The following is a 226,870-nucleotide window of genomic DNA, read 5'->3' on the forward strand; positions in this document are numbered from 1 at the left end:
AGGCAACGGAACCCTTGGACGAGAATTATGGTACCCCAGATCACGAAAACCGCGTGGTGGCGGAATCGACCCTTACTCAGTTGCTCGGTGAAATTCGTCCAGCGCAGGCTCAGGTGATCCGCCTTGTCAAGATCGAGGGTTACAGCGTCGATGACGCATCTAGAGCGACCGGCCAGTCTGTCGCTCTGGTAAAGGTGAACATCCACAGGGGGCTCAAACGGCTGGCGGCCGCTGTTCGACAGGGCTGCGATGAGGACTGACATCCTTATTGATCGCCTGAGTCAGGATCTCCGGCCCGTTCGTCCTCGTAGTGTCCTGCGTGAGGCTGCCATTCTCGCCTTGCTCGGCGTTATCGAAGTGATCGCGTTCCTGTCCATGGGGTTCATGCGGCCGGACATGTCGGCGGCGATGGGTTCTCCCTCCTTCTGGTGGAAACTCTTGAGCATGGGACTGATCGCGGTCCTGGGAGCGGGCATAGCACTGAGCTCCATCGATCCCGCCTGCTCTCCACGTCGCGGTCTGCGATGGATCCCCGCCTGTCTCGCTGCTATCTTTGCAAGCGGGTGGCTGATCGATGCGGCTCAGGGCGGAGTGTTAGACTTGATCACGCGCCTGCACTGGCGCGAGGGCCTCCAATGTATTTGGGAAATGATCGCGCTGTCTGTTCCGGCAGTGATCGCTTTGGCCGTCCTCATTCGGCACGGAGCACCTTCGGACCGAACCGGTACGGCGCTGGCGGGCGCACTTGCGTCTGCCGCTTGGGGAGCCTTCGTTTTCGTGTTTGCCTGCCCATCGGATGACCCTTTCTACATTGCGGTATGGTATACGGCGGGCTGTGGGATCGCTACATTCCTTGGACAGATCGTTCTTTCGAGGGCCGCACAATGGTAGTAACGACATCGTTCGAAACAGGACGAGAGGAGGCCGCGATCCTTTGTTGGCAGCACCACCCACGCTCTCCGGTCGCGAGTAATTAGCATGTCCCAAGAAATTTTGAGCCGCGCAGACAGGGGCCATGACGCTCCGGCAAGGCGGCGCCTTCATCCTCTACCCGTAAGGGTCATGCACTGGGTCAATGCAGCCGTGATGATGGTCATGATTACATCCGGTTGGGGAATTTACGACGATGACGTGATCATCCACGGATTGATCTTTGGCAGCTTTTTTCGCCTCGGTGACTGGGCGGCCTGGAGCCTCAACTGGCATTTCGCCGGAATGTGGTTCTTCGCGATCAATGGACTCATCTATCTGATCTACGGGCTGACCACCGGGCGATTTGTGGAACGACTTTTACCGATCACCCCGAGGGACCTCGTGCATACCGTCGTCGAGACATTGCATTTCAAATTCGCGCACGAGGATCTGACGGTCTACAACGCGGTGCAGAAGCTTCTCTACATTGTGGTCATCCTCGCTGGCATCAACCAAGTAGTGACCGGAATCGCTATCTGGAAGCCGGTGCAGTTTTCCGGGCTGGTGTCGCTGTTTGGGGGCTTCCAATCAGCCCGCGTCTTCCACTTCACAGGCATGGTCGTCATCGTGGGCTTTCTCGTCGTGCATGTCCTTCTGGCGCTTATCGTGCCGAAAACGATTTGGGCGATGTTGGCGGGAGGTCCGAGGCTGAAGCCGGCCCCCCAAATCAGGACGGCACGCAAATCATGAAGTCTTTGTTCCGGCCCGGCGATGCGCCAGATGCCTCTGTCCTCGACCTGCATCGCCCACTGATCCGCTCCCTCGAGCGGCGGGGGCTGTTGCGTGGAGGGCTCACCCTTGGTTCGCTCGTCATGCTCACAGGGTGCGACGTGAAACGCCCGGAGTCTGTCCAGGATGCGCTGCTCGCGATATCGCGTCTGAACGACAAGGTTCAGGCGCTCATCTTCGATCCGAACAAGCTCGCGCCAACCTACCCAGCTTCTATGATTTTACGGCCCCCGAAGTTCAACGCCTATTATGACGTCGTTGACGTAAAGCCCGTGAACGGGACGACCTGGCGCCTGGAACTTGCCGGTCTGATCCAGGACAAACGACCCTGGACGCTACAGGATCTTCAGGGGCTTCCGCAGTCGTCCATGGTCATCAAACATATCTGCGTCGAGGGGTGGAGCTATATCGGCGGCTGGACCGGTGTCCCCTTGCGAGACTTTCTCGAGCGGGTTGGCGCGGATCTGAAGGCTCCATACGTCGCGTTCAAGACGGCAGACAATTATCCGAGCAGCATCGATATGGCGACGGCTCTCCATCCACAGACCATGCTCGCCCTCCAGTACGGTGGACAAGTTCTCGCCGATCCATTTGGTTTTCCGGTGCGTCTACGCATGTCGACCAAGCTCGGATACAAAAATCCTAAGTGGGTCACGGCGATTGAGGTGACCAACACCTACACCGGCGGGTTCTGGGAGAAAAAAGGCTTTCCCTGGTTCGCAGGAATCTGATCTTGAGCATGAGAACATATGCAGTCGCCTTCTGCAGCCTCGTGATGAGTCTGAGCGCCACCGTGGCTTATGCGCAGAGCCCAATGCCGGGCGGTATGCCGCCGCCTCCGGGCATGAGCCTTGCGGATTCGAACGCCATGCGGTTTCCGCAGCCGGTGCGGGTTGGCGACCTACTTCATCGTCTGGTGCTTCAACCGGTTGAAAGCCAGATCATACTCGGTCGCGTCCACGCAGTGACCCGCGACGCCAAAGGGACTGTGCAGGTGATCATGAATTTCGGAGGCTTCTACGGATTCGGTGGCCGGTTGATCGCCGTGCCCATCGACGCAATGGTGTTGCTGGGAGACGATCTGGAAGTCGTCGCTTACACACCGATGCAGCTTAGAACGTTTCCAACATATGTCCCTTCGTCGGACAATGCGGAAGTAGCCGGCGATAGCGTGCTCAAAGTCGGGCTGGCAAAGCCATCCCACTGAACAAGAGGGCAATGCACTCGGCCTGCCGACGGCACTGCTCGTAGACGCTGTGTATCCTGCGAGGAACGTCATGAACGACGCGTCGCATTCGGCGTTACCCTTGCCAAAATGGTGGAAGTCACCATTGTGCACGAAAGGTCCAGTTGAACGTTAGTTGGGAAATGGCGAAACCAAGGCCGGTTGATGACACTAGAGCAACGACTGCCCGAGGTGCCGCGACCCGTGCGCGTATCATTCAAGCCGCATCGCTTTTGGTAACTGAGCACGGTGTTGCTGGAACCCGGATTGATGCCATCATGATGGACAGCAACACTAGCAAATCGCAGATCTACCACTACTTCTCCGACCGGGAGACACTGATGTGCGCGGTCGTTGAGGCGCAGGCCGATAAGGTTCTCGACTTCCAGAAGTCCTGCCTTGGTCAGGTGAATTCCCTTTCGGATCTTTACGCCTGGCGGGACAAGGTGGTCGAAATCAATCGCTCGAAGCGGAGCGTCGGTGGCTGTCCGGTGGGCTCTCTGGCAAGTGAGCTCGCGGACCGCTCAGAAATCGCGCGTGATGCGCTTGTCCGGACTTTTGTCCAGTGGGAGACGCATCTGGTCGGCGCGCTCGAACGAATGCGTCTTGCGCGCAACCTCTCCGCCGCGGCGGACATTCATCAGCTGGCCACCGGCATCCTCACGGCGCTTCAGGGAGGTCTTCTCATGGCGCAAACCATGCGGACGACGCACCCCCTTCAGGTTGCTCTCGATATGGCACTGGATCAGGTAAGCCGGCACACCAGCTTGGAGGCGCGGTCGGAGGACCCACGAAGGCCGAAGCGGACCGCGGACTAGGATGGACATGCCGCCCGGCTTGCCAGGGCGCCAAATCTCTCCGCCAACTCTGCGAGACGGAGAGGGACTGGCATGACGGTATTTCTGAAAATCAGGGTTTCGGAGACGCAGGTAGTTTCAGCTTTGTTGAGCCTGCCACCGAAGGCAAGGGCCTGCTACGTCATGGCGCACGGCGCCGGGGCCGGGATGACACACCCGTTCATGGCGGCGATGGCCGATGGCCTAGCCGAACGGGGGTTTGCGACGCTTCGATATCAGTTTCCCTTCATGGAAAACGGCTCCAGGCGGCCCGACGCTCCTGCGCTGGCTCATGCGACCGTGCGCGCAGCCGTCGCCGAGGCCACTCAGCAACTGCCGTCGCTTCCGTTGATTGCCGGGGGCAAATCGTTCGGCGCTCGGATGACATCCCAATCCCAGGCCGAGGAGGCCTTGCCCAAGGTGATGGGCTTGGCTTTCGTGGGCTTTCCGCTGCACCCTGCCGGGAAGCCGTCCGTTGAACGGGCCTTGCACCTTCAGAGCATTTCCATTCCCATGTTGTTCCTCCAAGGAACGCGCGATGCGCTGGCAGATCTGCATCTGGCGAAGGCTGTTGCCGCCGACCTGGGGAGGTTGGCAAGGCTTAACATCATCGACGGTGCGGACCACTCGTTCCACGTGCTTGCCCGTTCGGGGCACACCGATCCTCAGGCAATGGCCGAGCTTCTGGATGGCTTCTCCCGATGGGCTGACATGGCCGTCGGTGGATCGTGAGCTGACGCCCTAGACTTCTGCGCCCTCCGCGCCAGCTGGGTCAGGTGCGACCTCCACCGAGCAAAAAACGCTTAATACCTTTGAGCGGAGTGGCGACAATTTCCTTAGTCAGCTGGGTCCTGCGCTTCATGATTCAGCTTCTTGCGCGGTCAGGATGTCAGTGGGTAAAAATCACGAAGGTATTGATGAATGCCCTTTAACACCACACTGAACTTCCCCCACTAAACTGTCATCCTCGTCCATCCAACCAGAAGATCCACGATCTAAAGCCATAGCAAACGAAAGTGCCAGGGCACGAGCGTGCCTGCGAAACTTAAGCTTGTACTGAGCGCTGCCAGAATTATCAGTGTTTGCATCACGGTTTATCTGGATGGATCAACGCGTTGATTTGGATCGGCAGGCTTACCGTTATTTTATTTTTGCTTGACCGATGCAGCGGAATATTGGGGCAGGATTTGACCATCTAACCCTCTTGTCTCCGAAACCTTTCGAGTGACTTCCGGCTGCATTTGGCGTCCGCTTGCGGTATGGCCATCATTGCGTCACAGTTGTCTTTGCAATCCCAGATTGCTCTCGCAAAGTGCACAGCGGCATAGGCGTTTTTCAATGAAACCTCCAGACTAAAAGTATCGTCCTCAGAACATTGTGGTTGTACTTTCGGTATGACCCAGACTCAGGTGCTCAATCTAAATTGAATGGTGGCGGGTAGTCGATGAATCACATCACAACATCGGTTGTCGCGGAAACGCTTCCTAACGAGCAGGAGGTTGCTCGCCGCTTCACCGAGAACGGTTTTGTTCAAATCGACGATGTCGCGAGCCTTGGCGAGGTTCAGTTAATTCGTCAAAGGCTGGAGGAGATGTGGGCGGCCAAGACCGGGTTCGAGCGCGGCTACCAGTTCGACTTGGTTGGAGACGACGACGAGAACAAAGCTTTGTCGTTCCCTCAGATTATCCATCCGAGCAGTTTTGCGCCCGAACTCCTCAAGACCGCGTTCTTTGCTCGCAGCCAGCAGCTTGCCAAGGACATCCTGGGGCCCAACGCACGGTTCTTCGCTGATCATGCTCTGCTGAAGCCGGCGGAGATCGGTCCCGAGACCCCTTGGCATCAGGATGAGGCATTTCGCGATCCTGCTTACGATTATAAAGACTTGAGCATCTGGCTTGCGCTGCAGCCCACCGATGATCTTAACGGCTGCATGAAATTCATGCGCGGCTCCCACACATGGGGTCTGCTGCCGCATCGACCGCTGAATGGGAATGAAAAGATCCACGCGGTCGAATGCATTGGCGATTTCGACGCTTCAGGCGCAGTTCCCTGCCACTTGCAGACGGGCGGCTGCACGATCCATGGAGGTCGAACCCTTCATAGCGCCGGACCCAACCGATCGTCCAAACCGCGCGCCGCCTGGGTGCTGATCTTCGAGGTGCCTCCGCATCTCCGCGCTTCGCCCAAGGCGGGCGCCGGCGTCTCAAACATGACCGCACGGGCGGAGCGCGAAATGCGCTGGCAGCGGCGCGGCGGAGCCGTGACCACCCTGTGGCGAAACTTTCGCCGGGTTAATCTCCGTGATCCTCGTGATGTGGCGATGTTCCTGAAGCGCGCCTGGAACGGTGCCTTGCGCGTGCTCGGCAAGCGGACGGAGGCATCTTAGCCGCGCCTGCCTTCAAACGGTCAGATACCGCGCCGTCAGATGGGCTTCGAAGGCCTTGGCATCCAGCGGCTTGCCTGTCGCGGCCCGCATCAGGTCGTTGAACCCCATCAGGTTACCGCAGGCATGGACCTTTTGGCGTACCCAGCCGAGGAGGGGCGAGAGATCGCCGCGCGTGATTGCCTCGTCGACCTCCGGCACATCCCGTCGCAATGCCTCCATCAGCTGTGCGGCCGCCATGGCGCCGAGGGTGTAGCTTGGGAAGTAACCAAAGGCTCCATCGTACCAATGGATATCCTGCAGGCAGCCACGCCGGTCGTCAGGCGGCGTGACGCCGAGAAGTGCCCGCAGTCCGTCGTTCCAAGCGTCCGGCAGATCCGCCACCGGCAGATCGCCGGCGATCATCGCCCGCTCCAGGCGGAAGCGGAGGATGACATGCGCAGGATAAGTGACTTCGTTCGCCTCGACCCTGATGAAGCCCCGGTCCACATGCCGCAGCAACCGACCAAGATTCGCAGCCGAATAAATCGCCGCTTCGCCTCCAAACGCGCCATGCAGCTGAGGACCGAGCCAGGAGAGGTAGGCGGCGCTCCGGCATACTTGCTGTTCGATGAGCAGGGACTGGCTTTCATGCGCCGCCATGCCTGCGGCCTCACCCACCGGCTGCCGCGCATGCCGGGGCGGCAGCCCCGCCTCATAGAGCGCGTGGCCGGTCTCGTGCATCACGCCCATCAGGCTCTGGAAACACTCATCTTCGCTGTAGCGGCTGGTGATGCGTATGTCGGTCGGTGTGCCGCCGCTGAAGGGATGCGCGGAACGATCCAGCCGCGCATGGTGATAGTCGAGCCCGGCCGCCGCCGACAGCCGCTGGCAAAGTGCCTCCTGGGCCGCGACCGGGAACAGCCCCCGCAGAGGCCGGCCAGGCCCGCGCGCCGCCTGAATGGCCTCTGCCTCCGGCAAGGCGGTGGCGAGGAAGGTCGCGTAGTCAGCGAAGATCGGCTCGACATCGGTCGCGCGAACGCCGCGCTGGAACCCGTCCATCAGCGCATCGTAGGGGGTCATCCCGAACGCCTCGCCCAGTGCGACCGCGGCCTCGCGCGTCAAGCGCACCACCTCCTCGAGCGCAGGCCGCACGGCCGCGAAATCCGAGGCGGGACGGGCGCGGCGCCAGATCGCTTCGCAACTGGAACTGGCGCGGCTCCGAGCCTCGACGAGGGCAGCCGGCAAAGCCACCGACTGCAGATAGCGGTGGCGCATCAGCCGCAAATTTGCGGCGGCCCATGGGTCGGACGGGGGCGTCTGCTCTGCCTCCGCGAGGTCGTCGGACAGCGCCGTCGCTGTCGTCAATTCATGGATGAGGCCCGACAGCACCGCCAGTTGATCGCCCCGCGCGGCGGCGCCTCCGGACGGCATCATGACCGAGGCGTCCCACCCAAGTACCGCGCTCGCCTCGCCGACTGTCGCGATGCGGGCGAAGCGGGCGATCAGGCGGTCATAGGCGTTCATGAGGGCTTCACCAGCCGGCGAGACGGCAGGCGGCCAGCACACCGAACAGCAGGAAGAGATAGAGCAGCGAGTAGCGGAAAGCTTTTCGGGCAGGACCGTTGTTCGTGAGGCTTGCACCGGCTGGTCCGCGCCCGTCGGCGAGGACCAGCACGGCATAGTACAGGAATATGCCGGTGAGTATCTGGCTCAGCACGAGGTAGGGCCAGCCGACGAAGCCGACCGCCCAGGGGCCGGCCGCTACCGGCATCAGCACCATCGTGTAGGCGGCGATGTTCGCCCGCGTGATCCGTGGTCCTGAAACCACCGGCAGCATGGGCACGCCGGCACGCTCGTAGTCGCCGCTCGCGTAAAGCGAGAGCGACCAGAAATGCGGCGGCGTCCAGAAGAAGATGATTGCGAACATGAGGACGGGGACGAGGTCGATGCTCCCGGTCACCGCTGCCCATCCGATGATGGGCGGGAATGCGCCGGCCGCGCCGCCGATGACGATGTTCTGCGGCGTGCGACGTTTCAGCCACATCGTGTAGATAAACACGTAGAAGGCGATCGAGACCGCGAGCATCGCGGCGGCGACGATATTGGTCGCCAGCGCCATCAGCAGGACGGACGCGCAGGCGAGTACAATGCCAAAGGCAAGCGCGGACGCAGGCGCCATACGGCCGGATGGAATGGGCCGGCTTGCCGTGCGCCGCATGATCGCGTCGATGTCGCGGTCGTACCACATGTTGATTGCGCCGGCCGCTCCCGCCCCCATGGCGATGCAAACGACGGCGACAACCGCGAGGATAGGGTTCAGGTGGCCCGGCGCCACCAGGGTGCCGATGGCTCCGGTGAAGACGACAAGGGTCATCACGCGGGGTTTGAGCAGCGCGATCCAGTCTTCGAGTTTGGCGCCTACGGGTAGGGCCGCGTCAGCCAGGATCGCGTTGGTAGGCTTATCCATCATCAGACTTTCGTCTTTCCAGTCCGGTCGCCCGGGGATCATCCCCGAGAAGCGGTTCGGATTTCGCAACCGCTCGGCAGGCAGCCACTTAGACAGTTTCAACGCCGGATGCCACGCCGGCTCCGTCGCTAAGATTGCAGAACTTCCGTTAAAGTATGGCGCGCCAGCCGCCCGGCAACAGCTCTACGCCACTCATGACGGCAAGACCATTAACTCCGCGAGTAGCTGTGCAGCTTGCGAGACCGAGATGCCTGCCGAGCGGCTCAGCTTACAGCGGATTTACCGGTCGCCGCTCAGCTCCAATGGCAGATGGACGAGCGTGAAGATGCCGAAGGGCGGGGTCGGCACAATCTCGGCCCGTGCGCGCTCGGCCGGTGTAAACAGCGCCTCCGCGGCAAAATCCGGATGCCAGCCGAGCGCATGGGAGGCTGGCGCCATCGCCTGCTCTACCCAGCGGCGCGGCCCCGAGGCAGCAATAAAGTGGTTCACGAACAGCAAGTGACCGGAGGGACGCACAAGCCGGCGCATCTCGGCCATCAGCCGCTTTGGGTGAGGCACAACGGATGCCACGAACATGGCGACCGCGATGTCGAAGCTCTGATCGGGGAAGCCGGTCGCTTCGGCATCCATCTCATGCAGCCCGGCGACGTGATGAAGCCCCAGTTTGTCGGTCCGGTTGCGGGCCCGGGCCAGCATTTCCGCCGAGAGGTCGATGCCGGTGACGCGCTTCCCGCTGTCGTAAAGCGGCAGGGCAAGCCCGGTGCCGACGCCGACCTCCAGCACGTCGCGACCAGCCAAAGCGTTGATGCGGCTGACGGTCCGACGCCTTGCCGGGCGGGATATCGCCCCGAAGGCGCCGTCATAGATGCCTGCCCAGCGCCGGTATGCAGCCTGCACGGCGGCCTTATCCATCGCCGAGTGCGGCTGGGGGTCGTGCGTTTCAGAAACTTGCATGATCTCTCTCAACGGCCCCGTTGAGAGCCTGTTCGACGTTCCCCAAGCCCGCGCCTGCTATCCCCGGGGGACGCCCAGGCCGAGTAGCCATAGCCACCAGCACTTACCAGCGTTACAGATCTGTGAACAGCCGCCACTGGAAATTCCGGCGGTCATCGGGCTTTTCGGCATGTAGGGATGGCTGGCGGCCCGTGCGATACCGGAATTGTTCGAGCGCCGCTGTGTCCGCCTCGATTGCGCCGACGATCTGTGGTGTCGCGAAAATCGAATGAGCCGAACCTGGTTGGGCTTCCCAGGCGGCGCTCAGCGTTGCGAGCGCCTCCAGCCCCTCCGCATGAGGGCCCGACAGAGACTCATGCACCGGTGGATAGACGCGCGGCCTCTGGATTTCCGCCAACCCAAGCCCTGTGAAGCCGAAGAACTGCGGGTGCAGCGGGTCTTCCGCCAGCGCGGATGCAAAGGCCGCTGCCAGCTGCGGACGGCTATGCTGCCCGACGCCTGCGGGGTCGATCAAAATAGCGCCAGCCAGATGGCGGAGGCGGATCTGCCGGGCGATCGCCGGGGCGAGCGCACGATTGAGTGCGAGCTGCGCCGTTTTCTTGGCGCGTCGTTCCGCCGTTGCGGAGCCGGCATCGATGTCGATCGCCACGAGCGCGGGCGTGGGCGTGATCGTCATGCGCGCGCCGCCCGGCAAGTCGACGACGTTGTCTGCGAGGGCCGACCAGATCGCCATGGCTTCGGGTCCGTCATCACCCAGCCCCACGGTCACGCGTGCGCGCAACGCCGTCGGCAGGCCGCCCGCGACGGCTGGGCGGTCGACATAGATCGCGGCTTCGGGGTGCAGCCGGCCGAGGCGCTCGACCACGCCAGGTCCGCGCGCCAGCAGCCGGACCGGCCCCTGCACGTCATCCGGCAGAGCCGCGAGCCGCGGACCTTTCCCGCCCTGGGATCCGCGCGTCACGCGGAGCGCGAGATGAGTGCCTTCTGAGAGGCCGCGGGCGCCGGCCGTATCCGGCAGGAAGCCGTCACCGGAGTTGCCCGGCAGGGCGACGAAAGCGCCGGCCATGGCGGGCACGCGGGCCGCGATCCGGCCAACGATCCGGTCCTCGACCCCGAGCGGGCCACCGGGCCGCTCGATGGCGCTGTCGACCGCGCCGTACCTGTCGATCGCGAGGCCCCGGATTTCACCTGGCCTCGACGTCACCAGAATGACGGGCACGCTATTTGGCAGGAATGGCCTCGCCCGGGAACGACCCCCAGAAGGCCGAACGTCCCAGCCAGCCGCCGACGTGGCCCACGCGCACGTGGCACCAGTTGGCACCGGCATCGCATCGCTGGATGAGACCAATCACGCCCGGCATCAGTCGAGCGGCGGGATTGGCTTGATCGGAGGCGCTGCGGAACAGCGTGACCGGGGACTTCCCCTTGATGACGAAGTGACGGGTGTCGACCAGCGTCGCCTCATGCATCCAGCCTTCGGTGCCGTCGGCATCGACCACAAGTCGCCAGACATCGAACTCCCGCAGCACCTCAACCGGCAGGCCGGCGCGATGATAGACCCAGGCTATCGGATACTGGTCACCCGGTCCGACGCGGAGATTGACCGCGTCTGCCCGGAGCGAGACGAACCGGGGGATCGGCAGGCAGGTCGACGAGCCGACATGAGCGCTGTCGACAGGCTTGCCGCTGGCCGACGAGCAGGCGCTGGAAACGGGCTCGGCCCTTGCCTCCAAGGTGCTGGAAGAGGCAATCGCGAACCAGGTCAGGGCAAGGCAGGCCGTAGCCAGGCTGACGCGGATTGGGACACTCCCGATTCTCATAGGGTCTGGGTGCCAAGCTCCTGGCCGCCGGTCAAGCCGCCACTCGCTACAGGCTGACGATCTGGCCGCCGGCCGCATTGCCCAGAAATCGCGCGACCCCCGCGACCTCGACACCCTCCATCAGCTGATGAGCGTCGATGGCCTCGGCCCGCAGCCCGGCCTCGCACACCATCAAACTCACGCCAAGTTCGATGCAGGCCTCCCGTAGTTCAGCGAGGCCGCCGACGCCGCGCCCGCGGACGACCGCGTCACGCCCGGCCTCCTCGAGGCTCGACCAGTCCTGCATGAGGGCGTGGCAGCCGCCATTCGTCGCGAAAAGCTGGACGCGACGGCCCAGTGCCGCGGCACCGGCCGCGATCACGAAAGCATAATGCGCGCGGTCGTGGCTGCCGGAGAGCAGAAGGACGCTGAGGGGCTCACCAGCCAAGCTGGAGGTCATAGCGCCGAGCAAACCGGACAGTGCGGGTCGCGCGGCACCCGAATGGTGCGAAAGCGTGTCGCCAACGCATCCCAGAGCAGGAGACGCCCTGAGAGACTTTCGCCCAGCCCCAGGATCTCCTTGATCGTTTCCGTCGCCTGAAGCGTTCCCATCACGCCAGTGACGGCGCCGAGGACGCCTGCCTCCGCGCAGGAGGGCGACAGTCCGGCCGGTGGCGCTTCGGGGTAGAGGCAGCGATAGCACGGCCCGTCGTGGCCGGCATGCGGCTTGAAGACGCTCAGCTGGCCCTCGAACCGCAGCACGGCGGCCGACACCAACACCCGCCGCGCCCGGACGCAGGCGTCGGCAACCAGATACCGCGTGGCAAAGTTGTCGGACCCATCGCAGACGATGTCATAGTCCGGGATGAGCGCTTCGGCCTCCGGCGCCGTCAGGCGCAGCCTGTGCTCGACGATCTCGACCCCGGGGTTGATCGCGCGCGCTGCCGCGGCGGCCGAGGTGGTCTTGGCAACTCCCAGGCTCCCCATGCCATGCGCGATCTGCCGCTGGAGGTTGGATAGTTCGACGTGGTCGTCGTCGACGATGCCAATCGTGCCGACCCCGCTCGCCGCCAGGTAAAGCAACAACGGGCTCCCGAGGCCGCCTGCTCCGACGACCAGAACGCGAGCGCGGCCCAGAGCCGCCTGACCGGTTCCACCGATCTCCGGCAGCAGGATGTGGCGGGAGTAGCGTTGGATCTCCGCCTCGCTGAACTCCAGATCGAGGCTCACGTCTGATGAGGATGCCGCCATGCCGCATCCAAAGCACCAAGAGGCAGCTTTCTGCAAGGACGAGAACCGAGGGGACGAGAACCGAGGGGACCAGAACAAGAACGAATTCTTAACAAAGTGTAGAACAAACCAGGATCATGCGTCTTTTGTGCAACGCGTCTCATATTCTTGTCGAACCGCCTCATCTTTTGGGTTAGCGTCGGGGTGTAGCCGCTTGTTAAGACATGAACCACATGCGCTTCCGGTGCCGATGGATCAGCCTGCTCGTGCTCTGTCTGCTCACCGGATGTGGTGGCGGCTACGCCTCCTACGGGCCGGCGACCGCAATGACCTGCGTCCCCTACGCCCGGTCGATCACCAGGCTGCCGCTTGATGGCGACGCCTGGGCCTGGTGGGACGAGGCTCGCGGCCGCTATGTCGAGAGTGACGTTCCTACCCCCGGCGCCGTGCTTGTCTTCCGGCGAACCGGCAGGCTTCCAAGCGGCCATCTCGCGGTGGTTTCGGCCGTGCTGTCGGATCGCCGGGTGCTGGTGACGCAGGCCAACTGGCTGCCCTATCGGATCACGAGCAACCAACCGGTGCTCGACGTGTCACCTCAGAACGACTGGACGGTGGTGCGTGTCTGGTGGCCGCCTGTCCATGGCTGGGGCGCGACCGTCTACCCCACCAATGGCTTCATCCTCACGATCCCCGTCTCCGCGCCCCCACCCATGGCGCAATCGATGAACACCGGAAGCTAGACCTCAGCAGTGATGCGGCAACAGCCTGAACTGGGCCAGCGTTCCGGCCATGGTGAAATTGCCGAAGTTCATCATCAGGCCGTCGGCGACGCCGTTGTTCCAGTAGCGCATGGAGAGCAGAGTATCCGGCAGCATCTCGGTCGTATCTGTCGCGAAATAGCCCATGTGCACCATGAGGCTCGGCAGCTTGCTCAAAGGCGCAAAATTCGTCGGCACCACCTGGCCGTGGGAGGTGATGACCGCAAAGGTGTTCTCAACCGCAGCGGTGGCCGTGCCATCGAAAACGGGAACCGAGACGAACATCTGCCCCTTCTGCGCCGCCGCCAGCACCGCCTCGGTTTGCGCCATCGGAAATATCGTGCCGGCTGGCAGCACCACGCGCCGCGGTTCGGGCGCCGTGTAGACGGCGAAGCCGGGCTTGCCAGGCGGGAGTTCGGCCCAGCCGGCTCTCACCTCTCGGTCGTCATTCGTGCTCTGCGTGATCCGGAAGCGAAAGTTCTGCCCGTCCTTCGATTCCCAGGTCGAGTAGTCAGACACGGTATGAGTATCGCCACCCTCCCGGTCGAGGACGGTCATGTCGAGACGCTGCTGCGTTGCCCAGCCGGTGCAGCCGTCGATGACCTCATATTCCATGGCGCCCGAAGCGTTGGTGACGCCGCTGTTTTCAGTCGACGCCAGGGTCAGCCGATAGAAAGCCCGATGAGCCGCGAGCGTCTCCATTGCCTGCGGCGCCGCCGCCCGCGATGCACCAGGGGCACCGAGCAGAAGCAGGCAGCAGACGGTTCCGGTCAGGCGGCGAATGGCTGAACGCATAGGCGGCTGCATCCTTTGTTTTTGCGCTGGGCAACCCCTGGCGGTTTCCCCGGCGCTTATCCGATTGCATGGCCGTGTCATAAAAGCACAAACCGAAGGTGCGATGCATGCCCGCTGCCGCGACGACCGCCCCCACACTGCTTTCGATCGGTTATGAGAAGGCGGGATTCGCGGATTTCATCGCAACGCTCCAGGCGGCACGCGTAGCGACGGTGATCGATGTCCGAGACCTCCCGCTCTCACGCCGCGCCGGCTTCTCGAAACGGCAGTTGCAGGCAGGGCTGGCCGAGAGCGGCATCGGTTACCTGCACCTGCGTTCGCTGGGCACACCTGCCGCCGGCCGCGAGGCGAACCGCCGGCGGCAATGGCCCTTGTTCTGGGAAATCGTCGAGCAGAGCCTCGCCAGGCCGGAGGCTCAGGATGCCTTGAACGAGGCCGCGAGGATCGCCGCCGCCTCGCTGAGCTGCTTGCTCTGCTACGAGGCCGATCCCTGCATCTGCCATCGTCGGCGGGTCGGCGAGATACTGCAAGCTCGCCATGGCTTCACGGCCGGCCACCTGCGGGTGGCTCATCGCTTCGAACCTTGAGCGCTTAAAGCCCCGCATCCTCGGCGGATCGCTTGGCGATGGCGGAGAAATCGAGGCCGCCGTCGCCCCGCGCCACACTTGCCAGGAAGCGGTCGCGCAGGATCGACGCGAACGGCAGCGGCACCGTCAGCGCCTCTGCCGCCTCGAGGATCAGGCGGGTGTCCTTGGCCCCGAGCCCGAGCGGCGTTCCCGGCGGATCATAGGACTGGTCGAGGATCATGCGCCCGTAGTTCTTGTGCACCGGGGCGCTGAAGAAGGACTCCGTCAGCACCTCGTAGAGCGTCGCCTTGTCGACGCCGCCTTTCTGGTTGAGGGCAAAGATCTCCGCCATCTGCTCGATCGTCGAGAAGATCATGAAGTTGCAGGAGAGTTTCACCAGATTGGCTTTGAACGGCCTTTCGCCGACGATGAACAGCCGCTGGCCGAGCGCCTCCAGCACCGGCTTGACGCGCTCGATAAGGGCGGCCTCTCCCGCCGCCATGACGAAAAGCTTGCCGGCCTCGGCTGCCGGCGGCCGTCCGAGAACCGGCGCCGCGATGAAGCCCTGCCCAAGACCGTGATGAGCCTCCTCAAGCCGCTGCGACAGATCAACCGAGATGGTGCTTCCGGAGATGTGGATCGCGCCCTTCGGCAGCCCGGCCAGCACGCCGTCGGCCCCGAACACCAGGTTCTCCACCGCGTCGTCGGTTGCGAGCATGGTGATGACCGCTTCCCGCGCCGCGGCCTCTGCGGCGGTGCCGGCGATCGTCGCGCCGTCGCCGCGCAACGCCTCCGCCCGCTCCCGCGTCCGGTTGAAGACCGTGACCTTATGACCCGCGCGGAGCAGGCTTCGCGCCATCGCTCCACCCATCGGTCCAATTCCGACGACACCGACATCCATCTGCACGACCCTCCGCTCGATGGTTCCAATGTTGGGATGCGCGTGGGCGTTGGCCAGCTTTGTTTGACGATGGGCGAGGGAGATGTTGCCGTCGCGGGACGCTCCCCGTAACGTGGTTTCGTGGAAAATCTCCTCACCGGTTACCGGCGCTTCCGTCAAACCGTCTGGCCTGGACGCCGGGAGCAGTTCGAGGCTTTGGCGCAACGCGGCCAGCGGCCGGAGACGCTCGTCATCGCCTGTTCCGACAGCCGCGTCGATCCGGCGATGGTTTTCGATGTCGGCCCCGGCGAAATGTTCATCGTTCGCAACGTTGCCAACCTCGTGCCGCCGTTCGAGGAGGACATGGCCTTCCACGGCACCAGCGCCGCGATCGAGTTCGCCGTCCGCGTGTTGGAGGTGCGGGAGATCATCGTCATGGGCCACGCCATGTGCGGCGGCATCCATGCCCTGCTGCATCCCGCTTCGGCCGAGCGGCTCGACTTCATGTCCTCCTGGGTCGAGATCGCCGCGGAGGCGCGCGACCGCGTTCTCGCGTGCGAGCCCGTTGAGGAGAGGCGCCAGCAGATGTGCGAGTACGAGGCCATCAAGCTGTCCCTGCGCAACCTGATGACGTTCCGTTGGGTTGCCTCCCGTGTCGCCGACGGCCGCCTCGTTTTGCACGGCGCCTCGTTCGACATCCGGACGGGCGCACTGTCGCGCCTCAACGCGGACGGTGCTTTCGAAGCGGTTTGATGAGCGCGGCTGAAACTGTCGATCCCGCGGCAGCCTTGGCAGCGGAACTGGAAGGCCAGCGGTTCGGCACCATCCTGGCCGATCCGCCCTGGCAATTCGTCAACCGGACGGGGAAGGTGGCGCCGGAGCACCGGCGGCTCGGACGCTATGGCACGCTCGATCTCGCCGCCATCGCGCGCCTTCCGGTGGCGGCGCATGCGACGCCCACCGCACATCTCTATCTCTGGGTGCCGAATGCCCTCCTGCCGGACGGGCTGGCGGTCATGAAGGAATGGGGTTTCGCCTACAAGGCCAACATCGTCTGGCACAAGATCCGGAAAGATGGCGGCCCCGACGGACGCGGCGTCGGGTTTTACTTCCGCAACGTCACGGAACTGCTGCTGTTCGGTGTCCGGGGGCCGAGCGCCCGCACGCTCGCCGCAGGGCGGACGCAGGTCAATTTCCTTGCCACCCGGAAGCGCGAGCACAGCCGCAAGCCGGATGAGCAATACCGGCTGATGGAGACATGCAGCCCAGGCCCCTTCCTCGAACTGTTCGCGCGCGGTCCGCGGCCCGGCTGGACGGTCTGGGGCAATCAGGCTGGCGCATACCGGCCGGACTGGCGAACCTACGCCCACAACTCGCAGAGCGAGGAGGCACGCGAGCCGACCTTGGACAAAAACTAGTCTTTGGATTGGAAAGCGCCGCAAACAGAGCTTGCGGCGACGTCACCGACCCTGTTCCAATAGGCCTTCGACTGCAAGGTCTAACTGCCCGGTGTGAGGGCGAAAGGCTTCTCGATGCTCCGTTCCCTGTCCCGTGGGACAACTACCGTTGCGCTGGCGCTGATATGGCTTGCTGGGGGTTGGCTCGCCTGCGACGTGTTGTTCGCGGATCCGGCCCAGCTTGTCTTCGAAGATCTCGCCATCCTCTGCGCTGTCCTGGCGCCGGTCGTCTATCTCATCGGCTGGGCGATGAGGTGGCTCAGCCTGCGGGCCGGCACGGCCTGATGCGTCGGCTCCCACGGGGCGCGGCTGCTCCAGCGCGAGGGATCGCACCCGCATGAACGATGCCAAGAGCGCGCTCGGCCAGAAGCTGTTGGCCATCAAGAAGCGGGAAGGTCTGACCTGGGCCGGGATCGCCCAGACACTTGGCCATGCGCCGGTCTGGACCTGCGCCGCCTGCCTTGGCCAGATGTCCATGACCGCGGAGACGGCCGAGAAAGCCGCGGCAATTTTCGGGCTTGATGAAGCCGAGACGGCCATCCTGCAGGACATTCCCTATCGCGGGTCGCTGCCGACGGCCGTGCCGACCGACCCTGTGATCTACCGCTTCTACGAGCTGGTCCAGGTCTACGGCACCACATGGAAGGAAATGATCCACGAGGAGTTCGGCGACGGGATCATGAGCGCCATCGATTTCGACATGACGCTGGAGCGCGAGCCGGATCAGAAGGGCGACCGGGTGAAGATGACGCTGAGCGGCAAGTTTCTCCCCTACAAACGTTATTGAGGCACCGGCAGACTAACGTGACGGCAATTTGCCGGTAAGCGGCGCTAAATCAATTGACGCACATGTGTTGGTTACTTGACCGGAATTGATGTTATGTTTCGAGTTTCAAAGAGGGGTCGTCCTTGATGAACAGGGGGACAGGCGGATCGCCCGGAGCGGTGCGCACGCCGCCCGTGGGGCCGCACAGCTTGCTCGGCATCAAGAAGGGACCGCGCGATCATCGTCGTGAAGCGGATGACGAGGCTCTTCTGCGGGCGTTGATCGATCAGGTTCCGGATCTGCTCTTCGTCAAGGATCCGGAAAGCCGCTTCGTTCTTGCCAACGATGCAACCGCGCGTGATGTCGGCGAGGCGTCGCCTGAGGCGCTCATCGGCAAGACCGATCTCGACTTCTACGAGGAGTCGGTGGCGAGGAAGTATCTGAGGCAGGAGCATGAGATCATGTTCGGTGCCCTCTCCTTTGTCGATGTCGAGGAACGCAGCTGGGACAGGTCGGCTGGTGAAAAATGGCACTCTGCGACGAAGCTCCCGTTGCGCAACGCCGCGGGGGAGGTGATCGGCCTCGTCGGATGTTGCCGTGACATCACCCACCGCAAGCGGGAGGAGCGGTTGCACGAAGGTGAGGCCGCAATACTCGAGCGCATCGCAGGAAGCGCGGACCTTGCCGATGTGCTGGACACGCTTCTGCGATTGGTCGAGGCCGAGTGCCCTGGTATCAAAGCCACCATACTTCTACTCGACGAGCCGGGCGGACGCCTGCATTCCTGCTCCGCCCCCAGCCTTCCGCAAGCCTGGATAGATGCGGTGGAAGGCGCCGCCGTGGGCGAAGGCGTTGGTTCCTGCGGCACCGCGGTCGCTCGCCGCCAGGCAGTGATCGTCAGCGATGTCGAGACGGATCCGCTATGGCTGGATTATCGCGATTTCATCCGTCCCTTCGGGCTGAAGGCCTGCTGGTCCTGGCCGATCATTAACACCGAGGGGACGATCCTCGGCACAACCGCGATGTATTGCGCTACGTCGCGCGACCCCAGCGCGTTGGAGCGTCGGCTCGCCGCCTTTGCCACCCATATCTCGGGCATTGCGATCCAGCGCAAGCAGGCTGAGGACCGCATCCGCTTCCTCGCCCAGAACGATGCACTGACGGGCCTGCCCAACCGCGCCCGGCTCGAGCCCATCATCAACCACGCTCTGCGCAACGCCGCTCAGGTCGGCACCGAAGTTGCCGTGGTGTTCATCGACATCGACAGCTTCAAGCACGTCAACGACGGCCTGGGGCATCGTGCGGGCGACGGCGTGCTGCAGGTGATAGCGAGCCGCTTGCTTTCGATCCTCGATGCGCGTGAAGCCGCAGCCCGCTTCAGCGGCGACGAGTTCGTCGTTCTGCTGCGGGACGCCGGGCTCGAATCCGGTGTCACGTCAAAGCGGATCGCGGGGTTGCAGGCAGCGGTCGGCGCGCCCATCGTGATTGACGGTCGCACGTTCCATCTGACGACCAGCATGGGCGTGGCGCACTATCCGCGGGATGGTTCCACCGCTGAAGGACTGATCGCCAACGCCGACGCCGCTCTGTTCCGGGCAAAGGAATTTGGCCGCGACAACGTCCAGCTCTTTACCAGCGAAATGAAGCTGGGCTCGGAGGGGAGGCTGTTCCGGCAGGAGGAGATGCGGCGGGGGCTCCGGGAGCATGAGTTCCTGCTGCACTTCCAGCCGCAGGTATCGCTGAAGACCGGGCAGGTCGAAGGGGTCGAGGCGTTGGTGCGCTGGCACCATCCGACGCTCGGGCTTCTCGCCCCCGGAGATTTCGTTCCTCTGGCTGAGCAGACGGGTCTCATCGTGAAACTGGGCGACTGGGTCTTGCGCAACGCCTGCCGGCAGGCGCGCGCGTGGCAGCGGGCCGGCCTGCGGCCGATGACAGTCGGCGTCAACGTGTCGGCCAGGCAGTTCCGGGAGCGCGACTGGATCGGCCAGGTAGCGGCGGCGCTTGCGGAGAGCGAGCTTGAACCCCGCTGGCTGGAACTGGAACTGACCGAGAGCGTGATCATGCAGGATCCACGTACGGCGGTCGCGACGATGCAGGCGCTGCGCGATCTCGGCGTTCAACTTGCGATCGACGATTTCGGCACCGGGTATTCCAACCTCAGCAGCCTGAACACCTTCCCGATCAGCCGCCTCAAGATTGACCAGTCCTTCGTGCAGGGCCTGCCCACCGCCCGCGGCGACAGCGCAATTACGGGAGCGGTGGTGTCGCTCGGGCACCAGCTCGGCTTGTCGGTGATCGCGGAGGGCGTGGAGACCACAACACAGATGGACGTTCTACGCAGCATGGGGTGCGACGCCGTTCAGGGTTATCTTGTCGGACGACCGATGCCCGCATCCTCGCTCGAAGCGATCCTTCTATGATCCGCTAAAGCGTCATCCTGCCATCGCCTGATCGAACAGCACGGCGTAATCATCCCGCGTCATCGGCTGCGGGTTGGTGGCGGAGGAATGATCGAGCACCGCGCCCTCGATCATGCGGGGCAGGCAGTCGGCCGGTACGCCCATTGCGGTCAGGCTTGCCGGCAGGCCGAGACGCCGGTTGAAATCCTCGACGAAGGCCGCCAGGTCGGCATCCCTTCCGAGACCTATGGCGGCGCGCAGGCGGACGTATTTGGCCCCGGCCGCGTCCGCGTTCATGCGGAGCACAGCGGGCATGATGACGGCGTTGAGCGTGCCGTGGTGCAGACGCGGCGTTTCCAGGCCGCCCAACGGATGCGACATCGCGTGGACCGCGCCGAGCCCCTTCTGGAAACACATCCCGCCTTGCAATGCCGCCATCATCATCTCGGACCGCGCCTCGAGGTTGCCGCCATCGGCGAACGCCTGCGGCAGCCACCGCACGGCACGGGCCAGACCGTCCAGCGCGATGGCGTCGGCCGGCGGATTGAAGCGCGGGCTCAGGAAGGTTTCGATGCAATGGCTGATCGCGTCCATGCCTGTGGCCGCGGTCAGCAGCGGCGGCAGACCCAGCGTCAGCTCGGGGTCGCAGATGGCGAGGTTGGGGATGAGGTGCGGCGAGATGAAGCCGAGCTTGCGGCCGTCGCCCAGGGTGATGAGGGCGGCGCGGCCCACTTCGCTGCCGGTGCCGGCTGTGGTCGGGATCGCGATGACCGGCGGCATGGCGGCTGTGATCCGCGGCAGGCCGCCCAGGATCGCCGCATACTGCGCCAGCGGCTCGGGATGGCTGACGATGAGCGCCACGGCCTTGGCCAGATCGATCGAGGAGCCGCCGCCGACGGCCACGATGCTGTCGCAGCCGCCGTCGCGGTAAACGGCGGCCGCTTGCCGCATGGCGGCCTCGGTCGGATTGCCTGGAGTTTCGTCGAAAATGGGGCTCCGGCTGGGAAGCATCGCACTGACGCGCCCAGCGAGGCCGGCCGCGACGACGCCCCGGTCGGTCAGGATCAGCGGCGCGCCCGCGCCAAGCATCCCCAACTCGGCCGGGAGGCAGGAGAGCGCGCCCGCACCGAACTGGATCCGCGTGAGGTAGGTGATCAAGTCCATGTCTCGTTTTCCTTCCTGTGACGCTCTCCGGCGTCGTCCTGCCTCAATGGCCCGCGTGTCAGTGGCCTACGGCCGGCGCTTCGCTGACCGGTGCCGTTCGCAGCGCGATATCCCGGAGGCGCACGGCAACAAGCACGGCCACCACTAGAACAAGGGCACTGACGAGAAAGGCAAGGCTGAAACCGGAGACAAGACCGCCCACCGCCGCGTGTCGCGCATTCGCCGGCATGCCCATGAATGCCGCCGCACCTTGGCTAAGCGAACCCAGATTGACCATGCGGTGAATTCCGGCAGCGCGCAGCGCGTGATGGAAGCGGAGCGTCAGCAGCGATCCCGCCATCGTGCTTCCGAAGGCACCGCCCATGGAGCGCAGCAGCAGCACGGCGCCGGTCGCCGAGCCGATGTCGCGTCCCTCGACCGCATTCTGCACGACGACGATGGAGGTCGGCATGCAGAGGCCGATGCCCGTCCCGAGCACGACGCTCTCGATCATGATCAGCCATGCGGGCGTCGCCACTTCGGTCGTCGCGAGAAGCAGAAACCCCACGGCGGAGGCGACGAGTCCCGAGAGGATGATGGGCTTCGCGCGCCCGAACCGCCGGGTCAGGTAGCCGGCGGAATAGGCGCCGACAGTGCTCGAGACAAGGAATGGCATGACCAGCAGTCCGGATGCCTCGGCGCCGAAGCCGTGCAGCAGCTGGAAGTCGAGCGGCAGCAGGAAGGTTGCGATGAAGAGCCCGAAGGACGCGAAGAAGGCGACGGCCACTCCGCGCAGAAAGATGTCGTTGGTGAACAGCCGGGGCGGCAGCAGAGGGTCGGCGACGCGCCGTTCCTGCATCGCCAGCGCCAGGAGGAGGCAAAGGCCAAGCAGTCCGAGCACGAGGACCGGGGCGGAGAGCCATGGATAGGTGGTGCCGCCCCAGCTGAGCATGAGCAGCAGGGCGCTGATGCCGAAGGTCAGCAAGACGGCGCCGACGCCGTCGATCCGGCTGCGGCGCGGCACGACCACGATGAGACGGAGCGCCCGGTCACAGAGGAAAATGGCGAGCAGTCCGAGCGGCACGTTGAACCAGAACACCCAGCGCCAGCTGAGATCGTCGGTGACGTAGCCGCCGATGACGGGTCCGGCGATGGAGGCGACGGCCCAGGTGCCGGCAAGGTAGCCCTGGTAGCGTCCGCGCTCTCTTGGAGAGACCACATCCGCGATCGAGGCCTGGGCCATGGCGAACAGGCCGCCGCCGCCGATGCCTTGCAGGCCGCGGAAGAGGATGAGCTGCGGGAGCGAATGGGCGAGGGCGCAGAGGATGGAGGCCGCGATAAAGATCGCGATGGCCGGCGTCATCAGGGCGCGGCGGCCATAGGTATCGGAGAGTTTGCCGAAGATCGGGGTCGCTGCCGTAGAGGTGAGCAGGTAGGCCGTCACGATCCAGGCGAGATGCTCGTAACTGTGAAGGTCGCGTGCGATGGCCGGGACAGCGGGGATGACGACGGTCTGATCCAGCGCCGCGAGCAGCATGCACAGGATGATCCCGGTGATGACGCGCAGGATCTGCGGATGGCTGTATTGGGTTGGAGGGTTCCGCGTAGCCTCGTGATGCGCATCCATGGCGTGATGCTACGCGTTCGGGGCAAGCCGGTCAGCCCTTCGCGGCGATGGTCGAGCTTGATGGAGATCTGAGGCTTCTCTGCAGGTCGAGACCTGTGGCAAGCTGCAGCGTGGTGTTTTGCCCGGAACATCTGGCCGCCGCGATTCTCGGACGCTCGAGGTGGAGATCCTCAAGGAAGCCATCGACGCCAGTCGCTCAAAGAAGCGACCTCGCTGTCGAGCTCGCAGCCGCGGGACAGTTCCAGATGGAAGCCATGACCGACACTCTCGGCGTCGCCGTTCCAACGTTGCTGAGCAGGGATAGCCGAGGTAATTGCGCTGTTGGATTCGAGCATGTCGATCGGCTTCGTGGCGCCAGCTTTACAATTGCCCTCGCTACGCAAAATCATCTGATGAAGTGATTAAACCAATCGAAAATATCCGGTTTTTTGTACATCAAATCGAAGCGTATATCCGGTCCAGCCAATAAGGGCCGTGTCATGCATTTTCACCTAAGTCAGCCTTTCTCCCACCATGATCATCCGCGAGAGATCGTTCGGCAATTCACGCCAAACTGGTTTACCGTGACCATGGGCACAGGCGTTCTTGCCCTCGCGCTTAACCAGGTTCCCGTCAACTTGCCGATCCTGCATCGTCTCGGAACGGCTCTCTGGGAGGCGAACATCGGATTGTTCATATGTTGTTCGATACTGTACGCCGCACGCTGGGTATTTTTCACCCGCGATGCCATCCCGATTTTCCGCCATCCGGTTATGCCAATGTTCCTTGGTGCCATTCCGATGGGCCTGGCTACTATCATCAACGGCTTCCTGGCCTTCGGCACTACGCGTATTGGACACCTTGCGGTCAATTTTGCCGTGATGCTTTGGTGGGTCGACGCGTTGCTTGCTGTGGGCGTAGGGCTACTGGTGCCCTTCTTGATGTTTACAAAGCAAGATCACACAATTGAATCCATGACAGCTGTCTGGCTCTTGCCGATCGTGGCGGCGGAAGTCGCGGGCGCGAGCGCAGGGGGCCTGGCGGTCCATCTGGCAAGTCCCATCGCAGCTGCTCACATGTTGTTCTATGGATATATTTTGTGGGCGTTGTCCGTGCCGCTAGCGCTAAGCGTCTTGGTCGTACTCTTTCTACGCCTGGTTCTACACAAATTACCCAAGCGAGATATGGCCGTGTCCAGTTGGCTGGCCCTTGGACCGCTCGGGACGGGGGCTTTAGGTCTGTTGGTCCTGGGGCATAGCGCGCCTGGCATACTAGCCGCCGTTGGCATGTCGGAGATCGGTGCCGTTGCCGATGGCATCGGCGTCATTGGAGGTCTTGTGTTGTGGGGTTACGGCGCCTGGTGGCTGGTTATGGCCGTCGCGATTACAATGAGCTATCTTAAAGAAGGTCTGCCGTTTAACATGGGCTGGTGGGGCTTCACTTTTCCGCTCGGTGTCTACACGCTGGCGACGCTAAATCTCGGCGTTCAGACCGGAATAACCGTCTTTGATATCATTGGTGAAGCGCTGCTGGTGATCCTTTCCGGCCTTTGGATTACAGTTGTACTTCGTACATTATCCAACGGGTATCACGGTCACCTGTTTGTCGCTCCCTGCATAGCCGCCAGAGAAACGCGAACGCGTGAGATCGGGCTGGATCCTTGGCTCGTAGATAAATGACGTTTGAACAATTGCGAGTATTTGTGGCTGTAGCTGAGCGCGAACATATTACGCGTGCCAGCGAGTTTCTGAACTTGACGCAGTCGGCGGTATCCTCTGCTATCGCTGCCCTTGAGAGCGACTTTGGATTGAAGTTCTTTAATCGGATTGGACGCGGGATTAGCTTGACCGAGGCAGGAAAAGTTTTCCTTGTCGAAGCCCACGCTATCCTAGCCCGTGCGGAGTCCACACGTAGCGCAATGGCGGAGTTTTCGGGTCTGACGCGCGGCCGGCTTGTCATCCAGGCCAGCCAGACAATTGCAAGCTATTTTTTGCCGGGGTATCTGGTATCGTTTCATATCAAGTACCCCGGCATCCAACTTGCAGTTTCCATCGGCAACACAGCGCAGGTCGTGAACGCGGTCATAAATGGGGACGCCGAACTGGGCTTTGTCGAAGGACCGGTGAACGAGCCTCGCCTTAGCGTTGAACCTGTCGGGACTGATCAAATGATCATCGTTGTGGCGCCCGATCATCCGTGGGGAATGAAATCGTCTTTAACCGCAAAAGATCTCGCCGAGGGCAATTGGGTATTGCGAGAAGATGGGTCAGGCACCCGCGCGGTGTTTACAGAAGCTATGGTCCGTTTCGGAGTTGATCCTGCGACGTTGCAGGTTCGAATCTCCCTGCCCTCAAATGAAGCAGTTTGCAGGGCAGTGGAACAGGGGGCAGGGGCGACAGCGCTTTCTGCTTTGGTCTGCTCGGAGAGCATCGCCGCAGGTCGACTTGTTCGGGTAAATGCCGACCTGCTACCGCGTGATTTATCGGCAGTGCAGCATATGGACCATTATCAGTCGCGCAGTGTTACAACCTTATTGAACATGATAAGAGCAGGAACAAGTCGGGAAAGAACGAAGTAGTATGGCTCGGGCGGCTGATCGAGCCATCGCTCGACGGCTTGGCGTCTCGACCACACGAGCGCATCGACAGCAGCCGAGGAATCGCAAGTGGCGAGACGGATGCTCAGCAAGCCTTGAGGACGAAGTTCTTTACGTGTTGGAGCTGCCCGCATAAGAATCTGTATGCAAGGCTTCTCTAGACCTTTTGCTCCATCTGCTGCCTGATCTGGTTCGCAAGCGGATGTAGCGTGTCGGCGGAGATTGCTCCGACAAGGCTGTAGCCGATTCCCTTTATAGCCCAAGCATAGCCATTGACGGCGCCGGCGCTGTGCTCAGTCATGCGCACGGTCTTATCAATGGTCATCGGGCGTACGAGCATCGCGAGACGCAGACCTTGTTCGTTGTCATACATGAGCAGCCCGGCCGGCCCGTGCGGCGTGGCCACCAGTCGGCCGCCCATGAAGCGATAGCCTGACCCACTGAGGTCGGGCACGGAAATGCTCCGCTTCAGCCGGCTGGAGATCCAGCCGACGAGCAGCGCCTTGTCGGCGGCCTTGTATTCCACCGGATGTGTCGGATCATTACTGTAAACATCATAAGTGTAAGCGGCTTCCTGGGCGAGGCTGCCGATACCGCTCTGGATTAGAGGATCTGAGACTGGCCCGTGCATTGACCAACCGCCGGCGGCTCCCAGCGCCAGAAGAACCACAGCTGCCGCCGCCATACGCCAAGGTACGCTGCGCCGCGGACGGCGTTCATCCAAAAAATGCCGCAGGCTGAGTTCGGGCGGAACTGGCTCCTCGGCTACGCCGGCGAGGGCCGTTTGCATCGCGCTGCGCTGACGGGCATAGGCCTGTACCCGGGCCGCGCTCTCGTCATGGGACTGAAGATAGGCCTCAACCTCCGCGCGCCTCGCGGCGTTAAGGGCCCCGTCAACATAGGCGTGCAGGTCGTCTTCCAGGATAGGCCGGGTGGAATTCACTTCACGCTCCGTAGGTGAGATCGCGATGTCATCGCGAGATGATCGTCCTGCATCATCCGTCTCAGCCTTTCCCGCGCTCGGGCCAGGCGAGACATCACGGTCCCGACCGGCACGTCCAGAACGCGTGCGGCATCAGCGTAACTCAGCTCCTCGACCGATACGAGCAGCAGGACGCTACGTTGATCCTCAGGCAGGCGATTTACGGCCGCCATGATATCCGTCTGCCGGATGCCATCCTCTTGGGCGGCAGGCTCCGCCATCGCCGAGTCATCGGCATCGTCGAGCTGAATATGGTGGCCCCGTCGGCTTTTCTGCCGCAACCTATTGATGGCAAGGTTGTGGAGGATTGTGAACATCCAGGCCCGGGTATCCCCGTCATCCCGGCGCTGATTCCAGCGGCTGATCGTCCGCTCCAGACAGTCCTGTACAAGGTCATCCGCCGCGGCCGCATCGCGCACAAGCGCGCGGGCGTAGCGGCGGAGCGCGGGAATAAGCGGCTCGATAAGGCGCGCCATGTCACTCATACGAGGTTCAAGCAACGCGGCTTTGCCCGTGTCATCATGGTCTCCTGTCGGCCGCAGGAAAGCGACCTCGCACCATAGACGCTCCTTGGAGCGGCTTATTCCCGCGAGTACATAATTTTATTAAGCCGATCCGGTCGGGGCAAGAAGCCGCTGGCTTGGAGCACCACCTCTGCAAGACGATGCGCGTAACCTGCGGCCTTGCGGCCGACACTGGCCTAACCACCCGACTTTTTTTAGGAGCGCAGACCGATCAGTTCTCGGAACCGGCCTCATCCCACTGTCCAAAGTTCGCAAACGAGAGCTGCTTCGGGTCCTGATTTGGCTCCGCCTCAACATTGGACGGCATCCGCTGGAATGTGCTGTGGGCGAAAATCTCATCCGAGTTGGCGTTGGCCGCCTGCGATGCAGCGGCCGGCTGCGAGGCTTCCGTCTGAGCCGCTCTCGCCGAGACGGCGGCACCACCCAGCATGGTCAAAGTGAGTCCTGCAGCAAGAACTTTCATGATCTTCATAACAGTAACCCTTTTTATCACACGGTTGATTACGCTCATGAACTGCAGGACGGCCTATTAGGCCTTCTCTGTCGCTGCAGTGCGGAGGTAGCGGCCGAGACGCTTTTTCTTTGCCGTCTCTGTCGTGATCTCCTGTTTACAAAGACAGCGCAGCGAGCGATTTATTCCATCGGCAGGCAGAGCGTTGTGAGTTTGATTGATGAGGTCCTTCACCGCTGGGACGCGCTCGCATTACGTGAACGGCACGTGGATTTCTTCTTCGCAAGGCTTCACAGTCGGCTCTATCGTCACTGGCGTCGCGCATGATCCCGTGGGGAACTCAACGCTATGACTGACGCCGAACTTCGAGATATCGGCGTTGATCGGTGTCAAATCGACTGCCGTGTTGTTCATGTCGTCTGATACCCGTGTCGCAACGCTAGACGACATGATCCTGTCACAGGAAGAACACGCGTTGATCATGGCTACCTCGCGTGGGCTCAGTGATAATCAGTGCGCTTCGGACTGCTTGGCTCCGGTTGACCGATAGCAGGAAAGAGGCGACGCCTGCTGATTGAGCACCCAGCGACGAGATCATCTCGCGCCCACCCTTCCGGATGCCTACGCGAATGCAAATCACCCCGGACGGCTCTTAGGGGATGCGTTTCTACCAACAAATGGTCAAGCTTGGCTAACGCCTTCCGCCAACCTCTTGGAAGAAGGTAAGTTGCTTCGCAACCCGATGCCAACACAGGTTCTGTGCTGCACATGATCTGGCGTCGGGTGCCGACAAGCTTCGCCGATAACCCGGGTGAGACGCGCAAAGGTAACAAAAAGTGCTCTTGAGCCGCACTAAGAAGTCGCTGACAGGGAATAATCAGTGCTGGCGAGTGTCCATCAACAAGAGCTGCGCTATCGCGGCTGGCAGGAGGCTCCATGGTTTCAGTTCTCCCAAATCTCAGGACGATTTTTGTCCTTGGGCTCACTGCCGGCGCTCTCAATGGGACGGTAGGCGTGCATGACGCCGGTGCAGGCTCTGCGTCGGCAGTTTCGGCAGAGGCTCCATTTCTGGCAGAAAACCAGAGTGCGATGGATAAGATGATGGCGGCCATGACAATTAAACCCTCAGGTGATCCTGACAAAGACTTCTCAGCCATGATGATACCTCATCATCAGGGGGCGATAGACATGGCCGAAGCCGAGCTCCTCTATGGTCACAACGAGCAACTGCGCCGCATCGCGCAGGAGATCATTGTTGATCAGCAGCAGGAAATCGTAGCAATGCGGCTGGCACTCGATCAGTCTCTTCCCGCTTCAGAGCCCGCGCCCGACCAAATATCTGGCACGGCCGAATTGAAAATGCAGAAGGCTTCCCGATGATCTTCAAGACGCCTCTTGCGCTTCTACTAGGAAGCGCTCTTTCGATTTGCGCCCATGCCTGGGCGGGGCAAGCACCGGCCGCGGCGTCCGTAGCCGACATTCCTATCAGCCACCAAGATCGGGTCTACGCGGCCGAACAGTTCTCCATTACGGTCTCGGTCATAGATCCCGAAAGCAATAAGCTGCTCGGCGTCATTCGGCTCGGAGATCCGAGCCCGATGAACTTCAGCCCCCTCTACAAGGGCCAGGTGCTGGTCCATGGTATGGGCTTTTCGCCCGACCACCGGACCATCGTCGTCGTGTCGATCGGCTCGAACTCGGTTACCTTCATCGATACAGCAACGAATTCCATTAAGCACACGACCTACGTTGGCCGTGCGCCGCATGAAGCGTTCTTCACGCCGGACGGGAAGGAGGTCTGGGTCACGGTGCGCGGCGAGAACTACATCCAGGTTCTGGACGGCACAACATACGAGGAGAAGACGCGTATCATTACGCCCAATGGACCGGGCATGCAGATCTTCTCGCCCGACGGTCACTACGGCTATGTCTGCTCCTCATTTAATCCCGAGGTTGATGTCGTAACCGTTGTTGACCACAAGATTGTAGCGCGAGTTAAACAGCCAAGCCCATTTTGCCCAAACATCGCGGCGACACCCGACGGCACGCAGGTGTGGTTCACGCTTAAAGATACTGGCAAGACCGAGGTCTTCGATGCAAAGCCTCCTTTCTCCATCCTTAAAGTGCTGGACACAGGGCCGATCTCAAACCATGTCAACATCGTTCGCAACGTTCGCGGCCAGTTTGCCTACGTGACCGTGGGTGGCCTCAACGAGGTCCAGGTCTTCCGCACCAGCGACTTCAGCAAGGTAGCGACCATAGAGGTCGGCAAGCTGCCGCATGGCGTATGGCCCTCCGGCGATGGAACACGCGTCTATGTCGGACTGGAGAACGACGACCGTATGATCGCGATCGACACTTTAAGCAACAAGGTCATCGCAAGCATCCCGATCGGCCAAGCGCCGCAGGCAGTCACCTATGTGCCAGATGCGGTTCCGGAGGGAGCTGGCACGCAAGGATTGACAGCACTCGGCGTCGCGGGGCAGGCGGTCCACTTTACGATGGTGCCGGTCGGTCATGGGGCGGTCGCCAAAGCGCCGACCAGCGTCACTCTGTTCGACCAAGGTCTGCTACAGGTGCTCGAGGCATCGGCTACGGGCCTCGTGCCTAAGCACCCATACTTGCTTGCGCTGTCGGATCATGATCTTCCCTGGTTTGCGTGGACACCCAGAGGCATGATTTAGCTGGAGGTGTTTGATGGATCAGCAGGCGACGAGAGCCAAGCCACGTTCCTATACAGAGGATTATAAGCGCCAGGTCGTTGACCTGGTGGTGAGCAGCGGGCGTACGTCGACGGCAGTGGCGGCCGAGGTCGGCCTGCACCCGACATTGCTGTGCCGATGGGTGCGGCAGTATGGCGGCGGCACTGCCGCGGTTGAGGCGGTACGATTGGCAACTGCCCCCTCTCTCAAGCGCATGCCTGTTCCGACGGCTGACCAGGCTGCGGAGATCGCACGGCTGCGGCGCGAGTGCGACCGGCTGCGCATGGAGCGCGACATTTTAAAAAAGTCTATTTCGATCTTCGCGGGACCGCTGAGATGAGGTTCCGCGTGGTCGAGGACTACCGAGACCTCTGGCCGGTCCAGGCGCTCTGCGGCGTGCTGGGCATCTCAACTGCCGGCTACTATGCTTGGCGGAGCCGGCCGGACAGCAAGCGCGCCATCGACGACCATGCCTTGCTGTCCGAGATCCGCCAAGTGCACGCCAATAGTGGAGGCCGTTACGGTAGTCCTCGTGTGCATGCCACTCTGCGGGCCCACGGAAGAAAGGCTGGCCGTGGCCGGGTTGAGCGGCTGATGCGCCGCCATGGCCTGCGCGGTCTCGTCGTCCCCCGACGGCGGGTGCAAACGACCGACAGCCGCCACGCCTTCCCGATTGCCCCAAATTTGCTAGACCGGAAGTTCACGGCTGCGGCGCCGAACCAAGTCTGGCTGGCAGACCTGACCTACATCGCAACCGAAGAAGGCTGGCTTTATATGGCGGCCGTCATGGACCTGCACACTCGCAAGATCGTCGGCTGGAGCATGCGTGATCATCTCCGCGCTGAGCTGGCAACATCGGCGCTCATGATGGCCATCCAACGTCAGCGGCCCGGCCCGGGCCTAGTCCAGCATTCCGACCGCGGCGTCCAATATGCGTGCGACGACTACCAAACGGCCCTAAAGGCGGCAGGCATCATCCCGTCCATGAGCCGACGGGCCAACCCGTTGGACAACGCACCAATGGAAAGCTTCTTCCACACGCTGAAGACCGAGCTGGTGCATCATAGGACCTACGCCACCAGGGGCGATGCCAAACGAGACCTGTTCGCGTATGTCGAGGGTTTCTACAATCGCCAGCGCCTTCATTCGGCCCTGGACTACCGCACGCCAGACCAGGCAGAACGGCAAGCAGCAGACGTAGCGTAAACCGTCCACGAGAACCGTGGAAGATCAATCATGCCGATGGCAGCGGAGCACTCGAGGGGCTGGCGAGCTTCATGACGAACCCAGCCGGTGCTGCGATCGTCAACGCTATTGGTCCAATCCGGGAGGTCGTGCAAGGTGGCGTTGCCGCGCCACGTCGTTATCTAGTGATAACACCCGGCACAGCGGCGGACCCTGGTAAGCCGGTCCAGCTACAGGGGCACTAAGCACGGCCTCCAAATCTGGGATTGAAGGTTCGTGCCCGGTGTTGCCCCGGTTCTCTATCCCGACGACCGCGACACTGAGGTGGTCAAGAAAACTGGCCAACTCAGTGGGACGCCAGTCTTAAGCGGTTCCTGCTTCACAAGCAGTCTGGCCTAGATTTGCCGAGCTCGCTGCTTAAGTTTGACAGGACGCTTCAATGGCAGACAGCTGACCCAAGCGCCATGAAGGCTATTGGCAGTCTGGCGGTTCTGGCGGCGCTACTCGTATCCTACCTGTGTTTTGTCAGAACGAGGGCAACGTGCCGCGTGATGACCAGGCAATGGCGACATTGAAGCAGTTCATCGCGATCGGCAGCCGCCTTCGCGAAAACATCCTCAATGCCCGTCTCGGCCTGTTGAGAGATTATGATCCGGTCGACCGGGAGACGCTCGTGCCGCGCCAAGTGCATTGATCAACGCGCGGCAGGAGCCGCGAGAGGCGGTCGAAGCCACCTGATCTTCCCCTTCTCAGTCCGCTCGAAAAGGCCGTTGCTAGGCGGCGCGCTCGTACTCCTTGGCTTGCTCAGGCCGCGCCGCCGCCGAAAGAATTTTGAGTAGTGTCTCCCTCGTGTCGATGGCCTTCATCTCGCGGGCGAGCGCAGCGGCGCAGTTGCGGTAGCTGGGGTTGTCGAGAACCTGCCTTACCGCCTGACGGAGAGCCACAGGCGTTGGCTCCTGGGTCTGAAGGTCAATGCCGACACCAGACCATGAGACGCGGGCGCTGACATCTGCCTTGTCTTCTGTAAGTCCGGCCGTCACCAGAGGTATCCCGTGGCTGAGTGCCTGGTTGACACTGCCATAACCGCCGTTCGTGACGAAGGCATCGACCTTAGGCAGAAGCCACTCGAACGGCAGATAGTCGGCAAGCCGGACGTTGTCAGGGATTGCGCCGGGTATGGCGCTCGTCGAGCGCCCGCCACCTGTGACCACAACCAGCACATCGTCTTCACGAGCGAGCGCGGCCAGAGTCGGAGCAATAAGGTGGCCGAAATCGTAGTTCGCGACCGAGCCTTGGGTAACTAGAACGACTTTGCGGCTTCCGTCCAACTCGTCAGCCCAAGACGGGATTGGTGCCTGCTCTGGCACGATGGGGAGTGGACCAATGAAGTGCAAGTTCTCGGGAAGGTCATCGCGGGTAAACTCAAAGCTTGGGGCGGTCAGCTGCAGGTAGGCGTCCGGCAGGGCTGTCAGGCTGTCGAACACGCCCCTTGACAGAGGGCGAACTCCGATTTCAGCGAGGCGGGCGTCGACGGCTCGCCGCATGGGCGCGGTCACCGCGCGGTAGAACGCCTCAGACGCAGTGTCATGCTGGATACGGTCCGCCTCAGTTTCGACTGGCGCAAATCCCCCTAGTACAGGGGCTCCGTCCTGACGATGCCAAAGCAGATATGTCGTACCACACATGACAACTGCCGGTCGCGCTGCCCTCGGCCCGAGCAACATTGGGAGCAGGCCCATCAGCATGTTCTCGCCGATAATGAGATCCGCAGGGAACCACTTCAGCACCTGCTTGAGCCCGTCGTGTTGTGCCAGCATAGTATCGATAAAAAATCGTTGGACAGTGAAGCGTAGCTTCTCAAGCCCGGGAGGCATGAGCGCAAATTCGGGATAGATCGCCGCAAGATCGCTCAGATCCTGATCGGCGCCCTCTGGGAAGGATTGGAAATCCACGCCAATTTTTTCAAACTTGGTGCGCATCGTGCTTCCGCATATCCCAACGACATCATGTCCCTCATCAATTAAGATCCGGCCGATGGCGAGGAGGGGGTTGAGGTGACCCATAAGCTGATTAGCAACAAGAATGATCTTCATTTGAAACTCCGATGTCATGGTGACGAACCGGAGATTGGGCGGGGGGCGCTACGGGGTTATGACGATTAAAGCGGAACGTGATACCGTCGTAACTTCCAAAGGTAAGACGGTCTCGCTAAAGATCATACACGAGGAACAACATCAGAACCTAATCGTCGATACGGGTTTGTCTACGGTAGAACAAAAATACATGAATCTCTGATCTTCCCATACGTACCCACGCTGCATTCACGCATTATCGCGGATGATCTGTAGATCTGTAATGCTCTAGTGAAGTGACACCACCAAATGTGGCCGGGATTGATGGTGTGGACGGCTTCTCCCGACTTGCATCAAGATGTCGGGATTTGGTCGTCATCAAAGCAGGCTGAAGGAGACCGTCCATGAAGGGCTTCGTATGAGTAGATGTAGATCTTGCCAAAACTACTTCCAGATCCACGCGCTGAGCAGCGAAGAGAAACCTGCCAACTCGCAAAATTGACGTGCTCGAAGATGCGGGAGTTCTTTGGCCAGATCGGCCCCATGGTCCAATCGCGTAGCGGGCTTACTCGGCTGCCCACTATGCTGAGCAATGATGTAGAACTCAAGGCGAAACATGCCGATGCGCGAGCGTTGCCGCATGGGTGGAGGCCGTCGGCTGCGGCGCGATGTCAACGTGATCAGTCATCACAGGTCGTGTCCCGATCATCGGTTCACACGTGGCGGCAACGGAGCGGCTGGCAGAGTCGCCCACTACGTCACGTGCGTGACAGCCCCCACGGCCGAGAAGAAAGTAAGCTGGCTATGCGCCGACGAGGCGGCAGCCCTCAGTCGCTGCGTTAGGTCTTCGATCGCAACGTCTCTTTCTCGGGCGCCTTCCTCGCGCAGGATGATAGGCAACAGGCTTCGCATGGTCATGCACGCCCAATCGATGATTTGGGATGTGTTCGCACTGCCCATCAGCGGGTCACAGAACAGGGTGGGTTCGGGCAAGCCAGCGTGGAAGAAGGCTTCAGTGAGCCGGAAACCCTGGTCTGGACGAGTGCCGCCGGACAGGAAGGCATCGATGATGCGCCCGACCGTCTCATCCCAGAGCGGCACGGGAGGAAATGACCGCGAGGTATTGGATCGGCAAGCCGCCGGTTCCAGGAAGGCGATCGTTCCGCCGCGACCGACATGTCCTGCCGCCTCGCGCAGGAAGTTCGCAGGGTCGGGCTGGAACGTAAGCACGAATCGGCCGACGACCGCGTCGAACATCGCACTCCGATCCAGATCGAGAAAGGACGTTGGGTGGAACTCGATCCGGCTCGACCCCAACCGGCGCCCGTGCTTGCGCCGGGCCTGTTCGAGAATGCTCCCGTTGCGGTCGATCCCGAGGACGTAGCCGGACGGGCCGACAATCTCGCTCGCGAGCGCCGCCACCTCCCCGGTTCCCGTCCCGATATCGAGGACCCGCATCCCAGGACACAGGCCGGCGATGCGGAGCAGGCGGTCGGTCGCGGGCTGGAGCAGTCGGGACTGGAACTCAAGCCGCTCAGTCTCGGCCTGCGACCTGCCGAGCGCGTAGCTTGTCTCTTCCATAATCGTGGTTTTCCTTCGCTTTTGAGCATCCATATTGTCAGGCTGACTGCATGGTTGCCGCTGGTGAACGGTTGCGATGGCGGCAGACGCTGTGGTCCATCATGTCGTTCATCGCTGCCTCAAGAGGCCTGCTGAATATCAACTGAAGTTTTCCAGCATTAACTCACTCCGTGATGAGACATCTTCTGAGGACGCTTGTGCGGCCGATTTATTCCCTGCCGGTGCCCTACACGAGGATACTGAGCCGCAACGCGATGCGGCGCGCCGTATCTTCCCGGCGGTGGATGAGATCGCGAACCGCGTTCCGAGCCTCGGCCGGGATAGCAGGCGGGCTGTCTCAGACCGGCCGCTGTCAAGGGCGGCTCTGGTGCGTAGGCCACATGGAGCTGGATCGCCTTGGCGGCGGCCTATCCTCGCAGCTTTGCCGCAAGGCTCAACACTCCATCGATCAAGCCGTCACGCCGCGGCGAATACCCCGGGAACCATCAATAACCACACTCGTTGACCGGAACTGCGCCAATAGGGAAGCAGATGAAACGACGCCTTGTGCGTGGTTGCAGGGCGCTCCCGCAGCAGCCTCGCAAGGTCGTCGGCGCGGCGGAACCATCGGCAAGCCTCGGCAAAGCGCCCGAAATACATCAGGCTGAAGTCTCGCCGAATTGCTCTGCGACACGTCGTTGCGTAATAAGCAGGATCTCCGCTGGCACATCCCCCCGGTTGCTGAGGGCGCGTGGAACGCCGCCTGAGATGTTCATGACCTGCCCGGCGCCAACGGCCCGCGTGGCTGCCTCGCCCACCGCACCGACGCAAAGGTCCACTACGCCGCCAAGGCCGTAGAGCACCTCGTAGCCAACGTGGGTGTTCATCGGCACGGTGCAGCCCGGCAGCAATAACCCTCGCATGAGGCAGAGATCATCGTCAGCGCCCCCAAACTCGGCGAGAACCTGGATGCGGCTGCCGAGCACGTCGATCTCCCTCGATGCGGCTGGGACTGCCGCGTCCTCGTTCGCAACGGGTCGCAGCGTTTCGGGCGGCAATAATTCGATGCCGTGACGGGGCGCTGCCTGTATAAGCCGGGCGATGTCGGTTTCGTCCATCGCCGGGCCACCATCCGGCATCGGGCGGCCGGCAGTCCGGACGAAGGCGTCGAAGCCGCCGGGCGTACACAGCACGAGGAAGCGGGCTTCCTCCGCGCCCGGATTGCCTAGGCGGTGCGGCCGGCCGCGCGACAGCACAATCGCCTGGCCAGGCCCAACGTCCATCGCCCGCTCCTCCATCTCGACCCTCAGCAAGCCGCTCAGCACGAATACCGTTTCGTCCTCGTTCCGGTGCAGGTGCCGTGGCGTCCAACAATCCGCGGGATTGGCGATCCGAAGGAGCGAGAATGCGCCTGCCGTCGCCTCGGTAGGAACGAGAATCTCTGCCGCCGTGCCGGCAAACAGGATAGCACCCGCACGATCGCGCCGGCTTTCTTCCGTCATGCTGCTCATCATCTGCTCCTCACTAACCTATGCGCGGTTGACGAAGGTGTAACTCGCCTATCGCCTGGCACTTGGCGAGGCCTCGTGGTCTCATAGGCGCATGAATGGAACTAATGTGTCCGAGCGCGACCTGCGGCTGTTCCTGGTGCTCGACGCGGTGCTGGCGGAGCGCAGCGTCACGCGCGCGGCGTCCCGGCTCGGGGTGACGCAATCGGCCGTCAGCCACTCGCTGCGCGAGCTACGGTCACGGCTGGGTGATCCGCTGCTGGTGCGCACATCCGCCGGCCTGGAGCCGACGCCATTGGCGCAGAGTCTACGGCCTGACCTACGGATGGGGCTGGATGCATTGGAGCGGCTGTTGCGGCACCAGCCACGGTTTGACCCGGCAACCTCCACCCGCAGCTTCTCGCTGGCGACACCAGACCACCCGCAGTTCACCATGATCCCGGAGTTCATCGGGCAGCTTAGGCGGATGGCGCCAGGCGTGAACGTCCGCATCCGCGCGATCGGCCCTGGCCTGCCAGACGAATTGGCAAGTGGCCGCCTGGACTTGGTGCTGGCCGGCGCCGAAGTGGAACAGGTTCTGGCCTTGGACCGGGAGGCTATGCGTACGCGCGTGATCGATGAACCTTTCTGTTGCTTGCTACGACGCGGCCACCCGGCGCTGGCGGGGCCACTCGACCTGCAAACCTACGTTGCGCTGCCGCACGTGCTGGTCAGCACCACCGGCGGCGAGACTGGTATCGTGGACGACGCGCTCGCTGCGCTGGGCCTGTGTCGCCGCGTCGCCGTGACCGTGCCAAGCTTCCCGGCTGCCGCCTATATCGTGGCATCCTCCGACCTGATCGCGACGCTACCGAAGGCAGTCACGGACCGGGCCGACCTCCTGGACGTCGAAATCCGAACACCGCCGCTCGACCTGCCCCGGAGCGTGGCTTACTTGTGGTGGCATCCTCGCTTCCAGCATGACCCCGGCCACACTTGGTGGCGACACGCTCTGGCTAAGGCCCTGTCCCCGTTTCGAGGTGACGAATCCTGACGCGCCCATGGCGCAATGGGGAACCGCCGAACGTCGAGACGACCGAAACGTGTACTCTTGCGTCAGGGATGCTAGCGGCCGATCTACACCTTTCCGCGCGAGCCCAAGTCGTCGCGGTGTGCGTCATTTTCCGGCTATCCGATCTGCATATTTTTCAGTCAAGTTGTAGGATCCTCTCGGAGAGTATCGCCTACATCCGTTATGATCCGGCCGACCGTATCCAGATCCGTGTCGTACGTAACGCTGATCAAAAACGTATCGACGACCCAGTCACGCGAGAAGTTGGTAATCATGGAGAGAGAGCCGAACGGCACCGTGTGCAAGCCCCCCTTATCATGACGTAACTTGACTGAGCGCAAAGAGACTGACTCTACCTTACCTTTCATGCTGCCGCTCTCGATTGTTTCTCCAATCCGGAAGGCGTAATCGAACAGGAAGAGCAATCCCGATATGATGTCTTTCACAAGCGTCTGAGCGCCGAAACCGATGGCGATACCGGCAACCCCTGCGCCCCCGATCAGTGGGCCGACAGCAACTCCAAGGGTGGACAGCGCTGTGAGGCCGGCGACGCCGGCAACTGTCACGAGAAGCGCATGCCGCAGAACGGGAAGGAGGGTATGCAGTCGTTGGCGCTGGCGAGCCTCATCATCGCTGGCGGCTTGGTCACCTGGAGCCTCCTTATCAAAGTAGTCGTCAATGGACACACGGGCCATTTGCCAGATGAAGTCGGCGACGAGGGCGATGATCGCAACGTCTAGAACGGCTCTCGCGGTTCGCATCGTGGCGCTGTCGCGAGCGGCAAGCGCTGTAGGTCGATGCCGAGAATGTTGGCGACAGCGAGTGCGCTCCAACTGATCAAGACAATTCTCAGTTCGCTATGAAAAGCAACGACAGCCAACGGGCGAGCGGCGTGTGGCGACCCTCGACCGCGTTGTTTCTGCAACAGGTTCGAAACGGCGAGGCTTAACCCGAAGACCGCAAGAACGACCAGCAGGAGCTCCCCTTGGCAAAATAGAAGGCGCCTACGAGCGTCGCTGACCAAATGCTCCAAAAACGGGCGGCTCGGTCAGTCATCGGCAAGAGCCTGAAGCGCTCGGCATCAGGTGCAAGTATAACCTGACAGCCCACGACCGTTAGCCGGATGGAGAGAACGACGATGAGATAGGTGAGAACAAAACATGGCTTCGGCCAAGGCCCCGAGAGCCGCGAAAGCCACGAGTGGCCCAGCAAAGCCCAGAAACCTGCGATGGCTCACTTCGAAGCCCAGCGTACGCCAGATGATACTAAATTGTCCTTGCAACTCTGTTAATCTAGCACCCGGTCCAATACATTTTGCTTTAGACGATCAGCGTCTCGTAGCTGCCTCAGGGCAGCATGACAACCTTGCTGGTATCACTGGAACCTAGAAGAACATTCCCACTGCTGGGATGATCCTAGTCGGGCAGATGTTACATCGAGTGGTATCGACTACATTGGCAGCGTCGGAAACAACATCGGCGCCATTTGGGTAGCGAAGTCCTTGAACAATCTGCAAGCCTTAGAGGTTGGCTTGCTCATGACGTGAACCAGTGAGAGATCAAACGTTCTGAGATGCCAGTCGGGCATTACTTCGATTAACTGACCACCGCGAAGGAGATCAGGCTGAACCAAGGGTGGAAGTTCACCGATCCCCCCTCCCGCCAAAAGCGCCGGTGTTAGACCCGCGAAATCGTTCATCGCCAGATAAGGGTGGATAGTAAGCGTTACCTTGTCCCCACGGTTCCTGTGAACGAAGGTCCAGCTCGTGGTTGGCCGCCAATGCGAGAATGATATCAACCTATGATCCAGCAGTTCCTGCGGGCTTTTTGGCGCCTCATACCGATCAAGATAGGACCGGCTGGCGACCAGTTGGTGGCGATAGGTGAGAAGCCGGGTCACAACGAGCGTAGAATCATTCGGCGCCCCTACCCTGAATGCCAAATCCACCCCATCGGCCATGTGGTCTATTATTCGATCCGTAACGAGTATCTGAGTCCTAACATTGGGATATAAATCCTGAAACGCCATCGCTAGGGGTGCGAGAAAGGTATCTGATATGCTGGGTGGCGCCGAAAGTCGTAAAGTGCCCGACACGTCTGACAGGCGACTGGAAACCATACTCGCTACGGTATTGCCGATTTCACTGCAGCCTCTCGCGTATTCTAGAACCTCCTTTCCCACCTCGGTCAACCGTACGCTACGTGTCGATCGTTCGAGGAGGCGGACGCCAAGCTGATCCTCCAGGTCAGCTATCCGACGGCTCACCGTGGAGATCGGCATCTTCAACCGCCGCGCAGCCTCAGAAAAACTGGTCGTCTCGGACACTGTGGCAAACACCACTAGAGAATTGAGATCCATCATTGACTCCTCGAGAGGCCCTGATGTTCGACGTGCCACACTGAGATACAACTCTCAACCAAGGTGCAATTCGACGAAGAAAAGCTTGCGGATGGGTTGTGCGGGTGCCCAAGAACTAGAACACTGATCCGCAGCCCTGTAAGGCTAGATGACCACCATCCACGTTTATTGTTGCGCCTGTGATGTAGCTGGCACCCGGGCCCGCGGGAAATGCTATAACAGCCGCGATTTCATATGGTTGTCCATACCTACCAAAACACGTCATCGCTACCAGTCCTGCCGCATGATCAGCAGTCTCAGGATTCAGTTCAGTGTTGATCGCGCCAGGCTGAACAAGGCTCACGGTGATGCCGCGCCGCCCGAGGTTTTGCGCCCAACCGCGCGTGTACCGCCGAGCGCGGCTTTAGTCGCGGAATAGCAGCGAATACCAGTCCACCGCGAATGAGCGCCAAACACCCAGCCGATCGAGATGATGCATCCGCCGTCGGAGACCGGTCTTGTCGCAGCCCTCACGGCCACCGCAACGCTCGCGACGTTGATAGCAATGCGGGTTCGAAACTCCCTGGTCTGAAAGTCTTTCGCTTACCGGGCCGCGCCATCCTCGGTCTCGGACAAGACTCTTTTTAGACGCACCTGAAGGTCCCCTTTTATTATACTTCACGACTTCGGGCGCCGCCGCGGCTATTGCCCGCGCAAGTCTCATGCCTTCGTCAAATGCGCTTCCTGCGACCAGACATCGCGCGACCAAACCAAACCGTTCCGCCTCGCGGGCGGAGATCGCCTCCTGGGTCATCGTGAGCAGCGATGCTTGCTGCACTCCTACCTTGCGTTCCAAGAGGAACGGAAGCGCCATGCCGGGGTAATACCCGAGGCCTGCATCTAGAACTTGGAGCTTTGCCGTTTCATCCACGATTGCAACGTCAGCAGCACAAACAAAGAACAGACCGACGCCCAGGCAGTTTCCTGTGATTATCGAGATGACGGGAACAGGCAGGTCAAACATAGGAAGTCATAGGTTCGATTAGTCTAGGATGGCGGCGCGCAAGTTGACTCCGCTTAACGCGCCCGACCCAAATTCGACAAGCAGGTCTCGCGGACAGCCAATTGAAAAGTCCTCGCCCTTCGCTCTAATGACCACGGCTCGAAGCTTAGGATCCGCCTGTATGTCGTGAACCTGTCGTCTAAATGCTTCACCCATCTCGATGCCCATAGCGTTAGAGCAACTTCCATCCTCAAGTGTGAGTATGGCAATGGCGTCGCCGTCAAAGTACTTGATCTCAACATTCGGCGTTAGCCTCTCCGCTTGTTGCGAATGCAATCTACCTTCTGCCCAAGCTACTACTGTGTTAGTTCAGCATCATCCGGATGACCATCCTCAGACGTGAGATAAGCGCTTAAAGGGTCACCCGCTGTATAATCGCTTGCCTCATGCCAGTCGTTGTTGAAGCAGCGATGTAGAGCTTCTACAGCCGCCCGGTCGCCAACGAAGCAGCCCAACTTGCGCCTCAGATCGGACGCACTACGATCGATGTCGGTCGAGCCAACCAGCGCTCGCTCATCGTCAGCCGAAATGAGTTTGGCGTTGAGTCTGAGACTCTTCCCCTGGTGCTTCCTCCACAAGGCCCACCGCCTCGGCCCCAAGGATTCGCGGGAATGTGACGCCGACTGACTGCCCCCGACGCGCCAGTAGCCCGGAGCCGATAAGTCCGAGCGCTTCGATCCGGATCAGAACCTCACCTGGTTCTGGCGTAGGTATCATCCGGGTCTCAACCTTAAGAGCCTCGGGTCCGCCCGGCTCATAGACCACCGCTGCCGTCATCAACGCCATCAAAACGGCCCCCCTAGTCTGTTTCTTTCTCCCGTTGCGCTTGAAGGCCGAGCGGGCCACTGTCTTGCTGGCGATGACAAAGCCACATCGCTGCACCGGATGAATGCCTTGGGTTCTCGCTATCAGCTTTAGACGAAGTGATGTCTGTCCATAAGAGGGCAGATTAGAAAGTCGTTTTCCAAAAACGGTAAAAACTGTGACCGATCTGAATGCATTAATAATCTTCGCCAAAGTGGTTGAAGCCAATAGTTTTTCTGAGGCCGCGCGGCGGCTCAACATGCCGATTTCCACTGTTAGCCGACGGGTCGCAGACCTGGAGGAGCAGCTTGGTGTTCGGCTACTGGAGCGGTCAACCAGGTACTTACGGCTGACCGAAATTGGACAAGAGGTTTTTGAGCAAGGACAACGGAGTGTCGAGCTGCGCGACGCCATCGAGAGCGTCATCTCGAACCGAGTTTCAACTGTTTCCGGTACGCTTAGGCTTTCTTCGCCTCCAAGCGTTTCCGATACAATATTGTCGCCCATCATCTCTACTTTCCAGGCTTCCTATCCGAACGTCCGTGTTCATGCCCTCGTGACGAATCGCTATGTCGATCACATCGCTGACGGCGTTGACCTCGCAGTTAGAATTGGCGCTCTCAAAGACTCTGCCTTGGTCGCCCGGAGGCTGTTTAGCTTTCGAGAGCGACTTGTAGCGAGCCCGAATTACCTCACGACACGACAACCTCCCAAGTCTCCGAGAGATCTGCTTGATCATAGGCTGATTACATTTTGGTACGGGCGATCTGAAGCGAGCTGGAGCTTGCATAGCCGGGAGAGTGGCGAGACCAAAGTCGTAACTTTCACCCCCCATTTTTCGATGAACGATTTTGTCGGTCTTGCGCGCGCACTTGTCGAGGGTGCCGGCATCGGAGAGCTTCCACCGGTCGTACAACCGGGCTTGATACGGGATGGTGGCCTAGTTGAAGTCCTGCCTCACTGGCGGCTCCCAAGCTCCGACGTATCGCTCGTACACTTGGGCAATCGGAACACGCCGCTTTTAGTACGGTTGTTCATAGAAGTTGCGGTCCAATTGGCACCGGCGATCTTTCACGAGTTTGAGCCTTCCTGATGGATCGCTAGATCTCGGCACCTAATGGGGTTGTTTAGGCCAAGCACTGCCGCTTTTTCTCAAGAGCCCGGAGAGGTCGATTTTCGCTTTCACAAACGGACTGCTTGGAGCGTTGACCTCAACGTCGGGTGCCTTACTATCTGTGCGCGGTGGCAAGCGTTAAGTCGCGCACTATATGAAAGTGGTTCGCGCGGGAGAATTTAATACGACGCTTGGTGATGGGGCTCGTCAGTGGTCGGCCTCTGTGCTGCCCGACCTTGAAAGCCGGCGTGCTGTCGGAGGCCACCGCTCTAGTTTCTGGAAGTAGATGTCAACGCCCATGTTCTTCAGCATCCGACTATGCAGAGGCAACAGCCGATGATGTATCAGGGCGCGGTGGGGGCATTCTTAAAAAAAACTCGGTCCACGTGCCGATGGCCGGTATCAAGCCCGGCCGACGGCGGGCCGCGTTCGATGGCCGCTCAACATGGTGAGAGGCAACGCGTTCGTGGGCCGGTCGAGTTTCTGACCGGTTGCGCTGAGGGTTCTGACGATGAAAGCGAACCTGAGTACACATCCACGGCCGTCGTCTAGGAAATCAACTTTCCAGCTCAAGGCCAAGACGGATCACGCGGTCGTTGTCCCGCTTCCCGATATCTGGAAAGTCATTTCCGAAGATGCCCCTAATTGGGAGGAGGCCGTGCAGCTAGAAGTCGTCAGAATCTAAATAAGTTTGGTTACGGCGCGTTGGCCGACTACTTTTGATACACGGAATGGTGATATGCATTTGAAGCAACTGCAGTGGGCAACGCGCCCTGGGTGGCAGATCTTCTTTCAAGATTGTGAACAATCAACTGTTTAGGCCACCCCGCGAGCTCTCGTCAGCCTTGGGGCATCCGGTTGCTAGTTCTTGCTTGTTGGACAAGCAGATTGTACGTGCGCCGGAAGCTTTGTGCTTCTCATATAGCGGATTGATGAGGCAGCTGGCGAAGGCAGGAGCAGCCATTTGCTTGCAGCCTTTGCGCTAACAAAGACTGTCTTCTCGGAGCAATCGACAAGCTTCTTGATTGTAGGCCGTCCGCGATCGAAGTGCTTGTCAAATATCCAAAACTTAATCATGAGGTAAAGCTGTGGTTCAGAGCCGTTTAGTTGCGACTACCCGGGAACTGCTTGAGGCGACTCTTGATACTAGCACATGCGAGATTCGCGTTGCTGGCGAACTAAGCGACTTGCCGGTCCTGCAGCTTAGACCAGGCATCTCTCTTCGGGGGGACGATCCATCTTCGATACTTCGGTTCGCGGCGGGTGCTGATGGTGTTCAGCTCTCGGCAGACAACGTCATCGCGGAGCTTGAGATCGTGGTTGACCCCGACCGACGGGCGGTTTTCAACGAAACAAGCTATCCTACTTTGGGCAGGATTGGGCTCTCCGCCTTGCGCATCACGGGAAACGTTCGGCTCCTAGCGACGGGGCTGGTGCAGGGAGGGCACGTTGATGCGCATGACATCGAAATTGTCATGGCGGATGCCCGTGCGTTTGACGAGCGACCGAGCGGATTCGGCGTTGAGGTCGTCCCCGGCGTCTTCACGATCTGGAACCTGCAAAGCGATCAGCAAAGTCGAATTACGGCAGACCTGACCGCGATCAGCGCAGGCCGCTCAGGAGCGCCGGTTCAAGGCAGTGGGGTGTTCGTCGCTGGAACGCCGGGCGGCGGCCGGATCGTTGTGCGGCGGCTTGAGACGGGGGAGATCCACAGCGACGGTGGCATCGCGCCGGGCACCCCGGACCGCATCTCCGGCGGCGTGTTCACCGTCCACGGCGCGTGGGTCGACTGCGTCCGCAACGTCGGCCCCGTTACAACCTATGGCGCCAACGACATGGTGCTCGATAACTGGGGCACTGTCGAGCGCTGGCAGGCTGATGGCAAGATCACGTCCTACGGCCCAAGCGGTATCGGTTTTGTCAACTTTGGTGACGTGGGGTTCCTGCGGGTCGATGGAATGATCGAAACCTTCGGCCTTGGCGCGCGGGCGTTTAACGTTTACGCGGGCACCGTCCGAGATGCGGAGTTCGAACGCGTTGTCACCTGGGCCGACGGTGCAGTCGGCATTCAGATCAGCCAGCCTGTGGGCCGGATCGCTGTAAGGCATGGATTGGAGACGCATGGCGGCGTCGGCAACTCGCTGGTTAAAGGTGTCGTCATGCAGCTTCCCGCCACGCCGTTAAGCATAAAGCCCGGCGGCTCAGCGCGCGAAATCAAGATCGAGGGTGGGCTCATATCGCACGGTCGCGGAATTGAGCCGCTTGAACTCCACGGACTTGTGGAGAAGTTCACCGTGTCAGGATCGCTCGGCTCTGCTGGTGCCGGCTTTCAGCCGTTGTGAGCGGGCAACAGATAGGTGATCAAAGTCGTCAGACGACAAATTCAACCTTTGACTATTCTTTCTGACAGCAACGCCAGAGGCGCGAGAGGAACACTGAACATGATCAGCACAATGAAAGCCGCCGTGATTCGCAAACCGGGCGGACCGGACGTTCTTAAGATTGAGGAGCTCCCCGTCCCGAGCCCTGCGATCGGCCATGTGCTGATCCGCGTCGAGGCATTCGGCCTCAACCGGTCTGAGATGTTCACTCGTCAAGGTCTTTCGCCAGACGTGAAGTTCCCTCGCGTACTCGGGATTGAAGCCGTCGGGACCGTGGAGGCGGCACCGGGCGCCGAGTTCAGCAGGGGCGACGTCGTCGCCACTGTCATGGGAGGCATGGGGCGAGATTTTGACGGTGGCTACGCGGAGTATGTAGTGGTTCCAGCCAAGCAAGTGCAGGCGTTCCGGACAAATCTTTCTTGGGATAAGCTTGGCGCGCTGCCGGAGATGCTCCAGACCGCAGGTCTTTCGCCAGACGTGAAGTTCCCTCGCGTACTCGGGATTGAAGCCGTCGGGACCGTGGAGGCGGCACCGGGCGCCGAGTTCAGCAGGGGCGACGTCGTCGCCACTGTCATGGGAGGCATGGGGCGAGATTTTGACGGTGGCTACGCGGAGTATGTAGTGGTTCCAGCCAAGCAAGTGCAGGCGTTCCGGACAAATCTTTCTTGGGATAAGCTTGGCGCGCTGCCGGAGATGCTCCAGACCGCATGGGGGTCGCTGTTTCGTGCGCTACAGCTCGTACCGCGAGACCGGCTGTTGATCCGTGGCGGCACCACCTCAGTTGGAATGGCCGCGGCAGCAATCGCAAAGCGTCACGGTGCGACGGTCGCTTCGACCTCGCGGAACCCCAACAGCGAGAGGTTGCTTCGCGATTGTGGGGCGGACCAGTTTTTTCTCGATGACGGTGCAATCGCCGAGACCGTCAAGCGCCAGTGGGACGGCGGTGCAGATAAGGTTCTTGAGCTCGTGGGCACGACGACCCTGCTCGACTCCCTCCGTTGCACGCGTGAACCTGCCCTCGTTTGCATGACCGGGATTGTCGGCAATAAATGGTCGCTCGAGGGCTTCAGCCCGATGGCCGCGATTCCAACCGCTGTTGGTCTCACGACCTATGACGGGGGGGTCGAGGACTTCATGCGGATGCCGATGCAAGATCTGGTCGATGAGGTTGCAGCGGGCAAGTTGCCGGTTCAGGTCGGCCGGGTCTTCCACCTTGGCGAGATTGTGGAGGCGCACCGGACGATGGAAGAGAACCGGGCTGGCGGAAAGATTGTAGTAGTCACCCGCTGAACCTGGGCGCACGGCATGATGCCATCCAATCCTGCACCCAGGAGCGCCGAATGTTCGACAACCGGCGGAGCAGTCAGCCGTATTTGGCTAAGGAGGATGAAATGGCGATGAAGATGGTTGTCGGAACCTTCGGAAACCGGGAGCAACATTGGGTTGGAGACGGATTTCCTATACGCTCCTTGTTCTCATACGAGAACTTTGGTGCAGAGATCAGCCCCTTCCTCCTTCTGGACTACGCTGGACCTCACGAGTTCTCGCCTGCTCGAAGGCAGCGTGGCGTAGGAACCTACCCGCATCGCGGCTTTGAGACGGTGACCATTGTCTACGATGGTGAGGTTGAGCATCGGGATTCAACAGATGCCGGCGGCATCATCGGGCCTAGGGACGTGCATCCGCTTGATAGCACATAGCCAGCGTCGCGCTCCGAAGCTTGCGATTAAGTCGGTAGGTTGAAGACCTAAACGACGAAGGTGATCCAGCGGCGAGCAGTCTCTTCAAACGACTTGCCTTCCGTACGCAGCGGTCCATCAAAGGGTCGAGTCGGTGTATTCCCCGACAAGTCCTCTAGATTTGGAGAAACATAAATTCGATGCGATCCGCTCGCCCAAGGGGCATCTGGAGTGAAACAGCAACGCCTCTCGTCCCGATCAATTTTGACGCAGCCACCTATCGGTTGGTCACGATCAGAGGTGACCGCAATCCCACGCCTGAGCTGTGCCCAGTCCAACGGCCTCGGGAAGATTAGTTCAACAGGTCTGCGGCTTGCAACTGCAGGAGATCGAACACTCCATTCCTCGAGTTCGACGGGCGCGCGAACCGCCTCCGACGCAATGAACCTCTTGAGAAATATGTCGCGTAACGGGCGCCGGTACACGTCGGTCATGCCGGCACCAATTTTCAAAGCGTATTGCTGACCCGCTATGAGTGGCGGCCCCAGCACCAGATTTGGCCCGACGCCGCGTTTCAGCCGGCCCGGATCCAACAAGATTGTAAGGCAGGTCACGCTATGATCCCATAGCTCCACCGGAGCCCGATAGAGCACGTCGGGCACCGGACGGTCGTCCGGACCAAGGATCTCGACGTTGTCTTCTACCCGACCGCGCCGCATCGCAGTTGAGAACCGGACGTAGAAGCGCAGCAGATTTGCCGGCAGGGCCCGGCTGGATGGATATACTTCAATGACTTCAGACGCCTCGTGCGGCATTTCTGGTGCTGGAAATGAGAAGTCTCGGGTCACGGTTTCGACAGCACTCAGTTGTCTCAGAATGCGCAAGTCCAGGATGGCTCGAAAAGAAACACCTGGCTCGAATGGGAAGTGAGGAGTGAAGCGGACTTCGTCACCGAGAACCAGATAGTCTCCAGAGATACTGGGGAGTTCATCATGATCGGGCTCTCCCGATTGAGCGACTTTTACACGAAGCAGCGACTGAAGCCGCCCACTAGAGGAAGCGGAGAGGCCCGGCCCCAACCCGCTTGCGCTGACATACCAAACCCCGCGACTAACATCGTGTTCAACTGAGAGCGACAGTGGAACCGACAGTACCTCGTCACAAACCGGCGTCAAGACGAGGGGCGCCATCGCGACACTCACCGTGCTGCGGGCCCGCATCTCAACGCCGTTACGAGATAGTGTCAATCTGGCCGCGGTGCGCTCGATAGTGGAAAGGGTCCGGACCGTTTGGCCAATTCATCTCCGCCATTCCGAGCCGCCTATCAAAAAAGTAAGGAACCATGAGCGTCCCGAGGTCGAGGCGGTAGCCAGTCGTTGGGTGTCGCCATACGACGACCGCCCACCTAGGATTTAGGATAGCCATGTGCTCGGACTTGATAGGGAGGTGGTGCTGTGTGCGACCCAGCCCACCATAGTCAAAATTGATTGGCCCTCCCGTCGGCTCGGCTGGCGCCGTATCCAGCTCAGCTACCCCGATCTGCGCTCCATCGCGAGTGTCGATCGTGACCAATAGGTTTTCTTTCTGATCGAGCGGGTTGGTGAAGGTGAACATGTCGAGCGGGTTGCTACCGTAACCCAGTTGTCCAATTGTCTCCCCCCTCACGTGCGCGCCGTCCTTCAGAGCCGCTAGGGGAAAGCGCACGAGCGGCGTGCATCCGTATACGGCAAACACATGAGGTTCAACTCGAACTTCTCGAATGATCTGCCGGATTATGGGTGCGCGTGTCTCCCACTCGCCGTGCACAGGGTGCCAAATCTCGACAGTGGATGTGGCCAAGCTTCCGGTGAAGGGAAAGGGGATGCGGTACAAGGTCGATGCAAACCGCTGATTGGAAACGCCTGTGACAAAGACTTCGCCGTTATAGTATTTCACGTCCGTGACGGCGTAGACACTTTGCGGTTCAAACTCTAGCCGTGCTGTGTCGGCGGGCTCGTTCGGGATCGAGGCTTTGGAATGTGAGAGCGCATCAAGCTGTAGCACTTCCAGACGTCCGTGGTTTACCTTCACGATCGTAGGTATAACAACAGGGCCCCGTCCGCGCTCAACGGAAAGGAAAATCTGCTTTGTCGGCTCGTGGACAACCATATCATTTACGACGATGTTGTCGTACGTGGTGCCCATAAGACTGGCAAGCTTGACATCCAACCCTTGCACAAGATCGACACCTTCGAAATTCTGGAAGTTGCCGAGCTCCACGCCAGTTTGACGGTCAAAATCCTTGGCTCGAAGAACAAAGGCATGAATTGCGGCGCCTTTGATGTCCCCCACGAGCAGGATGTTGTCGGGGCCAAAGGCGATCTTGCCTGCGGACCGGAGTGGGCCTGCTGAGCGTGGTAAACCTTCGTTCACTGTGGCGGCTTGTCCAACATCTGTTGCGAGCATACTGCCTGCCAAAGCCAGCCCAAGGCCGGACTTTGCGCCGAGCCCTAAGGCGCCTCTTCGGGAGTGCAGACCAGGTACTGACGAATCTACCATCTTCTCTCTCCTCATCAGGGTTCCGGTGCGATAGTCTGATACACACGGTAGATCGGACCAATTAGTCGCTGAATCGGAAAACACCGTCCCACAAACCAAGCAAGTTGTGACCAAGCGACACAAGAATTAGTCCTGCCGATACAAGATGCAGCAAACGGCCGTGTCAGCGATCAGTTCGAGTGCTTCTCAACTTACGGGGGCAATACCGGGAAGAGCCTCGGGACCATCTGCGTCGCAAATTGAACCGCGCCGGGTTTCGCGGAGGCCATTTGGGTTAAGTTATGCGGCCAAGGGCATCTGGTCCAGGGCCGCATAGTAGCGCGCTTCGGCCTCGGCGGGCGGGACATTGCCGATGGGCTCGAGGAGGCGGCGATGATTGAACCAGTCCACCCATTCGAGGGTGGCGAATTCCACGGCCTCTGCATGACGCCATGGCCCCCTGCGATGAAATTCCTCGGCCTTGAACAGGCCGTTGATGGTTTCGGCGAGGGCATTCTCGCAGCTGTCGCCGACGCTGCCGACGGATGGTTCGATCCCGGCGTCTGCCAGGCGTTCCGTGTAGCGAAAAGACGCGTATTGAACGCCGCGATCGCTATGATGAATCAACTCGCTCTGTCGCGCAGGGCGGCGATCATGCAGCGCCTGCTCCAAGGCATGCAGCACAAATCCGGTCTGAGCAGATCGGGAAACGCGCCAGCCGACAATGCGGCGGGCAAAGACGTCGATGACAAAGGCAACTCAGTCAAATCCCTGCCAGGTGGCGACATAGATGAAATCGGAAACCCACAGGGCATTGGGCCGAGTAGCGCGAAACTGCCGATTGACCCTGTCCCGGGGGCAAGGGGCGGCCGGATTGCTGACCGTCGTCTTCACGGGCTTGCCGCGGATCACCCCCGCAAGCCCATCTGCTTCATCAAGCGCGCCGTCGTGCAGCGCGCGACCTCGATGCCCTCCCGATGCAATTGCCGCCAGACCTTGCGCACGCCATAGACCGCGAAATTCTCCTCCCAGACCCGGCGGATCTGTGCCCTCAGCACGACATCACGTCGTGCGGGCGGTGGCAGACGATCAGGATCGCGCTGCCGGGCTGCATAGTCATGACAGGTTGACGGGGCGATCGGCAGAACGCGGCAGATCGGCTCGACCCCGTGGGCATCCCGGCAATCGTCGATGAAGGCAATCATTTTTTGAACGGGCGGTCGAACTCCGCCGCCGCAAAATAGGCCGACGCCATGCGCAATATCTCATTGGCCTGGCGCAGTTCGCGGTTCTCACGCTCCAGGGCTTTCATCCGCTCGGCTACCTCCGAGGGCCCCCCCCGAGCTTCGGTCAGCCTCAATATCCGCCTTCTTCACCCACTCCATCAGCGTCTGTGTCGAACAGCCGATCTTCCCGGCAATCGACGTCGCCGCAGCCCAGCGAGACGGGTGTTCCCCCTCATGGTCCAATACCATCCGCACCGCCCGGGCACGAACCTCAGCACTTAATTTGTTCGTCGTCTTGCTCGTCATGGCTCCATCCTACTCGGAAGTTGGGGCCTCCGGAAAACCCGGCGCGGTTCAGTTTGCAGCGGCTGGCGCCGCCATGACCTTGCAAATGGTGTGGAAGGGCGCACACAACCGACCTCGGTCGTCCCGATCCTGCTCTTCGCGCTGACCTTCCTGCTCAGTGGCGTGCTGCGCTGGCCTCTCTGGTTGACGTTGGCTTTAACGGCGCCGTTTGGCATCGTCTGGCCTGGCGACGGCGCATAAGCGGACCAAAACCCGCGCCGCCGCGGGAGCCGCGCCATGACGCCGACCCTCGCCCTGCAGCTCTGTTCCGTCTTCAGTGTCACCTCGCTTCTGGCCTTCGGAGGCGGGAACGCGGCGGATCCGCAATTCCGGAAGATGACGGTTCAGGTGTATCATTGCTCGACACCGCAGCAGCAGCCCGCTCAGATGACGCCGCCCCTGCGCCAGGCAAACGGAGTACGATCCGGACCTATCTCAATCACCAGATCCGCCGGCTCATCGGCTATGATCCACCGCGTAAGCCGCTCGTAATGGGCGATGAAACGCGCGACCGCTGGCGCATCCATCACGGGCATCGACTGACTGTCCATGCGAGCGAGGCCCATCTCCTGTTCGAGCCGCCACCCATGAACGCACGCGAAATCCGGTGCGCGCAGCAGAACACGGAGATCGAGTAAATTGAATAGCGCTCGATAATCGTCTTGTAGCACTGAGTTCACGTGCCGTCGCCATGTGCCGTCTGCGTCCTCATCACGCTCGAGCGCATTGATCGGTTGCAGCAAATCCTCGTCCGGAATGGGACGTGCACCAACGCACCACCCTTCCAGGATCACGACGGAAACAGGCGCCTGGTAGGTTTGCCACGTTGCCGGCGCCGCCCGATCATCCAGAGCCTTGTCGAAGCGCGGCGCTGCGACCATGGCCTGCTGACCAACGAGCGATGCGATCGTCGATCGCGCAAGCGCGAGGTCGTGCGTGCCCGGCACACCGCGGGTTTCGAGCAGCGGATGGACGGTGCGACCGAGCGTGGCCCTTTCAGCGCGTGTCAGATAGAAGTCGTCGAGCGAAAGCACGGCGCTCGGGCTGCCCGCAGCGTCGAGGCGCCGCGCGAGCCGCGCCGACATTGTAGACTTCCCGCTACCCTGTGCCCCGCATAGACCGACGACAACCGGCCGGCCAAGCCGCTCGCCGCACGCGAGCAATTCATCCACGACAAGCGCGTCGGCCGCATCGAAGGCAGACTCCTGGCCGGGTTCCGGCTCAAACAGTCCAGCGTCTGGCATCATCCCCACGAATGCGTCTCCTTCGATTTCGTCACTCTCTGCTCGATCCCAAGAGACCGTGCACGCCTGAGGTCACGGCAGGCGATCTACCTGGTTACAGAGCTCGCAACAACGGCGCAGGCTGGAGGTGCAGAGGCAGCACCCCGTTGAGCAGCGCCGTCCCGTCGCGCCCGCAACGCTATATCGTCGCTAGCCACAATCAGGAAGCCGGGCGTTTACCGGGTATGGAAGAGTGTTGACACCCAGTCCCGATGTGAGCAGGGTAGGCTGAATAAAGGAACTGAAGTTCCAAGTAATGAACAATGCCGGCGGAAGGCCAGTCTACACGGAAATTGCATCCGGCTGACGCGTAAACGACTCAGCCCATGCTGACTCACGTGTGCTCGCAACACGATCCTTTGCACGGAAGACCGGGCAAGGGCCGCGCTCCCATCGACGATAATCTTGCATTGCACAAGAAGTCCGCTGACTGCCGACAGACGTTCAGGGCCATCTAGAGGTATTGACACCTAGTAACGGACCGAGCAGCGTAGACTACATTAAGGAACTAGAGTTCCAAGTAATGAACAATGTCGAGGAAACCTTAACTCTGAAAGTTCCCGCTCTCGGGAAGGGAGTCGCACTTTTGGAAGTGATCGCGCGCGAACCTGGTCTTGGATTTACCGCCATCCAGGAGCGTCTCGGCATGCCGAAGAGCTCAACCCATCATCTCATCTCCACAATGTGCGAACTTGGCCTGATTAAACGGAGATCGGTGGGCGGGTACGGTTTGGGACTCAAGTTGTTCGAGCTCGCCGGCATCGCGAACGAGAGCAATGATCTGCAGCGAGAAGCGATGCCGCTCCTTCGTGAACTTGCGCAGCGGGTTCAGCTCACCTGTCATCTCGGCGTATTCGAGCAAGGGGAGGCGGTCTATCTCGCACGCCTCGAGGGGGCGCGAGACATCGTCGTGCGTTCTCACGTTGGCCAGAGATTTCCTGTGAATTGCAGCGCTCTCGGCAAAAGTCTGATCGCATGGCTGGCGCCTGAGCAGCTCGACAGTCTGATCGCGAACCTCACCTTCGAAAAGCGGATGCCGAAGACAGTCACGAACGCGGCGGACCTCCGTCTTCAGCTCGCTGACGTCCGGCGTCGAGGCTGGGCGCTCGATGACGAGGAGCAGGCGCCGAACTGCCGCTGCATCGCAGCACCGATCCGCGATCGCGACGGCATCGTAGTCGCCGCAATCAGCACCGTCGGAACGCTGGAGCAGGTTGACGATAAACGGTTCGAGACGCTTGCAGCGCAAGTGATATCCGTAGCGAGCGCAATTTCGGAAGCCGTCTACAGCACGGTCGCACAGGCCGCGGCGCCGCCGAGACCGCGAGCGGCCGAGAAGGGGAAACGTCGTTGAACATTGGATTTATCGGTTTGGGCGTCATGGGGCGCCCGATGGCGGAACACCTGATCAAGGCGGGTCATCGGGTCGCCCTCTCCAGCCGCTCGGGCGTGCCGTCGGGCATGATCGACGGGGAGGTGGTCCGCTGCGCGAGCGCGGCGGAAGCCGCCGCGGACGCCGAGATCATCATCACGATGGTGCCCGATACGCGCGATGTCGAAGCCGTGCTGTTCGGCGAAGCGGGCGTCGCCGAAACCGCGAAGCCGGGCTCGATCGTCGTCGATATGAGTTCCATCTCCCCCCTGGCGAGCAAGCAAATCGCGGCGCGCCTTGGGGAGCGCGGCATCGGCTGCCTTGACGCTCCGGTGTCGGGCGGCGAGGTCGGCGCGAAGGCGGCATCGCTGACCATCATGGTCGGGGGCCCAGCCGACCTGTTCGAACGCGTCAAGCCACTCTTCGAATTGATGGGGAAAAACATCAACCGGGTCGGCGATCACGGCGCCGGCCAGACCACAAAAGTGGCCAACCAGATCATCGTCGCGCTCACGATCGAGGCGGTGTCGGAGGCCTTGGTATTCGCGTCGCGCGCGGGTGCCGATCCGGCTCGCGTGCGAGAGGCGCTGCTCGGCGGCTTCGCCAGCTCCCGCGTACTCGAGGTTCACGGCGAACGTATGATCAAGCGCAACTTCGCGCCGGGCTTCCGCGTCGAACTGCACCAGAAAGACCTCAATCTCGCACTCGAGAACGCTCGGTCGCTCGGGGTGTCGCTTCCCGCGACGGCTCTGGCCCGGTCACTGTTCAGCGCGTGCGAGGCGCATGGCGGTGGTCGCGAAGACCACTCGTCGATGGTTCGGGCCCTAGAACTGCTTGCCAACCACGAGCTCGGACAACCCATTGCAGACAGCACGACCGCCTGATGCGCCGAGGGCAACCCACTCGCCGGAACGCTGCTGCCGCTGACCAGACAAGGCATCATTGATGAGACAGAAGATCTACGTCACGCGGGCAATACCTCGTGCGACCATAGAAGCACTTGAGGCGGAGCATGACGTGACCGTCAACGGCGATGATCGGGCGCTCTCGCCCGAGGAGCTCGGCCGCAACGTGGCCGGCTGCGCCGCGATCGTATCGTTGCTGACCGACCGCATCGATGGTGCCCTTCTCGACGCGGCGGGACCGAATTGCCGGATAGTCGCGAATTACGCGGTCGGGACGAATAATTTTGATGTGCCAAGTGCCACGGAGCGTGGCGTCGCGCTCACCAACACGCCCGGCGTGCTCGACGATGCAACGGCGACGCACACGATCGCCCTGATGCTTGCGATGGCGCGCCGCATTCCTGAGGCCGAGCGTTTCCTGCGCGAGGGACGGTGGGATGGGTGGAAGCCGATGTTCTTCATCGGAGCCGACGTCGATCGCAAGACACTCGGCATTGCCGGAGCCGGCCGCATCGGACGCAACGTCGCCCGCAAGGCTCGTGGGTTCGACATGGAGATCATCTACAGCGACGTGGCGCCCAATCAGGCGATCGAGGACGAGACTGGCGCGCGGTTCGTCAGCAAGGACGAGCTTCTGGCGCGATCAGACTTCCTGACGCTGCATGTCCCACTTGTGCCGGAGACGCACCACTACATCGGCGCAGACGAACTAGGGCGGATGAAGCCGACCGCCATCCTCATCAACGCCAGCCGTGGACCGGTTGTCGACGAGAAGGCTCTTGTCGAGGCCTTGCGCGAGCGTCGCATCTGGGGGGCAGCGCTCGACGTTTTTGAGAAAGAGCCCGTGCTCGCTCCCGGGTTGATCGATCTGCCGAATGTGGTGATCGTGCCGCACATCGCATCCGCGACGGAGGAGACGAGGCTACAGATGGGCGAGATCGTGTCGCGCAACGTTCTGGCGGTGCTGTCGGGCAAGCAGCCTGACTGCTGCATCAATGTGGAGGCACTGACGCGTCGCAGCGCAACGCGTGCAGCCTTGTGACCGTAGTCCAAAGCTCGCAAAAATCGGGCGAGGAAGTGATTCGTTGAAGACACCACTTACTAATTCATGTATGGTTCGTTTGAAGAGCAGGGTGGGCGTGTAAAGACCCAACCGCTTGAGGAAACAGACAATGATTGCGAATAGCGCATCTGCAATCCATCCTCGCAACAAAGCCGTTGTCGGCATCTCCGACGATCGGTATTTCGGCCGTCTTTTGTTGGGCCGGTAATGTAAGCGCAACCATCGGGAAAGCCGCCTTGGCGCCCGTGACGAGCCGACCAAGTCAAGCAGCATAGCCAAGAAAAATAAAGGGATCGAAACATGCTTAGCCGGCGCAAACTCAATATCGCAGTAATTGCTGCGGCCGCGATGTGCGGCCTGTCACCGGTGGCCCGTGCAGCCACTGAGCCGACAATCGGCGTGGTCGTGCCGACACTGGATTCAGACTTCTGGAACAGGTATGTGACCTTCGTGAAGACGGGCGCTGAACAGCTCGGCGTAAACCTCATCGTTCTGAACGCCGACAACAAGCCGGATCAGATGATCCGGTCCATCCAGGATCTCATTGCTCGCAAAGTCGACGGCATCATCTCGGTGGGTTATTGGGACACGGCTCCTCCCGCCATCCGGTTCGCCAAGCGCGCAAACATTCCTGTCGTCATCACGGACACGTATCCCCCTTTCGCTCCGCAGAGTGAAGGCCACAGCAACTACATCGCGTTCATCGGACCGGGCGACTTCGAGGCCGGTTATCTCTACGGCAAGGCGCTGCTCGGCGCGATGAAGCCTGGAGCCAGCGGCAAGAAGGTGATCGGTGTCATCAACGGAACGCCCGGTACGTCGGTTGCAATCGACCGTCGCAAAGGTCTCGCCAAGGCGATCGCGGAAGATGGCAATGTCCAGATCGCCGGCGAAGTAAACGGCAATTTCGTGAGCGACCAGGCGCAGACGGCTTTCGAATCCCTCTATCAAGGCCATCCCGAGATCACCGGGGTCTGGTCAGCCAACGATCCGATGGCAATCGGGGTTATTGCGGCCTTGAAGAACATGGGCAAGGTACCTGGGAAGGATGTCCTTATCGCATCGCAGGATCTCAATCCCCCTAACGTCCAGGCGGTGCAGGACGGCGAACAACTCTATGACATTGGCGGCCACTGGGTACAGGGCGGAATCGGGCTCGTCATCATGTATGACTACCTCCACGGTTTTAAGGTCCCCGCCGACAAGAACAACATCAAGCTCGTAATGCTGCCGCTGACGAAAGCCGACGTTCCTCTCTACTTCAAGTACTTTCCGGGCGGGCAGCCGCACTATGATTTCAAGGCTCACTCGAAAGTCTACAACAAGGACGCGCCGCCGTCTCCGGCCTTCAACCTGCAATACGCGGAAACCCAGTGATCCATCGCATAGGCCGCCTCATGTCGGCGGTGGCGTCTGACGCCACCCGCCGGCCCGGTCAACTCGTACACGGTTGAGCCAATGACGCTCGTTGCGACTGGTCTGAACAAGCAGTTCGGCCCGACCCGTGCGGCTAGCGATGTGTCGATCACGCTGCGCACGGGTACGGTTCATGCCATCGTCGGTGAGAACGGCGCGGGCAAGTCCACGACCCTGCGCATGCTGGGCGGGGTCTTGCGTCCGGATAGCGGCGAGATGACGTTGGACGGCGCGCCCTACGCGCCGACCTCCGCCTTAGACGCCACACATAAAGGTGTGGCGCTCGTCCATCAGGAAATCACCATCAACAGATCCTTGAGCATTGCCGAGAACATCTTCATCGGCGATCTCCGCCTCCATGCTTGGCCGCTCGGGGTGTTGAAGCGACGGCAGATGGCTGCATTGGCGCAGGCGGCACTCGACCGGATCGGTGTGAAGATCTCTGTCGCCGCCAATATCGAGCGTTTGAACCTCGGTGAGTTGAAATGTATCGAGATCGCGCGCGCGATCTCCTCGAATCCAAAGACTCTGCTTCTCGATGAGTCGACGGCTTATCTCGACCACCGAGAAGTGGACGCGGTCCTCCAGGTCATGCATGAGCTGAAGTCGCAGGGGATCACGATCGGCTTCGTCTCGCATCATCTCAGCGAGGTCTTGGCCGCGGCGGACGATCTGACGATCCTCAAAGACGGCCAGTTCGTTGCGTCTTCCAGTGTGGCGAATATTGAAGCGAACGAGATTCACCGTCTGATGGTCGGACGCGATGTCCTGCAAGGGACCTATCCGCCACGCTTGCCACTGCCCGCCTCCGCCGCTGCTCCCGCCCTCCATGCCGATAAGGTCGCGGTCGGTCGGGAACTGAACGAAATCAGTCTCGACGTCCGACGAGGCGAAATACTAGGGATAGCCGGGCTCAAAGGGGCTGGAGCGGAGGCGCTCTTCGCCGGGATCGTGGGCGACGAGCCGTTGCGTCACGGCCATCTGCAACTCGAAGGCAAGGACTATCACCCGACCAGTCCCCGTGCCGCGTGGCAGCACGGCATTGCCCACCTTCCGGGTGATCGCGGCAACGAAGGGCTGATCGTGTCGTTCAGCGTGCTCGACAACCTGGTCATGGCACGGCCGCCGACGGTCGGTCCTTTTTTCTCCATGGCCCGCGCGCGCGCGATGTCGAATGACCTCATCAAGCTGGTCGGTATCCGCACGTCGGGTGCCGCGGCGCCCTGCCGTTCCCTGTCAGGCGGGAACATGCAGAAGGTCGTGCTGGGGAAGTGCCTCGCGGTCGGCCCCGACCTTCTCCTTCTGAACAACCCGACGCGGGGCGTGGACGTGGGCGCTCGCGAGGAAATCTACAGGATCATGCGCGAGAAAGCGTCCCAGGGCCTCGCCATTCTTCTGTCGTCGGAGGATATGCCTGAACTTATCGGTATGTCGGACCGCCTCGTGGTTCTTCGGCAGGGCGTGATGGTCCGCGAGTTCGACAAGCTCGACGGCGTCGAAGAGCATGACATCGTGCAATACATGACGTGAGGCAGGACGATGAACAAAGCAATCACTACGAAGCCTCGCGGCAGTGCGGCTCCCGTCCGTGAAGACGATGCGAAGATCCAGTGGGTTGACCTGTTGCGTCGTGGCTTCCCTCTCATTTTCCTCGTGACCCTGATCGTCATCTTCACGATCATGTCGCCGCGTTTCCTGTCGCTCGACAACCTTTCATCGGTCCTGGACGAGGGCACCGTCCTGCTTGTCACTGCTCTCGGCATGACCTTCATCATCATGGCAGGGTCGATCGATATTTCGGTGGGCGCGATCGTCGCCGTATCGGCGCTGGTGGCAGCGGTCACGGTCAATACACTCGGCGTTCTGGCGATCATCCCCGCGGTCGCGGTGGGCGCGCTCTGCGGCTCCGTCAATGGTCTGCTGCTGGCCGTCGGTAAGGTGCCGTCCTTCATCGCGACGTTGGGAACCATGGTGGTCTACCGTGGCCTCGTCCTCTACTTCACCCGCGGCGCGCCGGTTTCAATCGACAACGACTTGTTCCTCAACACATACTCCGGCATCACCTTCGGCATTCCGAACTCGGTCATGATCGGTCTGGCTCTTGCGGCCGTGGCCTGGGCTGTCATCAACTTCACCGTCTTCGGGCGCGAGGTTCGGGCGATCGGCGGCGGCGAGCGCGTCTCGATCCTCACCGGCATTTCCGTCACACGCGTCAAGATCCTGATGTACGTGCTGCTCGGAGGATTGTGCGGCGTGGCGGGCCTGCTGCAGGGCGCGCGCACCATGGCGGCCACGTCCCAGCTGGGTCTGGGCCTCGAACTCGATGCCATCGCCGCTGTGGTGGTTGGCGGCACACCGTTGACCGGCGGCCTCGGCAGCATCGTTGGCACCCTGCTTGGGGTTCTGATCATCACGCTCCTCTCGAGCGGCATGAACATGGCGGGTGTCGATCCCTACCTTCAGAACATCATCAAGGGTGTCGTGCTGATCGTCGCGGTCTTTATCAACATCGATCGCAAGAAGATCGGGATCATCAAGTAGCGGCGCGCCCGACGCATGCTTCTCTACCAACGAAAGAGGTCACGACGATGGAATATCGCCAACTTGGCCGCTCCGGCCTCAAGGTCTCCGCCCTTACCCTCGGCACGATGACGTTTGGCGGGCAGGGCAAGTTCGCCTATGTCGGCAATTCCGACCAATCCGAGGCCACACGCCTGGTCGACATCGCGATCGACGCCGGGGTCAACCTGCTCGATACCTCGGACCAGTATTCGGTCGGCAAATGCGAGGAGATGGTCGGCGAGGCGATCAAAGGCAAGCGCGGACAGGTGCTGCTGGCGACCAAGGCCCGGTTTCCGATGGGCTCCGGTCCGAACGACACCGGATTGTCGCGCCATCATCTGGTGAATGCCTGCGAGGGGAGCCTGAAGCGGCTCGGGGTCGATCACATCGATCTCTATCAGCTGCACGAGTGGGATGGCTTCACCCCGGTCGAGGAGACCATGGCGGCGCTCGAAGCCCTCGTGGCCTCCGGAAAGGTCCGCTACATCGGCGCATCGAACTTCACCGGTTGGCAGCTCATGAAAGCGCTGGCGGCCGCCGACCGGGCCGGCAGCGCACGCTTCATCAGTCAGCAGATCCATTATACCGTCGAAGCGCGCGAAGCCGAATACGAGCTGGTTCCGATTTCGCTCGATCAGGGCCTGGGTATTCTGGTCTGGAGCCCGCTCGGCGGCGGCCTGCTGTCGGGCCAGTATCGCCGTGGGCAGGCCGGTCCGGAAGACGGGCGTGACTTCGCCGGCTGGAAAGAACCCCCGATCCGCGACGAGGCCCGGCTCTATGACATCATCGAGCGATTGATCGAAATCGGCGAGGAGCACAGCGTTTCCGCGGCTGAGGTAGCCTTGGCATGGCTGCTGCACCGGCCGGCGGTGGCGTCAGTGGTGATCGGCGCGAACACCGAGGCGCAGCTTCGCACCAATCTCAAGGCGGTGGATTTGCGGCTGACCGACAGCGACATGGAGCGTCTGAACGCCGTCAGCAAGTTGCCGCTGCTCTACCCATACTGGCACCAGGCCTTGACCGCAAACGACCGGCTCGGCGCCGTGGATCTTGCGCTGCTTGAGCAATATCTGCCGAAAAGCAATGCATTCTAGGACAGAGATGATGAAGCTCGATCGCACGGCCGCTCATGATGTTTTAGAAAACGTGGTTGTGCAGGCGAATACACTCGGGCGCCCGGTTTGCGTCGCTGTGACCGATGAGCGCGGTGCCCTCGTGGCGTTTACCCGCATGGATGGGGCGCCGTTTCGGAGCATCAAATTGTCGGAAGCAAAGGCCTACAGCGCCGCCAGGCTCGGCGTCTCGACTGCTGCTTTCCACGAGCGCCTGGCGCGGGATGCCATGCCGGCAAGCTACTTTGCTGATCCGATGCTGACGGGTCTGCCCGGGGGCGCCGTCATTCGCAGCGAGACTGGGGCAACGATTGGGGGCGTCGGTATTAGCGGTCTCGCTCCCGCTGAGGACCAGCAGCTTGCCGACAACGCCGCTGCTGCTCACATGACAAGGCAAGACTGATGAGACCTAGTCTCAATGCAGCCCGGTGGCACTCCGAAATCACGATCCGCCGGTGAAGTCCAGGCGGGTATGAAGCGCGCCGAGGTGACGTGACACCTGAGCCCACCGAAGTCCGGTCGTCGGTGCGTGCAGTCAAGTTTATGCCCGGGGGGGAAAACCATGATCAAGAAAATTCTGCTCTCTGCAACTGCCTTAATCCTAAGTGTCAATTTTACATTTGCGAAGGACCTCAAGTTGATCGGCATATCGGGCGCCTCCATGGGCAACCCGTTCTTCGTGGCGCTGGCGAGGGGTGCCACGTTCGAGGCCAAGAAGATCAATCCTGCCGTGGGAGTGACCACTGTCGCCTATGACTACGATCTGGGCCGGCAGTTTACTGAAATCGATAACTTTATTGCAGCCGGCGCAGACATGATTTTGTTGAGCGCCGGTGATCCGAAAGCGATCAAGACGGCGATTGTGAAAGCCGAGGCGGCGGGCATCACCGTCGTTGCCGTCGACGCTCGTGCCGAGGGTGCCGACGTGACGGTGACCACTGACAACGTCCAGGCGGGTTCCGTTTCTTGCCAATACCTCGTCGACAAGATGGGTGGAAAAGGCAACGTCATCATTCTCAGCGGGCCGCCGGTCTCTGTGGTCGTCGACCGCGTGCAGGGCTGCATGAAGGTTATGGCGAAGTATCCAAACATCAAGATCCTGTCGTCAAACGAGAATGGCAACGGCTCGCGTGATGGTGGGTTCTCCGTGGCCCAGTCGTTGCTGACGCGCTTTCCGCATGTCGATGGCATGTTTGCCATCAACGACCCTGAGGCGATCGGCGCCGTCCTGGCCGCCAAGCAGATGGGCCGTGCGACCTTCCCGGTAACCGGGATCGACGGCTCGCCGGATATGGAAAACGCTCTGGAAGATCCCGCGATGGCCGAGATTGTCGGAACGGCCACCCAAAACCCATTCCTAATGGCGCGGATCGCGGTACATCTGGGCGACGAAATGCTGAACGGGCATAAGCCGGACAAGCCGCTGACCCTGATGCCGTCTGTCCTGGTCACGCGCGACACCGTTAAGAGCTATAAGGGTTGGAACGTAGCGGAACACTAGCTCGGCGGCGTCTTCAACTATGCATAAAGGCGGGGCCGCGACGTGGCCCCGCCGACATTGAAAAGAAGGAGTGACCATGGAATATCGGCAACTCGGACGCTCGGGCCTAAAGGTGTCCGCCCTGACGCTTGGGACCATGACGTTTGGCGGTAAAGGGCGGTTCGCCTTCGTCGGCAGAACCAACGCCGCGGATGCCAGCCGTATGGTCGACATGGCACTGGATGCCGGGGTCAACCTGCTTGACACCTCAGACATCTACTCGACCGGAGCCTCAGAGGAAATCCTGGGCCAAGCGATCAAGGGCAAGCGCGACAACGTGCTGATCGCGACCAAGGCGCGCTTTCCAATGGGCGCTGGGCCGAACGATGCCGGCCTCTCACGACACCACCTCATCCGTGCCTGTGACGCCAGTCTCAGCCGCCTCGGCGTGGATCACATCGACCTCTACCAGGTGCATGAATGGGACGGGCTGACGCCTGTTGAGGAAACGATGGCTGCGCTGGACTCGTTGGTGACGTCTGGCAAGGTGCGCTACATCGGCGTCTCGAACTTCTGTGGCTGGCAACTGATGAAAGCCTTGGGGGCAGCAGACCGCGCCGGGAGCGCCCGCTTCGTCAGCCAGCAGATCCATTACACGCTTGAGGCGCGCGAGGCAGAATACGAGCTGGTGCCAATCTCGCTCGACCAGGGACTGGGCATTCTGGTCTGGAGCCCTCTTGCCGGTGGCTTGCTGTCAGGAAAGTATCGGCGTGGTCAGACCCCGGAGGAGGGCGGTCGCGATTTCGCCGGCTGGAAGGAGCCGCCCATCCGCGATGAGGCCCGGCTCTACGATATTATCGAGTTGCTAGTGAAGATCGGGGAGGAACACGGGACCTCAGCCGCAGAAGTTGCCCTGGCCTGGCTGTTGCGCAGACCGGCAGTGGCATCGATCGTGATCGGCGCCACAAATGAGGCGCAGCTTCAAACCAATCTGAAGTCAGTCGAGCTGAGCCTGACCGACGACGATATGGAGCGGTTGAATTCTGCCAGCAAGCTGCCGCTGCTTTATCCCTACTGGCATCAGGCTCTGACTGCCAGCGACCGGCTCGGCGCGGTGGATCTGTCGCTTCTGGCGCAGTATCTGCCTCTCTGAGGCTCACGCGCCGGTCCGTCCGCCTCTGGCGCAGTGCGGGTGGAGGGTGAAACTCTGCCACTGATCATGAGCCGCTCGACGGCGCGCGGTTCATGATCGGGTATTTACTGCAACAGGAGATGCAACGATGGTCCGTATCCTCTGCTACGGCGACAGCAACACCTGGGGTTGCGGCCCGACGCTGCAGCCGCCAGCCCCCCGCCATCCGCCCGAGAGCCGGTGGCCCCGCGTGTTGGGCGCGGAACTGGGGCCGCAGTGTGAAATCATCGAAGAGGGGCTGAACGCGCGGACGACGGATACGCCCGATCCGATGCAGCCGGCGATCACAGGTGCCGGCGTGGATGGAGCGGCGTACCTGCCTGCCTGTCTCGCCAGCCATCTGCCGCTCGATTTTGTGGTCATCATGCTTGGAACCAATGACCTGAAGGCGCACTTCGATCGTTCGCCGCTGCGTATCGCGATGGGCGCAGGACGACTCGTTGATATCGCGCAACAGATCAACGGTGGCATCGGCACGCCATATTCAAGCCCCAAGGTGCTGCTGATCTGCCCAGCGCCGCTAAGCGCCATGGAGTTCTTCGCGGACGAGTTCGCTGGCGGCCACGAGAAGTCGCGGGCGCTACCGTCCGCTTATGAGGCCGTGGCCAGGGCGGCTGGTGCATTATTCCTAGATGCAGGCACGGTCATAACTACGGATGGCCCGGACGGGCTCCATCTGTCAGCCGCCGCGCAAATCGCCTTGGGGAAGGCGGTCGCGACGGTTCTGCGCGGCCATGCTTCCTTGCCATGAACAGGCCCTAGGGGATCGCCCCCGTGACCGCCAGATCTCCAGCGTCAATTCCGCCGCCATTGGCAAGTGGATGCCGACATCGAAAGGGCGGTCACTTCCCACGTTGAGCGCCCATCAGCGACCAGTCGGCAGACGACCCAAGTCGGGCCACTCACGGGCCGATCCATCGCCCCGAAATCGGACATCCAAAGCATGCTTCGCTTCGTCTCGTTCCAGGTCTGTTCTCCCTGTAACGCCAGCGGCGCCCACGTGAAAAAGCTACGACTTTAGAGAGGGGTCCTCAACATCTCCCGTCTCGAGCGACTGCCTTCGGCATCCTGCGTGCCGAACCCGATCCCCCGTTCAATGATTGGATGACTCTCCAACTCGAAACGGGACCGTGCCGCATCCGCCAGGACTCGGGCGAAGGCATGCGCGGCGTCGCTGAGCGCTCGGCCAGCACGCACCATCACAAATTCAACACGTGGTAGTGGCGGCAGACCGTGGCCATCCGGAAGGGGCGCCACTCCGAGGAGCGCCATGCCACGCGGACCAGCACAAACGCCGAGATGAGCTCCAAGCGCCATCTCCATGCCGGCGACGCCAATGCTCTCGAAGCGAATGATGCTGCTCCGGCCTGCAGCCCGCAGGCAATCGAGTATGGTGCTTCGTGTCGGGTTCGGCGGCAATGGCACCACAAGAGGGATCGGGTCGGCGACTGGCAGCCGGAGGCCGAGGCCCCCGAACCAAGCTAACTGATCGTGGAACAGAGGCTCTGCGTCCGGAAAGCGGTCGTAGCGACGCATGATGGCGAAGTCGACGGTCCGGTTGTCTATTGCTGCCGTGAGCGTCTCGTAGGTGCCGGACACGATCCGCAGTCGAACATGAGGGTGATCGAGCACAAAGAGCCTCAATACCGTCGGGAGCGCCGTGCGGCAGAAATCTTCCGACATGGCGGTAGCCACCTCAACCCCGTCGTCCAGCCGGTCAAGCCTTTGCCTCAGGTCACTGGTCAGCCCGAGCATCGCACGCGCGTAGATGATGACAGCTTCCCCGTCTGCGGTAAGTTCGGCACCGCGCCGCGTGCGCCGGAATAGCGGGCGGCCGACAAACTGCTCGATCCGCTTGACCTGTTGACTAACCGAAGGCTGCGTCACGCCAAGCACTTGGGCGGCGTTGGCAAAACCTCGAGTTTCCGTGATGGCCAGCAACAGGCGAAGCAGACCAGGATCGACCAACCGCTCGATTCCATTCACGCTCCCGTTTGTCTCAAGAGGACCAACCCGCATCGCCTGACGCTCCGCCTACAGATTTGGCCGGTCCGGTGGCCTTCTAACGGTGTCGCCTCTATTGAGGCCTGGAAGCAACTTCCCACTCATAGTCTGCCGCTCCTTGCTAGCTGCCCCTCTTTGGGCGCCGGATGAAATGACCGTGTAGAGCGGGTTCGCCTATGTCCCAAATGCGCCTCATCTACCGCTGAACAAGTGCATAAGTAGCGGAGCGATGATCGTTCCCCTACGTCGAAGCCATCGCACGGATCAGCCAGCTATAGAAGCGCTTGAACGCCAACGACGACGAGCACAATGGACACATGGCGCTCAATCCTCTGCGATCGAACCCCACTCGCGGCCGTCACGTTTCACCAGGTCTTCAGGACCTTTGGGTTCGGTGCTGCCCGCCTTATAGAGCTCCGGCGCAGACCCCGTCGCGGCCCAACCCTGCAGCACCGGGTCGACCGTGGCCCAGGCCTCAATGTTGTCGGCGCGCTGAAACAACGTCGCATCACCGGATAGGCAGTCATAAATAATGTTCGTAACGAACATTCGGTTCCTGCTTGAACGCGTCTTCGTAGAGGAACGCCGTCGAGAAGCCGGACAAGTCAAGCTTCGCGCCTGTCGGCTCTTCCAATGCGCCGCATTGTTCGAAACCAGCGGTCTCCGCCGCTGTCACCTCTATGTAATCGATATACTCATGGCGCCAGATCGGCTCGACCTCTTCCGAAAAGCCTCGTCCGTTTGCTCTCGCGGCGTCAAGATGTCGCAGTGTCATCATTTGTTGAAGATCACCTAGCATAACTCAGAACTTATGGATTGCTGCACCCACGAGGCCGGTGGGAGAGGACACGGGCTTCTGAAGTCCGGGCGACGTGCCGAAGAAGGTGCCGCGCAGAGTAGTAACATAAGCACCGGCTTATATCTGATTGCAGTTGCGCTGAACATCGTGTTGCGACAGGCTTTCACCCAAGCCCACAACAATCTGGATTGGACAACGCGTTGTATATTTGCGTGAAGCGAACTCTTCGCGACGACCGCGAACGGTCAAAGACAAGGCGGATATAGCGTTGGATCTAGCATCGGTCGTCGCACTTGGCGGTATCATTATAGCCGCCATGTCCGTTGAGTTGAACGACGCGGTCACATCGGCGCTGCTACCGGAGATCAGCGGTGGTCTTGGCTTCGGGCATGACCCCGGCACGTGGTTCTCAAGTCTCTACGCCTCTGCTGAGGTCGTCGGCATGGCGGTTTCGCCTTGGTTTCTAGTGACAATCACGCTACGCCGTTGGTCCCTCTGCATCGTCGCGCTGAGCTGCATGTCCACGATCCTGATCCCCACCACGTCGAACCTTTCGCTGCTTTACGGACTACGGGTTCTGCAGGGGTTGAGCGAAGGTTTGACAATTCCCCTCCTAATGACAACAGCACTCAGGGTTCTGAGCCCTTCCATCCGCCTTTATGGCCTCGCCGCCTATTCGTTGTCGGCGAGCTTCTTCCCCGCGCTGGCGACGGCTTTGGCGGCGCTCTGGGTCGGATCCGGTGACAGTGCACTTGGATGGCAATTTGCGTTCTATCAGACGATCCCGATCTCGGCGTTGGCGGCAGTCATGATCTGGTGGGGCATGCCCCAGGACGCTCCACAGTACAGCAGGATCAGAACCTTTAACTGGAGCGGCGCACTTCTCGTGGTGCTCGCTTTCGGGTCCCTCAGCACGATGATGCTGCAGGGCGACCGGTTGGACTGGTTCAACTCTAACACGATCGTTGTGCTGGGGTGCCTTAGCGCGGTCGGGCTGCCGCTACTTCTGGTCAATGAGTGGTTTGCAGAAGCGCCTTTTCTGAAACTACAGCTGCTGGCACGGCGAAACATCGCGTTTGGGCTGATTGGGTTGTTCACTTTTGTCATGGTCGGGGGAGTCGGATCAACAATACCGCTCCAGTATCTCGGCGAAGTCCGAGCTTTTTTGCCAGAGCAGTCGTACTCCGTGACGGCACTGCTGGCTGCCACTCAGCTTGTTTTTCTCCCGTTGATGGCTCTTCTTCTTAATGAAGAATGGATTGACGCTCGATGGATCAACCTGACCGGGCTCGGGTTTGTGCTTGCGGGTGCAGTTGGTGACAGCCTGCTGAGCGACGTATGGGACGACAGCCAATTCTATCTATGGCAAGTCCTGATCTCGCTCGGCGAGGCAATGGTTGTAATGTCTCTGCTCATGCTTGCGACGAACGCCGTCAAGCCGCCGGAGGCGGCGTTCGCCTCCTCGCTCATCAATACGCCACGGGCGCTCGGTGACGTAGCGGCGACTTGGCTGGTCGAACTTGTCGCGCGCTGGCGCGGCGCGCTGCACTCTAGCCGTCTCACCGACCAGGCGGGACAGCAACGCTTCACCGTTCTCGATGGCGCAACCGCGCTGCCGAATGTCCCGGTTCCGTTCAACCCGGCTGGGATGCCGCGCGCCCCGGGGAGCCTTGCGGGGTTCGCGCAAACTGTCGGCCGACAGGCCGATATACTGACGCTCAGCGACACGTTCCTCGTGATGGCGGCGATCATCGCGGCGCTGATGGTGGTGGTGATCATACTACCCGTGCGCTCCCTGCCCCCGCGCATCGCGCTCGCTCGCCATTAGGAGCCTGTCTTGGCCGAAGTTGATGAGAAGCCGAAGCGGCGTTCGCGATGGCCATTCCTGTTCGCCGCCTTGGTGTTGTTCGGTTTCGTGGGAATTGTGCTTGCAATTGTGCTGACGCCGTCGCCGAACGTGTGGACCGACGATGCCTATGTCGAGGTTCACACGACGGCGGTTGCACCGCAGATTGCGGGCCGTTTGGTCGCGGTCCCGGTCGACGACAACCAGACGGTGACGGCAGGCCAGTTGCTGGTCCAACTCGACGACCGTGACCAGCGCACGGCATTGGCGCAGGCAGAGGCAACGCTTGCCCGCGACCGTGCGCAGTTTGCCGACGCAATTGCGACTGTAGCACGTCAGCCTTCAATCATTTCGCAGCAGAGCGCGCATTCACTGTCGATAGAGGCCGAACTTGGCCTCGCTGTCGCTAACCGCGATCGCTATCGCAATTTGGCACGAGCCGGGGCCGGGACCGTGCAAAGCCGACAGACGGCAGAGGCGACCGTGGCCCAGGAGCAGGCTGAGCTCGCGGGCGCACGCGCCTCCACAGCAGCGGCGCAGCACCAGCTCGACGTGCTGAGGGCGCAAGTGGACGCAGATCAAGCGACCATTGCCGCGGACGTGGCCGCGGTCCAGCAAGCGCAGCTCAATCTGTCGTATACCAGAGTTCTGGCCCCGCTCCGCGGTGCGGTCACCGAGAGAAGCGTCCAGGTCGGCGACTACGTGACGCCCGGCGGCACCGCGATGTTGCTGGTTCCGCTCGATCGTATCTACATTATCGCGAATTACCGCGAGGTCGCGCTGCGGCACGTGCTGCCCGGCCAGCACGTCAGCATCCACGTCGACGCCTACAACATCAGGCTTGATGGCGTGGTGCAGGGCGTCGCCCCCGCGACCGGCGCCATCTATTCGCCGGTTCCGTCAGAGAACGCTACCGGCAACTTCACCAAGATCGTCCAGCGCCTGCCTGTGAAGATCCTGGTTTCGCCCGGGCAAAAGCTCGCCGGACTTTTACTCGCTGGGTTCTCGGTCGAGACGACGATCGATACCGGGCTTGCGGATGTGGTCGAGGCGCAGGAGCATAGCAGCGCCCGCGTGACGGGGGCCAATTGAGGTGAGGCGGCGACTTGCCCTCCTCGCGCTTGCAGCGCTTGCGGCTTCGGCGACGACCGGCTGCACGGTCGGGCCCGACTTCCATCCGCCCGCGGTCGCAAGCCCCGCAGAGTGGGGCGCAGAGCCGGGCGGCGTCGGCAGCGCCACCACGTCCGGACCGGTGGATCCGGCTTGGTGGAACAGCTTCGGCGACAGGGAGCTCTCCTCGCTGGTATCGCGGCTGGTGAGCCAGAACATCGACCTCCAGACTGCGGTCGAGCGGATCCGGCAGGCGGCCGACGAAACCGATGTCGCTCGATCGCAGGGGCTGCCGCAGGTGAACGGGAACTCGTCCTACACCCACGAGCGGCAAAGCCCGAACGGTTTCATCGCTCTGGTGCAGCCTTCGCCCGCGGCCTCATATGACTACGACATCTGGACCAATGGGCTGTCGGCGTCATGGGAGCTCGACCTCTTTGGGCGGGTGCGGCGTGCCGTGGAGGCGCGTCGAGCGGGCACGGTCGCGGCCGTCGAGGCGCGGCACGCCGTTGCACTCGCCTCGATCTCGACGCTGGCGCAGGACTACCTGCAGCTCCGTGGGACGCAGGCGCGACTGCGGATCGCACAGCGCAACCTCGTGGTCACGCAGAAAAACATGTCGCTGGTTGACGTTCAATTTGCGAACGGTGTCGGGACAACGCTCGCGGTCGCTCAGGCACGGGCGGAGGTGGCGACGGTAGCGGCGACGATCCCGCCACTCGTGACTACGGCAGCCGCGCTCGAAAATGCGATTGCGCTGCTGCTTGCGGAGCCGCCCCGGGCGCTCGAGGCGGAGCTTGATGCGCCGGCGCCAGCGGCGATCGTGCCGCCGACGGTGCCGATCGGTCTTCCGGCCGACCTGATCCGGCGTCGGCCGGACGTGCGCGAGGCGGAAGCGACCTTGCACGAGGCGACGGCGGAGACGGGCGTTGCACTCGCTGACTTCTACCCCGACGTAAGCCTGACTGGTAACTTCGAGCTGCAGGGCAGAAACGTCCTGAACGCGTTTTCGCTTCCTGACCGTGCGTTCGTGGCCGGCCCGGCAATCGACCTGCCGATCTTCGAAGGTGGCCGCCTGCGGGCCACGCTACGGCTGCGGCGCTCGCAGCAGCGAGAAGCGGCGGACGACTTCCGCAACACGGTGCTGCAGGCCTGGGGCGACGTGGACAACGCGCTAACCGCCTATGCGCAGGGCCAGCGACAGCGCGGGCTGACGGCAGAGGAGGTGCGGGACGATCAAGTCGCGCTGGACGCGGCGCGGGAAAGCTACTCACAGGGCGCCAGCGACTTTCTCAATATCGATGCGGCAGAAAACGCGCTGCTCGAGGCCGAGGACGCGCTGGCGGTCGCGGATACGGCGATCGCGACAGACCTCGTCGGGCTGTACAAGGCGCTTGGTGGCGGTTGGCAGGTGGCCGATCCGCCACAGGTCGAAAATCCGGTTTCAACGCTCGCAGCAGGGTCTGATTGTTCCGCGCGCCAACCGAAGCAGGTTTCTAGTGAGTTGGGTATGACCGAGGCGGATGGCTCATGCAAAAGCTGAAAAAGGCAATGCGAGCGGAGTTACAGCAAGACCCTCTCTTCCCAGGCCTGTTCTGGCGACTATTCCTTCTGATGATAGAGCACAGGGCAGACGCACGGGCCGATCGCCCGCCAAGCAACAGCAATACCGATTCGTCTTCGGCCTCGCCCGATGTGCGCCCCGTCGCGCGGTTGCAACCACAAGGAGCACGAAACTACTCGGTCCGGCCTGAGTGCAACAAGCCACATAGTCCGAACCTCAAGCCTTAAATGAAGCGTCCTTCGCCTCGCTCGAGGCTGCCGAGCGCAGAGCGTCGCATCCGATACGGCAACTACGAGGCACGCAAGCGCGGCGATGACCGAGGCGATCTGGACGATCCCTATCGCCTCATCGTAGCGCTCGGCTGGCCGCGCTTTATCTTGGCGCTTCTCGGCGTCGAACTGCTGCTCAATCTCATCTTCGCCTTGCTCTATATTGCCCGACCCGGTGCGGTCGCCAACGCGCATCCTGGCTCGCTTGCCGACGCGTTCTTCTTTAGCATTGAGACGCTGGCGACCGTCGGCTACGGCGAGATGTACCCCGCCGATCTCTACGGCCACATCGTGTCCGCCGTGGAAATCGTCACCGGCGTTGCATTTGTTGCTGTTGTCACTGGAATGATCTTTGTCCGCGTGTCACGGCCCAAGCCGTGCTTCCGCTATGCCGAGACGCTCGTGATAACGCGCTATCGGGGGAGGCCGACGCTTATGATCCGCGTCGCAAGTAGCCGGCTCGGTGTCCTATACGATGCGGAGGCGCGGCTAAGCGCACTTGTCCCAGAGGAGACTGATCAAGGACGCAGCTTTCCCAACATTGTCGATCTCCCGCTCGTCCGCGCGGGCATCCCAGTTTTCGCGTTGTCCTGGACGCTGATGCACGTGATCGATGAGGCTAGTCCGCTCGCCGGGCTTGACCAGCCAGCCATGGCCGCGGCCGGCCTTCAATTTTTTCTGACCATGCGTGCGGAAGATACGACGCTTTCGGCCACGGTGCGCGATCTGCACGCCTTCAGCCCGGCGCAGCTGCACATTGGTATGCATTATGCTGACGCAATCTCGATCAGCGATGACGGTCACCCGATAGTCGACCTGGATCGCCTCGGCGTGCTCGAGCCTGATGCGTCGCCCATTGGAGAAGACGCCCTTTCCGAAATTCATACTGCAAACGCGGGTCGGGCGGCTACGGCACGACGCAGCTCGTCGACTTCCAGCACGACCGAACCAAAAGAATAGGCCGGCAGGGGCAGCGGAACTCAGGGGGCGCCTTCGGTTTCGGCCGGCTGGCGAGAAACGATTGCGAACCAACGACCGCCGAGCGCAGGTCCGGGCCGATGCGGACGGCGACCATGTCTTTCGCCACCACCTCGCCGGTTCGTATGCCGGCGTCGAAACGTTCGGCCACGAGGTCTGTCAGCCCATAGTCGATGACGATCTCGACGTTGATGTCGGGATATTGCGGAAGCAGCGTCTCGAGCGCCGGCAGCAGTGCGGAACGTGCTGCGTGATCGTGAGCGGTGATCCGTATCGTGCCGGATGGCTTTTCACGAAGCGCGCTCAGTGCGGCCAGCTCCGCCTCGATCTCTTCGATCCGCTGTGCAAGTCCCTGCAGCAGGCGCTCGCCGGCCTCGGTGGCAGAGACGCTGCGTGTCGTCCGTGTCAGCAGGCGAAGCCCGAGCCGGCCTTCGAGGCCACGAACCGTCTGGCTCAGCGCGGATTGGGACACTCCGAGGCGGGCTGCGGCCCGAGTGAAGCTGCGCGCCCGGGCGACGGCGATGAAGGCAGCGATGTCATCGAGGGTCGTGCGCGGCATTGAGAAGATCAGCTTCTAGGTTCCTGCCGAGCCTAGCGGCTGATCGCACATCGCTGCAGGGTCTAAATCATGCCGCAGCCTCTGCCAGCGGCAGGCCCCCTTTTCGTCCTGCGGGCCTACCGGCCCGCTAGAAACGCTGCGACAGCAGATCAGCGTAAGGGCCGGTGCCGACGAAGCGCTGCCCGAACGTCGCGTCGTTGAGCGCCCCTCCGCGCATCTGCCGGATCAGGCTCAGGACGTGGTTGGCCCGCTGCGGCATGTGTTCGCGGAGCCAGGCTTCGAACATCTCGCGCAATTCCAGCGGCAGGCGCAGCAGCACGTAGCCGGCACGCTCCGCGCCGGCTTCCGCGGCAGCCTCGAGGATCGCCTCCAGCTCGGCGTCGTTGAGGCCCGCGGCTCCATCGCCCGCGCAAGCGCCGGATCGAGCGTCGTCCGACAGATACACGTGGAAGAGCTTGAGCTTCGCAAGCTCTTCCAGGATGTCGAGGTCGCGCACGATGCTCGCAGACTTGGTCACGATGCTCACCGGGTGGCGGCAGCGCAGCAGCACCCCGACCTGGATCTCGGCATTGCTCGGCCGCGCCAAATAGAAGTCGTCCAGATAGCGGCCGTCGGGAGACTTTACCGCCAGGCGGAAGCCGATCGGCGCGCCGGCTCCGCCTTCATCACGGAGGGGACACCACGCCGGAAAGGCGAAAGGCCGCCTCGTGGCAGTCCCCTTATAATAACTTGATTTCCCTACGGAAATCTGGAGCGGGCGAAGGGATTCGAACCCTCGACCCCAACCTTGGCAAGGTTGTGCTCTACCCCTGAGCTACGCCCGCGTTCCGTGGAGCCGGGTTCTATGCGGCTTCCATCGCGATTGCAAGCGCAGTCCCGCCATGCGATCAACCCGCTGTCGAGGGCGGATCGTTCTGGGCTCGGGCTGCCTTGCTTGCTCGCCGCGGCCGGCTTTGCCCTCAAAATCATCGCCCATACGCGTGCCGACGGGTAAAGCTCGCGACGATCGACACCATGATTAGAGACGACGACCATAGAGAGACGGACGACCGAACATGGACCTGATACTCGGCCAGAATACGCCCGCCGCGGCCGCTGCTGCCGCCTTCATCATGGATGGCACCCAGGCGACCTTCATGAAGGACGTGATCGAGACATCGCGCCAGATGCCGGTCATCGTCGACTTCTGGGCGACCTGGTGCGGCCCTTGCAAAACCCTCACCCCGATGCTCGAAAAGGTTGTCACGGCCGCCGGCGGCCGCGTCCGCCTCGTCAAGATCGACACCGACAAGAACCGCGCCCTCGTTCAGCAGCTCAGCCAGCTTGGGCTGCCGCTCCAGTCCATCCCGACCGTCGCTGCCTTCTGGCAGGGCCAGATCGCCGACATCTTCCAGGGCGCGCTGCCGGAGAGCGAGATCCGCCGCTTCGTCGAGGCTCTGCTCAAGGTCGCGGGCGGCACCATGCCAGCCGCCGATCTCCTGGCGGAGGCGCGCGCCGCACAGGAGGAAGGGGACCTGCAGACGGCCGTCGAACTCTATCAGGCGCTCCTCGCCGAGGAGCCTGAGCGCCCCGAAGCCTGGGGAGGTCTCATCCGGTGCTTCCTCGCGGCCGGGCGCGAGGACGAGGCCGAGGCGCTTCTCGCCGAAGTTCCTGCGAAAATTACCGATCATGCCGAGATTGCCGGCGCCCGGAGTGCTCTGACCCTCGCCATCGAGGGCAGGAAGGCCAGTGGTCAGCTGCGCGAACTCGAGGCGAGGCTTACGGCTGATCCCGCCGATCATGAGGCCCGCTACGATCTCGCGACAGCTTTGAACGCGCTCGACCGGCGCGAGGAGGCGGCGCAGGCGCTGCTGGAGATCATGAAGCGGCAGCGCGGCTGGAACGGCGATGCGGCGCGGCTGCAACTGCTCAAATTCTTCGAGTCCTGGGGTCTGGAGGATCCCGCCTCCGTTTCCGCGCGCCGCCGGCTTTCTGCTCTGCTGTTCAGCTGAACATGGGCAAGGGGATGTTGCCGTTTCAGCCGGCGCTGGGCGAAATCGATCCGGTCATTCCCGTATTCCCGCTGCCGGGGGCCATGCTGCTGCCGCACGGCCGGATGCCCCTCAACATCTTCGAACCGCGCTACCTGGCGCTGATCGAGGGTGCGCTCGGGGCTGGCCGCATGTTCGGCATGATCCAGCCCGATAGCCTCAAGCCGTCCAGCGCCCATGGAGCGGCGACGTTCAAAGTCGGCTGCCTCGGTCGCATAACCTCCTTCGCGGAGACGGAGGATGGCCGCATCGTCCTCTCTCTGCTCGGCGTCATACGGTTCAGCGTGATCGAGGAGGTCGAGCAGCAACGGGGCTACCGGCGGATGCGGGTGGATTACGCTCCCTACATCGAGGATCTCGATCCGCCGCCCGCGGATATAGGCCTGCCGCGAAAGGCGCTGCTCGCTGCCCTACGCAGCTACTTCGGTCGTCAGGGCGTCGACGCGGATTGGGAAGCGATCGGCGATATGGACGACCCGACATTGCTGACCGCGCTCTGCATGATGTGTCCCTTCGCACCGTCTGAGAAGCAGGCGCTGCTGGAGGCGGACAAGCCGGCTCAGCGCACGCAGATCCTGCAGGCCCTGCTGGAGTTCGGAATGCACGGCAATGATCCCGAGGGCGGCTCGCAGCGCCTGAGTTGAAGGAGATGACGCCATGAGCGAATCGCAGGACAAAGACCCCGCCGCCGAGCCGCCGCCGCAACCCGTCGATCCGCGTCTGCTCGAAATCCTCGTCTGCCCGCTCACCAAGCAGCCCTTGATCTACGATCGGGTCCGGAACGAGCTCATCAGCCGCGCCGCCGGCATCGCTTACCCCATCAGGGGCGGCATCCCCATCATGCTCCCGGATGAGGCGCGCCCGATCGATCCTTGATGGACAAGGCACATCAATTCAGGTGTCCAGCTTCGGCATGGCGCCAGCGATCAGCTCGATCTGGCGTGCGATGCGGGTCAACCCGTCCGCCACCGGATCGTCTGCCGGGGCATCGAGGCGCGGGCGTGGCGGCAATGGGCAGGCGCCAGGCGGGTGGGCCGGCGTGGCGAGAATTGCCGCAGTGGCGCTCTTGATCCAGACGCGCCAGGCGGCAAGATCCGCCGTCGACACGCGTGGCTGCACATCATCCGCCTTCTGATCCTCGCGCAGGATGCGAACCACGCTGAGCCGGCCGGCAATGCGGCGCAAGGCGGCGTCGATCGTCAAAGCGGCGTTGAGGTGGCTGCCGGCGACGAGGCGCGGTTCGAGCATGCTGCGGCTGAGTGCCGCCTCCAAGGCGTTGCTGGCGATGCCGGCCTGACGGCGAGCGTCGTCCGACACGTCCGAATGGCATTCCCCCAGAAGCTCTCTGAACACCGCATCCGCCGAGGCGGCGTGAGCCGCAACGGCCCGCCGGACCTCCGCCAGCGCCCGCTGGGGCTGTCGCCCCGGCCACAGGAGCAGGCTGCAGAGCAGCGCAATGACGCCACCGAGGATGGTATAGAGTGCCCGCATCGTCGCGATGTCGACCTCTGAGGCTCCGGGTGTCGCGGATTCCACCAGCAGGATGATCATGGGCGTCAGCGCGCTCAGGAACAGGCCGAAGCTCACGCGCCGGAGGGTGAAGGCCACCACGGCGAGCGGAAACATCGCCAGGCTCACGGTGAACGGCGTGTGGAGTGCGAGGCTGAGGGCCGCGGCAATGACCCCGCCCAACACGGTGCCGCCAATCCGCTCCAGCATCCGTTGCCAGGTCAGGCTGAAATGCGGCTGCATCGTCACCAGGAGCGTGATGACGAGCCAGCGCTCGTATTCGTGCTCGTGGTGGAGGGTGTAGGCAAGGCAGGCGGTGGCCGCGAAGCCCGCCATGGCGGCGTGGCGCAGGTGCGACGAGCGACGGTTGAGGTTGGACCGGACCGGCCCGAGCAACCGCTCCCGCCATGACATGGCCGAGCGTCCGTCCGGCATGCTGCCTGGACGCAGGTTCTCGGGTGCCGTCAGCGTCACGGCGACCGCGAGCCGCTCCGTGATCGTCAGGAGCAGCCGACGGAGAGGATCGTGTTCGGCGAGGTCCGTGACATAGCCGCGGATGCCGTCCATGCTTCTTGTCAGGCGCGCGAGGTCCGATGTCCCGTCCGTGTCGATGCTCTGCGCTATGACGAGCAGTTCGTTCCGGAGATGACGAAGGGCACGCGCGGCGAGGGTGGTATCGGCCGCGGCCCCGGCCTCGAGGATGTCGGCGACGCCGCTGAGCGCGCCGAAGGCCTGGTCGGCCACCTCCAGCCGCAGCCAGCCCCGGGCGATGCGCGGGCTGTCGTTGCCCCGGCTCCGCGCCAAGGCGAGCACGTTGACCCGAGCCGATTCGATCGCAACGCGGCCATTCCCACGAAACACGCGGGCGTTGTGCTCCCAGCGGGCAGCGGTCTGCGCCGGACCGGCCCGTAGCGCGAGAATCTCGCGCATGTCCTGCGCCATGGCGGCGAGGGCGCGGTAGCAGTCTCCGATCGAGCGGCGGAAGGGCGCAGTCGTCTGGATGCGCCAGATCACGCTGGTCAGCACGATGGCCCAGACCGAGCCGGCGAAGAACATGCCGCCGGAGATCAGGGCCGAGGTCAGCCCAGGTTGCGGGATATCGACCGCGAGCACGATCCAGACGGAGAGCAGATTGCCGACCTGCATGCCCGCCGGCCCGTAGATGCGGCCGAAGCTCGCGGCGAAGATGGCGAGGCCCACGAGTGGCACGGCGAAAAGCAAGCCCTGAGCGCGAGCAAGTCCAAAGACGACGCCGATCAAGGCGCCCAGAAGCGAGAAGGCAAAAAGCGGCGGCAGTCGTTCCTGTCCTGGCGTTCCAGCGTCGGCAAGGCAGGTGAGCAGGGAACCGAGCGCCGTCAGCAGGAGGAGCGGGAAGTGCAGCCAGGCATGCAGGACGACGAGCGCGGCCACGGAGAGCCCTGCGCGCAGTCCCTCCTGCACGCTGAACTCCTTGACGTTGAGGACGAAGGAGGAGCGCGTGAGGTCGGTCACGGCTCAACAACACCTCAGATACGCATCAGGAGCCGCGCGGATAATGGCGCGGCTCCACGCTTGGGTCAGGCGGCCTTCGCCATCTCGCGCAGCACATAGTGGAGAATGCCGCCGTGCTGGTAGTAGGCGACCTCGTCCAGCGTATCGACGCGGCAGAGCAGCTTGACCTCGTCGGTCTTGCCGTCCGGCCGGTGGATGACGAGCGTCACGTCCATCCGCGGCCGCAGATCCTCCAGGCCAAGGATGTCGAGCGTCTCCTGGCCGGTGATCCCGAGGCTATGGCGGTCCACGCCATCCTTGAAGGTCAGCGGCAACACGCCCATGCCGACGAGATTGGAGCGGTGGATACGCTCGAAACTCTCGGTGATGACCGCCTTGACCCCCAACAGCATGGTGCCCTTCGCCGCCCAGTCGCGTGAGGAGCCGGTGCCGTATTCCTTGCCGCCGAACACCACCAGCGGCGTCTCCTCCGCCTTGTAGAGCATCGCCGCGTCGTAGATCGGCATCACCTTGCCCGACGGGTAATGCGTGGTCACGCCGCCCTCGGTGCCCGGCGCCATCTCGTTCTTGATGCGGATATTGGCGAAGGTGCCCCGCATCATGACTTCATGATTGCCGCGCCGCGCCCCATAGCTGTTGAAGTCTTTCTGCTGGATTTGGTACTGCAGCAGATACTCGCCGGCAGGGGAACTTTTCTTGATGCTTCCGGCCGGGCTGATGTGGTCGGTGGTGATGCTGTCGCCCAGCACCGCCAACACGCGGGCGCCGGTGATGTCCGTGATCGCCTTGGGGGTCATGGTGATGCCCTCGAAGTAGGGCGGGTTGCGGACGTAGGTGGAGCTGTCGTTCCAGGCGTAGGTCTTGCTCTCGCCCTCGACCTCGATCTCCTGCCACTGGCGCGGACCCTTGTAGACATCCGAGTAGCGGCCCTGGAACATCGGGCGCGTCAGCGTCTCGCCGACGATCGCGTTGATCTCGGCGGCGGTCGGCCAGATGTCGCGGAGGTAGACCGTCTGGCCGTCTGTGCCCGTGCCGAGCGGGGCCGTGGTGATGTCCTCGTTCATCGTCCCGAGCAGGGCGTAGGCCACCACCAGCGGCGGGCTCGCGAGGTAGTTGGCGCGGACGTTCGGATGGACGCGCCCCTCGAAGTTGCGGTTGCCGGAGAGCACCGAAACCGCCACCAGCTTGTTGGTCTCGATCGCGTCGACGATTTCGTCGTCCAGCGGGCCGGAGTTGCCGATGCAGGTCGTGCAGCCATAGCCGACGGTCTGGAAGCCGAGCGCGTCGAGATCGGCGGACAGCCCGGACTTCTCCAGGTATTCGGTCACGACCTGAGAGCCGGGGGCGAGGGAGGTCTTCACCCAGGGACGAGCGGTGAGGCCAAGCGCACGGGCCTTGCGGGCGACGAGCCCGGCGGCGACCAGAACGTAGGGGTTGGAGGTATTGGTGCAGCTGGTGATGGCTGCGATCACCACGTCGCCGTGGGTGATGGCGTAGTTGCGATCGCCGACCTTTGCGCTGACGCCGACATCGTTGGCTGGGACGCCGAGGCTCCTGGTGAGTTCGGTCCGGAAGGCGGACGAGGCATCCTTCAGCGCCACGCGGTCCTGCGGGCGCTTCGGCCCGGCAATGGAGGGCTCGACCGCCGAAAGATCCAGCTCCAGCGTATCGGAGAAGACGGGGTCGGGAGTGTCGCTGTCACGCCATAGACCCTGAGCCTTGGCGTAGGCTTCGGCGAGTGCGATGCGATGCTCGGTCCGGCCGGTGAGCTGCATGTACTCGATGGCGAGCTTGTCGAGCGGGAAGAAGCCGCAGGTGGCGCCATATTCGGGTGCCATGTTGGCGATGGTCGCCCGGTCGGCGAGCGGCATGTGGTCGAGGCCGGGGCCGAAGAACTCGACGAACTTGCCGACCACGCCCTTGCGCCGGAGCATCTGGGTGACGGTCAGCACGAGGTCGGTCGCGGTCACGCCCTCGGTCAGCTTGCCGGTCATGCGGAAGCCGATGACGTCGGGGATGAGCATGGCGATGGGCTGGCCGAGCATGGCGGCCTCTGCCTCGATCCCGCCGACGCCCCAGCCGAGCACGCCAAGGCCGTTGACCATCGTCGTATGGCTGTCGGTGCCGAACAGCGTGTCGGGGTAGGCGAAGGTTTCGCCGTCCGCCTCGGCGGTCCAGACGTTCTGGGCGATGTATTCGAGGTTCACCTGGTGGCAGATGCCGGTGCCCGGAGGCACCACGCTGAAGTTGTTGAAGGAGCCTTGGCCCCAGCGCAGGAAGGTGTAGCGTTCGCCGTTGCGCTCGAACTCGATATCGACGTTCTTCTCGAGGCTGTCGGCGGTGCCGCTGACATCGACCTGGACCGAGTGGTCGATGACGAGGTCGACGGGGACCAGCGGGTTGACCTTGTCCGGATCGCCGCCGAGCTGGAGGATGCCGTCGCGCATCGCGGCGAGATCGACCACGGCCGGAACGCCGGTGAAGTCCTGCATCAGAATGCGCGCCGGGCGAAACGGAACCTCGCGGCTCGAAGTCGCCTTGACCAGCCACTCGGCGAGCGCGCGGGCGTCGTCGATCTTGTAGGTGCGGCCGTCCTCGAAGCGGAGGACGTTTTCGAGCAGAACCTTGAGGCTGACGGGCAGGCGGGAGATGTCGCCCAGCGTCGTCTGGGCTTCGGGAAGCGAGAAGTAGCTGTAGCTCTTCCCGTCGACGTCGAGTGTCCGCTTGGTGCCGAGGCTATCCTGCCCGCTGATTTTCATGCTGCACTGTCCCTTGAGGAGGAGCCCTCACGGCCTGGGCCTTCCAGGCCGGGAGAAGCCACGAATTCGCTCAAGGCTTTAACCATAGCCGTTCAGCCGGGTCCACGCCGGGTGGCGCAACGGTCGTTCGTGCCTGCTGCAGGTGCGAGCAAAAGGGCTGCAGGGTGCCACTAGCTTTTTGGCCTCGCCCGCGCCTTTATCGCAGCGTCATCGACGCGGGCGCAGGCGCTCCAACAGGCGGGTCAATCGTGCTTGAGGTCAGGAGCGTGGCTGCCTTCCGCGGGGACCATCTGGTCTTCTCGGAGCTTTCCTTTCGCCTCGAGCCGGGTGGCGCCGTGGTGCTGATCGGGCGGAACGGCTCGGGTAAGACCACCCTGCTGCGGCTTATCGCCGGCCTGATGCCGCGCGCGGCGGGCGACGTACTCTGGGCGGGCGAGGAGGCGCTGGCCGATCTGCCGAGCCATGGTGAGCGGCTCGCCTATCTCGGTCATCAGGACGCGCTCAAGCTCGGGCTGACGGCCGCGGAAAATCTTGCATTGTGGGCGCGGGTGCCGAGAGACGGCCGCGCCAGCGCGATCGAGGCCGCGCTGGCCGCGGTCGGGTTGGAGGATCTCGCTCACCTGCCGGCGCGGATGCTGTCGGCCGGTCAGCGGCGCCGGGTGGCGATCGCCCGGTTGCTGGTGTCGGATGCGGTGCTCTGGCTGCTGGACGAGCCGACGACCGCGCTGGACACGGCCTCCGTCGCGCGGCTGGGCGGGCTGGCGGCGGCGCATCGGGCGGCTGGCGGAATGATCGTCGCGGCGACGCATCTCGATCTGCCGTTGCCGGGTGCCGTGGAGTTCAGCCTCTCGTGATCGGCGGGATGATGCGGATCCTTGGCCGAGAGGTGCGTCTCTCGCTGCGCCATGGCGCGGATACCGTGGCCGTGCTGCTTTTCTTCGTGCTGGCGGCCGGGCTGTTCCCGCTGGCGGTGGGGCCGGAGCCGGCGCTGCTCGGGCGTCTGGCGCCCGGCACGATCTGGGTTTGCGCGCTGCTGGCGGCGTTGTTGCCGCTCGACCGGCTGTTCGGTGCCGACTTCGAAGACGGCTCGCTGGACCAACTGCTGCTGTCCGGGCTACCGCCGTCACTGATGGCGCTGGCCAAGGCGGCGGCGCACTGGGTCACCACCGGTCTGCCGCTGCTGATCGTGGCCGGGCCGGTCGCGATCATGCTGCGGATGCCGCCCGGCGCGCTCGGCCCGCTGTTGCTGGGGCTGTTGCCGGGGACGCTGACCTTGTCGCTGCTGGGGACGACCGGCGCGGCACTCGTGATCGGCGCGCGGCGTGGCGGCGTGCTGTTGCCTCTGCTGGTTCTGCCGCTGGCGACGCCTGTCCTGATCTTCGGCGCGGCGGCGGCGGGCGCCTCGTTGGCTAAAGCCTCGCCGCGGCCTGAGTTGTTGTTGTTGACGGCGTTGTTCGTGCTCGCTTTGCCGCTATGCCCGATTGCCGCGGGAGCGGCAGCGCGGGCGGCGGCGGAGTAGCATTGCTTTATGCTATGGTGCGAGACGGATTTGATGAAGGGGGACCGTCGGCATGAGCGACCTCTACGAACGTGACTTCTTTGCTTGGGCGAACGAGCAGGCGGAACTGCTTCGTTCGGGAAAACTCAGCGATGCGGACATCATCAACATCGCCGAGGAGATCGACAGCATGGGGCGCAGCGAGAAGCGGGAACTTGTGAGCCGCCTCACCATCCTGCTTTTGCATCTGCTCAAATGGCAGTTTCAGCCGACGCATCGCGGTGCGTCGTGGGAGGCGTCGGTCGCAAACGCGCGCGATCATGTCGCCGATCATCTGACCGACAATCCAAGCCTCAGGGTTCGGCTGCCCGAGGCGACCGCCTCGGCCTATCGCTATGCCCTACGCGAGGCTTCCGCCGAAACCGGCATACGAGCTTCAGCCTTCCCCGCGACCTGCCCCTACAGCTTCGACGAGATGATGGACGAGGGCTTCTGGCCAGGAGATTGAGCCAGATTAATGAGCGCTTTCACAAATCAAGGATTCTAGTTCGTGTGACAGGGTGATTTCATCAGACGATCTGCTCGCCGTGGAGGGTGATGTCCATGCCCTCCACCTCCTCATCCTTGGTGATCCGCAGGCCGATGGTGATGTCGATGATCTTGAGCAGCACGAAGGACATCCCGCCGCTCCAGATCAGAGTCGCGCCGATGGCGTAGCACTGGATCAGCACCTGATGCGCGCTACCGCCGGCGCCCCCATACAAGGGGCCGAAGGCGAACACCCCCGTCAGCAAAGCGCCGATGATGCCGCCGACGCCATGCACGCCCCAGCAGTCGAGGCTGTCGTCATAGCCGAAGAAGTTCTTCACCGAGGTCGAGCAAAGGTAGCAGCCGACGCCCGCCGCGATGCCGATGATGAGCGCCGGTCCCGGCAGCACGAAGCCCGAAGCGGGGGTGATCGCCACCAGGCCGGCGACGGCGCCCGACACGATGCCCAGCAGGCTCGGCTTGCCCTTGGTCATCCACTCGGCGAACATCCAGCCGAGGGCGGAGGCGGCGGTCGCGATCTGCGTCGCCGTCATCGCCATGCCGGCGCGGCCGTTGGCGCCGACCGCCGAACCGGCGTTGAACCCGAACCAGCCGACCCATAGAAGGCTTGCGCCGATCATGGCGTAGCCGACGTTGTACGGGTGCATGTTGTCGCGTCCGTAACCGACGCGCTTGCCCAGAACCAGGGCGCAGACGAGGCCGGCCACGCCCGCATTGATGTGGACGACGGTGCCGCCCGCGAAATCAAGCACGCCCATGGCGCCGGCCCAGCCGGTCGTCGACCAGACCCAGTGCGCGATCGGGCTGTAGACGACGATCGACCACAGCACCATGAAGATGCACATGGCGCTGAATTTCATGCGGTCCGCGAAGGCGCCGCAGATCAGTGCCGGCGTGATGATCGCGAAGGTCATCTGGAACATCATGTAGACGCTCTCGGGGATGGTGGTGTCCACCGTTCCGCCGAGCAGGAAATCCTTGTCCCAAGACTTGCCGAAGCCCTGCAGCATAAATTGCGAGAGGTCGCCGACGTAGGCGTTGCCTGTGGTGAAGGCGAGGCTGTAGCCGATGACGAACCACGTCACGGTCACCAGGCAGCAGATCGCGAACGACTGCATGAGGGTCGCCAGCACGTTCTTCTTCCGCACCATTCCGGCATAGAACATCGCGAGGCCGGGAATGGTCATCAGCAGCACCAGCGCGGTGCTGCTCAGCATCCAGGCGGTATTCCCGGTGTCGATCTTGGGCGCATCCGCCGCAAAGGCGGGCGACGCCAACCACAGGATCGGCGAGGTGAGGAGGGCGAGCAGCGGGGCCGGCAGCCCGACCACGCGCGAACGATAGCGGCTCGGCATCCGGCTCACCTTAAAGAGCCTCGGCGTCGAGTTCCCCGGTGCGGATCCGCACCACCCGCTCCACGTCCATCAGAAAGATTTTGCCGTCCCCGATCTTGCCCGTATGGGCGGCCTTCATGATCGCTTCCACCACCTGCTCGGCGAGGTCTGAAGGCACGGCGACCTCGATCTTCACCTTGGGCAGAAAGTTCACGTGATACTCCGCCCCTCGGTAGATCTCGGTCTGCCCCTTCTGGCGGCCAAACCCCTTCACCTCCGAGACGGTCAGCCCCTGGACGCCAAGAGGCGTCAGCGCTTCCCGCACGTCGTCGAGCTTGAAGGGCTTGATGATGGCCATGACCAACTTCATGTCGCCGTCCTCTGTTTAAAGTATTCGTCTTGGCCCCGCCAACTCGGCGAGGGCTCGTCTCCACGTGAGCTATTCAAATCCCATGCCATACCGCTTTGGTGGTAGCGGGCGGCGGCAATCCTCGGGACTTGCAAGACCGCAGTTACACTTGCCCGATTTACAGGCAGGATCACTGCTCCGGCGAAATGGGTTTGGTGACGGAAGCTTTAGGATCGGCGGCCTTCCGCCGCTGTCACTCACCGCCCTATAGGATACCGGCCAGGAGCGGGGATTAGATGACCGAGACGAGCGTGGATGTCTGCATCGTAGGCGCCGGTCCTGTCGGGGGCTCGCTTGCCGCCCGGCTGGCTGAAGGCGGGGCGCGCGTGCTCGTCGTGGACCGCAACCCGCTGTCGCCGATGGAACACCCGGATTTCGATGGCCGCGCCTACGCGATCGCCGCGGGCTCCCGGCCTTTGCTGGAGACGGCGGGCCTGTGGCAGGCGCTGCCCTTCCAACCCTGCCCGATCGAGCAGATCCGCATCTCGGACGGAAAACCCGGCCGCCCGGCGTCGTCGCTGTTCCTCCATTTCGATCATCGCGAACTCGGCGCCGGACCCTTTGGCTGGATGATCGAGGCACGCGGGCTGCGGATCGCCCTCAATCGCCGTCTGAATGGCGGCCGCGGCATCACCCTTGCCGCCCCAGCCGAGGCGAGGATCGAGCGCGGCGAGGATGCGGCGGTGGTGACGCTTGTTTCGGGGGAACGCTATCGGGCTGGTCTGGTCATCGCGGCGGAGGGCCGCGAGAGCCCCTTGCGCCGGGCAGCGGCGATCCCCGCAATTCGCTACCCTTACCGGCAGAGCGGCATCGTCTGCGCCATCGCCCACGGCGAGCCGCACAACAACACGGCGCTGGAGCATTTTCTACCCGGCGGGCCGTTTGCCCAGCTTCCGCTGGGGCCCACGGTCGGCGCGCCACATGTGTCCGCGATCGTCTTCACCGAGGCCGCACCGGTGGCGGCGGCGCTGGCCAAGCTGGACGCGCCCGCCTTCACCCGCGAGGTCGCGAGGCGGCTGGGCGATCATCTCGGCCCCATCCGCCTCCTCGGGCGGCGGTGGCACTATCCGCTGTCGGCATTGCTGGCTACCCGCTACACCGACCGCCGCCTCGCCCTGGTGGGCGATGCGGCGCACGGCATCCATCCCATCGCGGGGCAGGGCTTCAACCTCGGGCTGCGTGACGCCGGCGCACTGGGCGATCTGGTGCTCGCGGCGCTGGCGGCGGGAGAGGATCCGGGCAACGCGGCGCTGCTCGCCCGTTACCAACGGCTGCGGCGGCCGGACAACATCGCGATGCTTGCGGCGACCGATGCGCTCGATCGGTTGTTCAGCACGGACAATCCGCTCATCCGGCGCGCACGGGACCTGGGGATCGCGGCTGTCCATCGCGTGCCGCCGGCCAAACGGTTCTTCATGCGCCGCGCCATGGGCGTGAGCTAGAGGAAGCTTTGACTTCTTTGGCTTACTCCTGCGTCGGCCTGGGGCCGCGGGCGATCGGCGCCACGAACTGCGGATTGGAGTCTGTGTCCCAGGGGAAGAGTATCCAGGTGTCCTGGGAGACTTCCGTCACGAAGGTATCAACCACATCCTTGCCCGCAGGCTTGGCGTAAACCGTCGCGAAATGCGCCTTGGGGAGGATGCCGCGCACCACACGCGCCGTCGTCCCGGTATCGACCAGATCGTCGATGATCAGGAAACCCTCGCCATCCCCCGCGGCTGTCGGTGGCTTGGTGACGACGGACTGGCCGATCTGCTCCTCGTCATAGGTCGTGATCGAGATGCTCTCGATCAGGCGGCATTCGAGTTCACGGGCGATGATGGCCGCCGGGATCAGGCCGCCGCGGGTGATGGCGACGATGCCCCGCCACGGACCGGCATCGATCAGGCGCCAGGCAAGCGCGCGAGCGTCGCGATGCAGCTGGTCCCAGGTGACGGTGTAATAATGCTGCGCCATCAGAAGAGCTTTCCGCCATTGGGCACTTTGAAGTCGGGGCGGATCAGAACAACGGCGCCCTCGCTGTCCGGCAGGCCCAAAGTGAGGACTTCGCTCACGAACGGCCCGATCTGACGAGGCGGGAAATTGACGACCGCGCAGATCTGGCGCCCGATCAGCGTGTCGGTCTGGTAGTGCAGGGTAATCTGCGCGGAAGATTGGCGGACGCCGATGTCGGACCCGAAATCGATCCAGAGCCTGAGCGCCGGTTTGCGCGCTTCCGGAAAGGGCTGTGCATCGATGATGGTGCCGACCCGGATGTCGATCTTCTCGAACTCATCGATGGAAGCGGCCGTGCTGCTCAATGCGGAAATCCTCTTGTGTGACAACGCGCTTGCCCGGGCAGGGCGCGGACTTCAAATTCGGCATGACAGCGGCCGAATCGAGACCGCGATCGAACAATGATGCCAAACGCCGCCATGAAGCGAGGGTGCCACGCCAAGCGATGAAGATGAAGCTTGGCATGATGACGGGTTAAAGCTCGGACATACCCCGGGCTTATGGCTGCGGCCCCTGGCTCAGGGAATGTTTTTTGTGAGAAGTAGCAGGATGACAACCCGTGTTCATGGTCCGCGAGGCCAGCCGACCCCCGAGCGGCCCCGGCTGGCCTCCGCGATCGCCGCCTCGGCCCTGCTGACGGCGCTCGCCGGCGGGACAGCCTGTGCGCCGGTGGCCTCAGCGCAAACGGGGGCGCAAGCGGGGGCGCAACAGGGTCCGCCGAGCTTCCGGCTGCTGGTGCGACAGGTTCTGCCCGCGGTCGTGAACATCGCCGTGACGGAATCGGCTGCGGCGGCGAACGAGGGTTCCGGCGGCGGCGGCGACCTCGGCCAGGCTCCATCGAACAGGCATGAAAAGGTCTTCGGTGCCGGGTCGGGCTTCATCATCGATCCCGGCGGTATCATCGTGACCAACGACCACGTCGTCGGCGGAGCGAGCCGCATCACCGTCTCGCTGGCCGACGGCACTCAGTTCCCGGCGCGTATTCTCGGCATCGACCAGCTCACCGACATCGCCGTCATCAAGGTCGCTGCGGGCCGCCCGCTGCCCTACGTGCACTGGGGCGACTCGCGTCAGGTCGAGGTGGGCGACTGGATCCTGGTCGCGGGCAACCCGTTCGGGCTGGGCGGGACGGTTACCGCGGGCATCATCTCGGCGCGCGGCCGCGACATCATGAGCGGCCCCTTCGACGACTTCCTGCAGCTCGACGCCCCGATAAACCCCGGCAACTCCGGCGGCCCGGCCTTCGACATGAGCGGCGGCGTGATCGGCGTGAACACCGCGATCATCTCGCCGACCGGCGGCTCCGTCGGCATCGGCTTCGCGATCCCAAGCCAGATCGCCCAGAGCGTCGTGTCCACCCTCGCGGCGCATGGTCATCTCGACCGCGGCTGGCTCGGCGTTGCCGTGTCGGATGAAGATGCCCATTCGGGGGTGCAGGTCACGGCGGTCGAGCCGGATGGCCCGGCCGCCCGCGCAGGACTACGCAGCGGGGACCGGATCCTCGCGGTGAACGGCGAACCTGTGAGCTCGGCGCTTGGGTTGATCCGTGCGGTCGCCGAAATTCATCCCGGACGCTCGGCGCGGCTGACGGTGTCTCGGCGAGGGCGGGATCTGTCTGAGCCGGTGGTGGTTGGCCTGCGACCCTCGGCGGAACAGGAATAGCTTCAAGGAGCTTGTAGATGCGCATACTGCTGGTCGAGGACGATCGTGATGTGGCCGGGTTCGTGGTCAAGGGTCTCCGCGAGGCCAATCATGTGGTCGAGCATGCGGCGAACGGCCGCGACGGCCTGTTCATGGCGGCGAGCGAACAGTTCGACGCCATCATTCTCGACCGCATGCTGCCGGGCGGCGTCGACGGATTGCGGCTGCTTGAAACGCTGCGCGCACAGGAAAACACGGTGCCGGTGCTGTTCCTGTCGGCCCTCGGTCAGGTCGACGACCGGGTCAAGGGCCTCAAGGCCGGCGGCGACGACTATCTTACCAAGCCCTTCGCCTTCGCCGAGTTGCTGGCTCGGGTCGAGGCGCTGACGCGGCGAGGAAAATCGGATTCCCCCGTCACACGGCTTGCGGTGGGTGATCTGGAGATGGACCTTCTCTCGCGCAGCGTGAAGCGCGCCGGCCAGAAGATCGACCTTCAGCCGCGCGAGTACCGGCTGCTGGAATATCTGATGCGCCACGCCGGTCAGGTGGTGACCCGCACAATGTTGCTGGAGGGCGTCTGGGACTACCATTTCGACCCGCAGACGAACGTCATCGACGTGCACGTGTCTCGCCTGCGGCAGAAGGTCGACAAGCCGTTCCCGAAGCCTCTTCTGCATACCGTCCGCAACGCCGGCTACATCATGCGGCCGGACGGCGAGGTGTGACCACGACAAAGCCCTTGTCCTACCCCGCGCCGTGAACCGCATCGTCCCGATCCAGGCTGAGGCGGCCCCAGGCACGCCCGGCCGGCGAAGCAAGCGGCTACGGCTGCTTTCCCGTGTCGGGCGATCATCGCTTCTGCGCTCGGCCGGGCTCCGCTTCGCGGCCCTGTATGCGATCATCTTCGGGCTCAGTGCGCTCGCGCTCGCGATTTTCCTTTGGTGGGCCACGGCCGGGCTGCTCAACCGACAGGTGGAGGCCGCCATCAATGCGGACGCGCAGGGTCTCGGCGAGCGCTACGAAGAGGGCGGCATCCCGGCGCTGATCCTTACCATTCAGGACCGTCTGTCCCAGAACGTGGACGAGAACGCTATCTATCTGCTGGCGGATAACCAGCTGCATCCGATAGCGGGCAACCTCGACATCTGGCCGACGCAGGTTTCCGCCTCGGACGTCTGGTTCGAACTCGTGGTCCGACGCGGGTCGCATGAGGCGCTGGCACGCATCCATCGCTACGACCTGCCTGGTGGATTCCACCTCCTGATCGGCCGCGATATCGGCTCCCGCGCCAAGTTGCGCTCGCTGCTGACGGCGGGGTTGCTCTGGGCGTTGCTCGTCATGGTGGTGCTCGGTTCCGCCGGCGCGCTCGCGATCCAGAGCCTGTTCAAGCGCAGCCTGGCAGATGTCTCGGCCACGGCGGACGCCATCTCGCGCGGCGACCTCTCGAACCGCGTGCGCATCTCCGGCCGGGGCGACGAGTTCGATCGGCTGGCCGAGACGATCAACGACATGCTGGACCGCATCGCCCGCCTGATGGACGGCGTTCGCCAGGTCTCCAACGCCATCGCCCACGATCTGCGCACGCCAATTACCCGTGCGCGGGCGCGGCTCGAGGATGCCGCCCTCCATGCGCGCGATGCAGGCGACCTGCATGCCGCGGTGGAACGCGCGACATCGGATCTCGATGGCATCGTCTCCGTCTTCCAGGGGCTGCTGCGCATCGCCGAAATCGAGGCGGGATCGCGGCGCTCGGCCTTCTCCTCGCTCGATCTGTATGCGTTGCTGTCCGATCTGCACGAGCTTTACGGCGCGGCGGCCGAGGAGCAGGGGCAGCAACTCGACCTTCTCGCCAAACCGCCACTGTCGATGTTCGGGGACCGCGACATGCTGCAGCAGGCGGTCGCGAACCTGCTCGAGAACGCGCTGAAGTTTTCGCCGGCGGGGAAGCCGATCCTGCTGGGCGCCGGACGCCTTGGGGACCGGATTGAAATCATGGTCGCGGATTCCGGGCCGGGCATTCCTCTGGAGGACCGCGCCCGCGTGACGGAGCGCTTTTACCGTGGCGAAAGCGCCCGCAGCACGCCCGGATCAGGGCTTGGCCTCTCGCTCGTGCAGGCTGTCGTGCAGCTGCATAGCGGGACGCTTCGGCTGGAGGACAATCACCCCGGCGTGCGCGCCGTTCTCTCTCTGCCGGCGGAGTTCAGCGCGAGCCGGCGGCTCGTGAAGGTCGACCGTCCGGCCGCTACCAAGCCGGCCGCTCCCGACCCGCCAACGCCTGCGCAAGTGTAGGCGCGCCGCTTGGCGAAAATGCGCCGGAAGGGCGATCTGCCCGCGAAGATCTGTGTCGTCTGTGGCCGCCCGTTCGCCTGGCGGCGGAAGTGGGCGAAGGTCTGGGACGAGGTCCGCTACTGCTCGGACGCCTGCCGGAAGAAGGCGTCCGCCTCCCGCTCTGCTGGCGAAACCGCGCTTAGCATGGTGACATCCCTGAAGTCCGACTCGGGACGACCAGGGAGAAAAACGCCATGATGACCGCCGCCGCGATCTCGGCCCGGCTCGACCGCCTCCCCACGACCCGCCGGATCTGGACGATGGTGGTGCTGCTCTCGCTCGGCGGATGCTTCGAGTACTACGATCTCTTCCTGACGGGCTACATCGCGCCGGGCCTCGTCCGCAGCCACATCTTCACCGCGACGACGGCGGGCTTCTTCGGCAACAACGGCATCGCGAGCTTCGTCGCCGCGTTCTTCATCGGCCTGTTCATCGGCACGATCGTCTTTGGCTTTGTCGCGGACCGCTTTGGCCGGCGATCGATCTTCACCGCCTCGCTGATCTGGTACAGCGTCTGCACCCTGGTCATGGCCTTTCAGCACAGCGCGGGCAGCATCAACCTCTGGCGGCTGCTGGCGGGTGCCGGCATCGGCGTCGAGCTGGTCACCATCGACACCTATCTGTCGGAACTCATGCCGAAGCATCTTCGCGGCCGCGCCTTCGTGCTGAACGCCGCCATCCAGTTCAGCATCCTGCCCGTCGCGGCGGCGCTCGCCTGGTGGCTGGTCCCGCGCACGCCCCTCGGCATCGACGGTTGGCGCTGGCTGGTGGGTATCGGCGCCGTCGGCGCGGTGGCCGTCTGGCTCCTGCGCCGGCAGTTGCCGGAATCGCCGCGCTGGCTCGCCCAGCGTGGGCGGCTGGTGGAGGCCGACCGCATTGTCGCCGGACTGGAAGCCGCCGCTGTCGCAATGCCCGCTCCGCGATCGCAAGTGGCGGAGCCCGGCTCAGAAGCGGAGGAAATGGACCCGGAGGCGCGCGGAAGCCTCATGGACATCATCCGGCCAGGTTACCTGCCGCGGACGATCATGCTGATCCTGTTCAACGTCTTCGAGTCCGTCGGCTATTATGGCTTCGCCAACTGGGTGCCGACGCTCCTCATCAAGCACGGCATCACCATCACCCATAGCCTGCAATATACGTTCATCATCGCAATCGCAGCGCCCTTCGCCCCCTTGCTCTTCTTCAACATTGCGGACCGCGTCGAGCGGAAAACCCTCATCATGGTGAGCGCGTTCGGTGTCGGCGTCTTCGGGCTGATATTCGCAGCCGTCCGCAGTCCGGTCGCCATAGTCGGCCTCGGAGTGCTGCTCACAATCGCCAACAACGTGATGTCGTTCGCCTTCCACACCTATCAGGCGGAGCTCTATCCGACGCGCATCCGCGCCGTGGCCGTGGGGTTCGTCTACTCCTGGAGCCGGTTGTCCGTGGTGTTCATGGCGTTCGTGATCGCCTTTACCCTGAGGGATTTCGGCGTGCCGGGCGTGTTCACCTTGATCGCCGGCAGCATGGCGATCGTGATCGTGGCGATCGGCCTTCTCGGGCCGCGCACCCGGAACCTCTCGCTGGAGGAGATCGCGCACTGATCCCGCTCAGCGGGAGAGCGGCTACGAAAAAGGGCGCCCGTTGCGGGGCGCCCTTTGCCGTCTTCAGTAGTCTCCCGAGGGGGAAACTTACTTGATGATGATTTCGACGCGGCGGTTCTGAGGCTCGCGCACGCCCGGGCCCGTGGGGACCAGGAGGTGGGTTTCGCCGTAGCCGGCAATCGAGATCGCGCTGGCGGGAACGCCATCGGCGATCAGCTGAGCCTGAACGCTCTTCGCACGGCGGATCGACAGGCCGAGGTTGTAGGACGGCGTGCCGGACGTATCCGTGTAGCCGTTGACCTCGATCTGCGTGTACTGGACGTGGGTCGAGTTATCCGCAGCCTCGGCAATGATCTCCTTGGCGCGCGGCGTCAGGTTGTAATGATCCCAGTCGAAGAAGACCAGGTAGGTGCGGGCCGGAGCCGGAGCCGGAGCCATGACGGGAGCGGGCGGCGGCGGCGGCGGCGACGGGGTGTTGAAGGCGTAGCGGAGGCCGATCAGGACGGTCTGGTTGGTGCCCTGCCCGAAGGTGAAGCTGGAAGGCCGCCCTTCGTACGAGCCGGCGAACTTCTCCTTGTTCGTCGTGCCGATGTAGTGGTACTCGGCCGTCAACGAGAGGCCGGGAGCCGGCGGGATCGGGATCGAGAAGCCGGCGATGCCCTGGTAGGCGAAGCTGCCGGACTTGCCGCTGATGCGATCTACGCCAGCCTGGGTCACGGCTCCGTCGGGGATGTCGGTCCAGAGGTAGCCAGCGCCAGCACCGACATAGGGGTAGAAGTAGGGAAGACCAACGTCGATGTCATAAAGGACGTTGCCGAACCCACCATACTTCTGGTCGTAGCCATGGAAGGAGTACTTGGGATCGATATAGCCGGGCTTCAGCTCCTTGTTCTGAGCGCGAAGGTAGATGCCCTCGAGCTCGAAACGCAGACCATTGCCGAGACCGTAGCCAATGCTACCCGATCCGGAGACGCTGCCCTTATAGAAGGCACGGCTGCCGCCGAGCCCACCGGGAGCATAGTCAAGCTTCTGGTTTGTCTGGTAGTCGTAGCCGGCCCCAGCGCCGACATACAGACCGGTGATTGGCTGAGCCTTCGCCAGGGTGGGAAGGGCGATAGCCGGGACCGCCAACACAGTCGCCGCGAGTAGCGCGCTGCGGAGCTTCATTCTGTTTCTCCTCTTTGACCGACGCATACCATTCAGCCCGGGCGGTCGCGCGGAGGCGTTGCCTGCTGTTCGGTGAGCTTAAATCTACCATCTTCTTCAAGGTTTCCCAGCCTTTCCGAAGCGTTTCCGTCACACCGTGACAAAAAAGCCACAAGAGCACCGGCTAGCACTTTTGGCTTAGGATGCGAGGATAAATCTCGACTTTTGCGTCTTTCAGACAGGCCGACCTAGGCCTTCGACCAGGGGGACGATTATTTTTGTGAAACACTATCGCGTGAACGGGCGATCTCTAACCGCATCCGTTGAGCGAAATATCGGTCACGGGGTCGTTCATCCCCGATAAAGCCGGCTCAGCCTTGAAGATCCAGCCGCGAAACTCGGGCGGTGAGCCCGGCGCCGCGTGCGAGTCTGTGACCTGCAGAAAAGCGGCCGTATCGGGCGGTAAGTCCGGCGGCCGGGTCCAGCAGGCGAGGACCGTCACCGTCAGGAAGCGCACGGCGAAAGGCGCGCCGACCGTGGCGGATACCCGGGTCGCACTCCCGTAGATCTTGTCGAGCACTGTCAGCTGTGCCTGCTTTTGCGGGAGCCACTGAGACGGCGCCGCCACGGAAGGCGCCGGAGCGACGGAAGGCGCTTCGGGCGCGGGCGGTGCCGCGGGATTGCCGGCGGCAGGCCCGGAGACCCCTGGACCCAAAACGGTATTTTCATTGGTGCCCGGCGGCGGGGGCAGAGACTGATCCTGGATCTGCGTTGACGACGAGCCGTCAGCCTGCGCCTGCGCGGCAGGTGGATGGGCGACGGCCGTTGCCAGAGACAACGCCCCCAGCGCCAGGGCCGCGAAGGCGCGTGTTCCGCCGGTCATTTTAGATCGAGGCCACCGCTCCGGGGATCGCGAAGCGCACTCACCATGCGGTGGAGAAGATCGCGCATCGCCTCAGGATCGACGCCCATGAGAACGGCGTCATCGAAGCAATCCCGCAGCGTCTGCGCCAATTCGCCGTGGTTCTCCCGCAGCACGCGCACCTTCTCGCGGCAATCGACCGGCGATCCATCCGGCCGGGGCCAGTGATCGGCTCCCGGATCGGCCGCTGACGTCAAATCCGCGGTGGCGGTCACGGCGGTGAGCCTGCGCCCGAACTCGGCTTCTGCCCGGATTTCGGCAGCGACGAGACGAGATCGGTCACGCTGAAGATGAACTTGCCGAGCAAATCCTCAAGGCTGACGGAACCCTGGGTGATGGTCACGCGGCCGCCGGGCGGGATCATCTGCTCGCTGCCGCCGGGCACGAGGGACAGATAATCGCCCCCCAGCAAACTCTGGCTGGCGATCGTGGCGCTGCTGTCGGTCGGCAGCTGGATGTTCTTCTGAACCGTGAAGCCGACGTTGGCGAGATAGGTTTTGGGATCAATCGACGTGGTGGCTACCGAGCCGACCTTGACGCCGGCCATGCGGACATCCGAGCCGACGGTCAGCCCGTCGATGCGATCGAACTCCGCGCTCAGGCGATATCCGGGGACACCGGCGGCGCCGGAGGTTGCCAGCGCATAAGCCAGAAAGCCGGCGGCGACGAGCAGAACCAGGAGGCCAGCAAGCACCTCGGCGACGTTACGCCGCGCCATAACCGGCCTACTCGCCCGGTGACCAGGCGTCGTAATCGCCTGTAGCGCGGCGGCGACGGCCCCCGCTGTAATCATGGCCCGCTGGCCGATAGCTGAAGGCGGTTCCGGTTCGGTTGGGCAGATGCGGCTTCTGCCAGGGCAGGCGATTCGCATCCGATAAGGGCGCATCCACGGTGTAGTGCAGCCAGGCGTGCCACTCAGGCGGCACCGACGAGCCTTCTATGGCGCCCGCGTAGATGACCCACCGCCGGGTCCGCCGACCGCGCACCACGGACTTCTCTTCGAAGTAACGGTTGCCGAACGCATCCATCCCCACCGCCCTGCCCCGGAGGCGGGTAAACAGCGAGGTGCCGATATAGCCAATCTTCGCGAGGTTCATGACCTCCATATAGGCGAAGGGCGCTGGATGGTCCATCGCTGGCGCTGGCTGGCACCTTCAACAAGTTGGCGCTAGAAATTGTGTGTCTGAGGGAGCTTTGGCCCCAGATGATGTTTTCTTTCTGACAGCGATGAGGTAGCCTGCGCGTCATGAAAACGAGCAAGGCCTGGCATGGGGTGCGGCTGCGATGGGTCGAGGCGGCGGGCGACCCCGACGCTTGGCCGACGCGCGTGCAGCTGCCGGCAAGTTGGGGCGATACGGCCGCCGCCGCGATCGCCGGAATGGCTCATGGATGCCGAATGATCGCTTTGCCCGGATTGGCCGCCGGCTGGATAACCCCGGCGGCGCTTCGGGCCGAGGAGGCGGGTCTCTTCACGAAGGCCTCCTTCTCGGCGGCTCTTCACGATCTTCTCATCCGCCGGCGAGGGGTGCCGGGACAGACGATCTGGGAGAAGGACAAGCTTCCACGTCAGGACGCGCCACGCTTCGTCTTCAACCTTCCTGCCTTTCTGGAGCCTGGCCTCGGTTTCGACTGCGACGGCTTCCGGGACGCGGTCGACATCGCGACCGTGGCGCTGACAGTGCTGCGGCCGGATGCGCGGCGCCTCGCGCTGGGCTTCGCCGATCTCGACGGGCTGCTCGCCGGCCTTGGTCTCGACTACGACAGCCATGCGGCGCGTACGATCGCCGGCCGCATCGCGGCGCTTTTGCGCGGTCGGGCGGAAAGCACATCGGCGCGGCTGTCGGACATCACTGGCCGGAGCTTTCGCCCCGCAAGCTGGACTTTCGCGCCCGGAACCGCAGGCGCTCATGATCATGCTCTGTCGCCGGGCCTCGCAGCCGCGGCGCGTACGGCCTTCGAGGAAGCCGCGGCGCTTCCGAGCCTTGCTCATGAAAGCGTGGCGGCGCTGTCGGATTGCGATGCGGCCGAGGCGCTCCTCGGGGTCGAGACGACCGGATTGGCTCCGGCTTTTTCCCGAACCGCTCCGGAGGGTGGACTGACACGGGCCACCAGACAGCTTCTGGCCGCTCGCGATCTCTCACCGGATGCGGCCCTGGCCGCTATGTTGCGTGGCGAATTGGCTTTTCCGGTGGCGTCGCCGGAGGCGCATGCGGCCATGGATGTGGTCGTCGGCGCAGTTATTCCGACACCTCCGCTCCGGCAGCTCCCTCAGCTGGTGCAGCCGGACGAAGAGGCGGCCGCTCTGGTGTCTCCCCCCGTCGCGGTTGCCGTCGACCTGCCGACACGCCGCAGCGGGACGATGCAGAAGGCCTCGATCGGCAACCACCGCCTGTATCTGCGGACGGCGGAATATGCCGATGGCAAACTCGGTGAAATTGGCATCACCCTGCAGAAGGAGGCGCCCGCCTTCCGTGGGCTGATGGATGCCTTTGCGACGGCGGTAAGCATCGGCCTGCAGCATGGTGTGCCCCTCGAGCCGTTTGTCGAGGCTTTCGCGGGCACCCGCTTCGGAACGGCTGGCATGGTGGAGGGCGACCCCGCCGTGGGATCGGCCACGTCCATCATCGATTACGTCTTCCGCCACCTCGCGGTCGCGCACCTTGGCCGCACGATCCCCGACCCTGAAGAGATTGCTGTGGCTCATGGCGCGCCGGCCGCCGAGCCGGCGCCCACATTGCCGCTGGACCTGCCGCGCGAGGAGCCCGAGGCACGCCGTCGCAGGCTGCGCCTCGTCTCCTAGGTTCGCTCAACGAATGTCATACTCAGGATGCGGCGGCTGGTTCTGGGACCACAGAGCAGCGCCGCCGTCTATACCCGCCTCGTTGGAGACGAGGGTGATGGTGTTGGGCAGGTCGATGGAGACGTGCTTGGAATTGCCGCCGCCAATGTAGAGGTGGTCATAATGCGTCAGCGCCTGTAGCGCATCGATCACCCGCTGAACCCGCTTGTTCCAGCGCTTCTTACCGATCTTCAGCAGCACCTCGTTCCCGACATAGGTGTCGTAGGTGTATTTCTTGTGGATCGGATGAGTTGATAACTCGAGATGCGGGGCAAGCTGCCCATCGTAGAAGATGCCGGTGCCGCAACCTGTGCCGAGCGTCAGGATGAACTCCAGGCCGCGCCCCTTGATGACCGCGAGGCCCTGCATCTCCGCGTCGTTGACGATCTTTGTGGGGACGCCGCCGAGACGCTGGGAGATGAGGGCGGCGAAATTGACCCCGTGCCAAATATCCTCGCCTAGATGCGGCGCCGTCAGAATGACGTTGCCACGCACCGCTCCAGGAAAGCCGATGGCGATCCGGTCGAACTGCGGGAGCGGCTTCACGAGCGTGGCGATCGTTTCAACCAGCACCCCGGGCGGGGAGGGGTGCGGCGTGTTCACGCGAACCTTGTCGGCAATCATCGTCCCGTTGCGGTCGATGACCGAGGCCTTGACCCCGGTGCCGCCGATATCGACCGTCAGTATATTGCGGACCGGCGAAGTGACGCCGATCTCAGACGATTCCGCGTCGGCATGGTTTAGATCGGCAGCCAAGCTCGTCCCTCCCGCTCCAGCAGCTCGTTTGCTTCCTCGGGACCCGAAGACCCAGCTGCATAGTTCGGAAATGATGCGTCGTGCCGGGCCCAGTTGTCCACAACCGGTTGAACAACCTTCCAGGCGGCTTCGAGCTGATCCGCGCGCTGAAACAGTGTGGCATCACCGATGAAGCAGTCGAAGATCAGCGTCTCGTAGCCGGTGGCAGGGGCCTGCTTGAACCAGTCATCGTAATTGAAGCTCATGGCGACATGCTCGAACGTCAGCATCGGCCCCGGCTTCTTGGCGTTGAAGCGAAGCTTCATGCCTTCTTCAGGCTGAATAGACATGATCAGCCAGTTCTCGCCGAGGGCATCCACACGCGTATCGCGGAACATGGCGAAGGGCGCCTGCTTGAACCGGATGGCGATCTCGGTCTTGCGCTTCGTCATGCGCTTGCCGGTCCGCAGATAGAACGGAACGCCAGCCCACCGCCAATTGTCGATCATCAGCCGCATCGCGACGTAGGTCTCGGTGGCGCTGGTCGGGGAAACGTCGGGCTCGTCGCGATAGTCGGTGACGTGCTGCCCGGCGATCGTGCCGCCCGCGTACTGGCCGCGCACCGCATCTTCAGGCGTGAGCGCGTGCATCGAGGTGAAGACCTCGGCCTTCTTGGCGCGGATCGCATCCGCATCGAAGGCAGACGGCGGCTCCATCGCGGTCATCGCCAGAAGCTGGAAGACGTGGTTCGGAACCATGTCCCGCAAGGCGCCCGTGCCTTCGTAGAACTTGCCACGGCGCTCGACGCCGACCGTCTCGGCGACGGTGATCTGCACATGGTCGATGCGGTCGCGGTTCCAGATCGGCTCGAACAACCCATTGGCGAAGCGCAGCGCCATGATGTTCTGCACCGTCTCCTTGCCCAGAAAATGATCGATCCGGTAGACCTGCTCTTCCCGCAGAACCGACAGCACCTGCTTGTCGAGCGCGATGGCGGAGGTGAGATCGTGGCCGAAAGGCTTCTCGATCACCACCCGCCGCCAGGACTCGCCTTCCTCGACCGTCAGCCCGGCGCGGCCGAGGTGCTCGACCGTGGGACCGAAGAACCGCTCGGCGACGGCGAGGTAGAACAGCACGTTGCCGCCAAGGCCCTTTTGGCTGTTGAGCGCCGACAGATGAGTGGCGAGCTGCTCGAACAGGTCGTCACTGGAGAGATCGCCCGACAGGTAGCTCATGCTGCCGGCGAGATGGTTCCAGGCGGCCTCGTTCAGAACCTCGCCCGGCTCGCTGCCTTCGCCGCCCTTCTTGATCGTCGAGAGCAGGAACTCATGCAGGCCCTGCTGCCAGTGCGATACGTCCTGCTGCACGAGATCGACGCCCACGAGAGCGAAGTTCTTCGGCAGCAGGTCGGAGCAGGAGAGGTTGTAGAGCGCGGGCATGACCAGGCGCTTCGTCAGGTCGCCACCCGCGCCGAAGATCACCATGGCGCAAGGAGGCGCGACTGGCGGCTGTTTGGAGGAGGCGCTGCTCGTGTTCATCCGTTGACCACCGGCGCCGTGCTGTGGCCCTCGATATGGCCGCCGAATTTGTTACGCATGGCGGAGAGCAGCTTGTCGCCGAAGCTGTGATCGATGCGAGACCGGAAGCGCGCGAATAGTGCGGCCGTCAACACCTCGGCCGGCACGGCTTCCTCGATGGCGGCGTTGATGGTCCAGCGGCCCTCGCCAGAGTCGTCGACCTTGCCGGTGAATTCCTCGAGTTCCGGGCTCTCGGCCAGCGCCATCGCGGTAAGATCGAGAAGCCAGGACGAGATGACGCTGCCGCGACGCCAGACCTCGGCGGTGTCGGCGAGGTCGAGGGTGAAGCGCTCGTCCTCCGGGAGGCTCTCCGACTTTTTTCCGCGCAGAATGTCGAACCCTTCCGCATAAGCCTGCATGAGGCCGTACTCGATGCCGTTATGGACCATCTTCACGAAATGTCCGGCGCCCGGAGGCCCGGCATGGATATAGCCGTGCTCGGCGCGGCTATCGCCGCCGAACTTCGGGGTGCGCTCGATGGTGCCGAGGCCGGGCGCGAGGGTCGCAAAGATCGGGTCGAGATGATCGACGACGGCCTTCTCGCCGCCGATCATCATGCAGTAGCCACGCTCGACGCCCCAGACTCCGCCCGACGTGCCGACATCGACATAGTGGATGCCCTTCTCGAGAAGGGCCTTCGCGCGACGGATATCGTCTTTATAGAAGGAGTTGCCGCCGTCGATGATGGTGTCGCCGGACTCGAGGATGCCGGCCAGCGTCTCGATCGTGCTCTCCGTGATGTGACCTGCGGGCAGCATGACCCAGACCGCGCGTGGGGCGGTCAGCGCTTGGGTCAGCCCCTCCAGAGAGTGCGTCGGGACCGCATGTTCCGCGGCCAGCGCGTCGACGCTCGCCGGGTTCACGTCGTAAACCGCCACCTCATGACCGTTGTTCATCAGCCGGCGAGCGATGTTGCCGCCCATCCGACCTAAGCCGATCATACCGAGTTGCATGCATGTCTCCTGAAGGGTCCTGCCTGAGGGAACGATATAGTGCGCCCGGGACGGAGGCCAGCCGCTGGCTTGGTACAGTTTCGTGTATCGCGAACTCCCCGCCTATGTGATTGCGGCCGCTTGTTATTTGTGCGGCGGCCGGACCTCGCCCTGAGGTGCGCCCCCGCGAGGCGCTTCCACACGGGGAGCCTGGACCCGAGGCGCTTCCACACGGGGTGCTTCCAAGCGGGGAGCCTGGACCCGTGGCGCTTCAACACGGGGTGCTTCCAAGCGGGGAGCCTGGACCCGTGGCGCTTCCACACGGGGTGCTTCCACGCGGGGAGCCTGGACCCGTGGCGCTTCCACACGGGGGGCCGCGACTGCGGGCACCGCAACACGGGGTGCCGGGACGCGAGGTGCTTCGGCCCTCGGCGCTGCAGCGGCAGGCGCCGATACCCGTGGCGCCTCGGCAGGACGAGCCGCTGCTGGATGAGGCGTTTCCACCCGTGCTCCAGCCGCTCCCGGTTGTGCAGCACGTGGCTGGCCTGGAGCGACATCAGTGCGCGCCGCCGCGCCAGGCTGAACAATGCGCGCGGCGTTCGGTGCTGCCGGCGTGAACTGGGGATGCGCCGCCTCGCCATGCGCGCCCGGTGCGGCGAGCGGCGGCAAGGTCCGCGCCGTTGCCGCTTCGGGTCGTGCTCCGGTCGCCGGAGTGCCTGGACGCACAGCCTCGGCAGGAAGCCGCGCGCCGGCAACGCCGCCTCTGAAATTCGGCGCGACGGCTGCGTGCGGCACCAGCGACGGCGCCGCGACGCGCCCTGCGGCTGCCGCCGGGACAGCGTGAATGGCCGGTCCCTGGGCGAAGGCGCGCGGCGCCGCACCGGCGGGCGCTGCCGCCAGATGCTCTCGTTGAGCGAGCGCGGGCGTCACGCCCCAGGTGCCTGCCGTCGGACGCGGCAGACCTTCGGCCCCGATGGCGCCGTTGGGCCGGAATGGCTGCGCGGTCGCATTGGCAGGCAAGGCGCGCGCGACCTCCGCAATCGGTCGCGACCCGAGCATGGCGTCCCGCGGAACAAAGGTCGCGCCCTGCCGGTTGAAGGCTTGCCCGGCCGGCTGACCAGCGCCCCCATAGTTGTTGATCGTCACGTTCCGGTAGCTCACCCGGTTGTCCTGGACGGTGACGTTGTTCCGGTAGAACGTGTTGTAGTCGGGAACGTAGGCCCGGTTGTAGGCGCCAAAATAGCGTGGCGACACCTGATACGGCGGATAATAGGGTTCGTGGACGCCGAGCGGCGCCCAGCCGATCGCGCCGGAGGCGAACGCGGCGGCGGTAAAAGCGCCAGCGGCGGCCCCCAGGAAGCTCACCAGCGCCGGGGCATAGACGGGTTGATCTGCCCCGCCGTAGCCATAGCCTTCAGACGCTACGGGTTCGGGCACCCAGCCCCAGCGTCCGCCGAACTGCGACCATCGTCCGTAATGAAACGGTGCGAAACCCCAGGGGGCGTTATCGACCCACGTCCAGCCCCATGGCTGCACGTAGACCCAGCGGCCTTCGCGATACGGCACCCAGGTCGATGCAACCTGCGGGAACCACACCGTGCCGACGCTCGGCTGCGGCTGCCAGGTGCCGTAATTGCTCAAGACAGCGGCGCCGGTCATCTGCGCACAAGCTGCCGGTGCCTGCGCGGCGGAAGGTGGCGGCGGCGGCGTGATCTGCTGCAGCATGGCGGTCAGGAACTGGTCCTGCTGCATCGCCCCGAGCTGGGCCTGAACCGGATTGGTTCCCTGCACGATCAGCGTCTGCTGCGCGCCGACCGCCTGCGGCGCAGCGGCGCCGAGCCCGGTGAACTGGATCGAGCCCACGACTGCGGTGACGTAGGTCGGCGTGCCACTGTCACCGGCGTAGATCTCGTATTCACCATTGCCGGTGATCTGCGCCGTGCCGCGCGGCGTTGCGATGACGACGCTCTGGCCCTGTTGGAGGGCCGCCACGTCGAGAAAGACTTCGCCCTGCGAGAGGACGGCGGCGATCGTGGACTGGTCGATCTCCTGTGCCGTCAGTTCGGTGCCGCCAGACAGGGCAAGACGCGTGGAATCGACCATCACCGAGGCTGCCGCCTGCGGCTGCGTCCAGACGGCGTCGCCGGTGGCGACAGGGTAGTTCGGGGTCGCGGTGACCCACTGGTCCTGGCTCGCACTATGAAACGAAACGGAGCCCGAGAGGTTGGAGAGCCAGCCGACGCGAGCCGGCGGATCGGCCGTTGTGGCCACGCCAGGAGCGGCACCCGGCGGCGCGGGGGGCGGCGGGGTCTGTGCAACCGCCGCCACGCTGAACGCAGCGCCATTGGCAGCAAGCGTCACACCGGCGGCGACCGCCGGAAGAAGCGACCATTTTACTCGCAGGCTCATGATGTTCTTGCCTTATTGGAAGACGTCCGTAGTTCGGCTTCGGGCAACCCTGAGTCCGATTTGCGGCGGAAACTATCGGCTGCTCGTGGCAGATCGATGGCTCCCCGGAATGTGATGGCAGGCCGGCCGCCAGCCGGATCGAGCCGCCATACGAACATCTCGGTAATAGCATGAAAACGCCCTAGTTGAGGGCAAGGGAAGGCTGCGGCTGCTACTGGCCGAGGCGAGGGGAGTTTCATGGTGGATGTCATCGGACGGCTGATGCGTCTCACGGCGGCATGCGGAGCGGCGGCTTTGCTCAGCGGCTGCTATTACCCGTCCGGGTCCCCCGGCTACGGTTATGCGGCGCCGGATGCCGGACCTGCCTATGCACCCGCCTATGCACCAAGCTACGCCCCTGTTCCGGTGATCATCGGCGGCTCCTATGGGGATGGAGGCGGATACGGCGGCGGTTATCATGACCATCCGCCCCCGGGTGGCTGGAACGGCGGGTATCGGCCGCCCCCTGGCGGCGGCTGGAACGGTCATCCCCCCGGTGGCGGAAATGGCGAGCCGGGTGGCTTCCGGCCGCCCCCCCAAGGAGGAGGTGGACCCGGCGGCGGCGGGTATCGTCCACCACCGGGCGGCGGCGGTCCCGGCGGCGGCGGGTATCGTCCACCACCGGGCGGCGGCGGTCCCGGCGGCGGCGGGTATCGTCCACCACCGGGAGGCGGCAGCCCCGGCGGCGAAGGGCACCCGCAATACATCCCGCAGGGCTCCCCCCCGACCAATCAACGCGGCTTCAGCCACTGAGTGATCGACCCCGTGCCGCCGCCGCTTGCGGGCGGGCACGAACTGGGGTGCAGTGACATCTCGTCCGGTCTTTGGGGGATGCAGTGTCCGATTTCGATCAAGTGGTTCGCGGCGGCGTCGTCGTCACCGGCGCCGATGCGGTGCGCGCCGATGTCGGCATATGGGGCGGGACCGTCGCCGCGATCGGGCAGGACCTGGACACGAGCGGGGCGCAGGTGATCGATGCCGGGGGCCTGCTGGTAATGCCGGGCGGCATCGACACGCACTGCCACATCGAGCAGTTGGAGCCCGACGGGACTTCGTATGAGGACACCTTCGAGATCGCCTCAGCCGCCTGCTTCGCGGGCGGCACCACCAGCGTCATAACCTTCGCGGCCCAGTTCAAGGGACAGCGGCTCGGGCCGGTATTGGCGGAGTATCATCGCCGCGCGGCGCTCGGCATGGTCGACTACAGCTTCCACCAGATCATCAACGACCCGTTTGACGCGGTCATCGCCGAGGATGTGCCCGAAGTAGTGGCTTCGGGTGTCCGCAGCCTCAAGGTTTTCCTGACCTATGACGATGTCCGGGTGAACGACCGGCAATATCTGCGCGTGCTGGCGGCGGCGCGACGGGCCGGGGCCCTCGTCACCGTCCATGCCGAAAATTACGATGCCATCGGCTGGCTAACGGAGGCGCTGGTCAAGGCCGGGATGACGGCGCCAAAATATCATCCCTGGGGACGCCCGACCGTCGTCGAACGCGAGGCGACGCATCGCGCCATCGCGCTTGCCGAACTCATCGACCAGCCGATCCAGATATTTCATGTCTCTGGACCGGGACCGGCCGAGGAGATCGCGCGCGCCCAGGCGCGGGGGCTGAAGGTCTGGGGCGAGACCTGCCCGCAATATCTGGTGCTACAGGCCGCCGATATGGACCGGCCGGGGTTCGAGGGCGCCAAGTTCATGTGCAGCCCGGCGCCCCGTGGCAAAGCCGAAACCGAGGGCCTCTGGGAGGCCATCCGGGCGGGGACCATCGACGTCATCTCCTCGGACCACAGCGGTCACAGCTTTTCGAAGGAGGGCATCGGCAAGCGCCGCTTCGGCACCGACGTGCCGTTCACCCAGATACCGAACGGCGTCCCGGGCCTCGCCGCGCGGCTCCCGATCGTCTTCAGCGAAGGAGTCTCGAAGGGCAGGATCGATCTACAGGCCTTCGTCCGCCTGACGGCTACCAATCCTGCCAAGCTGTTCGGCCTCTATCCAAGGAAGGGCACAATCGCGCCCGGCGCCGACGCCGACCTGGTGCTGTGGGATCCTGCAAAAAAGGTGACGATTACCAACAGCCTCATGCAGCACGCGATCGATTACACCCCTTACGAGGGGCTCGACGTGACCGGCTGGCCTGTGGCGACGATCGCGCGGGGTCAAGTCGTGATGCGTGACGATGTGGTTACGGCGGAACCCGGCTCGGCACGCTTTCTGGCCCGCGGACCATACGACATGATCAAGCCGCGCGGAGTGTTCCCCAATGGCTTCGACACGTCCGCGATCATGATCTGAGATCAGGCGATCTCCAGCTGCGGCTGAGCCGCTAACGCAAAAGCCTCCGCCAGGAGAGCGTAGGACCGGCGCCTTGCCTGATGATCGTGAAGGATGTTCACGACCATGATCTCGTCGGCGCCGTAATCGTCGGCGATGGCCTCGAGTTCCGTCCGGACCGCGCTCGGAGTCCCGAGAACGACCCGCCGCGAGCGCGACGGATTGGCAGCGTCAGCTTCGAGAAAACGGAGAGCCTCATCGGGGCTCGGCACAGCGATCAACTGCCCACGATGAAGCAGACGGAAAAGCATGCGGGAGCTGGAGGCAAGACGCTCGGCCTCCGCAGTGGTTTCGGCGCAGATCGACCATACCGCGGCCATCACCGTCGGCTGCCTGATCGTGCGGTGGGGGTGCGTGCGGAACGACTGCCGGTATTGAGCGGCGAGGGGCGGACCCTGCGGGTTGATGAAGTCGGCAATGCAGTAGGGCATGCCGAGTTCAGCCGCCCAGGCGGCGCTGTCGGGGGAGGTGCCGAGTAGCCAGGGCTCGGGCGCTTCCGGGCGTCCGGGCAACGTCTTGCCGAGAAGTGCGAAGGGATGATCGGCCGGCATTGTATCGTCGAGGTGGGCGATCAGCTCCGCCAGTTGCTGAGGGAAGTCGTCGGGTGCGCGGTCGCGGCGGTCCCGCTGCAGAGCATAGGCGGTTCGCCCATCGGTGCCCGGCGCGCGCCCCAGACCAAGGTCGATGCGTCCCGGAAACAGGCCGCTCAACATGCTGAAAGTCTCGGCGACCTTCAGCGGACTGTAATGCGGCAGCATGATCCCGCCGGTCCCCAGTCTGATGGAGGTGGTCGCCATGCCGACCGCACCGATGAGAACCTCCGGGCTGGCCGATGCCAGTCCTGGCGTCGCGTGGTGCTCGGCTATCCAGTAACGGTGGAAGCCGGCGGCCTCGGCGTGCCGGGCAAGATCCACGACCTGCCGCAACGCCTGACCGCCGGAACCCCCGGAAGCGATGGGCGCCTGATCGAGAACGCTGAGCCGGAGAGGGGATTGCCGTTGTGCCATGAGAGTGAAGTGGTCACCGGGTGGGCAAACTCAACCGGCGGCGGCAGCCGTCAACCCTTCCGCCATGGCCGGCCACTGGATATCGTTTCCGGACACCATCGCCTCGAAAGCGGGCCGGCCGAAGTAGAATCCCTGCATGAAGCGTCCGCCGATAGACCGCAGGGCCTCGACCTCTCCGATCCGCTCGACGCCCTCGAGTATGACATCGACGCCGATATCCCGCCCAAGGTTGAGAATGTTGCCCAGGATCGCGCGCCGGGTCAGGTCGTGATCGCAGTCCTCCACCAGGGACCGGTCGACCTTGATGCTGTCCGGCCGGAGGTCGGCCAGGCGCGCCAGCCCAGAGTAGCCGCTGCCGAAGTCATCAAGTGCAATGCGAAAGCCGATGCGCCGGTAGGTCTCGATGATTTTGCGGAGGTGGCCGGCATCCGCGAGGTCTTCGCTCTCCACGACTTCGAAAGTGAGTTGCGTCGGGGGGAAACCGGCGCTCGCGGCAGCGGCAAGTGTCGCCCGGATGCAGGCCACGGGCTCGTATACCGCGTTCGGCAGGAAGTTGATGTTCAGGCGGGTCAGCAGACCGAGACGACTGGCGAGCCCGATCGCCCGGGTGCGGCAGGCCTGATCAAAGGCATAGAGGTTGTCCTTGTTGATCTCCGCCATGACGTGACGCGCGGATTCGCCGGCCAAACCTCGCACAAGCGCTTCATGAGCCACTACGGTTCTCATCTCGAGATCGACGATCGGCTGGAGCGCCATCGTGAAATCAAGGGCCGTCTGGCCGCCTTTGCAGCCTTGGCACGAACTTGGTTGCTGCATCGCTACGCTCATCCCTTCCTCGAAATCCACGCAATCTCAACCGTGGGAACGCGTTAGCCGGTTTCTTAGGGTTAGGGCTACACATTCCGATGAGCGTAAAGTGCTGTCCCTATAACTTTCGGACGGGGGTTGGGCAGGTTGTGGTTGCGACAAGCTCCATTCGAACAGGAGAAGCAAAATTTTCCTCGTCTCGCGATCGTATGGCTGATGAGCAACCGCGAGAGGCGCTTCCGCTTGCAATGGCGCAGTTGATGCGCGATAGCAGCGCCGCTGCCTGTCCAGTGATGGACAGGCGGTAATTCGCACGCGGGGCGCCTTTCCCAGCCGTATATCGGCCCGGGTCCGGTGCCTTAGAGGCTCGGCCCCGCGGAGGATCAACCGGACGAACAGGAAAGGAGCACGCCGATGGCGATGCCCGAATTCACTCTGCGCCAGCTGCTGGAAGCCGGCGTCCATTTCGGCCACCACACCCGCCGCTGGAACCCGGCCATGGCGCCGTATCTCTTCGGCATCCGCAACCAGGTCCATATCATAGACCTGCAGCAGACCGTGCCGATGCTGGATCGTGCGCTCCGCGCCATCCGCGATACGACGGCGAACGGCGGCCGTGTGCTGTTTGTCGGCACCAAGCGCGCTGCCGCCGATCATGTGGCCGACTCCGCTCGCCGCTGCGGCCAGTATTACGTCAACCACCGCTGGCTCGGCGGCATGCTGACCAACTGGAAGACGATCACGGCCAGCATCAAGCGCCTGCGCCAGATCGAGGAACTCGTGGCCGGCGAAACCCAGGGCCTGACCAAGAAAGAGGTGCTGGAGATCACGCGCGACCAGGAGAAGCTCGAGCGGGCTCTCGGCGGCATCAAGGAAATGGGCGGTCTGCCGGACATCCTGTTCATCATTGACACGAACAAGGAGAAGCTCGCCGTTCAGGAGGCCAACAAGCTCGGCATTCCGGTGGTGGCGGTTCTCGACAGCAATTCCGATCCTGCGGGCGTGACCTACCCGATCCCCGGCAACGACGATGCCATCCGCGCAATCATGATGTATTGCGAGCTGGTTTCGGGCGCCGTGCTCGACGGCATCAGCGCCGAGATGGCGGCCTCGGGCCGCGATATCGGCGCTGCCGAGGAGTTGCCGGCTGCCGTAGCGCCGCCGCCGCCGGCCCCGGCCCCGGCAGCAGCCGAGGAGCGCACGGAGGAGGCCGTCGAGGCTTGACGTTTCAAGGCCTGGACCTCCAGGGCCTGAGCTTCCGCCTCTGACCTCGAGGTCCTGGCCTTCGAGGCCGGGGCATCGAGGTCACACGTTCGGGCTGACAGAAGCTCGCCAGACTAAGACTGACGGTGGTTTCACCAGCGGTGAGACCACCCTAACCGCACGGAGATCGATGATGGCCGAGATCACAGCCGCGTTGGTGAAGGACCTGCGCGAGAAGAGCGGCGCCGGCATGATGGACTGCAAGAAGGCGCTGATCGCCACGGACGGCGATCTGGATGCGGCGATCGACTGGCTGCGTAAGAAGGGTCTGTCGGCCGCCGCCAAGAAGTCGGGCCGGGTTGCCGCTGAGGGTCTGATCGGTGTCGCGAGCGCGCCACAGATCGCCGCCATGGTCGAGGTCAACGCCGAGACCGACTTCGTCGCCCGCAACGAGACCTTCCAGGAGTTCGTCGAGACCGTCGCGCGGATCGCGCTGGAGACCGGCGAGGATGTCGAGGCGATCAAGGCGGCGACGTTCCCGGGCACACAGCACAGCGTGGCCGAACAGCTGACCCAGATGGTCGCGACCATCGGGGAGAACATGAATATCCGCCGAGTGCGCGTGTTGCGAGTAAAGAGCGGCGTAGTAGCGACATACGTGCACAAAGTGCTGAAGCCCGGCCTCGGGCAAATTGGCGTGCTGGTCGCGCTGGAAGCGCCGAGCGAGCTCGATGGGCTGGAAATGCTTGGCCGGCAGGTGGGCATGCATGTCGCGGCGACGCGGCCCGAGGCGCTCGAGGTCGATGCCGTCGATCCTGCGGCGCTGGCGCGGGAGAGGGAAGTTCTGAGTGAGCAGGCCCGCGCTTCGGGGAAGAACGAGGCCATCATCGCGAAGATGGTCGAAGGGCGTATCCGCAAATACTACGAGGAAGTGGTCTTGCTGGAGCAGGTCTGGGTGCATGACGGCGAGAGCCGCGTGCGCGCTGTGGTGTCTAAATCCGGAGCCAATCTGATCGGTTTCGACCGCTTCCAGCTGGGCGAGGGCATCGAGAAGCAGGCCTCGGACTTTGCCGCGGAAGTGGCAGCGACTGCAGGTGTGAAGCCGCCCGAACCTGAGAAGTGACGGGCGCCGGATTGCTCTCGAGCGCTGGGGCTAGGCCTATACTTGTGGCCGGGGGTCCCTACCTCTAGGGTGCGACCGCCTTAAAAAACCCCACTTTGGAATGGCCTACTCCCAGGCAGCCTGCGACAGACCCCAAGGACACAATGGACGGTCAGCCACTCTATAAGCGCGTGCTCCTGAAGCTCTCGGGTGAAGCGCTGATGGGACAGTCTCAGTACGGCCTCGATTCAGGGACGGTCAAGCAGATCGCCCAGGACATCGGCTCTGTCGTCGCGATGGGGGTCGAGGTCTGCGTCGTCATCGGCGGCGGCAACATCTTCCGCGGCGTGCGCGGGGCGGCGGCCGGAATGGACCGCGCGCAAGCCGATTACATGGGCATGCTGGCGACCGTCATGAACGCTCTGGCGATGCAGAGCGCCCTCGAACTGGCGGGCCTGCCGACACGCGTGCAATCCGCGATCCCGATGGCGAGCCTCTGCGAGCCGTACATCCGGCGTCGCGCCCAGCGCCACATGGAGAAGGGGCGCATCGTCATCTTCGCGGCGGGGACCGGCAACCCGTTCTTCACGACTGACACCGCCGCCGCGCTGCGCGCTGCCGAGATGGGTTGCGAGGCGCTGCTCAAAGGCACCCAGGTGGATGGCGTCTATTCTGCGGATCCGCATAAGGTTGCGGAGGCGATACGATACGAGACGCTGACCTACCTGGAAGTTCTGTCGCAGGATCTGGCCGTGATGGACGCGGCCGCCATCAGTCTGGCGCGGGAGAGCCAGCTGCCGATCCTGGTCTTCAACCTTCATCGCCAAGGGGCTTTCGCGTCCGCGATGCGTGGTGAAGGCGCCTATACGATCATACGCGACGCTTGATGCAGGAGGGGCCCGTGCCCGCTGACTTGAACGCTCTGAAGCAGGATCTGACCCGCCGGATGGACGGCGCGCTCGAGACGTTGCGCAAGGATCACAGTGGCCTGAGGACCGGCCGCGCCAGCCCCGCATTGCTTGAGCCGGTGCGCGTCGAGGCCTACGGAACCGTCACCCCGCTCACGCAGGTCGGCACCATCGCGGTGCCTGAAGCGCGGATGATTACGGTCCAGGTCTGGGACCGCAGTCTGGTCAATGCGGTCGTTGCCGCGATACGTGACTCCGGGCTTGGCCTCAACCCCGGGGCGGATGGGCAGATCGTGCGCGTGCCAATCCCGCAGCTGACGGCCGAGCGGCGTGCCGAACTCGCCAAGGCCGCCAGCCGCTACGCGGAAAACGCCCGGATCGCCGTTCGCGGCGTGCGCCGGGATGGGATGGAGCAGATCAAGGCCCTTGAGAAAAAGAGCGAGATCAGCAAGGACGAGGCTGAGGACTGGTCGACCGATGTACAGAAGCTTACCGATTCCTTCGTCAAGAGGATCGATGAGGTGTCGGCCGAGAAAGAGCGCGAAATCCGCCAGGTATGAGATTGGGCATCGATGAACAGCGCTGTGGCCTCTGACAGGGCCGCCTTACTTCTGGGTGCCGAAGAGGCGCGCACGAAGACCTCTGGCGGCTCTGGCATCCCGCGCCACGTGGCGCTGATCATGGATGGCAACGGTAGATGGGCGAAGGCACGTGGACTGCCGCGGGTCGCTGGGCATCGTGCCGGAGCGAAGGCCGTTCGCCGCTGCATCGAGGCCGCCATCGACCACGGTGTCGAGTGGCTGACGCTCTTTGCCTTCAGTAGCGAGAACTGGCGGCGGCCGGCCGGCGAGGTGATCGAGCTGACCAGCCTGTTGCGCCAATATCTCCGGAGCGAACTGGCCGAACTGGCGGCGAACGGAGTGTGCTTTCGCGTCATCGGCGATCGCATGCGTTTCTCGCCAGAACTACGCGCCGAGTTCGAGAAGGCCGAGCGGCAAACCGCCGGCAATCGGCGATTGAACCTCACCGTGGCGCTCTCCTATGGCGGACGCGGCGAAATCCTGGCGGCGGCTCAAGCGGCGGCCCGCGCGGCGCAGAATGGATCCCTCGATGTGGAGGCTATGGACGAAGCCGGGTTCGCCCGTTTTCTGTCTACCGCAACCATGCCCGATCCGGACCTCCTGATCCGCACGAGCGGCGAGCAGCGTCTGTCGAACTTTCTGCTTTGGCAATGCGCGTATGCCGAACTCGTGTTCCTGGATGTGCTCTGGCCGGATTTCGGCGCTGAGAACCTTGCGGCTGCTCTGGCGGAGTATGGTCGGCGGGAGCGCCGCTATGGTGCCTGCGTCGGCTGAACCTCCTCCGGGTGGAGCGCCGCCGCCTGAACCTCGCGAGGCTGCGGGGCGTCTGCCCGCTTCGATGAGCGAGCCAGGAGTACAGGCGACCCCCGCTAGATCAGCTCGGTGGGGCGACCTTCGCAAGCGCGTGGGCTCCGCCGTCTTGCTGGCGCCGTTGGCCCTTGCGTGCCTCTGGCTCGGCAAGGGGCCATGGGCGGTTCTCATCGCGATCGGTGCCGCCGGCTGTGCGGCTGAGTGGGCCGGCATGTGCCGAACCCGTTCACTGGCGTGGCCGTTCATTCTCCTGCCCTTCGGCATGGCAGTCGTCCCGCTTGCGGCGTTTCTCGTGGGGGGCGCCTGGGCGCTGATCCTCGCCGGTTGCCTCGCCATCATCGGCTGGTGGCTGTTCGGCCATGATCGCCGTGCCGCATGGCTCGCCGCCGGATTTGCTTATCTGGCGCCCGCGGCGGTCGCACTCGTGCGGCTGAGACACGTCCACCTCGTCGGTCGCTGGGACATGCTGTTCCTCGTGCTCGTGATATGGGCCAGCGATATCGGCGCTTATCTCGTTGGTCGCCTGGTTGGCGGGCCGAAGCTCGCGCCGGCTATATCGCCGGGCAAGACCTGGTCGGGCGCCATCGGGGGCCTGGTCGCCGCGGGCCTCGTAGGGTCGGGTGTCGCTGTCTGGGCAGGAGGCCGCCTGCCGTTGGCGCATTGCGTGACGATCGCCGTCGTCCTCGGGATGGCTTCCCAGATCGGCGATTTGCTGGAAAGCTGGCTCAAGCGTCAGTTCGGGGTCAAGGATTCGGGCCGCTCGATCCCCGGTCATGGCGGTCTGCTCGACCGGCTGGACGGCATGCTAACGGCAGCGCCGACCGCCGCAGTGGTAGCAGTCGCGACGGGGGGAGGAATGTTGCTTTGGCAATGAAAACAATCAGTATCCTGGGGAGCACCGGGAGCGTCGGCACCCAGACGCTTGATCTCATCCTCGCTGAACCTGAACGGTACCGGGTCCGGGCTCTGGTTGGAGGGCGCAATGTGGCGCTGCTCGCGGAGCAGGCGAAGCGCTGCCGGGCCGAGATCGCCGTCATCCATGATCAAGACGGGCTTGCCGCACTACGCTCGGCGCTCGCGGGAACAGGTATCCGCTCCGCTGCCGGCGTCGATGCCGTGCGCGAAGCAGCGGCGATGCCAGCCGACTGGACGATGGCGTCGATCATGGGCATGGCAGGTTTGCATCCGACGCTCGCCGCTATCCGCCGTGGCGGCGCCATCGCCTTCGCGAACAAAGAGGTTCTCGTTTCAGCCGGCGACATCATGATGGACGCCGTGGCAGCGGCGGGAGCGTGCCTTCTGCCGGTCGATTCCGAGCACAACGCGATCTTCCAGTGTCTGGAAACGCATAATCGGAGCGCTGTCGAACGCATCATCCTGACCGCGTCGGGTGGTCCCTTCAGGCAGACGAGCCGTGAACTTATGACCACGATCACGCCCGAGGCGGCGCTGCGCCATCCCGTCTGGTCGATGGGCGCAAAGATCAGCATCGACTCCGCCACAATGATGAACAAGGGGCTGGAGGTCATCGAGGCTGCGCGGCTGTTCGGCCTGCCCAGCGAAGCGGTGGAGGTACTGATCCACCCGCAATCGGTCGTCCACGGCATCGTTTGTTACTCGGACGGGAGTATGCTGGCGCAAATGGGAGCGCCCGACATGCATATACCCGTCGCCCACGCGCTCGGCTGGCCCGATCGGCTGACAACGAGTGCGAAACGCCTGGACCTTACCAGCCTGGCGAAGCTCGAGTTCAGTCCGCCGGACATGGTGCGGTTTCCGGCGCTCCGTGTTGCGCGCGAGGTCTTGGCCTCAGGGGGCGCGGCGCCCGCAATCATGAATGCGGCGAACGAGATCGCCGTGGCGGCTTTTCTGGCCCGCCGGATCGGCTTCCTTGATATTGTTGGCACCGTCGAGGCGGTGCTCGATCGTCTTGGCTCCCCGCCGGCCGAAGATCTCGAGAGCATCATCGCCTTCGACGCGGCTGCCCGGCAGGCGGCGGACGCGATGATCCTTTCCCGCGCCGCCTGACGGCGGCTCCACGATGCCGGGTCGCTGGCGGTGGCCCGGCCAAACCGATAGAAGCCGGATTTATGCACGACCTTATCGACCTGCTTCGCACCCTCGTTTCCTTCGCCGTCGTTCTCGGTGTCCTCGTCTTCGTTCATGAGATGGGCCATTACCTGGCCGCGCGCTGGCGCGGCGTGCATGTGGAAACCTTCTCGATCGGGTTCGGCCAGTCCCTGGCGCGGTGGACCGACCGGCGGGGCACCGTTTGGAAGCTCGCCTGGATTCCCCTCGGCGGGTACGTGAAGCTGCATGGGCAGGAACGTCCGCAGGATGCGACGGCCGAGGAACGGGCGGCCTGGCAGAACGGGCGCACCTTTCACGAGAAGTCGGTCTGGTCCCGCATGATCGTCATCGCAGCCGGACCGGTCGCCAATTTTGTGCTGGCGGCGGTGCTTTTCATCGGGCTGTTCATGACGGTTGGGAAGCCGGTGCCCGAGCCGGTCATCGGCCGCATCATGCCGAATACGGTCGCCGCCAGCGCCAACCTCAAGCCAGGCGACCTGATCGAGAGCATTGCCGGGGTGCCGGTCAAGACCTTCGCTGAGGTGCAGCAGCAGGTCGCACCCAACCCCGGCAAGGATGTACCGCTCACCGTTCTTCGCGGGCACGACGCGATCCTGCTGCGCCTGAAGATCGGCAGCACGTCAGACGGTCATGGGGGGACGCGAGGCGTTCTCGGCATCATGGAAGGCGCACCGACCTTCGAACGCCTTGGACCGGCTGGTGCCGTGGTTCAGGGGATGAACGAAACCTGGACGGTCGGCCGCGAGACCCTGAACGGCCTGTGGCAGATCGTCGCCCACCGGACCGGGCTCAACGAGTTGGGCGGTCCGCTACGCATTGCCTCCCTCTCTGGCCAGGTGGCGGCGCTCGGAATAGCCAGCCTCGTTTCGTTCATTGCCGTGCTCTCGGTCAACCTCGGCCTGATCAACCTCTTTCCGATTCCCGTGCTCGACGGCGGGCACCTCCTATTCTATCTCGCGGAGGCGATCCGCGGACGGCCGATTTCGGCACGAACGCAGGAATACGGTTTCCGCGCCGGCTTCGCGCTGCTGCTGTGTCTGTTTGTGTTTGCGACGTGGAATGACGTGAACCAGCTGGGGTTTGTTCGCTGGGTGACGCAACACGTCGGATGACGTAAGGAAGTGCCGGTAACAAGCCGGTGAGAAAGCCCTTGCCGCGACATCGATCCCTGAGATAGGGCAAAACCGGCGGAAGGGTCCGTTCCTGTCGCGCAGGTTTTGTTGGTCTATCAAAGGGCTACAAAGCGTCATAAACGTCGCCTGCCGCGGCGTAATGCTTCCGGCGGCGCGCCCGATCTTCGGCCGCTGGACTTTCTGCCTGCTTGGCCACCGGCCCGGCTCTGCTGATCGGCCCCGTGCCGGAACTAAGGGAGACGCGTTCTTTGCTTCGCACTCGTGCTGCGCTGCTCGCAACAGCCTGCCTTCTGCCCGCGCTCGTCCCCGGTGCAGCCTCGTCTCAGGCGCTGACGCGCCACCACCATCGTCCCGCGAACGGCGGTTCCACGCCCATACCATCCGGCAACACGGTCCAGGGGATCATTGTTCGCGGCAACCATCGCATCGAAGCCGGGACGATCGAGTCATACATGCTTTTGTCGCCTGGGGATCAGTTCGACCAGAAGCTGATCGACCAGAGCCTCAAGACGCTATATGCGACCGGCCTCTTTAAGAATGTGTCGATCACGCGTGTCGGCAATAATCTACTCGTCCAGGTAAGCGAGAATCCGGTCATCGCGCAGGTTGCGTTCGAGGGCAACCACGAGATCGTGAACAAGGACCTACAGGCCATCGTGTCGGCTCGTCCGAACTCCGTCTACACGCCCGAAGCGGCAGAGGCCGACCGGCAGGCGATCCTCGATGCTTACGCGCGGAAAGGGTATTACTCCACGACGGTCGTTCCGCAGATCATCCAGCTGCCCGAAAACCGTGTGAACCTCGTCTTCAAGATCCATGATGGCAAGGCGACGTTCATCAGCCGCATCACCTTTGTCGGCAACGAACATTATAGCGAAGGCACGTTGCGCGATGTCATCAGCAGCCGTCAGAGCGCCTGGTGGCGCTTCTTGTCGAGCAGCGACTCCTACGATCCAAGCCGTGTAGGGCTCGACCAGGATCTACTGCGCCGCTTCTACCTGCGCAGCGGATACCCGGATTTCCAGCTGCTCAACACAGAGGCCGAGCTGGCGCCCGATCGCTCCTCTTTCTATCTGACCTTCGTCCTGAAAGAAGGCCCGCGCTACCGCGTTGGTAATGTCGCCATCGTCTCGCATCTTCGCCATCTGGATGGCGCGAGTTTGAACGACGACCTGCAGCTTGCGCGGGGAGACTGGTACAACGGCGACGCGATCACCCAGACGGTCCAGGCGATCAGCCGCGACGTCCAGGGGCGCGGCTTCGCGTTCGTCCAAGTGACGCCGATCCAGACGAAACGGATCAACGCCCGCGGACAGCATGTCGTCGACCTGACCTTCGACATCACCGAAGGACCGCGCGTCTTCGTCGAGCGCATCGAGATCACCGGCAACAGCCGCACCGAGGACAAGGTGATCCGGCGCGAATTCCAGCTGGCCGAAGGCGACGCGTTCAACGCGGAGGCGATAAAGCAGTCGAGACAGCGCCTGCAGGAGCTGCAGTACTTTAAGAACGTCGACATGAACACGGAGCCCGGATCGGCGCCTGACAAGATCGTCCTCACGACGAACGTGCAGGAAGAAGCGACCGGCTCCTTTACCATCGGCGGCGGCTATTCGACCGATGACGGCGCGCTCATCGACCTCGGCCTCAACGAGAAGAACCTGATCGGCACGGGTATCGATGCCGGCATCACCGGCGTTCTGGCGCAGCGGGCGAGCCAGGTCGACCTGTCCGTGACCGATCCCTACTTCCTCGACCGCAACCTGCTGCTGGGCGGCGAGCTGTTCGATACCACGAACAACAACCTCGACATCTCGCAGTATGAGGAGAGCCGGACGGGCTTTACCATCCGCACCGGCTACGCCTTCAACAATTTCCTGTCGCAAACGATCAACTACTCGCTGGTGGATCGCGATGTCTTCGACGTGCAGTCGGATGCGAGCCTTTACGTGAAGAACGAGTCCGGCTGGTCGCTGCTCTCGCAGGTCGGGCAGACCATCACCCTCGACCATCGGGACAGCACGCTCGACCCGCACAGTGGCTATATCCTGCGCCTCGGGACGGATGTCGCGGGTTTGGGAGGGAATTCCGACTATGTCCGCTTCAAGGTCGACGCGGGATACTACATTCCGCTCGACTATTTCAGCGGCGACCACAATTGGAGCATCGCGTTGCGCGCCGGCGCCGGCTACCTCTACCGGTACGGCGGCATGAACTACATCATCGACAACTTCTTCCTCGGCGGCGAGAACATGCGCGGCTTCCAGGAGGGCGGCGCCGGCCCGCACGACGTGGCAACAGGCGACAGCCTCGGTGGCAACACCATCGTCACCGGCACCGCGGAGCTGCACTTCCCGCTGCCGATCTCCCCGGATATCGGGCTTTCAGGCCGCGTCTTCACCGATGTCGGAACCCTCTTCGGGGTTCAGGACGAATTCGGCCCAGTGTACAACTACCATGGGCCGCGTGTATCGGTGGGTGTCGGCTTCTCGTGGAACACGCCGTTCGGTCTCATCAACATCGACCTCGCCGACCCGATCGTCAAATACACCGATGACCAAACCCAGATTTTCCGGTTTGGCTTCGGCACAAGCTTCTGAATCAATCCGGCTCCGGTACAAGGTTACATCGCCCTTGCGACACATCTCCCGCTCCATCGCCGCAGCCGCGACGGTGCTCATCCTCTCCCCACTGGCCGCTCACGCACAAAGCAGCCAGCCGGGATGGTTCCTGCCCAGCCAGTCAGGCGGCGGCGCGCAACAACGGGCGCCCTCGGAAGGGCATGCCGTTCGCCACAGCGTTCGTCTGCCCGATCTCGGGCCGCCTATTCCGGCGACGCCCAAGCCTGAGCCCGCGGCTGAGGCTGCGGCGGAGGCCCAGGCCAATGCACCAATCCCCAGCCTGCCGCCGCTGATCCACGAAAATCCGCCGCCGGCGCCGATCATCGGCGTCATTGGCGTGCCCGACGTATTGCAGGCCTCGACCGCCGCCCAAGGCGTCGACAAGGAGATCCAGAAGCGTCGGTCGGCGCTGACGGCGGAGGCACAGAGGGAACAGGAGCTTTGGCGGCGAACCCAGGAGGCGCTGGCCGACCCGCGGGCGCACCTGGCCCCCGATGAGCTTCGGGCACGGGAGATGCAGCTGCAGAGCCGGATCGCCAGCGACCAGCTGGCCTTCCGCAACCAGGAAGCCCGCATTCAGGCAGCCGCCCAGGTGGCGCTTGGCCAGATCGAGCGGACGCTGATCGCGGTCATCCGCCAGGTAGCGACAAGCCGCGGCATGAACCTCGTTCTCCATCGCGCTCAGGTCGCGCTGAACATGAACAACTTCGACATCACTGATGAGGTGACGAAGCAGCTCAACCAGGTGCTGCCGTCGGTCACCGTTCCGCCGGATGCAGCTTTCGCCAATGTCACCGCGGCGTCGCTTCAGGCGCAGCAGCAACAGCAGGGTCAGCAAGGTCAGCAGGGTCAGCAGGGACAGTAAGCCTTGATGAACCCCGTCGCAGGGGACCCGCGCTTTTTCGAGCGTGCGGGCCCCTTCACGCTCAGCCAGGTCGCCGAGGCGATCGGCCAGTCCGCCGCAGGCCTGCCGGGGGAGCGTGTTTTCAACGGCGTGGCCCCTCTGCAGACAGCAGGTCCGCAGCAGATCAGTTTCCTCACCAACCGCCAGTACAGCGCGGCTCTGGCGGAGACGACAGCGGGTGCCGTGCTTCTGGAGCCGAAGCTTGCACACCTCGTTCCCTCCGGAACCCTCGCCTTGGTATCGGATCGGCCGGTTCTTGCATGGGCACAGGTGGCAGCCCTGTTCCACCCGCGGCCGGCGCTGAACCCCGGTATCCATCCGACGGCCGTCGTCGAGCCCTCGGCGCGCGTCGCGGCGGACGTGGAGATCGGACCGCTTTCGGTCGTGGGAGCAAGGGCCGAGATCGGCCCGCGTTGCCGCATCGGCCCGCTTGTGTCCATCGGTGAAGGGGTGGTCATCGGTGCGGACAGCCGGATCGGCTCGCACGTCTCGATCAGCCACAGCCTCATCGGCGAGCGCGTATACATTTTGCCGGGCGCCCGGTTGGGCCAGGATGGCTTTGGTTTCGATCCGACACCGACGCCGACCGGTTTCGTCACGGTGCCGCAACTCGGCCGGGTGGTCATCGAAGACGATGTGGAAATCGGCGCCAACTGCATGATCGACCGTGGTTCGGCGCAGGACACCGTGATCGGCGCTGGCTCGCGGCTCGACAATGCGGTGCAGATCGCCCATAACGTGCGGCTTGGTCGGTGCTGCGTGATCGTCTCCCAGGCGGGCATCTCCGGATCCACGACATTGGGCGATTACGTCATGGTCGCCGGACAGGCAGGGCTGACAGGACACCTCCACATCGGGCAAGGCGCGCGGATAGGAGCGCAGGCCGGCGTGATGACGGATGTCGCGCCCCGCGCATCAGTGGTTGGAAGCCCCGCTGAGCCCGTTCGCGAGTTTTTTCGGCAGGTCGCGTTCCTGCGCCGGATGATGCGGCGGGACCAAGCGGCCAAACATGAGACGGACGCAGGCCAGGGCTGATGGATGCAGAGACGGATCACGGGCACACCTTGACGGATGAGACCCACGAGAAGCTGGCAGTCGACATCGCCGGCATCATGCGGGCGATCCCGCACCGCTACCCCTTCCTTCTGATCGACCGGGTCGTCGACCTCGTCAAGAATGTTTCCGCCATCGGCATTAAAAACGTGTCGATCAACGAGGCATTTTTCCAAGGCCATTTCCCGGGTCACCCGGTGATGCCCGGCGTTCTGATCATCGAGAGCATGGCCCAGACCGCGGCCGTGCTTGTGGTGGAGACGCTCGGCGACCACGCCCGCGGCAAGGTCGTCTACTTCATGTCAGTCGAGAGCGCGAAGTTCCGCCGTCCGGTCATACCCGGCGACCAGGTTCAGGTGCATGTTGTGAAGCTGCGTCATCGCGGGAACGTCTGGAAGTTTCATGCGATCGCGCGAGTGGACGGCGCCTCCGTGGCGGAAGCCACCTATGCGGCAATGATCATGGATCGCGTAGGATCGTGACCGGCATCCACCCGGCGGCAATCGTCGAGGAAGGGGCCTTCATCGGGCAAGGGGTCGAGATCGGTCCCTGGTGCCATGTCGGCGCCGATGCGGTGCTGGAAGACGGCGTTCGTCTCATTTCGCATGTCGTGGTCGATGGGCATACGCGCATCGGCGCCGGCTCGACCCTCTACCCATTCGCGAGCGTCGGCCTGCCGCCGCAGGATCTGAAGTATCGCGGGGAGCCGACCCGCTGCGAGATCGGCACCGGCACCCAAATCCGCGAGCACTGCACGATCCACCGCGGCACGACGACGGGCAGCGGCGTGACGCGCGTCGGGGCGAAATGCCTGCTGATGGCGGTGGTCCATGTGGCGCACGACTGCACGCTCGGCGACGGCGTCATCATCGCGAACAACGTCGTGATGGGCGGCCATGTCACCATCGATGATGGAGCGGTGATCGGGGGCAGCGCGGCGCTGCATCAATTCGTTCGCATCGGACGCGGCGCCATGGTGGGCGGCGTGTCCGGCGTCGAGGCCGATGTGATCCCGTTCGGCCTGGTGATGGGCAACCGCGCCCGGCTGACCGGACTGAACATCATCGGGTTGCGCCGCCGGGGGGTGGAGCCCGCAGGCATCCGCACGCTGCGGGCCGCCTTCCGCCTGATGTTCCGTCATGAGGGTGTGTTCGCTGCCCGGCTGGCCGAGACACGGATGCGCTACGGCAACGACCCCATCGTCGCCGAAATCCTCGCTTTCATCGAGGCGCCGAGCAAGCGCGGTCTGATCCGGCGGAACAGCCGCGCGGTCGAGACCGACGACGCGGCCTGACTTTCCGCCGTGACGGCGACACTCGGCATCATCGCGGGGAGCGGGCTGCTTCCGGCCCATGTGGCGCGTGCGGCCCAGGCGGCGGGACGAGACGTGTTCATCGTCGGCCTCGAAGGCCATGCGGAGCCCGCGCTGCTTGCGCCCTTTCCCCACGCGTTCATGCGAATGGGCGCCGCTGCCCGCATGCTCTCCGTGCTTCGCGAGAAAGGCTGCCGCGACCTCGTGCTCGTCGGGCCGGTCAAGCGGCCGTCGTTCCGCGACCTGCGACCCGATGCCGACGGGATGCGGCTGGTCGCACGGATCGGCCGCGCCGCATTCGGCGGCGACGACGGGCTGCTGAAAGCGGTGATCCGCGTGCTCGGCGAGGAAGGATTTCGGGTCCTTGGCGCGCATGAGGTACTGGGCGGCCTGGTCGGACGCTCCGGGCTGCTGACCAGAATCGCGCCGGATGAACAGGCGCAGGCGGACATCGCACGAGGCATCGCGGTATGCCGGGCTCTGGGTTCCGCGGATGTAGGACAGGGCTGCGTTGTGCAGGCCGGTATCGTGCTGGCGGTCGAGGCGGTGGAGGGCACGGACGCCATGCTGTCGCGCTGCGGTCCGCTGGCCTGGCCCGGACCGGGGGGTGTTCTCGTCAAGCTGGTCAAACCGGGACAGGACCGCCGGGCCGATCTGCCGACCATCGGCGCGCAAACGGTGCGCGGCGCGGTCGCCGCCGGTTTGCGCGGCCTGGCGTTCGAAGGCGGCGGCACGATCATCATGGACCGCGACGCCATGATCGCAGCCGCGGATGGAGCCGGCTTCTTCATCATCGGCCTGGGCCCGGACGCACTGTCGTAAACTTGCGCGTGGGCCTGCACGGCGCGCCACCCGACTTGGCAGGCGGTGCCGATGGCATCATCTTGCGGCTGTGCCCTCGCCCGAGCGCACCATTTCACACAAGCCACCAGACATCGAAATCCGCAAAAGGAGCAACTGCCATGAGCGCGAGCCAGGACTTCAAGTATCTGCATACCATGCTGCGCGTCGGCGATCTGGAGCGCAGCATCCGCTTCTATTCCGAGAACCTCGGGATGTCCGAAATTCGCCGCGCGGATGTTCCCGACGGCGAATATACCCTTGTGTTCCTCGGTTACGGCGACGAGAGCACGAACACGGTCCTCGAACTCACCTACAACTATGGGGTGAACCATTACGAAATGGGGACGGCGTTCGGCCACCTCGCCCTCGGGGTGTCCGACATCTACGCCACCTGCGAGAAGCTGCGTGCCGCGGGCGCCAAGATCTCCCGCGAGCCGGGGCCGGTGAAGTTCGGCACCACGGTGATCGCGTTCATCGAAGATCCGGACGGCTACAAGATCGAGCTCATCGAGCGCCACTGATCATCCATCTGAGAAGCGGCATCTGCGGGTTGTCCCGCAGATGCCGCATGTCCGCCATGCGCGTCACGGCCCGCGATGCGGCGGCTGCGTCAAGGACGCCCGATAGAGCCCGAAGCCTGAACGATATTGGCGGGGGCACGAGTCGGGGCGGGTGCCGCGCTATGGTCCCAGAAGCACCTCGGCATGAAGTCGGCGAGGAGGCGATTCGTGTTCTCCTCAGGTCCAGCTTCGGCGTAACTTCTGACCGGCCGGCAAGAGCTGCGCGAGCGTCGCCACCCTGTCAACAGCAACATCTTGTTGCGGCGGGGAGTGCCACCCACTAGATTTGGTTATCGGTTTGGTCCCTGTGGGCCGACTGCCACGCCAAACGGCTTGAACGAGGACCATCGCATGCGCTTTGAGCGGGAACTGACTACCGATGCCGAAGGTCGCTACGGCGACATCGAGTTCGTCCGCGCCACGAGCGAAATTCGTAATCCTGATGGTTCGGTCATCTTTCGCCTTGCAGATATCGAGGTGCCGAAACCTTGGTCGCAGGTCGCTTGCGACATCCTCGCGCAAAAGTATTTCCGGAAGGCCGGCATCCCGGCAGCGCTGAAGCCGGTCGATGAGCCAGGCGTGCCCGCTTGGCTGCGCCGCCATGTAGCTGACCGGCAAGCGCTGGACGCCATGCCGGAAGCAGAGCGGTCGGTCGGTGAAACCACGGCCAAGCAGGTCTTCGACCGGATGGCCGGCACCTGGACCTACTGGGGCTGGAAGGGCGGCTACTTCGATAGCGAGGCCGACGCCCGCGCGTTCCGCGACGAACTCTGCTTCATGCTCGCCCGCCAGATGGTGGCGCCGAACTCGCCGCAATGGTTCAACACCGGCCTGCACTGGGCCTATGGCATCGACGGCCCGGCACAGGGTCATTTCTACGTCGATCCGGCGACCCGCAAAGTGGTCGAATCCACCAGCGCCTATGAGCACCCGCAACCGCACGCCTGCTTCATCCAGTCCGTCGCCGACGACCTCGTGAACGAGGGCGGCATCATGGATCTTTGGGTGCGCGAGGCGCGGCTGTTCAAATACGGCTCGGGAACCGGCTCCAACTTCTCTAAGCTGCGTGGCGACGGCGAGAAGCTCTCGGGCGGCGGGCGTTCGTCGGGCCTGATGAGCTTCCTCAAGATCGGAGACCGCGCGGCGGGCGCCATCAAGTCGGGCGGCACGACACGTCGCGCCGCGAAGATGGTCTCGGTCGATGTCGATCATCCGGATATCGAGGCCTATGTCGACTGGAAGGTCATCGAGGAGCAGAAGGTCGCGGCGCTGGTCGCGGGTTCCAAGATGACGAAGCGGCAGCTGGATGCGGTGATGGCCGCTTGCCGGGAGGCCGCTCCCGACCTCGGCGAGGCCGCCTACGACGTGGCGCGCAACCCAGCGCTGAAGGCCGCCGTCCGCCGTGCCCGCGATTGCGCGATCCCCGAGAACTACGTCCGCCGCGCCATCGACGCCGCGAAGAACGGTGAGGAGAGCTTCAATTTCCGCACCTACGACACCGACTGGGACAGCGAGGCCTACCTCACCGTCGCCGGCCAGAACTCGAACAACTCCGTTCGGCTGACCAACGAGTTCGTCCAGCGTGTGCTCGACGACGGCGCCTGGGATCTCATCCGCCGCACGGACGGACGTGTGCACAAGACGCTGCCGGCACGGGCGCTCTGGGACAAGATTGGCGCGGCCGCCTGGGCCTCCGCCGATCCCGGCGTGCAGTACGACACCACCATCAACGAGTGGCACACCTGCCCGGCAGGTGGACGCATCAACGCGTCCAACCCCTGCTCGGAATACATGTTCCTCGACGACACGGCCTGCAATCTGGCGTCCCTTAACCTGCTCGCCTTCCGCCGGGACGACGGCCACTTCGAGACCGCGCTGTTCACGCATTGCACGCGCATCTGGACCGTGGTGCTCGAAATCTCGGTGCTGATGGCGCAGTTCCCGTCGCGTGAGATCGCACGCCTGTCCTATGACTACCGTACTCTCGGGCTGGGCTATGCCAATCTCGGCGGCCTGCTGATGGCGGCCGGGCTGCCCTACGACAGCGATGAAGGGCGCTCGATCGCGGCGGCTGTCAGCGCCGTGATGACCGGCGTCGCCTATCGCACGTCGGCGGAGATGGCGGCGCAACTGGGGCCGTTCCCCGGCTTCGCGGCCAATCGCGAACCGATGCTGCGCGTGATCCGCAACCATCGCCGGGCTGCGATGGGTGGGTCCGAGCCGTATGAGGAGCTGACGGTCGCACCAGTGCCGTTCATCCGCGCGCAATGCCCCGATGCGGGACTCGCCGGTGCCGTGGCGGACGTATGGAATGAGGCGCTGGCGATGGGCGAGGCTCATGGCTATCGCAACGCGCAGGTGAGTGTTGTCGCGCCGACCGGCACCATCGGCCTCGTCATGGATTGCGACACCACCGGCATCGAGCCCGACTTCGCGCTCGTGAAGTTCAAGAAGCTGGCGGGCGGCGGCTACTTCAAGATCATCAACCGCATCGTCCCGGAAGCGTTGAAGACGCTCGGCTATAACCCGGCGCAGGTCGACCGCATCATCCGCTACGCGGTCGGGCATGGCACGCTCGTGGGCTCTCCCGGCGTCAGCCATCAGGCGCTGATCGCCAAGGGTTTCGGCTCCGCCGACATCGCGAAGGTCGAGGGCGCGCTTGCCAGTGCCTTCGACATCAAGTTCGTCTTCAACAAGTGGACGCTGGGCGAGGACTTCCTGACGGGTGCGCTGGGCTTCACCTCCGCCGAGATCGAGCGCCCGCGTTTCGACCTGTTGACGGCGCTGGGCTTCACCCGGGCTCAGATCGAAGCCGCGAACACGTATGTTTGCGGCGCGATGACTTTGGAGGGCGCCCCGGCGATCGACCCCGCGCACCTGCCGGTGTTCGACTGCGCCAACCCCTGCGGGCGGATCGGCGTTCGGTTCCTTTCCGCGGAAAGCCACATCCGGATGATGGCGGCGTCACAGCCGTTCATCTCGGGCGCCATCTCCAAGACCATCAACATGCCCAATTCAGCGACGGTTGAGGACTGCAAGCAGGCGTATCTGCTGTCCTGGCGGCTGGGGCTGAAGGCCAATGCGCTTTATCGCGATGGTTCGAAGCTCAGCCAGCCGCTGTCCTCGCAACTCATCGAGGACGAGGAGGAGGACGAGGTCCTGGTGGGCCAGCCGGCAACCGCTCAGGCGGTCATGATGGCCGAGCGCATCGTGGAGCGCGTCATCCATCGCGCCGAGCGCCGCCGCCTGCCGGATCGTCGCAAGGGCTATACGCAGAAGGCGTCGGTCGGTGGCCACAAGGTCTATCTGCGGACGGGCGAGTACGATGACGGCAGCCTCGCCGAGGTTTTCATCGACATGCACAAGGAAGGTTCGGCCTTCCGCTCCCTGATGAACAACTTCGCCATCGCGATTTCGATCGGGCTGCAATACGGCGTGCCGCTGGAGGAGTTTGTGGAGGCCTTCACCTTCACACGCTTCGAGCCTGCCGGGATGGTGCAAGGGAACGAGGCCATCCGCATGGCGACCTCGATCATCGACTACATCTTCCGCGAACTGGCGATTTCGTATTTGGCCCGAAACGACCTGGCGCATGTCGATCCGGCGGACCTCATGCCGGACACCATCGGTAACGGGGCCTCTGAGGCCAATCTCCCGCGTCCAGGAAGCGAGACGGCGGAGCAGGCGCGCTCGGTGCTGGCGGATATCCAGCGTGGGGTGAGCCGCGGGTTCGTGCGCGGCACGATGGGCGCGCCGTCCGGGCTGATGGCTCAGGCGGTGGCTCCCGGCGAGGATCGGATGAGCCGCATCCGGGAGGCGAAGGTGAAGGGCTATGAGGGCGACAGCTGCCCGGAGTGCGGCAACTTCACGATGGTGCGGAACGGCACCTGCCTCAAATGCGTGACGTGCGGCGCGACGAGCGGCTGCTCCTAAGGCCGTCGCGAAGGCGACTGTGGCGGTCATCTGGCTCTGACGGACGGAAAGTTTTTGCTTCTTTTCTCAAAAAGAAGCGCTTCTCTTACCAAAGCGAGGAGCCTGCCGGGTGAAACCTAATACCGCCAAGGCGTCGCTCGACGCGAAGAAGAAGCTGCTCGGTTGCTGGCTTCAGCTTGTCAATCCGGTCGTCGGCGAGATGATGGGGCTCGGTGGCTATGACTTCGTGCTCATCGATCTCGAGCACGGCCTGGGCACAATACCTGACGCGGCCAATGTGATGAGGGCTGTGCGAGGCACTGGGGCGTCCTCTTTCGTGCGCGTGCCCACCAATGACGCGATCACTATCAGGACCTTGATGGATCAGGGCGTTGACGGCATCATGGTGCCGATGGTCGAGACGCCCGAGGCCGCGCGTGCCGTTGTTCAGGCCTGCCGCTACCCGCCAAAGGGCGTCCGAGGGCTGGCGATCGGCATCGTGCGCGGCGCCGATTACGGCATGGACGATGCCTATGTGGAGACTGTCGACGATCATACTGTGGTCATCTGTCAGATCGAGACGGTCGAAGGCGTGAGGCGCGCGAAGGAGATTGCGGAGGTGGATGGCGTCGACATGCTCTTCGTTGGCCGTAATGACCTGGCGGCGGATAGCGGGCACATCCTTGACCTCGATCACCCCGAGGTGGAAGCGATGACCGACGAGGTGATGGCAGTCGCCCATGCCGCCGGCAAAACCGTGGGAACAGTGCCGAGCGCCGGGCGGAACTGGCAAAAACTGCTCAGCGACGGGTTCGACCTCGTCATTCCGTCGAGCGACATCTCCATTCTGCGGAGCTTCGGGCAGGAGGAGGTGGCGGCGTTCAGGACGGCGACAAACCAGGGGAAGCAATCGAAGCCGGTCGCAAGAGGATACTGACAGCAAAGGGAGTAGGGGCTCCAATCCTTTACGAAGCCTCGCCAAAACCCTAACGGCTGTCGTATCACGCACGGTGGGAGGCCATGTTAGGCCATCCCGCCTGCGGAGATCGAAGCATGGACATGACTACAAACACCTCGCCGATAGCGGACGACACCGACCAAGGCTTGGCAGACAGCTACGCCGCCAACCAGACATTCGAGACCCCCGGCATCAAGCCCATGGGCCGGCCAAGTTTCACGACGCGCTCTGTGATGCGCGTCGTCTCGTGGATCGAGCGGCTGAACCTTCGCTCCGCCAGGTTCGGCAACCCGCCGATTTACGACCTCGCCACCTTCCCCTGGGCGCGGGAGATCGAACGGGAGTGGCAGCTCATCCGCACCGAACTCGACCGCGTGCTTATCCGCAAGGAAGACCTCCCGAGCTTCCACGACATCTCCACCGACGTCTCGACCATCAGCACCGACGCCGGCTGGAAGACGTTCTTCCTGACGGGTTACGGCCACACCTCAGCCAACAACACCGCGCTGTGCCCGGAAACGTGGCGCATCGTGCAGAAAATCCCCGGTCTGCAGACGGCGATGTTCTCGATCTTCGAGCCGGGCAAGCATTTGCCGGCGCATCGCGGGCCCTATAACGGTGTGCTGCGTCTGCATCTCGGCCTCAAGGTGCCGAACCATCCGGATCGCATCGCCATCCGCGTCGACCAACAGATCTGCCACTGGCAGGAAGGCCGCGCGCTCATCTTCGACGATGCGTTCGAGCATGAGGCGTGGAACCACTCCGATGAAACCCGGGTGGTGCTGTTCGTAGACTTCAACAAGCCGCTGCGGTTCCCGGCCAACCTGATCAACGCTCTGCTGCTGAGAATCGCGATCTTCACGCCCTTCATCAAGGAGGGCGCGGACAATCACTCCCAATGGGAGAAGAAGTTCTACGCAGAGGCGGAAGCTCTGCGGAACGCTGGCACGAAGCACTGAAGAGGAATGATCATGACGACGAGCGCCAATTCCCGGACCGCCGACCACGAGATCGAATCCCTTTTCCTCGAGCGCTGGTCACCGCGGGCCTATAATGAGGAAGAAATCCCCGAAGCCGATCTCTTTTCGATGTTCGAGGCCGCGCGCTGGGCGCCGTCTTCCTATAATTCTCAGCCCTGGACGTTCCTCTACGCTCGCCGCAGTTCGCCGGACTGGGGGAAGTTCCTGGGCCTGCTGAACGAGTTCAACCAGAGCTGGGCAAAGCGGGCGGGGGCGCTGGTCATCATCGCCTCGAACTCGCTGATGCTGCCGCCCGGCGCCGAGAAGCCAGTACCTTCACACAGCCATTCGCTCGATTGCGGGTCCGCCTGGGCGTATTTCGCGTTGCAGGGCGCGAAGCTCGGATGGCATGCGCATGGGATGGTCGGCTTCGATATCCCGCGCGCCTTCACGGAGCTGAACCTCCCCGCAGGCTATCGTGTGGAAGCGGCGGCGTCGGTCGGCCGGCTGGGCGACAAGTCGATCCTGCCCGAAACTCTTCAGGGGCGGGAAACTCCAAGCCCGCGCAAGCCGATCGGCGAGTTCGCCTTTGCGGGCGGCTTTCCCGGATGACCCAGGCTTCCGCTGACCGGCAGCGCCTGCGGGCCCTTCCGAAGGCGGAGATACATGTTCATCTCGAAGGCTGCTTTTCGCGGGAGCAGATTGCCGGCCTGGCGCAGGCAGCGGGAGAGCCGCTGCCGCGTCCACCCGAGGATCTCTTCACCTTCAAGAACCTCGTCGAATTCCTGGGTTTCCTCGACTGGAGTTGCGGCCTCGTCCACACGGAGGCGCAGGTGGAGGCGATGGCCTATTCCTTCTGCTGCCGGCTGTCGGACAATGGTGCGGGCTACGCCGACGCGATCATCAACCCGACCCACTGGCCCGCGTGGCGTCACCGCCTGCCGGAGATGATCGCGGCACTCGACCGGGGCTTTACCGCCGCCGAGCGGGACGACCTGCCGCCGGTCGGGCTGTGCCTCAGCCTGCTCCGCCAGCAATCGGCCGATGAGGCGGCCGAGCTTCTCGACATGATGATCGCGCTCCGCAGCCCCAGAGTGGTCGCCCTGTCGATCGACGGGAACGAGGCCGCGGCGGGACGCACAGGGCCACGGTTTGCGGATACCTTCCGGCGGGCAGGGGCGGCCGGTTTCCGTCGCACCGTCCACGCGGGAGAGTCGAGCGGGCCCGACGGCGTCCGGGACGCCATTCACCTGCTGGGGGCGGAACGCATCGACCACGGCGTACGTGCAGCCGAGGACAGGGCGCTGATGGACGAGATCCGCGACCTCGGCATTCCGCTCGACATCACACCGACGAGCAATGTCCGGCTCGGGATTTATCCTCGCTACGAGGAGCATCCGATTGAGCGGCTGCGGCAGCATGGCATCCCGGTATCGGTCGGTACCGACGATCCGGAGCTGTTGGAGACGACGCTCGTCGAAGAATATGCCCGCGTCGCAGGGACGTTCGGCTGGAACGATGATGTTCTGCGGACGGTCGCAAAGACATCAATTGAGGCGTCGTTCGCAAGTCCGGAGGTCAAGCGCGACCTGCTGGAGGCGCTGTCAGCGTGGTGACGCCGTATCAGATGGCTTCTCCCGCCGCAAAGCCGCTCGCCCATGCCCACTGGAAATTGTAGCCGCCCAACCATCCCGTGACGTCCACCGCCTCTCCGATGAAATAGAGGCCGGGAACGCTCCGCACCTCGAGGGTCCGCGATGACAGTGCCCGCGTGTCGATGCCGCCCCGTGTGACCTCCGCCTTGGCATAACCCTCGGTGCCTGACGGCGTGAGCCGCCAACGCTTCAGCCGCTCCGCCATCGCGGCCAGTGCGCGGTCTGCCAGGCCGCCGATCGGCGGCGCATCCTCTTCGGGCGCCAAGGCCTGCGCCAGGCGCTGGGGCAGAACCTCGGCCAAGGCGGTCCGCAACGCGATCCGGGGACGCTCGCGCTTGCGCGTCAGCAGCCAGGGCAGCGCATCCTGCCCGGGCAGAAGATCGAGTGTCAGTTCGTCCCCGGCCGTCAGGTAGCTCGAAGCCTGGAGAACCGCCGGACCGGAAAGGCCGCGATGGGTGAACAGCAGCGCCTCGCGGAATGCCGTCCGCCCTACCGTCGCGACGACCTCGCAAGCGGTGCCTGAAAGCGCGCGCATCATGCTGACCGCAGGCTCCGCGAAGGTGAGCGGCACCAGGGCAGGCTCTGGCGGCACGATGGCCAGGCTAAACTGCCGCGCCACGTCATAGGCGAAGCCTGTGGCACCCATCTTCGGGATCGACAGGCCACCAGTGGCGATGACGAGAGCGGGAGCCGAGACCGGGCCGTGATCGGTCTCAACATGGAACCCCCCGTCATGGCGCACACCGGTGATGCGATGCGCCATCCGCAAGTCCACGCCCGCCGACAGGCACTCACCGACGAGCATGGACACCACCTGCCGCGCCGAGCCGTCGCAAAACAGCTGCCCCAAGGATTTCTCGTGCCAGGTAATGCCGTGGCTATCGAGCAGTGCAATGAAGTCGGCGGGCTCGTAGCGGCTGAGGGCTGATTTTGCGAAATGGGAGTTGGCCGAGAGGAAGCGCGAAGCCGGCGTCTCCCGGTTTGTGAAGTTGCAGCGGCCACCGCCGGAGATGAGTATCTTGGCGCCTGGCTCCTCGCCATGGTCGAGCAGCAGCACCCGCCGGCCGCGCCGCCCGGCCGTCATCGCGCACATCAGCCCAGCGGCGCCGGCGCCGATGACAACAACGTCGAATGCCGGGTCAACCAACAGGCCGTTACCCTTCGAGAAGGTGTCCAAAAGCGCGGAACGGCCGCAACCGGTCGAAGATGATCTTCACGATCGCCAGCATCGGCACCGCCAGAATGGCGCCGGCCACTCCCCACATCCAGTACCAGAAGATCAGCGAGAGCATCACCGCGACCGGGTTGATGGTGAAACGGCTCGCCAGCAGCATCGGCGTGAAGATTTCGCCTTCGGCCACGTGGATGCCGAAGTAGAGACAGGCTGGCAGAATGGCGATCCAGGCGAAGCCATCGGTCACGATGCCGACGGCCAGGAACATGAGGATGCCGAAAAACGGGCCGAGGATGGGAACGAAGTTGAGGCAGAAGGCGACGACGCCCCACAGGATGGGGCCGGGGACGCCGCACACCCACATGACGAGTGCCGTCGCACAGCCGACGATCGCGTTGATGATGGTGATCGTCAGCAAGTAGGCGGAGAGATCGCGCTCCATATGCATCGAGATCTCGACGGCCTCGCGCTTGTCGTCGAAGCGCGGCAGAACTTCCACCAGACGGCGCAGGAAGGTTTCGCCGAAGACCAGAAGATAGAAAAGTACAAGCAGCGTCTCGAGCAGGTTCGAGGCGACAGTGCCCGTGCCGCTGAACACGTCGGTGACCATGCTGACGGGATGGGACAGGAAAGAGTCGCCGCCATTGAGATGCACGCCCATGCTGTCGAGTACATGTTCGAGATGGGCGATCGGCTTCTGCAACACGGCGAAGCGCTGCTGCAGCATCGGCCAGGCTTGCGGCAACTGCTCTGCCCAGCGCGAGGCCGGGCTGGAGAGCAACGCCCCTAGCCCCACGAAAACGCCGAGCAGCAGCAAGAGCGAAACTAGTGCGCCGCCGATCTTGGGGATGTGGATCCGCTCCAGCAGCTTCACCAGCGGCTGGAACAGCAGCTTGAGCACGAGCGCCAGCACCACCGGCAGGACGATGTTGCGCGCAACATAAAGGCAGGTGAGCACCGCGATCATCGTCAGGATGCCAAGGAAGACCGTGTTCCAGTTGCGCGGCAGCGGCATCTCATGATCGCCGTCACGACCCGCGGGCTCGGGCTCGCCGACTTTGATCCCAAGCGCCTTGCCGAGTTCGCCTCTGGCTTTTCCCGGACCCTCACCGGGCTCCTTAGCGATGTCCAGCGCCGCTGGTCTCGGCATCACAACTCCGGTCTGTACGATGGCAGCTTCTGCTGCGGATGAGGGACGGGTCAGCTCAGCCAGGGTGGCACGGGCAAACCCTTCTCTTTCAGGAAGATGGGGTTGAACAGCTTAGATTGATAGCGGGCTCCGCTATCGCACAGGATCGTCGCGATGACATGCCCGGGCCCCATCATGCGGGCAACGCGGATCGCCGCCGCCACGTTGATGCCGGCGGAGCCGCCGACCGACAGCCCCTCGTGCTGCAGCAGGCCGAATACCTGCTCCAAAGCCTCCGCATCGGGGATGCGGACCGCATCGTCGATGGCGGCGCCCGCAAGATTGCCCGGCACACGACCCTGGCCGATCCCTTCGGTGATCGAGCTTCCCTCGACGCTCAGGTCGTTCGACTTGACCCAGCCGTAGAGCCCGCTGCCGTTCGGATCGGCGAGCACGATGCGCACCCCGGGTCGACGGGCCTTCAATGCATCGGAAACGCCGGCCAGCGTGCCGCCAGTGCCGCAGGCGCAGGTGAAGGCATCGATCCGGCCGCCGGTCTGCGCCCAGATTTCCGGCCCCGTCGTGGCCGCGTGACCGGCGCGATTGGCCAGGTTGTCGAACTGGTTCGCATAGACAGCGCCGAGCTCCTCGGCCAGCCGCCGCGCCACATGCACATAGTTGCCGGGATCCCGGTAGGGCTTCGCCGGCACCAGGCGAAGATCGGCGCCGATCATGCGCAGGAAGTCGATCTTTTCCTGGCTTTGCGTCTCCGGCATCACCACGATCGAACGGTATCCACGCGCGTTCGCAACCAGCGTGATGCCGATGCCGGTATTGCCGGCCGTGCCCTCGACAATGGCGCCGCCGGGCTTGAGGGCACCGCGTTTCTCAGCGTCCTGAATGATCGCGAGCCCGGCACGGTCCTTAACCGAGCCGCCCGGATTCATGAATTCCGCCTTGCCGAGAATGGTGCACCCTGTCGCCTCCGATGCACGCTTGAGGTGAATGAGAGGCGTGTTTCCGATCGAGCCCGCAAGCCCATCGACGACACCCGCCAAGCCCGCCTCGTCTGCCGCACCACCATCCGTCTGCATGGACTTATCCTTACGCTTGCCTTCCGGCCTCATAAGCGGCCTTCTGAGGCGGTTCAAAGCCGTGGAGAAAAGAGATGATCGAAGACGTGGAGGCCGACAAGGTTTGGGAGGCTCTGGAGGCCGACCCGGCTGCGCAGCTATGCGATGTGCGGACGGACGCCGAATGGAACTTTGTCGGTCTGCCGGACCTCCAGGCGCTTGGGCGGGAGCCGGTGCTCATCCCCTGGCAGGTCTACCCAAGCATGCAGCGGAACGGCGCCTTCGTCGATCATCTGCGGCAGGCGGGGCTCTCACCCGAGACCCCGGTCTACTTCATCTGCCGCAGCGGAGCGCGCAGCCTGGCAGCGGCTCAGGCGGCGGCGGCGGCAGGTTTTGCGAGCGTCTACAACGTCGCTGAGGGCTTCGAGGGACCGCCTGACCAGGACGGCCACAGAGGCACCGTATCGGGCTGGAAGGCAGCCGGGCTGCCGTGGCGGCAGCGTTGAGCGAGAGGCGTTGAGATGACGAAACCCGATCTGGTGGCCTTGTGGGAGGCCCATTGCCGCTACGAGTTCGAGACCCGCGATGTCGATGCCACAATGGCCACGATGGTCGATCAACCTTACGTCAACCACATCCCGACAATGACCGGCGGCGTTGGCCACGACCAGCTCAAGCGCTTCTATAAATACCATTTCGTCGAGGGCAATCCGCCGAACTTCCGCCTGACCTCGATCAGCCGGACCGTCGGCGACGCCCGCATCGTCGACGAGTTCATCATGCACTTTACCCATACGACCGAGATCGACTGGCTGCTGCCGGGCGTGCCGCCCACCGGTCGCGCCGTGGATGTTCCCGCCGTCGCCATCATCCAGTTCGAGGACGATAAGCTGGTGCACGAACACATATACTGGGACCAGGCCTCGGTGCTGGTTCAGGTCGGACTGCTCGATCCTGCGGGCCTGCCGGTCGCGGGCGCCGAAACGGCGCGCAAGGTCGCCGACAAAACGCTGCCGAGCAACACGCTGATGGCGCGCTGGGCAGAGAGCGAGAGGCAGCCGATCTGAAGCGTCTGCGCTAGTCGTTGTACGCGACACGGATGACGACGAGCCAGGGGTAGCGCGTGTCGACCACAGTGCCGTCAGGCGCGGCGAGCATACCTTGACCCGTGACCGGCACATGCGTCAGGGCAACGGCATCTTGGACGTTGCCGCCGACGATGCTGATCTGCCCTGGCTGCCGGTCGACCACGAGGCCGCAATGGCCGGTGAAGCGCCCGGCCGGAAGCTCGGCGTAGGTCAACGTCGACGCGCCGTTCCGCCCGTAACAGATAAGATCGCCGACGGCAGGCGCGTAAGCATCCGGCGGCTCCGCCTGGATACCGTACTGGCCAAGGTGATCCTGCGTCTCGGCAATCGCCGCGTCGATATAGACGCTGTGTGACTCCGAGTAAGGGAAGGCGGGGCCGGCGCCCGCCATCCGCATGACGAAAGAGATAAAGGCTGCGGACCAGGCGTAGTCACCGTCATCCTCAGCGGCGAAGATGTTGCCCGAGGCATCATGCTCGCCGGTCCATCCCGATGTCGGATTGCTTTCGTCCATCCCAAGCCACCAGTAAAGGCCGACCCGCTGCCAGAAACCTGGTTTCCGTTCCGCCTTCGCATCGGGGTCGGCGGGCGCGTCGTCCGCCGGGTTGCCGTCGTACACGACCTGACCCCAGGCTCGCCATTCGCCCATCGCGAGCGCAACCGCGGCGGCCCGACTGAAGACGCCGTAGCAGCTACGAACGAAAGGCGGCTCCTGCGCATCATCGACCTGAGCCGTGCAGGCGGCGACCGAAGGCGCTGACACTGAAGCGGACGGGTGCGTTTTCGTTACGCCGGCACAGGCGGCGAGGGCGGACGTGCAGAGAAACGTTCCTAGCCAGCGCCGAACAAGCCTGAGGCGGCTCAAGTCGCGGAACTCAGGCACGCTCGGGAAAGATCGAGAGCAACCCGGCGGGCGAGGCATCGCAGCGCCCTCGCTCGGTGATAAGGCCGGTGACGAGCCGCGCCGGAGTTACGTCGAACGCAGGGTTCGCGGCACTGCTGCCAGGTGGCGTCACCTGAATGGTCGCCATCGACCCGTCGGCGGTTTGACCGGTCATCAAAGTGACCTCCGTGGCGGACCGCTCCTCGATTGGAATTTCCGCCACGCCGTCGGTGATGGTCCAGTCTATGGTGGTAGACGGGAGCGCCACCCAGAAGGGCACGCCGTTGTCCCGTGCCGCCAGAGCCTTGAGGTAGGTGCCGATCTTGTTTGCCGCGTCCCCAGCGCGCGTCACGCGGTCGGCGCCGACGATGACGAGATCGACATCGCCGTGCTGCATCAGGTGACCGCCGGCGTTGTCGGCAATGACCGTGTGCGGAACCCCATGGCTGCCAAGTTCCCAGGCGGTGAGCGATGCGCCCTGGTTCCGCGGCCGCGTCTCATCCACCCAGACATGGATATCGATGCCTGCGTCATGAGCCATATAGATCGGCGCCAGAGCAGTGCCCCAATCAACCGTCGCGATCCAGCCGGCATTGCAATGCGTCAGAACGTTCACCGGCTTGCCCGGCTTCTGCGCGGCGCGGATGAGGTCGAGGCCAAAGCGTCCGATCGCTTCGTTCTGAGCGACATCCTCGTCCGCGATCTTAGCCGCTTCGTCATAGGCGACTGCCACCCGATCAGGAACGCGTGTGTTGCGCAGCCGGGTCAGCATGCGGTCGAGCGCCCATTGCAGATTGACGGCCGTCGGACGTGTGGCGCCGAGCATCGCTGCGTCCCGCTCCATCGCATCCGTGGAGGGATCGGTCTCAGCGCAAGGCAAAGCCCATAGGCCGCAGCAGCGCCGATCAGCGGCGCGCCCCGCACCTGCATCGTGCGGATTGCAGTCGCCATCTCCTCTGCGGTTGCTATCCGGAGGATGCTTAACGACCAGGGAATTCTGGTCTGGTCGATGATGTGGACGGCCCAGCCGTCCTCATCCAGCCAGATGCTGCGATAGGGGACACCGTCGATTTTCATGGCGCGCTAACTCTATGCTGACTGGGATGTGACGCGGTGATGAAGCACCGCAATGAGCGTGAAAAGCCGCCGCGCGGTCGCGAGGTCGATTTCGACTTTGCTCTCCAGCCTTGCGGCGACAAGGGCCGCTCCCTCATTGTGAAGGCCGCGCCGGCCCATATCGATCGCCTGAATTCGAGCCTCACGCCCGTCCTGAACCGCCGTGGCATAGCTATCCAGCATCATAACGTAGTCTTTGATGAGACGCCTCAATGGCCCGAGCGCCAGCCCGATCAGTGTGATCGGCTGCATAGCCTCGTCGCGAATGTCGAACAGCAGCCGCCCGTCGCGCACGGAGAGCGTCAATACGAAGGGACCAAGCCCCGCTCCGCGTGGGGCGAAGAAGTTGCCGTGCTCCAGATCGAGAACCGCCTGCGCGCGATCGGCCTCGATCATCGGCGGCAGATCACCGGGCGAACTATCGTGCAGAAGGACCCGCGACAGGTGCGGGACGGGCAGATTATCGGCCGTCATCGGTATTGCCACGCAGCTCCATGACAATCCTTGTCAGCCTGGAACGGCCCTTGAACAAGAGTTCCTCCCCGCAGGGCAGCAAGCAGCGAGCCTTGCCGTGGCGCACGGCAACAGTCGAGCCGGATACCGGCCAGGCGCGCATGGCCTGCGCACCGTCCGGTCGCTCTGAAATCGCGCGGCTGATTACTGACATCGTGTCGTCGCCCATGAATGTTAGCGGCAGATCGTTGGCCCGAACCACACTCGCAAACCTGGCAGGTCGTCCCGGGGCAGCATTTGTTCCTGGAACAGACGCTGTTCTAGAAGAAGTCGGAGCCCGAAGGAAGCAGCGCCGGCCGGGCGGCTCTTGCGACTCGGGTTCTACAACATGCTTCCGGGGCAACATGACCGCATGCACACGACAGAGTTATCGGGCAGCAGCCTGAAACGCCCGTTTTTCATAAACAGCGACGCATGCGCCGAGGTGCACCCGCCGGCCGACCGCGCGGGCTCAGGTAATTTCAGGATCTACCTGACGGGCGCATCGAATCTGTAGATCAAGGTGGTGTGCGTTGACGCGTCTCATCAGCGCGCGGCGGTGGAACCTACTACCCGCTCGAAATAAAAATGCACAAACGAGAGTGATCGCAGCGCCTTTTTCTTGACAGTTCGATTTGAGACTTGAGATAGCGGGATGCTGTCCGGCTCCGCGCGTCGCGTCGGTTGCACGGTCGGCGAGGCAGAGGGGTTACGACTATCCGGTGGTGCCGCATCAAGAAGATGCAAACCCTCAGGTGCGTTCCACGGGAGAGGTGCCCGGGAAAGAAATCTCGGGGCGATCATTGTCTGCAGCGGTGAGACGTTTTGTTGGCGGGCCTGGTTGCCGGAGCGATGCACGCCACTGTCGAGAGAAGAAGAGTGCCGACGACCGGCCGAAACGCCCGGTCGGTGAATGACCAACACATCAACGAGACAGAAGGAGTGATGCTGTGAGCAAGGACAACACGGGCGAGACGGGGTCTACCCCGCGCGCCCAGGCGATGGCAGTCAGGGCGTCAACGCGCCGCGCACCGGCTAAACGTGGCGCTACCGCGACGAAAGCCAGCAGCACGCGGAAGACCGCGACAAAGCCCGCTTCCAAGACCACGAAGGCTGCAGCGAAGCCCGTCAAGACACCGGCACGGGCTGCGGCAAAGAAAACGACCACTGCACGCAAGCCGGCAGCCACGAAGTCTACGGCGACCGCCAGCCGGCGCGGCACGGCGACGAAAACTGTGGCGTCCCGCAAGCCTGCGGCGCGCTCCGCAACATCACGCACCGCCACATCGCGCAAGGCCGCTCCCACGACCAAGCGCGCTGCTGCGAAAACGACGACGACGGCTCGCAAAACTGCCGCCACGCGCAAGCCAGCGACGAGTACGGCTCGCAAGACGGCGACCGCACGCAAGCCTGTCGCCGCTGCGCGCAAGCCTGCAGCAGCCGCACGCAAGATGTCGACGCCACGCAAGACCGCGACCGCTGCCCGCAAGACGACGGCCGCGTCCGCCCGCAAGTCGCCGGCGAGCACACGGAAGACGCCCGCGACCACGCGTTCGACTGGCACGACACGGAAGGCAGCTCCCGCTCGTAAACCGGCGACACGGACACCGGCAACCGCCCGTAAGTCTGCGGTTGCAAAGAAGACGGTCACCCGCGGCCGCCGGTCCGCGGCCATGCCCGTGATCGACGACGTGCAGGAGCCAATGGTGGAAACCTCGGCTTCATTCCACGAGGAAAGCAAGCCTAAGACGCGACGCCCGCGCAAGCCGAAGCAGGAGAGCATGCCCGTCATCGACAGCGACGACGGCGAGGCTGACGAGCACGAAGACGGTTCCGACAACGAGTAGTTGCGGCTTCGGCAGCACGTATGCGGCGGCACGGCGCCGTCGCCATGCGTGCTGCCTCTTCGGCTGGTTGGCTAATCATCGGCGACCGGCTCTCCGTCGCCGATATCTATCTAAGAGCGTTTCTTAACTGGCCGTAAGGAGCTTGGCGAAGCGTGTTCCCTGCTCGGCCCAAGTCGGGAAGGCACGGCCCGCTTGCCATGCCGCTTCAGCGAGCGCCTGCCGCAACGGGAGGCTGAAAACGAGACGCCTCAGCCCCTTCGAAAGTTGCACGAAGTCGCCGCTGTCGACGATCACGCTCCCCTCGTTGGGGATGACCTCGGGAGCCGCAGCTCCTTTGGTGACGGCGAGGGGGAGGCCCCGGCGCACGGCCTCCGCAACCGCCATCCCGTAGCCTTCAAAGCGACTGCCGGAGACGAAGATGTCGGCGTTTCGCCAAAGCGCCTCCAGTTGGTCCGGAGCACAAGCGCCAGCGAAGACGACACGATCGGCAAGACCGGTCTCCTCCACCAGCGACTGAAGCGCTGCCGCATGAGCCGGGTCGATCCCGCCGTCGCCACAGATCGTCAGCATCCAGTCGAGGTCGGGAAGTCCCGCCAACGCGCGCAGGACGGTGTCGTGGCCCTTGCGGGGGATAAGGCTGCCAATAGCGAGCAGGCGGCATATGCGGCCGCCGGAGCCTATGCTGCGGGCCGCCTGTGCAATGCCCGGTGTGACCACGTCGACCGCCTTCGGTGGCACGGCCAGCGCCGCCAGCACATCGCTGCGGGTGGTCTCGCTCGGCACCACGATCCGGGCAAGCCGAGGAAGAACCCGCCGCTCGATAGCCGCGAAACAGTCGCGCTCAGCCTCGGACAGTTGTGGTTCGAGAGACATCAGGTGATGCACCATCCCGACGGCGCCGGCCCTCTGCAGGTGCTCCTCCAGCCCGTCGAAGGCGTAGAGGCAGAAGCCGTCTATCACCGGTAGATCATCGGGCCTCCGACCCCGATGGGCGCGCCACAACTCCCGGGCCGAGGCCCGCGCCGCTGCGTCGGGCCCCGGGTGGGCGCCGGCAACGGGCGCCATCGTCACATCCTGCCCGAGGCTACGGAGCTGTTCGGCGAGTTGCGTGTCGAAGACGATAGCGCCGGTCGTCGGCGGAAAATCACCGGGGATAAAGAACGTCACGGTCATGGAGGCAGCACCGGCGTCGCCGTTCGCATCAGGACCGTCAGACTTTCAGATGGTCGGGGATAGTAAAGCCCAGGTGATGCGGGATGCTCCAGACCTCCTTGATCGCGCGGATACGGCGAAAGCCGGCGCGTTCGTAGGCTGGCAGGGCACGCGGATGATCGGCCGTGCACGTGTTGACAGTCATGCCTCGGATCGGACCCGACCAGGCATTGGCGATGGCATGTTGCAGGAATGCAGCGCCGAGACCGCGGCCGATGGCGTGAGGCATCAACCCAAAGTAGTTCAGATTAATGTAGGGCCAAGACGTGGCGTCCAATTCATAGAAGCCGGCCTCTTCGCCATCGAGATAGAGGACGTGAACCGCCACCTGCGGGTTGCGGAGAACCGACGCGAGTTCCGCGTCGGGCATGACACGCCTCAGCCACCAGAGGTGAGGGTGGCCGACCTTCATCTGCAAAACGCGGTATTCGTCGTTCGTGGGAAAGCGAACCCGACGAACCTGGGCATTGGCGGGAAGCACGGGATGAGGGCCCGGCTGGCGCTCCGTCATGCGAAGGAAGGTCACCGTGACGCCGACACGCGTTACCGCCTCGGTGTCCCTCATCCCATTGCCTCGAGCCTTGCCCAACATAGCGCCCAGCACGCTCAGTCGTCCAGGAAGCTGCGGAGCTTTCGGCTGCGGCTAGGGTGCTTCAGCTTGCGCAGCGCCTTCGCCTCGATCTGCCGGATGCGCTCACGGGTCACGTTGAACTGCTGGCCGACTTCCTCGAGCGTGTGGTCGGTATTCATGCCAATGCCGAAGCGCATCCGCAGCACACGCTCCTCACGTGGCGTAAGGCTCGAGAGTACACGGGTCGTCGCCTCGCGCAGATTGGCCTGGATCGCGGCGTCGAGCGGGATGACCGCGTTCTTGTCCTCGATGAAATCCCCGAGATGGCTGTCTTCCTCGTCGCCGATCGGCGTTTCGAGGCTGATCGGCTCCTTGGCGATCTTGAGAACCTTGCGGACCTTCTCGAGCGGCATCCCGAGCTTCTCGGCCAGTTCCTCCGGCGCCGGTTCGCGGCCAATCTCGTGCAGCATCTGCCGAGAGGTACGGACGAGCTTGTTGATCGTCTCGATCATGTGGACCGGAATGCGGATCGTGCGCGCCTGGTCGGCAATGGAGCGCGTAATGGCCTGGCGAATCCACCATGTCGCATAAGTGCTGAACTTGTAGCCGCGCCGGTATTCGAACTTATCGACCGCCTTCATCAGCCCGATATTGCCCTCCTGAATGAGGTCCAGGAACTGCAATCCGCGATTGGTATATTTTTTGGCGATCGAAATCACGAGACGCAGATTAGCCTCGATCATCTCCTTCTTGGCGCGCGCGCTGTCCCGCTCGCCGCGGCTCACCGTCATGTAGACGCGGCGGAACTCCTCGATTGGAAGGCTGGCGTCGTTGGCAATGGCGCCGATCTGGCCCCGCAACTCGCCGATCTGCTCACCGTGCTTGGCGACGAACAGCTTCCAGCCCTTGCCGTTGAGGCCGCCCATGCGTTCGATCCAGTTCGGGTCGAGTTCGCTCCCGCGGTACTCCTTCAGGAACTCGTCGCGCGGCACCTTGCAGGATTCTGCGAGGCGCAGAAGCTGTCCCTCCAAGGCCGTCAGCCGCTGGTTGAGTTGCTTGAACTGCGCCACCAGTTCCTCGATGCGGTTGTTGTGCAGACGGACCTGCCGCACCTTCGCCACGAGTTCTTCGCGCTGCTTGGCATAGCTCTTCTCGGAGCGGAGGTTCATCTCCTCGCCACTCGTCATCGATTCCAGGCGCTTGTGCTGCACCTTGTGCAGCTTTTTGTAGAGCGCCTCGATCTCCTCGAAAGTTGCCAGCACGTCGGGCTTCAGCTTCTCCTCGAGCGCCGACAACGAGAGGCTGCTGCCCTCGCCTTCTTCCTCGTCGCTGTCGTCGACCGCGTCGAACGCCGGAGGAGAGGGATCGGGCTCGTCGCTCTCGCCCTCGGCGGGGGGATTGCCCATGCCCTGCGTCGCCTCGAGGTCGATTACGTCGCGCAGGAGGATCTTGCCGGTCTTCAGCGCCTCGTGCCAGGCGACGATCGCGCGGAAGGTAAGGGGGCTTTCGCACAACCCCCCGATCATCATGTCACGACCGGCCTCGATGCGCTTGGCGATCGCGATCTCGCCTTCGCGCGACAACAACTCGACGCTGCCCATCTCGCGCAGGTACATGCGCACGGGATCGTCCGTGCGTCCGGCAGTTTCAGCATTGATGTTACCGCTCTGCTCGGTCGCCTCCTCGTCCTCGGCCTCGAGGGGCTTGGGAGCGACCGCTTCGCCTTCTTCGCTTTCCTCGCTCTCGACGACCTGGATGCCCATCTCGCTGAGCATCGACATCACGTCCTCGATCTGCTCGGAGCTGTTCTGCTCGGGCGGGAGGACCGCGTTAAGTTCGTCGAAGGTAATGTAGCCGCGTTCCTTGCCCTTCGCGATAAGCCGCTTGACCGCGCCGGATTGCGTATCGAGCGTGGTCTCGCTATCGGTGTCGGGGGCGGGTGCCTCGGCAGTCGTAGTGGGCTTCGTTGCCATCATTCACACCTCTCCGACGTGGGTACGCTCGTCTTTGTCCAGCCTCGTGACCGAGGCGTCAGTCTGGTCGTCGTGCCCGTCATCATGCGGTCGCATCCATCTCTCCGCGGCGGACGCGGTCCCAAGATAAGGTGAGCGCGATCAGTTTGCGCTGGTTGATCTCGGTGGGGTCGGCCACGAAGTCCCGCTCAGCTAGCTTGAGGTCCGCCTCGATATGGGGCCCGCGCATGAAACCGTAAATCTGCCACCAGTGAGAGGCCGCTTCAGCGGGTGCCGCACCCGGCATCGCACAGGCCGGCAGCGGACGCGCGTCAAGGACGGCTGACACCATCGTATCGTATCCGAGCCGGCGGAGATGGGCGTTCAACGCTTCCGAGTCAAGAACGGGATGGGTGTCCAACCATGCTCGCAGCGCATCGCGCAAGTGCGCAAGCTCGTGGGGCAGGTCCAGCATGTCGAAGGGCTCCTCGAGATCTGGGAGGAGATCGGGATGCGTGAGGAGAATAGCGAGCAATACGCGCCCGCGCTCCGCATCCTGCGTCTCTTCACTCACCCTGGGCCGCGGCCCAATCGGCACCGGCGGTGGTTGATTGCCGCGAAATGGTGAGCCACTGGCGCGCCGCTGGACATTGCGTCCAGAGGAACTTGCCGAAGCCGCACGGAATTCCTGGAACCAGCGCCCTGTGAGGGTTGCACGGTAGGTCTCCCCGAGTGCGCGATCAGGGATGGCGCGCGCGATCTCCTGCAGGCGATTCTTGAACGTCGCCCAGCCTTCGTTCGAGATCGGGCCGACCTCATCCTTAATGAGGCCGTAAATGGCAGCTCCGAGATCGTCCCGCGCGAGTTCGTCCGTCATCCCCTGCCGCCCGCGGCGGCCGACGACAGTGTCCGGATCCTCGCCCTCCGGAAGAACGACGATGCCGATGCTGCGTTCCGGCGCTAGCCGCGGAAGCGCCAGGCCGATCGCCCGACGACCGGCTCGGCGGCCAGCGGCATCTCCATCGAAGCAGAAGACCGGACGTTCATCCTGCTGCCACAGCGCATCCATCTGCTCGGGAGTGATGGCGGTGCCAAGCGGTGCCACGGCAGGGACACCTGCCTGGGAGAGCGCGATCACGTCCATGTAACCCTCGACCACCACCAAACCCTGTCGCCGCCCTGTGCCATCGCGCTTCGTTATCTTTGCGAGGTCGCTCTTCGCAAGATCGAGGCCATACAAGGTGCGGCGTTTCGAGAACAAAGCCGTTTCGGGTCCGTTGAGATATTTCGGCTGTCCCTCACCCATTATCCGGCCACCGAAACTGATCACGCGTCCACGCGGATCGCGGATCGGGAACATCACCCGCCCGAAAAACAAATCGATGGCGCGGCCATCTTCCGGCTGCTTCGTCAACCCGGCCTCAGAGAGCTGGCGTGGCTCGACCCCCGCTCGCGCCAGATCTGCCGCCAAAGCGCCGCGCCCCGCGCCCGAATAGCCAAGACCGAAGCGGCTGATCGTTTCGTCCGTGAGGCCGCGGCGCCGGAGATAGTCGAGCGCCGGCCGCCCCTCGGGCGTCGCAAGCCGCGCCTCGAAGTTTTTGGCCGCCAGTGCCAGCACCTCATGCAGGTCCGTTCGCCGACGCTCGGCGGCGACGGCGTCCGGCGATGCACGCGGCACTTCGAGCCCGGCCTCGGCGGCGAGCGTCTCGACCGCCTCCATGAAACCGGCGTTCTGCGTCTGCATGACGAAGCCGATGGCGTCGCCATGCGCGCCGCAGCCGAAGCAGTGGTAATGGTCGGCATAGACGTAGAAGGACGGCGACTTCTCGTTGTGGAAGGGGCAGCAACCTTTCCAGTCGCGGCTGGAGCGCGTCAGCTTCGTCCGTCGCCCGATAAGCGCCGGAAGCGGCGTTCGAGCACGCAATTCATCGAGAAAGGACGGTGGAAGCGCCATACGCTTGGGTTAACCTGCGAGCGCCGCTTTCACAATCGCGCCGATGCGGCCCATGTCGAGCGCCGCACCATATTGCGACTTCAGCGCGGCCATGACGCGGCCCATGTCCTTGGAACCCGTCGCGCCCGTAGCAGCAACAGCTTGCGCCGTAGCTGCACGCATCTCTTCCTCGTTCAGAGCCCGCGGCAGAAATTCCTCGATGACGGCAATTTCCGCCTGTTCCTTGGCCGCAAGCTCGGGACGACCGCCTTTCTCGTAGAGCTCGATCGCCTCCCGGCGTGGCTTGATCATGCCCCGCAGCAGAGCAAGCACGTCCTCATCGGCTATGCGATCGACGCCCTTAGGGCGAGCGGCGATGTCGGCATCCTTTAGCTTGGCCATGATCAGGCGGATGGCGGAGAGGCGCTCGGCCTCGCCCGCCTTCATGGCGGACTTCATCGCGGCGCTGATGTCGTCTCTGATGCTCATGGTCCATCTCCAACTTCGGGAAGTTTTTTACCATTCCCAGTGGCAGCATTGAAATGGGAAAAATCTTCCCGTATGTGGACGGCATGCCCCTACAGGTCAATGACATCGTCCAGCGCCTCGGTGGTCCAGAAGCCGCGGCCCGCCTCACCCATGTCAGTGCCGAAGCGCTGCGCAAGTGGAAGCAGTCGGGCGTCATCCCGTCGAAGCATTGGCGGACCATCATCGCCGCCACCGGCCTTTCCCTGGGCGATATGCCCGGCGGCCCGTTTGCCCTCGCACCGAAGGACAGCCCGATCATGCCGGATGCGCCCGACCCTGCCGCGAACACCGACGTGCCCGAGGGGGCGACCGCCGTGCTTGTTCTGTCGGACGGCAGCCTGTGGTGGGGCCGGGGCTTCGGCGCGCACACCCTGCCGGGCAGCGGCCGGGTCGGTGAGGTTTGCTTCAACACGGGGATGACCGGCTACCAGGAGACGATGACGGACGCCTCGTTCGCCGGGCAGATCGTCACCTTCACCTTTCCCCATATCGGCAATGTCGGCGCCAATCCGCAGGACGACGAGGCGACGACGCCCGCTGCTCTCGGCCTCATCACCGCCCAGGATATCACCGAGCCGAGTAACTGGCGGGCGCGGCACGGCTTCCTGGACTGGCTGCGGGCGATGGACCTCCCCGGGATCGGCGGCATCGATACGCGGGCGCTGACGATGCGCATCCGGGACGGCGGCGCGCCCACTGGAGTTCTGTGCTTCCCAGCCGACGGACGCTTCGACATCGCAGCGCTGCGCGCCCAGGCCCAGGCCTGGCCTGGGTTAGAGGGGATGGATCTCGCGAAAAGCGTCTCCTGCACCCAAACCTACGAGTGGGACGAGACGGTCTGGCAGTGGGGCGAGCCACCCCAGCCTGAAGATGGCGGCCACCAGCATGCGCCGCGCCATCATGTCGTCGCCGTGGATTACGGAGCCAAGCGCAATATCCTGCGCAGCCTCGCCTCCGCCGGGTGCCGGGTGACGGTCGTGCCGGCGACAGCGACCACGGAAGAAATCATGCGCCACAAGCCCGACGGCGTGTTCCTGTCGAACGGCCCTGGCGACCCGGCTGCCACGGCCGTCTATGCCGTGCCCGCCATTCAGGGCGTGATGGCGCAACGGGTGCCGATCTTCGGCATCTGTCTCGGCCACCAGTTGCTCGCCCGCGCTCTGGGTGCCGAAACCTACAAGCTAGACCTCGGCCATCGCGGGATGAACCAGCCGGTGAAGGATCTTGCAACCGGGCGCGTCGAGATCACCAGCCAGAATCATGGCTTCGCGGTCGACGAGAAAACGCTGCCCGAGGGGGTGACCGTCACGCATGTCAGCCTGTTCGACGGGAGCAACGAAGGGATCGCGGCGCCGATGCAGCGCGCCTTCTCGGTGCAATACCATCCCGAGGCGAGCCCGGGCCCGAGCGACAGCCACCATCTGTTTCATCGCTTCACGGCGATGATGGACGCCGAGCCTGCTGCCGGGGAGGGCTGAGACATGCCGAAACGCACCGACATCCGCTCGATCCTCATCATCGGCGCGGGGCCCATCGTCATCGGGCAGGCCTGCGAATTCGATTATTCCGGTGCGCAGGCGTGCAAGGCGCTGCGCGAGGAGGGCTACCGGGTCATCCTCATCAACTCCAATCCTGCGACGATCATGACGGACCCGTCACTGGCCGACGCGACCTATATCGAGCCGATCACGCCCGAGATCGTCGAGCGCATCATCATGCGCGAGAAGCCGGATGCGCTGCTGCCCACAATGGGCGGCCAGACCGCATTGAACACGGCATTGGCGCTGGCCCGCTCAGGCGCGCTGGCGCGATTGGGTGTGGAGCTGATCGGTGCGAAGGCCGAGGTCATCGACCGCGCCGAGGACAGGCTGAAATTCCGCGACGCGATGACGGAGATCGGCATCGAAAGCCCGAAGAGTGCAATTGCCCACAGCTTGGCTGAGGCGCGCGCGGCGCTGGCGGAAGTGGGGTTGCCTGCCGTCATCCGGCCGAGCTTCACGCTGGGCGGCACGGGCGGCGGCATCGCCTACAACAAGGCTGAGTTCGAGCGGATCGTCACGGGCGGACTGGAAGCCAGCCCGACAACCGAGGTGCTGATCGAGGAAAGCGTGCTCGGCTGGAAGGAGTACGAGATGGAGGTCGTGCGCGACAGCGCCGACAACTGCATCATCATCTGCTCGATCGAGAACGTGGACCCGATGGGAGTGCATACCGGCGATAGCGTGACCGTCGCCCCCGCGCTGACGCTGACCGACAAGGAATATCAGCGTATGCGCGACGCGTCCGTCGCCTGCCTGCGGAAGATCGGCGTCGACACCGGCGGATCGAACGTTCAGTTCGGCCTCAACCCCGCCGACGGTCGCATGGTCATCATCGAAATGAACCCGCGCGTTTCGCGGTCCTCGGCGCTCGCATCCAAGGCGACAGGTTTCCCGATTGCCAAGATCGCCGCGAAGCTGGCTGTGGGCTACACGCTCGACGAGCTGAGAAACGACATTACCCGAACAACGCCGGCAAGCTTCGAGCCCACGATCGATTATGTCGTCGTGAAGATCCCGCGCTTCACCTTCGAGAAGTTCCCAGGAACGCCAGCCTTACTCTCCACCAGCATGAAGTCGGTAGGCGAGGCGATGGCGATCGGACGCTCCTTTGCCGAGGCACTGCAGAAAGGGCTGCGAAGCATGGAGACCGGCTTCTCGGGCCTCGACGAGATAGAGGCTCCGGGAGATGGTTCGGAGGAGGCATATCGCACTGCGCTCTCCGCACCCCGGCCGGATCGGCTGGTCATGGCGGCGCAGGCGATCCGCGCCGGGCTCAGCCTCGAGGAGATCCACGACTGCTGTAAATTCGATCCGTGGTTCCTGGGAGAGCTCAAGCGGATCGTCGATGCGGAGCGTGTCATTCGCGCGCAAGGGCTGCCGCAAACGGCGCTCGGCTTGCGGCGTGTGAAGGCACTTGGCTTCTCCGATCAGCAACTGGCCAAGCTCAGCGGCCAAAGCCCGGCGGCCGTTGGTGAGTTGCGTTCCCGGCTCGGCGTCCGCCCGGCGTACAAGCGCATCGACACCTGCGCCGCGGAGTTCGCCTCCGCCACACCTTATATGTACTCAACCTACGAAACGGGCTTCGGGGCCCCCGTATGCGAAAGCAGTCCGACGGACCGGCGGAAGGTCATCATTCTCGGCGGCGGACCGAATCGCATCGGGCAAGGCATCGAGTTCGACTATTGCTGCGTCCACGCATCCTATGCGCTGAAGGAAGCCGGGTTCGAGACCATCATGGTCAACTGCAATCCGGAAACTGTCAGCACGGACTACGACACTTCGGATCGTCTCTATTTCGAACCGCTCACCGCCGAGGACGTCATCGCGCTCATACGTCGTGAGCAGGATAATGGCACCGTCCTCGGGTGCATCGTGCAATATGGTGGGCAAACACCGCTGAAGCTTTCGCAGTCGCTGGCCGCCGCAGGTATTCCGCTTCTTGGCACAAGCGCCGACGCTATCGACATCGCCGAGGACCGCGAGCGCTTCCAGGTGCTGCTGCATAAGCTCGGCCTGCGCCAACCGGAGAACGGCATCGCGCGGTCGACCGAAGAGGCCGAGGCAATCACCGAGCGCATCGGCTTTCCGGTCGTCATCCGGCCAAGCTACGTGCTCGGCGGGCGCGCGATGGAAATCGTGCATGACCGCACGCAGCTCGCCCGCTACATGCGCGAGGCGGTCCGTGTCTCCGGCGAGAACCCCGTGCTCATCGACCGGTATCTGAACGACGCCATCGAGGTCGATGTGGATTGCATCGCCGACGGCGAGCAGGTGTTCGTCGCGGGTGTCATGGAGCATATCGAGGAAGCCGGCATTCACTCGGGCGACAGTGCCTGTTCGCTGCCGCCCTATTCGCTGTCGCCGGCGATCGTCGAGGAGCTCAAGGCCGAGACGGTCGCGATGGCGCGTGCGCTTAACGTGATCGGCCTCATGAACGTGCAATATGCCATCAAGGACGGGACGATCTACGTGCTGGAGGTCAATCCCCGCGCCTCCCGCACCGTGCCGTTCGTCGCCAAGGCGACGGGAGTAGCAATCGCCAAAATCGGCGCCCAGGTGATGGCGGGCGCAAAGCTCGCCTCCTTCGATCTGGCGGATCATGCCGGAGGCCCACACGTCGCCGTGAAGGAGTCTGTCTTTCCCTTCGCGCGCTTTCCTGAGGTCGACACTATCCTGGGTCCGGAGATGAAATCCACCGGCGAGGTCATGGGGCTCGATACAAGCTTCGCCCGCGCCTTCGCCAAGGCGCAGCTTGGCGCCGGAGTGCGCTTGCCGATGACCGGCTCGGTCTTCCTGTCGGTCAAAGACTCTGACAAGGCGGCTCTCGTGCCTTTGGCGCGGCGGCTCACGGAGATGGGCTTCGGCATCATAGCCACTCGCGGCACGGCGGCGCGCATCCGTGAGGCGGGGCTCGAGGTGAGGCAAGTTTCCAAAGTCCTGGAGGGCCGGCCGCATTGCGTGGACGCTATCCAATCCGGGGAGATCCAGATGGTGATCAACACGGCCTCGACGCCTCAATCCGTGAGCGACAGCTTTGACATCCGTCGCAGCGCCCTCACCCAGGGCGTGCCGCATTTCACCACCATTGCCGGTGCCAGGGCTGCCGTTCACGCCGTAGCGGCTATGAAATCTGGACCGCTTGATGTAGCGCCCTTACAGTCCTACTTTCGTTCCCCATTCTGAGTGCCTGCTGTCGACGCAGGGGCGATGGAGGTCGGGAGGCAGGAGCCGGATCATTCCGTGATCCGGCTTCGCTGTATTTATCAACACCAGTCCGAACGGACTGACGACTGCGAGGACACCGCGTGCAGAAATTTCCGATGACCGGGCCCGGCCTTGTTCGACTTGAGGCAGAGTTGCGCCAGCTGCGCAGCGAGGAGCGGCCAGCGGTTATTCGTGCCATCGCCGAGGCCCGAAGTCATGGCGACTTGAGCGAGAACGCCGAGTATCATGCAGCGCGGGAGCGTCAATCATTCATTGAGGGCCGCATCCAGGAGCTGGAGGAGATCGTGGGGGCGGCTGAGGTGATCGACCCAGCCACGTTGTCCGGTGAGCACGTGAAATTCGGCGCCCATGTCAAGCTGGTGGACGAGGAAACGGAGAAGGAGGCGAGCTATCAGATCGTCGGTGTCCACGAGGCCGACATCAAGCAAGGCCTGCTATCCGTGTCATCGCCGCTCGCCAAGTCTCTCATCGGCAAGAAGAAGGGTGACAGCGTTTCGGTGCCTGCCCCTGGTGGAGACCGTTCCTACGAGATCATCGCCGTCCGCTTCGGCTGACTGCCGGAGACATGACCCCCACCTTCGCCGACATCGAGGCGGCGGCAAACCGCATCGCCGGACGGGTATTGCGTACGCCGGCGGTGCGGAGCGATAGCCTCAGCCGCGCGACGGGGGCCGATATCGTCCTCAAGCTCGACAACCTTCAGGCGACTGGGGCCTTCAAAGAACGCGGGGCTGCCAACCGCTTGGCGCTGCTGACACCTGCCGAGGCGCAGCGCGGCGTGGTCGCCATGTCGGCTGGGAATCACGCGCAGGCAGTGGCGCGGCATGCGCATCTGTTGGGGGTTCAGGCTACCATCGTAATGCCGAAGTTCACCCCGACGACGAAGGTAACGCGCACGGCATCCTGGGGCGCACGGGTCGTGCTGCATGGCGAGATGCTGGCCGAGGCCGCGGCCCATGCGCATCACCTGGCGGAGACGGAGGGGCTGGTTTTCATCCATCCCTACGATGATCCGGGGATCATTGCGGGCCAGGGAACACTGGCCCTCGAACTGTTGCAGGATTTCCCGGATCTCGACGTGCTGGTGGTGCCGGTCGGCGGAGGTGGCCTGATCTCCGGCAGCGCCATCGCTGCGCTCGCGATGAAGCCGGACATCGAAATCTTAGGAGTCGAGGTAGAGGCCTATAGCGCCATGGCGCAGCGGCTTGCCGGAAAGCCCGTATCTGTCGGCGGCTCGACCATCGCCGAGGGCATTGCAGTTCGCGATGTCGGCGAGCTGCCCATGGCAATTCTGCGGGAACTGGGCGTTGAGGTGCTGCTGGTGCCGGAAGCCGCGATCGAGCAGGCGATCGCGTTGCTCGCTGAGGGTGCGAAGCTTGTTGCCGAGGGCGCGGGTGCAGCTGCCCTGGCCGCAGTCCTGCACTACCCCGATCGCTTTGTCGGGCGGAACGTCGGAATTCCAATTTGCGGCGGCAACATCGATCCCCGCATTCTCGCCAACACACTTTTGCGCAATCTTTTGCGAGATGGGCGGCTTGTGCGGCTCATCATGGAGATGCCGGATCGCCCCGGCATGCTTGGCGACATCTCAACCCGCATTGGCGACGAGGGTGGAAACATCATCGAGGTTGCGCATCATCGGCTGTTTACGTCTCCGACGGTGCAGGCGGCGCAGCTTGAGATCATGATCGAGGCGCGTGATGCCGCGCATGGCGCTTTCATCGAGTCAAAGCTGCGCGAGCGCTACATCGTCCGGCGCGCATAGTCTCGCCTGCCAGTTGCGACCGCGTCGCATAATCTTCAGCTGCTTCACGCTAACATTGATTGCCATTCATCACTGAAGCGAACGCGAGACGACTTCTTCACCTCCGGGTTCGTTGTTGGGTCAAGACGGCATATCTGCGTTGGGCAGTGGATTAAGTGAACTGCCGATGTTTCGGCTGGCGATCAGCATGAAACGGTTCGACCGTCTTATTCCGTTGGACGGCGATTTTTCTGCGTGAAATACGTATGGGCTTCATCACGGCAGCCGCGCTATCCTTGGCGCGTGGGGGAACTTCTTCCCCATCAATTTGATCCGGCGTTTGTACGCCTCACAAGTTTCGCTCTAGGGATCGCCGATGAAGGACAGACTTCCGCGGGCGACACTGGCCATGCCCGAATGGTCGGCAGGGAAGGAGAACGGGCGCCGGCCTACGATCCGTGACGTGGCGCGGCTTGCCGGTGTGGCTGTGAGCACTGTAAGTTACGTGGTCAATGGAACAGGCCAAGTCTCCGCCGAGACACGTCTTAAAGTCGCGAGCGCTATCGATGCCGTCCAGTACGAGCCGAACCTTCTAGCGCGCAACCTGAAAGCGGGACGGGCAGCCTCCATAGGGTTGATCGCGCCTGACCTCCTGAACCCATACTTTGCTTCCGTAGCGGCAGGCGTTCAAGACGTGGCGCAGTCACGAGACTTGCTTCTTGTTCTTTGCACAACGCAATCAACGCCCCGCTGGGAGGATTATTACAGTCAGGTGCTGCGCGCGCGTCGCGTCGACGGGCTGATCTTCTTGAGTGGTTCAGGCATGTTGACCCCATCCATCGTCGAACTCCTCCAGAAGGACAGCGTCGTTCTCGTCGATGAACGTCTTCCAGATCTGGCAGTGCCGACAGTGACCGCCACTAACCTTGCGGGGGCGCGGTCCGTCGCCGAGCATGTTCTGGCTCACGGCCACCGCCGTATCGGCATCATCAGCGGGCCGCCATCGCTCTGGACCGCGAGCCAAAGAATGGAGGGCTACCAGGAGGCGCTGGCCGCGCGGGGGATCGACCCCGGAGCCGCGCTTGTGGCCACCGGGGACTATCGACAGGATTCGGGATATGAAGGTGCGCGCCTGCTGCTTGACCGGCCGAAATCCGACCGCCCGACGGCGTTGATCTGTGCCAACGACCTCATGGCCGTTGGCGCCATGCTCTATTGCAGGGACACCGGCCTCCGCATCCCGCACGACATCAGCCTCTGCGGTTTCGATAACATTCCTCTGGCGGGGCTTATCGAGCCTGGCCTGACCTCCGTCGACCAATGCGGACGCAGCTTGGGCAAAGCGGCCTGCCGTCTGCTGCTCCGCTTGATTTCGCCGCAAGAGGACGACACCGACTCGATCGATTTGGACTATCCGACGAGGTTGGTGATCCGCGCTTCGGTTGGACCCCCGCCGCAATAACATTGCCAGTTGACCCTGATGCCGATTCTGCGGCTCGTCGCCGGGAAAGGCCAGGTGGCGATGCAAGCAGCGATTCGGGACGACATATCTCTTCAGGCGACAGGTGCCGGGATGCTGGCGGCCTTCGTCGGGTTTGGTTCCTCATTCGCCGTGATCATTCGCGGCGTGACTGCCGCCGGAGCAAACCCTGCTCAGGCAGCGTCAGGTCTGCTGGCGCTCTGCGTCATGACCGGGATCTGCGGCATTTTACTTAGCCTCAGGACGCGCATGCCGATCATTGTGGCGTGGACAACGCCGGGAGCCGCGCTGCTGGCAAGTGGGCCTCCCGTTCATGGCGGTTTCGGCTACGCGATCGGCGCGTTCCTGATTGCCGGCATGCTGATCATCCTGGCGGGGCTTTGGCCGGCGATGAGCCGGGCTGTCGGGGCAATCCCGCGCTCGCTCGCAAGCGCCATGCTGGGCGGGATCGTCTTTGGTCTCTGTCTCGCGCCTGTTCTGGGGCTTCAGGAAAAGCCCGGCTTTATCGTCATCATCCTTGTGGTCTGGGTGGTCGTGGGACGGCTGAAGCGGGCGCTCGCGGTGCCGGCGGCGGTCGTGGTTGCGGTTGGCCTTGCAGCCCTCGATCTGCATGGCGGAGCGGCGCTGTCCCTGAAGCCGCAACTTGTTTGGGTAACCCCCCGTTTTTCGCTTTCGACGATCGTGAGCCTCGCCATACCGCTGTTCGTCGTCACCATGGCCGGGCAGAACATTCCCGGCTTCGCGGTGCTCAGCATGAACGGATACCGTCCCCGACATGCAACTCTATTGGGGGCGACAGGTCTCGCCACCGTGCTGGTGGCACCCTTGGGTGCAATCCCGATCAACTTGGCGGCCATCACAGCTGCGATGTGTGCAAGCCACGAAGCCCATGCCGATCCGCGCCGCCGCTGGTGGGCCAGTGCCGTCGCCGGTGGCGTCTACGTGGTGATTGGCCTGTTCTCAGGACTGATCACGACCTTCATTGCGCGCTCGTCGCCGGTGCTGATCACGGCCGTAGCCGGTATCGCGCTCTTTGGCGCGCTGGGAAGCGCGGTAGCCGGAGCCACGGCTGAGCCGAGGGAGCGCGATGCAGCGATGGTGACCTTTATCTTCGCGGCGTCAGGATTTCGCATTTTGGGCATCGGCGGCGCTTTCTGGGGGCTACTGGCGGGCGGTGCGATCTTGGCCGCGCAGACCCATAGACGCGGAAGAGATAGCTAAGATATATCTTTACTCCGATGTGTTTCGATATATCTTCGAGTTGTCGAAAACTGAGGAGACGACATGTTTGGACGTTGGAGAGATGAGAGCAGCGACACGGGCCGACGCTTTGTGCGCGAGGATGGCAGGTCGGGGGGGGATGATCGTGGCCGGCACCGAGGTGGGCACCATGGCGGGCCAGGGCACCATGGATTTCGTGAGGGAGGTGGTGGTCGCGGCCGGGTCTTCGATCAGGGTGAATTGCGGTTCGTGCTGCTCGCACTGATCGCCGAGGCACCGAGCCATGGCTACGAGATCATCAAAGCGATCGAGGATCGGCTGGGCGGCAGCTATAGCCCGAGCCCTGGCGTGATTTACCCGACGCTGACCCTGATCAACGAACTCGGCTTCGCGACTGTGAGCGAGAGCGGCGGTGGACGGAAGCTCTACACCATCACCGAAGAGGGAGGCGCCCATCTGGCCGAGAACAAGCCCGTGGTAGACGCTGTCTTTGCCCGCATGCAACGGGCCTCGGCCGCTACGGCGGGCGGACGGTCACCGCAGGTCGTGCGCGCTATCGAGAACATGAAAACGGCGCTCAGGCTGCGCCTTTCGCGCGGACCTCTCGGCGATACCGAGGCTCAGGCGATTGCCGATGCCCTGGATGCCGCGGCGCGCGCTATCGAGAGAGCTTGAGACGCGATCAATCGAGAAGGTTTACTGAGATGGATGAAGTTAAGAATGTCACCGAACTACATTCCGTATCGTGGTGGGAAACGGGGAACGCGGCGCGCTACATGGCGCAACTCTGCAAGCACTTTGCGCACAAGCTGCCGGTGACGCTCAACGAGCGTGACGGCCAGATCGTCTTCACCGCGGGTGTCTGCGATGTGGCGGCGGACGAGACGGGCCTTCGGCTGCGGGCTTCGGCCGAGGACGAAGTGGGGCTGCAACAGGTTCAGTCGGTCGTGATCCGGCATCTTCAGCGTTTCGCTTTCCGGGAGATGAATGAGGAAGCGGCGGCTGCGATCGAATGGATGCGTGTTTCTCAGAGTCCGAGCTGATCAGCGAGATCCTCGAAGTCGCGCGCGATCACGTCCCAATCCTGCTCGGGGAGCAGGTCCGTAGCTTGCCCCGGACCGTGTTCCGCTGGGCGGGGGACGAAGACTATCTTCAGCCCGCAGGCGCGGCCCGCTGCGAGGTCGCTATTATGGGCGGCAACGAGGCCAATCTCCTCCGGCCGCATGCCGAGAACATCCGCCGTTCGCAGATACGATTCCGGCGTGGGCTTGTAAGCCTGGACGATCTCGGCTCCCAGGATGACATCCCACGGCAAGCCCGCGCGCTTGGCCATCTCGGTCAATAGAATGATGTTGCCGTTCGAGAACGGAGCGATCATGAAGCCGCTCCGAAGGCGCTGTAGCCCCGGCAAGGCGTCGGGCCATGGATCCAGCCGATGCCAAGCAAGATTGAGTTCGTCCAGAGCTGCGGCTGGCAAATTCGCGGGCTTGATGCCGAAATCCGGCAGTATCGCTTCCAGGTTCTCCCGATGGAGTACATCGAGACGCGTGAACGGACGCCGCCCGCTACGGACTTCTTCCATGGCCGGATTGTAGCGCTGGCGCCATGCATCGGCGAAGTCGCTCGGGTCGATGTCGTGCGCCGCATGCTGGATGAGGAAGGCAGCCGCCTCGCGAGCGACGCCGCTCCGCCAGTCGACGGTGGTCCCGAACGTATCGAAGATCAGGGCCCGGACGCGGTTCAGTGTCATCTGTATTGTTCTCCACGATCGGGTGCCCCTCGTCTTCCGATCGGCGCAGCCTCTTCGGACCGGAGACCGCAGTTCGAGGCAGAAATTGCGCCAGCAGCGTGTCCTAAGCTGCTTTAGCAGTCTCTGGCCAAACCAGATCAACTACGACAGGTACGTGATCTGATGGTTGCTCCGCTCCGCGCTCGTCCCGGTCCGGGGCGGCGGCGACCATACACTCCGCCAAACGCGGCGAAAGAAGTGCGAAGTCGATCCGCAAACCTCGGTCGCGCTCCCAGCAACCTGCCTGGTAGTCCCAGAAGCTGAAGGCCGGGGATGTCGGATGCAGCGCCCGAACCGCGTCCGTGAGGCCGTTATGAATAAGCCGCCTGAATCGCGCACGCGTCTCAGGCCGAAGCAGCGCATCGGTTGGCGGCAACGCACCGGCAGAGAAGTCCAAGGGCGAGGGACAAACGTTGAAGTCGCCGGTGACGACGAGGTCCCGGTCTTCCGCCAGCAACGCCTCGACACGGTCGCAGAGCGCATCCATCCAGGCAAGCTTGTAGGAATAACCAGCCTCTCCCCCGGAGTTACCGTTCGGCAGGTAGATGCCGATGACCGTCAGGCCCTCGGTCTCGACCTCGATGTAGCGGGCCTGCGAATCATCCGGCGTCAATCCGGGCAGGCTCCGGTGATGGATGACGATATTCCGGTGGGAGAGGGCGGCGACGCCGTTATATGCCTTTTGACCGACGACTTCGGACTTGTAGCCGAGGTCCGCGAATACTGCCGCCGGAAAAGCGTGAGCTTCGCATTTGATTTCCTGAAGCACGACGATATCGGGACGTACGCGCTCCAGCCAGCGCCTTACATGCGTCTGACGAACCCTAATCGAGTTAACGTTCCAGGTCGCGATACGCACGCCTCGTCGCCTGCCTCAGTCGATCGAGAAGCTGGTGCCGCAGCCGCAGGAGGAGGTGGCGTTTGGGTTTTTTATGGCGAAGTGCGCCCCCATGAGGGCGTCGGTATAATCCAGCTGCGCCCCGCCTAGCAGATCGAGACTGCCTGGGTCCACCAGAACACGGGCGCCTGCCTCTTCGATCACGAGATCGTCGGGAGCCGCCGGCGCCTCATCCAAATCGAACTTGTATTGGAACCCGCTGCATCCCCCGGCGAGAACAGCCACTCGTAACGCGGCCGGAGCTGGCTGGCTGCCCAATATCTCGGAGATGCGCGCCACGGCACGCTCGGTCAGGCCAAAATTCGACGTATGGGTGCTCATGCCCATACTATAGCGCGTCGAATCATCCGGTTGAAGGGCCGCCGTGCCGCCATGGAGCTTGCCCCCTATGCCGCCAAGGCAGAGACCTCACGCGGCCGCCTGATCCCTGAGCCGGACGGTGGCATGCGCGGCCCCTATCAGCGGGACCGCGACCGCGTGATCCACTCTACAGGCTTTCGCAAGCTGCAATACAAAACTCAGGTCTTCGTCAACCACGAGGGCGACTTCTATAGAACGCGCCTGACCCACAGCATCGAGGTCGCGCAGATCGCGCGATCTATCGCCCGGGCACTGCGATTGGATGAGGATCTGACCGAAGCCGTGGCGCTGGCCCACGACCTCGGTCACCCGCCCTTCGGTCATCCGGGCGAGGCTGGGCTGAACATGGCTTTGAAGGAATTCGGCGGTTTTGATCACAACGCTCAGAGCCTGCGCATCGTCACGCTGCTGGAAGCCCGCTACGCCGGGTTCGATGGGCTTAATCTGACCTGGGAAACGCTGGAGGGACTGGTTAAGCATAACGGCCCTATAACGTCCCCGACAGGCTACATCGCCGAGTTTGATGCTATCTATCCGCTTGAACTCTCCACGTATGCATCGGCAGAGGCCCAGGTTGCCGCGCTAGCGGACGACATCGCCTACCATAGCCATGATCTGGATGACGGGCTACGCGCGCATCTGTTCACCTTTGCCGACATTGAGGCGCTGCCGCTGGTGGGGGAATGCCTGGCGGAAGCCGGCGCAATGAAGCTTGGCTTGCCGGAAGGGCGGCTGAGGCATGAAACCATCCGGAGGGTGTTGGACCGGCTGGTCCGGGATGTCGTGGAGGAGAGCCGGACGATGCTCCAGCGTGTCGATCCGCAATCGGTCGATGATGTGCGTGCGGCGCCGGGCATGGTGATCGGCTTTAGCCGCCCGATGGCCGAGGCCAATCGGGCCATCAAGGCTTTCCTCTTTTCCCACATGTACCGACATTGGCGGGTGAACCGTATGGCGGCGAAAGCGCGGCGCGCGACTGCGGCCCTTGCGGCGCTGCTGCTGGAGGATCCCAGCCTGCTGCCAGATGAGTGGGGCGCGTGTGCCGGAGCCGCTGGCAGCCAGCGAGCCGCCGAGACGGTGCGGGACTACATAGCCGGCATGACCGATCGTTACGCCCGGGAGGAGTATCGCAGGTTGACCGACCTCGGTGTTCAAGGCTGATACGGGTTATGAGCCAGAATCTGTTTGCCTTCATGAGGGGTCATGTCGTGGAAGCGCTTCATGCGCTTGTACCACAACTAACATTCGAGCACTTGGCGCGTGTGGAGGTCACGCCCACACGAGACCCGGCGCATGGAGACATGGCGACCAACGCCGCCATGGTTGCGGCAAAACCCTCGGGCCATTCTCCGCGCGTGCTGGCCCAGTTGTTGGCTGAGCGCTTGGCAGCCAATCCGCTACTCGATAGCGCCGAGCCCGCTGGTCCAGGCTTTGTCAATTTACGGCTGAGCCCAGGCACGCTGCTCGACCAAATCCCTGTGATTCTCCGTGCGGGCGAATCATACGGGGACAGCACGGTTGGCGCCGGCGCCCGTGTAAATGTGGAATATGTCTCCGCCAACCCCACCGGCCCTATGCATATCGGCCACTGCCGGGGTGCTGTTGTGGGCGACGCGCTCGCGGGCGTCATGACCAAGGCCGGTTACGCGGTGACGACCGAATATTACGTCAACGACGCCGGGGGCCAGGTTCAGGCGCTGAGCTGGGCCGCCTACTGGCGCTATATGCAGGCCATCGAAAGCCCGATCACGGTGGAGCAATTTGAGGGCGCAACGCCAACCGGTCTCCAGTATCGGGGTGACTATCTTGTCCCCGTGGGACAGGCACTTGCCGATCAATATGGCACGACGCTCGCCACCGCCGAACTCGGCATCGCCGACCCGGTTTTGTGGTTCGACCGTGTGCGGGAACTGGCCCTGTCCATGATGATGACGGAAATCCGGGCTGACTTGGCGCTCCTCGGCGTCAGCCAGGCCGTTTTCTCTTCGGAACGGGCCCTTCTGGACCGTGGCGCTGTGGCTCGCGCAATCGAAATGCTCGACGCCAAGGGGCTGATCTACGAGGGAGTGTTAGAGCCGCCTAAAGGAAAGACGCCGGAGGATTGGGAGCCGCGGCCGCAAACACTGTTCCGGGCCACGGAATTCGGCGATGACGTGGACCGCCCGCTGCGCAAATCCGACGGCTCCAACACCTATTTCGCCAATGACATTGCCTATCACGCGGACAAGATAGCGCGTGGGGCAGAGGTGCTGATCGATGTCTGGGGTGCCGACCACGGCGGCTACGTGTCGCGCATGAAGGCGGTTGTGAAGGCCTTATCCGACGGCCGCGTCCCGCTCGAGGTCGTGCTATGCCAGATCGTGCACGTTATGCGGGGCGGGCAGCCGGTGCGCATGTCAAAGCGCGCCGGCACGTTCGTGACCCTGCGGGACTTACTCGACGAAGTCGGACGAGATGCCGTCCGCTTCATCATGCTGATGCGGAAATCGGACGCGCAGATGGAGTTCGACCTCGATCAGGCGGTCGCGCAGACACGCGAAAACCCAGTTTTTTATGTACAGTATGCTCATGCACGTTGCCGCAGCGTTTTACGTGCCGCGCTAGCTAACTGGGGTGCCGCTCGGGTGGCACCGGAGGCGCTGGCGGACGCAGATCTCTCCGCATTGGATGACCCACAGGAGTTGGCGCTCATCCGCCGGCTTATCAGCTGGCCACGGCTGGTGGAGGGCGCGGCGCTTGCACGCGAACCGCACCGGATCGCCTTCTTTCTCTATGACTTAGCCGGCGATTTTCATATGCTATGGAACAAGGGCCGAGACGACTCGACGCTGCGTTTCCTCCAGGCGGAGGACGAGGGTGGAACCAACGCCCGGCTTGCTCTGGTGGCGGCGACGGCCACCGTGATCCGCTCGGGGCTTTTTGTTCTAGGGGTGATCCCTGCCGAGGAGATGCGCTGAATGTGGGAAGACGAGGTTCGCATTCCGCCGCCGGGCTACCGGTCCGCCCCACAGCGACGCGCGGCTGAGGCGCGGCGAACGGTTGCAGCGGCGGGTGCTATTGGCGCGGTCTTGGTGCTGTGCGTGATCGGCTACCTTGCAGCGAGAACCGGTGGTTCGGAGGGCGTCCCGGTCATTCAAGCGCCACCCGGCTCCGTGAAGGTCAAGCCGGACGATCCCGGTGGGCTTCAGGTGAACTCGCAGACCAGCGCGCTGCTTGGAAATTCCGGATCAGGCGGGGGAGCCAATCTTGCGCCTGCCCCTGAAGCGCCCGACCCGGCCGCGCTCGCGGCGGCGGCCGATCAGGAGCAGGCGCCTGCAACCCGCGCTGCTCCGGCGCCGTCTCCAGCCCCGTCAGCAGCCGTGATATCGACGCCAACCGCCCAGGCGAATTCGATGGAGGCAGTGCCGGTGCCCTCAGTGCCGGAAATCCCAGCTCCGGCCGCACCGAAGCAGACGGTGCTGAACGTTCCCCCCTCAGCTCCGTCGGCGGGGACGCAGAACCTCGCGCAGGAAAACGATCTGCCTGCTTCATCACCGGATCACGATCATGTCCGTGTTCAACTCGCGGCGCTTGCCAGCCAAAGCGCTGCGGTTCGCGAGTGGGAGCGCCTCGCGCACCGGATGCCAACTCTGTTCGAGGGGCGGCGCCCGATCTTCGCAGAGGCGCACGTCAGCGGCCACACCTTCTGGCGCGTGCGGACCGCGGGCTTTGCTACGGTTCCTGATGCAGCCCGGTTTTGCATCGACGTTCGTGCCCAGGGGGCCGCCTGCACGGTTGCTCTCTTCTGAATGTGGTCCTGAAACCCGCCATTCTTGGTATCGCCGGTCCTATTCTGACACCGGACGAGGCCAGCTTATTCGAGCGGTTGCCGCCCGCTGGTGTGATCCTGTTCGGTCGCAACATCGTCAACCGGCGGCAGCTCGCGAGCCTGATGGAGGCGCTGCGCGCTGTGCTTCTGCCGGATGCCGTGGTTATGGTTGATCAGGAGGGTGGGCGCGTCGCACGCCTTCGTCCGCCGCATTGGGCGGCTCATCCGGCGGCAGGAATGATCGCGGCGCTCTTTGAGCGCTGCGGCCAATCCGGCTTGCGTGCGGCTTGGCTGCATGGGGCCGCTATCGGCGCGGAATGCTTGGCTGCGGGTTTCAGCATGGTCGCCGCGCCGGTATTGGACCTCGCCGTGCTAGGCCAGGACCATGTCGTCGGCGACCGAAGTTTTGGTGGCGACCCGGGTGCGGTGGCGGGGCTGGGGCTCGCGATGGCAGAGGGTCTTGCGGCGGGCGGTGTTATCGCCGTCGCCAAACATGTTCCCGGGCATGGCCGTGCCCGAACGGATAGCCACCTGGGATTGCCACGGGTTGCAGCTGAGGGCGCGGGTTGGTCTGCCGATATCGCGCCCTTCCGCCAGACGGCGAAACTTATCGGCTGTATGATGACGGCTCACATCCTTTACGAAGGCTTGGATGATATTCGTCCCGCCACGCTTTCCCCAACCGTCATCCAGTCCGTGATCCGCGGGGCGATCGGGTTTGGCGGCTTGCTGCTGTCGGATGATCTGGCGATGAACGCCCTGAAGGGCAAGCCTTTAGCTCGCGCGGAGGCCGCCTTGGCGGCTGGCTGCGACGTCGCCCTCTATTGCCCGGGTGATACGGCGGGCAATACGGCAATTCTTGAGGCACTGCCGGACGATAAGAGGCTTGGCGAGCGTCTGCGCGCTTTGCGGCCGGAGCCTGCCTTACCGAATCTGGCGGGTTGGCTGGCAGAACGTGCGGCGTTGCTGGGAGTAGGGACGTGAGCGGCGTCATATTGGAGATCATTATAGGTGCTGCAGCAGCAATTCTCGCTATCACGCTGCATGAGGCAGCCCATGGCTATGCCGCCTGGGCACTGGGTGATGACACGGCGAAACTCGCGGGACGACTGTCGTTGAATCCTGTGCGGCACATCGACCGCGTGGGCACCATAATCCTGCCCGGGATTTTGCTGATCGGTCAGCTCATAACCATTGGGCGGGTCGCCTTCATGTTTGGCTGGGCGAAACCGGTACCGGTTGCGGCCTGGCGCTTTCGAGATCCACGCCGCGGTATGATGATGGTCGCGGCAGCGGGACCAGCCATGAATTTCTTCCTCGCGTGGCTCGGGGCGCTCTGCGGCTGGTTACTGCCCTACGTCTCGCCGCGAGCCATGGCGCCTGCCGCAAGCTTTATCCAAGATTTTATCCTGGCCAATGTCGTGCTCGGCCTGTTCAACCTGCTTCCGATCCCGCCGTTGGATGGCGGTCGCATCATCGTGGGGCTTTTGCCCCTGCCTCTCGCCCAGCAATGGGCCCGGGTGGAGCGTGCGGGGATTGCCGTTGTCCTGCTGTTCATCTTCATCATCCCCACAGCGGCACGCCAACTCGGCTGGCAGTTCGACCCTGTTGGTACGCTGCTAAATCGGGTCGTGCCATGGACAATGCGTCTCGTCTTCAACCTTGCGGGCCAAAGTGTCTGAGAGCGCTTCCGATAGCCACAGTCTAATGGTCCGACTGGATGGTTTCGAAGGGCCGCTTGATCTCCTGCTTGACCTTGCGCGAAGTCAGAAGCTCGACATCGCCAATATCTCCATCCTCTCCCTCGTCGACCAGTATCTGGCGATCATCGAGGGCGCGCGCCGGGTGCGGCTAGAACTCGCCGCGGACTGGTTAGTGATGGCGGCTTGGCTAGCTTGGTTGAAGTCGCGCCTTCTGGTTCCTGCCGGGGTGGAGGAGGCGGAGAATGCCGGACTTCTCGCCGATACACTTGCTGGTCGTCTCGCCGAGTTACAAACGATGCGGCATGCGGCGAGATGGCTGGGCAACTCGCCCCAGCTTGGAGTTGATGTTTTCGCGCGCGGCATGCCAGAGGACCTGACGGAGACGGACCGTTCCGGCTTGAGGCTGGATCTGCCGGGACTGCTACGAGGCCATGTTGCAGCCCTGCGCCGGCAGGCTGCCAATCGCCGTTACATTCCCCGCCCAATGGTATGGTGGAGTGTGCAGGATGCACTGCGACGACTAGGCTTGATGATGGGTCAGGCGCCTGAGTGGACGGAGCTGCAGAATTTCCTGCCCGAGAAGATGTCACCGGAGCCGCTGGCTCGACGCGCCGCCATCGCGAGCACCTTGCTTGCAGGGCTGGAGATGGCGCGAGGAGGCGCCGTCGACCTTCGTCAGGAGGAGTGTTTTGGCCCAATCATGCTGCGGCGGGGACTAGGCCAGCCGGCGTAATGGCAGCGCCTGTCGGCTTAGCCGCGGCCATTGCCGTCGGAACATGGAGTGCCGACGCCAGCCGAGCCGCCGCTTTCTGGGCGATCGAGGCATCGGTAAGCCCGAAATGGCTCACGGCAGCGGGGACAGTCTGCTTTACATAGCCGACCATAGCGGTAAGGGCCGCACTGCGGATCGTGACGTTGCTGAGATGAGCATCTCCGGCCTCCTCCGCTAGCTGCAGCCCAAGGCCGAGCGCATTATCAAGCGCAGTGGAAATGGCGGTGCGGTGGGCTTGGTCGAGATTGAGCTTCAGCATGCTGTTAAGCTTTAGCACGACGATCGGTGCAGAAGCTGCGAATACGGCAGATGCGAGCGTAGCCGCTGCTTCCACGATTGGCGAAAGATCCATGGTCCGCTCCTGATAAATGTAAAGCGTTGTTGATCAATAATCCGCGGAGCCGTGCTCGAGCGGATTTAACAACGAACTAGAAAAAGTGCTTCACCTGTCGCCACCGACACAATATAATGATGAAGCATCGTTTTAGTCATTTCTTAAGTAGACATAAAATGTTAATAGAAGAAGACCTGGGTGCTGCCATGCACATCGCTGTGAATGAGGATCACCTGCTTCAGCGATCTTGGTGCTTTGGTCACAGTAAGAGCGTCATCTATGCGCCTCTTTTGAGGTTTGGAGCAGGAGGGCGTTTGCTAGGTTATCGCCACGCTAACGAGAACAGTTGGGCGATTTTGGATGGCAAAGTTGCTCTGTTAGATGAGGTTGGATTACCCAGCACAGTATTTGATCGCAGTTCAGTAGAGCCTGATGGGCGTCTTCGGCTTGAGGGGCGGCATCGCGACGGTTCCGTCATCCACTTTTTGCGTGAGATCGTCCTCGACGACGGCCCGGTGCCCTACTCGACGCACATTAAGCTTATGCAGCGGCGCTCCGTGGGTCGGCGGCGCCATCTGGTGGTTCTGCGCGCGAACGAGCAGTCGCTTCATTCCAGCTGGTTGCGAGACATCCCGGATGGCGACCGGTCCTGGGATCTCTGCATCTCCTATTACGGCCAGCCCGAAACATTCCCACCGGATGATTTCTCAGAGTTTGTTTGCTTTCAGAACGGACAGCGAAAGTTCAGGGCGCTTAAGAACCTTATGCATAAAGCGAGCGTCCTCTGGAGCTATGACTACATCATGTTTCCGGATGACGACCTGCAGATGAAGTGGAGTGACTTGAACATTCTATTTAACATTTGCGGCGAGTATGAACTGCAGCTGGCACAGCCTTCCCTTGATCCGGACGGCGTGATCAATCTCAAGCTCAGCCAGCAGAAGCCGGACTTCCTCCTTCGCTTTGTGACCATGGTCGAGGTTATGGCACCAATCTTCTCAGTGGAAGCCCTCAGGCGCTGTGTTCATACCTTCGACCTCAACGAAAGCGGCTTTGGTCTCGATTATGTCTGGACGAAGTTGGTTGATGGTCCGCTGACCAAAATTGCGGTCATCGACCGGGTTGCGGTTCTCCATACCAGGCCCCTTGGCGCGCTATACGACCTGAAGGCCGCAATCGATGAAGGGTATGAAGTTGCCGATAAGTTTGGATTTCTTGATCAAAATATGATCCGCGAGCTGGGCGGCATTCTCGCTCACAAGGTCTTCGATCCCGAGAATACTGAGGTAGATAAGGAACTGGCTCTCAAAAGCGCTGATACCAAACTCGATTTGAATGCGCGAGCTGCTGGTTTTTCTCCAGCTTAACGGATGGTAAATCCGCAAATAACAGTCGCTCCTTCGTCGTTAGATCCGGACCATCAGCGCAGCGCTAAGCTTCTCGATCATCTGACTAACAGCCGTCAAATGGGCCTCCATCGCCGGTAAACGGTCCACCTTCTGCGCGATTTTCGCGAACTCCGCGCGCGTCTCCGCTTTGAACTCATTCAAAGTCGCGGCTAAACGCTGCTCGACCGCCGCCAGCTCTGGCTTCGTGGCGCTCCCGTCACGAAGCTGGTTCACCTGTTGTTGCAGGGAAAGGAGCCCAGCCTGGAGAGACGTTCCCAACTCCTGCCTGGACTTCGACTCCTGAGCTTGGATCTTGTCCAGGCCACGCTCGGCGATCGCTTCCAGAGTTTCAATGTCACGCTTGGTCTCCGTGCGAAGCCTTCCGCTCTGCCCAACCAGCCAGGCCAGAGCCGACGCGTAGAGCGCGAAGATCGTGACCGTAACAGTAACGATACCGACCCAGTCATTGGCGCTCATGCTGCCTTCGGCTCCGTGCGTGATCACGTGGGGGTGCTACTGAGAGGAAAGCCGTAGCTGGTGGCTTGGACCGGGAAATTCATCGCCCAGGCCTCGCCGAGGTCGCCCGGCATGTCCCACCCTGCCGGCCAGCCGAGGGTAGAGAAGTTGTCCGTGACCGCATCGCCCCGGCCGATCTGCGTCGAGCCATAGGGGTAGAAGATTTGACACTCGGACGAGGCGCTCGCCGGCGGACTCGTCAGCGTCACAAGCAGATGCGTAGGGTCGATCCGGCTCGCAGCTGTTGCCGTAATGATAGGCCCGGGCGAGGCCACTGAGCCGCCATCCATAACGGCCCAACCGGCGCCATTGGCTGCCTGCAAAGGTAACAGGATGTCGGTGCCTGCGTCGTGGGTCAGCGTGATTAAGACCTCGGTTCCACTTTGATGGTAGGCATGGGTGATGAACGGGCCTGCTAACGGCATGCCTGAAGGTATCGAAGTGAGTGCGTCGCCAAAGCTTGCCGCGAGTGCAGCCCGGGCGGCGACATGAGCCCCCCGCACTCCGAACACGAATTCGTCTGTCTCGTCCCGATGCGCCGGATCGCCACCAGTCCAGGTGCCGTTAGCGGCATCGTAGGTGGCGCTCAACGGGATGCTATCCGCCGTCTGTGCCGCAAAGACGCGGAGGTTCTGGCTGGGTTTGGCCGCGATATCGGCGACGCTCTCGCGCACCATCTGCACGCCTGCATCGGTTTCGTAGGGTATTGCGTTCCACATTAACAGCGGCAGTTGGGCCGCCGTGCGGCCGAGCATTCCGCGCGTCAGTGCAGCCAACTGCTCCACTGTGCCGGAGTATAACGCCTTTTGGGAGTAGGGTGCGGTACTGTCCTGCTCCGTCCATGGCCAGACGATAGCTGCGATGTCCGCAAGATCCGCAGCGGTCGGGATGGCGAAGGACCCGAGTAGGAAAGCCTCGGTTGCCAGCCCGTCAGGGCCGAGCGCCCAGGTGGATGGGCTTGAGCTGTCGCCGGGGTTGGTGAGGAAGGTCCCGTTCCCAACACCGGACGGAAACAGCGGGGCGGTGGAGTTCGAGATTGGGTGACCGTTCACCTGCGTGTATCGCGCGGGGTTCAGGTAAGCGCCAGAGGGTTGGAAGACGATGTTGCCGGCGAGGGCGCCCAAGTACCAGGCAAGTCCGTTCGCCATTACCTGTGCGCCGCCGGAAGCGACAAAGTAGCTCGAGTTCGACTGTCCCATGATAAGCAATGAGACACCCTTGCGTGCGCCCAGCATCCAGCGTCTGCCGCAAGCTACGAGCGTCGTCAAGTCCGCGGCGTCTAGCTGATCTTCCCTGGTTTGCGTGGACACCCAGAGGCATGATTTAGCTGGAGGTGTTTGATGGATCAGCAGGCGACGAGAGCCAAGCCACGTTCCTATACAGAGGATTATAAGCGCCAGGTCGTTGACCTGGTGGTGAGCAGCGGGCGTACGTCGACGGCAGTGGCGGCCGAGGTCGGCCTGCACCCGACATTGCTGTGCCGATGGGTGCGGCAGTATGGCGGCGGCACTGCCGCGGTTGAGGCGGTACGATTGGCAACTGCCCCCTCTCTCAAGCGCATGCCTGTTCCGACGGCTGACCAGGCTGCGGAGATCGCACGGCTGCGGCGCGAGTGCGACCGGCTGCGCATGGAGCGCGACATTTTAAAAAAGTCTATTTCGATCTTCGCGGGACCGCTGAGATGAGGTTCCGCGTGGTCGAGGACTACCGAGACCTCTGGCCGGTCCAGGCGCTCTGCGGCGTGCTGGGCATCTCAACTGCCGGCTACTATGCTTGGCGGAGCCGGCCGGACAGCAAGCGCGCCATCGACGACCATGCCTTGCTGTCCGAGATCCGCCAAGTGCACGCCAATAGTGGAGGCCGTTACGGTAGTCCTCGTGTGCATGCCACTCTGCGGGCCCACGGAAGAAAGGCTGGCCGTGGCCGGGTTGAGCGGCTGATGCGCCGCCATGGCCTGCGCGGTCTCGTCGTCCCCCGACGGCGGGTGCAAACGACCGACAGCCGCCACGCCTTCCCGATTGCCCCAAATTTGCTAGACCGGAAGTTCACGGCTGCGGCGCCGAACCAAGTCTGGCTGGCAGACCTGACCTACATCGCAACCGAAGAAGGCTGGCTTTATATGGCGGCCGTCATGGACCTGCACACTCGCAAGATCGTCGGCTGGAGCATGCGTGATCATCTCCGCGCTGAGCTGGCAACATCGGCGCTCATGATGGCCATCCAACGTCAGCGGCCCGGCCCGGGCCTAGTCCAGCATTCCGACCGCGGCGTCCAATATGCGTGCGACGACTACCAAACGGCCCTAAAGGCGGCAGGCATCATCCCGTCCATGAGCCGACGGGCCAACCCGTTGGACAACGCACCAATGGAAAGCTTCTTCCACACGCTGAAGACCGAGCTGGTGCATCATAGGACCTACGCCACCAGGGGCGATGCCAAACGAGACCTGTTCGCGTATGTCGAGGGTTTCTACAATCGCCAGCGCCTTCATTCGGCCCTGGACTACCGCACGCCAGACCAGGCAGAACGGCAAGCAGCAGACGTAGCGTAAACCGTCCACGAGAACCGTGGAAGATCAAGCGCGCGTTCCCAGGTTGCCATCTCATGGAACCAGAGCTGAGCGGCACCTTGCAGGTCCATCTCGTGCATCAGCACGATCTGGCCAACGGTGGCGGTCGGCAGCGGGTTGGGCACGGCAGCTGCCACCTGCACGCCATCCAGCCAGGCATCTACGCCCATACCAGGAGTGTTGCGCAGGATAATGGCATGGGTATGACGACGCGTGATTTGCAATGACAATACAACTTTAGCGCTGGTGGGGAACAGCGTCAGCGTGTTGCCCGTTGTCGACAGGGAGAGGAGTACGGTCCCGTTCGAGCAGATCAACGAGACCGAGTTGGCGTTGACGTAGTACGTGCCCTGCCTGAGGTTCGGCCGGCTCCAAACCAGCATCCGCGTCCAGGGGGCATCCGGTGCGAACGACAGACTCGGCAGTTGCAGGCCGGTATCAGGGTCGAGCGTCGGCGCGTAGGTGGGAGCAGCGCTGTTCGTGGATTGTGAAACCTTCGCTCCAAGACCGCCCAACAGCGCGTTCAGCCGTGGTGTCGCGATGAGCGAGGCTCCCGGCACGCCGCTCGCATTGTAGTAGTGGTAAGGCGTCATCGCCTGGTTGTTGCTGGACTGGTCCGTCAGACTCGTTACGACTTCATTCCAGGCGCTGGCCCTTCCAGCATCCCACCAGCCGGAGAGGCCGGTAATGGCGGCAGGGGTCGGGCCGGAAAAGGTCGCCGGCGGCGGGACGGTTGTGGTGCCGTCGCTGCCGGCAGAGGTGAGCAGCGCCACACCGGCCGACACCAGCAAGGGCTTATTGAGGGCTGCGAAAAGCATTAGCTGACCGTGACGCTGGCGGAGACGGCTCGCACGCTTCCATCGGCCGTCTCAACCCAGCCGTAGTAAATCCCGGCCGCGGAGGGGGCGCTCAGGTAGGCGGCGTAAAGCGAATCGCCGTTGGACTGACTATTGACGTAAATGCCCGCCGTCCAACTCGTAGGCGAGACAGTTGCCGAGGCCGACCAGCCAAACTGGATACTGGCTGTGCTGCTGCCTGGGGCGAGAAGAGCATTAACCCCAATAGCGGCTTGTCCGGGCGTATAGTGCCCGACGGGCGGTGACTGGAAACTCAGCGTGGTTGTGCCGCCGCCACTCGTGCCGCCGCCGCTAGCGCCCGAGCCTCCGGTGCCCGTGCCGCCGCTCGAACCACTACCGCCGCTACCGCTACCGGAGGCAGCGACCGATGTTGTGGTCACCAGTATGCTGGCGCCCCCACCTAAATTTACTAAGAATTTTTCGTTAATGCCTTGGTAGCGGACTTGCACATCGGCCTGCACGTAGCCGAGTGCCAAACGGTTGTTTGGGTTATTCACACTGTCGCAGAGGACGGCGAAAGGTGGCGACCCGTTGTTGCTGCCCAGCAAGCCTTGGCTCAGCAACCCCGAAAGAAAGCTCATCAACGTGCTGCGAATGTTGCGGAGGAGTGCGGTGTTGATGACCTGCCCTACGTAGATGCCCATGCCGGCGCTCAGTGTTGCGGCGATAAAGTTTGTCAGCCGCGTGTAGTTGTCGCCGCTGATCGCCGGGTTGCTGCTGCTGTTGTGGCCGAGGCGGAGTGCCCAGATCGCAAGGCCGCCTGCGCCTGGATTGGTAATGACGTCTATTCCTGCCTCGAATAGAGCTGCAAGTTCCGCGGAGCTGTAGGCTCGGGTAACGCCTGAGCCCGGCAACCCGACCGTCTGGCTTCCCGCGATGGCGAAGCACGGCTTGTTGAGCCCTGATTGCTCCGGGGATAGGTTGGCGAGCCGGCCGGCCGCGAACGCCTGAGGGCTGACCAGCCGCTGCGTTCCGTTGGTCGCGTCCCACCACCATAGCCAGTCGCCAAAGAGAAGTTTCGCCGCGAAGCTGTCAACACCAGCCGATGCCTTGATGGCGATGGCATTGCTGATGGTATCGCTGGCCGGCCCGGCGAGCATGGCATACATCCCCTCGGATGAGGCGAAGCCCTCGATAGCCGACCATTGGCCCGGATCGACGGCATCGCAGAGATCAAGGATGGAGCAGCCTTGCCCGCTCAGCGCGTACATGCCGGTGTACGGAGCGGTTGTGCTTCCGGTAAGGATGGCTGAAGTAACCCCTGTGGCGCCGTCTGCTCCGCCGCTGAGGGTGTAAGTCGCGGCTGTGGGAGCCGTGGCGCCGCCGCCCAAGCTGGCGGTCACGAAGGTGGAGGCGCGACTGGAAGGCTGACCGGCCCCGGTGTTTAGAGCGGCGGCGAGTGTGCTCCAGAAGCCTGCTCCCACGCCTTCGATATTGTCGAAGTGTTCAGGCGTCAGCCCAGGGATGCCCATTATGGCTGCCCAGCTGCCTGCCTTGCTCCCTGCGGCGAGCGTGATCGAGATCTGATCGCCCAGGCTGCCGGGGTGGAGCGCCGTGAAGGTTATGCAGCCGGAAGGGCCGGGGCCGGTGGCGGGAGCTTGGGTGCCATCAGCGGCACGGACACAGATGAAGGCGGCGGCGCCTTGTTGAACGGCGATTGCCACATGAGTGCCCATGTCAAAGAGGCGGTTCCTTACCGGTCCGAAGGCGGAAGCATACTCAGCCATGGTGCCTAGACTAACCGGGACGTCCACCGGTCCCCAGCTTGCGGAGCCGACAAGACCGATTACATTGCTTGGCACTCCATTCAGCGAGGTGACGCTTGGCGGCACAAGCTGTACATAGAGATCCGGCACGACCAGAGCGGTCGTGTTCAAGGCGCCTTGTTGTGTGATCATGGGGAACTCGTCTTACGAGGGGTGTCACGGCGGTGACGCCGCGAGCGAATCAGGGTTGCTAGCATCTTGGCGAACGTCATCCGTTCCACTGCGGAACGTGCGGGCTCATGACGCTGAGCTACTTTGTAGAAGTTGCTATTACAAAACGATTATGGCGGCGCTTATCGCGGATGCCGAGTTCGCAAGTGCCTGTGCCCAGCAGAAATAGGTGCCAGCCGTTCCTGGAGCCGTTAGATAGGCGCCCCAAAAGGTTGCGCCACTGCTTTCGGTATTGACCAGGACACCGGCTGTCCAACTCGTCGGCGCAACTGTCGGCGAGTTGGAAAAGCCAAACTGGATACCCGCCGCGGCAGTTCCGGGAAACAAAGTGGCATTCACCGCAATACTGCCTTGACCGTTCGTGTAGCTGCCCGACGGGGCCGTTACGAACGCTATGGTAGCAGTGCCGGAGCTCGTGGATGTTCCGCCTGAGGTAATACTCGAACCGCCGGACGATACGGACGAGCCTCCCGACGTGACGCTTGAGCCACCGGAGGATACGGACGACCCGCCGGACGTTACTGTCGAGCCACCGGAGGATACGGACGACCCGCCGGATGTCGTGCTGCTGGATGACGCGGCTGCTGCGGTTTGCGGTCCGGCCCAATAGACCAGGTTGCCGCCGGAATAGCTGACCGCCACGATCCGTGTCCCCGTCTGTGTTGGCAGACTGGTCGTGCCCGAGCCACCGGTGATGCCGGTTCCCATCGTCACGGCACCGGCCGAGAGATTTAAAACGTCGCACGCGAAGCCGGAACCCATGTTTGCGAAGTTCGCCGACAGAGTGAGCGGCTGGCTGCAGACGAGGATCGCGTCGTTATGTGCTGTCGCGTCAAGAACAGTATTCGTTGTGAGCTCGACGACGCGCTGCGTGGCGATGGGCAACTTACCGTCGATATAGTTCCAGAGTGCTGCCATGGTCTGCCGCACCAGCGAGGGACCGCCCTGGTCCACTGCCAGCAGATCGCTGTCGGCGGCGATGGCGGCAGGCTGCAGTTGATCGACTGTTGTTCCTTCCAGGAGTGCGCTGATCGAGCCGACCGAGATCGTGCCGGAGGTCAGAACGAGCCCTTGCCCTAGGCTGATGGTTTCCGGACCGCCGGCACCGAGTGACACGCGACCCAGCAGACTGCCGGTAGGCGTCATGATCGCTGGCTGCTGGCCCGCAAGTAATGTCGCGAGCGTTACCCCGTTGGTGCCGTTTCCCTGATCGATGGGCAGGGTATCGGTGACCGACAAGGGTCCGGCCACGGGAAGATGGGCGATAGTGGGCATGGCAGAAACCTCTTTCGGCTAATCGAGAGCCCGGATTGACCGCTCTGGCATCAGGTCGTTAAGCGATCGCAACCCAGCCTGCCGCGCCCGTCCCGGTCTGCTTGATCCAGAAGACGCTGCCGGCAGCCCCCGTAAGGTTGCGGTAGTCCGAACCTGGTTGGGCTGTCACGACTCCCTGGGGCGTTCCTGTACCAACGCTTGTGGTGCAGCCAGTAGCCTGGCCATCGTTGACCCACCGCACGGCCCCGCTGCCGGAGGGATGCATGCGCATGTCTCCGGACAGGTTCGTTAGGGTCACGCTGCCGTCGGTTCCAGGTTGTACGTAGTCCGTTTGCTGGTAGCGGCTCGCATACCACCCCGCATTTAGTCCGACCCATTCGATTTCGGAGTTAGCCGGCGTTGTGATTGAAACACCGGAACCTGTTGCTTGAATTGGGTTAGTGCCGGCAGAGGACCATTGTGCGGCTACAGCGCAGAAGACCCGGAGACGCCGGTTTTTCGGGACAGGTATCCCAATGAATGCAGTTGCAGTTGCACCTGACCCACCGCCGCCGCTCAACGTGACGGTCGGTGCGGAGGTGTAGCCCGACCCAAGCGAGACCATGCGGAAGCCAATAACGACACCGTTCGTGATGAAAGCGGTCGCCACCGCGCCGGAGCCGCCGCCGCCGCTGAAGTTGGCTTTGGGCGCACTGGTATAGCCGGTACCCCCTGCCGTCAGAGTGACGAAGGTGACATAATCGTCGTAGTTGTTCGCGTTGAGCGAGCGTAGGCTTTGGATGGGCGCAGCATTGCTTTGGATGGATATACCGTCCACGACATCTGGATAAAGGAGACTGTTCAGCCCTACAAAGTTACCGTTCCCGGGGATGTAGGGATTGCTGAAGAACACGCTCCCCGAGCCGTTGAGTAGATTACCCTCTACAGTCACCGTATTCGTAAGTGGCAGCAGACAGAGGCTTATATCGCCACTTGGTGCCGTAATGAAGTTGTTGCGGGCTACTTGTACCTGTTGTGGCCCGTCTATCAGCAGAATGCCACCGCCGCCCAACGGCATGTCGATCGTGTTCTCGGTGATTGAAACGTCCACGGAAGGAACGCCGATTGGCAAGCCGCCGGCGTTCGTCTCGTTATTGTAGATAACGACCGCATAATAACTGGTGTTGGCGATGAAGTTGCCAGAGATCCGTGGCTCCTGAGCACCCCCTGCATTGATGCCAATGCGCGACGTGGTGACCAAATTGCCTGCGATCAAGGTGAAGTTTGCAGCTCCGGCGTCAATTCCAAAGCCTTGGTGGCTTGTCACGATATTGTTCGTGATTGAGCTCGCCCACGAATTGGCGAGAATGCCGCCGTTGTTGAGGTTCGACCCGCCGTTGTTGTAGACGACATTGCCGTGAATGAGAATGTTGTATCCCTGGGAAACGATCCCGTACTCGGTGTTATCGTGACAGATGTTGCTTGCCACCAAACAGACCGTGGCATCCGCCGTCTCGTTGGTGATGCTCGCGGGTGAGGCGTAGGAAGTCGCATAGTCGCCGACAACTATACCTATCTGGTTGTTCGAGCATTGGTTGCCGACAATCGTCGTAAGCCGCGTCTTGACTACGTGATTTGGATCTATGTAATCGACGTAAATCCCGGCGACGGTGTTGTCATGCAAGTGGCACGCGCTGACGGTCACGCCGTCAGCGGCAGCACAGCTTATGCCGTTCGAGTTTCCGAAAGCTTCGCAGCCAATAACGGCGTGCCGGGCGAAGACGGGATCCGAGGTGCTAAACACCAGCCCGTCACCCGATACTGCGTTGGTGAAGGAGCAGCGCTGGAAGGTCGAGCGGACGCAGCTCGCAACAACGGTCACGCAATTGCAGGGGCCGGTCAGGCCTACATTCGCGTCGAAGATGATGCCCTCCACATGGATGAGGGAGGCCGTCAACGTGATCCAACTGGATCCGCTGCTTTGTGTCAGCCGGCGCAAGGTCGTTTGGCCCGGCACACCTATAAGCGTGAGGCAGGTGGCGCTGCTTAGTGGGAGTGGCCCGTTCACGACATAGCTCTTGGGGCCGAGTCGGATCGGTAGTCCAACTGCTATTGCGGCATGAAAAGCCGCACTATCGTCGGTGCTGCCATTCCCGGCAGCACCGAAATCCTCTACCGAAACAGTGTCGCCAAGAAGAGCTGCAAACGTTCGCGAAGTGGTTGCGCCGGTCGCCATCGCATGCAGGGGTGACGCATCAAAACCTGGTAGTGTCGCCAGGCTGGAAAGGAATGTGCTGTAAGACACTGCATTGGCTGTGCCGCCTTGTGAAAGGGCCACCAAGTCTGTCGGTGCCGGGGGCGTCCCGGACGCCAGGCTGCTGATCACGAAGGGGGCTGGCGCCGCAAGAATACCGTTAGCCAGGGTGAGGTTGACGCCGACGGTCACTGGTAACGGCGCGCTCGCCGTGCCGGTACTATTGCCGAGCAAAGCTCCAGGCGGCACGGAAATCGCCGGTTGCAGGCCTGCTAGCAGCTGAGCGCGAGTGACCTTGCGGGTATCTCCGTTCTGAGACGTCGCCAACTCATCGGTATCGGCACTAGCAATCGCCGCCTGCAACTGATCGATCGTGGGCATTCGGTCAGCTTTCGATGAAGATGGGGTTACCGGACTGGTCGACGATCGGAGCCCCGGTATTGGTCACGAGTTCGGTGCCAAGCGGCGGTTCTACCGAGAGAGAGAGGCAAGGCAGCATCACCGTGCGCTGAAAGCCGCGGCCGGCGAGCGTGCCTATGGTGAGCGTCACGCTGTAGGTCGTGCCGCTTTGCCCGGCGCTCAGCCACAGGATCGCCTGGTGTCCATTGCTGGTGGTGGAGGTGAGGGTTAGGTCGCCCGCCGCAGCGGGGCTGATCGTGATGTTGAGGAAGGCGATGCTGTCTCCCTCATCACCCCAGATGGCGGACGAGATATCGTAGACGTAGTCAAGAACGTCGGCTGGGTCTTTGACTGGCCAGGCGACGATGCTGCCGGCGGTTGGCGCAGGGCATGCCCCGCGCGCTCGCGGCGTGAACCCGGTGATGGTGAGCGTGCGCGCCGCGCTCGGCTTCCAGGTGTGGATGGCGGGGGTGGCGGAAGCGGACATGTCAATACTCCAGCACGACGAGGCCGGCTGAGCCCGACCCGCCTGTGGCGCTGCCGGTGCTGTTGTAGACCCCACCTCCGCCGGAACCTGGGGCTTGACCGTTGATCGATCTGTTGGCCGTCCCGCTGGTCGCTGTGGAGGCTCGGCCGCCACCGCCCATCATGCTGGCGCCCCCGTTGCCGCCGATCACGGTCGTGCCGTTCTGCCCGTCGGAACCGCACCCGCCGAAACCTGAAAGCTCGCCTCCGCTGCCCTGGCCGCCGGCACCACCGAAGGTCGACTGACCGGTCATGTACTGTCCGCCTGTCCCCCCGCTGGCACTGCAGAAGCCAGCAAACATGGAGGCTCCGCCGGGAGCGCCAGAAGCGTCTGCGGCACCTCCCAGGCCTCCGGCCCCGACTGTGATGGCGAGCACGTTGCCTGGGGTTGTCGCAAAGGTGCCGCTTGCGAAGCCGCCCGCGCCGCCGCCGGCTGCTGCATAAGTGCCGTCTGAGCCGCCGCCACCACCACCACCACCAATGACGGTTGCTCGGATCAGGCTTACGCCGAGCGGGACGGTGAAGGACGTGGTCTCGGCGTAAGCGACGCGGCGGGAAAAGCCGGGCGTCAGGATCGGCAGCTTGAAGTTCAGAAACGGCGACGCCGGATGCGCAGCGATATTGGCAGCAACGACGGCGCTCTGTCCGTTGTTGACGGTGATGAGATAGAGGCCTGACCAGCCGGTGTCGATCGCCGGTGCTGTTTCGGTGCCGGTGTTCGCAGCGGCTCCGGCTTTGAGCTGTAGCTGTACCCGCTCAATGCGCCGTGTGTTCTGTGCAACGCCCGAGTTATTCGGGCCCGAATAGGGTTGAGCCGGATTGGCGGCGTTGACATAGGGGAGCACCACCGCGGTCGCATCGGTTTCGGCGAATGTAGCCTCGATCAGGTAGATTACGCTTTCACCGGGCGTGGGCGGGGCGGAGAGCGTGAAGGTTGTGGGGCTAAGGTTGATGCCCATCTTCAATATCTGGTCGGCCGTGTCGGCGGCCAACGACCCGAAGGCCAGCGCGTCGACCGGCCCGAATTGCGTCACTGAACCCGCGCTCAGGGTCACGCTCAGTGACGCGGGCGAAGTTGGCTGACAAGCAAGGCCGTCCACAATCGTAGTTGTGCCGAGCACGGCCTGTGCCAGGGCACCTAGCGCCACCATGGCACTGCGGTTCTGCGACAGGAAGTCCGTGTCGAGCGGGATCGAGGCGGGATAGACAATCTGCCGGTCCATGAGAAGGTCCTAAAGGGGGATACGGGCGTTGTGTTCATGCTCACCGCCTAAGGCTCCACGGGAACAGCCGTCTCGATCCACGGCGGCCGCCTGAGGTGCCGATGCGCACTCAATCGGACAGTCTGGTCCAAGCGATCGTCGCCGCCGGCAGGCAGTTCGCAATGGTTGCGAAGATTTGTGCGTCGGTGATCTGGCCTTCGATTAGTGTGGCGTCGCCATATTGCAGGGCACCGTTATTCCAGCCTCCAAGACTGAGATTTTGCGTAGTCGTTGCGGCAAGGCTGCCCCAGCTTCCGCTGTTCGCAATGCCGCCGCCGGCCGGTCGATAGGCGGTGACGAAGCATTGAAACGGCAAGTTGAGGTTCCCCCAGCCACCGGTCGTATTCCAGCCAAGCCCGGTGGTGCCAAGTCCCCCGGTATCGGGTGGGTAAGCCGGCTCGAAAACGACGGGCGTGCGGCCGGTGAAATTGGTGACAACCTCGATCAGCGCCGCCCTTGTCCCGCTTGTCGCCTGGAGATTGCGGCGAATACGGGCGCTGAACGCGGCATCGGTTTCGCCGGTAAGACGCCCCCAGTCGGTGCCTCCATAATCACGGGCTATAAGATCGAGCCAGCCGTTGGTCGCCGTAGCGATACGGCTCTGCTGGCGGACATAGGCAAGCAGGGTGTAGAGCCAGGCCCAGGCACTCGCGAGGCCGTTGAGCAGTCCTGAGAGGACCGGCGCGTCGTCCGCGAACCAGCCATTCGGTAATGCGGCGAGGAGCCGCGCACGCATGTCCTGCTGATCTCCGGTCATCGGTTTTTCCTCAAGAGATTGCCAAAGAGCCGACCTTGATGACCATGGCGGGAGCTGCTTCGAGGTCGGCGGTGCCCCCTTGCAGGGTCAGGCCGGTCACGTTGTTGACGGCGGAGCTCGCGCCATAGGCGAGTTGCGCGAGGCGCGTGTAGGCCAGACTGCCCCCTACGGGGAGGTTGTTGACAAAGCTCGTTACGGCAGAATTAACGGCTGAGATTGCGATACCGCTGTCTGAGCCTGGCGCGATGCTGAGCGCGAGCGAGATATCGGCGAGCATGATCGTTGGCGCGTTCACGGCGAAGATGGAGCCAACAGGCCTCACCAAGTTTACCGCAGTCTGGATGGAGCTCAGCAGCGAAGCAGGCGGGAAACCCGATCCATCATCCACGGTGACCAAAAACTTACCAGGCGTATAGTCGCCATTACCGTCCGTGTTTTCCTGCACCGTGCAGTTCACACCTTGCTTGATACTTGTCGTGGCGTAGTTCACCGCCTGCAGCGTGGCGCGTGTGCGGCTGTTGATGAAACTCTGAAAACGCAGGCGGAAGGCGGCATCGGTCTCAGCATCAAGACCAATCGTCAAAGCGAGCGCATTGGTCACGGTGTCGACACCGGGGAGTGCGCTGGTGACAAGGCTGATGGTGCCGGGGAGAACATTCCCGGCGCTCCCGGGCACCGTGGCGGTGACGGGAACGCTGATTGATGCCACGCCGACACCAAGCAGATAGCCATTCTGGCTGGCGCTCCAGGCCGCGTTGTTGGTGTCGGTAACGACCGAGAACTGCGTGGTGCTGTCACTTGTGGTGATGGTCGTGCCAACTGGGATGAGGGTCGTCATCGTCGGCGTGTAGCGGCTGAAGGTGACGCTTCCCTGTGCCGCGATGGCGGTCAACCGGGCCATGCCAAAGTCGGCGCCGAAACTGTCGACGTCCAAGCCGCTGCTGGTGGCGAGCCGCGTTGTCTGCAACACGAGCAGGATAAGCCACTGAAGCCAGAGACCAAGCGAAGCATTGGCTTCTAGCAGAGCACGAAGTACGGAACCCGTGGTGAAGTCGAGAAGTTGAGCCGCGCTACCTTGCACGGCTGCAGCTGTTTGCTCCACAAGCGTGCTGAAGTTGCGCAGGAGTAGCTGCATGATCAAATTCCCGAATCGGATCGAAGGGATGGCGTGAGGCGTGCATCGAAATCGAAGGAAGCTCGCGTGGAACTTATCCCGTCATAACGACGTTGATCGCCTGGGCGGTCGTCTCGCTCGCGTCGGTGTAGGTGATCTGCAGCGAGACGATGTTGCTCTGTGCCTGTACGTCGATCAACGGTGTAGGCGTTTGGGCTACAGCACCCTCTAGGAAGATCTGACTTCGTATTAAGCCCGCGATGGCGGCCGCATCCACCGGCATGCCAATCATCGAGGGCAAGCCGGCGCCATAGGTCAGTTGCCAAATGTAATCGCTTGGATTTGTCAGAAGACGACGCAGCACGCGCTGTTGGCCTAGTGTGCTGCCGGAAACAGCGGCAAGATCGCCGCTTGCGCCGACCGCGAGGTCACCACCGAAGGTATGGTTGATATCGGACATCGGACTACGCCTGGGGTATGGGCAGGCCGGTAGACCCGGGCCCGTTCTGCACATCCGGATGGACATGCTCGTCGTAGATGGTGCGTAGGTCTCCGAGCGTGCCGTGCGCACGAGCTTGGTCGGAGATATCGCCGCTGACGATGAGGTTGCCGGTCAACTGTATGGTTCCGGTGAGGTTCCAAATGGTTGCTTTCCCCTCGATGCTCCCGTCATTATGAAGCTTGAGGCAGGAACCTGTCTGGTGGACCAGCCAAATCTCGCCCGATGGCGCCTGTGGCGGCTGAGCAGCCGACGAGAACAATCCCGCGAGGACGATGCCATGTTCAGCCTGACCTTCCTGCGCGAGGACCACAACTTGCTGGCCCGGTGAAGGCGGAGAGACCATGCCCCAGCCCGCGCCTACCCAGTTGGCAGCGATTGGCAGCCAACCGCTGAGCACCCCTTCAGGCTGTAGCGTAACCTTCGCGCAATAGGTTGCAGGGTCGACGGACTGCACAATTCCGCAGCGGACCTGACCGGTAGCGCCGCTCATCACGCCCGCCTGGGCGCGGATAGCATTGAGCCAGGCTTCCATCATAAGATGTTCCAATCGACGGGGTGGATCAGGTCACGCCTGCAGAGGCGTGTTGACGGCTCTGACAGTCTGCGTGAAGCCATCCCGGGGCGAAACACGGCGGACGATCTCGTCTACGGCGTAGGTCTGGTCGAAGCCGCTGTTGGTGCCTTCCAGCAGCACCAAGCTGCGCGGCGCGAGATCAAGTTCGCCGGGCATCGTCACTGTAATAACACGTTCGTGCCGGCTGAGATCACTCAGCGTTTGTGTGGCGAGTGTCATGGCCTGCTGAGGCGTCAGGTTTGGGCGGATCAGCGCGTAGTTCGTCACCGTCCTGGAACCTACTGCACCGGTCGTGGCGATGGCACCCCGCATCGAGGAACGCACGGTTTGTGTGATCATTGCCGCTTGACGGCTGTTCCAGCTTTGCACGGTGACCACAATGTCCCGTGCTAAGGCTAAACTGCGCTCCATTTGGAGGCTCGTCAGCGTCGTTGCGGCAGAACCCCCCGGCATCCATTGCCAGACGGTAGGCAGCCCATCCGCGGCCGGCGGCGCAAAGCACAGGGTGGTATCCTGCACATAGACATCGAAGCCTTCGACCTCGGCCAGTTCCGATAGCAAGTCCCACTCCGTCACCCTCCTGCTCGCCTGATGCAGCGAAGAAAAAGCGTGTCCGTCCTGGTAATAGCGGCCGACCGGCGTCGCAGTTCCAGTGACCACAGGCGTCAGTCCATGCCGCAGTGCCAGGGTCTGGGCGATCTCGCTCGAGGTATTGTTGGAGAAGGTCTCTGCGCTCAGCGTATCGATGAAGAGGCCTGTGAAGTCGCGTCCAGTCAGGTGAGCGGTGCCGTTGGTCATGTCGACCGTTATTCCGTCGACAGTACCTGTCATCAGGCTTTGCCACGTGGCGACCGCCGCCGGAAATCCGGGCGGTGCGAGGCCTACGAGGATGTCCGCGGTTGCCTGCGTCATGCTCGAGAGGATTGCGGGAGTGAAGTCGGCGTCGGCTCCCAGGGCGATGACAAGCCGAAACCAACCCGCAGCCTGATGGTCACTCGTGCAAACCTCCGCCTCGGTGACACCGGCTATGCCGTTGCCGTTGAGCACAAGCCGCAGGAACACGCTGCGGGCGGCACCTAAATCATTGGCCGGCAATGCCACCTCCCGCCGCAGGGTTCGGCGTAGGCAACTGCAAAGTGGTGACGCCGGTCAGCAGGGGGTCGGAAAGGTTGTTCAGCTGGGCTATGCGGATCCACTGAGTCGCATCGCCCAAGTTCTCGGCGGCTATATGAAACAGATCGCCCCCAGCCACCGTGATCGTGCTCTTGCTACTGCTCATCATCAGGTTCCGATGTTCTGCAACGCCGAAAGTCCACTGCCGACGTATCCCCGCGCGGCTGTCAGTGCCGCGAGGGAACCGGCGGTTGCGGTCGTGGCCGTCACAGCGGTGGCGGCGCTTGCCGCATCTTGTCCTGCAAAGCCTAGGTCGAGGCTCGGCAGGACTCCGCCGGTCGTGGCGACATCGGTCGACACCGCCGATTGCGCTGCGGTGACTGCGGCGACGCATTGGCCATAAGCGGCGGTGCCATAGGTGGTTGCTCCTGCCTGGCCGAGTGCTGCACGCGCGGCTGTCAATTCCGTTTGTGGGGTACTGAGGAAATTCGCCGCGCTGGCGAGGTTCGACGTAATGCTGGCCGCTGCCGAAATGGCTATGGAGGCGGCCGCATATATGAGGTTGCTCTGAACGACACAGCGCAGGCGATAGGGGATCCACCACGGCTTGCGATAGTCAAACTCGGCTTCCGAGATGATGACGATGAAGTATTGCTCGCCCCAGCTCAGCGGCAAAGTCGTGCCGGCAACGCGCATGGCATCGATTAGTTGCGCCCGCGCATCCGCATCCGATCCTGATATGATCCCGCCAAAGGTTATGTCGGTATCGGCACCGCCAAGAACGTCGATTACGCGGCCTCCGCCCGGCAGGTCATGCACCGCCAAGCGCTGTTTGCCGCCGAAGGTGATGGTGGCGGGAATCTCGAAGGCTTGGAGCGTGACGAGGCCGAGGGTAACGGTCGTTGTCATGGTGTCCGATCAAGCTTTAGAGGGGAGTGCCGGGCCAGGCTGGTGCCATCCGTGTATTGAAGCTCCGTGCGGCCGTGGGGGGACGGCCTGCTTCTCGCGCCATGGCGCCGGAGAGCCATCGTCCCACCTGAGCCCCGTCGAGCATCACGTCGCCCTGCACATTAGCCATTTGCGCATGAGTTGAAGGCGCCGGTGCCTGGGTCGTTGCGGCTGTCGCTGTGGTCGCCGATGGCGGCTGAGGATTTAGACTCGCGCTTGCCGGAGGGGCTGATGACGGCACATGCGAGACAACGTTTCGCACCCCGTCAGGGGCAGTTGGTAGTCTAGGCGGCGGCGTGACACGGTCCGGCACGGTCGCCTTGCCTGCCTCCGTGATCGGTTCCCGTGTGGATGCCACCGCGGGAGCCGGACCGGCGGAGCGGCTGGGGGCCGCAGATGGCATGGCCGGCCCTACCTTGGGTGGGCGCTGATAGACGACAGCCGTCGAGGCTGTTTTCGCCATTGGCGGCGTTGTGGTGCTTCTCGGACGTGTCGTCTCGCGCGCCTGGGCACTTGATACGGGTGTCTTGCGAGCTGAGGAACTCCCGGCCGTTGGCGGCGACTCTGCGCTCGGGCTCGGTGCCGATTTTGTCCTCAAGAGAGGGGTCTCAGGCGCCGCCGCACGAACCGGGACAAGGCGGGCCAGAGGTTGAACAGGCGAGGACGGATTTGAGAGCGCCACTTTGATCGAGGGCTTAGCGGCGAGTTTGAGCTGGGAGTCTGCTGGAGGCTTCGTCCCCGGCGTAAGCGGCGGCACCACAGCAGTGATGCGCGCTAATGGGGAAGAAACGGCAACAGGCGGCAGGTCAGGCGGCGGCGGAACCGGTGGGACTGCAAGCACCGAGCGTGCTTGAGGCGAAACCTCCTGCACTTCTGATAGAGGGCGAGGCTGAGGTGAGACCTGTTGGCCCGACGGCACAGGGCCGACCGGAGCCGGTCGGACGAACGGCGCAGGGCTCGGTTGCGGTGGAACCTGCTGCCCTGCCGTTGCCCGGCGCTCCATTGGCGCGGCCGGCTGCACCGGTGGCGCAGGAGGAAGCGCCGGTTGTTGCACCGAAACCGGCGGCTGGACCGGTGGCGGGCTGGGCACCGCAGACATGGCGGGGGATGGCGTCTGCTCTCTTTTGATCTGGACTGAGACACTCGGCGCTGGCTCCGGCGCCAGTTTCGGCATTGAGAGCCGCGGCGCCTGTGGTGCCTCGATTGCTGGCACACTTGGCGCCTTCTGTGGCATCGGAGCGATGACGGCCGCGGTCGCCGGAGGGCTCTGCCGCACGGGTTCCGGCGGAATGTAGGTCCCGAGGTGTAGTCGCGCGATCCGGCTCATTTGTGCAGCCGTCTGATCCGTCTGCCGGCTGAACAGCGACATGTCCCGGCTGATGCGGCGCATCCCCTCGGCTATCCCATCATCAAGGACAATGGAGATGCCAATGGACTCGAGTTCGTCGCTCACGTCAGATCCTTTCGCAGGCTCTCGGTGATCGCTGCACGCATCGCCTGGCGATCGGCGCTGTCGGGCGCAAGGAAGGGCGCGGGCGCCAAGCCCACGTCGCCGCGCTCGCGCCGGACGAGTGCGGGATCGGCTACCTGCACGGTTGCGCGGTCAACATGAGCCGTCGCATGAGCAATTGCTCCAGGTGCGGCAAGGGTTCTACGGCGCGCCGCCTCGGCTAGGGCTGCGGCCGCGGCGGTCAGCGCCCGGCTCCCGATCTCCGTCAGGTCCAGGCGCGAGAGGTCATGGTAGCGTGGCATGCTATCAACGCTCCCAAGCCAGGCTCTCCCAGTTGTATTGGGCGCCCCCCATCTCTCCGAGCGCCACGGTGAACGCGCGCCGCCAGGACTTGGGCAGACTGAAGGCGATGTCGAACGGCACCCCGTTCTTGACGAGATAGAGACACTCGATCAGGTCAGGGTGCAGACTGAGTTTCCCGCTTCCTCTCGCACCTCCGCATCCGTCGGATCGCGCTCGACGATGCCGCGGACGGCGTCTAATCCAGCATTGCCAAGGCGACTGATGAGGTTCTCGATCTGGTGTTCGTTGGCCGGCGGGGGCACCGGCACGCCGTCGATCGCGGTGACGGCGAACGCCACCACGGCCATGCCCAGATACAGCGGATTCCGCCCAAGCTCGGGACCCACGGCCTTGAACAGTCGCAGCTTGTCGATCGCGTGAGGCGGCCGCACAGTCAGAACCCGGCCCGCGGCGTCGGTCGTCTCGACCGTCCCGAAGGCATCGAGAATGCTGCCAGACGGATGATTCACGAGACGGTGCTCCGGCTGGTTGCATAGAACTCCAGCCGCTGCTTGACGCTCGCGTCTCCTTTGTAGAGGCCGGCGGAGGTCAACTTGAACACCACGCCGTTGAACTGATAGGTCGAGGTTGAGCCGTCGATCTCGTCGACGTATTGATAGAGCGTGCCGGGCGGAGGCGTGTTGCCCGCCAGGTAGCTCTGCTCGACCTGGGCCACGAGGTCGTCGGCCGAGGACGATCCGCGCTCGATATCGAAGGAGCCGTCCCAGCCCTTCGGCAGCTCGGCGCCGACCATGGTGCCGTCCATGCGGTCGACACGCACCGATGCGGTGATCTGGCGGCTTTCGAAGCCGGTGACATGTTCGAGGTCGACGCGGCCGAAAGGCCCAAGCACGACGACCTGGCAATCTTTGCCCGTGTTAAAGGTGGTGAGAGCCATAGTGCTTGCGCTCCGTGAGAGTGGCGTGTCGGTGTGACGTTACGAGGACGGGGCGTTGCTGACGGTCGTGCTGCTGATCTGCACGGTCTGGCCGCCCTCGACGTTGACAATGAACTTCTCGTTGATACCCTGATACTGAACCTGAACATCCGCCTGTACGTAGCCCAGTGCCGTCCGAGACTGCGAATTGTTTGTGGAATCACAGACGACAGAGAACGGCTGGCTGCCGTTCGTGCTGCCCAGAAGTCCTTGGCTCAGCATCCCCTGCAGGAACGCCAGCAACGTCGCCTTGATGTTCTGAAACAGTGTCGAGTTGATGACCTCGCCCACATAGAGACCCATGCCTGCGCTGAGCGTCGCCGCGATGTAGTTCGTCATGCGCGTATAGTTGTCGCCGTTGGTGGCTGCGTTCGACGATGAGTTGTGGCCGCAGCGAACACCCCAATAGCTGCCACCCGGCTGTGGGTTGCAGATCACGTCGATGCCATTTTGGAACAGGAGTTGGAGATCGGCGGTGGCATAGGTGCTGGCCTGGCCGGAGGATGCAGAGCCGCTCTTCTGGCTTCCGACGATGCTGTAAAGCTGCTTGTTGAGGCTTGACTGTTCCGGCGAGAGGTTAACCAGCCGGCCAGCCGCGAAACCTTGCGGCGATACAACCCGCGTCACGGCGTTAGTCTGATCATACCAGTAGAGCCAGTCGCCGAACATGAGCTTGGTAGAGTAGCTGTCGAGCCCGGCGGCCGCCTTGGTGGCAACGGCATTTTCGGTTGTGTCGCCCGAAGGGCCGGTCAGGACCATATAGACGCCCTCTGAAAGACCGAACGCTGCCTGCGACGTATACTGTGTCACGTCGATGGAGTCTGCCAGCAGGGCGACCGAGCAACCCTGTCCACGTAGCGCATACATTCCCGTGCGAGGCACAGAGTCGCTTCCAACCAGAATCGCGGAAGTGACGTTCAATGCCCCGTCGGTGCCGGGAGTGCCGGTAGAGAAGCTGACGGTGCCTGCGACTGGAGCAGCCGTACCGCCGGCATAGTGTGCGGTGACGATCTGAGATGCACCGCGCAGAGCACCGTTGCCGGTGTTGATGGCGATGACCATGGCCTGCCACAGCGCGGCGGCAGTTCCATTGATATTGTCGAAGACTTCAGGCGTGTTGCCAGGCAGGGCCACGGTAATTCGCGTGCTGCCCGCCTGCGATCCGGCCGAGATCGTGATCCTTATCCCGTTGCCGTTGCTGCCGGTGTAGAGCGCGGTAAGCGTGATTGCGGTCTGGATGGTGAGTACGGCGGCAGTGTCGCTACCGTCCGTCACCCGCACGCAGCGGAAGTTCTGCGCGCCTTGCTGAACTGCCGTCGTTACCTGGGTGCCCATGTCATAGAGGCGCGGCGTGACCGGTCCGAAGCTTGACGAATACTGCCCCATTGAGCCGACCACGACCGGCTGGCCCACAGGGCCCCAGCTTGCGCTGCCGACGATCCCCAGGATGTCGGTCGGCACGCCGTTGAGCAGCAAGGTCTGCGGCGGCACGATCTGCACGTAGAGGTCGGGCACCACCAGCGCCGTTGTGTTGATGGCGCCCTGTTGAACGATGGGCATTGAGTTTCCTTGGGGTTAGCCGAGGAGGGGCGAGAGGATGCCGGCCGGAGACGATAAGGTTCCCGTTCCGAACACCATCGCCGGCTGCGCGGCGGTGAGAGTGGTGGCGTAGTCGGCGGCATAGATGAGGTCGCGGCGGTAGAGGGTTGCGTTCTCGCTCTGGTCGATGGTGGCGCCCCCGGCCAATGTGATGCGGGCGGAGGTGCCGTCGGCAAGTGTCAGGAACGGCATAGCGGCGACAGCCGCATCTATCGTCGAGGCAATCTGGTCGCGCATGAGCGGAGCCGGGCACCAGCAGCTGACCCGAAAGCTCTGCCTTTGCCGACGGGTTTCCTGATAGGCGCTTTGCGCCTGCTCCACGCGGGCGAAGAGCTCTGCGCCGCTTGGTATCGTCACAGTTGCGCCGGAGATCTGCACGAGCAGGCCTGCGGCAATGAGTTGAGCGGCCAGTGCGGCTGCCACGAGTGCGATCGTATCTCCGCTCTGGATGAGATAGACATACGTTGCGCCAGCGACGGAGAGGCCTGCCATCTGCCCGGCGGCCGTGCTGCCGCCGAAGGTCACAGCGCCGCCGGCCACCGAGACGGTAAGGGTCGGCTTGCTTGCTGTCGTCACGTTCCAGTTCGCCGGATAACGCGTCGTGGCATGCGGATCGCCGCTTGGAAAAATGCTGACATTGGCGGTGCCGCTCGCCAGGTCGGCATGCAGCGCAGCGGCAACCGGCCAGCCGCGATAGACGCGTATGGTTGCGGCGACACCGTCGCAAGTAATCAACGAGGCGGCTGATGAACCGCTGGGATAAAGTGTGAAGGTAACAGCCGCGACAAGCGCATTCTCTACGTCCGATTGATCTGCCATCAGGTGATTGCCTGCGTCGCCGTCAGCCGCCAGCCAAGCGCTGTCCGTTCTACAGCGCTGAGCACGGCTGTCGTACCGGTCTCATCTGTCATCAGGTCGTCCTGTCGGAGTTCGACCGCCTTATCACCGAGCAGCGCGGGCAGGCGCACGATCCAGCTTGCGGGCCCGGGCTCTCCCGGCAACGCGCCGGCGTTACGGCTTCCGGCGCCCGCCATCAGCACGCTTGCAGGCCATCTCTCAAGGAGTAGCGTTTCCTCGCGTTGCTGGACGCCGCCATAGCCATTGCTGCCGGGTTGTCGCGCGCCATCCGCGCGGGTGAAAGTTGCAACACGGTTCGTGAGGACACACACCGTCGGTAGAAGCGGTGGCTGGGCGGCTACGAAAAAGGTGCCTCCGGGTCCTCGAAGATAGTCGCCGGCGCGAGTGTAGGCCGTGTCGTAGACAGCGAACCAAAGCGGCTGGTCGTAGCGGGCACTTCTATTCCAATCCTTATCCTCGGAGTGGAAAGCGGCATTCAGGCATAGCAGGCGATTCGCCTGAGACAACGGCGCGATGCCGCTCCGAGGTCGAAACGCCTCGTACATGTCGCCCAGGTGAAAGGCAGCCTGGCCCATTCCGCGTGCAACGCGGTCGTTCAAGCGCGCGGCGTCCATCAAACCACCAGTGTTATGCCAGGACCCGCGAAGGCCGGACCTTGCGGCACGCCAAGGAAGCTGCAAAGCCGGCGCCGCCACTCGTCGAGGAGCGCGAAGCGGTCGCGGACCTCATCCGGGTTGCGGCTCCACACAGCCGCCTGATCGGTGTCGAGGTTCTGGGCGGCCTGCGGAACAGCAAATTCCAGGCCCCGCAGCGTGCCGAGGTAGGTGCGGCACACCGCCTCTTCCGCGGAGGAGAGGTTGCTCATGCGATACTCCAGCAGCCCATAGGACTGGAAGAAGCGCCAGCCCTGGAAGCCCCAGGGCCCTGCTCCGTATGCCGGATAGCCACAGAAGCGGCGGATGTCCGTCCGCTCGGCATCGGTGAAGCCCAAGGGATTCGTCATCAGTAGAACGAGCCCGAACCGCGCGTGAAAAACACCTGTCCTGTGCCGCTCTGAAGGATAACCGCGGCGGCGCTGACCGTGGCACCGATACCGAAGACCATTTGGCTCGATGCTGGCACTGGCATGGCGGCTGTCGTCGCCGTCAACGCCGCTGTGGCTCCCAGGCACAGGAAGGCCGTGCTGTTGCTGCCATTGTAGACTAGCAGAGACGGTCCGGTTCCCCCGAGCGTCACTGAGGCGCTCGTGGTGCTCGCGGCGACGCTAACCGTCGCCTCGGGGCTGAAGGCGGCGATGCTGCCGCTGGCCATGGCGCTTACCCCGCATGCTCGACCATAACCGCGCGCTTGAAGGCGGCATTGGTCGCGGTGGGAATTGTGAGCGGCGTTGTCGTCGTGTCGGAGGGGGCGCAAAAGCCGCCGATCCAGTACCAGCTCTGCGCGATGATCTGCTGCAGCCGGTCGATTGGCTCGCGTGTCACCATGGCGACGGAGTCGACGATGGTGACGATGGAGTCCGCGGGTGCCACATCGTCGGCGCCAATCCCGGCAAAGTCGCCCTCGATGAGCGCTCCCTGGCCGCAGATGATGGGGCGGCGAACATAGAGCCCGGCGATGGTCGGATGCGGCTGGACGAAGGCCTCGGTCGTCGGAATGAAGCGCAGGCCCAGGAAATCGTTGACCATGCCGTCATGGAAAACGACATTGCTTGATGTGGCGCCGGTGAAGAGCGTCTTGAAATCCGGATCCGCGAAGAGCTGACGAGCCGAGACAGGGTCGAGGTAGCAATTGTAGACGCCGTCGATCTCCGGAACCGCGTTCTTCCGCAAAGTCGCGACTGCATCGAGCAGGTTGCCCATGGCGAGAGTATCGGTCGCCTGGATGAGGGACGTGTTGCCGCGCCCTGCCGGCCGCAGGATCGAGCTTGCGGTAGCCGCCACAACTGAGTTGTAAATTGTGCCCTGTAGGACCGTCACGTTCGTGCTGAAGGTCAGCGTGCCGGAGATGCCGTTCGGCGTAGTGGAGGTGCTGGTTGCATCCGCCGTAGTGCCTATCAGGGTGTAGACGCCGGAGCCGACCGTCACGGAAAGTGGGTTGCTCGATGACACAGCGGATTGCGCGCCGTTGACAAACGCGTTCTGGAAGCCGCGGACATCGTCCACCTGAAGAGTGGGCCCTGCGGCGCCGAGTGTCGCCGACACCCGTGTGTTGCCACCGAAGTAGGCATTGAACAGTGCGTTGCGGGCCAGCTCATCAAGGCTGCGGGCCGCCTGTTCGCCGTTGGTGTAGGCGTTCTGCAGGAACTGGCTGGCGATCCCCACCCGGCTCGTGACCATGTTGAGGTCGGCGGTCGCTGCATAGAAGTTCAGCGTCAGTGTGTACTGCTCAACGCCCCAGCTCGACGTCGTGAGGCCATTGTCAAAGTTCGTATTGAGCGCTGGGGAGAGCGGCGTGGTCACGCTTGGCTTAAGACCCGCACGCGTTTTCGTAAGCGTCTCGCCGATGCCTACGGCAATATCCTCGCGGTCGGCGACAGCCCGATAGCCGAGGCGGGAGCGCAGCGCCTGCTGGAACTCGCGCTCCAGGAAGCCCTGCTGGATGATCGGCTGCAAGGCCACGGGGAAGTTTTGGATGCCCATTTCGATCCTCTTGATGGGTTAGAGTTCAGGGACGAGTGTCAGACGCGGCGCACGAGGGCGGCGCGAGCAGCTCGGTATTCTTCCAGCGTCATGTCGGTCGCTCTTTTGGCGCGTGGCGGCTGCGAGGGTGGCGGCACAGCCGTGGTCGTGCTCGAAGCACCGCCGAACAGCCAAGGTTTGGCGCGACGGAAGCGTTCCATCGCCGTTGCTGCGCCGGTCACCTCGCCACGTTCACCGACCGCGACCGCCGAGGGATCGAGAAGCTTCAGCCCATCGAGATCGACCATGCCGGCACGGACCGCCTCCGCCTTCAGCTCGGACATCACGAGATTGGCCCGGGCCTGTTCCGACAGGTTGCGGACCTGTTGCTCCAGCTCTGCGGCGCGGGCACGGAGCGAGTCTAACGTATCGATGTCGATAGAAGGCGTATCAGCATTCGTCATTCGGTTGTTCCTTTGCGATCCGAGCAAGCTCCGCCGCCACATCTTCGATGCCGTATTCGTCCGCGATCACGCGGATCGCGGTCTCTCGGCTGATCTGCCCGGCTTTGGCCAGCGTGGAGAGTGTTTGGGCTTCAGCCAGTTGGTCAGCCGCACTCGGTGGATACCAGCGCGGCCAATCGAGCGAGAGGCGTGTCCCGGGCTCGATCTTGGGTGCGGGACGGCCAAGCACGGTGATGGAGTAGCGATCGGTGGCGGCCATGATCATCCGCACCAAAGCCAATAGGCCGTTCTCGCCATAGGAGATGCGCAGATTATCAGCCAGCCAAATGAGGCCTTGATTCATCAATTCCAAGGCACGACCGGATTGGGCGGCGGCAATGCGGTCGGCCGAGGATCGGTTGCCGTGTACGCTTTCTAGCGCCAGTTCTCGCAACACGCGCACGTAGTCGATGACCGCGTTCGCGGCGGTCCCTCCGATCTCCAGCAATCGCGCATCGCCGTCTTTACTGACAACGAGAGCATTTCCGGCACCCTTGATGATCTCTCGATCACTGATTGCCGGTTCCTTGATAAGCAACGTGGGGTCGGAGCTATAGGTGAGGCCGCGACCCGCTTGCGACAGCTGGTAATCGATCTCGATACTGGTCTCGACAGCAGCACGAAACGTGCAGCCCCCATCTACTCCGTCACCGCCAGGTAGGTTGCGGATCCAGACGATCGGGACGAAGCCGAGGCCGTGCCGCATTGTGCGGGCAGTATCGATTTCGGGGCCACCAATGGGCGTGATGCCCACAGGCCAGGGCAGAAACCAGGTTTCATCGTCCGAGTTCCAGCGCCGCATGAACCAGTAATCGACTGAAGGTTCAGCTATCTCATAGCCCTGGGCTGCCAGGAGCGCCCCTCGGACTTTGTACTGCTCGGTGACGCTTGCCAGGGCATCAGGTGCATCGGCACGCCACACCGGGGTGAGGAACAGGCTGTCAACGATGGAGACATAGACTCGCCCTTTGAGAATGCGCAGTAGCAGAGCGACGGAGCCGACGGAACCGCGGAGAGCCGCATCGATCATGACAGCGTTGAGGCCGGCATCGCGGAGAAGGTCCGCGAGGAAGTTGCGGAGATCTGGATCGGCGCACACGATCGTCGGGAAATGTCCTTCGCTGAATAGCAAGGCCACGCTGTCTTCCACAACTGTGCGGGAGAGCGCGTAGCGGATGGAGGGACGGCGCTGGCGGATCGGGATGTATTCGCCTCCAGCTCCGCGTTCCTCATGGAACTGATAGGGCAGCACATCGTAGACAGTGCCGGCGAGCACCCGGCGCAACACGTCGAGCGTGTGGACGCGCGGTGGATAGTCATGGTCGCGCGGGATCAGCGCGCAGATCGCGTCGAACATCGATTGACTTTCGAGGAAAAGCGCGATGAAGCGCGCATCTATGGGACGGCCAAGTCAGCGACTGGGAAGGGATGCGCTGCGTGGAGTCAGAGACGCCTAGACGCCAAACTCGCAGACAGGAACGAGCATCGGAAGCGCGGGTGGCCGCGTTGGATGACTGAGTATTACTTTCAGCGGCTAAGCAGAGGCACGTGCAGGCGTCGTGCGGGCGCTGCGGGCGCCAGCAGCGTCATGAAGGCGCGTGACAGCGCATCGACTTGGTCGTCTTTCCGGCCATGCGGGAAGTCCCGCAACTCTTCCAGGAAAGCTCGGTTCCAAGGGGCGCGAACGAGACTAACATTGCGAGCTTCGATCTGGGCCGCGACTGGCCCTGCGCGAGTGAGCTTCGCGCCCGTCTCGGGCGAGCACCGCACCGGGAACCCGGCCAGCTTGCGTGTCAAGTAGGTGGCCTGCGCCTGTCCAGCCTGCCCAGGGTCTTGCGGCAGAGAAACCAGAACCGTTGAACCGTCGCGCTGTGCGGTCGCCAGGATCGCGGCTTCCACCTCACCGGGTGTGCCACGAAAGCGAACGATGTCGGTCACGGCGAAACGCTGCTCGGCGTCGCGGTCCAGACGTAGCCCGACGGTCCAGTCGGGGTCCTTTCCAGGCGCGGGGAGTGCCGAAGCCAAATCCCATGCCCGCACCGCCATCATGCCGGTTGGCGGCACGTCGCTCACCGATATGCGTTCAGGCATGAACAATCCGCCCGAGGGCGGCCGGGGGTCTTGCTGGAACAAAGCCGAGAAGGCGCGTTCGCCCATGGCGGTCCGCTTACGGGCTAAGGCCTCGGCATCTTCCCAGTCGGGCCAGAGCGCTTCACCCTCGGCCCGGCCCATCGGGTCGGGAGGCACGGCCAGCGCCGGCAGCCGCAACAGGGTCCAGCCGGCTTCCGTTTCGAGGATACGGCCCCCAAGGTCGTCCTCATGCCACCTGGTCATTACCAGCACGACCCGTCCGCGCGGCTTGAGCCGGGGCAGCAGATCGGTTCGGTACCATTCCCAGGCGTGCTCGCGACACATCGGCGAGTCCGCGTCCGCCCAGGATTTTACGGGATCGTCGATGATTGCGAGATCGGCCCTGCGGCCCGCGAGCGGTCCGCGAATGCCCGCTCCGAAGTATTCTCCGCCCTGGTCCGTGCGCCAGCGATTGGCGGCACGTTCGTCCGTGGACAGCCGGTAGTTCAACGTGGCGCTGTGTTCCTGAACCAGGGCGCGCGTCCGTCGGCCGAAATGGCTTGCCAGACTGTCCGTGTGGCAGGCCGTGATGAGGGCCGCCCGCGGGTGGTGGGCCAAATACCAAGCCGGAAAAAGAACCGAGACATACGTCGACTTGGCCGAGCCTGGCGGCATTAGAACCATGAGCCGGTCCGTTTCTCCGCGGCTCACCGCATCGAGCGAAGCCATCAGCCTACGATGATGTGGGGCAGGCGTCTGGTCGCGTTGGCTGAGAACCAACTCGGCCCATTCGGCAAGGCCCAGATTCATGAGTGAACTGGAACCTCTTCAAGTCGGATGATTTATGTCTGATTGCTCTTCGAAAGAAGAACCAAGTTCGAACTGCGTGCCGGAGAGCGTCATACACAATCAGGCATCATATAAAGTTATATAAGGAATTGTGGGGCGCTTGTCCACAAAAATTTTACACTTAAGCAACAAAAATCAAAGAGCCGGTATTTCCTCAGCGATGCCGAAGCAGCCCATGTAGTCCGCGAAGAAGCCGCGCTCACGCTGTGCGTTCAGGCCATGGTCGGCAAAATGGTAGACATTGCGGCCATAGCCGCCGCGCTTCTCGCGCTTTATCTCGGCCGTGATGTCGCGCACGGCGTCATTCATGAGGGGCATCCCGAAGTGCGCGTAGAGACGCGCGATAGTCGCGATCGGGTCCTGCGTGAGATCCCGATACTGAACGTGGCAGATCGCCTCGCCGCCCTCATGAGCGCTTGCTGCGCGCATCATGGCTTCCACACCTTGGTGCCAACGGCTTGTCACCTGGACACCGATTTCCTCGCGGTCCTGATGCTGCGTGAATGGCTGGCGCAAGATCTCCGTGAGCTTCGCGACGGAGGGTAGCACCTTCAGCGGATCGCGATGCACGAAGACGATCCGTGCATCAGGATAGACCGCGCGCACAGCGTCGAGGGCGAAGACATGGTCGGGGCATTTCAGCACCCACTGCACTTGGTCCGCGTCGTCGCCGGACTGGTGCTGGAGATGCTGGAGGTAGCGCTTGTGGAAGCGGTAGGCGAGCGCATGACCGTGGGCGTCCTGCCAAGCAAGATAACTCGGGATGCGGAAGGTCGTATCGAACCGGAGGGACTGGAACACCTGCGCGGTGATTTCAGTGCATTCCTGGGGCATTTGCGCGGTCAGCGGATGTACTTCGCGGAAGCCGGGCGCCATTCTGGCGAAGGTTCGGAGCTCGCGCTCAGTCTGCTCCACGCGCCGGTCGCGTCCGTGCAGCGGCGCATAAGGCGCCATCGTCTGCCAGCAACTTGGGCTCCGCATTGCCGGATCGCAATCCAGCAGCCGATGCAGGAAGGTAGTACCGCTACGCGGCAGGCCCGTGATGATCAAAGGCCGGCGAATGGGGGTGGTGCGCACAGCCGGATGACGCTCTTCCTCCCGTCGCAGCCGCAACAGGTTGCGCAGGCAGCGCAGAACGTCCCAGCGAACGGCAAGGCGGCCGACCAGTGACAGGTTTGCCTCAGCCTCCAGGGAGCTGAGCAGGATCAGCAGACCTTCGATGAACTGGTCGGGGCCGAACTCTTCTCCGAAGGCTGCGGGGCTCTGACCCGCCAGGGCCTCCGATATGAGAGCCTCGGCGTCTAGAGGCCGCCTGCCTAAGCCCGTTAGCTGTGAAACGCGGTCGGCCAGCTTCAAGGCGGAGGTAACCATGGTCACGGTGAAGCAATTTCCTTGAAAAGGCCCGTGCAGCTACCGGGGCGGTCGAACCCGGTCAAGCGAGAGGGTGCCACCGGCGCAGGTCATCGGAGGCATCCCCGCCATGCGCCGCATCTTGTCCCCCTGAGCCGCTTTCTCCTCAGCGGCTATCCGGCGGAGAGCGAAGATGATGATCCGAATGCCTTCGGCGTGCCAGCGTTGGATTGCTTTATGATCGGCGCCCAACACCTCGGCAAGGCGCCGCCAGGAAAAGAGGTGACGCCCGCTGATCGGGTGGACCAGGGCCCGGCACCCAATGATGCGGCGTAGCAGGTAGCGGTCCTGGGGGATCAGGGCGAGGTAGCTCAGGACCTTGTCCATGCGACTGATCCGGCTGGCGGACGGCATCGCGGGGCGCACCTCGGCAGACGACCAGCCGTAGGCTTCTGCCGCCTCCCGGAGAATCGGCAGCGAAGACGTTTTTAGGGCGGGCGAGAAACCGGTCGTCGGCAAGGACAGCAACGTGGAACCGGCTTCCTCGAAGCAGGCGATCAGCCCCTCGTACTCCGGCGGCAGTTCTCGGACGCGGCGACCGCGGCTGTCTACAGCTCTGGTGGGCGCGGTTTGGCCTCGCACGGTTTGCGCAGCGGTCATGCGGGGATTCCTTTGAGGGCAAAAACGCTTCAGGGGTCGAAATGTTAGACGGAGTCGGCGTAGGTCGATCCTTCGAGCACTGTTCCCATGGTCAGCAGCATCCAGCTGAATGGATGGCCAGGAGGCAGAGGGAGGCGATCATCGCCCGAGCCGCGTTCGGGGCGTGCAGGCTCAATTAGCTTAGTCAATTCACGATTGGGGCTTGAGAAGACCGGGGCCGGTCCGCTACCGTCCATTCGGGTGCCGCAATGGACTTGAACAGGCATGACGCCTCCGAGGAAATTAAACACTAACGAAACGTTAGCGTAACTAACAAAAGGTAGCAAGAGGTTTTGGTTCATAATCGGCGACCTGATGACATGGGTTTGGGCGGTCAAGCGGCGGACCCGAACAGCCCTTTGGGAACGGATGGGGCGGCGTCGCGGATCCGCGAGGCTCGCCGTGCTCTGGGACTGACCCAAGATGAGCTTGCCCGGCGTGTCGGCGTGTCCCGGAGCGCGATCGCGCAGTGGGAGACGGACCGAACAGGTCAGGTGCGGGCCAATCTTGCCCGGGTCGCCGCCGTGCTCGGGGTATCGATCGGCTACTTGGTGTCGGGTGAAAGCGAGGCCGGCCTGATCAATGTCGAGACGCCGGACGAGCGGGCCCTTCTCAGTCTGTACCGGCAGATCCGGGAGCCTGGACGGTCTGAGCTCCTTCGGAACGCTCGGCGGATGGCGGTTGTTCAGGGGTTGTCGCCGATCGTGACGGACTGATCCGGCGTCGAAATCCGGGCGCCCCACCCGAGGTCGCCGCAGAACGCCATCACCAAGAGCAACTACTGGCCGACTGGCCGGGCCACGAATGCTCCGTCAGTGTATGACCTGTCCGTCTGCTACGCGGCCTGGAACGCGGCAGCAACCTCGTGTTCAGTGGCCATTGCTTGATTGGTAAGCGGCTCCACAGGGGGGAGGGCGCGCCACCGCAGCATCGGGCAATCGCTTTCTTTCCCGTGGTTAACCTCAAAGTTACCTTGTCGCTTTATCAAGAGGCAGCGGGCGCTTCACGGGCGGCCCATGCAATCAGCGCGACGAGAACCCAGAGGATCTTAAGGCATGAGTGGACCTACAGTCGGCGGCGCTACAGTTTCCCAGCAGTTCACAGGTGGAGCTGCTGCCACCCTTAGCAATTTCTTCAACGCAAGTACCACTTTCACGGTATTCGCCGCTGGGGGCGCTTCCACCGTCAGCGGTCCCGCCATTGTTTCGATGGCGAACACCGCGTTGACGGTTACCGGTGCGACAGCTGTTGCTGACACATCGAGCGGTGGAAACTCCATCACGGTGACGACGACAGGCTTGGTTGTTGCTGCTCCGAACGACACCATCAGTGCTTCGAGCGCATCCACAATCTTCGGTGCAAACTCGGGCGTAACGCACTTTACCGCCGCTGGTTCGGGAAGCTCTATCACGGGCGGTGCGGGTGGTTTTGTAGGCACTGTCTCCGGCGCCAATTCAACCCTGGTCGGTGGCAGCGGCATCAGCATCGTCTCCGTCGTCGGCGCCAACAGCTTGGCCGTTGCGGGCAGTTCCGGCATTACGGGCATCAATGAGGCCGGGACGTCTGGCGCCGAGACGATCGCCACCAGTCCGTTGGGCAACTCCGGCACGATGGTCGCAGTGCTCGGCTCGGGCGCCGACAGCGTACTCGGCGGCAGCGGTGCGTCGACCATCACAGGCGGCAGCGGCAACGACGTGTTCGCGTTCATCAAGGGCCATGCAGGCGGCTCTGAGGTCATCATCGGCTTCACCGGCAACGACAATCTTGCGTTCGCGGGTTACGGCTACACTGGCGCTAATCTGCCAACCGAGGCTGTCGGGTCTCGTGGCGATGTCATTACCCTAAGTGATGGAACCACGATTACTCTCGCGGGCTTCAATCACAAGATCTTCTAGTTTTCTCAATCGCCTCGGCTTGAACAAGGCCCTCGCAAGGACGTTGCGAGGGCTATTCGGCAACTTTCCCGCTTAGGCGTAGCTCGGCAACGGACTAACTGCCACCAGGCGGTCAAAATACTCTAATACCAAGGAGAGCTTTCGAAAAAGTATCGTCACGTCACTTAGTTCCCGCTCCAAGCGGTCGTCCGGGTCAAGATGCTTTAGTGACGGCTCACCAGAAACAAGCCGTGCGCCAGCCGATACACGCAGCGCGGCGGCAGGTCTTCCGGATATTGCGATTGGAACCGGCTGCCCCACATGGCATCGCCGCTGGAGTACGTCCTGGTCGGCGGCGGACGCCAGGTCTTCCAAGGCTGGCCAAAGGTCAGCATTCAGCCAAACGTAGATTTTCCGCGCCAATGCAAGATCGAGGTATCCATCATCAGGCTCAGGCGGCGGGTGATGGCCCGTTTTGATAGCCAGCCGGCGGATCGCGAAGCAACGGATGGTATCGGTCGCGTTCCAGTCTACTGGATCCTGGGTAGGCGGTTGATGGTTTAAGGCTATCAACCCGGCTGTCTTGCCAATGCAGCGATCCACGTGCGCGACAAAGCGATGCAGCACATCACGGCGGCGCGCGGCGGGCACATCCTCAAACGCCTGCATCTCTGCAAGCGCTGCCTGCCAGCGTGTGATAAGTCCATGGTTTCCGATCGGCAGAAGGCGATCAAGTCCTTGCTGCAAACGCGGCCAGTCTGGCCGGCCCGAGTAGAGTGCCAGGCCCTCGGGGAGCGCGCTCGCGGCGAGGCGGGCCGCCACGGCCGCCGGCGCCAGCAAAGCACCGGAGAATGGCGGGCCGGTGAAAAACTTGGAGCCCGTGATCTGCACCATCCAACCGCGCCCAATGTAGTCCCGGATAGTGCCCGGTTGCAGCCGCGTCTGGCAGGCATCGACTACGACATCCATTGCGGAACCATAGAGCGCCGTGAGCGACGAGATGCAGTTCATGCTCGGGGCCCGCAGACCCGTCTTAGAGACATTGATGACGTGCAGAATTGGCCTCCGGCCAGCGGCGATGGCGGCGGTCACCGCGGCCGTGCATTCCGCATCTATGGAGGCGGCTGGACGAACGCCTCCATCCGGCTGCCGTACCGCAACCGTGACCACGGTAGTGTCAGGGCGGAACCCAGGCACGGTGTCTCCTTTTACCACCGACCCTCCAAGGGCGGTGTCGACCCCGAAGTGCCGGCCACGGGCCGCGAGGGGAACACCGCTGCCTGTCTCTTCGGGCGCCAGCAGGATGGTCGTCACCGGCCTGTCCTCGGCTGCGGCGCTGAGCGCCAGCGCGATCAGTTCCGCATCAGTCCCAGACGCGGCGAGCACCACAGCGGTTTGGGGTTGCAGCAGGAAGTGGCGCGCCAGCGCCTGCCTCACCCGCTCGGCTTCGGCGGCGACAGCCTCTCCTGCGCAGCCCTTGAAGCTTTCCTCGATCATCCGCCGCCGAGCGGCTTCGGCGCCTAGATAGCCGCGTTCAGAGGATGATGATGCGGTGGAGGAGGCGAAGGTGATGGCCCAGGGACGTGGCCGGTGACTGCAACCGTAGCCGTTCAGCCCCGTGAACGGATCGGTGGCTAATCTTGCATCGCCACCCTGCTCCATGAGCCATTCGCTCGGGCCTAGTAGAGCCCACGCGTCCACCAGTTGATCATAGGTCGCCTCCGTCAACACCGGGTCCGGCAGCGACGGCTGGTGACGCGCCAGACGCGCCCAGATCAGCCGGGTGATACTGAGGTCGGGCGGCAACCGGCTTGTCATTGGGGCAACCCAAGCCGGTAGGGACACGCCCAACCCGGCATCAGTTTCCATGGCGACTGCCAGAGCAGCGCATCGTGCAGCCGCCAGGGCTGCCAGGGGCGGCTCAGCTACAGCCGCCAGCCACCCCAGCTCGATAGCGTGGCGCAGTTGGAAAAGGCTGTCCCCTGCCGCCAAGAGGATTGGCGCGCCGAGCACAATTTTGCCTGGACCCGCAAGGATGAAGGGCGCAGCCAGTTCCGCGTCGCTTCTGATATCCAGACCATCCAGGAGAAGCCGTAACTCCGGTTGATGTAGTCGATCGGCGATGGCGGCAGGCAGAACGTCAGGCTGCATAGGCATTTCCTTTACCGCGCTTCCGCCGCCGCCGAAGCAGTCGGAGACCCCGGTTGAGGCAGCGGATCAAGCCGGCGCCTATCCGCCTCAACAGGTTACGACGAGGTCTTCAAGGAGATAGATATCTGTCAGGACGGGCTTTCACCAGAAGTTTCATGCTTGTTCGGCCGCTGGAGAACCCCCGGCTCAACGATCGATACGGTCGATGTCATTAAAGTGCCACGCGACTGTCATTCCAGACACGGCTATCCCCTCCTACAGCCAAGGGAGCAGCAGCTCTTGCTGCTTCCTTTCACGACCTTCGGAGAAAATCATGACAAACGCCATCAAAGCAGCGCGGCTTACGCGCGGGCAGTTCCTGAAATCGGCGAGCCTGGCGGCAGCGGCTCTTGCCCTTCCGGGCGTGATGGGTGTGGCCGAAGCTCAGACGGTTACGATCCTGGAAACGGGCTCCAGCCTGCTCTACCCGCTCTTCAATCTGTGGGTTCAGGGCTACGCCAAGGTTGATCCCGCCGTCCGCATCACCACGCAGAGCACAGGCAGCGGCACAGGTATCGCCCAGGCTGTTGCGGGGATCGCGCAGATCGGCGCGTCGGATGCCTACATGGCCGGACCTCAGGTCAAGAAGCACCCGGAAATGATGAATATCCCACTCGCGATTTCGGCCCAGAACGTCATCTATAACCTGCCGGGCCTCAACGACCGCAACCTGAAGTTCAGCGGGCCGGTCCTGGCCGGTATTTACAGCGGCAAAATCACCTCCTGGGACGATCCGGCGATCGCTGCGCTCAATCCGGGCTTGCCTCTGCCCAAGCACCCGATCACGGCCATTCACCGGACAGATGGCAGCGGTGACACCTTCATCTTCACCCAGTATCTGACCAAGTCGACGCCGGCCTGGGCGACCTCGGTCGCCTATGGCACCACAGTCAGCTGGCCGGCTGTCTCGGGCGGCATTGGCGCGATCGGCAATCCCGGCATGGTGCAGACAACTGCCCAGAACCCGTACTCGATCTCTTATGTGGGCGTGAGCTTCGAGGCGCAGGTGATGGCAGCCAAACTCGGCATCGCGATGCTGCAGAACAAGGCCGGCCAGTTCGTCCTGCCCAATCCGCAGACCATCGTCGCCGCCGCTTCCGGTCTGATCGACTCTACCCCGCCGGATGAGCGGATCAGCCTGATCTTTGCCGACGGCGAGATGGCGTATCCGATCATCAACTATGAATATGCCATCGTGAATAAGACGCAGCCCAACGCGGCGCTTGCGCGCTCGATCAGGGGCCTGCTGACGTGGGCGATCGATCCCAACAAAGGCAGCAGCGGGGACTACCTGAGCCGCGTGCATTTCGTTGCTCTCCCCGACAAGATCCGGGCGATGAGCCATGCTCGAATCCAGACGATAACATCTTGATGCGCGCGTGAGCGAACGTCTTGCCGATGTGACACCGGCCGGGTTGACCCAGCCGGTGTCAAGATCAAGGCGGCGGCGGGCTACCGGCCCGTTCCGTGCCGTCCTGGTGGCCCTTGCGGCGGTCATCCCTTTGATCATCGTCGCGGTGCTTCTGTTCCTGGTCGTGTATGCCTGGCCCGCGATCAAGTTCAACGGCCTAAGCTTTTTGCTGACCAAGACCTGGAGCCTCGGCAATCTCTACGCCGACCCGATCCAAACACGCGGGGTTCTGGCGCCGATCGGCGCGACTTACGGCTGCCTCGTGTTCGTCGCGGGGACGCTCGCTAGTTCCTTCCTTGCCTTGCTGGTAGCGATCCCTGTCAGCCTCGGGATTTCCATTTTCCTTGCGGAGGGCGTGATCCCCGCCCTGAAGACGCCCTTTGCGATCGTGGTCGAAATGCTGGCCGTGGTGCCCAGCGTCGTGTACGGCTTGTGGGGCATCATCGTGCTGGTGCCGATCGTCGCGCATTACGTGGCGCCGGGGCTCGCTGCAGTGCTCGGCTTCATTCCCTTCTTTCGAGCCGGTGGAGGGACCGGGTTCGGCTTGCTCGCATCCTCCCTGGTGCTCGCGCTGATGGTCATCCCCGTGATCACGATCACGGTCTATGACGCCATGACGCGCATCCCCAAAGAAGCCAAGGAAGCGGCCTACGCGTTGGGCACGACGAAGTTCGAGATGGTCTTCTTCACCATGCTGCCGATGGTGCGGCCCGCCATCATCGGCGCGGTCATCCTCGGCCTCGGTCGAGCCCTGGGCGAAACGATGGCAGTGCTCATGGTTTCTGGCGGCGCGCTGAACTACATGCCGACGACCTTGATGACGCCCATCAGCACCATGGCCTCATTCATCGTGTCGCAGTTGGACAGTGCCGAACAGGACGAGTCCGGCCTTGCCGTCCAGTCGCTGGCAGAGATCGCCATCGTGCTGTTCGTGATCACCGTCATCGTCAACATGATTGCGCGGCTTCTTGTCCGTTCGGGGAGTGGCGCACGTGGCTAGTGCAAACACGGCTGGCTTCCAGGCGGCCACCATCAGGCGGCGCCCTGTCGCGGGTCGGCGGTTCCGTAGCGTGCTGGGCTGGGTGTTCTGCGGCATTGCCTTTGGACTAGTCGCGGTTCCGTTGGTCGACATAATCCTTGTCGTCTTTGTGCGGGGTTTTACCGCTCTATCGCCGCAGCTGTTCTCACAGACGACGCAGGGCGTTGGCGGCGGCCTCCTAAATGCGATCACCGGCACGATTTTCCTGTCGGTCGGTGCGCTGATCTTCGGTGTGCCCATCGGCGTCGGGACCGGTATCTACCTTTCCGAGTTCGGCAATGGCCGGTTCGGGTCGGTCGTGCGCTTCCTGGCGGACGTGCTGACCGGTGTCCCGTCGATCGTGCTGGGCTACTTCAGTTACGTGACCATGGTGATCTGGCTTGGTTGGCAGTTTTCGGTGCTGGCGGCTTCAATCACGCTCGCCATGATGATTTTGCCATACATGGCGAAGATGACCGAACTGGTGATGCGGCAAATCCCAGTTTCGATGCGAGAGGCGGCGTATGCGTTAGGGGCCAACGACCGCATGGTGGTGGCGCGCGTTCTGCTGCCTGTGGCGATGCCGGGCATCATCACCGCGGTCCTGTTATCTCTCGCGATCTCGGTCGGCGAAACAGCGCCCCTGATCTATACGGCCGGCTGGTCGAACTATGTTTGGAACGGCCAACTTACGCATCAGCCGATCGGCTACCTCACCTACGTGATCTGGAGTTTCATTAACCAGCCCTTTGCCTCCGCGCATGCCTTGGCCTTCGCCGCGGCGTTGCTGGTCATGGTAACGGTTCTTGCAATCAATCTCGGCGCCCGCGCGCTGCTCTATGGCCGATCCCGCTAGCACCGCTGTCTTTGCCCAAGGCGTGAGAGGCTCCGGCCGGTAGCCGCACACACCTGCTGCACTCGCCAGCGGGATCTTCGGTCTCGCCTATTGCGGTTTGACCTGGCTCGATGCCATGCGCGGTGGCTCGATCAGGCAGATCGATACGGAGGACCGCTTCTGGTATGCGTCCGGTCCGGCCATTGGCGGCGATTTCCTACCAGCGCAACAGCCTCTCGGCGGCATCGGCCATCTGTGCCTCGCCGCCGCAGTAACTGAAGCGGACGAAGTCCTCCCCGTGCCGGGCATCGAAATCGACGCCGGGTGTCGCAGCTATGCTGAGCTCCCGCAGCATACGCGCGCAGAACTCTGTGCTCGGCTCGCGTCGGTCGGCGATATCCGCATAGAGATAGAACGCGCCTTCTGCTGCGCTGAGGCGGGCAAATCCCGCACGCGGCAGGGCGTCGACCAGCAGATCTCTTGACCGGCGATACCCGGCGCGTCGGACCTCCAACTCCTCTGTGCAGTCAAAGGCGGCCTCTGCCGCAACCTGTGCGATGTGCGGTGCGCTGATGAACATGTTCTGTTTCAATCGCTCGGCCGGTCGGCACAGGTCCTCGGGCAACACCATCCAGCCGACGCGCCAGCCGGTCATGGAGAAATACTTCGAAAAACTGTTGATGACGATGGCAGAGGGGCTGAAATCGGCAGCGGTCGCGATCGGGCTGTCGTAGTGCAGGCCATGGTAGATCTCGTCGCTGACAAGCCGGACGCCATGGCCATGGCACCAGCGCGCGAGACAAGCCACTTCGTCACGGTGCAGCATCGTGCCGGCGGGATTGCATGGGCTGGCGACGATCAGCCCGTCGGGCAGGGGGTCTAGCGCTTCCAACATTGCGATGGTCGGCTGGAACCGCGTGCTGGCGTCCGTCTCGAGGATCACCGGTCGCATCCCCAGGGCGGTCAGGATATTGACGTAAGGTGGGTAATAGGGCGCTGCCATCGCGATGCGGTCGCCATGATCGAAGGCAGCGAGGAAGGCGAGCGGGAACGCGCCCGAGGCGCCGGTGGTGACGGCTATACGATCGGCCGCCAGGTCGAGGCCATACCAATCGAGATAATGCTGTGCGATGCGCTGACGGAGGCTCGGCAGGCCGAATGCCTCCGTGTAGCCGAGGGGGTGGTCCGCCGCGAGCGCCCTGGCCGCAGCCTTTACTGCGCCCTCGGGCGCCCCGAGTGCCGGCTGGCCAACCTCCATCCGGATCACGCGCGGATCGCCAGCGCCAAGACGAGCTGCATGGGCATTGGCCGCCGCGATCACGTCCATGACACGAAAAGCCGGGACGTCGCCGCCCCGCCCGGTTTTGAGCGCCATGAGGCCCTAGCTCGTCGGCTTGCCGATGTGGCCGATTGCGAGGCCCTCTCCTCGCGGATCGGTGATCCAAACGCAGCTCTTGAAGTTGCCCGGCACCCGATCGACGCAGTTCACGGCGTTGGCTCGGCCAGGGTCGGGCACGGCGGTCCCGAACGCCTGGCCAGACCGGCGCAGCGCGTATTCAGCGGTCAGCGCGGTAGCCAGCGGCGCGCCCTCCTGCCCAGTTCCACCGATTGCTGCCCGGAACGAGTTGGTTGGCTTGTTCCAGATGAGAGCGGCCGAGAGCAGGGGCGCTTGGCCATGCGTCGGCGCAGCGGCGAGGAGGATGCCGGTGCCGGGCGCTATGCGGCCCGTTCCAAAGAGGTTGTTCATGGTGAGCGTGCAGGCGACCGCGCCGCCCGAGCCGTCGAGGGTTACAAAGCTGGTTGAGGCGGCGAGGGGCGGAAGGTGCCCTCCTGACAGATCGCGGTCTTTCAGCAACGCCGCCGGATCAGCGGCGTCCAGGCCAGAGCGATAAGCGGTGGCGACCGCGAGCGCGGCGGCATTGGCACCCGCGATATCTGTGGGGTCGCGCCGCAGCTGAGCAAACGCCGCCGCGGCCGCCAATCCTCCGTCCGCCGGAGGCGGCAGAAATGCGAGAACGTTTCCGCCGTCATGCAGGGCGATCGGTGCCTCCTCATGCGGGACGGCATGGCTAAGGTCAGCCATGGAGATCGGACCGCCTGCCATCGCCGAGGCCGACACCAGAGTTTGTGCAGTGTCGCCCTGGTAGAGGTCGATGACCCCCTTGGTCCGCAGGGCGTCCAGCGTGTTGGCGAGGTCCGGCTGCACCATCGTCTGCCCCACGGCCAGGGGCGCACCGTCCGCGGTTCCGAATACGGAACGCGCGGCGGGGTCGGCAAGCAGCGGGCCGGAAACAACGGAAAGATCGTGCTCGAAGGCCTGAGACACAGGCACGCCGAGTGCGGCCAATCGTTGTGCGGGTCCGACAAGCTGCTGAATTGGCGTAAATCCATAGACCGCCTGCATGAGCAGCAGGCCGCGCGGGGTCATCGGCACGGCGGCGGGGCGGTCTCCACCGCCCGAGGCCGCCTGTGGCACAAAGACGAAAGCCTGCGGGTCGGCCTCACCTCCGGTCTTCACGAACGGCGAGTAGGCGAGGCAGGCACCGCCGCCACCGATCGAGGCGCGGGACGGGAGCGTCACCATCAGCGCGAAACCTACGGCGACCGCGGCGTCCGCTGCTGTGCCGCCAGCGGCCAGGATTGCGCGACCAACTTCAGCCGCTTGAGGCTCATCGGCGATCACGACGCCAGACCATTGAGCCGTGGGCACACCAGGGACAGAAGCCTGCGAAGGGTCTGGACCAGCGCCGGGCAGCCGATGGTTGAACCAGCTCCCGCAGCCGCTGAGTATCAGCGCCAGCGAGACGAGCGCGGCAGTGGAGCGGAACGAGGTGCTCGCCTGGGAGAAACGGTGGGGCGAGGCGGTGAAAGGTGCCATCATCATGTCCGCGCGAAGCGCGCTACTCCAGATCGGTTCACAGGCATTTGGTTCGTGCAGCCGAAAGGTGCCATAAACGCCTTCAATAGGCGCGGCAACCGCATGGTGATGGTGCGTTGTGCCGCGTCGCCGTCGCTCTCTGTCATGGAGGTTCCCGCCATGGTGTCTCGTCTCGCCTTTGCAGCATGCGCTGTGGCCGCCGGGCTTCTTGCTTCCGCGCCTCAGGGCTTCGCGCAGCAAAGCATGCCGGTCGCTCCTGGTTCGGCCCTTTCGCCCGCTCAACGTGCCGAGGTGATCGCGCTGATCCGGCAGGAGCTGGTGGAGGACCCATCGGTTCTGCGTGCCGCCATCGCATCTCTTCAGGCGCAGGATCAGGCCTCTCAGGCGCAGGCTCAGAGCAATGCCATCGCGTCGCAGCAGAAGGCGTTGACCGGCAACGCGGCCGATCCCGAGATCGGCAATCCACGAGCCCGAATCTCGGTCGTCGAGTTTTACGACACGCGCTGCCCGTACTGCCGTGAGATGCGGTCGGAGCTGACGGCGTTGGCTCAGCAGGATGAGAACGTCCGGATCGTATTCAAGGACATCCCGATTCTCGGCCCGAACAGCGTCATCGAGGCGCGTGCCTTGCTCGCCGCGCAGCGCCAGGGTGGATACGCCGCGATGCAGGCTGCCATCATGAGTGACAACGCACTGCCGACCGCCTCGGATTTGCGCGCGACAGCCACTCGCCTGGGGTTGAACGCGGACAAACTGATGCGGGACATGGCTGATCCGGCCATCGCCGCTCGGCTAGCCGCTAATACGGCGCTCGCCCAGTACCTCGGCATTAACGGCACCCCGGCCTTCGTGATCGGCAGTCAACTTGTGCCGGGGGCGATCAGCCTCGATGACCTGCAGAAGTTGGTCGATCAGGCTCAGGCCGGTTGAACTCTATGGCGCCAGCGGAAAGCGCTGCGCTACAAGAAATGGCTGGCCCTCCGCGCGCTGTGTGAAGACACTCAATGAGGATACTTGGCGCGGCAGAGCCAAAGCATCCGCGAAGAAAGCCTCGGCGATCGGGCGGGCTGAAGCCATCTCAGCCTCATCCAGACGGCGGCTGAGCGTGATGTGGAAGCGCCAGAGGCCGAACACGTAAGGATAGCCCCAGCGCTCCAGCATCTCATCTTCGGCCTTCGTCAGTCCGTGCCGCCGGCGACGAGCCAATTCCGCCGGACCGGGTGGTTCGCGGAACCGGTCCAGCGCCGCCACGGCCTGATCCGCAAGCGATTGGAGATCAGGACTCGCCTCCTGTTCTCGCAAGGCGAGGAAGCCATCCATATTCTCGACCGCCAGTGGCGGCAGTGGAAAAGATTTTGTCCGTGCCGCGAGTTCGGCGACGCCCGCTGCAAAATCCTCGTAACGTGTTCCAGGAACGAGGCGCATCGGCGGCTTGAGCGTCGCGTGCAGTCCATAGAGCGCCGGCTCGTCGGTGAGGTTCGGGACGCCGCTGCCGGCGGGCTGGGCAAGGCCTGCGCCAGTCTCAGGATCGCGGCCGAGCCACCGGTTGCCAGTTGCCCAGAGCGGATCATCCAGCTCCGGCGCGTAGTAGACTGCAGCGCGGAATGTGGTCATGCGACGCGCTCGCCTCGCCGCCAGACGCCGAGGACGATGGGCATGCCCTCGTGAAGGCGGACACGCACCAGGTCTGCGCTGCGCCCAACCTCAATGCGCCCGCGATCCATAAGGGACGCCATCTTCGCCGGCCGGTCAGTGATCAGTAGGATCGCCTGGGGGAGCGTGATCTCTCCGATTGCGGTTGCCATGATTGCGGCTTCGAGCAGGCTCGCGGGCACGTAGTCGGAGGCGAACGCGTCGACGGCCCCGGCGCGCAGCAGGTCAGCCGCGGCGACGTTGCCCGAATGAGAGCCTCCGCGAACGATGTTCGGTGCTCCGGCAATGACCTCCATATCGTGAGCCCGTGCGGCGAGAGCCGCCTCCATGGAGACCGGGAACTCCGAAATACGAATCCCGTCGGCGGCGTTTTCAGCCACCTCCTCGGCGGTCCGGTCGTCGTGGCTCGCCAGGGCGACCGGCCGGCCTTGCATCCGGTTCAGCACCACGCGTTTGTTGCGATCCCTCCAGCGCAGGCGCCCCTCACGGTGATGTTCGACCCGGGCATCGATCTCAGGCTCCGTCAGTCCGTCGCGGCGCAGGATCGCGCGAAACTGCGAAATGTCCCCCCACTGGCCAACTCCCGGCGAATGATCCATGAGGCTGACGAGCGCCAAGCGCTTGTGGTCGGCATAGGGGTCGAAGAGCGCCTCCATGTCGGGCGCGGGAAGCTCGCAGCGGAGGTGAATGAGGTGCTCGGACTTCAGCAGTCCGGCATCTGTCAGCGCGTCGAGATCGGCGACGCCCTCGACGAACGTACGCTTGCGGTCCTCTTCAAAGCCCAGGTCTCCGACGCAGAAGGAGTCCAGAACCGTCGTGACGCCAGCCCCCGCGCATTGCGCGTCGTGAGCCACCATGGCGGAACGCGACGGCCAGCGGGCGTTGATGCGCGGCTGAACCTGCCGTTCGAGATTGTCGGTGTGGAGGTCGATGATGCCCGGTATGAGCAGGTCGCCCTCCAGATCCAGCGAGCCGGCGACGTTGCTGCCGCTGCCATCGATCCGGGCAATACTCGAGCCGGTTGTCGCCAGGCTTCCGTTCAGGACTTCATCTGGCAGAACAAGACGAGCGTTGGTAAATACAAGTCCGCTCATGGACGAGGCCGGTCGATCGGGCTGGTCGGGTTCACGGGAGTGCAGTGAAGCATCGGTCGTTCAGCCAAGCTGTCCATGACCTCTTGTTAGACGGTCTGGCCGCTGAGGTTAATCCCGCTTCTTTTCGATGAACGAGACGCAATACCGTCCGGCCGGATAAACTTAGGACCAGGAAGATGACCACAATCGAGGCGTTTGAAGCCAGTCTGCCCCAAGCGGAACCGCCGAAGCCACTGGACTTGGCCTTGCAGGCGCTTTGGTGGGCAGGAAAGGGCAATTGGGACCGAGCGCATGCGTGCGTCCAGCAAGCAGAAGGCACTCCACGCTGCGATCACGTTCATGCCTATCTGCATCGCCAGGAGGGTGACCTCGGAAACGCCTCATATTGGTATCGCCGGGCGGGGCAGCCGGTTCCCGGCGAACCGCTCGAGGCAGAATGGAAGGCGATTTCCCTCCGGCTACTGCGGACGATGCCGGAAGCTGCCGACGATCCGCGGAGCCAACCCGGATGAAGTCAAAATAGAGGGCAGGCACCGGTTCGGCGCCCGCCCTCAGAAAGTCAGAGCACGTCTAAGGAGTGCACGAGGGGTGCGGCGGCAGGATTGTGTGCCAGGCGCTCGAGCACGATTTCGCCGCTCGTCAGAGGCCGTCCGTAGTAGGACGAGTTCATGTCACCGTTCGGCTGAACCAGGGTTCCGGCTAGACTGATCCCGGCATACACGCCCGAGGACGAGGCCCAGACGATGATATCGGCGCCGGCGTTGGTGGTCGTGGCGCCCGCTACGGTCGAGCCCAGCGTCGCGACAGCGATGCCGGCATTGGCGCCGATCTCGAACTTGTTCGCCATCAGGGCGTGCAGCGCTCGCTCGCTCATGATGAACATGATCATCTCGGATTCCTGCGCGCCGATCTGAAGGCCGAAGCTGCCCGAGGCGACGGTATAGAACGCCGGGTTGCTCCAGCTGCCGTTAATCCCGCGAGCCATCAGAACCGCCCGGCCGCCTTCGCCCCCGAAGAAAAAGCCGGCCTTGAAGATCTGCGGTGCGATCAGAATGGCGTGTGCCCGGGAGATCAGCTGCAGGGCGTTACCGAACTCCTTATCGTGACGAAGGTCCTGCAGCGTGCCAAGCGCGTGGTCGACAACGGCCTGGGGGCCGGAATCAGCCCGTGCTGCATCGATCGGCAAGCCTGTCGTCGCCGCTAGACCTAATGCCGCCGCAATCGGGAAAACCTGTCTGCGCGTTATCACGATCCTACTCCTATCCCCTGATTAAACCGTGGTGCTCAGATATGGGTGCCGGTGCGTTCCGCAAGCGACGATCAATCTTGCGATAACCTGTTGTTGCGGCGCGGCATTGCTGCCCCATATCGGTGCGTTTTGGGCTGCCGAGTAACAGTCTTAGGTTCTGGGCGATCTTCCGGACTACAATAACTAGTTTCGTAGAAAAAATGGCTTTCCAGGCTGCGCTTGCCGTCCTGCGGGGTCTTGATCCAGTGCAAGCGTCCAATTTCGGTGCCGCCGTCGCAGGTCGCTTCGGACCGCCTTTGCGGGTGTCGAGAGTAGCTGAAAGAAATCTTAGCCTGGCGTTTCCCGCCCTGGACGGTCAGGCAAGGCGCCACCTCGTGCGCATGATGTGGGAGAGTCTTGGCCGCACGGTGGCCGAACTCCCGCATCTCGCAGAGCTGATGACCTCCACCTCAGGCCCAGGCTGGGAGGTGGCCGGCGTCGAAATTCTGCGGGAGCAGGCCGCGCGCGGCGGTCCCGCGATTTTCTTCTCTGGTCACATTGGCAACTGGGAGATGCTGCCGCCGATCCTGGCCCGGCTCGGCGTCCACATGGGCAGCTTGGCTGCATCGTCGCTGGCCTAAGACGGAAGCCCTCAAGGCGGCGGCTTAGCTTATGGCTCCCGGAGTAGGACTCGAACCTACGACCGAGCGATTAACAGTCGCTTGCTCTACCAACTGAGCTATCCGGGACCAGCAGGCGGCGCACCCTATAGCGGAGGTGTCACGCTCGTGCAACGCCACTGCCCCATGGCGTCCACGTCCGCGAAGCAGGCCTCTGTTCTCTTCGTCGCCCGCCTTCTCCCGGGCGCAGAGCCATGCTAGTGACGGCTCGCGGCGCGAGAGTGGCGGAACGGTAGACGCAGTCGGCTCAAAATCGACCGGCGCAAGCCATGGGGGTTCGAATCCCCCCTCTCGCACCAGGCGGCCTGCCGTGGCTGCATCATGCGCCGTTTCGGCAGATTACAGCTGCCGCATCTTCCCCAGGGCTCATCCGGCCCTAGATCAGGCCGACCATCCTCCGCAAAGGCCCGTCATCGGAATGCAACTCTTTCAGTGCCAGAAGTGCAGCCAGTTGCTGTATTTCGAGAACACCCTCTGTGAAACCTGCGGATCGACCCTGGGTTACGAGCCGATTGGCGCCCGGCTGCAGGCGCTGCAGGCGGACGAGGACATTTGGCGTCCGATCGCCGACCCAAGCTATGACTATCGTTTCTGTGCAAACGCCAAGTACTCCGCGTGCAACTGGCTCATTCCGGCCGAGAACTCTGACTTGTTCTGCCTGGCCTGCCGCCATAACCGCACCATCCCGGCGTTAGCCGAAGGTGAAAACCTTCTGCGCTGGCAGAAACTCGAATACGCAAAGCACCGGCTTTTCTACCAGCTCATCAAGCTCAGGTTGCCGTTGCCCACGAACGCGGAGCTGCCTGGCCACGGGCTGGTGTTCGACTTTCTGGCGGAGGTCCAGCAACCCGGCGCTGCCAAGGTCATGACCGGTCACGACGACGGGCTCATTACCCTCAATCTTCAGGAAGCTGATGACGCGGCACGGGAGAAGCTCCGGGCCGAGATGCATGAGCCCTACCGCACCCTCCTTGGCCACTTTCGTCACGAGATCGGACATTTCTACTGGGACTTGCTGGTCAGAGACGGCGGCAAATTGGACCGGTGCCGCGAGGTCTTCGGCGATGATCGCGACGACTACAATCAGGCCCTGCAGCGACATTACCAATTCGGCGCCCCGGCTGATTGGCAGGAGCACTTCATTTCACAATATGCGACCACCCATCCGTGGGAGGACTTCGCCGAGACCTGGGCACACTACCTCCACATCATCGACACCTTGGAGACAGCCTCCGCCTTTCGTCTCGGCGTTCATCCTGGAAGGATCGATGATCCGGAGCTGCATGCCGACATAACGTTAAACCCATACGGGGAGGGGCCGGTCGAGGGACTGATCCAGGCATGGTTGCCGCTGACGTTCGCTGTAAACAGCCTGAACCGGAGCATGGGGATCGCAGACCTATACCCCTTCATCCTTAGCCCGACCGTTGTTACCAAAATGGGTTTCATCCACGATCTTGTTCAGGGCAGGATGAATTAGAGAAGCAATGCGCAAATAAAAAGCCGGCAGAGTTTCCTCTGCCGGCCCTATGAAACGATCTTGGCCTACTTCGTAGCGTCGCGAACCGTGTCCTTAGCGCCGCCGACGGCGTTCTGGACCTTGCCGCCGACCTTCTCGCCCTTGCCCTCGGCTTCGAGCTTCTTGTCGCCAGTGACCTTACCTGCGGCCTCCTTGACGGCGCCTTTGACCTGATGGCCGATTCCGGCAGTCCGATCTTTGTCCATTCACATTCCCCTATCCATCTGCGCTTGTTTGCGCCTTACCCAGAATGATCTTGGTGTGCTCGGAACCGGCGAAAGAGGAAAACGGATGTCTGTCTGTCACATCGTCGTGAGAGGTAGCCGCCCCAATAAAGCGGGACTACCTCCTGTTGCTTTCAAAGGGCGGAGCGGCGGCTGAATATCGCGTGGTAGATAACGAGCAAGATGATCGCGCCGATGATGGCGACAACCATGCTGTAGATGTTGAAACCCGTAATGCCTGCGGCGCCGAACTGCTGGAAGATGAAGCCGCCAACAACCGCGCCGACGATGCCCAGCACGATGTCCATCAGGAAGCCTTCACCTGCCCGGTTGACGATTTTGCTCGCGATGAAGCCCGCGATCAGGCCAAGCACTATCCAGCCGATGATTGACATAAGCGATCTCCTGTTGATGGCCCTGCCCTGCTTGGCGGGCAATGGTTGCTGCCCTCGAAAATGGGATGACCCCGATTAGTTCAAGTGATTGGATCGCGGCTGCCGCAACAACTAGTCCCTGTGGCCAATATGCCACAGGTTAACGAAGGGCGGCGCGCAGGGCTGGATACAGCGCTCGATACTGTTTCAATCGCTCTTCATAGGCCTGTTGCAGCGCAGGAACAGGCGTGATTGCGGCCAATCGCCTTGGAGGGGTGCATAGCTTTGCCGGGTCTTCTCCCGTTGCCGCTAGGCGGGCGAGACGCGCGGCGCCAAAGGCTCCTCCATGTTCGCCATCGGCAAGCCGGTAGAGCGTTATACCCAGGACTGACGCTAAGATCGCGATCCAGGTATTGCTCCGGGAGCCGCCGCCGATGACATCGGCTTCAGTAATGACCGTGCCTGCCGAGCGCAACGCATCCAGACAGTCGCGAAAGGAGAACGCGACGCCTTCCAGGACGGCCTGCGTCAGGGCGACGCGCCCCGTATCCGCCGAAATGCCAACAAAGGCGCCCCGAATGGCACCGTCGTTATGCGGGGTTCTTTCGCCGGAGAGATAGGGCAGGAAGGTAGCCGCGGATGGTGCCGACGGTGCTTCAGGCAGGCCCTGAAGCAACAAGGACTCCTTCTCCCGCACAACATCGCTCCACCAGGCGAGACAGGCGGCAGCCGACAGGGTCACCCCCATCTGATGCCACAGCCCGGGGAGAGCGTGACAAAACGCGTGCACGGTCGCCTCGGGATTGGGTCGGAAGCGATCCGTCGTTGCCCACAGGACGCCCGATGTGCCGAGCGAAAGGAAGGCGCTGCCGGGCCGAATAGCTCCAAGGCCAACGGCACCCGCGGCGTTGTCACCGGCGCCACCGGCCACCACAGGGGCGGCCACCATGCCCCAGCGGCGTCTGAGAGCGTCCGTCAGCCGGCCGGCAGGCTCGCTGCCTTCAACCAGCCGAGGCATATTCTTGAGCGAGAGCCCCGTGGCCTCGAGCGCCGCCTCCGACCACGCGCGCGCGCCGACGTCGAGCCAAAGCGTGCCGGATGCGTCCGACATCTCTTCGATCATTTCACCTGTCAGGCGGTATCGGAGATAGGCCTTTGGCAACAGAACCGTCGCGATTTGCCGGAATACTTCAGGCTCGTGCTTGCGTACCCAGAGCACCTTCGGCGCGGTGAAGCCTGGCATGGCGGGATTGCCAGCAATTTGCCGAAGTGCAGGGAGGGCATCCTCCAACTCCCGGCATTCGAGTTCGGAACGCGTGTCGTTCCAAAGTATGGCTGGGCGGAGCGGTTCGCCGGCGGTGTTCAGAAAAACGGCCCCATGCATCTGGCCCGAGAGGCCGATGCCCTGCACCTGGCTCATCTCGGAGGGATGGATCTTCGCCAGCGCATCAAGTGCCCGAAGCGTCGCTTCCCACCAATCCTGAGGGGTCTGCTCGCTCCAGCCTGGATTTGGTCTGGAGATTTCGAGCGGTTCCGTGTGACTGGCCCGGACGGTTTCCGTCTCGTCCACCAGCACGGCCTTGATGCCGGAGGTGCCGAGGTCGATCCCGAGATACATGCGCTTCCCCTTGAGCGAATTCCAGAATGAAAGGGAATACCAGACTGCCCCTCGTCAAGGGAGAGGTGGGACCAAGCACCCTGGCCTACTGGCCAGACGGGTGAGCGGGATCACCTCAGGTGCGACGCCAAACGGGAGAGAGGCGCTAAGCCGCCCCACCGAAGGAGTATAACATTAATAACTTCCGAGACCCAAAATACCTCCTCCGGAAGGTTTTTTCGGAATGCGAAACAAAATGCTTAATTTCTTGTTGCTGTGCACCATCGGCCCGGATAAACCTTTCTTAAGGTTAACGTCCGCTTAACGAGCGGCCGGACGGGTTGCACAGGGGCTTGTCTTGGCCTCATGATGAAAGGACAACGATGAGCGGCACAACGACCATCAATGGCTCCAGCGTGATGTCGCAGTTCACGCCGGGGACGTCAGCAAGTGTCGCGTTCAACGCGATTACCGCAAGCGGTGCGATGTTCTCGGTGGACACTACCAGCGGCGCCTTCGGCACTGCCGGCCCCGTTTCTGTGGGCGGAATGAATATCACCGCGACGTTCGCGAACGCGACTATCGTTTACTCCACTGCGATCAATTCGAGCCTGACCGTCACTACCCTTCCCAGTGCGAAGGTTTTTGCCGCTTCGGGCGACACGATCACCGCGGCCGGAGCCGATACTCTGTACGGCGCAGATACTGGCCTGAGCACGTTCATCTCTACAGGCAATAATTCGTCGGTCGTCGGCGGTGCCGGCGATATGGCAGCGACGGCCTCGGGCGCAAACACGACGTTGATCGGTGGAACTGGCACGAGCAACTTCACGGTATCAGGGGCGGGCAGCGTGGCCGTTGCGGGTCCGTCCGGAACCACCAACATCAGCCTGACCGATTCGGCCGGAGCAGAGGTTGCCACTAATCCGCTTAGCAATTCAGGGTCTCTGGTCGCGTCGCTCAGCCAGACCGGGGGCGCCGATACCGTAGTGGGCGGCAGCGGGTCCTCGTCGATCGTCGGCGGCAATGGACACGATGTTTTTGCCTTCGTCGCAGGTCATGGTGGCGGATCCGAAACGATATCCGGCTTCACCAGCAATGATACGTTCGCTTTCAGCAGCGATTATGGCTACTCGCTCAAAAACCCGCCGCCGGAAGCCGTCGTCAACGGCAACGATGTGATTACACTTACTGACGGCACCGAAATCACGACGATTACGATCATCAATCACGGCAAGATCTTCTAGCGACTCCGTTCGTCATGATGCCGCTTGACGTGACGCCGTCGGGCGGCGCGTCTTCAAATGTCCCCGTTTTCGATGCGCGTAATTCTGCCTAGCTGCCGCCCATGCGATCTCGATGCCCGACCTGTTGCGTAATCAGTTGAGCAGGCTAGGCTCATTCCGAAACAGGGATGTGCCTAGCATGTCTGCCCGTGCCGCCAAGCCTCTACCGCCCAGCCTCTATGCCGAAACGGCAATCCCACCCCTGGATCTCGATCGGCTCGCAGGGGACCTTCGTGCGGGCATCGCGATCATCGGCGGCGGCATTACCGGTCTCTCCTCCGCCCTTCACCTGGCGGAACTCGGCTTTGATGTTCTTTTGCTCGAGGCCCATGAACCGGGCTGGGGTGCATCTGCCCGGAATGGCGGCCAGATCAATCCCGGTTTCAAGCCAGACCCAGACCAGGTAGAGCGCGACTTCGGCGAGTTCGGCCGTCGCATGGTCCATTTTTCATATGCGGCCCCGGACGCGCTTTTCCGCCTCGTCGAGCGTTACCAGCTTCAGTGCGAGGCTCGGCAAACGGGGACATTGCGGGCCGCGACCACCTCCAAGACGTTGAACGATCTGACACGTCTATCAGCGCAGTATGCGGCACTCGGTATGGCAGCCGATCTCCTCGACGCCGAGGATGCGTTTGCGGCCACCGGACATCGCCGCTATCGGGGAATACTGCGGGACCCCTGTGGCGGTTCGGTCAATCCCCTCGGCTATGTGCGTGGCTTGGCCAATGCGGCGATTGCCGCCGGCGCCCGTCTCTATGGCCGGAGCCCGGTGGTGCAGCTTTCGCGCACCTCCGATGGAGCTTGGCGGGTGTGTACGCCCAACGGCTCTGTCGTCGCGGACAGGCTCATCATCGGAACCAACGGCTATACAGACAATCTGTGGCCGAACCTTAAGCGGACGATCGTCCCGGTGTGGTCCGGTATCACGTCCACGGAGCCGCTGCCGGATCCGGTCGCTCGACAGATCATGCCGAACGGTGGCGTGCTGTATGAGCTTGGCTCCGTCACAGTCTACTACCGCCTCGATGTCGCCAATCGTCTTCTGATCGGCGGCCGCAGCAGCTTGCGGGATATGCGCGGGCCGGAAGGTTTCCGCTACCTTCAGCGCTACGCCGTGAAACTCTGGCCGGCTTTGAATTCAGTCGCCTGGACCCACGGCTGGAACGGGCAGCTCGGCATGACGGCGGATCACTACCCGCATCTGCATGAGCCGGAGCCTGACGTTCTCATGGCTTTGGGCTACAATGGTCGCGGCGTTGCCATGGCGACCGCAATGGGGGGCGTCATCGCACGGCGCATCAGCGGTGAGCCGCCGGAGGCTCTGGACATGCCGATTACCGACATCAAGCCGATCCCTCTCCACGGTCTTTGGCCGCTTGCGGTCCGGGGGCGTCTGGCATGGGGCCATATGCGCGACAGGATGGGCTTATGAGCCGCCGCCTGCTGCGGGGCGCGCGCGTTCTGACGGAAGAGGGGCTGCGTGACGATGTCGCCCTCGTGCTCGATGATGGTCTTATACTCGACATCCTCCCAGACGCGGCCTCAGCCAACGATAGGCTGGCCGAGGAAAGGCTCCCCAACGGTTCGATCCTCGCGCCGGGTTTCGTAGACGTTCAGGCCAATGGTGGCGGCGGAGTGCTGTTCAACGATACCCCAACCGTGGAGGCTGCCTGCGCCATCGCGGCCGCGCATCGCCGGTTCGGGACAACGTCCCTGTTGCCGACGGTGATCACCGATCGGCCCGAGGTCATGCACAAGGCTGCCGCCGCTGCGGAAGCTGCCAGGCTCCTGCCGAATTCGGGTGTCGCGGGCGTCCATCTCGAGGGACCTTTTATCAGTCTGAAGCGGCCGGGCGTGCACAGTACAGCCTTGATCAGGCGGATGGAGCCGGCCGATGCCGCTTGGCTCGGGGCGCTCGCCGGCCGCATTCCGCTGCTCGTGACCCTCGCGCCGGAAGAGGTTGAGGACACACTCATCGCCGAGATGGCGGCGGCCGGCGTGATCCTGAGTACAGGTCATACCGCCGCCAGCGCGGAGCGGGTGGCGGAGTCGCTTTCCCTCGGCCTCCGCGGCTTCACTCATCTCTACAACGCGATGCCCCCGATCGCGGGCCGGGAGCCGGGTCCGGTCGGAGCCGCTCTTCTCGATGAGACGGCGTGGTGCGGCCTTATCGTGGATGGCGTGCACGTGCATCCGGCGTCCCTCCGGCTGGCGCTTGCGGCGCGGCCGGAGGCGCGGATGCTTCTGGTCACGGATGCGATGCCGGTTCTGGGTACTGCGGCAGAATCGTTCGCGCTCTACGGAGCAAAGATGTTCCGCCGCAACGGGCGGCTGGAACGGGAGGACGGGACCTTAGCCGGCGCTGATCTCGATATGGCGACTGCCGTTCGGAACGCTGTCCGCATGCTCGGTCTCGGCGTCGAGCGGGCGTTGCGCATGGCGTCGACCTACCCGGCCGCCTTCATGCGCTTACCCGATCGCGGGCGGATCGCGCCTGGCCTTCGGGCGGATCTCGTGCTGCTAAGCCGTGATCTCGCGGTGCTTGATACCTGGGTAGGCGGCGTCCGGTTCTCTACGCTGGGCGAACCTGGTCACTGACTCTCTTCAGCTTGCTCAACCGTCTGCGGGTTTGCCGCGCATGCGCTTGATGCCGGCATGACGGGTTTTGCCATCCAGGCGACGTTTCTGGCTTCCGAGCGTTGGCCGGGTCGGGCGTCGTTTGCGCGGCGTGACGGCCGCGGCGGCCAGCAAAGTGACCAGCCGGTCGATGGCATCCTCTCGATTGCGCGCTTGGCTCCGGAAGCTCTGGGCAAAGATCACGATGACGCCGTCCTGCGTCATCCGCTGGCCGGCCAATTCTGTCAGTCTAGCACTCATACCCGGCGGCATCTCAACCCAGCGGCGGGAATCGAATCGCAACTCGACCGCTGTAGAGACCTTGTTGACGTTTTGGCCGCCCGGGCCCGAGGCGTGGACAAAACGAACCTCCAAGTTTCGTTCGTCGATCGCCAGGCCGGCCGCAACCGGGATCATGCCCATACCGTCCTCGCGCAAAACGGCGACCGTTGCCGGTCGCCGTTCTCTATTAGCGGCTCTCCCTTCAAAAGGAGAACCGGACGAATGCCTGAGCTACTAGCCGGCGATAACGCGCAGCTGAGCAGTCCGTGGGCGTTCCACCATCTCCTCGTACAGGGAGCAGTATTCCTTCGCCATCCGGCGCGAGGTGAAGCGCTCTTCAAACCGGGCCCGCACCGCATCACGGCTGATCTCGCCAAGCCGATGCACGGCGCGCACCGCGTCCGCTTCGTCACGAGTGATAAAACCGGTCAAGCCGTCTTCGATCACCTCGGGCACGGAACCGCGCTCGAAGGTGATCACCGGCGTGCCGCATGCCATGGATTCGATCATGACCAGACCGAACGGCTCAGGCCAGTCGATCGGGAAGAGCAGCGCATGTGCGGCCGACAGGAAGTCCGGCTTCTGCATCTCGTTGATCTCGCCGATAAACTCGACGTGAGGAAGCTTCAGAAGCGGCTTTATGACGATATCGAAGTATTCTTCATCCGCGGCATCCACTTTCGCCGCGATCTTCACGCGCAGCCCGGCTTTCCCGGCGATGTGGATCGCCTTGTCCACGCCCTTCTCGGGTGAGACGCGACCAAGAACCGCAAGGTAGTCCTGCCGGACGTTGCGGGGCGTCAGGATGTGTGGCGGCAAGCCGTGGTGCACGGTCCGCACCCAGTTGAGATTGGGTACCGGAGCGCGCTGGCTGTCGGAAATCGAAACCAGGGGGACCTTCGGAAAGGCGCCGTAGACGTCGACGAACTCTGGTAGATCGAGGCGCCCGTGGATGGTCGTCACGAACGGCGTCGCCTGCCGGGAGAAGAGCGAGAAAGGCAGGTAGTCGTTGTGGAAATGGATCACGTCGAACTCGTCCACGCGGTCCCGGATGATCTCCATCATCTTCATGTGAGGCGCCATACGGTCGCGGACGTTGGGATCCAGCCGTAGAGCCTCATCGCACATCGGCTCTAGCCGCGCCGCGGTGCGGCTATCGCCGCTGGCAAAGAGCGTCACGTCGTGGCCCATCGCCACAAGTTCCTCCGTCAGGAAGGACACGACGCGCTCGGTGCCGCCGTAGAGCCGCGGCGGCACTGCTTCATAAAGTGGAGACACTTGTGCAATGCGCATCGAGACACTCCTCTGGAACCGGCGCTCCCTGCTCTAGGAGACCGCAGCGGCGTAATCAGCATTTTGAAAGGGATAGTCGTGGTTGCTCAGGCGCCGACTTAAGGCGTCACCTATGACCCCTAACATCAGCACCGATTGTGGCGAAATCTCGGCACTAAAGCCTTGAAAAATAGGCGCTTGGACGAAACGCGCCCTATTTCCGCTACGATCTGAAACTAAGGTTCCTTCAAGCCGATGTGATGCCTGCGCCGCACTGCAGCGCACCAGATTGGCAATCAAGAATGAGTGACGAGATCATGCGGGCTAGTCAGCGGTTGAAGCCGTGAATTGACTGGTCCTCAGAAATGAGGGTGACGGCGATGCACGGTTTCAATCGTTCTAGTAGTGAGCGTGCAAGTGTGGCAGCCTCCGAGCAGGCGCCATCGGCACAGACGACGGCAGCGCTGCTTACGCTGCGCGGGAAGCCAATCCGCTTCCTGTTGCATTTCGCGGCTCGTCATGTGTGGTCGCATGTAGCGGTTCTGTCTGCAGTACTTGTCGCCGTGCTGTGCTCCGTGCTGACGCAGTACGGATTGCGCGATCTCGTCGATGCCATCTCGCATGGACATGGGGCGGCCGCCGTGCACCAGGTTTGGATCGCATTTGCCGTTCTGGCCGTCCTGATCGGCGCGGACAATCTGATGTGGCGGGTCGGTGGCTGGATTGCCGCCAGCCTTTTCGTCAGAGTGACGGGCGACGTCCGGCGGGACCTCTTCAACCATCTGGCCGGTCACGCTCCGAGCTACTTCGCGGATCGGCTGCCTGGCACGTTGGCAGGGCGCGTAACCGCGACGGCCAACGCCATTTTCACAACCGAGAACACGCTTGCCTGGAACATTCTGCCGCCGGTCGTCGCCGTGTTTTTCTCGATTGCGCTCGTCATTTCCGTGAGCCCGGTGATGGCGGGAACGATGTTCGCCATCAGTGCGGGCCTTGCCATCGTCATCTTTTTCCTGGCGCGCCGGGGAGGGCCGCTCCACCGCACCTATGCCGGCTCCGCCGCGCGGGTCGATGGTGAACTTGTCGATGTCATCGGCAATATCGGCGTCGTTCGCGCTTTCGGAGCGACGTTTCGCGAGTCGAAGCGAATTGCGGACACGATCGGCGAGGAGATGCAGGCGCGCCACAACAGCCTCAAATACCTCGAAAAGCTGCGTCTGCTTCACGCTGTCGTAACGGCGCTCTTCTCGGCTGGGGTGATGGCTTGGGCGGTCGTCCTTTGGGGGCAGGGTCACGCAACGGCCGGCGACATCGTGCTCGTGGGCTCGCTTTGCTTCACCATCCTACATGGCACGCGTGATCTGGCCGTCGCGCTGGTCGATCTGACCCAGCACGTGGCTCGCCTTGAAGAGGCGACGGCGACCCTGTTGCTGCCGCATGCGCTGCCCGACGCGCCTCAGGCGAGGCCGCTGTTGCTGACCGCGGGCGGCGTGACGTTCGAGGAGGTTCGCTTCGCCTATCCGGGGCGCCCCGAGATCCTCAAAGGGGTCAATCTTCAGATCAAGGCGGGGGAGCGTGTCGGCCTCGTCGGCTCCTCGGGTGCCGGCAAGTCCACCATGCTGAGCCTGATGCAGCGTTTCTATGATCCGGGCGAGGGCCGCATCCTCATCGACGGGCAGGACATCAGCCGCGTCACGCAGGAAAGTCTGCGCCAGGGGATGGCGGTCGTGCCGCAGGACATCTCGCTCTTCCACCGGTCGGTGCTGGAAAATATCCGTTACGCCCGGCCGACGGCGACAACGGCGGAAGTGCTGGAAGCGGCCGAACTTGCCCGCTGCCGCGAATTTATCGAGGCGCTGCCGGAAGGCTTCGACACGATCGTCGGCGATCGGGGGACCAAGCTGTCCGGAGGCCAAAGGCAACGCATTGCCATCGCCCGCGCGATCCTGAAAAACGCGCCCCTTCTGCTGCTTGATGAGGCGACCTCCGCTCTCGATACGGAATCCGAGCAGGCTATCCAGGCGGCGCTCGACATCCTGATGGAGGGCCGGACAGTGGTCGCCATTGCCCACCGGCTGTCCACTCTCCGAAATTTCGACCGGATCGTCGTAATGGATCAGGGTGCGGTCATCGACGATGGATCGCCCGAAGAGCTTTCCTCGCGGCCGGGGCCGTTCCGCGATTTGCTGTCGCGGCAGAACGTCATCCCGATGTCTCGGGCAGCATGAGCCCTCGGCGCAGATGCGGCTGACGCCTCCACAAGGAAGCAGCGCCCATGGATGAGACCATGTTCGGTCGTGCTCTTTCCGAGCTTCGCGGGAGCATGCCGCGGATAACTGCCGCTTCAGCCGAATCCGGGCGCCTGATCGTCGTCTCAAACCGGGTAGCGCCGATCGAGGAAGGGCAGCCGACCGCGGGCGGGCTTGCGGCCGGGGTGCTCGACGCACTGCGTGAGAAAGGCGGCCTCTGGATCGGCTGGAGTGGCGATATCGCGGACGGCGGCAGCCGGTTGCAGCCTGAGCGTCAGAAGGGACGTGTTCGACTGCAGACGCTCGATCTCGCGCAGCCGGATTACGACGCATACTATCGCGGATTCGCAAACTCGGCGCTCTGGCCTGTCCTGCATTACCGGTCGGCACTCGCCCGCTTCTCCCGCGCGGATTACGCCGGTTATCAGCGGGTCAACGGGATGTTTGCGACGGCTGTCGCGGCCAAGCTGGAGCCCGACGATGTCGTGTGGGTTCACGACTACCACCTGTTCGGCCTTGCCGCGGCTCTGCGGGAGGCAGGCGCCAGCAATCGTCTGGGCATTTTTCTTCACACGCCTTTCCCGGCGCCTGCCGTCTTCATGACGCTTCCCGTCCACAGCGACCTTGCCCGTTCGCTCTGTCAGTACGACCTCATCGGCTTCCAGACCGAGCCCGATCGCCGTGCCTTCGAGGACTACATCCTGCGTGAGGCGGACGGTCATATCATGCCCGGCCGGGCACTGATGGCTTTCGGACGGGTGGTCCGGACCGGTGTCTACCCGATTGGTGTTCAGGCTGAGGAAATTCGTCGCCAGGCTGAGCCGCTGGCTGACTGCGCGCAGATGAGCCGCCTGCGCGCCTCGATTGGCGCCAGCAGGCTGATCATCAGTGTCGACCGGCTCGACTATTCGAAGGGTCTCGCAGAGCGCTTCCTCGCCTATGAACGCTTCCTCGAAGCCAACGAGGAGCGCCGAGGCTCGGTGACCTTCCTGCAGATTGCGCCGCCTTCGCGCAGCGATGTGGAATCGTACCGTGAGATACGGGTCGGTCTGGAACGGGAGGCCGGACGCATCAACGGCCGCTTTTCCGAGCTTGATTGGACACCTGTCCGTTACCTCAACAAGGGCTTCGCGCGGCAGACGTTAATGCCGATGTTTGCGCGTGCCGACGTCGGCCTCGTGACGCCAATGCGTGACGGAATGAACTTGGTCGCCAAAGAGTATGTGGCGGCGCAGGATCCGCGCGATCCGGGCGTGCTTGTGCTGTCGCAGTTTGCCGGGGCGGCTTGTGAACTCAAGTCTGCGCTGCTCGTCAATCCGCATGACCCGGATGAGGTCGCGGAAGCCTTGGAGCAAGCTCTCTCCATGTCGCTGGACGAGCGACGCGAGCGCCATGCCGAGATGATGACGGCGCTGCGTCGAAACAGTCTTTCCGCCTGGCGCGACCGTTTCCTGGCTGATCTTGGCGCGCGCCGCTAGCGTCGACCGTCGAGGCCGTTCGCCTTCTGTGTATCGATGCGTACAATCGGCTTACTGAACTAGCTGCAAATCCGCCGCATTCGCGGACCAGCATCGCTCTACTACCATTAGCGATGCCCGTTTGGAGAGAACATGTCCGCCGTATCGCCTCAGACTGCTCGCCCGACAATAGCGAGCCGCACGTCAGCCTGGTTAGCCGGCCAGCCGGTGGCGCGTGTCACGGCTGTCCTGTTTGGGGCTGTTTGCCTTGTGGGCTTCGTCGCCCGCTTCTACGGCATCGACAATATGCCGTTCTGGCTCGATGAGGTGACAACCGTCACCCGCTCAAGCCTCCCGTTCTGGGACATGGTGACGAACAGTCTCGCCGCCCATCATCTGCCGTCCTACTTCGCCATCGCGGCGATCTTCGGCCATTACAGCATGAGCGAATTCGCGCTGCGCCTGCCGTCCGCCGTGTTCGGCGCCGCGTCCTGCGGGGTTTTGTTTCTGATCGGCCGGACATTGGGGGGCTGGCGTGCGGGCCTCGTGGCCGGGCTACTGCTCGCCTTGTCTCCGCTGCAGGTTCAGTATGGACAGGAGGCGAGGTCCTATACCTTCGTCATCCTTATGATGGCGATCGGTTTCCTGGGGCTGGTCGAGTTGGCCCGTGACCCGCGCGGTGCGAGCTTGCCCTTCCGAGCCTCCGGGGCGCGTTTTGCCCCTTGGCTAATCTACACGCTGGGCACGATTGGCGCGCTTAACGTTCTGAGCACGGCGTTCTTCTGGCTGATCTCAGCAAATCTGGCGGCGGTCGCGATCCTTATGGACAGGACAGTCAACCGTGGGCGTTTCCTCAAGCGGTGGCTAGCAGCCCAGGCGATCGTCCTCGTCTTCACGCTGCCCTGGTTTGGCGCCATGGATGTGTTCACAGGTGGCCAGATGACCAACGCCACCAACTGGGTGCCAGGCATCACCTTCCATAGTTTCTTTTCGGTGCTCGGTTCGCTCTACCTCATGCGCGTGTCCCGCCTGATCAACTTCCACCTGTTTCCGGCGGCGATTCCGGGGTTCGGCGCGCTCGTCATCGTCCTGGCAATTCTGGGGCTTGCTCGCCTGCGATCCTGGCGGAAGGAGGGAACGTCTTCCGAGCCGGGTCAGGCGCGGTCGCGCACGCTCCTTCTGGCTCTCGCGATCGTCGCCATCGTCCCGCCCGTCACGATCCTGCTCATCTCGATCGTCAAGCCTCTCTGGATGCCCCGCTACCTTCTGTGGAGTTCGGTGCCCTTCCTCGTGTTCGTCGGCCTTGGGATCAATCAGTTGCCGCGTCGCTGGCAGACCGGCGTGGCCGTGGCCATGGTTGTCCTGGCGACATTCAACCTCGTGCCCTACTACCGCGCGGAGACGAAGCCGCGCTGGGATCTTGCCGGCACGAGCCTCGTCAAGCTGATGCAGCCTGGCGATATCGTCCTCGTTCCCGACCAGTTGCCCGTCTACATGATGAACTTCTTCCTCAGCCGTCACGGCCAGGTGATCCCGGCGTCGAACTGGACGATCGACATCTTCCAGGCAGCCAAACATCTGCAGAATGGCGGCCGGGTCTGGGTCATGTTCGGGCGCGTAGGGCAAGCCGACCGCACCCCGCTGCCCAATTTCGCACGGATCATCCAGCCGCTCGGCAAGCCGGTCGAGGTGGTGCATGAAGGCCAGCTCATAACGATGAAGCTCTACGCGCATCCGCCGCACGAAGACGCGGGGCCCACGAAGATCGTGGATGATTGCAGGCCGGTGGCGGCAGTCGTGAAGGGGAAAGCCACTCCGCTGACAGCGGTCGATTGTAGCGATCTGGCGCTTCAGTAGGATCGCGGCATCGACACTCGGCCTACCACACATGCGAAAACGGCTCGTGCACCCAATGCACGAGCCGTTTCCTTAGCGGGCGTCGGAGCCGGCTCTCGTCGTCGGCCTGCTAGAGTTCGACCTGCTCCACGGAGATCACTTCCGGGACGTAGTGGCGCAACATGTTCTCGATGCCATGCTTGAGCGTCGCACGTGAAGACGGGCAGCCACTACAGGCACCCTGCATGTGCAGCTTCACAACTCCATCCCGGTAGCCGTGGAACACGATGTCGCCTCCGTCGCTGGCGACCGCGGGCCGCACCCGGGTGTCGAGCAGCTCCTTGATCTGATCCACAATCTCCTGATCCTCGGGCGAGACATCCTCTTCGGCCGTAATGGCCGCAGTTTCCACTGCTGGGCGGCCGGAGACGAAGTGCTCCATGAGCGTACCGAGCACCTGGGGCTTCAGCTCCTGCCAAGCTTCGTCTTCCGTTTTGGTGACGGTGATGAAGTCGGCGCCCAGGAACACGCGCGAGATGCCGGGAAGCGCAAACAGGGCGCCCGCCAAAGGACTACGACGCGCGGCATCGGCGGTGGCAAAGTCCGCGGTTGAAGTCCCCATCACGTTGCGCCCCGGGAGGAACTTCAACGTGGCGGGGTTAGGGGTGCCTTCGGTCTCGATGAACATGAGATGTCAGCCTGCTTTTGAAGGAACAACTCCAGGTTCATACAGGACCTGCGCCGTCCTGTAATCCTCTATGCCTCCAGGCCTGGGTTGCGTTCGAGGCAGTGGGACCGCGTCCAGAGGCTGCGGACCTTTGCGGCACAACCGGTTTGTCAGTGGGCGCCGCGGATGACCTTGTAGTTCTGCTTGACCACGTCCAGCAGCTCGGGAACCGAGGTTTCTGCCGCAGCCCGCTCGAATGTGACTTCGCCGTGTTGGAACATCATGATCCGGTCACAGACTTCGAGGGTCTGGGCGTAATTGTGGGCGATCATGATCAGCGACAGGTCGCCCCGCTTCTTGAGCCGGTCGATCAGGTCCAGGATCAAACCAGACTCTCGGGCACCCATGGCCGCCAACGGCTCGTCGAGGAGCAGGATCTTTGCCTGGGAGTAGACCGCGCGAGCGATGGCCACCGCCTGACGTTGGCCCCCCGAAAGCATCGCCACTTCCTCGTTCACGTTCGGGATGTTGACGCCGATATCTTCGAGCGCCTCAGCTGCCCGGCGCCGCATCGCGCCGTTGTCGAGAAGCCGGAAAGGGCCAGCCCGCAGAGGCTCCCGGTTGAGGAACATATTGTGGTAAATCGACAACCCTGGAACGAGCGCCAGATCCTGGTAGACGCACTCGATGCCGAGGGCGCGGGCATGATCCACGGACTTGAGAGCGACCTGCTGACCGTTGATGGCAAGCGTTCCGCTGGTCGGCGCCTGATAGCCGGTCAGGATTTTGATCATGGTGGACTTGCCGGCGCCGTTATCGCCCAGGATCCCGAGCATCTCCCCCTTTTTCAGGTGAAGAGACACGCCGTTGAGGGCCGTCACTGCGCCAAAGCGCTTGACGATGTTTTCGCCTCTCAGAACTTCCGGCGCCCCTGCCGCGCCCTTGGCGGTCGGGGCCGCCGCTTGCACCTGGCTCATGTGCGCCTCCTCATTGTGCGTAGCCGCGCGAAGTGGATGTTGAAGACCATGGCGATCAGGATTGCGGCGCCGATGATGATGTTGAAGGTAAAGGCGTTGATGCCGTCGATGGTGAAGCCATCCTGCAAAACGCCCAGAACAAGGCCGCCGAACAGACCGCCGATGATCGTCCCGGACCCACCCATGAGTGAGGTGCCGCCGATGACTGCGGCGGCGACAGCCAGGAACATCATGGGCGAACCGCCAGCCAATGGATCGGTCGAGCCGATGCGCGAAGCCTCCAGAATACCGGCCAAGCCGGCCAGCGCGCCCGTCATCGCGAAGTTGCCGATCTTTATGCGCGCGACGTTGATGCCGGATTCGGCTGAACCGATCAGGTTGCCGCCGACCGATATTGTATGCAGGCCCCAACGCGTGTTGCGCAGCATCCCGTGCATGAGGATCACGATGATGATGGCCCAGATGATCTCCTGAAACCCGCTGTTGCCCATCAGAAAGGTGAAGAGCCCGTTCGTCGGGGTGTCGACCGGGAAGCCGGCGGAGACGGTCAGAGTGAAGCCGTTGATGAGAAACATGGTGCCGAGCGTGGTGACGAAGGAGGGCACCCGAAGCTTGACGGAAACCAAGCCGTTGAAGAGCCCTATGGCGGCGCACCCGATCAGGGCCAGAATGAACGCGACGATCAGCGGCAGCCCGGCATTATGGGCGAAATACATAATGAACGGCGCAAGCGCAAAGACCATTCCGGCGGACAGGTCGATCTCACCGCAGATCAGCAGCATGATTTCGCCGCAGGCAATGATGACCGGCGCCGATACGAACTGCGATAGGGTCTGGAGATTGGCCCGGGTCAGAAAGTTGCTGTTCGAACTCTCGAAATAGATGATGAGGAGAATGGCGACGACGAGGATGCTCGCTTCGCGGATCCGGAGAAATCCTGACAGGCCCCGCGAGCCGATATGCGGGCGGGCTTTGGCCCCTGGTTCGGCCTGCGCTGGCTTCTGAATATGTGCGCTCACGGGTGTTCCAGTCACAGAGAAATGGCCGAAGCCAAGATATGCGGGCGCCCCCAGGACGCCCGCTTGGAGAGTATTTAGCCGATCGCGCCGTGGGAAGGCACGATCTGCGGCGCGCCGGAGTTGCCTTCGTAACGCGTCTTCGTCGCGAGGTAGGGTCCGACAGTCTCCTTCGTCACGAACTTCAGTCCGGTATTGATGTCGGCAGGCCCGACAAGGCCACCCGACGCCTTGAACAGGAACATCTCCATCACCGTGTAGAAGCCTTGCAGGTAAGGCTGCTGGTCGATTGTGAAGTCGCCAAAGCCTTCGCTGATGTTCTCGAGCGTCTTCGGCAGCAGGTCGAAACCACCGCCATGGATGCCTTTGGCGACGAGGCCATACTGCTTCATCGCCTGGGTCACGCCCATCGTGGTGCCGCCGTCCACCGCGTACATGCCCTTGATGTCCTGGTGTCCCAGGTAATAGGCCTGAACCTTGCTTAT

Annotated in this window: 215 protein-coding genes, 3 tRNA genes, 4 pseudogenes and 1 other annotated feature (1 of these 223 cut by a window edge); of the genes and pseudogenes, 112 read left to right on the top strand and 110 right to left on the bottom strand. The window is 63.2% G+C overall.

What is annotated here, in order from left to right:
• The 8 genes from ACOEQ1_RS00005 to ACOEQ1_RS00040 form a co-directional block, all read left to right on the top strand.
• Positions 1-260 (top strand): sigma factor-like helix-turn-helix DNA-binding protein (locus tag ACOEQ1_RS00005; protein WP_419757190.1); only part of this gene is annotated, 260 nt, incomplete at its 5' end.
• Complete coding sequence (locus tag ACOEQ1_RS00010; RefSeq protein WP_419757191.1) at positions 250-891, top strand: NrsF family protein; 642 nt, start codon at positions 250-252, stop codon at positions 889-891. The genes ACOEQ1_RS00005 and ACOEQ1_RS00010, both read left to right, overlap by 11 nt.
• An 87-nt stretch (positions 892-978) precedes the next feature.
• Positions 979-1,662: a cytochrome b/b6 domain-containing protein gene (locus ACOEQ1_RS00015; RefSeq protein ID WP_419757192.1), complete on the top strand. Its 684-nt coding sequence runs from the start codon at positions 979-981 to the stop codon at positions 1,660-1,662.
• Positions 1,659-2,432, top strand: a complete 774-nt coding sequence (locus tag ACOEQ1_RS00020) for a molybdopterin-dependent oxidoreductase (RefSeq protein WP_419757193.1) — start codon at positions 1,659-1,661, stop codon at positions 2,430-2,432. Before ACOEQ1_RS00015 ends, ACOEQ1_RS00020 begins: the two co-directional genes overlap by 4 nt.
• Before the next feature lie 44 nt (positions 2,433-2,476).
• Positions 2,477-2,908, top strand: a complete 432-nt coding sequence (locus tag ACOEQ1_RS00025; protein ID WP_419757194.1) for a hypothetical protein — start codon at positions 2,477-2,479, stop codon at positions 2,906-2,908.
• 161 nt (positions 2,909-3,069) lie between these two features.
• A complete protein-coding gene (locus ACOEQ1_RS00030) occupies positions 3,070-3,744 on the top strand; it encodes a TetR/AcrR family transcriptional regulator (protein ID WP_419758598.1) in 675 nt (224 codons plus the stop codon).
• A gap of 72 nt (positions 3,745-3,816) precedes the next feature.
• On the top strand, positions 3,817-4,494 hold the full coding sequence (locus tag ACOEQ1_RS00035; RefSeq protein WP_419757195.1) for an alpha/beta family hydrolase: 678 nt from the start codon (positions 3,817-3,819) through the stop codon (positions 4,492-4,494).
• Positions 4,495-5,206: 712 nt separating this feature from the next.
• Positions 5,207-6,148: a phytanoyl-CoA dioxygenase family protein gene (locus tag ACOEQ1_RS00040; protein ID WP_419757196.1), complete on the top strand. Its 942-nt coding sequence runs from the start codon at positions 5,207-5,209 to the stop codon at positions 6,146-6,148.
• 12 nt (positions 6,149-6,160) lie between these two features.
• On the opposite strand, the gene ACOEQ1_RS00045 is transcribed toward ACOEQ1_RS00040, so the two are convergent.
• The 7 genes from ACOEQ1_RS00045 to ACOEQ1_RS00075 all read right to left on the bottom strand — a co-directional run bounded on the left by ACOEQ1_RS00045 (position 6,161) and on the right by ACOEQ1_RS00075 (position 12,598).
• Positions 6,161-7,651: a carboxypeptidase M32 gene (locus tag ACOEQ1_RS00045; RefSeq protein WP_419757197.1), complete on the bottom strand. Its 1,491-nt coding sequence runs from the start codon at positions 7,649-7,651 to the stop codon at positions 6,161-6,163.
• Positions 7,652-7,658: 7 nt separating this feature from the next.
• Positions 7,659-8,597 (bottom strand): heme o synthase, encoded by a 939-nt coding sequence (locus tag ACOEQ1_RS00050; RefSeq protein WP_419757198.1) that lies wholly within the window; start codon positions 8,595-8,597, stop codon positions 7,659-7,661.
• A 276-nt stretch (positions 8,598-8,873) separates the two neighbouring features.
• On the bottom strand, positions 8,874-9,548 hold the full coding sequence (locus tag ACOEQ1_RS00055) for a class I SAM-dependent methyltransferase (RefSeq protein ID WP_419757199.1): 675 nt from the start codon (positions 9,546-9,548) through the stop codon (positions 8,874-8,876).
• A gap of 112 nt (positions 9,549-9,660) precedes the next feature.
• On the bottom strand, positions 9,661-10,767 hold the full coding sequence (locus ACOEQ1_RS00060; RefSeq protein ID WP_419757200.1) for a ribonuclease E/G: 1,107 nt from the start codon (positions 10,765-10,767) through the stop codon (positions 9,661-9,663).
• 1 nt (position 10,768) lies between these two features.
• The gene (locus ACOEQ1_RS00065) at positions 10,769-11,368 is read right to left on the bottom strand and encodes an SH3 domain-containing protein (RefSeq protein ID WP_419757201.1); all 600 of its coding nucleotides are present in this window, start codon (positions 11,366-11,368) and stop codon (positions 10,769-10,771) included.
• 46 nt (positions 11,369-11,414) lie between these two features.
• A complete protein-coding gene (locus ACOEQ1_RS00070) occupies positions 11,415-11,795 on the bottom strand; it encodes a DsrE/DsrF/DrsH-like family protein (protein ID WP_419757202.1) in 381 nt (126 codons plus the stop codon).
• An 8-nt stretch (positions 11,796-11,803) separates the two neighbouring features.
• Positions 11,804-12,598 (bottom strand): HesA/MoeB/ThiF family protein, encoded by a 795-nt coding sequence (locus ACOEQ1_RS00075; protein ID WP_419757203.1) that lies wholly within the window; start codon positions 12,596-12,598, stop codon positions 11,804-11,806.
• 203 nt (positions 12,599-12,801) lie between these two features.
• On the opposite strand from ACOEQ1_RS00075, the gene ACOEQ1_RS00080 reads away from it, so the two are divergent.
• Positions 12,802-13,317, top strand: coding sequence for a CHAP domain-containing protein (locus ACOEQ1_RS00080; protein ID WP_419757204.1), 516 nt, complete (start codon positions 12,802-12,804; stop codon positions 13,315-13,317).
• A gap of 3 nt (positions 13,318-13,320) precedes the next feature.
• Here ACOEQ1_RS00080 and ACOEQ1_RS00085 read toward each other — a convergent pair whose 3' ends face one another.
• Positions 13,321-14,130: an EipB family protein gene (locus ACOEQ1_RS00085; RefSeq protein WP_419757205.1), complete on the bottom strand. Its 810-nt coding sequence runs from the start codon at positions 14,128-14,130 to the stop codon at positions 13,321-13,323.
• A 107-nt stretch (positions 14,131-14,237) separates the two neighbouring features.
• Here ACOEQ1_RS00085 and ACOEQ1_RS00090 point away from each other — a divergent pair, with 107 nt between their 5' ends.
• Positions 14,238-14,717 carry a DUF488 family protein gene (locus tag ACOEQ1_RS00090; protein ID WP_419757206.1) on the top strand — a complete coding sequence of 160 codons (480 nt, stop codon included), beginning with the start codon at positions 14,238-14,240 and terminating at the stop codon, positions 14,715-14,717.
• Between the two features lie 4 nt (positions 14,718-14,721).
• On the opposite strand, the gene ACOEQ1_RS00095 is transcribed toward ACOEQ1_RS00090, so the two are convergent.
• Positions 14,722-15,756, bottom strand: coding sequence for an NAD(P)-dependent oxidoreductase (locus tag ACOEQ1_RS00095; protein WP_419757207.1), 1,035 nt, complete (start codon positions 15,754-15,756; stop codon positions 14,722-14,724).
• On the opposite strand from ACOEQ1_RS00095, the gene ACOEQ1_RS00100 reads away from it, so the two are divergent.
• From ACOEQ1_RS00100 to ACOEQ1_RS00120, 5 genes are all read left to right on the top strand, one after another.
• Positions 15,718-16,329 (top strand): carbonic anhydrase, encoded by a 612-nt coding sequence (locus ACOEQ1_RS00100; protein WP_419757208.1) that lies wholly within the window; start codon positions 15,718-15,720, stop codon positions 16,327-16,329. The two genes, ACOEQ1_RS00095 and ACOEQ1_RS00100, sit on opposite strands and share 39 nt — an antisense overlap.
• Positions 16,329-16,994 carry an MT-A70 family methyltransferase gene (locus ACOEQ1_RS00105; RefSeq protein WP_419757209.1) on the top strand — a complete coding sequence of 222 codons (666 nt, stop codon included), beginning with the start codon at positions 16,329-16,331 and terminating at the stop codon, positions 16,992-16,994. Before ACOEQ1_RS00100 ends, ACOEQ1_RS00105 begins: the two co-directional genes overlap by 1 nt.
• A 114-nt stretch (positions 16,995-17,108) precedes the next feature.
• Positions 17,109-17,318: a hypothetical protein gene (locus ACOEQ1_RS00110; protein WP_419757210.1), complete on the top strand. Its 210-nt coding sequence runs from the start codon at positions 17,109-17,111 to the stop codon at positions 17,316-17,318.
• 52 nt (positions 17,319-17,370) lie between these two features.
• A complete protein-coding gene (cynS, locus tag ACOEQ1_RS00115; RefSeq protein ID WP_419757211.1) occupies positions 17,371-17,820 on the top strand; it encodes a cyanase in 450 nt (149 codons plus the stop codon).
• 125 nt (positions 17,821-17,945) lie between these two features.
• A complete protein-coding gene (locus ACOEQ1_RS00120; protein WP_419757212.1) occupies positions 17,946-20,219 on the top strand; it encodes an EAL and GGDEF domain-containing protein in 2,274 nt (757 codons plus the stop codon).
• A gap of 12 nt (positions 20,220-20,231) precedes the next feature.
• On the opposite strand, the gene ACOEQ1_RS00125 is transcribed toward ACOEQ1_RS00120, so the two are convergent.
• Both ACOEQ1_RS00125 and ACOEQ1_RS00130 read right to left on the bottom strand, forming a co-directional pair.
• On the bottom strand, positions 20,232-21,362 hold the full coding sequence (locus ACOEQ1_RS00125; RefSeq protein WP_419757213.1) for an iron-containing alcohol dehydrogenase: 1,131 nt from the start codon (positions 21,360-21,362) through the stop codon (positions 20,232-20,234).
• A 58-nt stretch (positions 21,363-21,420) separates the two neighbouring features.
• Positions 21,421-22,968, bottom strand: coding sequence for an MDR family MFS transporter (locus ACOEQ1_RS00130; RefSeq protein WP_419757214.1), 1,548 nt, complete (start codon positions 22,966-22,968; stop codon positions 21,421-21,423).
• Between the two features lie 479 nt (positions 22,969-23,447).
• Between ACOEQ1_RS00130 and ACOEQ1_RS00135 the strand changes: the two genes are divergently transcribed.
• Together ACOEQ1_RS00135 and ACOEQ1_RS00140 are read left to right on the top strand one after the other, a co-directional pair.
• A complete protein-coding gene (locus ACOEQ1_RS00135; protein WP_419757215.1) occupies positions 23,448-24,626 on the top strand; it encodes a TDT family transporter in 1,179 nt (392 codons plus the stop codon).
• Positions 24,623-25,525: a LysR family transcriptional regulator gene (locus ACOEQ1_RS00140; RefSeq protein WP_419757216.1), complete on the top strand. Its 903-nt coding sequence runs from the start codon at positions 24,623-24,625 to the stop codon at positions 25,523-25,525. The genes ACOEQ1_RS00135 and ACOEQ1_RS00140 overlap by 4 nt, the downstream gene beginning before the upstream one ends.
• 175 nt (positions 25,526-25,700) lie before the next feature.
• On the opposite strand, the gene ACOEQ1_RS00145 is transcribed toward ACOEQ1_RS00140, so the two are convergent.
• From ACOEQ1_RS00145 to ACOEQ1_RS00155, 3 genes are all read right to left on the bottom strand, one after another.
• Positions 25,701-26,486 carry an anti-sigma factor family protein gene (locus tag ACOEQ1_RS00145; protein ID WP_419757217.1) on the bottom strand — a complete coding sequence of 262 codons (786 nt, stop codon included), beginning with the start codon at positions 26,484-26,486 and terminating at the stop codon, positions 25,701-25,703.
• A complete protein-coding gene (locus ACOEQ1_RS00150; RefSeq protein ID WP_419757218.1) occupies positions 26,483-27,010 on the bottom strand; it encodes a sigma-70 family RNA polymerase sigma factor in 528 nt (175 codons plus the stop codon). Before ACOEQ1_RS00150 ends, ACOEQ1_RS00145 begins: the two co-directional genes overlap by 4 nt.
• 250 nt (positions 27,011-27,260) lie before the next feature.
• Positions 27,261-27,560 carry a hypothetical protein gene (locus ACOEQ1_RS00155; RefSeq protein WP_419757219.1) on the bottom strand — a complete coding sequence of 100 codons (300 nt, stop codon included), beginning with the start codon at positions 27,558-27,560 and terminating at the stop codon, positions 27,261-27,263.
• Positions 27,561-27,836: 276 nt separating this feature from the next.
• Between ACOEQ1_RS00155 and ACOEQ1_RS00160 the strand changes: the two are divergent.
• From ACOEQ1_RS00160 to ACOEQ1_RS00180, 5 genes and pseudogenes are all read left to right on the top strand, one after another.
• Positions 27,837-27,923, top strand: a pseudogene (locus ACOEQ1_RS00160) (DUF1127 domain-containing protein); the annotation flags it as partial.
• Between the two features lie 513 nt (positions 27,924-28,436).
• Positions 28,437-28,880, top strand: a complete 444-nt coding sequence (locus ACOEQ1_RS00165; protein WP_419757220.1) for a DUF305 domain-containing protein — start codon at positions 28,437-28,439, stop codon at positions 28,878-28,880.
• Entirely contained in the window at positions 28,877-30,184 is a 1,308-nt protein-coding gene (locus ACOEQ1_RS00170; protein WP_419757221.1) for a YncE family protein, read from the top strand. Before ACOEQ1_RS00165 ends, ACOEQ1_RS00170 begins: the two co-directional genes overlap by 4 nt.
• 13 nt (positions 30,185-30,197) lie before the next feature.
• Positions 30,198-31,408, top strand: a protein-coding gene (locus ACOEQ1_RS00175) for an IS3 family transposase (protein ID WP_419757222.1) whose coding sequence is annotated in 2 segments (ribosomal slippage) — positions 30,198-30,519 and positions 30,519-31,408 — 1,212 coding nt in all. Because the reading frame shifts where the segments join, the coding sequence is not laid out codon by codon here.
• A 520-nt stretch (positions 31,409-31,928) separates the two neighbouring features.
• On the top strand, positions 31,929-32,081 hold the full coding sequence (locus ACOEQ1_RS00180; protein WP_419757223.1) for a hypothetical protein: 153 nt from the start codon (positions 31,929-31,931) through the stop codon (positions 32,079-32,081).
• Between the two features lie 79 nt (positions 32,082-32,160).
• Here ACOEQ1_RS00180 and ACOEQ1_RS00185 read toward each other — a convergent pair whose 3' ends face one another.
• From ACOEQ1_RS00185 to ACOEQ1_RS00195, 3 genes are all read right to left on the bottom strand, one after another.
• Complete coding sequence (locus ACOEQ1_RS00185) at positions 32,161-33,480, bottom strand: nucleotide disphospho-sugar-binding domain-containing protein (protein WP_419757224.1); 1,320 nt, start codon at positions 33,478-33,480, stop codon at positions 32,161-32,163.
• Positions 33,481-34,212: 732 nt separating this feature from the next.
• Positions 34,213-35,040, bottom strand: a complete 828-nt coding sequence (locus ACOEQ1_RS00190) for a class I SAM-dependent methyltransferase (protein WP_419757225.1) — start codon at positions 35,038-35,040, stop codon at positions 34,213-34,215.
• 638 nt (positions 35,041-35,678) lie between these two features.
• Positions 35,679-36,530 carry a cupin domain-containing protein gene (locus ACOEQ1_RS00195; protein WP_419757226.1) on the bottom strand — a complete coding sequence of 284 codons (852 nt, stop codon included), beginning with the start codon at positions 36,528-36,530 and terminating at the stop codon, positions 35,679-35,681.
• Between the two features lie 106 nt (positions 36,531-36,636).
• On the opposite strand from ACOEQ1_RS00195, the gene ACOEQ1_RS00200 reads away from it, so the two are divergent.
• Positions 36,637-37,560, top strand: coding sequence for a LysR family transcriptional regulator (locus tag ACOEQ1_RS00200; RefSeq protein WP_419757227.1), 924 nt, complete (start codon positions 36,637-36,639; stop codon positions 37,558-37,560).
• A gap of 158 nt (positions 37,561-37,718) precedes the next feature.
• On the opposite strand, the gene ACOEQ1_RS00205 is transcribed toward ACOEQ1_RS00200, so the two are convergent.
• The 5 genes and pseudogenes from ACOEQ1_RS00205 to ACOEQ1_RS00225 all read right to left on the bottom strand — a co-directional run bounded on the left by ACOEQ1_RS00205 (position 37,719) and on the right by ACOEQ1_RS00225 (position 42,043).
• Positions 37,719-38,339 (bottom strand): mechanosensitive ion channel family protein, encoded by a 621-nt coding sequence (locus tag ACOEQ1_RS00205; protein ID WP_419757228.1) that lies wholly within the window; start codon positions 38,337-38,339, stop codon positions 37,719-37,721.
• 688 nt (positions 38,340-39,027) lie between these two features.
• On the bottom strand, positions 39,028-39,939 hold the full coding sequence (locus tag ACOEQ1_RS00210) for a LysR family transcriptional regulator (protein WP_419757229.1): 912 nt from the start codon (positions 39,937-39,939) through the stop codon (positions 39,028-39,030).
• 112 nt (positions 39,940-40,051) lie between these two features.
• Positions 40,052-40,312 (bottom strand): annotated as a pseudogene (locus ACOEQ1_RS00215) (SDR family oxidoreductase); the annotation flags it as partial.
• A gap of 27 nt (positions 40,313-40,339) precedes the next feature.
• Positions 40,340-40,939: an enoyl-CoA hydratase/isomerase family protein gene (locus ACOEQ1_RS00220; RefSeq protein ID WP_419757230.1), complete on the bottom strand. Its 600-nt coding sequence runs from the start codon at positions 40,937-40,939 to the stop codon at positions 40,340-40,342.
• Positions 40,940-41,497: 558 nt separating this feature from the next.
• Positions 41,498-42,043, bottom strand: a complete 546-nt coding sequence (locus ACOEQ1_RS00225) for an alcohol dehydrogenase catalytic domain-containing protein (RefSeq protein ID WP_419757231.1) — start codon at positions 42,041-42,043, stop codon at positions 41,498-41,500.
• Between ACOEQ1_RS00225 and ACOEQ1_RS00230 the strand changes: the two genes are divergently transcribed.
• From ACOEQ1_RS00230 to ACOEQ1_RS00245, 4 genes are all read left to right on the top strand, one after another.
• Positions 41,997-42,875, top strand: coding sequence for a LysR substrate-binding domain-containing protein (locus ACOEQ1_RS00230; protein ID WP_419757232.1), 879 nt, complete (start codon positions 41,997-41,999; stop codon positions 42,873-42,875). The genes ACOEQ1_RS00225 and ACOEQ1_RS00230 overlap by 47 nt on opposite strands.
• 1,208 nt (positions 42,876-44,083) lie before the next feature.
• On the top strand, positions 44,084-45,238 hold the full coding sequence (locus ACOEQ1_RS00235; RefSeq protein WP_419757233.1) for a hypothetical protein: 1,155 nt from the start codon (positions 44,084-44,086) through the stop codon (positions 45,236-45,238).
• A 99-nt stretch (positions 45,239-45,337) separates the two neighbouring features.
• Entirely contained in the window at positions 45,338-46,567 is a 1,230-nt protein-coding gene (locus ACOEQ1_RS00240) for an alcohol dehydrogenase catalytic domain-containing protein (RefSeq protein ID WP_419757234.1), read from the top strand.
• Between the two features lie 50 nt (positions 46,568-46,617).
• Positions 46,618-46,977, top strand: a complete 360-nt coding sequence (locus tag ACOEQ1_RS00245; protein WP_419757235.1) for a pirin family protein — start codon at positions 46,618-46,620, stop codon at positions 46,975-46,977.
• Between the two features lie 47 nt (positions 46,978-47,024).
• On the opposite strand, the gene ACOEQ1_RS00250 is transcribed toward ACOEQ1_RS00245, so the two are convergent.
• The 4 genes and pseudogenes from ACOEQ1_RS00250 to ACOEQ1_RS00265 form a co-directional block, all read right to left on the bottom strand.
• Complete coding sequence (locus ACOEQ1_RS00250) at positions 47,025-48,146, bottom strand: hypothetical protein (protein WP_419757236.1); 1,122 nt, start codon at positions 48,144-48,146, stop codon at positions 47,025-47,027.
• Between the two features lie 40 nt (positions 48,147-48,186).
• On the bottom strand, positions 48,187-49,494 hold the full coding sequence (locus ACOEQ1_RS00255; RefSeq protein ID WP_419757237.1) for a hypothetical protein: 1,308 nt from the start codon (positions 49,492-49,494) through the stop codon (positions 48,187-48,189).
• A 279-nt stretch (positions 49,495-49,773) separates the two neighbouring features.
• Positions 49,774-51,005: pseudogene (locus tag ACOEQ1_RS00260) on the bottom strand (IS3 family transposase).
• Positions 50,604-50,720: a sequence feature (AL1L pseudoknot), on the bottom strand. Its footprint overlaps the pseudogene before it by 117 nt.
• Positions 51,006-51,427: 422 nt before the next feature.
• Positions 51,428-52,291 carry a hypothetical protein gene (locus tag ACOEQ1_RS00265; RefSeq protein WP_419757238.1) on the bottom strand — a complete coding sequence of 288 codons (864 nt, stop codon included), beginning with the start codon at positions 52,289-52,291 and terminating at the stop codon, positions 51,428-51,430.
• A 559-nt stretch (positions 52,292-52,850) separates the two neighbouring features.
• Between ACOEQ1_RS00265 and ACOEQ1_RS00270 the strand changes: the two genes are divergently transcribed.
• The 11 genes from ACOEQ1_RS00270 to ACOEQ1_RS00320 all read left to right on the top strand — a co-directional run bounded on the left by ACOEQ1_RS00270 (position 52,851) and on the right by ACOEQ1_RS00320 (position 64,180).
• Positions 52,851-53,681, top strand: a complete 831-nt coding sequence (locus tag ACOEQ1_RS00270) for an IclR family transcriptional regulator (RefSeq protein ID WP_419757239.1) — start codon at positions 52,851-52,853, stop codon at positions 53,679-53,681.
• Positions 53,678-54,583: a 2-hydroxy-3-oxopropionate reductase gene (locus tag ACOEQ1_RS00275; RefSeq protein WP_419757240.1), complete on the top strand. Its 906-nt coding sequence runs from the start codon at positions 53,678-53,680 to the stop codon at positions 54,581-54,583. The genes ACOEQ1_RS00270 and ACOEQ1_RS00275 overlap by 4 nt, the downstream gene beginning before the upstream one ends.
• Positions 54,584-54,644: 61 nt before the next feature.
• Entirely contained in the window at positions 54,645-55,646 is a 1,002-nt protein-coding gene (locus tag ACOEQ1_RS00280) for a 2-hydroxyacid dehydrogenase (RefSeq protein WP_419757241.1), read from the top strand.
• A 321-nt stretch (positions 55,647-55,967) separates the two neighbouring features.
• Positions 55,968-57,044 (top strand): ABC transporter substrate-binding protein, encoded by a 1,077-nt coding sequence (locus ACOEQ1_RS00285; RefSeq protein WP_419757242.1) that lies wholly within the window; start codon positions 55,968-55,970, stop codon positions 57,042-57,044.
• An 81-nt stretch (positions 57,045-57,125) separates the two neighbouring features.
• The gene (locus tag ACOEQ1_RS00290; protein ID WP_419757243.1) at positions 57,126-58,613 is read left to right on the top strand and encodes a sugar ABC transporter ATP-binding protein; all 1,488 of its coding nucleotides are present in this window, start codon (positions 57,126-57,128) and stop codon (positions 58,611-58,613) included.
• A 9-nt stretch (positions 58,614-58,622) separates the two neighbouring features.
• On the top strand, positions 58,623-59,624 hold the full coding sequence (locus ACOEQ1_RS00295) for an ABC transporter permease (protein ID WP_419757244.1): 1,002 nt from the start codon (positions 58,623-58,625) through the stop codon (positions 59,622-59,624).
• Between the two features lie 47 nt (positions 59,625-59,671).
• Entirely contained in the window at positions 59,672-60,739 is a 1,068-nt protein-coding gene (locus tag ACOEQ1_RS00300; protein ID WP_419757245.1) for an aldo/keto reductase, read from the top strand.
• Positions 60,740-60,746: 7 nt separating this feature from the next.
• Entirely contained in the window at positions 60,747-61,160 is a 414-nt protein-coding gene (locus tag ACOEQ1_RS00305; RefSeq protein ID WP_419757246.1) for a GlcG/HbpS family heme-binding protein, read from the top strand.
• A gap of 159 nt (positions 61,161-61,319) precedes the next feature.
• Complete coding sequence (locus ACOEQ1_RS00310; RefSeq protein ID WP_419757247.1) at positions 61,320-62,258, top strand: ABC transporter substrate-binding protein; 939 nt, start codon at positions 61,320-61,322, stop codon at positions 62,256-62,258.
• A gap of 76 nt (positions 62,259-62,334) precedes the next feature.
• A complete protein-coding gene (locus ACOEQ1_RS00315; protein WP_419757248.1) occupies positions 62,335-63,390 on the top strand; it encodes an aldo/keto reductase in 1,056 nt (351 codons plus the stop codon).
• Between the two features lie 127 nt (positions 63,391-63,517).
• Positions 63,518-64,180, top strand: a complete 663-nt coding sequence (locus tag ACOEQ1_RS00320) for an SGNH/GDSL hydrolase family protein (protein ID WP_419757249.1) — start codon at positions 63,518-63,520, stop codon at positions 64,178-64,180.
• 266 nt (positions 64,181-64,446) lie between these two features.
• On the opposite strand, the gene ACOEQ1_RS00325 is transcribed toward ACOEQ1_RS00320, so the two are convergent.
• The 3 genes from ACOEQ1_RS00325 to ACOEQ1_RS00335 all read right to left on the bottom strand — a co-directional run bounded on the left by ACOEQ1_RS00325 (position 64,447) and on the right by ACOEQ1_RS00335 (position 66,211).
• Positions 64,447-65,397 (bottom strand): LysR family transcriptional regulator, encoded by a 951-nt coding sequence (locus ACOEQ1_RS00325; protein ID WP_419757250.1) that lies wholly within the window; start codon positions 65,395-65,397, stop codon positions 64,447-64,449.
• A gap of 360 nt (positions 65,398-65,757) precedes the next feature.
• Positions 65,758-65,982 (bottom strand): hypothetical protein, encoded by a 225-nt coding sequence (locus ACOEQ1_RS00330; protein WP_419757251.1) that lies wholly within the window; start codon positions 65,980-65,982, stop codon positions 65,758-65,760.
• Complete coding sequence (locus ACOEQ1_RS00335) at positions 65,957-66,211, bottom strand: hypothetical protein (protein WP_419757252.1); 255 nt, start codon at positions 66,209-66,211, stop codon at positions 65,957-65,959. Before ACOEQ1_RS00335 ends, ACOEQ1_RS00330 begins: the two co-directional genes overlap by 26 nt.
• Before the next feature lie 289 nt (positions 66,212-66,500).
• Between ACOEQ1_RS00335 and ACOEQ1_RS00340 the strand changes: the two genes are divergently transcribed.
• The 4 genes from ACOEQ1_RS00340 to ACOEQ1_RS00355 all read left to right on the top strand — a co-directional run bounded on the left by ACOEQ1_RS00340 (position 66,501) and on the right by ACOEQ1_RS00355 (position 71,981).
• Positions 66,501-68,060 (top strand): MFS transporter, encoded by a 1,560-nt coding sequence (locus tag ACOEQ1_RS00340; protein WP_419757253.1) that lies wholly within the window; start codon positions 66,501-66,503, stop codon positions 68,058-68,060.
• A 9-nt stretch (positions 68,061-68,069) separates the two neighbouring features.
• Entirely contained in the window at positions 68,070-69,170 is a 1,101-nt protein-coding gene (locus tag ACOEQ1_RS00345; protein ID WP_419757254.1) for an HlyD family secretion protein, read from the top strand.
• Position 69,171: 1 nt separating this feature from the next.
• A complete protein-coding gene (locus ACOEQ1_RS00350; protein ID WP_419757255.1) occupies positions 69,172-70,731 on the top strand; it encodes an efflux transporter outer membrane subunit in 1,560 nt (519 codons plus the stop codon).
• 248 nt (positions 70,732-70,979) lie between these two features.
• Positions 70,980-71,981: an ion channel gene (locus tag ACOEQ1_RS00355; RefSeq protein WP_419757256.1), complete on the top strand. Its 1,002-nt coding sequence runs from the start codon at positions 70,980-70,982 to the stop codon at positions 71,979-71,981.
• Here the strand turns inward: ACOEQ1_RS00355 and ACOEQ1_RS00360 are convergent.
• The 3 genes from ACOEQ1_RS00360 to ACOEQ1_RS00370 all read right to left on the bottom strand — a co-directional run bounded on the left by ACOEQ1_RS00360 (position 71,929) and on the right by ACOEQ1_RS00370 (position 73,382).
• Entirely contained in the window at positions 71,929-72,558 is a 630-nt protein-coding gene (locus ACOEQ1_RS00360; protein ID WP_419757257.1) for a LysR family transcriptional regulator, read from the bottom strand. The genes ACOEQ1_RS00355 and ACOEQ1_RS00360 overlap by 53 nt on opposite strands.
• A gap of 127 nt (positions 72,559-72,685) precedes the next feature.
• Positions 72,686-73,144: a hypothetical protein gene (locus ACOEQ1_RS00365; protein ID WP_419757258.1), complete on the bottom strand. Its 459-nt coding sequence runs from the start codon at positions 73,142-73,144 to the stop codon at positions 72,686-72,688.
• A 163-nt stretch (positions 73,145-73,307) separates the two neighbouring features.
• A tRNA-Gly gene (locus ACOEQ1_RS00370) sits at positions 73,308-73,382 on the bottom strand.
• A 231-nt stretch (positions 73,383-73,613) separates the two neighbouring features.
• On the opposite strand from ACOEQ1_RS00370, the gene ACOEQ1_RS00375 reads away from it, so the two are divergent.
• The 3 genes from ACOEQ1_RS00375 to ACOEQ1_RS00385 are packed head-to-tail and all read left to right on the top strand — an operon-like array spanning position 73,614 to position 75,464.
• Positions 73,614-74,549: a tetratricopeptide repeat protein gene (locus ACOEQ1_RS00375; RefSeq protein WP_419757259.1), complete on the top strand. Its 936-nt coding sequence runs from the start codon at positions 73,614-73,616 to the stop codon at positions 74,547-74,549.
• Positions 74,550-74,563: 14 nt separating this feature from the next.
• A complete protein-coding gene (locus ACOEQ1_RS00380) occupies positions 74,564-75,232 on the top strand; it encodes an LON peptidase substrate-binding domain-containing protein (protein WP_419757260.1) in 669 nt (222 codons plus the stop codon).
• 13 nt (positions 75,233-75,245) lie between these two features.
• Positions 75,246-75,464 carry a Trm112 family protein gene (locus tag ACOEQ1_RS00385; protein ID WP_419757261.1) on the top strand — a complete coding sequence of 73 codons (219 nt, stop codon included), beginning with the start codon at positions 75,246-75,248 and terminating at the stop codon, positions 75,462-75,464.
• Positions 75,465-75,482: 18 nt separating this feature from the next.
• Here the strand turns inward: ACOEQ1_RS00385 and ACOEQ1_RS00390 are convergent, their stop codons facing one another.
• Positions 75,483-77,588: an FUSC family protein gene (locus ACOEQ1_RS00390; RefSeq protein WP_419757262.1), complete on the bottom strand. Its 2,106-nt coding sequence runs from the start codon at positions 77,586-77,588 to the stop codon at positions 75,483-75,485.
• Between the two features lie 65 nt (positions 77,589-77,653).
• Entirely contained in the window at positions 77,654-80,347 is a 2,694-nt protein-coding gene (gene acnA, locus ACOEQ1_RS00395; RefSeq protein WP_419757263.1) for an aconitate hydratase AcnA, read from the bottom strand.
• A gap of 248 nt (positions 80,348-80,595) precedes the next feature.
• Here acnA and ccmA point away from each other — a divergent pair, with 248 nt between their 5' ends.
• From ccmA to ACOEQ1_RS00410, 3 genes are read left to right on the top strand one after another with little or no spacing between them, the layout of a single operon-like run.
• Positions 80,596-81,201, top strand: coding sequence for a heme ABC exporter ATP-binding protein CcmA (ccmA, locus tag ACOEQ1_RS00400; protein WP_419757264.1), 606 nt, complete (start codon positions 80,596-80,598; stop codon positions 81,199-81,201).
• 8 nt (positions 81,202-81,209) lie between these two features.
• Positions 81,210-81,866, top strand: a complete 657-nt coding sequence (gene ccmB, locus ACOEQ1_RS00405; protein WP_419757265.1) for a heme exporter protein CcmB — start codon at positions 81,210-81,212, stop codon at positions 81,864-81,866.
• A gap of 52 nt (positions 81,867-81,918) precedes the next feature.
• Positions 81,919-82,353: a DUF29 domain-containing protein gene (locus tag ACOEQ1_RS00410; RefSeq protein ID WP_419757266.1), complete on the top strand. Its 435-nt coding sequence runs from the start codon at positions 81,919-81,921 to the stop codon at positions 82,351-82,353.
• 61 nt (positions 82,354-82,414) lie between these two features.
• On the opposite strand, the gene ACOEQ1_RS00415 is transcribed toward ACOEQ1_RS00410, so the two are convergent.
• Positions 82,415-83,749, bottom strand: a complete 1,335-nt coding sequence (locus tag ACOEQ1_RS00415; RefSeq protein WP_419757267.1) for an ammonium transporter — start codon at positions 83,747-83,749, stop codon at positions 82,415-82,417.
• Between the two features lie 10 nt (positions 83,750-83,759).
• Positions 83,760-84,098, bottom strand: coding sequence for a P-II family nitrogen regulator (locus ACOEQ1_RS00420; RefSeq protein WP_419757268.1), 339 nt, complete (start codon positions 84,096-84,098; stop codon positions 83,760-83,762).
• 275 nt (positions 84,099-84,373) lie between these two features.
• On the opposite strand from ACOEQ1_RS00420, the gene ACOEQ1_RS00425 reads away from it, so the two are divergent.
• Positions 84,374-85,579, top strand: a complete 1,206-nt coding sequence (locus tag ACOEQ1_RS00425) for a UbiH/UbiF/VisC/COQ6 family ubiquinone biosynthesis hydroxylase (protein ID WP_419757269.1) — start codon at positions 84,374-84,376, stop codon at positions 85,577-85,579.
• A 22-nt stretch (positions 85,580-85,601) separates the two neighbouring features.
• Here the strand turns inward: ACOEQ1_RS00425 and gpt are convergent, their stop codons facing one another.
• Entirely contained in the window at positions 85,602-86,093 is a 492-nt protein-coding gene (gene gpt / locus ACOEQ1_RS00430; protein WP_419757270.1) for a xanthine phosphoribosyltransferase, read from the bottom strand.
• A complete protein-coding gene (locus ACOEQ1_RS00435) occupies positions 86,093-86,437 on the bottom strand; it encodes a tRNA-binding protein (RefSeq protein ID WP_419757271.1) in 345 nt (114 codons plus the stop codon). The genes gpt and ACOEQ1_RS00435 overlap by 1 nt, the downstream gene beginning before the upstream one ends.
• Before the next feature lie 244 nt (positions 86,438-86,681).
• On the opposite strand from ACOEQ1_RS00435, the gene ACOEQ1_RS00440 reads away from it, so the two are divergent.
• Genes ACOEQ1_RS00440 through ACOEQ1_RS00460 form a run of 5 tightly spaced genes read left to right on the top strand, consistent with a single transcriptional unit; the run spans position 86,682 to position 91,684 of the window.
• A complete protein-coding gene (locus ACOEQ1_RS00440; protein WP_419757272.1) occupies positions 86,682-87,794 on the top strand; it encodes a S1C family serine protease in 1,113 nt (370 codons plus the stop codon).
• Between the two features lie 17 nt (positions 87,795-87,811).
• Positions 87,812-88,498 (top strand): response regulator transcription factor, encoded by a 687-nt coding sequence (locus tag ACOEQ1_RS00445; protein WP_419757273.1) that lies wholly within the window; start codon positions 87,812-87,814, stop codon positions 88,496-88,498.
• 31 nt (positions 88,499-88,529) lie between these two features.
• Positions 88,530-90,062 carry an ATP-binding protein gene (locus ACOEQ1_RS00450; RefSeq protein ID WP_419757274.1) on the top strand — a complete coding sequence of 511 codons (1,533 nt, stop codon included), beginning with the start codon at positions 88,530-88,532 and terminating at the stop codon, positions 90,060-90,062.
• Positions 90,063-90,080: 18 nt separating this feature from the next.
• The gene (locus ACOEQ1_RS00455) at positions 90,081-90,299 is read left to right on the top strand and encodes a DUF2256 domain-containing protein (RefSeq protein WP_419758599.1); all 219 of its coding nucleotides are present in this window, start codon (positions 90,081-90,083) and stop codon (positions 90,297-90,299) included.
• Entirely contained in the window at positions 90,296-91,684 is a 1,389-nt protein-coding gene (locus ACOEQ1_RS00460) for an MFS transporter (RefSeq protein ID WP_419757275.1), read from the top strand. The genes ACOEQ1_RS00455 and ACOEQ1_RS00460 overlap by 4 nt, the downstream gene beginning before the upstream one ends.
• 87 nt (positions 91,685-91,771) lie before the next feature.
• On the opposite strand, the gene ACOEQ1_RS00465 is transcribed toward ACOEQ1_RS00460, so the two are convergent.
• The 5 genes from ACOEQ1_RS00465 to ACOEQ1_RS00485 all read right to left on the bottom strand — a co-directional run bounded on the left by ACOEQ1_RS00465 (position 91,772) and on the right by ACOEQ1_RS00485 (position 94,885).
• Positions 91,772-92,851, bottom strand: a complete 1,080-nt coding sequence (locus tag ACOEQ1_RS00465; RefSeq protein ID WP_419757276.1) for an OmpA family protein — start codon at positions 92,849-92,851, stop codon at positions 91,772-91,774.
• Positions 92,852-93,140: 289 nt separating this feature from the next.
• Positions 93,141-93,713, bottom strand: a complete 573-nt coding sequence (locus ACOEQ1_RS00470; RefSeq protein WP_419757277.1) for a DUF2155 domain-containing protein — start codon at positions 93,711-93,713, stop codon at positions 93,141-93,143.
• The gene (locus ACOEQ1_RS00475) at positions 93,710-93,967 is read right to left on the bottom strand and encodes a hypothetical protein (RefSeq protein WP_419757278.1); all 258 of its coding nucleotides are present in this window, start codon (positions 93,965-93,967) and stop codon (positions 93,710-93,712) included. The genes ACOEQ1_RS00470 and ACOEQ1_RS00475 overlap by 4 nt, the downstream gene beginning before the upstream one ends.
• Complete coding sequence (gene mlaD, locus ACOEQ1_RS00480) at positions 93,964-94,470, bottom strand: outer membrane lipid asymmetry maintenance protein MlaD (RefSeq protein ID WP_419757279.1); 507 nt, start codon at positions 94,468-94,470, stop codon at positions 93,964-93,966. The genes ACOEQ1_RS00475 and mlaD overlap by 4 nt, the downstream gene beginning before the upstream one ends.
• A 7-nt stretch (positions 94,471-94,477) precedes the next feature.
• A complete protein-coding gene (locus ACOEQ1_RS00485; RefSeq protein WP_419757280.1) occupies positions 94,478-94,885 on the bottom strand; it encodes an NADH:ubiquinone oxidoreductase subunit NDUFA12 in 408 nt (135 codons plus the stop codon).
• A 113-nt stretch (positions 94,886-94,998) separates the two neighbouring features.
• Between ACOEQ1_RS00485 and ACOEQ1_RS00490 the strand changes: the two genes are divergently transcribed.
• Positions 94,999-96,552, top strand: a complete 1,554-nt coding sequence (locus ACOEQ1_RS00490; RefSeq protein ID WP_419757281.1) for a TSCPD domain-containing protein — start codon at positions 94,999-95,001, stop codon at positions 96,550-96,552.
• Positions 96,553-96,558: 6 nt separating this feature from the next.
• Here ACOEQ1_RS00490 and ACOEQ1_RS00495 read toward each other — a convergent pair whose 3' ends face one another.
• From ACOEQ1_RS00495 to ACOEQ1_RS00510, 4 genes are all read right to left on the bottom strand, one after another.
• Positions 96,559-97,347, bottom strand: a complete 789-nt coding sequence (locus ACOEQ1_RS00495; RefSeq protein WP_419757282.1) for an ROK family protein — start codon at positions 97,345-97,347, stop codon at positions 96,559-96,561.
• Positions 97,332-98,864 carry a glucose-6-phosphate dehydrogenase gene (zwf, locus tag ACOEQ1_RS00500; RefSeq protein ID WP_419757283.1) on the bottom strand — a complete coding sequence of 511 codons (1,533 nt, stop codon included), beginning with the start codon at positions 98,862-98,864 and terminating at the stop codon, positions 97,332-97,334. The genes ACOEQ1_RS00495 and zwf overlap by 16 nt, the downstream gene beginning before the upstream one ends.
• Positions 98,861-99,856 carry a phosphogluconate dehydrogenase (NAD(+)-dependent, decarboxylating) gene (gnd, locus tag ACOEQ1_RS00505; protein ID WP_419757284.1) on the bottom strand — a complete coding sequence of 332 codons (996 nt, stop codon included), beginning with the start codon at positions 99,854-99,856 and terminating at the stop codon, positions 98,861-98,863. Before gnd ends, zwf begins: the two co-directional genes overlap by 4 nt.
• 123 nt (positions 99,857-99,979) lie before the next feature.
• A complete protein-coding gene (locus ACOEQ1_RS00510) occupies positions 99,980-102,244 on the bottom strand; it encodes a DUF6600 domain-containing protein (protein ID WP_419757285.1) in 2,265 nt (754 codons plus the stop codon).
• A gap of 237 nt (positions 102,245-102,481) precedes the next feature.
• Here ACOEQ1_RS00510 and ACOEQ1_RS00515 point away from each other — a divergent pair, with 237 nt between their 5' ends.
• Positions 102,482-103,036 carry a hypothetical protein gene (locus ACOEQ1_RS00515; RefSeq protein WP_419757286.1) on the top strand — a complete coding sequence of 185 codons (555 nt, stop codon included), beginning with the start codon at positions 102,482-102,484 and terminating at the stop codon, positions 103,034-103,036.
• 83 nt (positions 103,037-103,119) lie between these two features.
• Positions 103,120-104,577, top strand: coding sequence for a dihydropyrimidinase (hydA, locus tag ACOEQ1_RS00520; protein ID WP_419757287.1), 1,458 nt, complete (start codon positions 103,120-103,122; stop codon positions 104,575-104,577).
• 2 nt (positions 104,578-104,579) lie between these two features.
• On the opposite strand, the gene ACOEQ1_RS00525 is transcribed toward hydA, so the two are convergent.
• On the bottom strand, positions 104,580-105,623 hold the full coding sequence (locus ACOEQ1_RS00525) for an LLM class flavin-dependent oxidoreductase (protein ID WP_419757288.1): 1,044 nt from the start codon (positions 105,621-105,623) through the stop codon (positions 104,580-104,582).
• 30 nt (positions 105,624-105,653) lie between these two features.
• Positions 105,654-106,451: an EAL domain-containing protein gene (locus ACOEQ1_RS00530; protein ID WP_419757289.1), complete on the bottom strand. Its 798-nt coding sequence runs from the start codon at positions 106,449-106,451 to the stop codon at positions 105,654-105,656.
• A 393-nt stretch (positions 106,452-106,844) separates the two neighbouring features.
• Between ACOEQ1_RS00530 and rpsB the strand changes: the two genes are divergently transcribed.
• The 20 genes from rpsB to add all read left to right on the top strand — a co-directional run bounded on the left by rpsB (position 106,845) and on the right by add (position 128,996).
• Positions 106,845-107,654, top strand: a complete 810-nt coding sequence (gene rpsB, locus ACOEQ1_RS00535; RefSeq protein ID WP_419757290.1) for a 30S ribosomal protein S2 — start codon at positions 106,845-106,847, stop codon at positions 107,652-107,654.
• A 172-nt stretch (positions 107,655-107,826) separates the two neighbouring features.
• Complete coding sequence (tsf, locus tag ACOEQ1_RS00540; RefSeq protein WP_419757291.1) at positions 107,827-108,756, top strand: translation elongation factor Ts; 930 nt, start codon at positions 107,827-107,829, stop codon at positions 108,754-108,756.
• Positions 108,757-108,899: 143 nt separating this feature from the next.
• Positions 108,900-109,622, top strand: coding sequence for a UMP kinase (gene pyrH, locus ACOEQ1_RS00545; RefSeq protein ID WP_419757292.1), 723 nt, complete (start codon positions 108,900-108,902; stop codon positions 109,620-109,622).
• Positions 109,622-110,203, top strand: coding sequence for a ribosome recycling factor (gene frr / locus ACOEQ1_RS00550; RefSeq protein ID WP_419757293.1), 582 nt, complete (start codon positions 109,622-109,624; stop codon positions 110,201-110,203). The genes pyrH and frr overlap by 1 nt, the downstream gene beginning before the upstream one ends.
• A 12-nt stretch (positions 110,204-110,215) precedes the next feature.
• On the top strand, positions 110,216-110,998 hold the full coding sequence (gene uppS, locus ACOEQ1_RS00555; RefSeq protein WP_419757294.1) for a polyprenyl diphosphate synthase: 783 nt from the start codon (positions 110,216-110,218) through the stop codon (positions 110,996-110,998).
• Positions 110,999-111,062: 64 nt separating this feature from the next.
• Positions 111,063-111,908, top strand: a complete 846-nt coding sequence (locus ACOEQ1_RS00560) for a phosphatidate cytidylyltransferase (RefSeq protein WP_419757295.1) — start codon at positions 111,063-111,065, stop codon at positions 111,906-111,908.
• Entirely contained in the window at positions 111,905-113,062 is a 1,158-nt protein-coding gene (locus tag ACOEQ1_RS00565) for a 1-deoxy-D-xylulose-5-phosphate reductoisomerase (RefSeq protein ID WP_419757296.1), read from the top strand. Before ACOEQ1_RS00560 ends, ACOEQ1_RS00565 begins: the two co-directional genes overlap by 4 nt.
• 62 nt (positions 113,063-113,124) lie before the next feature.
• Positions 113,125-114,237 carry an RIP metalloprotease RseP gene (rseP, locus tag ACOEQ1_RS00570; RefSeq protein ID WP_419757297.1) on the top strand — a complete coding sequence of 371 codons (1,113 nt, stop codon included), beginning with the start codon at positions 113,125-113,127 and terminating at the stop codon, positions 114,235-114,237.
• Between the two features lie 269 nt (positions 114,238-114,506).
• Positions 114,507-116,858, top strand: a complete 2,352-nt coding sequence (gene bamA / locus ACOEQ1_RS00575; RefSeq protein WP_419757298.1) for an outer membrane protein assembly factor BamA — start codon at positions 114,507-114,509, stop codon at positions 116,856-116,858.
• A 34-nt stretch (positions 116,859-116,892) separates the two neighbouring features.
• Positions 116,893-117,744, top strand: coding sequence for an OmpH family outer membrane protein (locus ACOEQ1_RS00580; protein ID WP_419757299.1), 852 nt, complete (start codon positions 116,893-116,895; stop codon positions 117,742-117,744).
• A 6-nt stretch (positions 117,745-117,750) separates the two neighbouring features.
• A complete protein-coding gene (gene lpxD, locus ACOEQ1_RS00585; RefSeq protein WP_419757300.1) occupies positions 117,751-118,818 on the top strand; it encodes a UDP-3-O-(3-hydroxymyristoyl)glucosamine N-acyltransferase in 1,068 nt (355 codons plus the stop codon).
• On the top strand, positions 118,818-119,318 hold the full coding sequence (gene fabZ / locus ACOEQ1_RS00590) for a 3-hydroxyacyl-ACP dehydratase FabZ (RefSeq protein WP_419757301.1): 501 nt from the start codon (positions 118,818-118,820) through the stop codon (positions 119,316-119,318). The genes lpxD and fabZ overlap by 1 nt, the downstream gene beginning before the upstream one ends.
• On the top strand, positions 119,315-120,130 hold the full coding sequence (gene lpxA, locus ACOEQ1_RS00595; protein ID WP_419757302.1) for an acyl-ACP--UDP-N-acetylglucosamine O-acyltransferase: 816 nt from the start codon (positions 119,315-119,317) through the stop codon (positions 120,128-120,130). The genes fabZ and lpxA overlap by 4 nt, the downstream gene beginning before the upstream one ends.
• A 9-nt stretch (positions 120,131-120,139) precedes the next feature.
• Positions 120,140-120,970 carry an LpxI family protein gene (locus tag ACOEQ1_RS00600; RefSeq protein ID WP_419757303.1) on the top strand — a complete coding sequence of 277 codons (831 nt, stop codon included), beginning with the start codon at positions 120,140-120,142 and terminating at the stop codon, positions 120,968-120,970.
• Positions 120,971-121,110: 140 nt separating this feature from the next.
• On the top strand, positions 121,111-121,512 hold the full coding sequence (gene gloA, locus ACOEQ1_RS00605) for a lactoylglutathione lyase (protein ID WP_419757304.1): 402 nt from the start codon (positions 121,111-121,113) through the stop codon (positions 121,510-121,512).
• Positions 121,513-121,902: 390 nt separating this feature from the next.
• Positions 121,903-125,484 (top strand): vitamin B12-dependent ribonucleotide reductase, encoded by a 3,582-nt coding sequence (locus ACOEQ1_RS00610; RefSeq protein ID WP_419757305.1) that lies wholly within the window; start codon positions 121,903-121,905, stop codon positions 125,482-125,484.
• 109 nt (positions 125,485-125,593) lie between these two features.
• Positions 125,594-126,400, top strand: coding sequence for an HpcH/HpaI aldolase family protein (locus ACOEQ1_RS00615; RefSeq protein ID WP_419757306.1), 807 nt, complete (start codon positions 125,594-125,596; stop codon positions 126,398-126,400).
• 116 nt (positions 126,401-126,516) lie between these two features.
• Entirely contained in the window at positions 126,517-127,380 is an 864-nt protein-coding gene (locus ACOEQ1_RS00620) for an aspartyl/asparaginyl beta-hydroxylase domain-containing protein (RefSeq protein WP_419757307.1), read from the top strand.
• 12 nt (positions 127,381-127,392) lie between these two features.
• Complete coding sequence (locus ACOEQ1_RS00625; protein ID WP_419757308.1) at positions 127,393-127,992, top strand: nitroreductase family protein; 600 nt, start codon at positions 127,393-127,395, stop codon at positions 127,990-127,992.
• Positions 127,989-128,996 (top strand): adenosine deaminase, encoded by a 1,008-nt coding sequence (gene add / locus ACOEQ1_RS00630; protein WP_419757309.1) that lies wholly within the window; start codon positions 127,989-127,991, stop codon positions 128,994-128,996. The genes ACOEQ1_RS00625 and add overlap by 4 nt, the downstream gene beginning before the upstream one ends.
• Positions 128,997-129,003: 7 nt before the next feature.
• Here the strand turns inward: add and ACOEQ1_RS00635 are convergent, their stop codons facing one another.
• Genes ACOEQ1_RS00635 through ACOEQ1_RS00645 form a run of 3 tightly spaced genes read right to left on the bottom strand, consistent with a single transcriptional unit; the run spans position 129,004 to position 132,432 of the window.
• Positions 129,004-130,182 carry an NAD(P)/FAD-dependent oxidoreductase gene (locus tag ACOEQ1_RS00635; RefSeq protein WP_419757310.1) on the bottom strand — a complete coding sequence of 393 codons (1,179 nt, stop codon included), beginning with the start codon at positions 130,180-130,182 and terminating at the stop codon, positions 129,004-129,006.
• 7 nt (positions 130,183-130,189) lie between these two features.
• Positions 130,190-131,359 carry an AI-2E family transporter gene (locus tag ACOEQ1_RS00640; RefSeq protein ID WP_419757311.1) on the bottom strand — a complete coding sequence of 390 codons (1,170 nt, stop codon included), beginning with the start codon at positions 131,357-131,359 and terminating at the stop codon, positions 130,190-130,192.
• A gap of 50 nt (positions 131,360-131,409) precedes the next feature.
• Positions 131,410-132,432, bottom strand: a complete 1,023-nt coding sequence (locus tag ACOEQ1_RS00645; protein WP_419757312.1) for a cysteine synthase A — start codon at positions 132,430-132,432, stop codon at positions 131,410-131,412.
• A gap of 74 nt (positions 132,433-132,506) precedes the next feature.
• Here ACOEQ1_RS00645 and ACOEQ1_RS00650 point away from each other — a divergent pair, with 74 nt between their 5' ends.
• Together ACOEQ1_RS00650 and ACOEQ1_RS00655 are read left to right on the top strand one after the other, a co-directional pair.
• On the top strand, positions 132,507-132,917 hold the full coding sequence (locus tag ACOEQ1_RS00650; protein ID WP_419757313.1) for a rhodanese-like domain-containing protein: 411 nt from the start codon (positions 132,507-132,509) through the stop codon (positions 132,915-132,917).
• Between the two features lie 15 nt (positions 132,918-132,932).
• Positions 132,933-133,478, top strand: a complete 546-nt coding sequence (locus ACOEQ1_RS00655; RefSeq protein WP_419757314.1) for an ester cyclase — start codon at positions 132,933-132,935, stop codon at positions 133,476-133,478.
• A gap of 10 nt (positions 133,479-133,488) precedes the next feature.
• Here the strand turns inward: ACOEQ1_RS00655 and ACOEQ1_RS00660 are convergent, their stop codons facing one another.
• The 4 genes and pseudogenes from ACOEQ1_RS00660 to ACOEQ1_RS00675 all read right to left on the bottom strand — a co-directional run bounded on the left by ACOEQ1_RS00660 (position 133,489) and on the right by ACOEQ1_RS00675 (position 137,665).
• A complete protein-coding gene (locus tag ACOEQ1_RS00660) occupies positions 133,489-134,262 on the bottom strand; it encodes a DUF2272 domain-containing protein (RefSeq protein WP_419757315.1) in 774 nt (257 codons plus the stop codon).
• 112 nt (positions 134,263-134,374) lie between these two features.
• Positions 134,375-135,459 (bottom strand): annotated as a pseudogene (gene mtnA, locus ACOEQ1_RS00665) (S-methyl-5-thioribose-1-phosphate isomerase).
• A gap of 12 nt (positions 135,460-135,471) precedes the next feature.
• The gene (locus tag ACOEQ1_RS00670; RefSeq protein ID WP_419757316.1) at positions 135,472-135,972 is read right to left on the bottom strand and encodes a UPF0262 family protein; all 501 of its coding nucleotides are present in this window, start codon (positions 135,970-135,972) and stop codon (positions 135,472-135,474) included.
• Between the two features lie 943 nt (positions 135,973-136,915).
• Entirely contained in the window at positions 136,916-137,665 is a 750-nt protein-coding gene (locus tag ACOEQ1_RS00675) for a hypothetical protein (protein WP_419757317.1), read from the bottom strand.
• Here ACOEQ1_RS00675 and ACOEQ1_RS00680 point away from each other — a divergent pair.
• Positions 137,664-137,837, top strand: coding sequence for a hypothetical protein (locus ACOEQ1_RS00680; protein WP_419757318.1), 174 nt, complete (start codon positions 137,664-137,666; stop codon positions 137,835-137,837). The genes ACOEQ1_RS00675 and ACOEQ1_RS00680 overlap by 2 nt on opposite strands.
• A gap of 123 nt (positions 137,838-137,960) precedes the next feature.
• Here the strand turns inward: ACOEQ1_RS00680 and ACOEQ1_RS00685 are convergent, their stop codons facing one another.
• The 5 genes from ACOEQ1_RS00685 to ACOEQ1_RS00705 form a co-directional block, all read right to left on the bottom strand.
• The gene (locus ACOEQ1_RS00685; protein WP_419757319.1) at positions 137,961-139,010 is read right to left on the bottom strand and encodes a glycosyltransferase family 4 protein; all 1,050 of its coding nucleotides are present in this window, start codon (positions 139,008-139,010) and stop codon (positions 137,961-137,963) included.
• A 37-nt stretch (positions 139,011-139,047) separates the two neighbouring features.
• Positions 139,048-139,614 (bottom strand): GNAT family N-acetyltransferase, encoded by a 567-nt coding sequence (locus ACOEQ1_RS00690; RefSeq protein WP_419757320.1) that lies wholly within the window; start codon positions 139,612-139,614, stop codon positions 139,048-139,050.
• A 41-nt stretch (positions 139,615-139,655) separates the two neighbouring features.
• The gene (gene rpoD / locus ACOEQ1_RS00695; protein ID WP_419758600.1) at positions 139,656-141,593 is read right to left on the bottom strand and encodes an RNA polymerase sigma factor RpoD; all 1,938 of its coding nucleotides are present in this window, start codon (positions 141,591-141,593) and stop codon (positions 139,656-139,658) included.
• Between the two features lie 82 nt (positions 141,594-141,675).
• Positions 141,676-143,526 carry a DNA primase gene (gene dnaG / locus ACOEQ1_RS00700; protein WP_419757321.1) on the bottom strand — a complete coding sequence of 617 codons (1,851 nt, stop codon included), beginning with the start codon at positions 143,524-143,526 and terminating at the stop codon, positions 141,676-141,678.
• A gap of 9 nt (positions 143,527-143,535) precedes the next feature.
• Positions 143,536-143,994, bottom strand: a complete 459-nt coding sequence (locus ACOEQ1_RS00705; protein WP_419757322.1) for a GatB/YqeY domain-containing protein — start codon at positions 143,992-143,994, stop codon at positions 143,536-143,538.
• 83 nt (positions 143,995-144,077) lie between these two features.
• Here ACOEQ1_RS00705 and carA point away from each other — a divergent pair, with 83 nt between their 5' ends.
• The 8 genes from carA (at position 144,078) to ACOEQ1_RS00745 (ending at position 154,287) form a co-directional block, all read left to right on the top strand.
• Positions 144,078-145,511: a glutamine-hydrolyzing carbamoyl-phosphate synthase small subunit gene (gene carA, locus ACOEQ1_RS00710; protein WP_419758601.1), complete on the top strand. Its 1,434-nt coding sequence runs from the start codon at positions 144,078-144,080 to the stop codon at positions 145,509-145,511.
• A 3-nt stretch (positions 145,512-145,514) separates the two neighbouring features.
• Complete coding sequence (gene carB / locus ACOEQ1_RS00715; protein WP_419757323.1) at positions 145,515-148,757, top strand: carbamoyl-phosphate synthase large subunit; 3,243 nt, start codon at positions 145,515-145,517, stop codon at positions 148,755-148,757.
• 122 nt (positions 148,758-148,879) lie between these two features.
• Positions 148,880-149,353 carry a transcription elongation factor GreA gene (gene greA, locus ACOEQ1_RS00720; RefSeq protein WP_419757324.1) on the top strand — a complete coding sequence of 158 codons (474 nt, stop codon included), beginning with the start codon at positions 148,880-148,882 and terminating at the stop codon, positions 149,351-149,353.
• Positions 149,354-149,364: 11 nt separating this feature from the next.
• Positions 149,365-150,564 carry a threonine ammonia-lyase gene (locus tag ACOEQ1_RS00725; protein ID WP_419757325.1) on the top strand — a complete coding sequence of 400 codons (1,200 nt, stop codon included), beginning with the start codon at positions 149,365-149,367 and terminating at the stop codon, positions 150,562-150,564.
• 442 nt (positions 150,565-151,006) lie between these two features.
• Complete coding sequence (locus tag ACOEQ1_RS00730; RefSeq protein ID WP_419757326.1) at positions 151,007-152,005, top strand: LacI family DNA-binding transcriptional regulator; 999 nt, start codon at positions 151,007-151,009, stop codon at positions 152,003-152,005.
• Between the two features lie 60 nt (positions 152,006-152,065).
• Entirely contained in the window at positions 152,066-153,244 is a 1,179-nt protein-coding gene (locus ACOEQ1_RS00735) for a benzoate/H(+) symporter BenE family transporter (protein ID WP_419757327.1), read from the top strand.
• A gap of 249 nt (positions 153,245-153,493) precedes the next feature.
• Positions 153,494-153,919, top strand: a complete 426-nt coding sequence (locus ACOEQ1_RS00740) for a PadR family transcriptional regulator (protein WP_419757328.1) — start codon at positions 153,494-153,496, stop codon at positions 153,917-153,919.
• Between the two features lie 29 nt (positions 153,920-153,948).
• Positions 153,949-154,287 (top strand): DUF2218 domain-containing protein, encoded by a 339-nt coding sequence (locus ACOEQ1_RS00745; protein WP_419757329.1) that lies wholly within the window; start codon positions 153,949-153,951, stop codon positions 154,285-154,287.
• Here ACOEQ1_RS00745 and ACOEQ1_RS00750 read toward each other — a convergent pair.
• The 3 genes from ACOEQ1_RS00750 to ACOEQ1_RS00760 all read right to left on the bottom strand — a co-directional run bounded on the left by ACOEQ1_RS00750 (position 154,272) and on the right by ACOEQ1_RS00760 (position 156,252).
• Entirely contained in the window at positions 154,272-154,994 is a 723-nt protein-coding gene (locus tag ACOEQ1_RS00750; RefSeq protein WP_419757330.1) for a haloacid dehalogenase type II, read from the bottom strand. The two genes, ACOEQ1_RS00745 and ACOEQ1_RS00750, sit on opposite strands and share 16 nt — an antisense overlap.
• A 103-nt stretch (positions 154,995-155,097) precedes the next feature.
• Entirely contained in the window at positions 155,098-155,892 is a 795-nt protein-coding gene (gene xth, locus ACOEQ1_RS00755; protein WP_419757331.1) for an exodeoxyribonuclease III, read from the bottom strand.
• Between the two features lie 15 nt (positions 155,893-155,907).
• Complete coding sequence (locus tag ACOEQ1_RS00760) at positions 155,908-156,252, bottom strand: HesB/IscA family protein (RefSeq protein WP_419757332.1); 345 nt, start codon at positions 156,250-156,252, stop codon at positions 155,908-155,910.
• 51 nt (positions 156,253-156,303) lie between these two features.
• Here ACOEQ1_RS00760 and ACOEQ1_RS00765 point away from each other — a divergent pair, with 51 nt between their 5' ends.
• From ACOEQ1_RS00765 to ACOEQ1_RS00790, 6 genes are read left to right on the top strand one after another with little or no spacing between them, the layout of a single operon-like run.
• Positions 156,304-157,452, top strand: coding sequence for a deoxyguanosinetriphosphate triphosphohydrolase (locus ACOEQ1_RS00765; protein ID WP_419758602.1), 1,149 nt, complete (start codon positions 156,304-156,306; stop codon positions 157,450-157,452).
• Positions 157,453-157,460: 8 nt separating this feature from the next.
• The gene (argS, locus tag ACOEQ1_RS00770) at positions 157,461-159,248 is read left to right on the top strand and encodes an arginine--tRNA ligase (RefSeq protein WP_419757333.1); all 1,788 of its coding nucleotides are present in this window, start codon (positions 157,461-157,463) and stop codon (positions 159,246-159,248) included.
• Positions 159,249-160,079, top strand: a complete 831-nt coding sequence (locus tag ACOEQ1_RS00775; RefSeq protein WP_419757334.1) for an SPOR domain-containing protein — start codon at positions 159,249-159,251, stop codon at positions 160,077-160,079.
• A gap of 2 nt (positions 160,080-160,081) precedes the next feature.
• Positions 160,082-161,083, top strand: a complete 1,002-nt coding sequence (gene nagZ, locus ACOEQ1_RS00780) for a beta-N-acetylhexosaminidase (protein ID WP_419757335.1) — start codon at positions 160,082-160,084, stop codon at positions 161,081-161,083.
• Positions 161,080-161,781 carry a site-2 protease family protein gene (locus tag ACOEQ1_RS00785; RefSeq protein WP_419757336.1) on the top strand — a complete coding sequence of 234 codons (702 nt, stop codon included), beginning with the start codon at positions 161,080-161,082 and terminating at the stop codon, positions 161,779-161,781. Before nagZ ends, ACOEQ1_RS00785 begins: the two co-directional genes overlap by 4 nt.
• Positions 161,782-161,806: 25 nt before the next feature.
• Entirely contained in the window at positions 161,807-162,535 is a 729-nt protein-coding gene (locus ACOEQ1_RS00790; protein WP_419757337.1) for a segregation and condensation protein A, read from the top strand.
• Here the strand turns inward: ACOEQ1_RS00790 and ACOEQ1_RS00795 are convergent.
• Positions 162,501-162,926, bottom strand: coding sequence for a hypothetical protein (locus tag ACOEQ1_RS00795; protein WP_419757338.1), 426 nt, complete (start codon positions 162,924-162,926; stop codon positions 162,501-162,503). The genes ACOEQ1_RS00790 and ACOEQ1_RS00795 overlap by 35 nt on opposite strands.
• Positions 162,927-163,042: 116 nt before the next feature.
• On the opposite strand from ACOEQ1_RS00795, the gene ACOEQ1_RS00800 reads away from it, so the two are divergent.
• Positions 163,043-164,275: a hypothetical protein gene (locus tag ACOEQ1_RS00800; RefSeq protein WP_419757339.1), complete on the top strand. Its 1,233-nt coding sequence runs from the start codon at positions 163,043-163,045 to the stop codon at positions 164,273-164,275.
• Between the two features lie 39 nt (positions 164,276-164,314).
• On the opposite strand, the gene ACOEQ1_RS00805 is transcribed toward ACOEQ1_RS00800, so the two are convergent.
• Positions 164,315-164,773, bottom strand: a complete 459-nt coding sequence (locus ACOEQ1_RS00805) for a hypothetical protein (protein WP_419757340.1) — start codon at positions 164,771-164,773, stop codon at positions 164,315-164,317.
• A gap of 23 nt (positions 164,774-164,796) precedes the next feature.
• Positions 164,797-166,047 carry a hypothetical protein gene (locus ACOEQ1_RS00810; protein WP_419757341.1) on the bottom strand — a complete coding sequence of 417 codons (1,251 nt, stop codon included), beginning with the start codon at positions 166,045-166,047 and terminating at the stop codon, positions 164,797-164,799.
• 105 nt (positions 166,048-166,152) lie between these two features.
• Between ACOEQ1_RS00810 and ACOEQ1_RS00815 the strand changes: the two genes are divergently transcribed.
• Positions 166,153-167,363, top strand: a protein-coding gene (locus ACOEQ1_RS00815; protein WP_419757222.1) for an IS3 family transposase whose coding sequence is annotated in 2 segments (ribosomal slippage) — positions 166,153-166,474 and positions 166,474-167,363 — 1,212 coding nt in all. Because the reading frame shifts where the segments join, the coding sequence is not laid out codon by codon here.
• On the opposite strand, the gene ACOEQ1_RS00820 is transcribed toward ACOEQ1_RS00815, so the two are convergent.
• The 27 genes from ACOEQ1_RS00820 to ACOEQ1_RS00950 form a co-directional block, all read right to left on the bottom strand.
• Positions 167,315-168,199: a hypothetical protein gene (locus tag ACOEQ1_RS00820; protein ID WP_419757342.1), complete on the bottom strand. Its 885-nt coding sequence runs from the start codon at positions 168,197-168,199 to the stop codon at positions 167,315-167,317. The two genes, ACOEQ1_RS00815 and ACOEQ1_RS00820, sit on opposite strands and share 49 nt — an antisense overlap.
• Complete coding sequence (locus ACOEQ1_RS00825; RefSeq protein WP_419757343.1) at positions 168,199-170,136, bottom strand: phage tail protein; 1,938 nt, start codon at positions 170,134-170,136, stop codon at positions 168,199-168,201. The genes ACOEQ1_RS00820 and ACOEQ1_RS00825 overlap by 1 nt, the downstream gene beginning before the upstream one ends.
• 138 nt (positions 170,137-170,274) lie before the next feature.
• Entirely contained in the window at positions 170,275-171,414 is a 1,140-nt protein-coding gene (locus tag ACOEQ1_RS00830; RefSeq protein WP_419757344.1) for a hypothetical protein, read from the bottom strand.
• Between the two features lie 94 nt (positions 171,415-171,508).
• On the bottom strand, positions 171,509-174,064 hold the full coding sequence (locus ACOEQ1_RS00835) for a right-handed parallel beta-helix repeat-containing protein (protein WP_419757345.1): 2,556 nt from the start codon (positions 174,062-174,064) through the stop codon (positions 171,509-171,511).
• Between the two features lie 4 nt (positions 174,065-174,068).
• Positions 174,069-174,569, bottom strand: a complete 501-nt coding sequence (locus ACOEQ1_RS00840; RefSeq protein ID WP_419757346.1) for a hypothetical protein — start codon at positions 174,567-174,569, stop codon at positions 174,069-174,071.
• Position 174,570: 1 nt separating this feature from the next.
• Complete coding sequence (locus tag ACOEQ1_RS00845) at positions 174,571-175,830, bottom strand: hypothetical protein (protein WP_419757347.1); 1,260 nt, start codon at positions 175,828-175,830, stop codon at positions 174,571-174,573.
• Positions 175,831-175,939: 109 nt separating this feature from the next.
• Positions 175,940-176,626, bottom strand: coding sequence for a hypothetical protein (locus ACOEQ1_RS00850; protein WP_419757348.1), 687 nt, complete (start codon positions 176,624-176,626; stop codon positions 175,940-175,942).
• 10 nt (positions 176,627-176,636) lie between these two features.
• Positions 176,637-177,761, bottom strand: a complete 1,125-nt coding sequence (locus tag ACOEQ1_RS00855; RefSeq protein WP_419758603.1) for a baseplate J/gp47 family protein — start codon at positions 177,759-177,761, stop codon at positions 176,637-176,639.
• A 73-nt stretch (positions 177,762-177,834) separates the two neighbouring features.
• Positions 177,835-178,200, bottom strand: coding sequence for a hypothetical protein (locus tag ACOEQ1_RS00860; RefSeq protein ID WP_419757349.1), 366 nt, complete (start codon positions 178,198-178,200; stop codon positions 177,835-177,837).
• 4 nt (positions 178,201-178,204) lie between these two features.
• Entirely contained in the window at positions 178,205-178,777 is a 573-nt protein-coding gene (locus ACOEQ1_RS00865) for a phage baseplate assembly protein V (RefSeq protein ID WP_419757350.1), read from the bottom strand.
• A 30-nt stretch (positions 178,778-178,807) separates the two neighbouring features.
• Positions 178,808-179,911: a hypothetical protein gene (locus tag ACOEQ1_RS00870; RefSeq protein WP_419757351.1), complete on the bottom strand. Its 1,104-nt coding sequence runs from the start codon at positions 179,909-179,911 to the stop codon at positions 178,808-178,810.
• Complete coding sequence (locus tag ACOEQ1_RS00875) at positions 179,898-180,095, bottom strand: hypothetical protein (RefSeq protein WP_419757352.1); 198 nt, start codon at positions 180,093-180,095, stop codon at positions 179,898-179,900. Before ACOEQ1_RS00875 ends, ACOEQ1_RS00870 begins: the two co-directional genes overlap by 14 nt.
• A gap of 2 nt (positions 180,096-180,097) precedes the next feature.
• A complete protein-coding gene (locus ACOEQ1_RS00880) occupies positions 180,098-180,838 on the bottom strand; it encodes a hypothetical protein (protein ID WP_419757353.1) in 741 nt (246 codons plus the stop codon).
• A gap of 1,488 nt (positions 180,839-182,326) precedes the next feature.
• Complete coding sequence (locus tag ACOEQ1_RS00885; protein ID WP_419757354.1) at positions 182,327-182,629, bottom strand: hypothetical protein; 303 nt, start codon at positions 182,627-182,629, stop codon at positions 182,327-182,329.
• Between the two features lie 150 nt (positions 182,630-182,779).
• Positions 182,780-183,139 (bottom strand): hypothetical protein, encoded by a 360-nt coding sequence (locus tag ACOEQ1_RS00890; RefSeq protein ID WP_419757355.1) that lies wholly within the window; start codon positions 183,137-183,139, stop codon positions 182,780-182,782.
• Positions 183,136-183,567 carry a hypothetical protein gene (locus ACOEQ1_RS00895; RefSeq protein WP_419757356.1) on the bottom strand — a complete coding sequence of 144 codons (432 nt, stop codon included), beginning with the start codon at positions 183,565-183,567 and terminating at the stop codon, positions 183,136-183,138. Before ACOEQ1_RS00895 ends, ACOEQ1_RS00890 begins: the two co-directional genes overlap by 4 nt.
• Positions 183,568-183,606: 39 nt before the next feature.
• Positions 183,607-185,166, bottom strand: a complete 1,560-nt coding sequence (locus tag ACOEQ1_RS00900) for a phage tail protein (RefSeq protein WP_419757357.1) — start codon at positions 185,164-185,166, stop codon at positions 183,607-183,609.
• A gap of 15 nt (positions 185,167-185,181) precedes the next feature.
• Complete coding sequence (locus ACOEQ1_RS00905; RefSeq protein WP_419757358.1) at positions 185,182-186,024, bottom strand: hypothetical protein; 843 nt, start codon at positions 186,022-186,024, stop codon at positions 185,182-185,184.
• Positions 186,024-186,677 carry a hypothetical protein gene (locus ACOEQ1_RS00910; RefSeq protein ID WP_419757359.1) on the bottom strand — a complete coding sequence of 218 codons (654 nt, stop codon included), beginning with the start codon at positions 186,675-186,677 and terminating at the stop codon, positions 186,024-186,026. The genes ACOEQ1_RS00905 and ACOEQ1_RS00910 overlap by 1 nt, the downstream gene beginning before the upstream one ends.
• Positions 186,677-187,066, bottom strand: coding sequence for a hypothetical protein (locus ACOEQ1_RS00915; protein WP_419757360.1), 390 nt, complete (start codon positions 187,064-187,066; stop codon positions 186,677-186,679). The genes ACOEQ1_RS00910 and ACOEQ1_RS00915 overlap by 1 nt, the downstream gene beginning before the upstream one ends.
• Entirely contained in the window at positions 187,066-187,374 is a 309-nt protein-coding gene (locus ACOEQ1_RS00920) for a hypothetical protein (protein ID WP_419757361.1), read from the bottom strand. The genes ACOEQ1_RS00915 and ACOEQ1_RS00920 overlap by 1 nt, the downstream gene beginning before the upstream one ends.
• Before the next feature lie 5 nt (positions 187,375-187,379).
• Positions 187,380-188,702 (bottom strand): DUF4043 domain-containing protein, encoded by a 1,323-nt coding sequence (locus ACOEQ1_RS00925; protein WP_419757362.1) that lies wholly within the window; start codon positions 188,700-188,702, stop codon positions 187,380-187,382.
• A gap of 38 nt (positions 188,703-188,740) precedes the next feature.
• Positions 188,741-189,145 carry a hypothetical protein gene (locus ACOEQ1_RS00930; protein WP_419757363.1) on the bottom strand — a complete coding sequence of 135 codons (405 nt, stop codon included), beginning with the start codon at positions 189,143-189,145 and terminating at the stop codon, positions 188,741-188,743.
• Positions 189,132-190,541 (bottom strand): phage portal protein, encoded by a 1,410-nt coding sequence (locus tag ACOEQ1_RS00935; RefSeq protein ID WP_419757364.1) that lies wholly within the window; start codon positions 190,539-190,541, stop codon positions 189,132-189,134. Before ACOEQ1_RS00935 ends, ACOEQ1_RS00930 begins: the two co-directional genes overlap by 14 nt.
• 170 nt (positions 190,542-190,711) lie before the next feature.
• Entirely contained in the window at positions 190,712-192,064 is a 1,353-nt protein-coding gene (terL, locus tag ACOEQ1_RS00940; protein ID WP_419757365.1) for a phage terminase large subunit, read from the bottom strand.
• A gap of 174 nt (positions 192,065-192,238) precedes the next feature.
• The gene (locus ACOEQ1_RS00945; protein ID WP_419758604.1) at positions 192,239-193,474 is read right to left on the bottom strand and encodes a sulfotransferase family protein; all 1,236 of its coding nucleotides are present in this window, start codon (positions 193,472-193,474) and stop codon (positions 192,239-192,241) included.
• Between the two features lie 39 nt (positions 193,475-193,513).
• Entirely contained in the window at positions 193,514-194,113 is a 600-nt protein-coding gene (locus tag ACOEQ1_RS00950) for a DUF6362 family protein (protein ID WP_419757366.1), read from the bottom strand.
• Between the two features lie 359 nt (positions 194,114-194,472).
• Between ACOEQ1_RS00950 and ACOEQ1_RS00955 the strand changes: the two genes are divergently transcribed.
• On the top strand, positions 194,473-194,868 hold the full coding sequence (locus tag ACOEQ1_RS00955; RefSeq protein ID WP_419757367.1) for a helix-turn-helix domain-containing protein: 396 nt from the start codon (positions 194,473-194,475) through the stop codon (positions 194,866-194,868).
• Between the two features lie 339 nt (positions 194,869-195,207).
• Positions 195,208-196,047 (top strand): hypothetical protein, encoded by an 840-nt coding sequence (locus ACOEQ1_RS00960; protein WP_419757368.1) that lies wholly within the window; start codon positions 195,208-195,210, stop codon positions 196,045-196,047.
• Positions 196,048-196,119: 72 nt separating this feature from the next.
• Here ACOEQ1_RS00960 and ACOEQ1_RS00965 read toward each other — a convergent pair whose 3' ends face one another.
• Positions 196,120-198,177 carry a hypothetical protein gene (locus tag ACOEQ1_RS00965; RefSeq protein ID WP_419757369.1) on the bottom strand — a complete coding sequence of 686 codons (2,058 nt, stop codon included), beginning with the start codon at positions 198,175-198,177 and terminating at the stop codon, positions 196,120-196,122.
• Between the two features lie 313 nt (positions 198,178-198,490).
• Here ACOEQ1_RS00965 and pstS point away from each other — a divergent pair, with 313 nt between their 5' ends.
• The 3 genes from pstS to pstA are packed head-to-tail and all read left to right on the top strand — an operon-like array spanning position 198,491 to position 201,501.
• Positions 198,491-199,588, top strand: a complete 1,098-nt coding sequence (gene pstS / locus ACOEQ1_RS00970) for a phosphate ABC transporter substrate-binding protein PstS (RefSeq protein ID WP_419757370.1) — start codon at positions 198,491-198,493, stop codon at positions 199,586-199,588.
• Positions 199,589-199,595: 7 nt separating this feature from the next.
• Positions 199,596-200,627: a phosphate ABC transporter permease subunit PstC gene (pstC, locus tag ACOEQ1_RS00975; protein ID WP_419757371.1), complete on the top strand. Its 1,032-nt coding sequence runs from the start codon at positions 199,596-199,598 to the stop codon at positions 200,625-200,627.
• Positions 200,620-201,501, top strand: a complete 882-nt coding sequence (pstA, locus tag ACOEQ1_RS00980) for a phosphate ABC transporter permease PstA (protein ID WP_419757372.1) — start codon at positions 200,620-200,622, stop codon at positions 201,499-201,501. Before pstC ends, pstA begins: the two co-directional genes overlap by 8 nt.
• A gap of 196 nt (positions 201,502-201,697) precedes the next feature.
• On the opposite strand, the gene ACOEQ1_RS00985 is transcribed toward pstA, so the two are convergent.
• Together ACOEQ1_RS00985 and ACOEQ1_RS00990 are read right to left on the bottom strand one after the other, a co-directional pair.
• Complete coding sequence (locus ACOEQ1_RS00985) at positions 201,698-202,855, bottom strand: pyridoxal phosphate-dependent aminotransferase (RefSeq protein WP_419757373.1); 1,158 nt, start codon at positions 202,853-202,855, stop codon at positions 201,698-201,700.
• Between the two features lie 6 nt (positions 202,856-202,861).
• Complete coding sequence (locus ACOEQ1_RS00990; RefSeq protein ID WP_419757374.1) at positions 202,862-204,358, bottom strand: gamma-glutamyltransferase; 1,497 nt, start codon at positions 204,356-204,358, stop codon at positions 202,862-202,864.
• Positions 204,359-204,517: 159 nt separating this feature from the next.
• On the opposite strand from ACOEQ1_RS00990, the gene ACOEQ1_RS00995 reads away from it, so the two are divergent.
• Positions 204,518-205,288 carry a DsbA family protein gene (locus ACOEQ1_RS00995; protein ID WP_419757375.1) on the top strand — a complete coding sequence of 257 codons (771 nt, stop codon included), beginning with the start codon at positions 204,518-204,520 and terminating at the stop codon, positions 205,286-205,288.
• Between the two features lie 3 nt (positions 205,289-205,291).
• Here ACOEQ1_RS00995 and ACOEQ1_RS01000 read toward each other — a convergent pair whose 3' ends face one another.
• Positions 205,292-205,972: a DUF1045 domain-containing protein gene (locus ACOEQ1_RS01000; RefSeq protein WP_419757376.1), complete on the bottom strand. Its 681-nt coding sequence runs from the start codon at positions 205,970-205,972 to the stop codon at positions 205,292-205,294.
• On the bottom strand, positions 205,969-207,105 hold the full coding sequence (locus ACOEQ1_RS01005; RefSeq protein WP_419757377.1) for an alpha-D-ribose 1-methylphosphonate 5-triphosphate diphosphatase: 1,137 nt from the start codon (positions 207,103-207,105) through the stop codon (positions 205,969-205,971). The genes ACOEQ1_RS01000 and ACOEQ1_RS01005 overlap by 4 nt, the downstream gene beginning before the upstream one ends.
• 176 nt (positions 207,106-207,281) lie before the next feature.
• Between ACOEQ1_RS01005 and ACOEQ1_RS01010 the strand changes: the two genes are divergently transcribed.
• Positions 207,282-207,617: a hypothetical protein gene (locus tag ACOEQ1_RS01010; RefSeq protein WP_419757378.1), complete on the top strand. Its 336-nt coding sequence runs from the start codon at positions 207,282-207,284 to the stop codon at positions 207,615-207,617.
• Positions 207,618-207,664: 47 nt separating this feature from the next.
• Here the strand turns inward: ACOEQ1_RS01010 and ACOEQ1_RS01015 are convergent, their stop codons facing one another.
• On the bottom strand, positions 207,665-208,354 hold the full coding sequence (locus ACOEQ1_RS01015; RefSeq protein WP_419757379.1) for a lipid-binding SYLF domain-containing protein: 690 nt from the start codon (positions 208,352-208,354) through the stop codon (positions 207,665-207,667).
• 200 nt (positions 208,355-208,554) lie between these two features.
• Between ACOEQ1_RS01015 and ACOEQ1_RS01020 the strand changes: the two genes are divergently transcribed.
• Positions 208,555-208,974, top strand: coding sequence for a lysophospholipid acyltransferase family protein (locus tag ACOEQ1_RS01020; protein ID WP_419757380.1), 420 nt, complete (start codon positions 208,555-208,557; stop codon positions 208,972-208,974).
• 32 nt (positions 208,975-209,006) lie between these two features.
• Here the strand turns inward: ACOEQ1_RS01020 and ACOEQ1_RS01025 are convergent.
• Positions 209,007-209,082 (bottom strand) — tRNA-Asn (locus ACOEQ1_RS01025).
• Positions 209,083-209,228: 146 nt separating this feature from the next.
• On the opposite strand from ACOEQ1_RS01025, the gene ACOEQ1_RS01030 reads away from it, so the two are divergent.
• Both ACOEQ1_RS01030 and ACOEQ1_RS01035 read left to right on the top strand, forming a co-directional pair.
• Positions 209,229-209,312 (top strand) — tRNA-Leu (locus tag ACOEQ1_RS01030).
• 119 nt (positions 209,313-209,431) lie between these two features.
• Positions 209,432-210,493 carry a zinc-binding metallopeptidase family protein gene (locus ACOEQ1_RS01035; RefSeq protein ID WP_419758605.1) on the top strand — a complete coding sequence of 354 codons (1,062 nt, stop codon included), beginning with the start codon at positions 209,432-209,434 and terminating at the stop codon, positions 210,491-210,493.
• 65 nt (positions 210,494-210,558) lie between these two features.
• On the opposite strand, the gene ACOEQ1_RS01040 is transcribed toward ACOEQ1_RS01035, so the two are convergent.
• From ACOEQ1_RS01040 to xylB, 3 genes are all read right to left on the bottom strand, one after another.
• Entirely contained in the window at positions 210,559-210,738 is a 180-nt protein-coding gene (locus ACOEQ1_RS01040; protein ID WP_419757381.1) for a CsbD family protein, read from the bottom strand.
• Positions 210,739-210,890: 152 nt separating this feature from the next.
• The gene (locus ACOEQ1_RS01045; RefSeq protein WP_419758606.1) at positions 210,891-211,151 is read right to left on the bottom strand and encodes a GlsB/YeaQ/YmgE family stress response membrane protein; all 261 of its coding nucleotides are present in this window, start codon (positions 211,149-211,151) and stop codon (positions 210,891-210,893) included.
• 139 nt (positions 211,152-211,290) lie between these two features.
• Complete coding sequence (xylB, locus tag ACOEQ1_RS01050) at positions 211,291-212,748, bottom strand: xylulokinase (RefSeq protein ID WP_419757382.1); 1,458 nt, start codon at positions 212,746-212,748, stop codon at positions 211,291-211,293.
• 362 nt (positions 212,749-213,110) lie between these two features.
• Between xylB and ACOEQ1_RS01055 the strand changes: the two genes are divergently transcribed.
• The 3 genes from ACOEQ1_RS01055 to nagA all read left to right on the top strand — a co-directional run bounded on the left by ACOEQ1_RS01055 (position 213,111) and on the right by nagA (position 216,611).
• A complete protein-coding gene (locus ACOEQ1_RS01055; RefSeq protein WP_419757383.1) occupies positions 213,111-213,974 on the top strand; it encodes a hypothetical protein in 864 nt (287 codons plus the stop codon).
• Between the two features lie 178 nt (positions 213,975-214,152).
• Positions 214,153-215,445, top strand: a complete 1,293-nt coding sequence (locus ACOEQ1_RS01060; RefSeq protein WP_419757384.1) for an NAD(P)/FAD-dependent oxidoreductase — start codon at positions 214,153-214,155, stop codon at positions 215,443-215,445.
• A complete protein-coding gene (gene nagA, locus ACOEQ1_RS01065) occupies positions 215,442-216,611 on the top strand; it encodes an N-acetylglucosamine-6-phosphate deacetylase (RefSeq protein ID WP_419757385.1) in 1,170 nt (389 codons plus the stop codon). The genes ACOEQ1_RS01060 and nagA overlap by 4 nt, the downstream gene beginning before the upstream one ends.
• A gap of 15 nt (positions 216,612-216,626) precedes the next feature.
• Here the strand turns inward: nagA and arfB are convergent, their stop codons facing one another.
• Positions 216,627-217,046, bottom strand: a complete 420-nt coding sequence (arfB, locus tag ACOEQ1_RS01070; protein ID WP_419757386.1) for an alternative ribosome rescue aminoacyl-tRNA hydrolase ArfB — start codon at positions 217,044-217,046, stop codon at positions 216,627-216,629.
• Positions 217,047-217,145: 99 nt separating this feature from the next.
• Positions 217,146-218,204 (bottom strand): glycosyltransferase family 4 protein, encoded by a 1,059-nt coding sequence (locus ACOEQ1_RS01075; RefSeq protein WP_419757387.1) that lies wholly within the window; start codon positions 218,202-218,204, stop codon positions 217,146-217,148.
• A 359-nt stretch (positions 218,205-218,563) separates the two neighbouring features.
• On the opposite strand from ACOEQ1_RS01075, the gene ACOEQ1_RS01080 reads away from it, so the two are divergent.
• The 3 genes from ACOEQ1_RS01080 to ACOEQ1_RS01090 all read left to right on the top strand — a co-directional run bounded on the left by ACOEQ1_RS01080 (position 218,564) and on the right by ACOEQ1_RS01090 (position 223,746).
• Positions 218,564-220,411: an ABC transporter ATP-binding protein gene (locus tag ACOEQ1_RS01080; RefSeq protein ID WP_419757388.1), complete on the top strand. Its 1,848-nt coding sequence runs from the start codon at positions 218,564-218,566 to the stop codon at positions 220,409-220,411.
• A gap of 47 nt (positions 220,412-220,458) precedes the next feature.
• A complete protein-coding gene (locus ACOEQ1_RS01085) occupies positions 220,459-221,910 on the top strand; it encodes an alpha,alpha-trehalose-phosphate synthase (UDP-forming) (RefSeq protein ID WP_419757389.1) in 1,452 nt (483 codons plus the stop codon).
• 132 nt (positions 221,911-222,042) lie between these two features.
• Entirely contained in the window at positions 222,043-223,746 is a 1,704-nt protein-coding gene (locus ACOEQ1_RS01090) for a glycosyltransferase family 39 protein (protein WP_419757390.1), read from the top strand.
• A gap of 109 nt (positions 223,747-223,855) precedes the next feature.
• Here ACOEQ1_RS01090 and ACOEQ1_RS01095 read toward each other — a convergent pair whose 3' ends face one another.
• The 4 genes from ACOEQ1_RS01095 to ACOEQ1_RS01110 form a co-directional block, all read right to left on the bottom strand.
• The gene (locus ACOEQ1_RS01095; protein ID WP_419757391.1) at positions 223,856-224,413 is read right to left on the bottom strand and encodes a NifU family protein; all 558 of its coding nucleotides are present in this window, start codon (positions 224,411-224,413) and stop codon (positions 223,856-223,858) included.
• A gap of 149 nt (positions 224,414-224,562) precedes the next feature.
• Entirely contained in the window at positions 224,563-225,369 is an 807-nt protein-coding gene (locus ACOEQ1_RS01100; protein ID WP_419757392.1) for an ATP-binding cassette domain-containing protein, read from the bottom strand.
• Complete coding sequence (locus ACOEQ1_RS01105; RefSeq protein WP_419757393.1) at positions 225,366-226,388, bottom strand: ABC transporter permease; 1,023 nt, start codon at positions 226,386-226,388, stop codon at positions 225,366-225,368. Before ACOEQ1_RS01105 ends, ACOEQ1_RS01100 begins: the two co-directional genes overlap by 4 nt.
• Positions 226,389-226,462: 74 nt before the next feature.
• On the bottom strand, positions 226,463-226,870 hold the final stretch of the coding sequence (locus ACOEQ1_RS01110) for a sugar ABC transporter substrate-binding protein (protein ID WP_419757394.1). The gene runs 699 nt beyond the window's last position; the window shows 408 of its 1,107 coding nt (coding positions 700-1,107); the start codon falls outside the window, past its right edge — the gene reads right to left on this strand; the stop codon is at positions 226,463-226,465.

Source organism: Acidisoma sp. (assembly GCF_965199065.1).
Taxonomy (GTDB): Bacteria; Pseudomonadota; Alphaproteobacteria; order Acetobacterales; family Acetobacteraceae; genus Acidisoma.

Coding starts and splice junctions, on each gene's coding strand:
- ACOEQ1_RS00995 (WP_419757375.1), top strand. CDS start 204,518: ATGGTGTCTCGTCTCGCCTTTGCAGCATGCGCTGTGGCCGCCGGGCTT.
- gnd (WP_419757284.1), bottom strand. CDS start 99,856: ATGCAACTCGGTATGATCGGCTTAGGTCGGATGGGCGGCAACATCGCT.
- acnA (WP_419757263.1), bottom strand. CDS start 80,347: ATGAAAATCAGCGGGCAGGATAGCCTCGGCACCAAGCGGACACTCGAC.
- arfB (WP_419757386.1), bottom strand. CDS start 217,046: ATGATCCCGGTTGCGGCCGGCCTGGCGATCGACGAACGAAACTTGGAG.
- ACOEQ1_RS00380 (WP_419757260.1), top strand. CDS start 74,564: ATGTTGCCGTTTCAGCCGGCGCTGGGCGAAATCGATCCGGTCATTCCC.
- ACOEQ1_RS00110 (WP_419757210.1), top strand. CDS start 17,109: ATGCTCCGTTCCCTGTCCCGTGGGACAACTACCGTTGCGCTGGCGCTG.
- ACOEQ1_RS00775 (WP_419757334.1), top strand. CDS start 159,249: ATGTGGGAAGACGAGGTTCGCATTCCGCCGCCGGGCTACCGGTCCGCC.
- ACOEQ1_RS00705 (WP_419757322.1), bottom strand. CDS start 143,994: ATGAGCATCAGAGACGACATCAGCGCCGCGATGAAGTCCGCCATGAAG.
- ACOEQ1_RS00860 (WP_419757349.1), bottom strand. CDS start 178,200: ATGTCCGATATCAACCATACCTTCGGTGGTGACCTCGCGGTCGGCGCA.
- ACOEQ1_RS00420 (WP_419757268.1), bottom strand. CDS start 84,098: ATGAAGTTGGTCATGGCCATCATCAAGCCCTTCAAGCTCGACGACGTG.
- ACOEQ1_RS00440 (WP_419757272.1), top strand. CDS start 86,682: ATGACAACCCGTGTTCATGGTCCGCGAGGCCAGCCGACCCCCGAGCGG.
- ACOEQ1_RS00315 (WP_419757248.1), top strand. CDS start 62,335: ATGGAATATCGGCAACTCGGACGCTCGGGCCTAAAGGTGTCCGCCCTG.
- ACOEQ1_RS00915 (WP_419757360.1), bottom strand. CDS start 187,066: ATGACGAATCCCTTGGGCTTCACCGATGCCGAGCGGACGGACATCCGC.
- ACOEQ1_RS00650 (WP_419757313.1), top strand. CDS start 132,507: ATGATCGAAGACGTGGAGGCCGACAAGGTTTGGGAGGCTCTGGAGGCC.
- ACOEQ1_RS00670 (WP_419757316.1), bottom strand. CDS start 135,972: ATGACGGCCGATAATCTGCCCGTCCCGCACCTGTCGCGGGTCCTTCTG.
- ACOEQ1_RS00790 (WP_419757337.1), top strand. CDS start 161,807: ATGGTCCGACTGGATGGTTTCGAAGGGCCGCTTGATCTCCTGCTTGAC.
- rpsB (WP_419757290.1), top strand. CDS start 106,845: ATGGCGATGCCCGAATTCACTCTGCGCCAGCTGCTGGAAGCCGGCGTC.
- ACOEQ1_RS01075 (WP_419757387.1), bottom strand. CDS start 218,204: ATGCGCATTGCACAAGTGTCTCCACTTTATGAAGCAGTGCCGCCGCGG.
- ACOEQ1_RS00610 (WP_419757305.1), top strand. CDS start 121,903: ATGCGCTTTGAGCGGGAACTGACTACCGATGCCGAAGGTCGCTACGGC.
- ACOEQ1_RS00010 (WP_419757191.1), top strand. CDS start 250: ATGAGGACTGACATCCTTATTGATCGCCTGAGTCAGGATCTCCGGCCC.
- ACOEQ1_RS00800 (WP_419757339.1), top strand. CDS start 163,043: ATGATGAAGCATCGTTTTAGTCATTTCTTAAGTAGACATAAAATGTTA.
- ACOEQ1_RS00205 (WP_419757228.1), bottom strand. CDS start 38,339: ATGCGAACCGCGAGAGCCGTTCTAGACGTTGCGATCATCGCCCTCGTC.
- ACOEQ1_RS00155 (WP_419757219.1), bottom strand. CDS start 27,560: ATGAGCGTAATCAACCGTGTGATAAAAAGGGTTACTGTTATGAAGATC.
- ACOEQ1_RS00165 (WP_419757220.1), top strand. CDS start 28,437: ATGGTTTCAGTTCTCCCAAATCTCAGGACGATTTTTGTCCTTGGGCTC.
- ACOEQ1_RS00220 (WP_419757230.1), bottom strand. CDS start 40,939: ATGTTTGACCTGCCTGTTCCCGTCATCTCGATAATCACAGGAAACTGC.
- ACOEQ1_RS01080 (WP_419757388.1), top strand. CDS start 218,564: ATGCACGGTTTCAATCGTTCTAGTAGTGAGCGTGCAAGTGTGGCAGCC.
- ACOEQ1_RS00320 (WP_419757249.1), top strand. CDS start 63,518: ATGGTCCGTATCCTCTGCTACGGCGACAGCAACACCTGGGGTTGCGGC.
- ACOEQ1_RS00625 (WP_419757308.1), top strand. CDS start 127,393: ATGACGACGAGCGCCAATTCCCGGACCGCCGACCACGAGATCGAATCC.
- ACOEQ1_RS00085 (WP_419757205.1), bottom strand. CDS start 14,130: ATGCGTTCAGCCATTCGCCGCCTGACCGGAACCGTCTGCTGCCTGCTT.
- ACOEQ1_RS00895 (WP_419757356.1), bottom strand. CDS start 183,567: ATGGCTCTCACCACCTTTAACACGGGCAAAGATTGCCAGGTCGTCGTG.
- ACOEQ1_RS00150 (WP_419757218.1), bottom strand. CDS start 27,010: ATGAGTGACATGGCGCGCCTTATCGAGCCGCTTATTCCCGCGCTCCGC.
- ACOEQ1_RS00030 (WP_419758598.1), top strand. CDS start 3,070: ATGGCGAAACCAAGGCCGGTTGATGACACTAGAGCAACGACTGCCCGA.
- ACOEQ1_RS00675 (WP_419757317.1), bottom strand. CDS start 137,665: ATGGCCGCGGACCGGCGGCCGCGGGTGACCGTCTTCTTTGCAACCGCA.
- ACOEQ1_RS00130 (WP_419757214.1), bottom strand. CDS start 22,968: ATGGATGCGCATCACGAGGCTACGCGGAACCCTCCAACCCAATACAGC.
- ACOEQ1_RS00985 (WP_419757373.1), bottom strand. CDS start 202,855: ATGGCGCTCAAAACCGGGCGGGGCGGCGACGTCCCGGCTTTTCGTGTC.
- add (WP_419757309.1), top strand. CDS start 127,989: ATGACCCAGGCTTCCGCTGACCGGCAGCGCCTGCGGGCCCTTCCGAAG.
- ACOEQ1_RS00905 (WP_419757358.1), bottom strand. CDS start 186,024: ATGGCAGATCAATCGGACGTAGAGAATGCGCTTGTCGCGGCTGTTACC.
- ACOEQ1_RS00875 (WP_419757352.1), bottom strand. CDS start 180,095: ATGAGCAGTAGCAAGAGCACGATCACGGTGGCTGGGGGCGATCTGTTT.
- ACOEQ1_RS00075 (WP_419757203.1), bottom strand. CDS start 12,598: ATGGCGGCATCCTCATCAGACGTGAGCCTCGATCTGGAGTTCAGCGAG.
- ACOEQ1_RS00525 (WP_419757288.1), bottom strand. CDS start 105,623: ATGGCACAACGGCAATCCCCTCTCCGGCTCAGCGTTCTCGATCAGGCG.
- ACOEQ1_RS00805 (WP_419757340.1), bottom strand. CDS start 164,773: ATGAGCGCCAATGACTGGGTCGGTATCGTTACTGTTACGGTCACGATC.
- nagA (WP_419757385.1), top strand. CDS start 215,442: ATGAGCCGCCGCCTGCTGCGGGGCGCGCGCGTTCTGACGGAAGAGGGG.
- ACOEQ1_RS00445 (WP_419757273.1), top strand. CDS start 87,812: ATGCGCATACTGCTGGTCGAGGACGATCGTGATGTGGCCGGGTTCGTG.
- ACOEQ1_RS00745 (WP_419757329.1), top strand. CDS start 153,949: ATGGATGAAGTTAAGAATGTCACCGAACTACATTCCGTATCGTGGTGG.
- ACOEQ1_RS00310 (WP_419757247.1), top strand. CDS start 61,320: ATGATCAAGAAAATTCTGCTCTCTGCAACTGCCTTAATCCTAAGTGTC.
- ACOEQ1_RS01060 (WP_419757384.1), top strand. CDS start 214,153: ATGTCTGCCCGTGCCGCCAAGCCTCTACCGCCCAGCCTCTATGCCGAA.
- ACOEQ1_RS01045 (WP_419758606.1), bottom strand. CDS start 211,151: ATGTCAATCATCGGCTGGATAGTGCTTGGCCTGATCGCGGGCTTCATC.
- ACOEQ1_RS00255 (WP_419757237.1), bottom strand. CDS start 49,494: ATGGTAGATTCGTCAGTACCTGGTCTGCACTCCCGAAGAGGCGCCTTA.
- ACOEQ1_RS00135 (WP_419757215.1), top strand. CDS start 23,448: ATGCATTTTCACCTAAGTCAGCCTTTCTCCCACCATGATCATCCGCGA.
- ACOEQ1_RS00845 (WP_419757347.1), bottom strand. CDS start 175,830: ATGGACCGGCAGATTGTCTATCCCGCCTCGATCCCGCTCGACACGGAC.
- ACOEQ1_RS00930 (WP_419757363.1), bottom strand. CDS start 189,145: ATGACGAATGCTGATACGCCTTCTATCGACATCGATACGTTAGACTCG.
- ACOEQ1_RS00835 (WP_419757345.1), bottom strand. CDS start 174,064: ATGCCCACGATCGATCAGTTGCAGGCGGCGATTGCTAGTGCCGATACC.
- ACOEQ1_RS00285 (WP_419757242.1), top strand. CDS start 55,968: ATGCTTAGCCGGCGCAAACTCAATATCGCAGTAATTGCTGCGGCCGCG.
- ACOEQ1_RS00760 (WP_419757332.1), bottom strand. CDS start 156,252: ATGAGCACCCATACGTCGAATTTTGGCCTGACCGAGCGTGCCGTGGCG.
- ACOEQ1_RS00090 (WP_419757206.1), top strand. CDS start 14,238: ATGCCCGCTGCCGCGACGACCGCCCCCACACTGCTTTCGATCGGTTAT.
- ACOEQ1_RS00965 (WP_419757369.1), bottom strand. CDS start 198,177: ATGCAGCCTGACGTTCTGCCTGCCGCCATCGCCGATCGACTACATCAA.
- ACOEQ1_RS00170 (WP_419757221.1), top strand. CDS start 28,877: ATGATCTTCAAGACGCCTCTTGCGCTTCTACTAGGAAGCGCTCTTTCG.
- rpoD (WP_419758600.1), bottom strand. CDS start 141,593: ATGGCAACGAAGCCCACTACGACTGCCGAGGCACCCGCCCCCGACACC.
- ACOEQ1_RS00530 (WP_419757289.1), bottom strand. CDS start 106,451: ATGAGCGTAGCGATGCAGCAACCAAGTTCGTGCCAAGGCTGCAAAGGC.
- ACOEQ1_RS00050 (WP_419757198.1), bottom strand. CDS start 8,597: ATGATGGATAAGCCTACCAACGCGATCCTGGCTGACGCGGCCCTACCC.
- argS (WP_419757333.1), top strand. CDS start 157,461: ATGAGCCAGAATCTGTTTGCCTTCATGAGGGGTCATGTCGTGGAAGCG.
- ACOEQ1_RS00410 (WP_419757266.1), top strand. CDS start 81,919: ATGAGCGACCTCTACGAACGTGACTTCTTTGCTTGGGCGAACGAGCAG.
- ACOEQ1_RS00125 (WP_419757213.1), bottom strand. CDS start 21,362: ATGGACTTGATCACCTACCTCACGCGGATCCAGTTCGGTGCGGGCGCG.
- dnaG (WP_419757321.1), bottom strand. CDS start 143,526: ATGGCGCTTCCACCGTCCTTTCTCGATGAATTGCGTGCTCGAACGCCG.
- xylB (WP_419757382.1), bottom strand. CDS start 212,748: ATGTATCTCGGGATCGACCTCGGCACCTCCGGCATCAAGGCCGTGCTG.
- pstS (WP_419757370.1), top strand. CDS start 198,491: ATGACAAACGCCATCAAAGCAGCGCGGCTTACGCGCGGGCAGTTCCTG.
- ACOEQ1_RS00515 (WP_419757286.1), top strand. CDS start 102,482: ATGGTGGATGTCATCGGACGGCTGATGCGTCTCACGGCGGCATGCGGA.
- ACOEQ1_RS01100 (WP_419757392.1), bottom strand. CDS start 225,369: ATGAGCCAGGTGCAAGCGGCGGCCCCGACCGCCAAGGGCGCGGCAGGG.
- ACOEQ1_RS00360 (WP_419757257.1), bottom strand. CDS start 72,558: ATGCCGCGCACGACCCTCGATGACATCGCTGCCTTCATCGCCGTCGCC.
- ACOEQ1_RS00885 (WP_419757354.1), bottom strand. CDS start 182,629: ATGCCACGCTACCATGACCTCTCGCGCCTGGACCTGACGGAGATCGGG.
- tsf (WP_419757291.1), top strand. CDS start 107,827: ATGGCCGAGATCACAGCCGCGTTGGTGAAGGACCTGCGCGAGAAGAGC.
- ACOEQ1_RS00290 (WP_419757243.1), top strand. CDS start 57,126: ATGACGCTCGTTGCGACTGGTCTGAACAAGCAGTTCGGCCCGACCCGT.
- ACOEQ1_RS01040 (WP_419757381.1), bottom strand. CDS start 210,738: ATGGACAAAGATCGGACTGCCGGAATCGGCCATCAGGTCAAAGGCGCC.
- ACOEQ1_RS00330 (WP_419757251.1), bottom strand. CDS start 65,982: ATGTTCGTTACGAACATTATTTATGACTGCCTATCCGGTGATGCGACG.
- ACOEQ1_RS00680 (WP_419757318.1), top strand. CDS start 137,664: ATGCCCGTGATCGACGACGTGCAGGAGCCAATGGTGGAAACCTCGGCT.
- ACOEQ1_RS00250 (WP_419757236.1), bottom strand. CDS start 48,146: ATGGCGCCCCTCGTCTTGACGCCGGTTTGTGACGAGGTACTGTCGGTT.
- mlaD (WP_419757279.1), bottom strand. CDS start 94,470: ATGGCGCGGCGTAACGTCGCCGAGGTGCTTGCTGGCCTCCTGGTTCTG.
- zwf (WP_419757283.1), bottom strand. CDS start 98,864: ATGAACACGAGCAGCGCCTCCTCCAAACAGCCGCCAGTCGCGCCTCCT.
- ACOEQ1_RS00355 (WP_419757256.1), top strand. CDS start 70,980: ATGAAGCGTCCTTCGCCTCGCTCGAGGCTGCCGAGCGCAGAGCGTCGC.
- ACOEQ1_RS00415 (WP_419757267.1), bottom strand. CDS start 83,749: ATGCCGAGCCGCTATCGTTCGCGCGTGGTCGGGCTGCCGGCCCCGCTG.
- ACOEQ1_RS00920 (WP_419757361.1), bottom strand. CDS start 187,374: ATGGCCAGCGGCAGCATCGCCGCCTTCAGCCCCGAGGCGACGGTTAGC.
- frr (WP_419757293.1), top strand. CDS start 109,622: ATGCAGGAGGGGCCCGTGCCCGCTGACTTGAACGCTCTGAAGCAGGAT.
- ACOEQ1_RS01055 (WP_419757383.1), top strand. CDS start 213,111: ATGAGCGGCACAACGACCATCAATGGCTCCAGCGTGATGTCGCAGTTC.
- ACOEQ1_RS00865 (WP_419757350.1), bottom strand. CDS start 178,777: ATGATGGAAGCCTGGCTCAATGCTATCCGCGCCCAGGCGGGCGTGATG.
- ACOEQ1_RS01020 (WP_419757380.1), top strand. CDS start 208,555: ATGGCTTTCCAGGCTGCGCTTGCCGTCCTGCGGGGTCTTGATCCAGTG.
- ACOEQ1_RS00300 (WP_419757245.1), top strand. CDS start 59,672: ATGGAATATCGCCAACTTGGCCGCTCCGGCCTCAAGGTCTCCGCCCTT.
- ACOEQ1_RS00945 (WP_419758604.1), bottom strand. CDS start 193,474: ATGGTTACCTCCGCCTTGAAGCTGGCCGACCGCGTTTCACAGCTAACG.
- ACOEQ1_RS01000 (WP_419757376.1), bottom strand. CDS start 205,972: ATGACCACATTCCGCGCTGCAGTCTACTACGCGCCGGAGCTGGATGAT.
- ACOEQ1_RS00645 (WP_419757312.1), bottom strand. CDS start 132,432: ATGCAGACGGATGGTGGTGCGGCAGACGAGGCGGGCTTGGCGGGTGTC.
- ACOEQ1_RS00020 (WP_419757193.1), top strand. CDS start 1,659: ATGAAGTCTTTGTTCCGGCCCGGCGATGCGCCAGATGCCTCTGTCCTC.
- ACOEQ1_RS00335 (WP_419757252.1), bottom strand. CDS start 66,211: ATGATGACACTGCGACATCTTGACGCCGCGAGAGCAAACGGACGAGGC.
- ACOEQ1_RS00065 (WP_419757201.1), bottom strand. CDS start 11,368: ATGAGAATCGGGAGTGTCCCAATCCGCGTCAGCCTGGCTACGGCCTGC.
- ACOEQ1_RS00210 (WP_419757229.1), bottom strand. CDS start 39,939: ATGATGGATCTCAATTCTCTAGTGGTGTTTGCCACAGTGTCCGAGACG.
- ACOEQ1_RS00240 (WP_419757234.1), top strand. CDS start 45,338: ATGATCAGCACAATGAAAGCCGCCGTGATTCGCAAACCGGGCGGACCG.
- ACOEQ1_RS00185 (WP_419757224.1), bottom strand. CDS start 33,480: ATGAAGATCATTCTTGTTGCTAATCAGCTTATGGGTCACCTCAACCCC.
- ACOEQ1_RS00045 (WP_419757197.1), bottom strand. CDS start 7,651: ATGAACGCCTATGACCGCCTGATCGCCCGCTTCGCCCGCATCGCGACA.
- ACOEQ1_RS00510 (WP_419757285.1), bottom strand. CDS start 102,244: ATGAGCCTGCGAGTAAAATGGTCGCTTCTTCCGGCGGTCGCCGCCGGT.
- ACOEQ1_RS00750 (WP_419757330.1), bottom strand. CDS start 154,994: ATGACACTGAACCGCGTCCGGGCCCTGATCTTCGATACGTTCGGGACC.
- terL (WP_419757365.1), bottom strand. CDS start 192,064: ATGAATCTGGGCCTTGCCGAATGGGCCGAGTTGGTTCTCAGCCAACGC.
- ACOEQ1_RS00485 (WP_419757280.1), bottom strand. CDS start 94,885: ATGGACCATCCAGCGCCCTTCGCCTATATGGAGGTCATGAACCTCGCG.
- ACOEQ1_RS00880 (WP_419757353.1), bottom strand. CDS start 180,838: ATGACAACGACCGTTACCCTCGGCCTCGTCACGCTCCAAGCCTTCGAG.
- rseP (WP_419757297.1), top strand. CDS start 113,125: ATGCACGACCTTATCGACCTGCTTCGCACCCTCGTTTCCTTCGCCGTC.
- ACOEQ1_RS00765 (WP_419758602.1), top strand. CDS start 156,304: ATGGAGCTTGCCCCCTATGCCGCCAAGGCAGAGACCTCACGCGGCCGC.
- ACOEQ1_RS00925 (WP_419757362.1), bottom strand. CDS start 188,702: ATGGGCATCCAAAACTTCCCCGTGGCCTTGCAGCCGATCATCCAGCAG.
- ACOEQ1_RS01010 (WP_419757378.1), top strand. CDS start 207,282: ATGACCACAATCGAGGCGTTTGAAGCCAGTCTGCCCCAAGCGGAACCG.
- ACOEQ1_RS00195 (WP_419757226.1), bottom strand. CDS start 36,530: ATGAGCAGCATGACGGAAGAAAGCCGGCGCGATCGTGCGGGTGCTATC.
- ACOEQ1_RS00140 (WP_419757216.1), top strand. CDS start 24,623: ATGACGTTTGAACAATTGCGAGTATTTGTGGCTGTAGCTGAGCGCGAA.
- ACOEQ1_RS00015 (WP_419757192.1), top strand. CDS start 979: ATGTCCCAAGAAATTTTGAGCCGCGCAGACAGGGGCCATGACGCTCCG.
- ACOEQ1_RS00460 (WP_419757275.1), top strand. CDS start 90,296: ATGATGACCGCCGCCGCGATCTCGGCCCGGCTCGACCGCCTCCCCACG.
- ACOEQ1_RS00850 (WP_419757348.1), bottom strand. CDS start 176,626: ATGACCGGAGATCAGCAGGACATGCGTGCGCGGCTCCTCGCCGCATTA.
- ACOEQ1_RS01085 (WP_419757389.1), top strand. CDS start 220,459: ATGGATGAGACCATGTTCGGTCGTGCTCTTTCCGAGCTTCGCGGGAGC.
- ACOEQ1_RS00040 (WP_419757196.1), top strand. CDS start 5,207: ATGAATCACATCACAACATCGGTTGTCGCGGAAACGCTTCCTAACGAG.
- ACOEQ1_RS00950 (WP_419757366.1), bottom strand. CDS start 194,113: ATGACCGCTGCGCAAACCGTGCGAGGCCAAACCGCGCCCACCAGAGCT.
- ACOEQ1_RS00735 (WP_419757327.1), top strand. CDS start 152,066: ATGCAAGCAGCGATTCGGGACGACATATCTCTTCAGGCGACAGGTGCC.
- ACOEQ1_RS00490 (WP_419757281.1), top strand. CDS start 94,999: ATGAAAACGAGCAAGGCCTGGCATGGGGTGCGGCTGCGATGGGTCGAG.
- ACOEQ1_RS00820 (WP_419757342.1), bottom strand. CDS start 168,199: ATGCTTTTCGCAGCCCTCAATAAGCCCTTGCTGGTGTCGGCCGGTGTG.
- fabZ (WP_419757301.1), top strand. CDS start 118,818: ATGGATGCAGAGACGGATCACGGGCACACCTTGACGGATGAGACCCAC.
- ACOEQ1_RS00565 (WP_419757296.1), top strand. CDS start 111,905: ATGAAAACAATCAGTATCCTGGGGAGCACCGGGAGCGTCGGCACCCAG.
- ACOEQ1_RS01095 (WP_419757391.1), bottom strand. CDS start 224,413: ATGTTCATCGAGACCGAAGGCACCCCTAACCCCGCCACGTTGAAGTTC.
- ACOEQ1_RS00105 (WP_419757209.1), top strand. CDS start 16,329: ATGAGCGCGGCTGAAACTGTCGATCCCGCGGCAGCCTTGGCAGCGGAA.
- ACOEQ1_RS00470 (WP_419757277.1), bottom strand. CDS start 93,713: ATGACCGGCGGAACACGCGCCTTCGCGGCCCTGGCGCTGGGGGCGTTG.
- ACOEQ1_RS00725 (WP_419757325.1), top strand. CDS start 149,365: ATGACCCCCACCTTCGCCGACATCGAGGCGGCGGCAAACCGCATCGCC.
- ACOEQ1_RS01005 (WP_419757377.1), bottom strand. CDS start 207,105: ATGAGCGGACTTGTATTTACCAACGCTCGTCTTGTTCTGCCAGATGAA.
- ACOEQ1_RS00425 (WP_419757269.1), top strand. CDS start 84,374: ATGACCGAGACGAGCGTGGATGTCTGCATCGTAGGCGCCGGTCCTGTC.
- ACOEQ1_RS01035 (WP_419758605.1), top strand. CDS start 209,432: ATGCAACTCTTTCAGTGCCAGAAGTGCAGCCAGTTGCTGTATTTCGAG.
- ACOEQ1_RS00455 (WP_419758599.1), top strand. CDS start 90,081: ATGCGCCGGAAGGGCGATCTGCCCGCGAAGATCTGTGTCGTCTGTGGC.
- ccmB (WP_419757265.1), top strand. CDS start 81,210: ATGATGCGGATCCTTGGCCGAGAGGTGCGTCTCTCGCTGCGCCATGGC.
- ACOEQ1_RS00280 (WP_419757241.1), top strand. CDS start 54,645: ATGAGACAGAAGATCTACGTCACGCGGGCAATACCTCGTGCGACCATA.
- ACOEQ1_RS00025 (WP_419757194.1), top strand. CDS start 2,477: ATGAGTCTGAGCGCCACCGTGGCTTATGCGCAGAGCCCAATGCCGGGC.
- ACOEQ1_RS00855 (WP_419758603.1), bottom strand. CDS start 177,761: ATGCAGCTACTCCTGCGCAACTTCAGCACGCTTGTGGAGCAAACAGCT.
- ACOEQ1_RS00035 (WP_419757195.1), top strand. CDS start 3,817: ATGACGGTATTTCTGAAAATCAGGGTTTCGGAGACGCAGGTAGTTTCA.
- ACOEQ1_RS00270 (WP_419757239.1), top strand. CDS start 52,851: ATGAACAATGTCGAGGAAACCTTAACTCTGAAAGTTCCCGCTCTCGGG.
- ACOEQ1_RS00795 (WP_419757338.1), bottom strand. CDS start 162,926: ATGGATCTTTCGCCAATCGTGGAAGCAGCGGCTACGCTCGCATCTGCC.
- ACOEQ1_RS00935 (WP_419757364.1), bottom strand. CDS start 190,541: ATGTTCGACGCGATCTGCGCGCTGATCCCGCGCGACCATGACTATCCA.
- ACOEQ1_RS00685 (WP_419757319.1), bottom strand. CDS start 139,010: ATGACCGTGACGTTCTTTATCCCCGGTGATTTTCCGCCGACGACCGGC.
- ACOEQ1_RS00810 (WP_419757341.1), bottom strand. CDS start 166,047: ATGCTGGGCGCACGCAAGGGTGTCTCATTGCTTATCATGGGACAGTCG.
- gpt (WP_419757270.1), bottom strand. CDS start 86,093: ATGGCGCAGCATTATTACACCGTCACCTGGGACCAGCTGCATCGCGAC.
- ACOEQ1_RS00840 (WP_419757346.1), bottom strand. CDS start 174,569: ATGTCCGCTTCCGCCACCCCCGCCATCCACACCTGGAAGCCGAGCGCG.
- ACOEQ1_RS00560 (WP_419757295.1), top strand. CDS start 111,063: ATGAGCGAGCCAGGAGTACAGGCGACCCCCGCTAGATCAGCTCGGTGG.
- ACOEQ1_RS00960 (WP_419757368.1), top strand. CDS start 195,208: ATGAGTGGACCTACAGTCGGCGGCGCTACAGTTTCCCAGCAGTTCACA.
- ACOEQ1_RS00640 (WP_419757311.1), bottom strand. CDS start 131,359: ATGCCGAGACCAGCGGCGCTGGACATCGCTAAGGAGCCCGGTGAGGGT.
- ACOEQ1_RS00465 (WP_419757276.1), bottom strand. CDS start 92,851: ATGAAGCTCCGCAGCGCGCTACTCGCGGCGACTGTGTTGGCGGTCCCG.
- ACOEQ1_RS00375 (WP_419757259.1), top strand. CDS start 73,614: ATGGACCTGATACTCGGCCAGAATACGCCCGCCGCGGCCGCTGCTGCC.
- ACOEQ1_RS00265 (WP_419757238.1), bottom strand. CDS start 52,291: ATGATGCCAGACGCTGGACTGTTTGAGCCGGAACCCGGCCAGGAGTCT.
- ACOEQ1_RS00900 (WP_419757357.1), bottom strand. CDS start 185,166: ATGCCCATCGTTCAACAGGGCGCCATCAACACAACGGCGCTGGTGGTG.
- ACOEQ1_RS00910 (WP_419757359.1), bottom strand. CDS start 186,677: ATGGACGCCGCGCGCTTGAACGACCGCGTTGCACGCGGAATGGGCCAG.
- pyrH (WP_419757292.1), top strand. CDS start 108,900: ATGGACGGTCAGCCACTCTATAAGCGCGTGCTCCTGAAGCTCTCGGGT.
- ACOEQ1_RS00825 (WP_419757343.1), bottom strand. CDS start 170,136: ATGATCACACAACAAGGCGCCTTGAACACGACCGCTCTGGTCGTGCCG.
- ACOEQ1_RS00655 (WP_419757314.1), top strand. CDS start 132,933: ATGACGAAACCCGATCTGGTGGCCTTGTGGGAGGCCCATTGCCGCTAC.
- uppS (WP_419757294.1), top strand. CDS start 110,216: ATGAACAGCGCTGTGGCCTCTGACAGGGCCGCCTTACTTCTGGGTGCC.
- ACOEQ1_RS00295 (WP_419757244.1), top strand. CDS start 58,623: ATGAACAAAGCAATCACTACGAAGCCTCGCGGCAGTGCGGCTCCCGTC.
- ACOEQ1_RS00055 (WP_419757199.1), bottom strand. CDS start 9,548: ATGCAAGTTTCTGAAACGCACGACCCCCAGCCGCACTCGGCGATGGAT.
- lpxD (WP_419757300.1), top strand. CDS start 117,751: ATGAACCCCGTCGCAGGGGACCCGCGCTTTTTCGAGCGTGCGGGCCCC.
- ACOEQ1_RS00955 (WP_419757367.1), top strand. CDS start 194,473: ATGGGTTTGGGCGGTCAAGCGGCGGACCCGAACAGCCCTTTGGGAACG.
- ACOEQ1_RS00190 (WP_419757225.1), bottom strand. CDS start 35,040: ATGGAAGAGACAAGCTACGCGCTCGGCAGGTCGCAGGCCGAGACTGAG.
- ACOEQ1_RS01090 (WP_419757390.1), top strand. CDS start 222,043: ATGTCCGCCGTATCGCCTCAGACTGCTCGCCCGACAATAGCGAGCCGC.
- gloA (WP_419757304.1), top strand. CDS start 121,111: ATGAGCGCGAGCCAGGACTTCAAGTATCTGCATACCATGCTGCGCGTC.
- carB (WP_419757323.1), top strand. CDS start 145,515: ATGCCGAAACGCACCGACATCCGCTCGATCCTCATCATCGGCGCGGGG.
- ACOEQ1_RS00690 (WP_419757320.1), bottom strand. CDS start 139,614: ATGAGGGACACCGAGGCGGTAACGCGTGTCGGCGTCACGGTGACCTTC.
- ACOEQ1_RS00120 (WP_419757212.1), top strand. CDS start 17,946: ATGAACAGGGGGACAGGCGGATCGCCCGGAGCGGTGCGCACGCCGCCC.
- ACOEQ1_RS00385 (WP_419757261.1), top strand. CDS start 75,246: ATGAGCGAATCGCAGGACAAAGACCCCGCCGCCGAGCCGCCGCCGCAA.
- ACOEQ1_RS00620 (WP_419757307.1), top strand. CDS start 126,517: ATGGACATGACTACAAACACCTCGCCGATAGCGGACGACACCGACCAA.
- ACOEQ1_RS00225 (WP_419757231.1), bottom strand. CDS start 42,043: ATGTTGAGCCGCCGCGCGGCCTCAGAAAAACTATTGGCTTCAACCACT.
- carA (WP_419758601.1), top strand. CDS start 144,078: ATGCCCCTACAGGTCAATGACATCGTCCAGCGCCTCGGTGGTCCAGAA.
- ACOEQ1_RS00990 (WP_419757374.1), bottom strand. CDS start 204,358: ATGGCACCTTTCACCGCCTCGCCCCACCGTTTCTCCCAGGCGAGCACC.
- ACOEQ1_RS00080 (WP_419757204.1), top strand. CDS start 12,802: ATGAACCACATGCGCTTCCGGTGCCGATGGATCAGCCTGCTCGTGCTC.
- cynS (WP_419757211.1), top strand. CDS start 17,371: ATGAACGATGCCAAGAGCGCGCTCGGCCAGAAGCTGTTGGCCATCAAG.
- ACOEQ1_RS00305 (WP_419757246.1), top strand. CDS start 60,747: ATGATGAAGCTCGATCGCACGGCCGCTCATGATGTTTTAGAAAACGTG.
- ACOEQ1_RS00245 (WP_419757235.1), top strand. CDS start 46,618: ATGTTCGACAACCGGCGGAGCAGTCAGCCGTATTTGGCTAAGGAGGAT.